Genomic DNA, 230686 nt, shown 5'->3' with positions numbered 1-230686 from the left:
TTGATTTTTTAAATCAATACTATTAAAGTTTTCATCTACTTTGGCACCTAATCTAGCAGAGTTTAAACATAACAGCGCAAACAAAGCGTAGCTTGCACCACACCTAAACTCCTCTTTGGTTAAAATAATTTTAGTTAATCTAAGGGCTTCTCCGCATAGTTCTTTACGCACTAATAATTTATTGTGGTTAGAATGAAAACCTTCGTTAAAAATAAGATAAATAACCTCTAATACATTATGCAATCTTGCCTTTAGTTGCTTTTTAACAGGCAATTCAAAATTAATTTTTTTGGAAATTACGGTTTGCTTTGCTCTCGTTAATCTCTTTTTTACAGTTTCGGGCTTTAAAAGTAAGGCTGCAGCAATCTCTGATGAGCTAAAACCACCAATGGTTTTTAAAGCAAACGCTATTTGGTCTTTAGCATCTAATTTAGGGTGGCAAGCAGTAAATATCATTCGTAATTCACTATCCTGTATCTCTTCTTTTTCAAACAAGTTGTTAAAAGCTATTGCAGATGCGCTATAGTTCATTTTTTCTATTCGGTTTTTATCCGCATCTAACTTACGTAAAAGGTCTATAACCCTATTTTTTGCCGCTGTAGTAAACCAAGCCTCGGGATTTTCTGGAACTTTTTTGCGCCATTGTATGGTTGCTTTTGCAAAGGTATCTTGCACAGCATCTTCAATAATTTCTAAATTTTTTAATCCAAAGATTCGAATTAAAATAGAAACCATCTTTCCATACTGGTGTCTAAAAAGATGGTCTATAAGTTGTTCATTTTGCATATTACATTTGGTCAAAAACTAAAACCTCTCTAACTTCTACAGTATTACCCAAATCAAAGTCCGGAAAATCTTGTGCAATTTTGCAAGCATGATCCAAATCTTTGGCTGTAATCATATAATAACCACCAACAATTTCTTTAAGTTCAGACGCTGTACGGTCTGTTACAATTCTGTTAGGGCCAGTAATTTGCCTAACTTCTGGGTGCAAAGCCTCGCCGTGTTTTACAACACCCTCTTTTTGCATTTTTTGGTTCCAAGCAAACCATTTTCCCATTCGCTCTTGCATTTGCTCAGGAGAAAGTCCTAGGTCTGTGTACTCTTTACCAATAAAAATAAGCATAAAATCTTTCATTCTTTTTGTTTTAAAATTAATAATTAATTCACTATCAACCCTATAACGAAACAAAAAATAATATGGGGACACTTTTTAATTCTAAATTTAAACTTTTAGTATCTTAAAATTCAACTTGCAACAATTATTACAAAAAAGACTACAAAGTACTATGTATAAAACTACGGCTTAAGAGCTTATTTGTTAAAATAACATTACATATAGTTAAAAAACAATCGTTGAATTACATAATTTTACCGTTTAACGAAAACAACACAATATAGAAAATACAAATACAAACTGTAACGTTAATAAAGTTACAAGTTAAATTCCCCAAACATAACTATGCAAAAATTGTGGTTCAGATACCGTAAATGGTATATAAATTATATTGAGTTTGAAATTACAACAAGCCATAAAGGTTTAGATTTTTTTAGAGATAAATTATTTATTTCTATACTATTATTAGTTAACTTCTTTGGTGTATTGGCATATATACCAAGCGTAATTGTGGCATACATAAATTTAGAAATGAAATTGGTTGTCATAAATACACTTGCCGTATCTGTATTACTTTTTGTAGTATTTAATAAGAGCATTACTTTACAGTTAAAAAAGCATATTTTTTCTGGAAACTTATTAATATTATCTACTCTACTCTTTATTAATAACGGCCTTAGTGGTAACGGACCCTTAATTTTATTAATGACCACATCTGCAGTTACATTATACAGTGGTAAAAAAACCGGTTTTATTGCATTTGGTTATGCTGTTTTAGTGTATGTCTGCATATTAATAAGTGTTAAACTTGGTTATTATAATTTTATACATACAACTGGTTATAATTTTACAGAGTATATGGTAATTAGTTTAAATAACTTGCTGTTTAACTTAATACTAGTTTTTTCAATTTCTTTTTTAATTACCCAATTACACAAAGCCTTACTTAATGAAAATAAGTTACAGAAAGAACTAATTGTAAAACACAACAATGCTGTTGCTGCAAGAAATAAGGCAGAACAGTCTGAGCAGTTAAAATCTGCATTTTTAGCAAATATTAGCCATGAAATTGGTACACCAATGTATGGTATACTAGGAACAACAGATTTGCTTAAAGAGTATAATAGTAAAGATGTAAGTTTTCAAAATTCATTAAAACTTATAGAAGAAAACGGCAACAAACTATTAGATATTATTGCAGATATTGTAAATATATCCAAAGTAGAGTCTGGATTAATGCCTATTACCCCAACAGCTTTTAATATTAAAGCCTGTGTAGAAAATATTTATACTAAACTAAAAAGTGAAGTAGAAGATAAAGACTTAGACTTTACGTTAACAAATTTAATTAGTACAAATGAATCTTTAATTTATACAGATAAAGAAAAGGTTGAAGCCATTTTAAACCACTTGGTTAAAAATGCAATAAAGTATACAGAAAAAGGAAGTATAGACATTAAATGTTACTTACCAGAAGATGGTGTTGTAGCTTTTGAAATAAAAGATACCGGAATTGGTATACCTAAAGACAAATTTAGATCTATTTTTAAGGCTTTTTATCAAGTAGATACCAGCCAAAAAAATGCACTTCACGGATCTGGAGTAGGACTTGCCATATCTAAAGCGTATACCGAGATGCTTGGTGGTAAGCTAAGCTTAAAAAACAACCAAGAAGAGGGTTCTACCTTTGGATTTACCATTTGTACTCATTGGCAATGTCCAGATAAAAAACAAGATCTAAAACCTGTGTTAAAAAACTAGAAACAAAAAATGTTCTTTTATAGCTAAAATTTACTGTTTAACGAATAACAAGCGTAAGCCTTATAAAATACTAGTATAATTCTTACTTTTAGGTAGTTACGTGTGTTAAATAGTATAAACTACCTATAATGGTGCAAAAATGGTGGAAATCTTACACAAGCTGGTTTGTAAATTATAGCAATTTTAAAACAGTAAATAAAAAAAAAGGATTAGAATACTTTAGAGATAAACTATTTATATCTATACTTTTACTTACTTTTTTTATTGGTGGAATTGCTTATTTCCCTAGTGGATATGTTGCAATTGCCAGAGGGGAATTATTTGTACTTTATATAGACACACTAGCAATTTTAGCTTTAGTTGCCATTATTTTTATAAATAAAATAGACTTTGACACTAAAAAAATTATTTTTTCCTATACACTATTCGTACTTTCTTTTGGTCTCTTACTTCATTTAGGTTTTAAAGGAAATGGTAGTATACTTTTATACACAACAACATCATTAATTACATTATACAAAGGCCGTAAAGAAGGAATAAATTGGGTGCTAACCACTGTTGTATTATATATAATACTATTAACTGGGTATTATTTCAACTTATTTTATTTTCCTTTTTTTGATGATTATGATTTTGAAGTACTAGCTGTAGTTACAGTAAATAATGTGTTGTTTAATTTTATACTAGTATTCTCTATATCTTTTTTAATTAAGCAATTACACCAAGCGCTAATTAAAGAAAACAAGCTACAAAAAGAGCTTGTTATTAAACACAATAAAGCTGTGCTTGCAAGACAAAAAGCAGAAAGCTCTGATAAATTAAAGTCGGCTTTTTTAGCCAATATAAGTCACGAAATAGGCACACCTATGTACGGTATTTTAGGAAGCACAGACTTTTTAAAAGAATTGCACAAAAAGGATAAAGAATCACAAGAATATTTACAATTAATTGAAGATAATGGTAATAAGCTTTTAGCTATTATTGAAGACATTGTAAACATATCTAAAATTGAAAGTGGTTTAGTTACACTAAACAATTCTACTTTTAATATAAACAACTTAATTAATACCGTTTTTACAGCTACAAACACAATAGCTAAAACCAAAGGCATACAAATAAAAAATAACAACTTAATTAGTAATAATGAAGCACTAGTACATACAGACAAAGAAAAACTTACTACCGTGCTAAAACACCTTTTAAACAATGCCATAAAATATACCGAGCAAGGTACAATTACGCTAAGGTGTTATTATAAAAATTTTGATACCATAGAGTTTTCTATAAAAGATACAGGAATTGGTATTCCTAAAGACAAGTTAAGTGCCATTTTTAAAGCTTTTTACCAGGTAGATACCAGTCAAAAAAATGCGTTACACGGGGCTGGTATTGGCTTGGCTATTGCAAAAGCATATACAGAAATGCTTGGCGGAAAAATAACATTAGAAAACAACCAGGAAAATGGAGCCACATTTAAGTTTACAATAAGTGCGCAACTGAATAAAAGTTAACGTATTTCTTGGCCATATGGAACAGGTCTATTTATTTTATTCTAAACCAAGAATAACGTTAAAACAGCCCATATTTAATTTAAGGTCTTAATCTTTATCATTTTATATAACCGATAATAAATATATGTTGGAATAGCAATAAGTACTAAAATTAAAAGCCACCTACCTGTAATACTCCAAAAATTTGTTTTAGAATTAATTTTTATCCATTTCCAACGCAAAATTTTTGCTTGGTGATTGCTAACCAATTTTACGGTTACAACATCTCCTATATTTGCTCCTCCACAAAACGCCTATTCCATCTCATTTTTAAAAGGAGAAGCATTGTTCATTAAACTATATATAGAGAAATTTTTGCGGTCACTACTATCATTTAGTAGTTCTAAATTAAACTTTACAACTGTTCCATATTCACCAGAAATAGGGCCCAAACTGGTCTCTATACCTATTATCTTTGCTTGTTTAACATAACCAAAAACTAAGTGCTCATTATACTCTAATCTTAAAAGTAAATACGAAAAAAACAAAAAAGGAACGCTCAAAGCTCCAAATAGGAAAAGGTTAAAAAATTTTGTATTCTATTTTCATTAAAAAACATAAAACTGTTATGCATGTACTAAAAAATACTCAACGCATAAGAAAAGAACAGCTACAACAATTGTTAAAGCCAAAGCACTGATTAGTTTAAATATAATTGGCTGTATTTGGTTTGACCTCTTTTTTAAGTAAAAAAGATCTAATATAATAAAAGTAACTATTGTTAAAGCTGCTATTAAAACAGAATCCATCATTAAAGTTAGACCGTAACCCCAAGCCATTAATTGCTCTAAAAATGTTGAGCCAACTTCTTGAGGGCCCATCCATAAGCGTACTATCCCTAAAGAACAAAGGTAAATAGGAATAACCCAAAGAATGTACCCAATAATGAGTTTTAATATTTTCATAAATATTTAATCCTATAAAATAATACCAATTAGTATTTAACAAAATAATAACCAAACATATGTACTAAAGCGGGTAAGACTCCAAAAATAATACTAATTAACAGTAAAAGGATTTTTTTCAGCAGGTAACTCTAAGTTTGCCAATACGTTATCTAAGTTTTTAAGCGATTCCTCCTCTACTTCTTTTATATTCACAACCAACTCTTTATTGGCTGTTTTTAAAATATATTGCTCTTTAGTTTTTCTAATATAGGTAATATCTTTTTATGCAATTTTTTTGGGAAAGCTGTCCCTTCTTTCAGAATTCCGTTTTTTAGAACCAAACAATAATTAGTAGATTTTAATATGCTTTTTACAAACCAAATAATAGCTATAACCAGTAAAATAAAACCAATCCACTCTATAGCATCGCTTTTTATAGTAAGATATACCGACTTGTATAATGCATAAACAACAAACAAGAATGAGAATAAAATATTAGTACGTACATTTTTTTTAGTGTATCTGATTTTCTGCATTTTTTGCCTCTTTTAATTTCAGATTAAAAAAACTTTTAACTTTTGGCATATTCAAATAATCTTCTTGTAAAATTGTTAATATTTGATCCCTTACAGCTTGAAGGATTTGATATTTTTCAATTCCAAAATTCTCAATGTTTTCAATTTTATCTGAATATGTCAACTTATTAATTTCAAGAAGTTTCCTGTATAATTTATCACTCATCCAACTTCTATCATAACTTATTAATACTAACTGTAATCTTAGATCATTATAATTCTCTGTTGATTTAAAAGCAAAATGGCAAGGTTTATCATTAACAATATGAGTTGATTGAAAGTATATCAATATTTTTTCAATTGACTCATAAACTTCAAGCCTTTTACTAATTGTTATTTTCCAATATTCTTGGTTATACTTACGCTTTTCAATAAAATAGTTAGCTCCTACTGAGACCATTGTAGAAACTACAGTACTAGTCAATAGTATAATTATCCAATCTTGATCCATAATAAAACTTTATTGATAAAAAATAAATCTCGGGGAAAGAATTGCCCCACAAATATATAACTTATCGCACTAAAAAATTACGGAAATACGTAACACACCAAAAAAATAACAGGCAATGTCTTACTTAAATTCAGTTATATATCAGAAAATAAATATTGTTTAAAGAGTAAAACTAAATGATACCTGGTTGGTAATGTGTTCTAATACCTTCATTTTTGATTTTAAAGTCATTTAAGAGCATTTTATGCTTTTTACATACAACTTACTAAACACAGGCATACTATTAGTTATAAAAGCCTTAAAACAAAAAAGCCTCAGCATAATGCTGAGGCTTTTTATATGTGTAAACAACAAGATTATTTCTTGTAGTTATCGTTTAAGATTTTAGTAATCTCATCTGTAAGGTCATCTGCGTCTGTACCGTATAAAACGCTACCACCGTCTCCACCACCAAAAATGTATGAGAAACCGTTTGTTTTACCGTAAGCTTTAATTTCTTTTTTAACTTTAGAAACTAAGCTATCCATTTCCGTTTGGCTGCTTACTTGTAATTGTTTTTCTTCTGCTTGCAATTGCTGACCAATAAACTGGCTCTTCTGTTGTAACATACCGTACTCTTCTTGAGCTTTAGCCTGAGACATTTTTTGTGCCTTTGCCTGGAAAGCTTGTGCTTCCATCTGGAAAGCTTGCTGTACACTATCTCTCTTTTTACCAAAAGCTTCTATCTTAGTTTTAAACTTAGTTTCTAAGTCTACTTTCTCCTGGTAGTCGTTCATAAGTTTTACGTTATCTACGTAACCCAATTTACTTTGTTGGCATCCTACTAAACCGATGAATGCAAGTGCAAAAATTATTTTTTTCATTTCTAGGTTTTTAATGTAAACTCCCGAACCGACGGAAAGTTATTTAAGTTGAGCAAAAATAGAAAAGTTTTTGAATCTGAAAGAAAAACACTCTTTAGTTTTAAAATTGACTAAAATTAAATTTTAAGCAAATTTTTCAAAAAAACAAGAAAGCCTAAAATCATAGTTAAAATCAATATAAAAACAAGAATCAATACTTAACACCTATAATAGATAAACGTTATTGTTTTGTGTTCTTTAAAAAGAAAATACCTATTAAAAAGTACATTTTAATGTTAATTCTAATGGATTAAAACAAAAAAAAGGGCTTAGTACTTGATACAAGCAATAAACCCCTCTTAAATGGCTTTAAAATGCGTTTTAATCCTTTTTAAGGACATAAATAACAGAAGAATGCTCGTTGGTTCTCATTGCAGATAAATTAGAACGCAAACCTCTATAAAAAGCGGTAAACATATTTTGCTTTCCTGTTTTGTATTTTTCAGATAATAAGGAAACATAAAAAGCATCAAACAACATTGGCTTAGTTTTTATAAGTTTCATATTGTGCTTTGCAAAAATCCTTTTTATAGCTGTTTTAGAAAAATGCCATAAATGTCTTGGCACATCATAAGCTGCCCAAAACTCTTTATAAAATTTTGCGTCGTAACTTTTAAAATTTGGAACTGCAATTATTAAAGTACCATCTTCTGCTAATTTAGATTTTAGCATTTTTATTTGCTCGTCTAAATTTGGCAAATGTTCTAAAACGTGCCAAAGTGTAATTACGTTATATTTTTTTTCAGGTAGTGTCTCTAAACTACTAAATAAATCTAATCCTTTATCTTTTGCTTTTTGTCTTGCGGTATCATTTGGCTCCACTCCATCACAAGTCCATTTATTGTTTTGTGCGGTAATTAAAAAATCTCCTGTACCTGCACCAACATCCAAAACAGATTTTTCTCCTTTGGTGTAATACGTAATTAACTGAATCTTTTTTTGCAAACTGTAATTTTTTACAGCTTGGTACAATTTGTCCACAACAGTTTTTTTTGCGTCTGTATGAGAAATGTAATCTTCACTCTCATAATAAACATCTAAATTTTCTGGTTGCGGTTCTGTAACCAACATATCCAATTCTTCATTATAGTTTAATGTAAAATTTTCTTGTGTTACAGAATGGTCTTTAGTTTTTAAATAAAAGTTCATTGTAATTGTGCGTAGCTAAATATTCTTTCTTTAATGCACGAAGATAGTTTAAAACTAAAGGACGTGAAAGCGAATTTTTATCCAAGCAATCTTTTCCGTCATCGTCTGTAACGCTTATGGCAATATAATAATTACCTTCTACACGTAACTGAGGCTCTTCATTAAAAAGATCAGAAGGATTGTCACTAGAACCAATAGCTCTATTTGCAACAACTCCTAAAGTAGGGGAAAGTATATCTATACTCTTATCTTTTTTTTCTACTTCATAAAATGAAAAATAATAAGGAACATCGTTTATGAAAAAAGGAACGTTGTAAAAAACATCAGTATTGTATAATTGATATTTTACATCTACATAATTATAAAACTCACTTTCATCTTTTGGATCTTCAAAAATAAAAACTTGGTGCTTGGTTAATCCTCTATTAAAACTTTTTCCTTTAGCAATTTTATAATCTTCAATATTGGGAGAAACACGCAACGGAATACAAGATTGCACAAAAGCTAAAATAACTAGGATGAATACATTTTTCATTTTTATTTTTTTTGATTTGAATGCTTTTTTATCAGCAACAAAAATTGAACCAGAAGTTAGAAGTTGAAAATTGGAAAAATTAAATTATTAAAACAACAATCAAAATAAAACAAAATTTTTAAGCACTACTCCTTTCCAATTTCTTTAAAAAAATTCTCTCTCGCTTTTTTACTTTTTTTGGATTGATAAAAAAAACTCAAGCAGAAAAAATTAAAAAACGATAAAATTAAAAACTTAAAAAAATGAATTTTAAAATGAGCTTCTAAATTTTAGAAAGCAAAAAAATAAAATAAAAATCACTCTTAAAAAATTAGAAAAAAAAACTAATAACACCCAAAAAAGTATAAAAGCAAAAATTAACGAAGCTGAAAATTTTGTCTAAAAAAAATTAAGAACTAAAATAAAAAGCATCAAAAAAAAGAAAAAGGAAAACTGAAATAGAATAAAAATTAAAAATAAATTCATTTAAAAAATGAACAGAAATAAAAAAATAAAAAACAAAAAGCGATAGAAAAATCAGAATTTTAAAATCAAAAAATAAAGCTCAAAATGAAAGTGTAAATTGAATAAAAAAAGAAGATAAAAAATAAAGAAAACGACACAAAAATAATTCGTAAAATTTGAACAAAAATTAATTAAAAAAATAAAATAAATATGAAGAGAAAAATAAAACGTGAAATCAAAAAAAATAAAAACAGTGATAAAAAAATAGAAACAAAAAAATCTGAAATCAATTATAAAAATAAATATCAGAAAAAATAAAAAAGATAAAATTTAAAGTAAGGATTCTAAAAACAATTTAGCTTCAAAAAAAATTGAAGCTGAAAATTTAAAAATTCAAAAAAAACAGAACACTTAAATTTTACAATTGAGCTAAAAAAAGAGAAAATATTTTCCAGTAAACCCACAGTAAAAAAGTAAAAATAGATACTGAAAAAACCGACACGAGAGCATCAGAAATTTTTAAACAGAATTAAAATTTACTCTAAACAAACACACAATAAACAACACTAACCTACCGTTATAAAAACCATAGAAAAAGACAAACAAAAACACCTTTACTAAAACAAAAAACCCAATTGTTCCACGTGGAACAATTGGGTGAATCTTATATACTTTAAACTTAAATTACCTTCCCATAAACACAAGTAATACACTTATGTCACTTGGCGAAACGCCACTAATTCTAGAGGCTTGGGAGATAGTAACCGGTCTAATTGCCTCTAATTTTTCACGAGCTTCAAAAGACAAACTCTTAAGTTGTCGATAGTCAAAACCTTCAGGAATTTTAATATTTTCTAAACGCTGAAGCTTATCCGCATTGTTCTTTTCCTTGGCAATATAGCCTGCATATTTAACCTGAATTTCGGTCTGCTCCATTACTTCTCTATCTATATTTTGAGCTTCAATAAATTCTGAAACAGACTTTAATTTACGCATATGATCCATAGTTACATTAGGCCTAGAAAAGCTCTTAAACATCTTATGAGATTGTTTAACTGGGGTGGATTTTACTGACTCTAAAATAGGATTTATATCCTCTGGAACAACACTTGTTTCTCTAAAAAAGTTTACAAAAGCATCAGATTTTTTAAGCTTTTCTTCCATTCTTTTTAGTCTAGAATCTGATGCTAATCCAATTTTATGAGCCATTGGAGTAAGTCTAATATCAGCATTATCTTGCCTTAAAAGGGTCCTATATTCTGCTCTAGAAGTAAACATTCTGTATGGTTCTTCTGTACCTTTTGTAATTAAGTCGTCTATTAAAACACCTATATAAGCCTCATCTCTATTAAGAATAAATGCATCATTTTCATTCACTTTTTGGTGTGCATTTATACCCGCCATTAGACCCTGACTAGCGGCTTCTTCATACCCTGTTGTACCATTAATTTGACCTGCAAAATACAGGTTATTTACAAGCTTAGTTTCTAATGTATGCTTTAATTGTGTAGGTGGAAAATAGTCATATTCTATAGCGTAACCTGGTCTAAAAAACTTCACATTTTCAAAGCCAACAACAGAGCGTAGAGCTTTAAATTGTACGTCCTCTGGTAGCGAAGTTGAGAAGCCATTTACGTATACTTCTACCGTATCCCACCCCTCTGGTTCTACAAATAATTGGTGCTTATCTTTGTCTGCAAACCTATTAATTTTATCTTCAATAGAAGGGCAATAACGCGGTCCTAAACTCTTAATTCTGCCGTTAAACATAGGTGATCTATCAAACCCTTCACGCAATAAATCGTGCACTAAAGCACTTGTGTGAGTCATATAACAGTCCCTCTGATGAGCTAATGCATTGGTATTTGTATAGCTAAATTTTTCTGGAATTGCATCACCTGGTTGCACTATCATCTTAGAATAATCTAGCGATCTACCATCTACTCTTGGTGGTGTTCCAGTCTTCATTCTACCACTTTCAAAGCCTAACTCAACCAACTGTTCTGTAATACCAGTAGCGGCTTTTTCACCTGCTCTACCACCACCTAATTGGCGTTCTCCTATATGAATTAGACCATTTAAAAACGTACCATTTGTAAGCACAACAGACTTAGATCTGATCTCTATCCCTAAAGAAGTTCTAACTCCGCATACCTTATCACCTTCTATAATAAGGCCAGAAACCATCTCCTGATAGAAGTCACAATTAGGTGTTCTTTCTAATGCCAAACGCCATTCTTCAGCAAAACGCATACGGTCATTTTGCGTTCTAGGACTCCACATTGCAGGTCCTTTTGACTTGTTTAACATCTTAAATTGTATAGCAGATTTATCCGAAATAATACCACTATAACCACCTAAAGCATCTATCTCACGTACAATTTGGCCCTTTGCAATTCCTCCCATTGCAGGGTTGCAAGACATTTGTCCTATGGTTTGAAGGTTCATTGTAACCAACAAAGTTTTAGAACCTAAATTAGCGGCAGCAGCAGCAGCTTCTGCGCCTGCGTGCCCGCCTCCTACTACAATAACATCGTATTCTTTATCAAACATAATCTTAATGTTCCACGTGGAACAATTTAATTTTTTCTTCTTCTTTACTCCTCATTACCGCAGCTTCTTCGTTAGTCTTATCTTTATAACCACACAAATGAAGTATACCATGAGCCATAACTCTTAATAATTCTTCATTAAAATTGACTTTGAAATCTGCTGCATTTTCTTTAACACGCTCAATAGATATATAAATATCTGAGCTAATAACCGTCCCATCTGTATAATCAAACGTAATAATATCTGTATACGTATCATGATCTAAGTACTGCTGATTGATGTTTAACAGGTAAGCATCATCACAAAAAATGTAATTAATATCACCTACTAAATGGTCTTCAGAAGCTATTATCCTATTAATCCAATCGATATACTTGGTATTACCTTTCAGATTAAAATCTGTTTCATAATGAAAATCAATCATTGCTTTTAAAATATTTTTGCACTTTATTTTGATAAATTTGCTGCAAAGGTAGTGCTTGTCTATTTAAGATTTCTATTTCGTTACGATAATTCTCCAATGCCTCTGGCTTAGTCGTAATAGGATTACTAAACTTATTTTTTGCTTTATTAGCTTCTCTTGTACTTTTCTCCCCTTGTTTTAAAGCTGCATTTTCTAGCTTCAAAAGTTGATGTTGTATATTATTTGCTTTGGTTTGAGTTCTATTTGTTATACCATTTTCCAGTAAATCGTTCTCGAAATCTTCCATTTGTTGCAACAGTTTCTTCGCTAAATTCTTATCTTCTTTGGCAATCATATCATTTAATTGCTGTTCTAAAGCCTGTCTAATTTGCTGTTGTTCTTTGTAAATTTCATAAATTTCTTTTAGTTCTTCCTCAGATAAACCTTGTCCTGTAGAACCATTCTCACCATTTTGGGTTCCATTTTTACCCTTAGAATTCTTATTTTCCCCTTCACCATTAGCTCCATTTTTGCCATTATCACCTTCTTTTCCACTCTCTCCTTCGCCACCTTTTTCACCAGATTTCCCTTTTTTACCATCAGCCCCTGGTTCCTTTCCACCAGATTTTTGACCTTCACCAGGCTTTTTGCCATCAGAAGACTTGGAATCTCCTTGTTTACCCATTTTATCTTTTAAGCTATTTTGAGCTTTAATTATATCTGGCAATTGAAAACCTTGACCCTTTCCTTGACCTTGTCCAGCACCAGATTTCATACTCTGATTCATATTATCTAACAAATTAGCAAGAAAATCTGCCAAACTGTTTGATGAATTAAGTACATATTTTTGATTAGACTTAGCTAAATACGACCTATTTTCCGCTAATTGTTCTAATGATTTATCAATATTATAAAATACCTCTGTGATATCTTTAGTTACTTTTTCTGATATTTCAGCTTGTCTAAGAGACAAAGCAAAAAGGCTATCATCTACGTGCTCAAATAATGTACGTAATTCCTTTTGACGCTTAATTGTTGTTGAAAATTTAGTGACGTCATTATCTCTAGCGCTTATATCCTCAAACAACTGTTCCTGTTTAAAAGAAAAAATAACAAGGTTTTCAAGAATTTGACGTAACATTTCAGCATCTTCCGTAATAGATTCTCCACTAGAACTAGATGAAGACTGCTGCATTTGACTACTCATTTGCTTCATTTTATCAGCTGCAGATTTTTGTTTTTTTGCAGCTTTGTTACTGGCTTTACTATCAGATTTAGAAGAATTATCACTCCCCTGTTCCTTATTTAGCTCTTCTAAAGCATCATTCTGATCCTGTTTAACGGCGTCTTGTTTTGCTTTATTAGCCTTAATATCTAATGGTTTTTGTAATTTTTGATTGTCCTTTTCAAGCTCATCAAGTTCCTTAGTTAAATCTTCAAAGGCTTTGTTTAATTTTTCCTGCTCCTCTTTTTCAAAATTTTGGTCCTGTTTAAGCTCTGATAGTACCTCTTGTTTCTCTGCAAGTTTCTCTAAATCTTGTTCTAATTGGGCCAATTTTTCTGTAACATAATATTTTTTTGTGAGCTCTAAAAGCTGTTCTAGGTTACGCTCACTATTTTTTTGGCTCTTACCAAGTTCTTCCAAACGCTTACTAAGCTCTTCTTTATTTATTTTATCAGCAACTTTATTTAACTCTTCAAGCAATTTTTGATTCTTTTTTGCTTCCTGCTCCTGACGTTGTAGTCTTTCTTGCAGTAATTTATTCTGTTTATTGTCTGTATCACTCTTTTGTAAATTCTCTTTTAACTGCTTACTAAATTTTTCCATCATCTGCTCCTGCAGTTGTTGCTTTTGCAGATAGTCTTTAACCTCAGACTGTTCGGTATAATTTAATGAAGATTTCTCTTTTTGCCTATTATTTAGCTCTTGCAGTTTTTCTTTCTGTTCTTTAAAATTATCTAAAGAATTGTCCAAGTTATCCAAAAGCTGTTGTTGTTGTTCTAAATCGTTGTTTTTAAGGGCATCAGCATCTAGTAAAACTGTACTAAAAACCTGACTTTTAGATGTTTTACCATTATGTACAGCGTCATTATCCGTAGCAGAAAAATAAAAACTATAGTTAATATTAGGCTCTAATTTAAGGCCAGATGGGAATGTGTAATAAAACTGGGCAACATTATTATTGGGATTAGAAATAGTCACTATTTGTTTATCTTTAGCATTATTAGTAGGATAACAAACTAATTTAATACTCATCAGTTTATAATCATCAGAAGCAACACCGGAATAGTATAAAATATTTGGATTTAAACTATCCTTTACTTGACTAACCTGCAAATTAGGACTAGCATCTTTTACTACTGTGAATTTATAACCTAACTTTTCATAATTAGAAACATTGTTATTTGATGTATTAATTACATAATCTGTACTATTATAAATTCTTTTTGAGAAAGAAAAAGAATTATCCATCTTATTAAATCTCAAAATAGTATCATTTAAACCCAAGGAAATGGTACTAATATGGTCGCCTTTTATGTTCCAGCTAACTTTAGTTCCTTCTGGAAAAACTGCATTACCAGTGCTTTGTATTGTTTCTGGTAGTTTATTGGTATAAGAAGGATAAACCAATTTCATACTAAAATCTTCTAAAAAAGGTACGTCTAAAACAGAAAGATTATATTGTTTTGAGGTTATGTTATTGGCTAAAAAGTAAAAAGAAATGCTTTTATCAGGAGAAACAAAGGTATACTCATAAAATCCATTGTTCTCTTGCAAAAGAAATTCAGTGCCACTAACAACTATAGCAACATTTTCTGGTTTAATTTTACCTTTGGTAGTAACTTTTAAGGTTAAACTCTCTCCTCTTAAAACAGTTAACTTGTTATTAATGAGATTAAAAGAAAAAGGTGCAGGTTTTTCATAAGCCATTTGGTAATTAACAACCCTATCATATGAGCCCAAAAAAGAACTAATGTTTCCTGTAATCCATACAACCAAAAATACAGCAAGGGGTAAAAGCAAATACTTAACGTATTTAAAATTTTCAGAAAAATTTATTGCTTTAGCGAAAGGAACAGCATCTAACTTTTTAGAACGTTGTTCTATACTAGCCAATAAAAGCTCAGATGTTTGTTGGTTATCTGCTAAATCTAACAAATTATACAACTTATCTCCTACCTCAGGAAAATGTTTACCTATTAACATAGCTGCATCCTTATTAGATATTCCTTTTTTAAGTTGAAATAAATAAAAAAGAGGTGTTAAAATATAAGCATACAGAAGGTAAAAAGTAATTGCCAAAAGGGTTAAAAGTAACAACAATCTACCTGTAGAATTAAACCATAAAAGGTACTCAAGCCCTAATATTACTAATAAAGTCAGCAATGCAAAACTAATAAAAAGAAGTAATCCTTTAAGTAACTTTTGGGTATAAAACCTTTTAGTAAAGGCCCTTAATTTTTGTAAAATATGGTCTAAACTATTCAAAATCTGTGATATTTAATACCAAGATACCCACAGTTTAAGAAAAACATAGAAAAAAATTGTTAAAAAGTGAGTATAACACTTTAATAGGACAAATAACTAACTGTATCTTTGTAGTAATAAATATATATTATGAGTTCTAAAGTAAGAGTACGTTTTGCTCCAAGTCCTACCGGACCGTTACATATTGGTGGTGTGCGCACTGCCCTATTTAACTACCTTTTTGCTAAAAAAAATGGTGGAGATTTTATTCTGAGAATAGAAGACACAGATCAAAATAGATATGTAGAAGGTGCTGAGCAATATATAATTGACAGTTTAAACTGGTGTGGAATTGGTTTTGATGAAGGTCCTGGAAAGGAAGGAAAATTTGGTCCGTATAGACAAAGCGAACGTAAACATTTATACAAAGAATATGCAGATAAGCTAATTGCAAATGGTAAAGCATATTATGCTTTTGATACTGCAGAAAGTTTAGATGAACATAGAAAAAGCCATGAAGCTAATGGCAAAACTTTTATTTACAACTGGCATAATCGCTTAAAATTAAACAACTCACTGGCACTAAGTAAGCAAGAAGTAGATGCCAAATTAGCTAGTAATGAGCCGTTTGTAATACGTTTTAAAACTCCTGAAAACGAGAAATTAGAACTGACAGATATCATACGTGGTACTATGCATATAGATACTAATGTGTTAGATGATAAAGTATTGTTTAAAAGTGATGGAATGCCAACATATCATTTAGCAAATATTGTTGATGACCATTTAATGCAAATTTCACATGTTATACGTGGTGAAGAATGGTTACCGTCTTTAGCATTACACCAACAATTGTATGATGCTTTTGGTTGGCAAGCTCCAGAATTTGCCCATTTACCATTAATAATGAAGCCTGTAGGTAAAGGTAAATTAAGCAAAAGAGATGGTGAAAAGCTTGGGTTTCCTGTGTTTCCGCTATCATGGAAAGAGTCTACTGGTTATAAAGAAGAAGGCTATTTTCCAGAAGCAGTAGTAAACTTTTTAGCATTACTTGGCTGGAATCCAGGTACTGAGCAAGAATTGTTTAGTTTAGAACAATTAATAAATGAATTTTCTTTAGAAAGAGTAAATAAATCTGGCGCTAGGTTTGATCCAGATAAAACCAAATGGTATAATACACAATACTTACAAGCAAAAGACAATGCAGAAATTACAACATTATTAATGCCGACTGTTTTAAGTCACGTGCAAGAAACACATCCTTTAGCTAAACATGAAATTGTAACCAAATTGGTAAGTTTACTAAAAGAGAGAGCTACTTTTGTAAAAAATATATGGGATTTAGCAGACTATTTTTACATTGCTCCAAAAGAATATGCTTCAAAAGCTGTTAAAAAACAGTGGAAAGAAGAAACTCCAGAGATTTTAAACCAATTAGTATCTACATTAGAATCAATAACAGACTTTAGCTCTAACAATACAGAAACAATTGTAAAAGAGTGGATTACAGATAAGGAATTATCATTTGGTAAAGTAATGCCTCCTTTTAGATTGGTTTTGGTTGGTGATATGAAAGGACCACACGTTTTTGATATTGTAGAGTTACTAGGAAAAGAAGAAACTATTAAAAGAATAAAAAATGCTATTGAAAGATTAGCATAAATTACATAACATTTACTGAAAGCTACAAATGTAATTATGCATTTGTAGCTTTTTTTTTATAAAAATGTAACATAAGCCCTATTTTAGTTACATATATATGTACAGTATTTGTACATTTAAAACATAAACCTAAAAACCTTAAAAATTATGGGAAGTTATTTATTAATACCACTAATAGTATTTGTAGTATTTGTAATATTTTCAGCTGCATTTGTAGTTAAACAGCAAACAGCAGCTATTATTGAAACATTTGGAAAATTTAGTAGTATTAGACAATCTGGACTACAATTTAAAATACCTTTTATGCAACGTATTGCTGGTAGATTAAGCTTAAAAATTCAGCAATTAGATGTAATTATTGAAACAAAAACTTTGGATGATGTTTTTGTAAGACTAAAAGTTTCTGTACAATACAAAGTTATAAAAGATAAAGTATATGACGCTTTTTATAAATTAGATTATCCTCATGATCAAATAACATCTTACGTTTTTGATGTAGTACGTGCAGAAGTGCCAAAAATGAAATTGGACGATGTTTTTGTTAAAAAAGATGATATTGCCCTTGCAGTAAAAGCAGAACTTAATGATGCAATGTTAGATTATGGTTTTGATATAATTAAAACCTTAGTAACTGATATTGACCCAGATGCGCAGGTAAAACAAGCAATGAACCGTATTAACGCGTCTGAAAGAGAGAAGATTGCAGCACAATTTGAAGGTGATGCAGCACGTATTTTAATAGTAGAAAAAGCAAAAGCTGAAGCAGAAAGTAAGCGTTTACAAGGACAAGGTATTGCAGATCAACGAAGAGAAATTGCACGTGGATTAGAAGAATCTGTAGAAGTACTTAACAAAGTGGGTATAAATTCTCAAGAAGCTTCTGCCCTAATTGTTGTTACCCAACATTATGACACGTTACAATCTATAGGTGAAGAAACTAATACTAATTTAATATTATTACCAAACTCTCCACAAGCTGGTAGTGATATGTTAAATAATATGGTTGCATCATTTACAGCTAGTAATATGATTGGCGAGTCTATGAAAAAAAATGCACCAAAAAATGAACAGACTAAAAAACTAGACAAACCAAAAAATGAATAAAACCAAATTATAATAAAAATTAGAAAATCCGATAGAAATATAAATTTCTATCGGATTTTTTTATACTTATAAAATTTTACAAAAAATTAAAAAGCAAAACTTGGTAAAAAAGGAACTTTTAATACAAAAAACTATTTAAATGAGCTTACACAGCATTATATTAAACTACACTTATAATGACATTAAGTATTTTTAAAAAACGCTTAGAACTCACTAAAAAAAGCCTTTTTTAATAAGAAATAGTAATTGTTTTTAAGTTAACATCAATAAAACTTATACTAACTTTTTTGCTGAATTTTTGCCCATGAATCTCTTAAACCAACAGTTTTATTAAAAACTAAATTTTCAGGTGTGCTATCTGTATCAATATTAAAATAACCCATTCTTTGAAACTGAAAAAGATCTCCAATTTTAGCTTCTTTTAAACTCGGTTCAACAAAACCTTTAATTACTTGTAAAGAATCTGGATTTATAAACTCCATAAAATCTTTATCTTTATGCGTATCCGGACTCTCATCTGTAAATAACCTATCATATAACCTAATTTCAGATTCTATAGCATGTTTAACAGACACCCAATGTAAAGTACCTTTTATTTTACGTAAACTTTCTTCGGTACCACTACCACTTTTACTTAAAGTATCATACGTACATTGAATTTCAATAATATTCCCATCGGTATCTTTTGTGCAAGATTCCGCCTTTATAATATAAGCTCCTTTTAAACGCACTTCTTTACCAAGCTTTAACCTAAAGAATTTTTTATTAGCCTCTTCCCTAAAATCCTCCTTTTCTATATAAATTTCTCTCGAAAAAGGAATTTGTCTGTTACCAGTAGCAGGATCTTCAGGGTTATTTTCTACCTCCAACCATTCTTCTTGATCTTCTGGATAATTAGTAATAACAACTTTTACAGGGTCTAAAACACCCATTACTCTTGGTGCAATTTTATTTAAATGCTCACGAACATGAAACTCTAATAATGATACATCAATGAGATTTTCTCTTTTTGCAATACCAATAGTATCTGCAAAATTACGAATAGACTCTGGTGTGTAACCCCTTCTACGCATACCAGAAATCGTAGGCATTCTAGGATCATCCCATGATTTAACAACACCCTCCTCTACCAATTTAAGCAACTTTCTTTTACTTACAACGGTATGGCTAAGGTTACGTCTGGCAAACTCTCTTTGTTTTGGTCTTGTTTTAGATTCATCATATACTTGGTCTAAAAACCAGTCATACAATTCTCTGTGCATAGCAAACTCTAACGTACAAAAAGAATGAGAAACTTGTTCTAAATAATCACTTTCACCGTGCGTCCAATCATACATAGGATAAATACACCAATCGGTATTTGTTCTGTGATGTGCCTTGTGTAATATACGGTACATAATAGGGTCTCTCATAAGCATGTTAGAGGAACTCATATCTATTTTAGCCCGTAAAACGTGTTCACCTTCTTTAAATTCGCCATTTTTCATACGCTGAAAAAGATCCAAATTTTCTTCAACAGATCTGTTTCTAAAAGGACTAGCAACACCAGGTGTTGTAGGCGTACCTTTTTGTTCTGCCATAGCTTCAGAAGTTTGGCTATCTACATAAGCTTTATTTTCCTTTATAAGAAAAATTGCCCAATCATACAACTTTTGGAAATAATCTGAAGCAAAGCATTCATGCTCCCATTTATAGCCTAACCAAGAGACATCTTTCTTAATTGCGTCTACGTACTCTTGTTCTTCTTTCGCCGGATTTGTATCGTCAAAACGCAGATTCACAGGTGCATTGTATCGTAAACCTAACCCAAAATTTAAGCAAATAGAACTAGCGTGTCCTATATGTAAATAGCCATTAGGTTCAGGTGGGAAACGAAAACGTAAATCCTCTTTTGAGAAACCATTTTTCAGGTCTTCCTCGATAATGTGCTCTATAAAATTTAATGATTTTTCGCCTTCATTCATAGGATAAAATTAAGCTGTAAAGGTACAAAATTAGATTAATTATAGGCCTTAAAAAATCGGTCACCATACAATAAAGCCATTTTCACAACATATTTAAATACTACTACAACAATAAATTTATGAACAAGTTATAAACAACCATATTTGTTTAAGCAAATTTCGCACACGCGTTAAAATGTTTGCAAAAATTTTAAACGTTTAATCTAACTAACTATGTCCCCAGACAATAAATAGTTACAAAAAAAATCATCTCATGAGAACAACACCTACTACAGCTCTTTTGGTACTTTTATTGTTATTTAGCTACTCGCTAACAACAACAGCCCAAATCTTAAATGCTCCCGAACCAATTGCCGATCCAAGTGGTGGCGGTACAAGCGGATGGACTGCCGCATGTGCATCTTCCGGATTTAACTCTTACTGGGTAAACTTTACCTGGATTAATGCACCTGCTGTAAACAGCGACAACAAATTTATATTAGAATTATCTGACTCAAATGGCAACTTTGGTAGTCCCGTAGCTCTTGCCACTTTAGATGATAAAAATTCTAATTACGATTTCAATATTCAATTTGCTTTACCTACAGACACTAGAGGAGAAAATTACAAAATACGAGTAAAGAGTACAAGTCCAGAAAAAGTGAGTCCTGTTGCCGGCCCTTATTCTATGTACTATGTAGACTTTAACTCACCAATATTAATGAGTCAAGATGGTAACGGTAATATACCATCTGGTGGTACTATAGAAGTTTGCGACGGTACAGCAATCACAATGGCACCACACAACGTACCAAATGCAAGTACTTACAAATACAATTGGTATAAAAGTGGAACTTTATTATCAGAAAAAGGTCCATCATTAACTACAACAGAAGCAGGTATGTATTCTGTACAGATAGATTATGGAACAATATGTTCTGGATCTGCAAGTACAGACTCAAATATTATAGAAGTAACAACAGGCACAAGTTTAGGAGTTGCATTAAATACACCGTCTAAAACTAGTCTTTGTTCTACAGAAACAGAAACACTTACTGCAAACATATCTGGCCAAGGCTTAACGTATGTTTGGTATAAGGATGATGTTGCTATTACATCACCAACTGTAGATAACCATACATACACAGTAGATGGCGCTACTGCAGGTTTTGAAGGTAACTATGCAGTAGAAATAAGTGGCCCAGGAGCTTGTTTAGAGCGTTCTGCAGCTATTTCTATAACAACTGCATCTAATGTTACATTAACAAGAGATAATGAAGCTAACCTTGTTATTTTACCAACTAAAACTAAAACATTACAAGTAACTAGTAGCAGTACAGCTGTAACTTATGCTTGGTACAAAGATGGAGTAGTACTTAGTGGAGAGACTACAAATACATTAGTGGTAAATAGTGCTGGTGAATACTTTGCTCGTATTGCAGATAATGGTGGTAGCTGTCCTTTTACAATAGATTCTGATAAAACAACAGTAGTAAGTCCGGCTTCTTTTAACATAGCAATAGATTATACAGCGGCTTACACAGACTGCCAAAACACAACAACAACATTAGATGTAAAAACAATTGAAGCCGTTGCCGCAGATGGTACAAAGACAGATGTTACAGCAGATCTTAAAAATGAATTTACATACCAATGGAAAAAAGATGGTGTAGCAATTTCTGGCGAAACCAACAATGCCATTGCACTATCAGATATTACTGCAAACGGAGATTATACTTTAAATGCAAGCATAAGTGGTTACAGCGCTACAGATTCTAACACTTTAGGCGTTATATTATTAACATCAGAAACCGTGGCTATTACAGCAAGTACTACTACTTTTTGTAATCCAAGCAATCCGGTAGTATTAAGTACAACAACAGCATTAGCCGGTGAAACCTTTACTTGGTACAAAGATGGTGTTAGTTATAATAATACAGATGAAACTTTAAGCAGTACAGAAACAGGAACATTTGTTCTAGAAGTACTAAAAAATGGCTGTCCGTTACGTTCTAACGAAGTTGTTATTTCTCCTTTAAACGAAGATTTAATTACGCTAGACAGCGCAGACCCAGTTATTCTTATAGAAGGACAAACTAAAACAATATCTGCAAACGGTGGTACAAGTTACCAGTGGTTAGATGCAGCTAATGTAGAATTAAGCACAAGCTCATCTGTAACAATTACGGCAGAAGGGACTTATACGCTTATAGCAAAGATAGATGACTGTGAAATTATTAAACAATTTACAGTTGAATACAAAGATACTTTTAACGTTCCTAACGTAGTAACACCTAACGGTGACGGTAAAAATGACCTTTGGGTATTACCTAACTCTTACTCTAACAACCCTAATGCAACTGTTATTATTTACAACAGTAACGGTGAGGAAATTTTAAATGAAAAAGGTTATAAAAACAATTGGCCTACTTCAACAATGAGTTTTCCTAAGCAAAATATGGTGTTTTATTATAAGATTTTAGATGATAAAGGTGGTCAAAAACAAGGGACTATAACAATTATAAGATAATTTAAAATGTTTAAGTTTAAGTACATATACTTTCTATTATTAGTGATGGTGCTAGCCAATGTTAGTGCCCAAGAGGTTAATCCATACCTATCATACGATGTTCCATCGCAGAACCTATTAAAATACAATAGGTTCTTAATAAACCCTACGTTTTCTACGGTTAGGGAAGATAAGTCGTACATAAACTTATTGCATAGAAACCAATCGGTAGAATTTACAGATAACAATCAAAACTACTTTTTAAGCTATAGTGGACGTATTAATGACCGTACAGGTTTAGGTTTAAGTATATACCAACAAACAGCCGGTACACTAACAAATTACGGTGTACTTGCTAACTATGCTTATGGCGTAAAACTTAACGACAAAAGTAACTTTACTTTTGGAGCAAATATGTCTTACTACGCTAGTGGTTTAGATAAAAGTAGAGTAAACGCCGCAGATCCAGATGATCCATTTTTAAACGGTCAAAGAGACAATTTACTACAGTTTCAGCCTGGTGTTAACTTGTCTTATGGTAAGTTTGATATTGGTTTATATGCCGAAAACTTATTTGATTATAACTTAAAAACAAGCGAATCTATTACAGAATTTGCAGATAAAACTTTCTCTGGTCACCTACAATATACACATCAGTTTGATAAAACATCTGGTATTTTAGAACAAGGTAGATTAATGCCTTTGGCTAGAGTACGTAAAGGCGGACAAGAAGATGTTGTACTTGGTGGAAGCCTTATATTAGATTTACCTAAACTTGGATGGGCCCAAGTTGGTTATGATGACCATTATGGTGCCGCTGCAGGTTTAGGTTTTAATCTAAACAAACGATTATCATTAGGCTATACTATGGAAAAAGGTATTTCTGGTGATTTAGATAATTTTGGTGTAACACATGAAATATCAGTTGCATACTCATTTACTCCAAATTTAACAGAAGACAGAGTAATGTTAGAAGATGATAACGATAATGAACTTGCTTTTAATGAAGAAGATACCAACTTAGACGAAGAATTAGAATCTGAAAAATTTGAAGAACTTAAAAAACGTTTAGCTGAAAATGATCAAGTTTTGGCAGAGTTAATGTACAGACAAGATTCTTTAGAAGTAAACAGACAAAGAGATCTAGAAAAAAGGTTTGAAAGAGTGTTACGTATGGTACGTAGTGAAACTCAAGGTAAAAGACCAGATTTAGAAGAGAGAGCTAAAAAAATGTATTTCATTAATAATGATGAAAATGCAGTTGCAGAAAACACTACTAATAAACCAAGTGGTATAGAAAAAGATGCAACAACAGTTGTTGCTCCAAAAACCTCAACTTCTGGCTACCAAAATGCTACTAATAACACTATTGAAAATGCAACTGTGGCTACAGATGCTACCAATACAAACACAGCAATAGCAAATAACCAAAAAACAACTACAGTTAAAACAAATGCTTCTACAATAAAAAGAAGAAAATTTAAACATTTAAGTGGTGTACAAGATGGTTACTATGTAATAGCAAACGTATATAAGGGCCAAGGATACTTAAACAAGTTTATAAAAGATCTTGAAGATAATGGCTTATCAGCAGATTATATAAAAGATCCAAAAACAAATTTAAAGTATGTGTATCTAGAAAGATATGATACTTGGAAAGAAGCAGAAGCAGCACATAACTCAAAACTTAATGGCGCATACGATTATGATATGTGGATTATGAATGTAGATAATAGCTCTAACCTAGACAGTAGATACAACAATACAGGTTATGCAGCAACTACAAAAGATAAAACCCAAACCAGGGATAAATACAGTAATGACAACCCTAAGTTTAGAAATCCAGTACAAAAAGATAACGTTGCTAATACTTACCCAACTCCAAAAATTGTAAAATTTAATGGAGTAGATGCAGGATATTACATTATTGCTAATGTATTTGCAAGTGCCAAAAATGCTAACAACTTTGTTAAGTTACTTAACAAACAAGGTTTACACGCTAGCTATTTTATAAATCCTGAAAACAATTACAGATATGTTTACTTAAAAAAGCATGGCACTTGGAACAATGCTTTACTATCATACTATTCTAAAATTAACAGCTCTTACCAAGACCGTATGTGGATTATGAGAGTTACTCAAAACAACATAGCGTAATGGATAAGATTTTTTCTAAAATAATACTTTTTTGTGCACTATTGCTTACGTGTATTGCATTAGCTAACACAAAAAATACCAATAAGTATACTGTAAAATTCAATGACAGTATAACAACAAACAACTCAACTCAAACTAATTACTCACCAACAAACACTAAAAACATTCAACCTAATGAATAAGTTTTTAAAATCATTATTTATTATTCTTTTCTTAGCTTTATCTCATTCAGGATTTAGTCAAGTTAAAAACAATTTTGAACCCAGATATGACAATAGCATTCGTGGAGACTTAACTATAATAGCAAATAACATAGTTAACCGTGAGGGTGATGAAGGTTATTGGGAAAGAAGAATAGTAAGAGGAAGATGGAGATGGGTTTATGTATCAGATCCAAAGGTTGCTAATGACCCATACAACCAAACAGGAAGTAGCTCTACAGCAAATGATAATTGGACAATGCAATACATAGATATAGATGGTGACCCATCTACATTTAGCTCTAGTAGTGCAGAGTTAACAGTACCTGACGCTAGTTGTTCTAGAGTTAGGTATGCTGGTTTATATTGGTCTGCTGTTTATGGCGACTCTGATAGAAGTAATATTGGGAACATTAAGTTTAAAACTCCAGGAGGTAGCTATATAGATATCTCTGCAGACGACATTCTTTTTGATGGTTTTGGTGATTCTGATTTTGGATACTATAGTCCATATGCAAGTTATAAAGATATTACATCAATAGTAGCAGGCCTAGCAGACCCAAATGGAGAATATACAGTAGCAAATATAAGAGCTAGCCTTGGAGATGCACCAAGTGGCTCTGGTGGATATTCTGGTGGATGGACAATGGTTGTTGTTTATGAAAACCCAACTTATCCAGGTAAATACATTACTACTTTTGATGGCTATGCAGGTATAAAATCTGGAGAATCTGTAGATATTCCAGTATCTGGTTTTACAACATTACCAGCTCCTTTCCCAGTAAATGCAAGGCTAGGGGTTAGTACTTTAGAAGGAGATAACAGTTTAGGAGGAGATGGTTTATCTATAAAAGCAAGCGGAAGACCAACTTTTACTCCTTTAGGTACAGCAACGGGAAGCATAAATAGAAATAACAACTTTTTTGACAGTAATGTCACTTTTGAAAATAATATCGTAACTACTCGTAACCCCAACAGTATAAATACATTAGGATGGGATGCAGACCTTTTTACAATACCTAATACAGGTTGGTCTACCATCCCAAATGATGAAACTAGTGCTATATTAAGAGCTAGTTCTACACAAGATAAATACGATATTTTCTTTACATCTTTTGATGTAGAAATTATAGAACCACAAATGCACTTAGCCAAAAGGGTAGAGGACATTGGTGGCACAGATATTACGGGGCAAGGTGTAAATCTAGGTCAGGTTTTAGACTACGTTCTATCATTCCAAAATGTGGGTAATGATGATGCAGATAATTACACAATTAGAGATGTACTCCCTGTAAATGTAACATTAGATGAAACTAATATTACGATGCCTGCGGGTGTATCCTATACTTATGATCCTACTACAAGAACAGTATTGTTTACAATACCAAATAACCTAGTAGTACAAGGCGGACCTTTAGAGAGCATACGCATGCGTGTACGTGTAGCAGAAAATTGTTTTGATTTTATAGATGCTTGTTCAGATCTTATTCAAAACCTAGCCTATTCTACCTATAGAGGTGTAATAAATTCTAACGAAATTACAGATGATCCAAGTGTTACAGATTTTGATACTTGTGGATTTACAACACCTGGTGCAACAAACTTTTTATTAGACGATTTAGAAAGCTGTGACTATAATAGAAATGTAGAAATTTGTGGCGCAGATGCAGTTCTAGATTCTGGTGATGGTTTTGATGATTATGTTTGGTACAAAGACGAAAACGGAAACGGTGTTATAGACAGTGGAGATACTGTCTTAAACGACGGTAATCCAGATGGCGATTTAAGTACACTTGTTGTAGATGATATAGGAGTTTATATTGTAGATAAAATAATAGCAGATCCTTGTAAAGGTTTTCAAGAAGTTATAACTGTAACACGTTTTGGAACCACACAAACTAACCCTATAATAGATTTAATAAACGATACTTCTAACACCGTTGATGGTGAAGTAACTATTTGTCCTATTGATGGTGACCCATTACCAAAAATATTTTTATGTGGTTTAAATGATATAGAACCAATAAGCATTAATATTCCTGATGCTACAAGCATACAGTGGGAAAAATTAGATGAAGGTAGTTGCACGGCTTCAGTAGAAGATTGTGCTAATAAAAACGGAACCTGCACATGGAACCAAGTAGCAACAGGCCAAACATTTAATGCAGAAGACGAAGGACAATATAGAGTAGTAATTAACTATTTAAATGGTTGTTTTACAAGATTCTACTTTAATGTATTTAAAAACGATTTAGACCCTAGAGCAACAGTTGAAGATATTATTTGTACTACAGATGGTAGTATTAGTGTAACTAACGTACCAGCTAATTATAATTTTCAGTTATTAGATGCAGCTACAGGAAATATTCTTGTTCCTTACAGCGCAAATAACGGTCCTGTTTTTCCAATAACAAATAACGGAGCCTACACAGTAGAAATGCGTCAGCAAGGTGTTGTAGATGGTTGTGTTTTTAGATTAGAAGACATAGGGGTATTAAGAAGAGACTATGTAGTTAATATTACAACAAAAGATACAGATTGTAATGGTTTAGGAGAAATAAGAATATCTGCTGAAGACGTAGAACCACAGTACTATTTTTCAATATCACAAGGTGGTGTAGAGGTAGATACGTTTGGACCAACTAATGACAATGACCATACTTTTGAAGGTTTAAATGATGGTGTTTATGATGTAACCGTTAGTACAGATGATGGTTGTACATTAACTAGAGAAGTAACTATTAATGATGTATCAGACCTAGCAGGTTCTGCACTAACTACAAAGTCTATAGATTGTACAGACGGTACTATATCTGTAACAGCTACTGGTGGTATTGCTAATCCATCATATAGCTATGCAATATGGAGTAAAGATGGTGTAGATTTATATCCTTCTCCTTTTTCTTTAAGTGATATTCCTGCTAGTGCATACCAAACTACAAGCGATTTTAATTTTAGTGCTGCAGAGGCTGGTACTTATGAATTTATTGTTGTTGGTAGTAACAATTGTTATATAATTACTAATGAGGCTACAATAGACATAGCGCCTGCAATTACATACAATCCTAACATTACAGATGAAAGCTGTTTTGGTGCAGAAGATGGTAGTTATGATATTAATATAACAAACAGTAATGGTTATACGTTATCCTACAGTTTATTATATCCAGACGGAACAACAACAAGTATTAACAATTCTGGCAGTTTTTCATCATTACCGCAAGGAAATTACATACTTACCATAACACAAACCATAGGTGGTACATCATGTGATTTTGATGAACCTTTTACTATTGGTGGTCCTACAAATGGTGTTACAGGTGATGCTGTTTTAGTAGATGACTATACATGTTTACAAGAGGCAACAATACAAGCTCAAAATGTAGCTGGTGGTGCTGCTCCTTATGAGTATAGTATAGATGGTGTTAACTTTAACTCAGGTGTAGGTGCAGATACATTTGCAAACCTAACTAATGGTAGTTATACTATTACAATTAGAGATGCCAATATGTGTACGTTTGTAACAAATGAAATTGTTATAGATGCATTAAATCCACCAACAGATTTAGATTTTACAGCAACGGCTCCAAATTGTCCTACACAAACATCAAATGTTACAGTAACAGTTGCAAATGGTACTGCTCCTTATGTTTTTGACATTATTGCTCCAACAGCAATAACGGCTACAAGTACTACAGGAAACACAGCAACTTTTAATGGTTTAGCACCAAATACATATACTTTTAGAGTAACTGATGATAAAGGTTGTGAGTATGAAGAAAGTTTTACAATTAGACCTGTAAATCCTATAGTTGTAACAGGCAGATTAGTAAGTAATGTTTCTTGTTTTAATAATACAGATGGAGAAGCAGAATTTACTGTAACAGGTTTTAATTCTACATACAGTTATACAATAACAGGACCTACAACGGTACCAGCTGGTACAGCAGTAAATAATACATTAATTTCTTTAGGTAATTTAGATAATGGTACATACACAATAATTGTAACAGATACAGAAACAAATTGTACTGCAACCACAGATGTTACCATAAATGAACCAACTGCAGCTTTAACTTTAACTGTTAACGAATCACAACCTACATGTACAACAGATGGTAGTGTTGTTTTAACTGCTACGGGAGGCTGGGGTAGTAACAGTTTTACAATTACATACCCAGACGGTACAACTACATTTACAAATGGTACTGGTACGTTTAATAACCTAAACCAAACAGGTACTTTTAATGTAAGCGTAGAAGATGCTAATGGATGTATTGTTACTTCAAATTTTGACTTAGATCCTTCAGTAGCTCCTACTTTAGAAATTGTTCCAAATAACGATTGCTTTACAGCAGCTGCAGGACTAGAACTTACTGCAAACTTAATTGCAGGCGGAGATGGCTCTTATCAATATAGAATTAATGGAGGCGCTTATAACGCAAATAACGTGTTCTCTGGCTTAAATCCGGGTACGTATACTATAGATGTTATAGACGGAAATAACTGTACAGGAACAGCTTCTATTACAGTAAATCCAGAATTAACGGTTACTGCAACAGCAGATAATATTACAGCTTGTGCTACAGATGCCATAGTAACAATTACTCCTGCTGGTGGTAGCGGTGTAAACTATGTATATGCAATTGTTACTGATGGCGCTACTCCGGTTGCAACAGATTTTACAAATGTTAATCCTAGAACGGTAACAACTGGTGCTGGTGATTATGATGTGTATGTGCGTGATAATAACGGTACAGGAACTTTTTGTGAGGCTATGTACGATTTAAACATTGCTCAAGATCCTGCTTTAACAGTATCTACTACAAGCACAGACATTCTTTGTAGTGGTGAAGCACAATCTACCATAACAATAACTGCTGGTGGAGGAGAAGCTCCTTACCAATACAGTATAGATGGTGGTACTACGTATCAACCAACAAATACTTTTAATAACCTACCTGCAAATAGCTACAACATTGTAGTTAGGGATGCAAATAACTGTGAAATAACAGATACACATACCATAACAGAACCTTTTACTTTATCTGCTTCTGCAGCAGTAACAGCTTTATATGAGTGTAACCCAACAACTGGTGCTGAGGTTAGAATTACAAATGCACAAGGTGGTACACCTGCTTATGAATATAGTTTTGATGGTGGAGTTAACTATAGTACAAACCCAATATCTAACCTATTACCAGGTACGCATACATTATTTATTAGAGATGCTAATTTATGTACGTATGAAATGACAGTAACTGTTGATGAAGCTCCTGAAGCCCCTACATTTTCTCCTTCTATAGCTTATGATTGTGAGGGTCTTGGCGAAATTACAGTAACACCAAGTAGTACAGATTTTGATTATGTATACTCTATAAATGGTTCATTTAACACACCAGATAATACAAGTAATGTATTTACAGATGTAGCAGCTGGCACACATACAATTAGAGTAGATTATACTTCTAATGCAACTCCTACACCAAGTAATTTACTATCAGAAGATTTTGGCGTTGGTGCAAATACATCAATAACACAAATAGATCCTCTATACTGTTATGAACCACAAGATGGTACAGTAAGGCCTTGTGACCCAGGAGTACATACAAGAATTAATGATGGTGAATACTCGGTTACACAAGCAATAGCTTCACCATTTAGTACTTGGAGAAGTCCTAACGACCATACAGGTAATGCTAATGGAAGATTTTTAGCAATAAACGTTGGTGGTGTAGCTGGTGTTGGTGGTATTGTATATGCTAAAAGAGGTATAGAGGTTATACCAAATAGAGATATTACAATATCTACTTGGGCATACAACTTATTAAGAACCGGTGAAAGTGGTGGTGATCCAACAATAGAAATCCAATTAGTAGATGCTGGTGGTACAGTAATTAATAGTGTATCTACAGGTAATATTCCTAAAAACAATAATGCTAATGATTGGCACAATTATATAGTAACATTAAACCCTGGTGCCAACACAAACCTAGATATTGTTATACGCACAAATTCTGCTGTTGTTAATGGTAATGATATTGCTATAGATGATATACAAGCGTTTCAATTACCAGAAGTTTGTTCTTCTTCTGTAACTTTTGATGTTGTAGTTGAAGCAGGAAAAGCTTTTACAGCAAATATCACAAACCCAAAAAACATATCTTGTTTTGGTGGTAATGATGGTGAATTTGTTATTAATGCTGCAAATTTTGGCGCTGGCGGATTTGAATATTCTTTAGATGGTGGTACAACTTATGCTGGGCCTTTTACAACTTCGCAATCAGTAACTGGTTTAACTGCCCAAAACTATACTATTGAAGTTAGAGATGTTGATGATAATGCGTGTAGTATACCGTTAACACAAGAATTAACAGAACCAACAGCTATCACGGTAACTGCCTCTATCACCGATGAATTTACATGTAACAATACAGGTGCTACAATAACTGCTGTTGCAAATGGTGGTACACCAACGTATAACTATCAATTAGAAATATACAATACAGTAACAACAAGTTATACTGTTTTTAGAGCATATCAAACATCTGCAATATTTATAGATGTACCTGCAAATGCAGCTAATGAAAATTATATTGTAAGAGTACAGGATAATAATTTGTGTACAAATGCCATAACACCTGCAGTAACTGTTACTGCTCCAGAAGTACCAACTTTTACAGTAACTCCTACAGCGTGTTATTCTGGTGAAAACGATGGTGAAATACAAGTAGACGTTACGTCTATTCCTGGGAATGGAAACTTCCAGTTTAGTATTAACGGTCGTGCTTGGATTACACCAACTCCGGCAACTGCAACAAGCTATACTTTTACTAACCTAGCAAATGGTACATACACTATAGATGTAAAAGACGGTTATGGTTGTGTTGGCGTACAAGAAACAGTTGTATTGAATCCTGTAATTAATGCCGATATAGATGTTGTACACGTTAGTTCTTGTGCAGATGGAAGTATTACTGTTGATGCAACTGGTGGAGATGGTAATTTAGCTTATGCTTTTGTACCTACTGGAACTCCTGTAACAGCAGCAGATTTTAGTAATGTAAATAATTATAGTGTAGCCGCTATTGATGCTGGTGACTATGATGTTTATGTATGGGATAATAACGCAGCAGATCCACATTGTGAATATATGGAGACCGTTACAGTTAACCCTGCAACTCCATTAACTTATAATGCAGTACCTACAGATCCTACTTGCCACGACGGTACAGGAACTATAGCAATTACAGTTACATCTGGTATAGCGCCATACACATATCAAATTATAGATTTAGATAATGGTGGTGCATCTAATGAAACCACAACCAATGTAATAAACAATACTAAAACATTTTTTAATTTAGCACCTGGCAACTATACAATTAATGTTACGGATGCAAGCGGATGTACAATAGAAACAACTCCTGTATTAATTAATAATCCTGATGAGTTAGTAACAGATATAGAATCTATTTTGTCTGGTAATTGTGACCCTGCAACAGGCTTTAGATTCTTAAACTACACAACAACACTAAACGGAACATTAGAATTTAGTCATGATGGTGGTACTACTTGGCAAACATCTGATGAGTTTAATGCTCCTACATACACATTAACTTCTGGTGATGCTGTAGACCCTTCTATTAGAACGGTAGATGCTTCTGGTAATACATTATGTAGATTAGATTTACCTAGATATATTATATCATATCCATTAGATAATTTAGATATTACAATTTTACCAATTGTAGTAAATTGTAATGAGCTACAAGTAAGTGTACAAGGTAATCAAGGTACTGCACCTTATCAATATACGTATACAGACGATCCTGTTAATTTTGATGCAACTACACCTATTAATCCTTGGACTACTCCTGCAAAGGGACTATCAGATCCTCACACATTTACAGGTTTAATACCAGGTAGAACGTATGTTTTTTATGTAAGGGATGCTAATGGTTGTGTTAGACAAAGTGATGTTAATGTAAACGATATAATTACGTTACCATTAGAAATAACATCTACTTCTGTACCAGCTTGTTTTGGTATGACAAATGGTAGTATTACATATACAATTACAGATAATCAACTTCCATATGGTACAGAATACAGATGGGAAGTTTTTAATATGATTACAGGTACTCCTGTTTCTGTAGCAAATAGTGGAGGTAACATTCCTTTTTCTTCACCACAAACAGTTACAGTATCTGGTTTAGGAGCTGGAGAATATTTTATACAAGTTACCGAAAGAGATAGTGGAGTAGATAGTTGTATATCTGCATCAGAAAATCTATTGTTAGAAGAGTTAGATGATATTACAGCTACATTAAATAAAATACAAGATATTTCATGTGCTACACCTGGACTTATTGAAATACAAAACATTAATGGCGGTGGCGGTACTTATACTTTTACAGTAACTGGTCCTGCACCTTTTACAACTATTACAGGTACTACAGATAATCCTATAGAAATTCCTGCTAATTCACCTGCTGGTACTTATAACGTAACTATTCAAGATCAATATAGTTGTGCTAAAAATTTAGGAGATGTTATAATGACATTAACTCCTAACCCAACAATAGTTAGTATAGATGTAAACAATTGTGCTATACCAAATACTTTACGGGTAAATGCATCAAGTACAGCTACACAAATATTATACTCTATAGATGGTGGTTTAACTTATGTAGATAATGGAGGTTTGTTTACTAATCTTGCAGTTGGTACATACAACATTTCTATAAAAGATAGTAACGGCTGTGTAGCTACAGATAGTGCAACTATTTATCCAGTACTAGAGGCTAATGTTAGTCTTACTAAACTAATGGATTGTAATCCAGGTACTGCAGAAATTACAATTGAAGCTATAAATGGATCTGGAGATTACGATTATGAAATCACAAACGGTTTAGGAACTGTTATTGCTAGAACAGCATTGGCAACAAATCCTCTTGTAGCAACGGTAACAGTTGTAGATACTTATACTGTAATTGTTTATGATAATAATACAACTGGTCCTGAATGTTTTAGAAGATTTACAATAGAAGTTCCTGCAGCAGTAACCCCAATATTTACGCACACATTTACAGATATTACTTGTAATAGTGCAGAAGATGGTACTATAACTTTATACCAAACAGATAATGGAATAAACCCATTAACATTTACAATTACGCCTGCAGTTGTTGGGTCATTAAATCCTGCAACAAATACGTTTGAGAACCTTCCTCCAAATACGTATACAGTAACTGCCACTGGTACTAATGGTTGTACAACAGATATTACTAATATTGTAATTAGTGAACCTAATCCTATTGTAATTGTAAATGCAGATGTAGTAGAATTTGGTTGTACACCTACAAATGGTAACACAAATAGCAATGCTAGTATTACTATAGATAATACTGCTGCTAACATTACTGGTGGTAGCAATACTTATGTTATTTATGAATTTATAAATGATAATAACACGGTTGCAACTGGCGATGATACAGTTGTACAATCTGGCTCTAGTAATGTTTATATAGAAACCAATACTGCCGGAGGTTCTTATACTATTAACGTATATGATGATAAAGGCTGTGTTGGTACAATAGAGGCAGACATTGCTCCTTATGATGAATTATTAACAGCTACTGCTACCATTACAGGTGATATTACTTGTGATCCTGGTACAGATGGCGAAATAACTATATCTGTAACTTCTACTGCTAATGATACTTCTAAATTTGAGTATAGTATTGATAACGGAACAACGTGGCAAACTACTGTTTCTCATACTAATCCAGAAATATTTACTGGTTTAGGTGTTGGTACGCATAATTTCTTAATAAGACATGCAGATACTGGTTGTATTATAACAACATCAGAAACTATTACTAGTCCAGATGTATTAGAATTAGATGCAACTGTATTAAGCAATGTAATTTGTTTTGGTGGTAATGATGGTAGTGTTGAATTTAATTTACATGATGATGCTAATGTTACTTATGCTAATGGTGTGACATTTACCGTGTATGATGCTGTAACAAATAATGTTGTACAAGCTTTAGCCTCTGACTTAGATGGAAACTTTGTTGTTAATAGTTTAATAGCTGGTACATACTATATAGAAGTACAACAAACTCCAGATCCTAGATGTACGTATACACAAGCATTTACTATAACTGGTCCTAATGCTGCAATAACTGCTGCTACAGAAGTTACACCTGTAACTTGTATGGGTAATGACGGAGTTATAGAAGTTATTAATGCTGCTGGTGGTTGGGGAGACTATGTTTACTTTGTAGATGTAGCAACTAATCCTGCTCCTGTTTACCCAACAGATTATGTTTCTAATCCTAAATTTTCAGGTTTAGCTGGTGCTGCAGCTCCTGCTGGTACAGATTACCAAGTTTGGATTGCAGATAAAAATGGTTGTATTGTTCAATTAGCAGATGTTAATTTAGTAACACCAGATCCTATAACTGCAACTTTAAGGGTAAACCAAGAAAATTGTACAAACCTAGAAGGTGAAATTGAAGTAATTAATACTGTAGGTGGACAAGGAAGTAACTATACATACCAACTTATTAAAGATGGTACTGCAGTTGGTTCTCCACAAACTACTACAATATTCTCTGGTTTAGGTGCTGGTTCTTACACCGTATTAATTAACGATCAATGGTCTTGTGACTTTACAACACTTGCAACAGTATTGTATGAAGAAATAAATGTTTCTACTACTGTGGCTAAACCAATAGATTGTACAGTAGATCCAGGTGGACAAATTACAGTGAATGTAACAGGTGGTTCTACAAACTTAGAGTTTGTAGCTACATTACCAATAAGTGGTTCTACTATTACAAACACAACTGGTGTATTTACCGGCCTAACAGAAGTTGGTTTGTATAGCTTTGTTGTACGTGATTTAGACACAAGTGCACCAATATGTGAAAAAACAGTTACACAAGAATTGGTTGATAAGGTAGATCCTATTTTATTAGCTTCAACTATAGAAAATGTTAGTTGTTTTGGTTTATCAAATGGTAGTATTACTGCTAATTTAGATCCAGCAACAAATGTAGATCCTATCTATAACTATAATTTATATGATGCTACTGGAACAATTTTATTAGCCGGACCACAAACTAGTCCTACTTTTACAGGTTTAGCTGCTGCTTTTTACCAAGTAGAGGTAGTCTCTGCTAAAGAATGTGCAGTAATACAAACTGTTGAGGTTACTCAGCCTACAGAATTATTGATAAGTGCAGTTGCAACAGATTTTGCTTGTGCTCCTAATAATACAGTAAATACAGCAACAATTACAGTTACTATAGAAGACGGTGCTACAACACCTGGAACTCCTTCTGGTACTAGTCCGTATTTATATAGTATAGATAATGTAAACTTCCAAACAGGAAATACATTTACAGTTACAGATACAGGAGTAACACAAACAATAACAGTTTATGTTAAAGATAATAATAGTTGTCCGCAAACAACAACAGTAACAATAGAACCAATTAATAAATTTACAGCTGTAGTTACTAAAAATGCAGACATATCATGTGCTGGTCCAGAAGAGGTTACAATTACAGTAACAGATAATGGTGATGGTACAAATGTATACACGTATGAGTTATTACCTATTGGTAATACAAATGCTACGCAAACTGGTACACCTACTTACAATACTGCAACTTTTGAATTAACAGCAATTGGTGGTTATGTATTTAGAATTACCGATACAAATACAGGTTGTTATGTAGATACAGATGTATATGACATTGCACCTTATGACTTAATTAAAGTTTCGGCTAGAGCGTCATCTCCTGTAACTTGTTTTGGAGATACAAACGGAGAAATAGAAGTAACGGTAACAGACGCTACAGCACCATTTACTTATTCAGTTTTAAATGCTGATGGTACTTTAACAGGCATTAATGGCAACGCTACAGCAAATACATTTACGATACCAGGTTTATCTGGAGGTAATTATTATGTAGCAGTAACAGAAGATAATGCTCCTTTCTGTACAGAAGATTCTAATGTTATAACAATAGCATCGCCAGATATGGCACTAACAGCAACCATAACACAAAATGCTGCAGTAACTTGTGATGATAATGCTGGTGAAGTAACTGTAAACCCAACAGGTGGTTACGCACCTTATGACATTGTTTTAAGAAACAATACTACTGCTGTAGAAACCACATTTACAGATGTAAATTCTGCTAGCTATGTAGGCTTAAGTGCTGGTACATACACAGTAACAATAACAGATGACAGTGGTTGTATATATACCAATAATATAACATTAAACCCTGCAATACCAATTACTGCAGATATTACACCACTTACACAAATGTTAACTTGTTTTGGTGATAGCAATGGTAGCGTAAGTGCAATAAATGTATTAAATGGTGAAGGTGTTTATACCTACCAGTTAAATGTTTATGATAATGCTGGTATTACATTATTATACTCTAGTACACCACAAGCAAACCCAATGTTTAATAACCTAGGAGCTGGTGTTTATACAATAACAGTTGCAGATGGATGGAACTGTGATGTAGAAACCGTACAAGCCGTTATAACAGAGCCTACAGATATCACTGGTTCTCTTGTTCAAGTATCTCAATTAACGTGCGTAGATCCAGCAGAGATAAGATTAACAGCTACTGGTGGTACTGCTCCGTATGAGTTTAGTGTAGATGGTATAAGCTTTACTCCAATGAGCGGAGGTGATACACATACATTTACAGTAATAGAAGGTGTGTACCAATACTACATAAGAGATAATTTTAACTGTGGTAATATTCTTAGTAATAAAGTAACTATTGATGCTGTACCACCATTACAAATAGTATTAGATGAAACCGCCGCGGTAATAAACTGTAACGGAGAATCTACAGCTAGTATAAATGCAACTGCTATAGGTGGTTTAGGTAATTATAATTATGAATTGTTAGACAATCCAACTAGTACAAGTCCGTTACAAGGACCACAAACTAGTGGTGTATTCAGAAATTTAGGAATTGGCACTTATTATATTAGAGCAACATCAGATGGTGGTTGTGAAAATGTGTCTAGAGCTATTACAATAATAGAACCTGCCCCATTAGTAGTAGAAAACGAAGAATTTACAGATGTGCTTTGTTTTGGAGAAGAAAATGGTACTATAACTGTTGAGGTTAGTGGTGGTACTGGAGAAATTAAATATTCTATAACACCAAATTTAGACCAGTTTGATACTAAAAATGTATTTACAGATTTAGCACCTGGCGTTTATGATGTAATTGCACAAGATGAAAACGGATGTTTTACCACTTTTAATTTTACAATTAGTGAACCTAGTGCAATACAATTAAGTACAACAACTACTGGCGAAACTTGTACTGGTAATGAAGATGGTATGGCTACAGTTACAATAACTGGTGGTACTGCGCCTTACAGCACAAGTTTAGATTCTAATGATCCTGCAGATTATGTGCTAGACAGAGTAGATTTTACAGGTTTAACTTCTGGTACACACGTAATATTAGTTAAAGATGCAAATGGATGTGATGCTAATATTGTAATAGATATAGCACCAGGTGTAAATTTAAAAGCCACAGCAACACCTATTTATGAGTGTAGTACAGATACTCCAACAAATTATTTAGACGTTGTTTTAGAAGACAACACAATAACAGACGTATTATACGGTTTAGATACTACAGATCCTGGAGCAATGCAATTAACACCAGACTTTACAAATATGTCTGCTGGTAATCATTATTTACACATATTGCATGCAAACGGATGTTCTGAAACTATTGACTTTACTGTAGCAGATTTTGAACCGTTAACTCTTGTATTAGAGAATAGAAATATTAACGAAATAACGGCAATTGCTGCAGGTGGTAACCCAAAATATACTTTCTATCTGGAAGGAAACAATAATGGGGAAGACAATACGTTCAGAATACGTAAGACTGATACTTATACCGTAGTTGTTGTAGACGAAAATGGTTGTGAAGCTACTCAAGATATATTTATTGAGTTCATCGATATAGAAATCCCAAATTTCTTTACACCTAACGGTGATGATGTAAACAACACATGGAAGCCTAAAAACACAGAAGGGTTCCCTAATATACTAACTATTATATATGATAGATATGGTAGAGAATTATATAGAATGGGAGCAGATGACAAAGGCTGGGACGGAACTTATGATAATAAGGAACTACCATCTGGAGATTACTGGTATACTATTAAGCTTAAAGATGAAGTAGATGACAGAGAATTTGTTGGACACTTTACATTGTACAGATAAAAAATAAAAGAACTTAACCTATAATTATGCGATTTAAATTAGCAATCTTATCATTATTTGCTGGCACAATGCTATCAAATGCACAGGAGCTAAATTCCCCACAGCTCTCACAGTATTTAGCAGATAACCCATTTGTTTTATCACCAACATACGCAGGTATTGGCGATCATGTAAAAATTAGAATGAACGGTCTTGCTCAATGGGTAGGTATTGAAGATGCACCAAGGACACAGTCTTTGGCTGCAGATGCCAGAATTGGTAACAAATCTGGTTTAGGTTTATTTTTATATAACGATAAAAACGGATACACTAAACAACAAGGTGCAAGAATTTCTTTTGCACACCACCTAACTTTAGATAGGTATGAAGACGAGTTTTTATCCTTTGGTATATCTTATAACTTTAACCAATTTAGATTAGACATACAGGAGTTTAACCTAATTGCTAACCCAGACAATGCTGTAACGGATGACAGGTCTACTACAAACCATAACTTTGATGTTGGACTTATGTATAGAATTAATAAATTTTATGCTAGTTTAAACGTATCCAACCTTGTTAACAAAGATATATCAAACTTTAATGAAACTTTTGAGCCAAATGCTTTAAGAAACTATTACTTGTATACTGGTTACAGATACAAAAAAAGTAGAAATAGTGATTGGGAAATAGAACCATCTGTACTTTATAAAATGTTTGAAAGTGATGGAAGATCTGAAACTGATTTAAACCTTAAGTTTAGAAAATACGATTTTGAAGATTATTATTATGCTGGTGTAAACTACAGATTTTTAAATGATCAAATTGGAAAACCATTGTATTTGGCACCTTTTGCAGGTTTAAAAAAAGATAACTACTACTTTGGATACTCTTACCAAATAATTTTAAACGATATTTTAAATTACAGTACAGGTACACATGTTATTACAATTGGTGTAGATTTATTTCAAGGATTAAGTAATTGTAGATGTACTTACTAAGTATTTATTAATTCTATTAGTTAAGTTTGCACATATAAACTAAACCAAATGGGAAAAATAACTGTAAGTACTATTAAAACATATGCTTACCACGGATGTTTAAATGAAGAAGCCTTAATTGGTAGCGATTATTTAGTAAATGTTACCGTAAATGCAGATTTAACTAAGGCATCTGTAACTGATGAGTTAGTAGATACTGTAGATTATGTACATATAAACCATATAGTAAAAGAAGAAATGGCTATACGGTCTAAATTATTAGAACATGTAGCTAAACGTATCATAGATCGTATTTTTAAAGAAATACCAATTGTAACCGAGTCTGAAGTAACGGTATCTAAATTAAACCCACCAATAGGAGGAGATGTAGAAATGGTTTCGATAACATTGCAATTAACTCGTTAAACTGCATATTAGTAAATTTTTTATACATATAAATATATGTACATTTGAACTCTCCCCCGCATAAATGGCATTGTGGTCGAAATGGATAGACATAATCCCGCAAGGATTAGCATAGTGGTTCGAATCCACTCGATGCCTCGAAAAAAAATGCAAAATTGATTTTAAAAAACTTATTTGCTTATGAATTTATTTTTGTAAGTTTGCAGTCCAAAAAATGGCATCGTGGCCGAGTGGCTAGGCAGAGCTCTGCAAAAGCTTGTACAGCAGTTCGAATCTGCTCGATGCCTCAAAAACCTCCACTAACGTGGAGGTTTTTTTGTTTGTAGTTATTGCTATAAAATTATCTATCTTAAAATCAAATAATTACATAATAATATTTTATTTATTTAATAAAATGTACAGCAGTTCTCCCGAAGCTTCGGGATGCTCGATGCCTCAAAAACCTTCACTAACGTGGAGGTTTTTTTGTTTATACTAACAACTATAAAATTATTTATCTTATAATCAAGTAATTACAAAATTAGCATACAATTTATAAAACTATGTACAGCAAGTATTTTAGAAATTAAAAAATCAATTTTATATAATAGAAAGTAATCCTAAAGAAACTAAACGTTTACTGCTCCCAAAAAATTCTAGAAATTTATTAGATTTTATGCTTCTAATTTTCTCACATTCTTTTTTAAATTTAAAATAATCCATATCTATTTCATTTAAATAGTTACCAGCATAGCTATTTTTATTAGCTAGCATAGCAAGTATTATATGTTCTGGATTTACTTTTATATCTGAATAAATGCGAGCGTAAAATAAACCGTTTCTTAAAATAGCATCAAACTCTTTGGTTAGATAATAATCTGCTACTATTTTTTTATCATCTGATTTTAATAATTCTATTAAATTCTGAAATTTCCAATCGTAAGATTTAAATATTTTTTGAGCAATATTATCAGATTGTAAAGTAGCTATTAAAAAATGAAAAGAAGAAATATACTCAGAATTTAAATCTATTGCTACAAGTCTACTATTTGCTATTATTTTTTCTAGTTCAGACCCCATTCCATTTTTAAACACAATAGTTTTTAAACAATTATTTTTCTAATAACTCTAATCCTTCTTGTATATTTAATTGGTCCTTAGGCAAAAATCCTTTGGTTATTAATACCAAACCACATATAACAAGTATTATACCTAGTATTTTTTTAGTTAAAAAAATACGTTTTGGAGTTAAGTATCTTTTTAATTGTTTAGCTAATAAAATTTTAATTATGTCTGTAATAAAATATGTGCCTAACATAGCAGAAAAGAAAACTAAAATTCTGTTAGGATTGTTATCTAGACTAGGACCTACAACTAAAATAACACCTAACCAAAACACCAAAACACCAATATTTATAAAGTTTAATAAAAAGCCCTTAACAAATAGACTTAGGTATGCACTTTTACTAGATTTAAGTTGAGTTGGCTTTTCTTTTACAGGTTTTTTTATAATTACAATTATGCCATAAACAAGTAATATAACACCACCAAAAATATATAATCCTGGTAAATTACTTAGGTTTTCTAATAGTTGGTAACTACTAAAATAAGCAACAGTTAAAAATAATACATCTGCTAAAATAACGCCAAGATCAAACATCAATGCAGCTCTAAAACCTTTAACAGCACTGGTTTCTAGAAGAACAAAAAAAACAGGACCAATCATAAAACTTAAGAAAAAGCCTAATGGTATTGCTGCCTGTATATCATCTAACATGTAATAGTTTTTCTTATTTTCTAATAATTTTACCGCCAAAAACAGTTTTTTCATCCATTTTAACTGGGTCGCCATAAACCAAAACTTCACCGCCAGCCTTTACAGTAGCTTGTACATATTTAGCTGCATTAATTTCTGCATTACCGCCCGCATTTACACTTATTGTGGTAAGCTCTGTTTTAAAATTTTTACCATAATAAATACCACCGGTATTAATTTTTATATCTTGGTTTTTAGCATTTCCTCTAGATGTAATGACCCCGCCAGTAACAGATTTCACTAATAATTGTGTTACGTTAGCATCTATAATTAGTTCTCCACCTTCTTGAGATTTTAACTCTAACAAATCTTGTTTTATAGTTTCATTAGAGCTAATTCTGGCATCTTCATTAACATCTATCACAGTTAAATTATCTGTATAATACAAATCTATAAAAGTTCTATAACCACTAAAAATTTTATCCAATTCCATACGTAGTTTTAGAACACCATCATTATTAACAATTGCAACTTTTTGTGTGTTAACACCAGTTATAACTGCTTCATTTTTAGTAGACTTTATAAGATTTACAGATAATCCATCAAAAGCTTTAACCTCTGAAAAATTTTGTAGCTTTTGTGTAATTTTTTCGTTTTGTGCATTTACTAAACTAATAGCAAAAAATATAAACGTAAATAAGGTTAACTTATTCATTTTGTTGTTTTTAGGTATAATTCCTAATCTAATTTACAAATTTCGTTCCAAGAATACTTTATTCTGCCTTTCTAAGTAATGAGAAATCTAAATGTCTTTTTACTAAATCTGTACTTTTAACCATAACCACAACTTGCTCTCCTAACTGGTAGCTGTTGTTTGTACGTTGCCCTACTATAGAATAGCTTTTTTCATCAAAAGTATAGTAATCGTCCTTAATATCTCTTATACGAACCATACCCTCACACTTATTATCTATAATTTCTACATAAATACCCCATTCTGTTACTCCGGAAATTACACCAACAAATTCAGCATCCTTATGATCATCCATAAATTTAATTTGCATGTATTTTATAGAATCTCTTTCTGCACTTGCTGCTAAACCTTCCATATCTGAAGAATGTTTACATTTTTCTTCATAAACTTCTTGTTTTGCACTTGCGCCACCATCTAAATAATGTTGTAATAAACGGTGTACCATAACATCTGGATACCTACGTATTGGAGAGGTAAAATGAGAATAGTAATTAAAAGCCAAACCGTAATGTCCTATATTATCTGTGGTATAAATAGCTTTACTCATACTACGTATAGCAAGCGTATCTACTAAATTTTGTTCTTTTTTACCTTTTACATCTTCTAATAATTGGTTTAAAGAGCTACTTATAGTTTTTTTACTTTTAAAATCTAGCTTATGACCAAACCTAGAAATAATACCATTTAAATTGGCTAATTTTTCTTCATTAGGTTCGTCATGAACTCTATATATAAATGTTTTTTCTGGTTTTTGTTTGCCAATAAATTCTGCTACCTTTCTGTTAGCAAGTAACATGAACTCTTCTATAAGTTTGTTAGCATCTTTAGACTCTTTAAAGTAAACACCAGTTGGGTTTGCGTCTTCATCTAAACTAAACCTAACTTCTACTTTATCAAAAGAAATGGCTCCGGCTTTCATACGTTTACCACGCATAATTTTTGCTAATTTATCTAATGTAAGCGTAGCATCCACAATTTCATTACTAACACTATAAGCTCCGTTTTCTCTAATAGAAATAGCCTCTGGAATGGTATTTTCACCAGTTTCTATTATATGTTGTGCTTCTTCATAAGCAAAACGTTCATTAGAGTTTATTACAGTTCTACCAAACCATTGGTTAATAAGTTCTGCTTTTTCATTAATCTCAAAAACTGTAGAAAAGGTATATTTTTCTTCATTTGGTCTTAAAGAACAAGCATTGTTAGATAAAACTTCTGGTAACATTGGTACCACGCGGTCTACTAAATATACAGATGTAGCCCTGTCATAAGCTTCATCATCTAAAATGGTATCTGGTTGCAAGTAATGTGATACATCTGCAATATGAACTCCTATTTCATAATTACCATTTTCTAATTTTACAAAAGATAATGCATCATCAAAATCCTTTGCATCTTTAGGATCTATAGTAAAGGTAAGCGTATCTCGCATATCTCTACGTTTTGCAATTTCTTCTGCTTTTATAGATGTATCAATTTTATTAGCATAATTTTCTACTTCTAACGGAAACTCATATGGCAATCCGTATTCTGCTAAAATTGAATGTATTTCTGTGTTATGTTCTCCTGGTTTACCAAGTACTTCTACAATTTCTCCGTAGGGTGAGTCTGCATCATCTGGCCAATCATTCATTTTTACGATGACTTTATCACCATCTTTAGCATCATTAATTTTATCCTTAGGAATAAAAAAATCTGTATACATTCTAAAATCTGTAGCTGTTACAAAAGCGTAATTCTTTTGCAATTGTACAATACCAACAAAGTTAGTTTTGTCTCTTTCAATAATTTTAGTGATTTCACCTTCTAATTTTCTTCCCTTTCTTCTAGGAAAAATATATACTTCTACAATATCTCTATGAAAAGCTTTTTTTAATTTATTGCTAGAGATAAATACATCATCTTCTAAACCTTCTATAACTATATAGGCATTTCCTTTACTAGTAATATCTACTTTACCTGTATGGTAAGTTTTAGTATCTCTAGCTACAGCTTTATATTTGCCTCTACTTTCTTCTATAATTCTTTTTTTCTCTTTTAATTGTACTAATCTCTTTACTAGTATATTTCTCTTATTTGCATCTGTTATTCCTAATTTAGCAGCAATTTGCTTATAGTTATAACTAGCATTAGGATCTTTTTCTAATACCGTAAATATACCTTTAGTAATAAGATTACGGTCTTGGTTTTTAGGTCCTTTTTTTTTCTTAGTCATTCATTTTATTTATTTCTGGTAAATTACAAATTATAATCTACTCTTATCTTAATTAAACAGTTTCTTAATTTTTTAGTAAAGAAAACGTTGTTATAAACATATATATAATATACTATTTTTCTTTTATTAAATTTTAAAAAAAAATGGTGATTATAATAGTGTGTTAATATCTACAATAAAATTATGTAATATTTCTTGTGTTGAACAGTAATGTAAATTTATTGTAAAGTTATTAAGTGTTTATTTTTAACTTTTTATTTAGAAATCAATCTATTACCATAATTATTAACGGTTATTAACAACTTCTATTAACATCAAATTTTTAATAATTAACCGCTAAAAAATTGTTTACATTATTAACAATAGTCTTAATATCTTTTATCTAAAAAGTAAAAAATAGATTTGGTTGAAGAAATTCTATGCTATAATGCAACAATTTTTACGAAAAACAAAATTTATGTTTTGTATACTTATTAAAGTGTTGTGAACAACTTGTTAGTTGTATGTGATACAATCAAAAATGTATGTAAAAATGGGGGTTTGTATTTATTAACAATTTTAGAATAGGATATACAATGGTATTTGTACTTTTGTATTGTAAAACTACAAAAAACAATATAATGCATATAGCTATAGGTAATGACCACGCCGGTACAGAGTATAAATTTGCGGTATTAGAACTTTTAAAATCTAAAGGTATAGAAGTAACTAACTACGGTACAGATAGTAATGATAGTGTAGACTATCCAGATTTTGTGCACCCTGTTGCTGCAGATGTAGATACAAAAAAAGTAGATTTTGGTATCCTTATATGTGGTAGTGGTAATGGTGTTTCTATGACAGCCAATAAATACCAAAATGTTAGAGCTGGTTTATGCTGGACTAAAGAAATTGTGTCTTTAACACGTGAGCATAACAATGCAAACATATTAAGTATACCAGCACGTTTTGTTTCTTTACCGCAGGCATTAGAAATGGTTACTACATTTTTAAATACAGAATTTGCTGGCGGAAGACACCAAAACAGGGTAGAAAAAATAGCATGTAATTAATACTTTATATGGTAATAAGTGTTAAAAGTTTTAACGAGCTTACTACAAAGGATTTATACGCAGTTCTACAACTTAGATCAGAGATTTTTGTTGTAGAACAAAATTGCGTTTACCAAGATATAGATGGTAAGGATTTTAAAGCTCTACATGTTTTAGGTTTTAAAAACAACGAGTTAGTTGCATATACACGTATATTTAAACCTGGAGATTATTTTAATGACGCTAGTATTGGTAGAGTAGTAGTTAAAAAATCTGAAAGGAAACATAAATATGGGTATGCAATAATGGAAGCATCTATTACTGCCGTAAAAAGTTACCTACAACAAACAACCATAAAAATATCTGCTCAAAAATACCTTTTAAAATTTTATAATAATTTAGGTTTTAAAGAAGAAGGAGCAGAATATTTAGAAGACGGCATACCGCATATGGTAATGTACAAACACTAAATTTTTATAGGTGTTTTATTGGTAAGGTTTATATCTTCTAACATTGTATCGGTAAATTTAAAATGTCCTTTGGTAGTAATAATTCTAAATCTGTTAGAGTTCATTCTACTTAAAGTATCTAAAAACAGCCACTTAGACTTTAAAAGTTTAGGTTTATCTGACTTTAAGCTAATTTCAAAAAAATATTTTCTCCCGTTTTTCATAGCAACAATATCTGGCGTTACTTTATCACCAGTATTTTTTCTAATGTAAGATTTTGGTATTTCACAATCTGTTACATCTGCTTTGATATTTGTAAATCCTCTAGATTCTAAATAACCTATAGATTTTTTTATAAACGCTGTATTTTCAATTTTATCTGTCTCTATCATAGTTATCAACATAATAAAATAAACTCAAAATTCCTAATTTATATATTGATTAACAGTACTTTAACGTAGTTATTAACATTACAATGTTCATTTTGTCTACAGTAAAATAAAATTTTCATAATTTCACTCTTTCAATTAAACACGCACAAAAATGATGAAGAATATCAATTCTAAAATTCCATTAATAGCACTTGCAACAATAATGGTTTTGGGTAGTTGTAAAAATGAAGTAGTTACAGAAGTAGAAAATCCTGTTTTAGAATATATAGATGATGTAAAAACAACATATGCTCCAGACAAACGTGTTGCTCTTTTTAATATTGAATCTAAAGCTGTTAACAATAGTTTTATTTTAACAGGACAATCTAACCTACCAAAAGCGGTAAACGAGCTTAAAACCAAGCTAAATGAGGCTAAAATTGAGTATATAGATAGTATACAATTACTACCAACAGCAGAATTTAAAAATAGCAATTGGGCCATTGTAAAAATTTCTGTTGCTAATTTAAGAAGCAAAGCAGGACACTCACAAGAACTTGCCACACAAGCAACTTTGGGTACACCAGTAAAAGTGTATAAAAATGATGGCGATTGGTATCTTATACAAACACCAGATAATTACATAGCGTGGGTAGATAAAGGTGGCATAGAAATTTTAAAGAATGATGATTATAAAAACTGGAAAGCAACAGAAAAAATAATATATACTAATACTACAGGTTTTTCTTACGCGTCAACAACAGGTCAAGAAATTGTTTCAGATTTAGTAGCTGGTAGTATTTTAGAATTAGTAGCTGAAGAAGGCTTATTTTACCAAGTAAAATACCCAGACGGTAGACTTGCTTTTGTTAAAAAAGATGAAGCACAAACGTATAATAATTGGTTAAAAGCATTAAACCCATCGCAAGAATCTTTAGTAGCAACATCTAAACAATTAATGGGTTTACCGTATTTATGGGGAGGTACATCTAGTAAAGGAGTAGACTGTAGCGGTTTTACCAAAACTATATACTTTTTAAATGGTATGGTTTTACCAAGGGATGCATCACAACAAGTAAATGCAGGTACAGTAGTAGATAAAGATAAAGATTTTAGTAAGCTAGCTGTTGGCGATTTATTGTTTTTTGGAAGACCAGCAACAGATTCTACCAAACAAAGAGTAGTACACGTTGGTATGTGGATTGGCAACAACCAATTTATACATTCTTCTGGTCGTGTACATATTAGTAGTATAGATAAAGACGCTACTAATTTTGATGAGTTTAATTTAAACAGATATTTACAAAGTAACCGCATGTTACACCAAAATACAGAAGCCATTTTAGAACTTAAAAATGCTGCACTTTTTGTAGAGTAATGTGTGTAGAATACACCAAAAAAAGAGACCTAAAATAACTATATTTTAGGTCTCTTTTTTATTTATATAAGCTAATATTATGCCTTTTGTTTTTTTCTATTTTTCATTTTTTGCTTGTAAAACTCTTTGTTGGCTACATAAATGGTTTTATGTACCACGCAAAAGGTAATTTTACCATCTTCACTTTTAATTTCGGTAGTTTTTTTAACCTCAATTTCGTTTTCTGCAGCAATGCATTTTTTAATATCTTGTAGTTCCTCTTCAGTATAAGTAAAATCTGCAAAAACATTTTGTTTAGCAGGCTTTTTAAAACGTATATCTGCAGCTTTATCCCAAACCACATAATCATCACCAATTAAATACAACAACTGTATCATAGGTATTGGGTCTACAGCAGAAAACAAACTACCACCAAAAATAGAATTTACATAATTTCTGTTTTTCCAACTAATAGGAATCTTCACCTTTATGTGCAGTAAATCTTTAGTAATTTCAATTATTTTACCTGTACTTCTCCTGTACATAGGCGAATAATTAAATCCGTATTTAAAAAGTATATGTTTAGAAAATAGTTTTTGACCAATATTGGCCATTTTTTGGTAAACAGACATAGTATTTTTACGTATTCTACTTTAAATAATCGTTGTATTTACTTGGGTTGTTAAGTAATTCTGTTGCTGTTAAAATAGCATCGTCATGAGATAAGTAATACTCATACAAACCTTCTCTATAAAAATAACGTTTTACAATCTCGTCTTCAATATTTTTTACAATTTCTGTTTTGTATTTATCTAGTGCTTTAATTTTATTTTTATTGATATCTACCAAAAGACTTTTATATTTTTCTTGTATATCATCACCAAAAATAGCGGTATCATTACTGTTTATAGCGGCAGTAAGTGCTTTTTCTGTTTCAGTTTCAAAAGAGAAATTAGAAGCTTCTACAAAGCTTTTAAAAGCAGTAAAATCTGTATCTGTTAACTTAAAATCTGTAATTGAAGCTACTTTATTATTATAATAGTAGTTGGTTGCGTAGTCAAAAATAACATTGTTAACAATAAGTGCTTTTGTAAGTGAGTTTGTTTTAGCGGCAGTAATTTGTATTTCTGGTAAAACACCTCCACCATCTTGTACTTTACGTCCGTTTTTGGTTTTAAACTCATTAAACTTAGTATTTTTTACGGCTTTACCGTTTTCATCTCTATGCCAGTAATCTAAAGACTGTATACATCTGCCACTAGGTGTATAATACCTAGAGATGGTAACTTTTAATTGCGTACCATAAGTAAGTTTAAGAGGCCTTTGTACCAAACCTTTACCAAAACTACGCGCACCAACAATTACAGCTCTGTCTAAATCTTGTAAACTACCCGAAACAATTTCACTAGCAGAAGCACTAGAGCCATTTACAAGTACGACCAAAGGAATTTCTGTGTCTACAGCAGCGTTTCTTGTAGTGTATGTTTTATTAAACTTTTTAACCTTAGATTTTGTGGTTACAATTAGTTCTCCTCTAGGAACAAATAAATTGGTAACGTTTATAGCTTCGGACAATAAACCACCCGGATTTCCTCTTAAATCCAATATTATTTTTTTGGCACCTTCATTTTTAAGGTTTATCAAAGCTTCTTTTGTTTGTGAAGATGCTTTTTGGTTAAACTTTGTTAACACAATGTAACCTGTAGTTTCATCTACCATTTTGTAAAAAGGTACAGCGTCTACTTCTATATCTTCTCTGTTAATTGTTGTGGTGTTTGTTTTACCTTGTCTTTTGTATACAACGGTTACACCAGTGTTACTGGCACCTTTTAGAAGCTCTGTTGCATCATCTTTAAAAGTTGCAACATCGGTATCGCCAATTTTAATAATCTCGTCACCAGCCTTTAAACCAGCCTTATCTGCAGGTAGGTCTTTATAGGCTTCTATAATTAGCATTTTATCTTTGTAAGTACGTACAGTAGCACCAATACCAGAGTATTTACCAGCATTATTAATACGGTAAGCTTCTACATCTTGTTCATTTAAAAAGCGGGTATATGGATCTAAACCGTTTAGCATATTTTTAATGGCATTATCCATTAATTCTGCCGGATTGGTTTCATCCACATAATTCATATTTAACTCTTTAAAGAGCGTAGTAAAAATTTCTATTTGCTTTGCTATTTCAAAAAAATCGCCTTTAAAACTACTGGCTCCTATTAAAATAAAAACGGCAAAAACCGGTATAATTATTCTTTTTTTAAGTACGTTCTTCATTGTTTACTTTCTTATAAAATTTGGCAAGCACTTCTGCAACAGATTTCTCTATTTCAGTATGGTTTGGCTTCTTTTTACCAAGGTATAAAAATAGTAACGCAAAATCTTTATCTATGTTGTTAAAAATTACGTGTTTGTTAAGTCTGTAACCTTCTCGTAATAATCTTTTAATTCTATTACGGTCTACAGCACTTTTAAAATTACGTTTAGGCACAGTTACACCAACTTTTAAAGGGGTGTTTTCTAATGTGCAAGGCAAGTAAATTAGTTTAACTGGGTAGCTAGATACACTTTTTCCATTTTCAAACAATTCTCCAATTAACTTTTTACTTTTTAATTTTTCTTTGGTAGGAAACTTAAAATTAGGAGTGTTTGGTTGTTCTTGCGTAGGCATTAAAAATGTATTAATTATCTAGTTATATAAAAAATGAGTGTTTACAGTAACACCACTTCTTTACTAAAAAGCAAAGGTATTATAAAGTTACTATTTTTAACTATCTATTAGTTTTTTATCTTTTTTGATGCTGTTTTAGAATTATAAAAAAAATCCGTTTAAAGCTGAACTCTAAACGGATTTTGATAGTTGTTAACATGAAGATTTTACTCTGCCTGATAAACGTTGTTTTCTTTATTAATATCTGCCATAAGGTTAGATGGGTCTATAACAATTGCTTTAATACTTGCTTTTGGCTTGTTAATAGTAAAGCTGTAGTTAGAGTTTGCCCAAGGCCAGTCTGGCAATACAGTTCTTTTTAAGTTGGCATAAGGATTTTCTTTTTCTCCACGCATCATACGTAAAGGAGCGTAAAAAGTTTCTTGTGTACCATCTGTATAAACAACTAAAATATCTAAAGGCATTGGCATTAAACCAATTCTTTCTAAAGAAACTGTAGATGCATTGTTGGCTTCTGTAACTTCTGTAATACCATAATCTATAGTATTAGTAGTTTGTGTCCAGTCTGTTAAATACCAATCTAGCTCCATACCAGATACTTTTTCTGCGGTTCTTTTAATATCGTTAGGTATTGGGTGCTTAAATTTAAAGTCTTCGTAGTACTTACGAATTGTTTTCATTAAGTTTTCTTGTCCAATAATATAACCTAATTGTGATAAAAATATAGAACCTTTACTGTAAGCAGCTATACTATAAGGCATATTTTCATGATAACGATCTGCATGTGTAGTTTGTGGTTGTTCTTTACCAGAATTTACTAGGTAATAATAACCACGGTAAGATCCTTCAAAAGGATTGTCTTTTTTCTGGTCCATAACCTCGTTCATACATAATGAAGAAATAAAAGTTGTAAAACCTTCATCCATCCACTCATGTTTAGCTTCATTACTAGCTAATATGTGCTGAAACCAGGAGTGAGCCATTTCATGTGCTGTTGTACCAGCAAGGCTACCAAACTTTTTACCACCAGCAATTAAAGTACTCATAGCGTACTCCATACCACCATCTCCACCTTGTATAATAGAGTATTGTTTGTATGGGTATTTACCAATGTTTTTGCTAAAAAACTGCATCATTTCTGCAGCTTTAGGCTGTACTTTTTCCCAATTTGCTTTAATTTCTGGGTCGTTACCTTGGTATAAAAAGTGTAATAATGGTCCGTTTTCTACTTGTAGTGTGTCATGAATATAATCTGGATCTGCTGCCCACATAAAATCGTGTACCATAGGCGCTTTAAAGTGCCAAGTTAATTTTTTACCACGTTGTTTTTTTACTTTAGTTCCAGGAGTTTCATATCCGTGGCCTATTTCATTAGCGTTTTGTAAATAACCACTACCTCCAACAACATAATTTTTATCTATTGTAAGTTTTACATCAAAATCTCCCCAAACACCATGAAATTCTCTAGCAATGTAAGGGTCTGCGTGCCAACCTTCAAAATCATATTCTGCTAATTTTGGGTACCACTGTGTCATAGATAATGAGACACCATCACTACTATTGCGTCCAGATCTACGTATTTGTACAGGAACCTGACCTTTAAAAACCATATCAAAAGTAGTTTTAGAACCAGCAGCTATTGGTTTAGCCAATTCTACTATTAAAACAGTACCTTCTACACTGTATTTTACAGGAACACCATCTTGTTTTAAAGAAGAAACTTTAATAAAACCAATTTCATCTTCTTTTAAAGTAGCAATTCTGCTATTTTTATTTTTATCTGTCATTCTTCCATCAGGATCTGCAATGCTGTGTAAACGAGCATCCATTTCACTACCTGGCTGAAAAGCATTAAAATATAAATGGTAGTATACACGCGTTAACTCATCTGGTGAGTTGTTAGTGTATACTAATTTTTGTGTACCATCATACTGGTAATTTTCAACATTCATATCTATCTCCATAGCATAGTCTACGTGTTGTTGCCAATACGAACCATTTTGTGCAGATAAAGGAGAAAACAAGGTTGTTAACGCTGCTACCCCCGCAATTAATATTTTTTTCATAATTATAGTTTTACTTGTCCTTTAGAAACGCTTTCAGCTAATAAAAGTGCGTTATATAAATTTACCATTTTACCTGATGTAGATATATTAGCTAATGTATTGTTGTTTGATGGATCACCGCCAAGAACAACTTTAGTTTTAATTGCTATACCAGACTGCATGATTATTTTTTTAACCTGTGCAGCTGTTAATTTAGGGTATTGTGATCTTATAACTGCAGCAACACCAGCAACACCTGGAGAAGCCATAGATGTTCCTCCCATATACTCATATTTACTACCTGGCATTGTAGAGTAAATTTCTGCACCCGGAGCAAAAACATCTACATTAATTTTACCGTAGTTAGAGAAATCTGCAAGCATTGTAGATCCGTATTTGTTAGCTAAAGCACCAACTGTTATTACGTTATCTACAAATTCTGCACCATTTTTTATTTGGTCATTTGGGTAATTAGGGTGGTTTTCATAATCGTCTAAATTAGCACCATCATTACCTGCAGCATGTACAAAAAGCACATCTTTTTCTGCAGCATATTTTAAAGCCTCATAAACCCATTCTGCTTTTGGTGAATAAGCTTTACCAAAACTTGCGTTTATAACTTTAGCTCCATTATCTACTGCATAACGTATACCTAAAGCAATATCCTTATCGTATTCATCACCATTAGGTACAGTTCTAATGCTCATTAACTCTACATTATTAGCAACACCGTTAGCACCTTTACCATTATTACGCTCTGCTGCAATAATACCGGCAACGTGTGTACCATGGCTTTCTGTATCTACAGTGTTAATTGGGTTACCATTACCATATTTAGTGTCTGTAATGTCATAAGGATTGTCACCAACAGGTTCTCTACCGTTAAAATCTTTGTTTAAGTTGTAATTTACTTGGTCTGTAAAGTAAGTAATACCACCGGTAATATTTTTTATAGCTTCAGGGATTGAGCTACTAAAAGAATACATTTGGTTTAATACAGCCAAGTTGCGTTGCATAGTTTCATCTTTTGCAGTTATACTGGCTAAATCTTGTTTTGTATAACTGTCTTTACCTAGTTCTTTTTTTACAGCTTCATCTGCATTTTTTACAGCTTGTAAAATTTGCTCATATCTTTGTTTGCCAGCTAAAGCTTCAGCATAGTCTGCTTCTACTTCTGCTTTAGCTTTAGCTTGTAATGCAGCATCGCCAAGACCTAATCTTACAATTCTAGCACTTTCTAATTGTTCATTATAAGAATCTCCTAAAAAGTTATATCCATGAACATCATCAATAAAACCGTTATTATCATCATCTATATTATTACCAGGAATTTCTTTTTTATTAGTCCATAGAACATTTTTAAGATCTTCATGATTTAAATCCATTCCAGAGTCCATAACAGCTACAATAACTTTAGTTCCTTTTTTATTGCCAATAAGCTCTTTGTAGGCTTTGTCTACACTCATACCTGGTATAGTGTCTGTAGCAAGATCTGCGTGACCCCAGTTTTGCTTTTGTTGCTCTGTAAGTTCCGATACTTTTAAAGGTAAAGCATCTATATTTTCTACAGGAGTAGAAATTAAGGTGGGTGCAGAGCCACAGCTAGCCATTATTAAAGCAACTGCTGATAGGCTTAAAACAGATTTTGATAGTCTGATATTCATATTATGTTAATTTAATTTGTGTATTTATTATTTTGATGAATTTAGTAATTTATTGATAAATGTTGGAGTATGGTGGATTACAAGCTTAGTTAAAAAGCTCATTAAATGTAAATGTTTCATTAAGTCTAACTCCTTTTTCTGTGTGCTTTACAGTGCAAATTTCATTATGTGCATCATGTTCTAATACCAAATAATAATTATGATCTGCTGCAGAGTTTAAAAACACTTCTTTTTCAGACAATGTTAACAGAGGTCTAGTATCAAAACCCATAACGTAGGGTAGAGGTAAGTGCCCAACTGTTGGTAGTAAATCTGCCATAAAAACTAGGGTTTTTCCTTTGTATTGTATGTGCGGAATCATTTGTTTTTCTGTATGTCCGTCTGCATAAAAAATACCAAAACCTAATTCAGATTTGGCTTCAAATTGATGCTGATTTGGCTTTAAAAATTTTAATTGTCCGCTTTGTTGCATTGGCATTATGTTTTCTGTTAAAAACGATGCTTTTTCACGTGCATTAGGTTTTGTTGCCCAATTCCAATGGTTTTCATTAGTCCAAAATGTTGCATTTTTAAAGGCAACTTCAAAACCTGTACGATCTTTGTTCCAAACGGCGCAGCCACCAGAATGGTCAAAATGTAAGTGTGTTAAAAAAACGTCTGTAATATCATCCTTACTAAAACCTAATTTTTTTAATGAATTATCTAAGGTATGGTCTCCCCACATATAGTAATAGCCAAAAAACTTATCAGATTGTTTGTTACCCATACCAGTATCTATAAGTATAAGTCTGTTACCGTCTTCTATTAATAAGCAACGGCCAGCAATATCTATCATATTGTTAGCATCTGCCGGGTTAGTTCTTGTCCATATAGCTTTAGGAACAACGCCAAACATTGCACCGCCATCTAACTTAAAATTGCCTGTTTCTATTGGGTAAATCTTCATATTTACAAAATTAGGTAAACTAAAATGTTTATAATGCGCTAAATTATGTTAACATTATTGTAAAATTTTATGCAATTGTTTGCCAAAATACAACATTGCTTTAACTTCTTGTACACTTAATAAACGTTCTTTTTTAATAATTAAAAGTGAAGAGCCATTACACTCTATATGGTAATAAGGGTTACTTTCTAAAAATAAAATAAGCTCATTTGTAAATAGTTGTTGAATTTGTTTAGGTTTTTCTCCACTTAAGTAAAACCTTTGGTTAAAATCTGGATGATTATCTACGTTTAACTCTTTAAAACCAGCTAAACTATACAAGTATTTTATTAGTCCTTCTTTGTCTAACGTAAAAACAGGTACTTCTCTATCTAATTTTATGTGTAAAACAGTTGTTTTTATTACTTCTTTTACTATAAATTCACCTTCAGTAAACTCTACATCCATAAGAGCAACTTTATTGTTTTTTGCTTTAAGCTGATTATAAAAATAGCTTATTTCTCTAGTTTTAAAGAAAACAAAATTGGTTAAAAAACCAGCGTTTTTATTTTTTTCTGGAATATAATCCCACGTAAAATTTGCAGCAGTATTTTTTAATAGTAACTGCCTTTTTGTAAGGTTACCACCTACAGATGCTAATTTTGTTGCAAACGGAAGAATTTTACGTATTGCAAATGGGTGTGCAGAGTCTGTACCGTGTTTGTCTAGTCCTATAAGCTCTATACTACCACCTTTTTTACTAAACGTATCTGCATAACCCTCTAAACCATCCATAACGGTGTGGTCTACAAAATTACACATAGAAAAATCTAAAACTACAGTATTGTTTTCTTGTATAGCATCTAATTTATTTTTTAGCTTGTAAAAATTTAAAAAGCTACAAAAGTATTTTATGCTAATGTAAAAGTTACCACCATCTGGCTCTTTATACATTAAAATATTTGGCTTTAATAAGTTGCTAAAAAATAACGAAAAACTTTTATTAAGTATAATGTGTATTACAAACGTAACCAATATACCAGCACTTATACCCGTAATTAAGTTGGTAAATAAAGTTGTTAAAAGAGTAACTAAAAATATTATTATTTGCTCTTTACCAATTTTAGCAATTTTTTGTAATGTTTTTGGTGTAGCAAGTTTATAGCCCGTATAAAATAGTATTGCAGCAAGTGCAGCTAAAGGAATTTTACGTAGTTGTTCTTGAAAAAGAAGTACAAATGCTGCTAAAAAAAATGCTTGAAAAAAATTGGCAGACCTATTTGTTGCGCCGTTATTAACATTTACAGAGCTACGTGCTATAACAGTTACAACATTTATACCACCTAAAAAACCACTAGCAATAGAGGCTACACCTAAGGCTTTTAAGTCTCTATTAACATTAGAGCGCCTGTTTAAAGGGTCTAACTTATCTACCGCTTTTATACTTAGTAAAGATTCTATACTTGCAATTAATGTGATAGAAAAAACAGCTATTATAAAATTAAGCTGGTATACTTTTGAAAAATCTGGAAAAGCTAAATTAGAAGTAACATCTTTTGGTATTTTTACTAGAAAATCTTTGGTTAACGGATAATTAATATCTAAACTAGTCAACAAATAACTAAGTCCTACAACAAGTACAATAATCCACATAGGAGCAGGTATTAATTGAAAATACTTATTTCTAATTTTTGCATAAAAAACCATAATTAGCAAACTAATAATACCAATTGCAGCAGCAATTAAAACGCTAATATCTGTGGTAATCCATAAATTTTGTATTCCTGCCGGAAACTGTTTTAGTAATGATACTATAGAGCCATTAGCACCATTATTACCTAGCATTATATGAAATTGTTTAGAGAGGATTCCTATACCAATTGCGGCAAGCATACCCTCTATGGCAGAGGCAGGAAAAAAATCTGCCAGACGACCCATTTTTAAAAAACCAAGTATTATCATTACCAAGCCAGATACAATAATGGCGGCAAGTGTACACAGGTAACCTTGGTACAAATCTCCATTACCTAAGGTATAAATGGCACTTAATAAAACAATTACCATACCATTACCCGGACCAGTAATAGTAACATTAGAACCACCTAAAATAGAAACTATAAAACCACCAACAATTGCAGCTATAACTCCAGAAATTGGAGGTGCTTCACTGGCAAGTGCTAATCCTAACCCTAATGGTAATGCTATTAATGATACTACAAAACCAGAAAAAATATTCTTTGGTAGTGCGCTTACAAACGTTTTGGTTTTATTATTTTTTAGAGTCAAATTGGTTACGTATTATAAATAAATCTGTTGGTAAATCAGACAAAATGTATTCTAAATCATGGGGAAAAATACGGTCTAAAAATCTTGTTTTAGACGGAGCATTCATTACCAATAAATCTGCCCTAACAATTTCTGCATAATGGCCAATAGAATAACCTCTTTTGCCAAAAATACCTTGGTTTTTTACTTTTATTCCTTCTTTACAAGCATCAGGAATTTCTTTTACAATTTCTCTAACCCTTTGTTCTTCTCGGTGTTTTAATCGCTCTTTAACAATATTTACTTTTTTTAATGTTTTATCATCCTGTACACTTACTTGTATATTTTTTTGTAAAATTTCTTCTACAATTGTTAGCTGCGGAGCACCAAGGGCGTTGGCAATATAAAAAGCAGAGTTTATAGTAAGTGGGGTATTTGGTGCATCTAGCCCATTAACAACAATGTTTTTGCAAGGCACACGTTCTTTAGACGGTTTTATAAGTAACAATACAGAACAACAAACCTTACGTGTTAGTTTACGCGCAATAGAACCTACATAAAACTGATATATTTTTTCTTTTTGTAAAGCTCCAATAATTAACAAGTCTATGTTACTAGTTTTACAAGCCGTGGTAATAATGGTAATGGGGTCACCTTTTTGCCATTTAACTTCAATGTCTAAATTTTGGTACTCTGTTTTATTTAAAAAAGATGCAATTTTAGCCTCTTTATCTTCTGTTTTAGTTCCAACATGAAGTAAAATTAATTTAGCCTTAAAAAAATGAGCTATTCTGATAGTCTCCAAAATATTTATCTCTAATTTTGGGGAGAATGCAAATCCAAAAAGAATCGTTTTAAAAGGACGATTTTTATAAACCATAGGCTAAATTTAGCCCAAGATAGTACAATTATATAACAAAAGTTATTTTGAGTTAAAATTGCTTTTTAAAATTAAAATACTATTTTTCAAAAAAAATGAATTATGCTAGAGTTAGCCGGAATTATAATATTAGGAATAATTGCCCAATGGTTTGCCTGGAGGTTAAAACTACCAGCCATTTTACCATTAATTTTAATAGGCCTAATGGTAGGGCCAATAGCCACTTTTTTTACTGAAGATAATAGCAAAATTATAGAGCCAATTTGGAACGGTAAAACTGGGCTTTTTCCAGGAGAAAGTTTGTATTATTTTGTTTCATTGGCTATTAGTATTATTTTGTTTGAAGGTGGTTTAACCTTAAAACGATCTGAAATTAAAAATGTAGGGCCAGTAATTTCCAAATTAATAACAATAGGTTCTTTAGTTACATTTTTAGGCGCAGGTGTTGCTGCACATTATATTCTTGGTTTAAGTTGGTCTATATCCTTTTTATTCTCAGGATTAATTATTGTAACGGGTCCTACTGTAATAACTCCAATTTTAAGAAACATACCTTTAAAAAAAGATATTTCTGCAGTACTTAAATGGGAAGGTATTTTAATAGATCCTATTGGAGCTTTAGTTGCCGTTTTAGTTTATGAGTTTATTAGTGTAGGCGGCGGTGGAGACTTTACATTTACCGCACTAATAGAGTTTGGAAAAATACTGTTATTTGGTACCACATTTGGTTTTACTTTTGCACACGGTTTAACAGCAGCTGTAAAACGTAATTTTATACCACATTATTTACTTAATGTGGTGTCTTTATCTACAGTATTACTTGTTTTTGTAATGTCTGATGTTTTTGCACATGAATCTGGATTATTAGCCGTAGTAGTTATGGGTATGGTAATGGGTAATACAGATCTGCCTAATATTAAAGAGTTACTGTACTTTAAAGAATCTTTAAGTGTATTGTTAATATCTATATTATTTATATTGCTTTCTGCTAATATTAACATAGCAGACTTAGAGTTAATTTTTAATTGGAATACACTAATACTTTTTGCTGTAATTGTATTTATAGTACGGCCATTGGGTGTATTTTTAAGCACCAGAGGATCTAACCTTCAATTAAAAGAAAAGCTTTTTATAAGTTGGGTAGGTCCAAGAGGTATTGTTGCGGCAGGTATTGCGTCATTATTTGGATCTAAACTTTTTACAAAAGGTGTAGAGGGTGCAGATTATATTACGCCTTTAGTATTTGTTATTGTATTAGGTACTGTTTTACTTAATGCAACTACGGCTAGGATGTTTGCTAAACTTGTTGGTGTTTTCTTAAAAAGGTCTGAAGGTATTTTAATTATAGGTGCCTCAAAATTATCTAGATTAATAGCTCAATATTTAAAAGAACATAACAGACACGTGGTGTTAATAGACAATAACCAAACTAACATTAACAAGGCAAAAAAATTAGGTATTGATGCTATTAGTGCTAATATTTACTCAGACTCATTAACAGATAATATAGAGTTGAATGATATGGGCTACGTTATGGCACTTACTGCAAACTCAGACATTAATAATTTTGCAGTAAAAAAGTTTGAAAAACAATTTGGAGAAAATGGATCATTTAGGTTGGTTAATTCTGATGAAATGAACGATCCACAAAATAACCCGAAAGAAGGTTTATTTTCTCATACAGACGATTTTATTAAGCTAATGGAAGCTACACGTAAGTACCCAACAATACATGAAATAAAACTAAAAGACCAAACCCATTATGAAGGTTTAATTGAAATTACCAAGGCAGATGAAAGTATAATACCAATATTTTTAAAATCTCCAGATGGTGAGTTGCACATTATACCATCGTTTAGTAAGTCTTTTACAGATATTACAGAAGGGTATGAGCTTGTTTATTTAGGTAAAATGTTAGATGTAGATAAACACGCAGATATTACAGAAGAAGAATAAAAAAGAACTATTTTATAAAGTAAGGCTTCCTGAAACAGGGAGCCTTTTTTGTTTTTAGCTGTTACAATTGGTCATAAAAAAAATAGGTTTTAACCTTATTTTATCCCAATTTATCAGAAAATAGTTTCTGTAATATATTAGTTACTATACATTTATGGTATCAATCATAATCAACAGTCATGAAAACCTTTACAAAAACTATTTTTATTTTAGTCCTGGGTATATTAGCTACCCAAGCACAAAACAAAGTTTCTGGCCTTATTACAGAAAATAATACACCCTTAGAGTATGCCAATGTTATTTTATATCAACAAGCCAATAAAGAGGTTGTAACTGGTACAATATCAAACAAGCAAGGCGTTTATACATTTAATAATATAAAAAACGGAAGTTATTATTTAGAAGTTTCTATGCTTGGTTTTAAAACTAAAACATCTAATGTATTTGAATTAACTACCGATATTACCTTAGATTTTAACCTGCAGGAAGAAGCAGAAACATTAAATGAAGTTGTGGTTAAGAGCAAAAGACCGGTAATTAAACAAACGGCAGAAAAGCTAATTGTAGATTTAGAAAATTCAGAAATGATAAATTCTAACTTACAAGATGTTATGAAACGTGTACCTGGTATAATTGTTAGTAATAATGGTATAAGCTATGCGGGCCAAAACAATATAAGAATATTAATTAATGGTAAAACCACAGACTATATGGATATTAATACTCTGCTGCGTGATATGCCTGCAGACAACATAGCCAGAGTAGAGATGGTAGAACAGCCAGGAGCCGAGTTTGATGCTGCTGGGTCTGGACCAATTTTAAATATTATTTTAAAGAAAAATGTAAAACTTGGTACACACGGTACCGTAGTTGGTTGGGTTGGTGAAGATGAAGGCGTAGAGTATGGTACAAGTGCATCTATCGCCAGTTATAAAAACAAACTAAACTGGCAAGCCAGTGCAGGATATTCTAGTCCTACCTGGAGAGAAGATTTGTTTATTAAAAGAACCGTAGAAGACGCTACATATGACCAAGCTACAATAGAACCTTATAACCCGCAAAGTATAAGGGCTAGTGCTAGTTTAGATTATTACATTACAGATAAGCACAGTATTGGTGTTGGTGTTAGAAACATTACTACAGACTCTGACCGGAACTCTAAAAGTAGCAACATAATTACTACCGCTAATACTACAGATTATTTACTGTCTCAAAATAGTTTTAACAGAGACCAAACAGTATTTAATGTTAATCCATATTACGAGTATAAAACAGAAACACAAAAACTAACAGCAGATTTTAATTTTGTAGACTATACTAATGATAATATTAATACCATATCTTCATTAGAGGGCAGCACTGTACCTTATACAAACCAACGTTATTTGCAAGACGGTGAATACCAAATAAAAACATATAAAATAGACTACTCTAAGCAGTTTACAGAAAACTTTAAACTTAGTTTTGGTAGTAAATACGCAGATGTAGACACAGATAGCGATTTAATGTCTTTTACTGAAGATACAAACGGAGAATTTGTTTTTAATGAAGATGCTAGCAATAGGTTTTTAGTAGAAGAAAATATTTTTGCGGTGTATTCTAAACTAAATATTACAAGCGGAGATTGGTCTTTTTCTGGAGGTTTACGTTTTGAAGATAGTAACACAAAAGGTACCTCTAGTACTACTAATGAAAGTAGAGAACGTAAAATATCTAAACTATTCCCTAGTGCATCTGTAAGTAAAAAACTAAATGATAACTTAAGTGCCAATGTAGCTTATAGTTATCGTATTAGTAGGCCAAGTTACAGTACACTAAACTCTTTTGTAACATATTATGATCCTTTATCATCAGACGTTGGTAATGAAAACTTAAAACCAGCTTTTACCAATAATTATCAGTTTAACTTAACTTTTGATGGGCAGCCTTTTTTTACTATTGCATATAATGAAACTAAGGACGCAATGTTTCAATACGTATCACAAAACACAGAAACCGCAGAAATTAGCAGAACAACAATAAATTTAACAGATAATCAAAACTGGAATTTTAGATTATTTGGACCATTAAGTTTTATAAACGGTGTTGAGGGTTTTACTGGTTTTATTGTAAATTATAACAAGTTAGAATCTGATCCAGACAACTTAAATTTAGATAAATGGAGCTTAATTTGGTTTACACAAGCAAGTTATGAGCTTCCTTGGGAGATTAATGCAGAAATTAGTGGAAATTATGGTACTGGTGCATTAGATGGTGGTATGGATGTAGATTGGTTTGTTGGTTTAGATTTTTCTTTAGGTAAAACTTTTTTAGATGATAGGTTAAAGGTAAATTTTGGGTTAAATAAAATATTAAACAGAGGTTTTGTGGGGACAATTAATTACAACAACCTAAATGCAGATATAGAGAGTAATGAGTCTAGAAGAAACGTACAATTAAGAGTAACCTACAGTTTTGGATCTAGATATGGCAAGCAAAAAAATAGAGAAAACTCATCCAAAGAAGAACAAAACAGAATTGATGATAATAACTAACATACCAACTGTTTAATGAACAAGAAAATAAACAAATCAGATATACTACTTATGGTAGTTTATTTTATAATTTCTTTTTCTTTGCAAGGACGAGAATATTATAAAAACGACTCTATGCTTAGGGAATATCTTATAGATTTTCCAGTAGATTTAATTACCATCTGTGGTATTATTTTCTTGTTTGTTTTTTGGCTAATACCAAAGTTTGTAAAAGAAAAAAAGTATGTGCTTTTTGCTTTCTTGGGTATACTTATCTTGGTTGTTTTAACGGGAATTCAAAATGTAGTTGGCTTTTGGACAGGAGATAATGATTGGAGTAAGTTTCCAACGGGTTTAGATTTTGTTATAGAAATGATAGACAGAGGTAGTTTACAAACCGCTTTTCCTTTTGCATTATTGCTTACTAAAAAATTCTACGAAGGGCAAAACCAATTATTAAAGTTTGAAAAACAACAAAAAGAAAACGAGCTTAAACTATTACGTTCACAAATAGATCCTCATTTTTTATTTAACAACTTAAATACATTAGATTCTTTAATAGATAGTGATACCCAAAGAGCAAAAGAATACATAAATCGTTTGTCATTAATTTACAGGTATTTAATAAAAACAAAAGATGCAGAGGTTATGGAGTTGGCTGAAGAAATTCAACTTGCAGAAAACTATATGTTTTTAATAAAAACGCGCTTTGGCAACGATTATGATTTTAAAATTGAAAAAACCACAGCTATAGAAGATAAATTTATACCAACAGGAGCCATACAAGCTTTATTAGAGAATGTTGTAAAGCACAACAAGCCTACGGCAGGTATTAGTGTAAAAACAGTAATTTGTGTGGAGGAAAACGCTTTAAAAGTAAGCAATACAAAATCTAACATTATACCAAAAAACGAATCTTTTGGTATAGGTATAGATAATTTAAAAGCTCGGTATAAATTATTATCAGACAAAGAGGTAATTATTATAAGTACTGATAAAGAATTTTCGGTTTCTATTCCAGTAATTAAACTAATTGAAGATAATTAAAGTAGATGAAAATTTTAATTTTAGAAGATGAAATACCAGCTTTTCAAAAACTAGTTTCTTTTGTTAAAGACTATTTTAATGATGAGGTTGTGTATGACTGGGCAAGGTCTAACGCAGAAGGTAAGCTATTTTTAAAGAGCAACACATATGATTTTATTTTGTCTGATATTCAGCTTTTAGATGGTGTTTCTTTTGATTTGTATAACGAGGTTAATATAGATGCCCCAATTATATTTTGCTCTGCGCATGATGAGTATCTTTTTCAGGCATTTAACACCAATGGCATTGCTTATATTTTAAAGCCATACACACAATTAGATTTTAAAAAGGCGCTAGAAAAATACCAAGCATTGTTTAATAAAGGAGATTACAACTCCCTATCTACCAAAACACTTACAAACCTTAAAATTGCGTTACAAGAAGAACATAACAACTATAAAACAAGATTTGTAATAAAAAAAGCAAACGGTATACAGTTGTTAAGTGTTTCAGAAATTAGTTGCATAGAGGCATCAGGAGATTTTTGTGTTGCTACAGATGCAAAAGGGAAAAGGCATACAATATCTTTAAATTTAGGTACCATACACCAACAATTACACCCTAATAAATTTTTTAAAATAAACCGAAGCCAAATTATAAGTATAGATTTTATAGACAATATAGAAAGTCATTTTAAAAACCGATTATTATTAAAAATGGTTGGTGTAAAAGAAAAAGTAATGACTAGCACATCTACCACAGCAGAATTTAGAAAATGGTTAGAGCAATAAAATAAAAAACCTTCATTTTTTAAATGAAGGTTTTTATATATCTATATTAAGTAATAGGTGTATTAATCGTTAAGTTTTAATACTGCCATAAACGCCTCTTGTGGTACCTCTACGTTACCAACCTGGCGCATACGTTTTTTACCTTTTTTCTGTTTTTCTAAAAGTTTACGTTTTCTAGATATATCACCACCGTAACATTTTGCAGTAACATCTTTACGTAATGCTTTTGTAGTTTCTCTAGAAATAATTTTTGCTCCAATGGCAGCTTGTATAGGAATATCAAACTGTTGTCTTGGAATTAATTCTTTTAATTTTTCACACATTTTTTTACCAATATGTACGGCATTATCTGCGTGTATTAAGGCAGATAAGGCATCTACTGGTTGTGCATTTAATAAAATATCTACACGTACTAATTTAGAGGTACGCATACCAATTGGTGTATAATCAAAAGAAGCATATCCTTTAGAAACCGTCTTTAATCTGTCATAAAAATCAAAAACAATTTCAGCAAGTGGCATATCAAAAGACAGCTCTACACGCTCTGGTGTTAAATACGTTTGGTTTGTAATTTGTCCTCGTTTTTCTATACATAAAGACATTACATTACCAACAAAGTCTGATTTTGTAATTATGGTAGCCTTAATATATGGTTCCTCTACACGGTCTATACTAGAAGGGTCTGGTAAATCTGTAGGGTTATTAACAATTACAGGAGTATCTGGGTCTTTACGTGTAAACGCGTGGTAACTAACGTTAGGTACCGTAGTAATAACGGTCATATTAAACTCGCGCTCCAAACGTTCTTGTATAATCTCCATATGCAGCATTCCTAAAAACCCACAACGGAAACCAAAACCAAGTGCAGCACTACTTTCTGGTGCAAATACTAAAGAGGCATCATTTAGTTGCAATTTTTCCATAGAAGAACGCAATTCTTCAAACTCATCTGTATCTACTGGATAAATACCAGCAAATACCATAGGTTTTACATCCTCAAAACCATCAATAGGATTTTTGGTTGGGTTTGCAGAGTCTGTAATGGTATCACCAACTTTAACTTCACGAGCATCTTTAATACCCGTAATTAAATACCCTACATCACCAGCTTTTACACTTTGTTTAATAACTTGGTTTAGCTTTAAGGTACCAACTTCATCTGCAAAGTAGCTTTTATCTGTAGCAACAAATTTTATTTTTTGTCCCTTTTTTATTTCACCATTAATAACTCTAAAATAGGTTTCTACACCTCTAAAAGGGTTGTAAACAGAGTCAAACACTAAGGCTTGTAAAGGTTCGTCTACATTACCAACTGGCGCAGGAATACGTTCTATTACGGCGGCCAAAATATTATCTACACCAAAACCTGTTTTACCACTTGCGTGTATTACGTCTTCTGGTGCACAACCTAAAAGTTCTACAATATCATCTGTAACTTCTTCTGGGTTTGCACTAGGTAAATCTACTTTATTAAGAACCGGAATTATTTCTAAATCGTTTTCTAAAGCAAGATATAAGTTAGATATAGTTTGTGCTTGTATACTTTGTGCAGCATCTACAATTAACAAAGCACCTTCACAAGCAGCAATAGATCTAGACACCTCGTAACTAAAATCTACGTGGCCAGGAGTATCTATTAAATTTAAAATAAATTTTTCTCCTTTGTATTCAAAGTCCATTTGTATGGCGTGCGATTTTATGGTAATACCACGTTCTCGCTCCAAGTCCATACTATCTAAAAGTTGATCTTGTTTTTCACGATCTGTTACAGAACCAGTATAGTCTAATAGTCTATCTGCTAAGGTACTTTTACCGTGATCTATGTGTGCAATAATGCAAAAATTTCGAATATTCTTCATATGTAGTACTAAAGTAGCTGCAAATATAGTTTATATTTTACAGGTTATAAGGGTCTAAGTTTAAAGCACATCTAAAATTAATTACAATTTTTACTTCTAAGGTTTATAAAATAAGCAACTTCTTCTTTTTTAATGTTGTTTTTATATTGTTTTAACGTAATGTTTTTAAATATAGTGGTTTCATTTGTTAAAAAAATTACTTTTTAACTACTTTATTATCAGTGTTTAAGATAATAATTTTTAAAATAAAAAATCTAATTCAATCTTATGCACGTATCTACCTTAGAACAAAACAAAAATTATGAAGAAAATATCATTAGCACTAGCTGCAGTAGTTTTATTGGGATCATGTGTTTCTAAAAAGAAATATGTAGAATTACAACAGGCTCACGGTGAAACTAAAAGTCAATTAACCAAGACTGCAGTAGAAAAGGAAGAGTTAGAAGCTAAATTTGCTAAAATAGAAGCAAGAGTTGCTGATTATAATTCTAAAATAAACGCATTAACAGAAGATAACGATGCAAAATTAATTTCTGCAGATGGTGCAGTTATTAGTAATAACGTTAAAGCTAAAATGCGCGAGACTTTAAAAAATGTTAGTCCAGAACAATTAATGGGTGCAAAAACACTTAAAGATTCTATGAACTTAGCATTGTCTCACAACTTAAAAAAATCTATTGGTACAAATAGCTTAAATGAAGATGATGATATTGCAATTGATATTGATGATACAGTTGTTATGATTTCTATTTCTGATAAGTTATTGTTTAACACTGCTAGCTACAATGTAAGCAACAAAGCAGATGCTATTTTACAAAAATTAGCAGACGTTATTAACTCTGAGCCAAGTATTGAAGTTATGGTAGAAGGACACACAGATTCCAGATCTATTAGTACTCCTAAAGTAACAGATAACTGGGATTTAAGTGTATTAAGAGCAACATCTATTGTACGTAAATTACAAACTAAATATAATGTAGCTCCAGAAAAATTAATTGCATCTGGTAGAAGTAGTTATGTTCCTTTAGCATCTAATGACACTAAAGAAGATAGAGCTAAAAACAGAAGAACACGTATTGTAATCTTACCTAACATAGATAAGTTTTTTGCATTAATGGCTTCTAATGAATAAGCAATAACACTAGCTAACAACTATAAATTTGTTAAAGCGGAAATTCAATTAAGAATTTCCGCTTTTTTTATGTTTAAAAACTAGGAACGCTACATAGTCCAATACCAACAACCAAGTATATACCCGCTATAATAAAAAGTGTTTTGGCTGTTTTGGGTTTCTTTTTACGTAAAAATAAGCCAACTGTTATACAAATTATTGCAGGTGATAATAACGCTAAAATAACAAGTATTACAAGGAGTAAGTAATCAGCACTGCCGTTAGGACTTTGATTTAACAGTATTGCATTTATCATCTATACTATTTATTTAATACCCTGTAATCATTGCACCGCAAATACCCAGACTTATAAGCAGGTAAAGGCCGGTTAAAATAAAAAATATTTTAGCAGCCTTTTTCTTTTTTTGTCCTAGCATAATTAAAGCAATAATTAAAAATAAGAGCGCAGGACCAAACATTATTAATAATATTAGTGTAAACAAGCCATCAAGGTTGCCAGCTTCTAAAGGTAATAACTGTATCATGCGTTTTCTTTTTGTAGTTCTTTAAGTCGGTCTATTTTATCATCTCTATAAAAGAGGTTCATAGTCTCAAAAGGGATAATTTTATAATCCTTATTTACAATGTGTACACAAGATTTTTTTATTGCACGTACATCAAAATTATGCGCATCTATAAATTGCATAATTATTATTCTAAAAAGGTTGTCATACCCTAGTTCTGGCGCATCAATCTCTGGCAAACAACACATAATAGATTTTAAATTTTCTGAGGCCTTATCTACAGAGTTTCCCGTGCTAAACAGTTCTATCATTTTACCGTGTAAAGCTTCATCTTGCTCATATATAATGGTGTTTTTACCTTCGTTTAGTAAATCATCTGGGTTTATATAACGTGTTAACGGACTAACCTCATCACCTAGTTTTAAAGCATAAGCCATAACCAAAGCATCTGGGTTACAAGGAACCGGAATTAAATCATCTGGTTCAAAAATAGGAGACTGCTCTAAAATATTACGGCGTACTTCTGTAAGTGTAATTCTATTTTCATCAACCTCAAAATTCTCTAATCTACCAGCAATTTGTGTTGGCTGAAAAGTAACACCTCTAACACACTTTTGTTTTAAAGCAAAATCTATGGTTTTACCCATTTCGTGGTCGTTTAACCCTTTTTGCAGTGTAACAACCAAAGTTGTAGCTAAGTTTAACTTGTTAAGGTTTTCTATGGCCTTTAAGCGTGTATCTGCAAGGTCTGCCCCTCTAAGTGTTTGTAGTACGGTATTATCAAGAGAGTCAAACTGCAAATAAATTTCAAAATCTGGTGCGTATGTTGCTAATTTTTCTGCAAAAGCAACATCTTTAGCAATTTTAATTCCGTTTGTATTAACCATTAAATGTCTAATTGGTAATGACTTGGCATAGTCCATAATTTCAAAAAAATTAGGATGTATAGTAGGCTCACCACCACTAATTTGTACCACGTCTGGCTCGCCTTCATTCCTTACAATAACATCTAACATTTTTTTAATTTCCTCTAATGTTCTGTGTCTTCCGTAAGTTGGTGAAGACCCTGCGTAGCAAGTAGGACACGTAAGGTTGCAACGGTCTGTAACCTCTACAACAGTTAAACAAGAGTGTTGCTCATGATCCGGACACAAACCGCAGTCGTACGGGCAACCATAATGCGTTTGCGTGTTAAATGTTTTAGGATACTCAGACGCTTTGTTGTAGTTTCTTATATTTTTATAATACTCAATATCATCAGCAATTAAAACCTTAGATCTACCGTGTTCTTTACAGTTTTTAAGCATATACACCTTATCATTCTCAAACACAATTTTAGCATCTACACGCCTTAAACAATCTGGGCAAAGGCTTAATGTAAAATCATAATAAGTGTAATTTTTTTGCGACATATATGAGTGTTTTGCAGATGAATTTAAAATAGTATAAAAAACAAATTACGCATAAATATTGAATACTACTTAGTCCTAATATTAGAAACTCATTAGGTTTTAAAAACTCAATACAAAAACGAAAAAAGAAATAGCTAACCATAAAAAACTTAAAATAACTACCGTTTTCTACCTTTATTTTTTTATTCTGATGTGTTTTTAGAGCGATAAAAAGTAGTACTAAAAATACAATTTCATACAATGCAACAGGGTGCCTTAGGACACCATCTCCTAAATTTAAACCAAAAACAGAAGAGGTTTGCACACCATAAGTAAACTCTTTTGTACCTGATAAAAAACAGCCTATGCGGCCAATAATTATACCTACAATTATGGGTAGTGTAAACAAATCTCCCGAAGATGTTTTTTCGCCAATAATTCTTTTAGCAATTTCTACACCTAGTAAACCGCCAAACAAACCACCCATTATAGTTTTGTTGTTTACAATTGCTATAAAACCTTGTGTAGCGTGTAACGGTGGATTTTCTAAAAAACCAATAAGTCTAGACATAAATAGCGCGCCAAAAATAGCACCAATTAGTATAGACAAACGGTTTAAGCTAGAAATGGTATCGTTGCTATTTTTACGTAAAATAACATAATACCTAAAGCCAATAAAAAATGCCAAATACTCTAAAATAAGGTGTACGTTTAAGTGGTAACCAAAAACCACAGGCTCATAAGGCAGTAAAAATTGTAATGGCATAAGGCTAAGATAGAATGTTTTCTGTTTTTTAGGTAACGGATATGTTGTAAATTTGCCAAATGCCAAAAATAGGAGACATACAGCTACCAGATTTTCCGTTGTTACTAGCACCAATGGAAGATGTAAGTGACCCACCGTTTAGAGCTTTGTGTAAAGAACAAGGAGCAGACGTGGTGTACACAGAATTTATTTCATCAGAAGGTTTAATACGTGACGCTGCAAAAAGCGTGATGAAATTAGATATTTATGAAAAAGAACGACCTGTAGGTATACAAATTTTTGGAGCAAATTTAGATTCTATGCTGCGCTCGGTAGAGATTGTAGAAAAATCTAAACCGGACATTATAGATATTAACTTTGGTTGCCCTGTTAAAAAGGTGGTAAGTAAGGGTGCTGGTGCTGGTATCTTAAAAGACATAGATTTAATGGTTAAGCTTACCGATGCAATGGTAAAGCATACCAAATTACCTGTTACAGTAAAAACCCGTTTGGGTTGGGATGCAGATTCTATTAAAATTGTTGAGGTTGCAGAACGTTTGCAAGATGTAGGCTGTGCAGCAATAGCAATACACGGCAGAACCAGAGTACAAATGTATAAAGGTAATGCAGACTGGAAACCTATTGCACAAGTTAAAAATAACCAACGTATGCATATTCCTGTTTTTGGTAATGGTGATGTAGACTCTCCTGAAGCTGCTGTAAAAATGAGAGATGAGTACGGGTTAGACGGAGCAATGATTGGACGGGCAAGTATTGGCTACCCTTGGTTTTTTAATGAGGTTAAACACTTTATAAAAACAGGAGAACACAAAGCACCACCAACAATGCAAGAGCGCGTAGATGCCGCTCGTAGGCACTTACAAATGTCTATAGATTGGAAAGGAGAAAAACTAGGTGTTTTTGAAACCCGTAGGCATTATACCAATTATTTTAAGGGCATACCAGATTTTAAGCAATACCGTATGAAAATGGTAACTAGTGATGATGCTGTAGATGTTTTTGCTACTTTTGATGAGGTTTTAGAAAAATTTGGCGATCATCAGTTTTCTTAATGGCTTTGTGTTACTTACACAAAAACGCTAAACCTTAAGGTATTACTTATTTATTGTGTAATAAGCTTTTTACTTATTCTGCTACTTGCAATTTTAGCAGATATTAACCCTAGTACAATAATAGTAGCTAATACAATTACAACATTTAGTAATTTGTATTCTACTGGATAGGCTAAAAATGCGTTTATTTTAAGCCATCCAAACGCTAGTTGAGAAACAATTAATATAGAGCCAATAAGTACACCAACCAAACCACCCAAACTGGTAACAAGTGTACCCTGTATAAAGTATATTTTTCGTAATTCTTTTATAGTTGTGCCTAAGTAGTATAGTGTTTTAGAGTTTTGTTGCTTGTCTAAAATCATCATAATAATAGCGCCTACAACATTAAATAAGGCTATTATAAGTACTAACGTAAAAATTAGGTAAGTAGCCAAGTTTTCTGTGTTTAACATACGGTGTAGCGTGCTATTTTGCTCTTGCCTATCTTTTAAAACTATCTTCTGGTTAAAAACAAGGGCAATTTCATTTTTAATGCTGTTAATATCTTTAGCGTCATCAATTTTAAAATTTATAGCAGAAACCTGTAAACTATCTTTTTCTAATAGTTTTTGTACTACAGGCAAACTTGTAAAAAGGTATTTTTTATCTAGGTCCTCTGCTACATTATACATACCACTAACTACAACATTGTGCTGGTTGTATGGTGTTTTATTAAATCCGCCTTGGTTAACCGCACCTTTTTTTGGTTTTGGCACTAATATTTGTAGTGGACTTCTGTAATTATTAACTGTTAAGCCTAGTAAATTAGCAATACCAATACCAACTACACCTCTTTGGTGGTCTAATAACCACTCGCCAAAATACAAAGTACTATCTATGCTAGTAACTTTATTGTAGTTACTATCTACACCTTTAATATAGCCAATATGGCTTTTCTCGTTATGTAAAAAGTATACCTTTTCTTCTAGTTCTTTAGAAAAAGAAAGTACACCGTCTATATTTTGTAATTTGGTTTCTTGTTCTGGTAAAACCGATATAAATTTTCCTGTTAATGGAGAAGCTTTTAAATCTGGATCAAAACTTTCACTAAAGCTAAGGCTGTACGTTTTTAATCCGGCAAAGCCAGATAATACAATAAAAAGCGCTGCAGAACCAATAACAATTACTAAAAAAGTAATAAAATTGATAATATTTACAGCGTTTTGACTGCTTTTAGAGCGTACATATCGCTTAGCGATGTATAGCGGAAAATTCAATCTTAAGATTTTTTTCTGCGTTCTAACAAATCCGGATTTTCTATAGGGTTGTCTTCTCCCTTTAAAGATTTTTCTATACCATCTATGTATTCTAAAGAATCGTCTATAAAAAATAATAATTCTGGTACACGACGCAATTGGTTTTTGGTACGCTGTGCAAGTTCATGTTTAATTAATGGTTGATTAGATTTTATACCTTCTAAAAGTTCGTCTGCATTTTTATGCGGAAAAATACTAATATATACTTTAGCTATAGATAAATCTGTAGTAACAACCACCTTAGAAACAGATATAAGTGTACCACGCAAACCACCATCAATCACTGCGCGTTGTAAGATATCTGCGATATCTTTTTGTATTACGCCTCCTATTTTTTTCTGTCTTTGAGTTTCCATAGGGCAAAAGTACAATTTATATTATTAGAGTCCTATACCTTAGCCTAGTATCCTAGGGGATTACCTAAAAGATTAATTGTTGTAATTTTAGCCTTTATATTTTTAAAGATAGATTATGCAAAAAATAGAACATATAGGAATAGCAGTTAAAGACCTTAAAGCATCTAATATTTTGTTTGAAAAATTGTTGGGCACACCAAGTTATAAAGAAGAAGAAGTAGCGTCTGAGGGTGTTAAAACCTCTTTTTTTATGCAAGGCCCAAATAAAATTGAACTGTTAGAGGCAACTAAAGAAGATAGTCCGATTGCAAAATTTATAGCTAAAAAAGGTGAAGGTGTGCACCATATAGCATTTGCAGTAGATGATATTGTTGCAGAAATTGCACGTTTAAAAGCTGAAGGTTTTGTGGTTTTAAACGAAACGCCTAAAAAAGGAGCAGATAATAAACTAGTTGCTTTTTTACATCCAAAGGGTACAAATGGCACATTAATAGAGCTTTGCCAAGAAGCACCAGCGCCATTAAAATAAAAAAGTTAATATAACTGCAATGTTCTTTTGGATTGTAACAAAATAAATAGTAATATTGCATCCGCAAAATGCAGGTCCTATAGCTCAGCTGGTTAGAGCACCTGACTCATAATCAGGGGGTCCATGGTTCGAGCCCATGTGGGACCACAAGCAAATAAAAGCCTTTACAGAAATGTAAAGGCTTTTTTGGTTTTAGGTGATAATCAAGGGGGCAAATTATGATTCGTTTTTTTATGATTAGCAACAAGTTAATATATGAGGGTAACTAAAAAATTAGAATTTAGTTTAGAGTAAATTAAAATTAAGCTGCCAAACTATTCCTCTTCCTCACTAAAAACCTTAATAGTAGCTACTGTAGCACATAGCATTACAGATGCAATGCCTAGTTCTTTTTCTTCTTCTGTATTGTATATATTGCTTTTGCCTAGCAGCGTATCCTTATTTAAACACAAATAAAAGTAATGCTTGTTGTTTTTTGTTAGTTTACTGTAGTAGTAATCATAATCATAAGCATATTGTTTAATAAAAATAATTTGTTGTTTACACGCTTCTAAACTTTTAAATACTTCACCATATAATATTATTTCTCCTTCACTAGTTTTTAAATTATAGTAGTACTCATTAGTAATGGTCTTCTTAATTTCGTAGTACGGTTTAGTCATAGTGGTTGTGCGTAGAAAAATACAAACTTACATTATTTAACTTACAATAAAATACAGAAATGTGTAAAGAAAAGGCCTTGCCTACTAATTTGGATAACTTCCCCTATTACCGCATTAGCAAGCAGACCAAATATCTTTATAATTGCAACTATTAGTAACAACAGCACAAAAAGAAACCTACTTATAAAAATAGTTTTACGGATATCCGTAATGAGGTTACTTTTGCTTTTAAATAATTAATAAAATGCTAAAAAAACTATTATTACTGTGTTTAATATCTCTTCATTTTTCTACGTATTCTCAGTCTAAAGAAGTAAAGATAATCTCTTGGAATATTAGAGATTTTGGTAAAACTAAAAACAGTGAAGAATTAGACAAAATAGCAGATATTGTTAGAGATACAGATATTTTAGCAATACAAGAAGTTGTGGCTGGTTATGGCGGTGCACAAGCGGTGGCTAAATTATCTGACATTTTAAATAGAAAAGGTAGTAAGTGGGACTATGTAATTAGTAATCCTACCAACAGCTCCAAATATATAACAGAGCGTTATGCCTTTATTTGGAAAACAAAACATATTAAAATAAAGAGCAGAGGTTTTTTGGTAAAAGAGCTAGACGAGCAGGTAGAGAGAGAACCTTTTTTACTAAATTTTTATATTGAAGGCAAAAAATTTACCGTACTTAATTTTCACTCTAGACCATATAATAGAGACCCGGAAAGCGAAGTAAAAGCAATATCAAAATATATATTAAATTCGTTTACCTCACCAATATTACTTGTAGGAGATTTTAATATAAATGATAAAAACGATGCGTTTAACAATCTCAAAAATAAAGGCTACAAAACTGCAGTAGTAAATAAGAAAACAACGCTAAAAAGGAAATGTTACAGGGGGCAGTATACCAACCACGCTATTGATAATATTTTTTACTCTAAACAAATAAAAAGGTAGATTCTAAGGTTATAGACTTTATTAAAACTTGTAATAATTTGGATGCAGGAAGAGACTTATCAGATCATCTTCCTGTTTTTTTTAAGTTTTCTGTGATTTAGTAATCTAGGAATTATATAATTCCGTCTCTGGTAAGTTTAGCAATTAGATGCGTTGTATTCTTAGCCTCAAAATCATCTAGCTCTATAATAGAAGTGTTAGAACTCATATTTATTTGCGGAGAAACATAGCTATTACCATTATAAACATCTTGTATGGCCGTCATATGTTCATTTAAGTTTTCTCTGCCTTTACATACAAACCCATTCATTTTTTGCTCTTTAAAAAGAGCTTTTATTTTTGTTAGGTAATCTTCCATAGAGTTTACAATAACCTTAATAGTATGTTGTATCCTTTCTATGGCATTTATAAGCTCTATGCCAGATGTAAGTTTACGGTATGTATATCCTTCTTTAAACTGTAAATCTGTTACCAAGAGCTGAAAAGGAACGTTATTTTTATATGCAACTACGGCACGGTTGTAAGCTTTGTCGGAGTACAACTCTTCTTTAATATCTGTAATAAAGAGCTTTTCCGTATTCAGGAGTCCATTTTTTGTATTTAGTGCTTTTTTTGTTACTCCAATACCATTATAAGAACATATAATTTTTGTTTAAATGTATTAAAATAGCTTTGAATTAATAAGTGGTTATTTGTTTTATATTTTTAGGTTGATACTTTACAAATATGCTCCTTTTTTAATATTAAGTTAACTTTATATAATTTGTTTTATAGATTCCAAAAGTAATTTTTCAGTTATTTTTGATGACTAAAATAAAAGAAGACAATCAATTTTTAAGATTGATAAATAATTACACTTGTATGAAAAAGGTTTACCAGTTTATAGTAGTAACGTTGTTACTTTTTGCAACCCAACAATCTATTATAGCCCAAAAAAAATACAAAGCACCAAAACTATCTAACCCAAACTCTTGGAGTTTAATCTTGGTACCAGATACCCAAAACTACGTTAAGTACCAACGCAACCAAGGCACTTTAGATTTAATGACGGCTTGGATAAGTGAAAACGTAGATTCACTAAATATTAAAATGGTATTGTGTACCGGAGATTTGGTAGAGCAAAACGATATGATTATCCCCGACGGTAAAAACGGAAACCAAACAAGCAGACAACAATGGATGGCTGTGTCTAGAATGTTTGGTAGGCTAGATGGGCAAGTACCTTATGTGTTGGCTGCAGGTAACCATGATTACGGATACAAAGGTGTAGAACACAGAGGATCTAACTACAATACGTATTTTCCAGCGCATAAAAACCAAGCTAATTATAAGTTACTAAGTGCGGCTGCAAAAAATGCTGGAGGCCACCCAAGTTTAGAAAACGCAGCTTTTAATTTTACCGCGCCTAATGGACGTAAATTTTTATTTATGACCTTAGAGTTTGCACCAAGAGATACTATTGTACAATGGGCAAAAAATGTGGTAGATGAAGATAAGTACAAAAACCATACAGTTGCAGTACTTACGCACTCTTACTTAAACGCTAAAAACCAGCGTATAGAAAAAGAGAATTATCCTGTAAAAGATGCTAATTACGGAGAGGCAGTTTGGAAAAAATTAGTAAAACCATCTAAAAATATACAACTAGTATTTTCTGGTCATATTGGTGGTGCAGATGATTTTAAAGCTCACGTGGGCTTTAAAGTAGACAAAAATAAAGGAGGTAAAAAAGTGAGTCAAATGGCATTTAACGCCCAAGCTATGGGTGGCGGATGGCAAGGTAATGGTGGAGACGGTTGGTTACGAATTTTAGAGTTTTTACCAGATAACAAAACGGTAAAGGTGCATACGTTTTCTCCGTTTTTAGCAGCATCACCAGCTACAAGGCACTTGGCATGGAGCACAGAAAGTTATAACGACTTTTCTTTTTCTTTAGATTAATTCTAGTTTATAAACCTAACTAGTTAATAAGTAACTGTTATAATAAATTAGTGACTAGCTTACTTAGGTTATATTTGTGTTTTTTATAAACATAAAAACTAGGCTATGCTTAAAAAAATTACTTCAAACTTATTATTTAAAGTATTTATTGCAATTATTTTAGGTATACTTATAGGTTTGTATTTGCCAGAATCTATAAATAGGTTATTTAACACTTTTAAAGCTGTTTTTAGTCAGTTTTTAGGCTTTGCAATACCGTTAATTATTTTAGGTTTAATTATGCCTGCAATTGCAGATCTTGGCAAGGGAGCAGGTAAATTATTACTTATTACAGCCGCTATAGCATATGGGTCTACTTTATTCTCGGGGTTTTCAACCTACTTTGTAGCATCAGGCTTTTTCCCTTCATTTATAGAACCACAAACCGTACAAAATGTTGGTGAAGGTGTAGAAAAATTAAGTCCGTTTTTCTCTATAACAATTCCTCCTGTATTAGATGTTATGTCTGCCTTAGTACTGGCATTTGTAATTGGTTTAGGATTGGCATCACAAGGAGAAAGTAGCTTAAAAAAAGTAGCTAACGATTTTCAAAAAATAATAATGATGGTTATAGAGAAGGTAATTATTCCTTTATTGCCATTATATATTCTTGGTATTTTTTCTGCCATTGCTTATAATGGTCAGGTAGAGTCTGTACTTAGTGTGTTTTTAAAAATTATAGGAATTATTTTTATAATGCACTTTTTACTAATGTTAGTACAGTTTATTATAGCTGGTGCAATAACCAAACAAAATCCAGTAAAAGCACTACTTAATATGGCTCCTGCATATTTAACAGCTTTGGGTACACAATCTTCTGCTGCTACCATACCAGTTACGTTACAGCAAGTACAAAAAAATGGCGTATCTCCTAAGGTTGCTAATTTTGTTGTGCCACTTTGCGCCACTATACATTTAGCGGGTAGTACAATGAAAATTGTTGCCTGTGCAGTAGCACTTATGCTTATGCAAGGTTTAGATTTTAATTTTACAATGTTTGCTGGTTTTGTAATGATGTTAGGTATAGCAATGGTTGCTGCACCAGGAGTTCCTGGAGGTGCAATTATGGCTGCGGTAGGTATATTACAAACAATGTTGGGTTTTAACGCAGAGGCACAAGCATTAATGATAGCACTTTATATTGCAATGGATAGTTTTGGTACTGCCGCAAATATTACTGGTGATGGTGCAATTGCACTTATTGTAAATAAAATAGTGACTAAAGAGGAGGTAATAGCGTAAAACGTTAATACAACTTTGATATTAAATTAACATTTAAGACCATAAAAACCTTAACATTTGCGTTAGATTAATTGTTCTTTTATTAATCTAATTTAAGTCAGTTAAAGTCGGTGTGTAAATACCGACTTTTTAACTTTTAGGTATGCCTCTAAGTTTTTTAAATTGTTTGTATGCCTTGTTTACGTCTTCTTTTTTGGCTTTTGTAAACTCTTTATTAGTTATTTTATATTCTTTTTGAAGTTCTTTCAATTTAGTATGCATTAGTTCAATTTCTTTTGCATAAGTAGTATTATTAATTTGGTTAATCTGCTCTTTTGGGTCTGTTTCTAGATCGTAAAATTCCCAAACATCAATATCATCATAAAAATGAATAAGCTTATAACGTTTTGTTTTAATACCATAATGTTTTTTTACCATATGAAAAGCAGGATAGTCATAGTAGTGGTAGTAAATAGCGTCTCTAAAATCGTCTTCATTTACTGTACCATCTAACAAACCTTTAAAGGATATTCCCTGCATATTTTCAGCTTTATTAGGTATGCCAGCAAAATCTAAAATAGTGGGTGCATAATCTAAATTTTGTACCATAGCGTTTATTTTTGTACCTGGTTTTATGGTTTGTGGGTATTTAATAAGTAAAGGTGTCCTAAAAGAGTTTTCATACATAAAACGCTTATCAAACCAACCATTTTCGCCCATATAAAAACCTTGGTCAGAAGTATAAACAACAATAGTATTTTCCTCTAAATTATTGGCTTTTAAATAATCTAATATTTCGCCTACTCCTTCATCTACAGATGCAATAGTTGCCATATAATCTTGTAAGTACCTTTGTCCTTTCCATATAGCTATTTCCTCGTTACTTAGTTTGGCTTTGTAAAAGGCGTTGTTTTTAGCTATATATGCACTATCCCAAATTGCTCTTTGTTTGGTAGACATACGCTCAAAATCTGTTTTCCAAGGATTGTGGGCCAGTGTAGTTTTGTTTAAGCCACTAGATAGTTTTAAGTCGTGACCCTCATACATATCTTTATAAATGGTTTGTTGCTGTGTACTACTTGCATTTTGATTGCTAAATTTAGGAAAATAAGAAGTAGGTAAGGAAAAAGTAACCGAGTCATATTTATTTAAATGACGAAGTGCTGGCATCCAATTTCTATGTGGTGCTTTATGTTGTACCATTAAAAAGAAGGGCACACTGTCTTTTCTTTTGTTTTTAAGCCAATCTATAGCATCTGCAGTAATTAAGTCTGTAGCATAGCCTTTAACACGGGTAGTGTCTCCATTTTCAATAAAATCTGGATTGTAATAATTTCCTTGATCTACAAGAATTTTCCAATTATCAAAACCTTGTGGGTAATCATGCAAATGCCATTTGCCCATTAAGGCTGTTTGGTAGCCTTCATTTTTTAAAATTTTAGGTAGCGTTTCCTGGTCTCCATTAAAATGATCTCCATTTTGTCTAAACCCATTTATATGACTGTGCTTGCCTGTTAAAATAACAGCCCTACTTGGTCCACAAATAGAATTTGTTACATAGCTGCTATTAAAAATTGCACCTTCTGTAGCAATTTTGTCTATATTGGGTGTTGGAGCTAATTTGCCAATAGAATGGTTGTAAGCACTAATTGCTTGTACAGCATGATCATCAGACATAATAAAAATAATATTAGGCCTTTTGTGTACTTGCTTTTTAGGAGGTTCTTTTTGTTTACAGCCAATAATAGCTAGTACTAAAACTACAATATAGAACTTCTTCTTAAGCATAATTAATTTTTGTGCTTTACTTTAATTGTACTTTGTATGTTTTGTTTTTCTAAAACATTTTGTTTAATAAACTTGGCAATAAGGTTGGTGTAACTGTATGGTATACTAGCCCAATTATGTGTACCACTCTTGTCTACAACAAGTGTGTGTGCAACATCTAATTGCTCTAGTTTTTCTGCAATGGTTAAGGAGCCGTCTAACATAATAAAACCTGCCTTATCTTCTTCACATAAATGATGAGGTGCGGTAGAATAGGGTACCAAATTATCCTTAACTCCATGAAATAACATTGTTGGTATTGCCGTATTTTTTGTAATGTAATTTGCATTTACTATGGCACCTGCAAATGATATTACTCCTTTGTATTTAATAGTAGCGTAGGGCAATTTTTTAAAGCTAAATTCATTTTTCATAAATACAGTATTTAATACCGCCTCTGCACCAGCGCTACTTCCAATAAGTATTATATTTTCTGGGTTAAATTCAAGCTTATCTTTTTTATCAATTAAAAACTGCGTTGCTTTTAAAATATCCTTAGAAACCGATACAAATGTTTCTATTTTTTGGTCTGCCGGACAATTACAACTAAAACCAAGCGGATTACCTTTACGCACCAGTCTATAGCTTATAGAGGCTACAGCGTAGCCTCTTTTTGCCATATCTTCGCAAAATTTTATTTCTGATGGATTATCGCGCTTTCCCCCACTGAAACCGCCTCCGTGAACTAAAATTAGCAAAGGTTTTTTGGTAACGGTATCTTTTTTAATGCTGTAGAAATCTAGTTTTAACGTGTCTGCATAGGTATATGTTTTCATTTTAATGTCTGAAAATACCTTTTGCTCATACCTTGTTTGCGAATTACCAATAGTAGTTGTTAGTACAATTAATATTAAAAAAGTAGCACGTTTTAAAAAAGCTAAATAAATACGCATATGTATTAATTATTTTAGGGTTAAAGTTGCCTTTAATTGGGCGTTAGAATTTGTCCCTACAAATATCTCAAAATCTCCAGGTTCCGCAATAAAGTCTAAAGTGCTATTGTAAAATTTAAAATCGTCTGCCGTAAGTATTAATTCTACTGTTTTAGATTCTCCTTTTTTAAGAAATACTTTTTTAAAGCCTTTTAATTGTCTCATTGGTGGTGTAATACTGCGCACAACATCCCTTAAATATAGTTGTACAACTTCTTCACCATCAAAATTACCAGTGTTTTTTACAGTAACAGAAACGGTTACATCTTGTCCTTGTTCAATTTCTTTTTTAGATAGGTTGATGTTCTCATATGCAAATGAAGTATAACTAAGTCCGTAACCAAAAGGTAATAAGGGCGCATTTTTAACATCTAAATAATTGCTTTTAAATTTTTCAAAGGCCTCAGTTGGTGCAGGTCTTCCAGTATTTTTTATACTATGATAAATAGGAATTTGCCCTACATTTCTTGGCCACGTAGCAGTTATTTTTCCAGACGGATTATAATCTCCAAAAATAACATCAGCAATAGCATTACCTGCTTCTATACCAGGGTGCCAAACTTGAAGAATACTAACAGGAAGGTTAAATTCTTCTTCAATGGTTAACGGTCTACCGCTCATTAATACCATAACAACAGGCTTGCCTGTTTTTACTAATGCTTGTATTAATTTTTTTTGATTAGCAGGAATAGAGATATCTGTTCTACTAGCGGCTTCACCACTCATCTCTGATGCTTCACCTACAACGGCAACAACAACATCAGATGTTTTAGCAAGGTCTAATGCTTCTTGCAAAAGTTCTTGAGATGACCTTTTATCAATATCTACACGTGTTCCAAAAACATTTACTTTTTTAGCCAGCTCGGCATCATCTGTAATATTAGCACCTTTGGCATATGTTATTTTTGCCTTTGGCGCAACACTTTTAAAACCTTCTAAAACAGGAGTAGATAATTGCGGATCTCCTGTAGGAGCCCATGTACCCAACATATTATTTTTATTGTTTGCTAAAGGACCAATTAATGCAATATTGGCTGTTTTACTAAGTGGTAATACGTTGTTATGGTTTTTAAATAATACAAACGAACGTTTAGCAGCATCCCTTGCAAATGCTTTATTAGCTTTAGTTAAAATGTCTTTTTTAGGTCTTTTAGTATCAATATATTTATAAGGATCATCAAAAAGGCCAAGTTTGTATTTTGCTTCTAATATTCTTCTACAAGCATTGGTAATTTCCTCTTCAGTAACACGACCTTCATTTAAAGATTTTTTAAGCGTAGTTAAAAAACCTTCTCCCACCATATCCATATCTAAGCCAGCTTTTAAAGATAAAGCAGATACATCTTGTAAATCTCCAAGTCCGTGAGCAATCATTTCATTAACAGAAGTGTAATCTGAAACTACAAAGCCTTTAAAGCCCCATTTTTTACGGAGTAAATCTGTAAGTAACCATTTGTTGCCGCTTGCAGGTATGCCGTCTACATCGTTAAAAGATGTCATTATACTTGCTGCGCCAGCATCTATACCGGCTTTGTATGGTGGTAAATATTGATTAAACATTTTTATTTTACTCATATCAACAGAATTATAATCTCTACCAGCCTCAGCAGCTCCATAAAGTGCAAAGTGCTTAATGGTAGCTATCATAGTATTTTTAGATGTTAAATCTGTTCCTTGGTAGCCTTGTACCATTGCTTTTGCAATAGCAGAGCCCAAATAGGGATCCTCACCAGCACCCTCTGCAATTCTTCCCCAACGCGGATCACGAGCCACATCTACCATAGGAGAGAAGTTCCAGTTAATACCATCTGCAGTAGCTTCCAGAGCGGCTGTTTCAGCCATTTTTTTAATCAAATTCATATCCCAACTAGCGGCAGTGCCAAGCGGAATGGGAAAAATTGTTTTATAACCGTGAATTACATCAGACCCAAAAAACAAAGGAATTTTTAATCGGGTTTCTTTTACGGCAAAGTCTTGTGCTATTTTAAGTTTTTCTGGACCAGATATACCAAACATACCACCAACCTCAGCAGCTTTAATTTTTTCTTCAACGTTACTACTAACAACAGAGCCCGTGGCAATACCACCACCTGGTGTTACTAAATTTAGTTGTCCTATTTTTTCGTCAATAGTCATTTTTGCAAGTAAATTTTCTATAAAAGGAACTTTAGTTTGCCCTATTGCTAGAAAACTGCTGCAAAAGGTGAGCATTAGTAGTAATTTTGTTTTTTTCATATACTATATTTTATTCCCGTGGTGGGTTTGTTTTTAATTTTTAAGAATGATTTTAATTTAAAGAATGAGAAAACAACCAAGACAACAATAATGGTTCTGCAAATGCAGGATCCCAGCTGTTATGGTTTGCGTTTTCAAACAATGTAAATCTAGGTTTACCTTTAGCTTTTAATATGGCAGAAACCATTGTTAAAGACTCTTGCGGACTTACTACATTGTCTTCTGCGCCATGAAAAGCCCAAATAGGAGTTTTTGTAGCATAGTTTACAACGGCTTTTGGGTCACCACCACCGCAAATAGGTATAGCAGCCGCAAAAGTGTTGGGTTTTCTGTACAATATCTCATATGTTCCCATACCACCCATAGATAACCCCATAACATATACTTGGTGTTTGTTACTGTATTTTTTAGAAGAAATACTATCTAACAAAGCCATTGTTAAGGCTAAAGATTTTGTAGGTCCTTTTTTATATTTAAATTTTAAACTTATGGGACTTTTTTTTCGGTTCACTTTTACTTTAGACCAGTAATCATTTTCTGCACATTGAGGAAAAATTACAATGGCAGGAAAATCTGTTTTTGCTATTTCTGATGTAAATAATTTACTCCCGTGTGTTAATTGTTTTTTATTGTCATTACCACGTTCCCCTGCACCGTGCAAAAATAAAAGCACAGGGTATTTTTTGTTTTCATCAAAATTTTGTGGGTATAGTATTCTATACAATAATGTGTCGGTATTTTGTATAAAATGTTTTTTTTGGTATGCTTCTGTATGTTGTGCGTTTATGGTAAATACAACAAAAGCAAATAACAGTATAGTACTTAAATTTTTAGTTTGCATAGTTAAAATCTAGTTTATCTAGTCCGTTTTTTACATCAGTATTTTGCATAAATAATTCCCAAAGAAGTCCGGTTCTGTAATTCTCTATCATAAGTATAATTGGCCCTTGGTCTATAGCTAAATACTGTTCTGCAACCCAATAATTATATTCCGGACTAAAGGCATCATAAAACCCAGCAGGCCCTAATAACTTGTCCTTATTTTTATAAAAATAATGTAGCGCTTGTAAAGACTCTGTTGGCGTATAAGGTAAAGAGCTAATTGCTGCAGTTGGTGATATAACACCTGTATCGTTAGAAGGACTATGAGCATTATACCCAATTGTACCATCTGAATTTCTGGTATAGCTGGCTGTTAAACCCCAACAATCTTTACCATAATCTTTAAATTGCTTTGGATTTTCTACACTATAACTATAGTTTACTTTGGCGTGATTTGTATTCACGTTCCAGTAATTTAAATACTCGTCTGATAATCCTTTAGGGTTTAGGCCCAAATACGAATAATGTGCCCAAAATAAGGGTCCGCCATACTCTTGGTTGCCAGCGTGTTTAGCTAATAAAGGAAACCCATATTTTGTGTTGGCAGATGTAATTGAACCGTTAGATGCCCAACCGTTTGTATACACCTCTTTAGAAATTGAATAATTTGGTGAAGCGGCTGCTAAAACATATGTAATTAAAACTTCATTGTATCCTTTTAGCTCTAGGTTTATTGCAAAATTGTTATTAGGAGACCAGTGCCAATACAGCGTATTTTCATTTTTTGTGTACCAGTCCCACTCAACACCTTTCCATAATTCATCTGCTTTTGCTGCTATAGCTTTTTCTGTATCTGTGCCGTTTTTTAAATATTCTTTTAAGCAGATTAAACCTTGAGTTAAAAAAGCAGTTTCTACCAAATCTCCTCCATTATCTAATGCACTAAACGGTATAACCGCAGCCGTTTCTCCGTTAAGCCAATGTGGCCAGGCACCGTGAAAACGATCTGCTTTTTCTAAAAAATCTAAAATTTTAGAAAACCTATCTAACCCTTGGTCTCTTGTAATAAACCCTCTTTCTATACCCACAATAAGCGCCATAATACCAAAACCTGTACCACCTGTTGTAACCGTATTTTTACTATTATTTGGGTCGTTAGGATGGTATCGCTCTCTTGCTGCACCAGAATTTTCTTCAGCAAAATCCCAAAAATATTTAAAGGTTTCAGCCTGTGTAATATCTAGCAACTCCTCATCTGTTATTGTAGGTGTAGAAATTGGATCGTCATCAGTAGGAAATTCAATTGGAGTATACTCGTAATCATCTCCGCTTTTGCACGAGATAATTACAAGTATAAGAAATGTTGTAAAAAGACTATTTTTAATTGTCATTTTTGTGCGTTGTAGAGAAACCTAGTTTTTCTAATCCCTTATGTAAGTCTTTATTTTTCATAAATAAATTCCATAATAAACCTGTTCTATAGTTTTCTATCATTACAGGAATTGGGCCTTGGTCTATAGCTAAATAGCGAGGTAAAGACCAATCACTTTCCAAGCTAAAAGCATCATAAGGACCATACTTACCAACAAGCGAATCTTGTTCTGTATACATATAGCGTAAAAACTGTAAACTCTCTTTAGGTGTGTATGGCATAGAAGATAAAGCTGCTGTTGGTGATATTACGCCTAAGTCGTTATCTGGTCTGTGGCCAGCATAACCTTTAACAGAATAGCTAGATGTTAATCCCCATAAATTTTTGCCGTAACCCTTATACTTATTCGGGTTTTCTACTGCGTGTCTGTAGTGTATTTTAGCGTGATTAACATTTAATTTCCAATAGTCTGCATAGGCATCTGTTAATCCTTTAGGGTTTAAACCTAAGTATGAATAATGTGCCCAAAATAACGGACCAACAGGAGATGCATCATGCTCATAATGGTTAAGTTCTGTTTCTAAACCATAATAAACAGTGTCTTTTGCGATTTGTCCGTCTAAAGCCCAACCTTTATCATAAACATCTTTAGAAACAGGATGTGTTGGTGATGCAGCAGCTAATATGTACATAATTAAAGCCTCATTGTAACCACCAACAGGAAAATTCATTTTCCACGCTACATTAGGGGACCAGTGCCAGTATAAGGTGTTTTCTCCTTTAGTGTACCAATCCCATTCTACTTCTTCCCAAAGTTGCTGAATTTTAGCAACTAGTTTTTGTTCACGTTCGCCTCCATTAGCGTAATACTCTTTTACTGTTAATAGACCTTGAATTAAAAAGGCAGTTTCTACTAAATCTCCACCATCATCATACGTACTAAAAGGAGCAACTTTACCACTAGGCAATAACCAATGTGGCCATGCACCATGAAAACGATCTGCTTTTTCTAAGAAATCTACAGATTTTTCAAATCTAGATAATGCTTCTTCTTTAGTAATATAACCACGCTCTGCACCAACAACTATAGCCATTAATCCAAAACCGGAACCACCAATAGTAATTATATCTTTATCATGTGTTGGGTAAATACTGTCTAAATGTATACGCTCTCTAGCAAGTCCAGAAACAGGTTCTGCTCCATCCCAAAAATAGCTAAAGGTTTGTTTTTGTACAGAGTCCATTAAGGCTTCATCTGTCCAAACTTGTTTTTGTATTTTTTTTGGCTTGTTGTTGCATCCTGTTAATAAGGATGCAACAGCCAATACTACTAAAAATAATCTCATAAATATGAATAACTAAAAATGTATTTATTATAAATCTGCGTCTCTAATAGACTGTATTTCTTGTTGTGAAAGTGCTTTGTTGTAAAGGCGTAGTTCGTCTATAGCACTGTTGTCTGACTTATGATCCCAGTAACTAAATGTTTCACCACCAGAACCCACTGTTATAAGGTCACAACCTGTCCAGTCTATAGGAGCAGCTAAGTCTGCAGAATTAACAGGAACACCATCAAAATAAATAGTGCTTTTTGTAGCAGAAACAACTAAGGTTACAAATACCCACTCTTGGTCTGCAACGTTAATAATGTCACCATCATTCCAACTTTCATCAGTACCAATACCAATATTTGCTTTAATTCTTTGTTCTGTGTCACTACCTTCTCTAAATAACCTTAGTCCTTGAAAACGATCATCAGCATCATCACCAATAACTAAAATTCCAGCTCTGTCTGGGGTTGCATTTACTTTGTACCAGAAAGTTGCGCTAAACTCTGAGCCACTTAATAAGTTATTTGCAGGATAAGTTATATAAGAATCTGTAGTACTTGCAAAGGCGTTACTACCAATAACACTTTCATCTGCAAATCCTGGAGAACCAACTACGGTAGCCTCTTGAGCCGTAAATTTATTTTTTGTGTCGTTATCAAAAGCAGCGTAGAACATTTCCCCATCATAAACACCTGTGTAAGGGTTAGTAACGTTTATCATATTTTCTATATCGCTAGTGGTAAGTGCTTCGTTAAAGAAACGTAGCTCATCAATAGCACTGTTGTCTGACTTATGGTCCCAGTAACTAAAAGTATCTCCGCCGGCACCAATAGTAACAGTATTACAATTTGTCCAATCTACAGGTGCTGCCAAATCTGCAGTATTTACTGCAACACCATTAAAAAAGATTGTACTCTTGGTAGCAGAAACGGCAAGTGTAATATATACCCATTCTTGTTCTGCAACATTAATAACGCCACCATCATTCCAGCTTTCTCCTGCTCCTGTACCTACATTAGCTTTTATTCTTTGCTCAGCGCCATTACCTTCTCTAAATAATCTTATACCCTGAAAACGGTCTTCTGCATCATCACCAATAATTAAAATACCCGCTCTGTCTGGACTAGCATTTACCTTATACCAGAATGAAGCACTAAACTCTGTAGCGCCAATTAAACCCTCTGTAGGATATTCTAAATATGCATCTGTAGCGCCTGCATATGCATTGGTGCCAACAACACTTTCTCCAGCAAAATTAGGGTTGCCAACTTTAGTTGCTGCTTGTAAACCAATAAGATCTATATAATCACCATCAAAAGGCATATATAAGGTTTCTCCGGCAAACAATGGTGTATAGGCAGGTTCTTTTTCAAAGTTTACAGAAGCTTCAGTGGTTTTACCTTCTACATCTGTTGCCGTAATTGTTAGTTTATGTGTGCCATCAACTAAATTATCATAAACAAGATCATCTATTAAAACACGTCTATAGTCTTTAAAACTTGTAAAAGATTGTATTGTATTATTATCTATGGCAACATTTATAGATGCAACTTCTATATCATCTGTAACTTCAAAATCTATTACAATAGAAGTAACAATGTCTAGCACCTTAATTTTTGTACCTTCTGTAGGGTAATTTATTTTAACTTCTGGAGCAGTTTCATCTGCACCTGCAGCTACTTGCGTTATGTTATCTATACCTTGGTCACAAGAATAGAAAAACAATGTGCAAACCATACAGGTTAAAATGTATTTTAAATTTTTCATTGCGTTTAGTTTTTTAGTTTGATGAGTTCCCTAAAATTGGAAATTGGTCTACCTGAGGTTGTGGGTAAGGAAGGTAAACTTTGTCTTCGGAAAATGTTCTTCCGTCATAGCTTAACTCGCTAAATCTGCCTAGTCTAACCATATCGTAATAGCGTTTGCCCCATTCCATACCTAGTTCGGCAAATTTTTCATCTATTACATTGTCTAATGTTACACCTGTAAGAGATGCCATACGGGCTCTTTCTCTTACCAGGTTTACAGCACTATCTGCAGTTATAGAAGTTGCTGTTGCTCCTTGTGTAATGGCTTCTGCATACATTAATAGAATTTCTGCATAACGTATAACATTGTAGTTTTTGTTACTACCATATTCTGTTCTGCCTTCTATTAATTGGTTTGATGGCAAATAGTGTTTACCACTAGAAAAAAGGGCTCTAGAATAGTCGTTTATAACATCACCATCTCTAGTAGTATTAGTTACAAAACTTGGTAAAGTACTGTAATTAGGGTCTGTTTGAAGCTCGGCAATACCACGATCTGTAAAAAGTACGCTAGTTTCTAAACGTACAGATTCTCCGCGGTCTAACATAAACTTTATAAATTTGATGCTAGGCTCATAAAAACCCCAGCCAGATGCAGCACCAGTAACAGCCGGAGTCCAGTTTTGCGGGCCATAAGGAGCAAATAAATGTCCTTCTCTATCACCTTCACCTTGTCCAAAATCTGAATATTGTAAATCTAAAATACTCTCATCACTTAATTTACCAGGAGTTTTAAAAAGCTCATAATAATCTGTAAATAAACTAAACTTACCAGAATTAATTATTTGTCCAGTTGCAGCAGCAACTTCTTGGTAATTTTTAAGTTCTTGGTTAGCCAATGCTTTTATAGCTAAAGCAGTATATTTTGTGACCCCTCCAGGGATATCTATACGCTCATTAGGTCTTGCGTCTGGTAAAAATGAAATTGCTTCATCCATCTGGTTAGATATATGTTGCATAACCTCATCCTTAGTAGGTAACTCTGTAACGTTTAAAAGTGCGCCAGTGTCTGAGGATTCTGGAATAAAAACGTCTCCCCAAACCTGAGAAATTTGAAACAACATCATTCCTCTTAAAACTTTAGCTTCTGCAATGTATTGGTTTCCTTTATCAATACCGTCTGCATCTGCAAACTCTTGGTAACGTGCTATTTGTTCCATAGCTGTATGCGCTGTAATAACATCTACATATACGTTTTCCCAAAGAGAATTGTACATCCAATAATCTTTGTTATAATTAAAAAGATCAGTTTCGGCAAAATCTTGTTGGTCACCTAAACCACCAGCATTAACATCGTCTCCACGAACAGAAATTAATAAAGGTTGTTCCCATCCACGAGATTGAAAAGCATCGTAAACACCAATGATAGACAATATCATATCCTCGGTTTTTGTAAAATCTGTACCACCAGCAAAGTTGTTGTTTTCCTGTGGCTCATCTAACTTGTCTGAACACCCAACAAACACTGATGCAATAAATGCTAGTATAAGTAGAAGTGATATATGTTTTTTATACAGTTTCATAAGTCTTATATTTTAATGTTAACTCCCATTGTATAAACTGCAGGGATAGGATATGTTTGGTTATCTACACCATTAGCAACCTCTGGGTTAAACCCGTTATAGCCAAATATGGTTAATGGTTTTTCTGCTGTTAGGTAAATACGGGTTTTAGGAATACCTTTTAATTCTCCGTTTTTATTAATTGTGTACCCAAGTGTTATGTTCTGAATTCTAAAGTAGTCACCATCTTCTACGTAGTAATCGTTTAATTTTTGGTTCCATCCTTTGCGTACTGCTGCTGCAGATGGGTATGAGTTTGTAGTACCCTCACCGTGCCAACGGTTAACAGCAAAGTCTCTGTCCCAGTTAGTATCACTAGTAAAAATTACTTCTAATCTTTTACGGTTAAGTATTTTGTTGCCACCTTGACCAGAAGCAGTAGCCGTAAAGTCAAAATTTTTGTAGTTAAACCCAAAGTTAAATCCGTATGAGTATGTTGGTAAGTAAGACCCTAAAACTACGCGGTCATCATCATCAATAGTAGTAGGATCTCCACCGTTTTCTTTGTATTTAAAATCTCCAGGAACTAAGTTATTAGCTACAGCAACTGGATCTGCAAGTATTTCTGCTTCGTTTTGGTAAATGCCAACAACCTCGCGACCATAAAAGGCGTAAAGAGGTTCACCAACTATAGAACGCTGACGAAATTCGGCTGAGCCAGCATCTATGTATTGTTGGCCATCTAAACTTAATACTTCATTTTTAAGTGTAGCAAAGTTACCACCAATGTTATAAATAAAATCATCTGATACTTTTTTACTCCAGTTTAAAGACATCTCAAAACCAGAGTTTCTAATTTCCCCTACGTTTTGTCTGGTAGAACCAGGTATTAATGGTCTTTGTACAGGGATAACGGCGTCTTTTGTATCTCTAACATAATAATCTGCCTCTAAAGATAAATTGTTGGCTAAAAAACTAGCATTTATACCAATGTTAGTTTCCTCTGTAACTTCCCATTTTAAAGAAGTAAAATCACTACCTGTGTTTAAACCGCTAAACATAGTGTCTCCTAACGCAGTTGTAACTACAGAAGAAGTAATAGAGCCGTTACTGCCAGCAACATTATCATTACCTAATTTACCCCAACTACCACGTAGTTTAAGAAAATCAAAAACACCATTGTTTTGCATAAAAGGTTCTTCAGACACTACCCAACCAGCACCAACAGTAGGGAAGTACCCCCATTTTTCTTGGTATTTGTTAGTTCCGTCTGCTCTAAAGGTTCCGTAAAGCAGGTATTTACCATCATAATTATAAGATACTCTACTAAAATAAGAGAATCCATATTCTCTTGCCCCACCATCACCAACACTATTTTCTACAATAGTTTGTGCTTGGTCTAAATAATAAGCTTCTTCACCAGACAACGGAAAGTTTAATCCGGTTGCTGTTAAAAACTGATAAGACTCGTCTCTAAACGAAGTACCAGCTAAAACAGTTACATCATGATTACCAAAAGATTCTTTATAAGTTAAAGTGTTATCCCAGATTTGATTAGATATTGTAGTGTTACTTTTTGTTAAAGAGGCATCTGGTCTCTGAAAACTATCTCCAATGTAGTAAGGTAAATTAACGGTTCTGTTTTCAAAAGTTTGGTAGTTGTGATTGTATGCAGTTTTAAACTTAAGTTTAGTAGGTATAACGTCTATTTCTGCATAAAAATTAGCAAGTACATTTCTAATTTTTGTTCTATTTTCATTAAAATCTAAAAGGGGAAAAGGGTTTTGGCCACCTCTGTAGCCTAAGTCTTGAGCATTAGCGTAGTTTGTAGGGAAAACATCTGGATTGTTAGCTAAAGCCTCATCATATACAGGTAAAATAGGTACAGCAAAATAAGCAGCACGCCAAGCAGAGTTGTCGCCATCATACCTAGTAGCGTTACTAATTACCGTGTTAGCACCAACTTTTAACCAGTCGTTTGCATTAAACTCTATTTTACTTCTTAAGTTAAAACGCTCATATTCATTTTTAGTGTCTAATATACCTTGCTGTCCAAAGTAATTAGCCCCTACAGAATAACTAACATCTTCACTACCACCAGTTACACCAATACTATGGTTTTGTATTAAGGCAGGTCTTATAATTTCATCATACCAATCTGTGTTAACATTAGGTATATTTGGGTTAACTCTACTACGGCCGTAACGCTGCATAGCATTTAGAATATAGTCTGCATCTGGTGCAGAACCAGATTCTAACGCTAAGGTTGTAAATTGTTCTGCGTTAGCAACTTTTAGAACATTTTGTGCCACTTGAAAACCAGTGTAGCCATCATATGTAATTTCTGCTTTTTTATTAAATGCTCCAGATTTTGTTTCTATTAAAACAACACCATTTGCAGCTCTAACACCATAAATTGCAGATGCAGAAGCATCTTTTAAAACAGAAATGGATGTTATGTCTGCTGTATTTAAAAAATCTATATTGTCAAAAAACATACCGTCTACAACATACAAAGGAGCAGATGCACCTGTGTTGTAAGACCCTATACCCCTTACTCTAATAGTTGGTCCTTGCCCAGGAGAACCACTACTTACTACTTGCATACCTGCAACCTTACCTTGCATGGCCTGCATTGCAGAGCCTGTTGGTACAGCAGCAAGTTCTTCGGCTTTAACAGTGGTTATAGATGAGGTTAAATCCTTAGACTTCATTTCACCGTAGCCAATTACAACAACTTCATCTAAAGACTCTGCATCTTCTTCTAACGTTACATTAATTGTATTGGAATTATTTACAGCAATTTCTGAAGTAATAAAACCAATATAACTAATAACTAAAGTTGCATTGTTTGGAACGCTGTTTAATTGGTAGTTACCATCAAAATCTGTTTGCGTTCCTGTTGTAGTACCTTTTACAACAATGCTAGCACCTAATAAAGGAGTGCCATTATTGTCTACTACTTGTCCTTTAACTGTTATATTCTCTTGGGCGTAGGCAGCCATCCCAAACAGAATAAAGCAGATTAATAATATTTGATTGAGTATTTTCATAATACATTAAAAATTGAGTTAGATTTTTACTAAATTAATAAAAGAGCGTATTTGCTAAGGTTTTAATAACTACATAAAAACTACATCAATACTAAAATTACGCTACACACCGCCAATAATATGGTTTGCAGTAGTATTACATCCTTTTTATTTGTGCACTTTTAACAGTTTGATGTAGTAATGATGTACTCTATGTTATGTAATTGTTAAGCTGTTTTTGAAAGAAAAACCTTTATTTAAAGGTTATTAAGAAGTTAGATATGTTCTCTGAACTATCTATATTTAATTTTTTACGCAAACGGTAACGATGTATTTCTACGCCCCTAACAGTAATGGCCATTAATGGTGCAATTTCTTTGGTAGAAAGGTTCATTTTAAGGTAAGCACACAGTTTTAAATCTTTAGGGGTAAGCTTTGGGTATTCTTTTAAAAGATTCTCAAAAAAGTCACTATGTAGTTCTTTAAAATTCATTTCAAAACGTTTCCAATCTTCTTTATTGTTTACAGAGTTATTTAATCTTTTCATAAAAGATTTATAACGTTGTTGATTTGGAAATTTGTCTTTATTTTGAGTTAATAAGTTTTTTAGGTCTAATATAATTTCATTCTTTTTGGCAATATTTAGTGTGGTATTTGCTAATTCTTTTTGTTTAAGTTTTACTTCTTTTGCTAGTTTTTCTTTCTCTAAAAGTGCAATTTTTTCATCTTGCTCCTTTTGCATACGTTCTTTAAGTTTGTTGTGTTTTAGGTTTAGTTTGTGTTTGTTATATTTTCTAATAAGAAGTATTGCAGCTATTATAAGTAAAAGGTAAATTAACAGTGCCGGGCCAGATAAATACCAAGGTGCTTTTATTGTAAAATTAATAACATTTGGTTCAGATTTTTTATTGTCAATACCTACACCATAAACCTCTAAAGTGTAACTACCGTAACTTAAATTTTGAAATGATATAAAGCCATTATCTAATTGGGCAAACTGTGCATCTTTACCATCTAGACTATAGTAATATTTGGGGTGCATAACACCAGAGGAAGCAATTTTAATACTAATATTACTAGCATCTTTAAAAGGCAATGTTATGTTTTTTGTATGTATTGGGTAACTATTTTGTTTACCATTAAAACTCACTAATTTAGGAGTTGGTAGCCTGTTATTATCTTTTAACTGATTGTTTAACTTGTTAAAGTTTATTTGACTGTAACCATCTACAAGGGTAAAATAAAATGTAGAGTCGTTTACTTTAATAATATTTTCTGCCTCAGGAATTATACGTTTTTTTAAGCTTTGGTTTTCAATAATAATATTGTCTTCCTTAAAATTGGTATAAGTAATTTTTTTACTGTTTTCATTGTCTATAAACCAAAAATGATCATCATTGTAATACAACAACTCATTATTTTTAAATGAGCTAAACTCCTCTAGCGTTACAATTTTGTCTAAAATAGGATCGTATTTAAACCACTCTCCCTGACTGTAAAAAACAATTTGGTTTTTAATATTGTAGAGTTTTACATTGTATTTATTAGGAGCATTTTTTCCGTTATATTCTTTAGAGCTAATTACAGAGTCATAGGTGTTATTTAATTTTAGTTTGTAAAAACCTTTATATGGATGAGCAACCCAAAGTGTGTTAGAGTCTTCAAAACACAATTTTTTTACTGGTAAATTAAAGCCTTTTAATCGTTCTACAGTCCATTGGTTAATATCATCTTTACTGTATTTTGCTATTCCGGTATAAGTACCCTGTAAAAAGGATGATTTGTCCTCAGGTATTTTCTCTATTTGATAGCCTCCAGAAATATTAGATACCTTAACCAAGCCATCTTTATTTAACTTAAATGTACCTGTATTATGGCCACAAAAGAGCTCATTGTTTACAACTGCAATATCCCAAACGTGCCCCTGAGTGCCTTTTACAAAATGTAGCACATCATTATCTACATAATACAAACCAGTATTAGAGCCTAAGTATACTTTATTGTTGTACAAAGCAATGTCATAAACAGTACCTAAAACACCAGTAAAATCTGTGTAATACGTAATAGGGTGGTCTAGTTGAATGTGGTCTATACCATTGTCTAACCCTAACCAAAGCTGATTTTTAAAAGCAACCATAGCTAAAATGGTGTTGTTTTGTAACCCTACTTCACGGTTAATGCTTTTATAGGTTTTTGTGTTATTGTTGTATAAAAAGAGTCCGTTTTTTATAGTGCCAAAAGCAATGCTGTGCTTATTTAATACCATAATTTTATTAAGCTGATGTTGCTTTAATGTGTCGTTAATAGTGCTACTCCAAACATTAATTTCATTATTTTTAATTAAGTAACAACCGTTTAATTTGGTGCCAATTAACAAACCTTCTTTAGTAGAAACCATATCTACAACAGTTTTATTTACAAAAGAAATGTTGTTTTTTAAGACAAGGGGTTCTAAGGTGTCTCCTTCTAAATAAAACAAACCATCATCACCACCTGCAACAATAATTTGGTTGTTGTGTTTTGCAATATTGTTAACAATAATATCTGCTTTAACTACCGTTATTTTATTGTTTTTGTACACATATACTTTAGAAAATGATCTAAAAACAATTGCATTGTTATAAGGTATAATTTGCCAAAACTCTTCACTAGTAAATACGTGGTTTTTTATAAGATGCGTTAATGATGTGTATTGTAAAACCCCTAGGTTATCTTTTTTCCAAAATCCAAATTCTTCATAAGATCCTGTGTAAACTTTGTCTTCTATAGCAGCAACAGATCGTATGGTGGTTTTACTAGGTAAGGCGTTAAGTTTCCATTCCTCGCCGTTAAAATGCAATAAACCAGCATTATTGGCAGAAAATAACTCGCCATCTTTATTAGTGGCTAATCCCCAATTTTTACTAGCAGCATTGTAATCAAATATTTTATAATTGTGTATAGGTGGAAAAAGATTTTGTCCAACAATAACGTAACAACTAATAAAGAAAAGTAAAATAAGCGAGGTTAAATTTTTCATAGGGGATATAGAAAACATCATTAATTCTTTATGAATATAATACTATTACCCAAAAAAGCAATTATTATCTAAGCAAGATTAGCAAAGCACCTATAGCTGTAAGAATTAGTATCATTTTCCTAAAAAATTTATCTTTAATGTACTTTACTAAAAAGGTGCCAACTGTAAAGCCAATAAAAATTGCAGGTAATAGTTTTAGATTTAAAATTAGAGATTCTTTGGTAATCGTATTCCAAACAAAAATATGAAACGGAAGTTTAAATACATTAGTTATTAAAAACAACCAAGCTGCAGTACCTATAAATTGATTTTTAGGTAAACGCATTGCTAAAAAGTAAATGTTAGAAAAAGAACCAGCCAAATTACCAATCATAGTAGTAATACCAGCAAGCAAGCCCATAGAGCCAGCAAATGCCCAATGTGTTGGTACATTTTTAGATTTTTTTTGATCCCACCAAAGCATCATCACAACGGTAATTAATATAATACCACCCATACAGTACTTAAAGGAGGCCTCTGGTAAGTCTTTACCAATAAGTACGCCTATTAATATACCACAAACCATCCAAGGTAAAAACTTTATAATATATTTCCATTGGGTATATTTACTATAATAAACCACAGCAAAAATATCTCCAACAACCAATAAAGGCACAAGTAACCCTGTAGATGCTTTAGAGCCAAAAGCTAATGCCATTAAGGTAACTACTATTATAGATATCCCTTTTAAGCCAGACTTAGAAATACCCATAACAAATGCAGCAGCAAAAGCCAATATCCAAGTGGTTGTAGAAATATGGGTAACTAGTAATAAACTCATAATTGGCGTTTAGCTAAAAAAAACAAAAGTATTGCAAAAAATAATATCTTTACTAATTAACCAACTACTAAAAAATGGAATTAAGTGCGTTAGATTATAGCCTTATAATAGGGTTTTTTACAATTGTTTTAGGAATTGGAGTTGTGGTTTCTAAAAAGTCTGGAAAAAGCTCATCAGAATATTTTTTATCTGGCAGAACTATGCCTTGGTGGTTATTAGGTTTGTCTATGGTGGCAACTACATTTTCTACAGACACCCCAAATTTAGTTACAGATATTGTACGGAAAGATGGTGTATCTGGTAATTGGGTATGGTGGGCTTTTTTAATAACAGGTATGTTAACTGTTTTTGTATATGCAAAGCTTTGGCGTAAATCTAATGTTAGTACAGATTTAGAGTTTTATGAGTTGCGTTATGGCGGAAAACCAGCCAGCTTTTTAAGGAAATTTAGAGCAATATATTTAGGTGTTATTTTTAATGTAATTACAATGTCTGCAGTTACATTGGCGGCAATTAAAATAGGAGGCATTATGCTTGGGCTAGAGCCTTGGCAAACCGTTGTAAGTGCAGGTTTAATAACTGTTACTTTTAGTGCTTTAGGTGGTTTTAAAGGTGTTGTTTATACAGATTTTTTATTGTTTTTTGTAGCAATGGGTGGCGCTATAGGCGCTGCTTACTATTTGGTTAATTTACCAGAAGTAGGCGGAGTAACAAACCTATTAGCTCATGAAGGTGTGAAAGGGAAATTGTCTATTTTGCCAGATTTTAGCAATACAAATGCTGTAATTACCTTATTAGTTATTCCTTTAGCTGTACAATGGTGGAGTTCTTGGTATCCAGGAGCAGAACCCGGAGGTGGCGGTTATATTGCACAACGTATGTTAGCCGCAAAAGATGAAAACCATGCAATAGGAGCTACTTTCTTTTTTAATATTATGCACTACGCTTTGCGCCCTTGGCCTTGGATTTTAGTGGCTTTAGCATCTATAGTTGTTTACCCAGATATAGCAAGTATTGCACAAGCTTTTCCTAATATAGGTGCAGATAAATTGGGACATGATTTAGCGTACCCGGCAATGTTAACAAAGTTGCCAAGCGGATTATTAGGTTTGGTTTTAGCATCTTTAATAGCTGCTTATATGAGTACAATTTCTACCCAGCTTAATTGGGGTTCATCATATATAGTGTATGATTTTTACAAACAGCAAGTAAATCCAAATGCATCAGAAAAACAATTGGTAGCGGTGGGTAGATTATCTACTGTTGTGTTAATGATTTTAAGTGCTTGCTTAGCATTGTTAATGCAAAATGCAATGGAGGTTTTTGATATGTTATTACTGTTTGGAGCTGGTACCGGATTAATTTTTATTTTACGTTGGTTTTGGTGGCGTATTAATGCTTGGACAGAGATTTCGGCTATGTTTGCATCTGGAGTCTTATCTATCTTACTAAAAGTTACGCCACTTGGCAATTATCTTTTTGAAGTTGATAAAGGAGTTTTTCCAGATTGGTTTCAAATACCATTTGTGATGTTAGTAACAACCATAATTTGGGTAGCAGCAACGTTTATGACTAAACCAGAGTCTAAAAAAGTCTTAAATAGTTTTTATATAAAAATACAGCCAGGAGGCCCAGGTTGGAAAAAAGTGGTAGATAACGCTAAAGCAGATAATATAAATATTCTAAACCCAAATGAAAAATGGAGTGTTCCTTCTGGCATAGGAGCTATGGTATTAGGTTGTGTACTTATATACGCATGTATGTTTGCTACAGGATATTGGATTTATGGAGAAACAACAAAAGGAATGCTATTTACAGGTGTTGCTATATTAGCTGGTTTGCTCCTAATAAAAACATGGAGTAAAATGAAGAAGAATATTTTATAAATTACAATTGTAGATGTAGGCTACTTTTTAATAATAGCCTACACCTATAAAATTTATTTTGCTATTAGCTTAGCAACGTATTTTCCAATAACATCAAACTCCAGGTTTACAACAGTACCTACCTTGTAGGTGTTAAAAACAGTGTTTTCAAAAGTATAAGGGATTATGGCTACGCTAAATGTGTTTTTACCAGAGTTAAAAACGGTTAAGCTAGTTCCGTCTATTGTAATAGAACCTTTTTCAATAGTTACGTTATTGTATTTATCATCGTATTCAAAATTAAAAATCCAGCTGCCATCTTGCTCTTCAATAGCAGTACAAATAGCAGTTTGGTCTACGTGGCCCTGCACAATGTGTCCGTCTAATCTTGTGCCCAATATCATAGCACGCTCTAAGTTTACGGTAGAATTTAATTTTAAAGCTCCAATACTTGTTTTTTGCAAAGTCTCATCTATAGCAGTAACTGTATAAGTGTCATTTTCTATAGCAATTACAGTAAGGCAAACTCCATTGTGAGCAACACTTTGGTCTATTTTAAGTTCTGGTGTTAAAGTAGATTGTATAGTAATGTGTAGGTTAGTATCCTCTCTACGTAATGCGGTTACTTTCCCTAAAGTTTCTATAATGCCAGTAAACATATCGTTTTAATTAAGTAGTTTTGCGGTGTAAATTTAGACATTATACAGTTGAATTATGCAAGAAGATAAAAAAATTAAGGTAGGAATTTCTATAGGCGATTTAAACGGAATTGGCTGTGAAGTTGTTTTAAAGACTTTTGAAGACAACCGAATGTTAGATTTTTGTACTCCTGTTATTTTTGCATCAAACAAAACCATTTCTTTTCAAAAAAAAGAACTAAACTTAAATATTAATTATAATGGTGTGCCTGATGCAGACAAAGCTGTAGATAACAAAATTAATGTAGTTAATGTATGGAAAGAAATACCAAAAACACAATTTGGTATACCTACAGAAGAAAGTGGTAAATATGCTCTAAAATCTTTACAGGCGGCAACAAAAGCTTTAAAAGAAGATAAAATAGATGTATTAGTTACGGCTCCTATTAATAAAAATAATATTCAGTCTGATGAATTTAATTTTCCAGGACATACAGATTACTTAGCAAAAGAATTAGGTGGCAATAGCTTAATGTTTATGGTAACAAATACATTAAAAGTAGGTTTATTAACAGACCATATTGCTGTTAAAGATGTAGCAAAAGCAATTACACTTAAGTTAATAAAAGAAAAAGTAGCAACTATAGAACGTTCTTTAAAAGCAGATTTTGCCATACAAAAACCTAAAATTGCATTATTAGGTATAAATCCGCATAGTGGAGATAATGGTGTAATTGGTAAAGAGGATGATGAGGTATTAAAGCCAACAGTAACCGAGTTAAAAAACCAAGGTAAAATGGTTTTTGGTCCCTATTCTGCAGATAGCTTTTTTGGGTCTGATGCTTATAGTAATTTTGATGCAATACTTGCGGCATACCATGATCAGGGCTTAATACCTTTTAAAACATTATCATTTGGTAAAGGAGTAAATTATACTGCAGGTTTACATAAGGTACGTACATCACCAGATCATGGCACAGCTTATGAAATAGCAGGTAAAGGTAAAGCAGACCATAGTTCTTTTAAAGAAGCTGTATTTACAGCGTTAAAAATCTTTAAAAACAGGCAAGAATATGCAGAGCTAACTCAAAATCCGTTAAAAAAACAACGTTTAAAGAGAAAAGAGTAAGATATTTTTTCTAGATTTAAACAAAATTAAGCCCTAAAATAGGGCAAAACAATACCTAAACTATTAAGTAATAATATATTTACAATTTTTTAGTTGGGTTTTATTAAAATAATAATATCTTTGCACCCGCCTTTAACGAGGCTGGTACTTTAAAATATAGTGTTGTTATGATGAAGCTAAAGGAGTATTCCATTCCTTTTTCTGGATTAAAGCAGGGAAAGCACAGTTTTGAGTATAATATAGACAATAAGTTCTTTGAATCTTTTGAGTACAATGAGTTTAATGATGCCAATATACATATAGAGGTACAATTAAATAAAATGAGTACAATGTTAGAGCTAGAGATGAAAGCAGAAGGAACAGTTAATGTTTTCTGTGATGTATCTAGTGAAGCTTATGACCAAGCTATAAACTCTACATTAGAGTTAGTAGTTAAGTTTGGCGAAGAGTATAATGATGAGAATGAAGAAATACTGATAATTCCTCACGGAGAGCATCAGGTTAATATTTCGCAATATTTATACGAAATGCTGGTATTGGCCGTTCCATCTAAAAGAGTTCATCCAGGAGTTTTGGATGGTACTTTAAGATCTAAAGCCGTAGATAAGCTACAAGAGCTACAACCAAAAGAAGAGAAGGAAAATAAAGAAGATATTGATCCCAGATGGGACGCATTAAAAAAGTTAATAACGGATAAATAAAGTTTCATAATGGCACATCCAAAGAGAAAAATTTCAAAAACCAGAAGAGACAAGAGAAGAACGCACTATAAAGCGGTAGCTCCTACAATTGCAAAAGATGCAACAACAGGAGAAATGCACTTGTATCACAGAGCTCACTGGCACGAAGGTAAATTATACTACCGTGGACAAATTTTAATTGACAAAGCAGAAGAGGCAGTAGCTTAATTCTACTTTTGTACAATATTTAAAACTCTCACCGTAAAAGTGAGGGTTTTTTTATTTTTCATCAATTTTCGTCAAAAAAAAGTCAGTTTTGGTAAAAAGTCGTAAAAATTGACTAATTTTCCATGATTTTTAGACTTTTTTAAAATTTTTGATTAAAAAATCAAACTTATATATGGGTAAGATATCAGCGGCAATAACTGCAGTGGGTAAGTATGTTCCTGACTATGTTTTAACTAACAAAGAGTTGGAAACAATGGTAGATACAAATGATGAGTGGATTACCACCAGAACAGGTATCAAAGAAAGGCGAATTTTAAAAGAAGAAGGTAGAGGAACTTCTTTTATGGCAATTAAAGCAGCTGAAGATTTACTGCAAAAAAGAGGTATTAAACCAACAGAAATTGATTTAATTATAGTTGGTACAGCAACACCAGATTTACAAGTAGCGGCAACTGCTGCATATGTAGCTTCAGAAATTGGTGCAACTAATGCTTTTGCTTTTGATTTAGAAGCAGCGTGCTCTAGTTTTTTATACGGTATGTCTACGGCTAGTAGTTATGTAGAGTCTGGCAGGTATAAAAAAGTATTGTTAATAGGTGCAGATAAAATGTCATCTATATTAGATTATACAGACAGAACAACGTGTATAATTTTTGGTGATGGTGCAGGTGCTGCACTTTTTGAGCCAAATGAAGAAGGTTTAGGTTTTCAGGACGAATACTTAAGGTCTGATGGTATTGGCCGAAACTTTTTAAAAATTGATGCAGGTGGATCTATTTTGCCAGCATCTGAAGAAACAGTTAAAAATAAACAACATTACGTTTTTCAGGACGGTAAAACCGTATTTAAATACGCAGTTTCTAATATGGCAGAGGTATCTGCTAAAATTATGGAACGCAATAATTTAGAAGAAAAAGATGTAGACTGGTTGGTACCACACCAAGCCAATAAACGTATTATAGATGCTACAGCTAGTAGAATGGGTGTAGGGCCATCTAAAGTAATGATGAACATTCAGAAATACGGAAACACAACTTCTGCTACACTACCACTTTTATTAGCAGATTACGAAAATCAACTTAAAAAAGGAGACAATTTAGTATTTGCCGCTTTTGGTGGTGGCTTTACTTGGGGTTCTATTTTCTTAAAATGGGCCTATAACTCTTAAACTAAAAATAAAAACTTACAACTAAACAAAATCTAATTTTTATGGATATTAAAGAAATTCAGAGTTTAATTAAGTTCGTAGCAAAATCTGGAGCTAGCGAAGTTAAATTAGAGATGGAAGACATTAAAATTACCATTAGAACAGGAGCTTTAAACTCTGGTGGAGAGACTACTATTTTACAGCAAATACCTATGGGGCAAGCGCCAATGGCACCAGCTGCCGCTGCACCTGCACCAGCTGCTGCAACAGAGGCCGCACCTGCGCCAGAAGCTAGTAAAGAAGATAAATACATAACAATTAAGTCGCCAATTATTGGTACTTTTTATAGAAAACCATCTCCAGACAAACCAGTTTTTGTAGAGGTTGGTGATACTATTGGACAAGGCGATGTACTTTGTGTAATAGAGGCAATGAAACTTTTTAACGATATAGAATCTGAGGTTTCAGGTAAAATAGTAAAAGTATTGGTAGATGATTCTTCTCCAGTAGAATTTGACCAACCTTTATTTTTAGTAGATCCATCATAAGAAATTTTAGACACTAAATACTTTTAGTTTTTTAGAATTTAGAATTAAAATTTAAAATTTCATAAGATGTTTAAAAAAATACTTATTGCAAATAGGGGAGAAATTGCGCTGCGTATAATTAGGACCTGTAAAGAAATGGGAATTAAAACGGTTGCGGTTTACTCTAAGGCAGATGAAGAGAGTTTGCATGTTAGGTTTGCAGATGAGGCCGTATGTATTGGTCCTGCTCCTAGTAGCGAGTCTTATTTAAAAATACCAAATATTATAGCAGCAGCAGAAATTACTAATGCAGATGCTATACACCCTGGTTATGGGTTTTTATCAGAAAACTCTAAGTTTTCTAAAATATGTGCAGAACATGACATTAAGTTTATAGGTGCTTCTGGCGAGCATATAGACCGTATGGGTGATAAAGCTAGTGCTAGGGAAACTATGAAAAAAGCTGGTGTACCTACAATACCTGGCTCAGACGGTTTACTTAAAGATGTTGCTGAAGCTAAAAAAGTTGCTAAAAAAATGGGATATCCTGTTATGATTAAAGCAACTGCTGGTGGTGGTGGTAAAGGTATGCGTGCTGTTTGGTCTGAAGATAAAATGGAAGCTCTTTACGAGAGTGCCGTACAAGAAGCTACAGCTGCTTTTGGAAACGGTGCTATGTATATGGAAAAACTTATTGAAGAACCTAGACATATAGAAATACAAGTTGTAGGTGACCAATATGGTAAAGCGTGTCACTTATCAGAAAGAGATTGTTCTATACAAAGACGTCACCAAAAATTAACAGAGGAAACACCTTCTCCTTTCATGACCGATAAACTGCGTGATGATATGGGAGCAGCAGCTGTTAAGGCAGCAGAATACATTAAGTATGAAGGTGCTGGTACAATTGAGTTTCTAGTAGATAAACACCGTAACTTTTACTTTATGGAGATGAATACCAGAATACAGGTAGAGCATCCTATAACAGAACAAGTAGTAGATTACGATTTAATACGTGAGCAAATTTTAGTAGCTGGTGGTGTGCCAATTTCTGGTAAAAACTACTACCCTAAATTGCACTCTATAGAATGTAGAATTAATGCAGAGGATCCTAGAAATGATTTTAGACCTTCTCCAGGAAAAATTACTACATTACATACACCAGGCGGACACGGTGTGCGTTTAGATACAAACGTATACAGCGGTTATACTATTCCTCCTTATTATGATTCTATGGTAGCTAAGCTAATTACAACAGCACAAACCAGAGAAGAGGCTATTAATAAAATGAAACGTGCTTTAGATGAATTTGTAATTGAAGGTGTAAAAACTACAATTCCTTTTCATAGGCAATTAATGGATCATCCAGATTATTTGGCGGGTAATTATACCACGGCCTTTATGGAAGATTTTGTTATGGAACCTAGCAAAGACGATGAATAAATTAAAAAGCTCCGATATTTTATCGGAGCTTTTTTTTGGTGATAACTAGCTCATCCCTTTTCACGGTTTACAGGGTATTTGCTATTGTGTAATGCCTATATCTTTGCTGCATATAACTTTACACAAAAATTAAAAGTACTTATGAGTAATTCAGATAATAATATATTTTTTGCAAAACAAGATGATGAAATGTCATTAGCCTTTAAAAAAGCACAAGAAACATTTAAGTATTTTTGGAGAGAAATGTACTGGGAGTACAGGAGAGTTATACCTGGCCTAGACTTGGCCATTGTAAAGTTTCCTTTTGAACAAACTTTTAAAGGAGAAAGTGAGCCAACTATAGAGCATATGTGGGTGCGCAATATAAGTTTTGACGGAGAAAATATAACTGGCGTTTTAGCTAACAACCCAATGCAATTAACAAATGTGACAGAAGGTGATACTGTTAGTTGCAGTAGATCTAAAATAAGCGATTGGATGTTTGCAACATTAGGTAAAACATATGGTGGCTTTACAATACATACCTTAAGGTCTGGTATGAGCGATGAAAAAAGAAAACAACATGATAACGCTTGGGGTTTAGATTTTGGCGATTTTAATAAAATTATGTTGGTTAATGGCCAAGCAGAAAACCCTGAAAATCTTGTAGAGCATCCAATGTGTGTAAACACAGCAGATAAGTTTTTAGAATTTTTTAAAGAAAATCCAGAAGAGCTTACAACCAAGGATGAAGCTGGTTATACGGTTTTACATAGGCAAGCAATTGCGGGTAACAAAACTACTGTAAATATATTGTTAGAGTTGGGGGCAGATAAAAACGCCACAACAAATAACGGTTTAACAGCTTTAGATTATGCTAAAAAATTAAACTGGTCTCATATAATTTCTTCTTTAGCGTAACATATAAACGTTACCGTAGTCTAACTAATTAAATAGTGTTAATTACAATTTTAACATTAAATAACAGTTTACTATTATAATTTATGTCAATTTATATGTTTAAAAAATTTTTCACCTATACGCTGTTGTTTACTTCACTATTGCTTTGTACAAGTTGTTTTGAAATTTTAGAAGAAATAAGCTTTAATAAAGACGGTAGCGGGCGTATAACGGTAACTGCAAACCTAAGTAAAAGTAAATCTAAATTAGCTTCTGTAATGCTCCTAGATAGTGTAAACGGATATAAAGTTCCTTCTAAGGCAGATATAGATTTGGCAATTAAAAATGCAGTAGATCACTTAAAAAAAACAGAAGGTATATCTAACATAGAAAAAAGTGTAGATTATGATAATTATATATTTTCTATAGCATGTGATTTTAAATCTGTAGCAAATGTTAATTCAATTTTTAAAGAAATGATTAACAACCAAAATAGAAGAGAAAAAACCAGTTTTAGCACAACTAATTTTTCATATAACAATATGAATCATCAATTTAAAAGACATTTTAAATATGATGATAGTATAAAAAGAAAATTCAACTCACTTAAGTCAGAAGACAAAAAAATTTTTAATGATGCCAGTTACACAACAATTTATAGGTTTAATTCATCTGTAAAAAGTGTGTCTAATTCAGGTGCTAAAATAGCTCCAAACAAGAAGGCAGTATTTATGCGTGTACCTGCATTGTCTTTAATAACCGGCAAACAAACCTTAGAAAATACCATACAATTAATCAACAATTAAAACAGAATGAAAAAACTATTATTAAGCCTAACCATTTGTTGTGCTGCATATACAATGCAAGCTCAAGATTTAATACAAAATATACCTGCAAATTCGGCAGCAGTAGTTACTATAAAAGGAAGCAATATTACAGACTTATTTTCTGTTAAAGAGTTTGAAAACTCTAAAATAGGACAGGAAATGGTTAAAGAGTTAACCAGAGAATCTAATGGAGATTTAACAAGCCTAAACGATTTAGGTATAGATTATAATGCTAACCTATATTATTTTTTACAAGCAGAGAAAGGAGTATTTACAAATTATTTTGCTATTCCATTGCGTTCCAAAAATGCTTTTGAGAATTTAATGAGGCAAAATAACAGTAGTACAGAGAAAATAAAAACTGATGGCGATATCACCTATTTTCAGAGTAACTATGACGGTAGTACAGTTGCTTGGAATAATAAAATGATTCTTATAGTAGTATCTGAGGATATTAATAATGATACAGATTATAGCTACTACAGTTATAATAATGAGGCAGATGTTGAAGAGGCTATTGAAGAGGTTGAAATTGAAGTTTCAGAAGTAGAAGAAACTGAGGTAGAAGAAATTGAATATGTAGAGGAAGTTGTTGAGGTAGAAATAGAAGATGTAGAAGAAACAGTAATTGAATCTACTGAAGAAGCGACATACTCTAATGATGATTACTATAAAAAAAGAGAAGAGCGTTACAAAAGAGAACGACAAGAAAGAGAAGCAAAAAGGATAGCAAAAAATCAAAAAGCAAGGTTACGTAATTTACAAAAGGTAAAAGATTTTATTAACGGAAACCATAAGTCTAATAACATTTTAAGTAATAAAAGTTATACAGCAAGTTTGGGAACTCAAAAATTTGAGGCGCACGCTTGGGCTGGAGATTTTATGAATCTTTACCAAGAGTTAGTAGTTACTCAAGGTTTTAGTAATGCTTTTGGTATGTATAATGTAGAAGAATTGTATAGAAACTCTTCTGTGTCTTCTACCTTAGATTTTACCAACACTAGTGCTGTTTTAAACATAGATTATACTATGAGTAATGCTATGGCAAAACACGCTAAAGCTATGTACAATGGTAAAATGAATAAAGATTTTTATAAATATTTTAACCAAGATAAAATGTTGGGTTATATGTCTGTTAATGCAAGTACAGAAGGTTTGCTTACAGAGTATCCAAAACTTATGAAGTCTATGTTTGCTAACTCTACAAATAATGAAATGGCAACTGTAATACCACTTGGAGCAGACTTATTATCTGTATTTTTAGATGAAGAGGCTGTTGGTGAATTGGTTAGAGGAGATATGTTATTTGTTGTTAATGATATTGCTAAAAAGCAAGTAACATATACAACATATGATTATGATGAAAACTACAATAGAATTCCAATAGAAAAAACTAAAGAAGAAACGGTACCAGATTTTATTTTTATGGCTACGTCTAACGGAGAAAGTATTTTTAACAAGCTTATGAATATTGCTGTTAAAGAAAACGAAATGACGGTAGATAACGGTATTTATAAGTTTAACACACCAAGAAGTGTACCTGTAAATGTATATGCAATGCACGCTAAAGGAGTGTTGTTTTTTGCAACGTCTAAAGACCAGTTGTTAGCCATTAGAAATGGTAGTTTTAAAGGTAGTGTAAGTGGTGAACACAAGAAAAATATTAGTAAAAATACTTCTGCAGCTTATGTTAATGGTAAAAATATAATTTCTCAAATACCAGTTAATGAGTTACCTAGAGAGTTTAAAAGAAAAATTAACTTTTTAACCAGTAATACAGAAGATCTTTTAATTACTACAGGTAAATTAAAGGGGAATACATCTACCACTAAAGTTATTTTAAATACTCCAGAAGAAGGTCATAAAAATGGCTTAGCATACTTTATTAATTTTATAGATGCATTTATAGATTAAGTTTTAAGCAATATGCATTTAAAAAAAACAGTAAAAATAGTAGTCCCAATAATTATACTTTTAGGTATAGTTTATTGGGGCTATAAGTTTATAAACAAGACCTCTTCTTTATTAGGAGTTATACCTAAAAATGCAGATGCTGTTGTTAAAATAGATTTACATAGTATAAAAGAAACATTGGTTTTAGATGCGCTATCTTCACCTAAGTTTTATTATGATAACATATCATTTTCTGGCAGTAAAAATGAAAAAGATTCAACTTTAAATAAAGGTATAAACTTTAGTCCTTATGCGGCAGTATTATATACTTTTAAAGATGTTAAAAACACTATTTTTACTACATTTCCAATAAATAATTTTACAGATTTTAATGCATACATTAAAGTTTATGTACAAAATAAAAATAGTGTAATACAAAAAACAAATGGTTACCAATACTCGGTTTTAGAGAAATCTAAAGTTTGTATAGCTTGGAACTCTAAAAACCTAGTAATTGCAGCTACGCCAGAAAAAATAAACATTACAAAAATTTCTGCTGTTTTTACAGATGTTTTGGTAGATGAAAATTTGATTATAAATAAAAATAATAGCTTAATTCAGAAATTAAAAAGTGCCAAAGAGCACATAGTATACGTTAAGGGAGAAAGTGCTATTGGTTTAAATTTTGAAGACGGAAAACTAATGGCATCCGGACAATTAGAAGTTGATAAATCTTCAGTTTTTTCTAAAGAAATTATTGTAAATAGTATTCCAGGCGCATCTCTGCAAATGTATTTAGATTATAATTTTACAGATGAAAATCACAAGAAAGATTTTATATCAACCTTTAAAAATAGCTCTTTTTTACAAAAAAGTAATTTGCAGATAGATAGTATTGCAAAATATAGTAATGGCTTTTTTAGCTTGGCAGTAAGTGGTAAAACCAAACAGCAAAACACTATTATTACCTATGATTATGATGAGAATTTTAATAAGGTAGAGAAGAAAACCGTGCAAGAAAAAGAAGCTCCAAAAATGTATATAAATTTTGGTGTAAATAAAAATGGTTTACAAGCGTATTTACAGGCGCAAGGAGCTGTGGAGCAAAGTGTATTTACAGCATTACCTATTTATAATTTTTACGTATCATCAACACCAAAAACAAGCTTGTTTGCCACTACTAAAAATAATCCTAAAACAGAGATTTTTAAAAGCACTAACTTTTTAGATATTACAGCAGATTTCTCTAAGTTAAATAACGATATAAGCTTTCCTAAATCCAATTTGCTATTTGGACTTTTAAACAGCTTAGACATAAAAGCAAATGTGGTTAAACCAGGAGTTGTTGGTCTAAAAGGCAAAGTATCTGCAAAAAGAGACGATGTAAATATTATAACTCAACTCTTTTTTGGCTTAGAAAAAGCTAAATAATATTTTAGCACACACTTACTTAGTTTTAGTTCTTATTTTAGTAAAATGAATTTTAGTTATTGGGAGCATAAAACGTGGTTATCTGCAATAGATTTTACTATTGTAGGTAGTGGTATTGTAGGCTTAAATTGTGCTTTGTATTTAAAAGAGCGTTTTCCTAAAGCCAAAATTTTAACTTTAGAAAAGGGTATGTTACCGCAAGGAGCCAGCACTAAAAATGCTGGGTTTGCTTGTTTTGGTAGTATTTCAGAGATTTTGTCTGATTTAAATGCGCATTCAGAAGAAGAAGTTGTGTCGCTTGTGCAGAAAAGATTAGAGGGTATAAATTTATTACGATCTAATTTAGGTGACAAAGCTATTGGATATAAAAATTATGGAGGTCACGAGTTGTTTTTAGATTCTAACTCTAATTTATATCAACACTGTTTAAGTAAATTAAACTCTGTAAACACCTTGTTAAACCCTGTTTTTAAAGGAGATGCCTTTGTGTCTACCCAAAACAAATTCAACTTTAATAAAATACAAGAAAACTACATAACACATATTTTTGAAGCGCAAATAGACACTGGTAAAATGATGCAGTCTTTGTTAGCGAAAGCTCATCAAAAAGGTATTTTAATTTTAAATAACACAAGTGTAAAAGCATTTACCACAACGATTAATGGTGTAGCGGTAGAAACAAGTAATTTTACTTTACAGACTAAAAAGTTAGTGGTTGCAACCAATGGTTTTGCAGCAGAATTACTACAAGAAAAGGTTAAGCCAGCAAGAGCACAAGTTTTAGTAACAGCGCCTATACCCAATTTACATATTAAGGGCACTTTTCATTTAGATGAAGGATATTACTATTTTAGAAATATTGATGATAGAGTTTTATTTGGAGGAGGACGAAATTTAGACTTTAAAGCAGAAGAAACTACAGAGTTTGGACAAACCAAAATAGTGCAACAAAAACTTGAAGACATATTAAAAGGAACTATTTTGCCAAATACAGCGTTTACTATTGACAAAAAATGGAGTGGTATAATGGGTGTAGGAAAACAAAAAAAGCCAATAATAAAGGAAGTTGAACCTAATGTGTATTGTGGTGTGCGTTTAGGCGGAATGGGAATTGCCATAGGTAGCTTAGTGGGTAAAGAATTAGCAGATTTAGTAGAATGGTAAACAAAGAAGAACTTTTAAAATTTTGCGCAAGTTTTGTAAATAACAGAATTTCTAGAATACAAAAGAACATTGCAGGTGTGCAAGAATCGCTTACCTCTGAAACAAAAAGTAGTGCTGGCGATAAACACGAAACCGGTAGGGCAATGTTGCAGTTAGAGCGAGAAAAACTTGGAGCGCAATTATTAGAGGCAGAAAAAATGCAACAGCTTTTATCTAAGGTAACAGCAACTAAAAATGCAACAGCAATTGGTTTAGGAAGTTTGGTGTATACAGAAAAAAACAATTATTTTTTATCAATTTCTGCTGGTGAATATGTTAATACTAATAATAAGGTGTATTGCATATCTGCCAATACGCCAATAGGTAAATTACTGCTAGGTAAAAGTGCAGGTGATAGTTTTGTTTTTAACGGAACTACAATAAAAATAACACAGGTTATTTAAAACAAAAATCCTTGATTAGCTTACAATAGCTAGTCAAGGATTTTATCACACAAAAAAGATTAAACTTTATTTTACTGTAATTGTGTTATCTGTTGCTGTTGGATTTAACGGGCAAAAATAAACGTATTCCCCTTTTTCTAAAACAGTAGCGTTAGACTTTTCTTTTTTACCGTTTGCAACTGCTTTTGTAACGTATGCAGTTTTAATATGGTTTTCTGGTTTGCTAACATCTTGTCCTTTTTTTACAAGTACAAAACCTACATCATGACCAACGTTATTGTTAGCAATTTCAAAAATATAGGTGCCAGGAGCAACAGTTAGGTTTTTTTGTGTAAACTCCCCTTTTGTTTGCTCTAAAGAAATTACTTTGCTCATTTTATCTTGAGCGTTACTTGTAAATACTACACCTACTAATAGGGCTACTAATGCAATTGCGTTTTTTAAATTTTTCATCTTGTTTTTGTTTTTATTGTTTGTAATTGTGTTTAAATTTATTTGTTATAAAGCTTGTGCTACGGGGAAATCTACAGGAACATCTGTTGTGCTGTGTATGTAGTTAGATATGGTTTTATCACCAATTAATACAATAGTATCTATTAAATTTTCTTTAGTGTAACCTGCGTTTAAAAAGTTGTCTACAACTGTAGCGTCTGTAGCGCCTCTTTTTTCGGTAATGTTTTTAGCCAAAGCAGCTAATGCATCTAATTTAGAGTCAAAAGAAGCTTTGCCAGCTCTAAGTTCTAGTATTTCTTCATCAGTAAAACCACTCATTTTACCTATGGCTGTGTGTGCAGATAAACAATAAATACAGTTATTTACTTGGCTAACGGCTAAGTTTACAGCTTCTTTTTCTTTTGCAGATAAAGATGTTTTTGCGCTACTTAAATTAAGGTAGTTTTCTAATGCATTGTTAGAGTATGCATATGTTGCATATAGGTTTGGTACAAAACCTACTTTTTTCTCTAATGAATCAAAAATTGCTTGATTTTTTCCGCTTACTTCTGCTCTTGTTGGTACGTTAAATTTGCTCATAATTATTTTGTTTGATGTCATTTTTAAACGACAGTTATTATTATTAGTTATTGAAAATTTTGGATAAAAGGTTTTTCTGCATCACAATAAAAATCATGATGGTATTTTTTTTCACAATGGTCTGTAGCTAATACAGTCTGTTGTTTGCTTTTTTTACCTAGCCTAAATATTTCTATTAGGTTAAAAATAGATGTATGTATTAAGTTCATAATTGCGTTGTTTTATAATTACAATGCAAAGATGCGACCTATTAGAATTTATTTGTTAATAGCAATTTCCCGACGGCTTGTAGAAATTTCCCGAGACTTAGTTTTTGTGTAACTCGCGGTATTTTGTAGGAGTGTAATTGGTCATTTTTTTAAAAAATGAACTAAAGTGTGCAGGATCATTAAAACCTAAATCGTAGGCAATTTCTTGGTTTTGTTTGTCTGTAAAATTTATTAGTCTTTTTGCTTCAAGTACAATTCTACTTAATATTATTTGCTGGGGTGAACTTTGGTTGTATAAAGCAAAAATGTTTGATAGTGTTTTAGGGCTTTTAAAAAGCAGGTCTGCATAGTCACTTACTTTACGTTTGGTTTTAAAATGCTCATCTACCAACACATTAAATTTGCGTACAATATCTATTTGCTCATTATTTAGCTTTTTTAAAGTTAACTGTTCTTTTGCTAAACGTGTACATATTATTATAAGCCTTTTTAAGAGCATCTGTAGCATATCTCCTTGTATTTTGTCAGATGTGCTAAACTCATCTATAAAAATCTCGTATAAGGTGCTAAATTTACGTTCTTGGTCTTTAGGTATGGTTACTATGGGTAACTCTTGTGTTCCAAAAAATAAAATACCATTACATGATACCTCACTGTCATGATCTCTAATACAGTAAAAAGGCCTGTTAAACATAAAAGCGGTTAAAGGTTTTTCTGTTTTATTGTAAGATACGTGGTGTAAGTATGTGGTTGTAATTAATTGGTTGGGTTGTAGCGTAACAATGGTATTGTCTATTTCTAAAGTAACAGCCGTATTATTTTGGTTCCATAAAATACTTATAGTGTCTTTGTTGGTATTAAAGTAGGTTAGATTTTTTTTTATATCATCTGTCATTCCAAAAACAGAGTCTACTTTAGTATCGGTATATTTAAATTTCATAAAGACGGGTATTAATACGGTAATATAATAGTCTTTTAAATTAAAGTTTACTTACAGTATTGCTTGGGTATAAATAAAAAATCCTGAGCTAAAAAACTCAGGATTTTTAAATAATAAACTTAAATGTTTTCTATTTTTTTACGTTACATGATTCTATTTCTGTAACACGTAATGTATTTACCATACCTTTATTTGCTATTGGCATAGCAGCAAGACTTATAAGCATATCGCCAGCTTCTAAAAATCCTTTTTGGCAAGCAATAGCATTTACATCTTCTATAGTTTCATCTGTAGTTACATACTTGTCATAATAAAATGCTTTAACACCCCATAAAAGGTTTAATTGTGTTAATATTCTTTTATTAGAAGTAAATACTAAAATGTGAGCACTTGGTCTCCAAGCAGAAATCTGAAAAGCAGTATAACCACTATTGGTTAACGTAGAAATAGCTTTTGCTTTAATTTCATTTGCCATTATAGCAGCATGGTAACAAACCGATTTTGTTATGTATCTGTTAGTTTTTACATGTGGTGGGTTGTGAGGTACGGAAATTAAGTCTGAACCTTCTACACTCATTAAAATACTAGACATTTTTTCTATAACCTGTACTGGATAATTACCAACAGAAGTTTCTCCAGAAAGCATTACAGCATCTGCACCATCCATAACAGAGTTGGCAACATCGTTAACCTCTGCACGTGTTGGCGTTAGGCTCGTAATCATTGTTTCCATCATTTGTGTAGCAATAATTACAGGAATACGAGCTTTTTTAGCCGTTAGTACTAATTGCTTTTGAATTAATGGCACTTCATGAGCAGGTACTTCTACACCTAAATCTCCACGGGCAACCATTAAGCCATCACAATAAGCAACAATTTTATCTATATTTTCTACAGCTTCTGGCTTTTCTATTTTTGCTATAATAGGAATTTTATGCTCAGAGTGTTTTTTAATTAATGCTTGTAAATCAATTAAATCTTGACTAAAACGAACAAAAGAAAGAGCAATCCAATCTACATCTTGCGAAATTGCAAAAATTGCATCTTTAATATCTTTTTCTGTAAGTGCAGGTAAAGATATATTTGTGTTAGGTAGGTTTACCCCTTTTTTAGATTTTAAAGGTCCACCTTGTATTACCTCTGCCTTAACTTCGTCTTTTTTGTTGGTAGATATTACTTTAAACATTAGTTTACCATCATCTAAAAGAACCAGTTCTCCTGGTTTAACATCTTTAGGGAAAGAGGCATAGTTCATATATACCTTTTCTGCAGTACCCTCAAAAGGTTTACCTGTAACAAAAGATATTTTGTCACCAGGTGAAACAACAACTTCACCAGCCATAACCCCAACTCTTAGTTTAGGTCCTTGTAAATCTGCTAATATAGAAGTGTTAGAGCCTAGCTCCTCACTTAATTCACGTATCATTTTAACACGCTCTGTAACATCTGAATAATCTGCGTGAGAAAAGTTAATTCTGAAGACATTAACTCCAGCATTAATCATATCTCTTAAAACTTCTTTTTTGCTTGTAGCAGGCCCTAGGGTTGCTACTATTTTTGTTTTTTTGTTAGTTGGCATTGTTAAAAAATTAAGTTGTTTTTAGATTTTAGGTTATCAACATCTATACTGTAAGCAGTAACAATTTTTGGTATGCTTACAATTTGTTTTAAAATTGAAGCTACAATTTCTTTGTCTTCTTGCTCTATTTTTAAAAAGTAATCCACATCCTTATACTCAGGAATAAGATAGTGCGTTGTGTATGATAGTTCACTACCAAACAAACCTCCTTGTTCTTCTTGTTCTTCTATTTTGCTATGGTTGCTAATTAAAGTCCAGTAGTTGTGGTTGTCTACATCTTCCCACTCAAAAAAAGGAAAAGAAATGCGCTTATTTACATCTAAATCTATTTTAGCTCTTCTAAAATTAGATTTTAAAAATAAATTAAGATTATAACCAATTGCGTAATCTTCTAGACTGCTGTGTAGAGCAATTAATGAAAAAGAATCCTCAAAAAAATCTTCAGAAATTTTATGTATAGCTCCCATATTCTTTATGTCTGAAAGAGTAAATATAGGATTAAAACTTATACTAGCCTAGTATGTTTTAAGGTTTAAGCAAGGTATTTAAAACGAAAACGTTTTAGTTAACAATTATTTTACTTAGACTTCTTAATTTTGTCTTGTAAAGCAAAAAAAGCACGTTTTGATGCTGCTTCCTCAGCCTTCTTTTTTGATGTTGCTCTGGCTTTTGCAATAACATTATTATCTATAGAAAGTTTAACGGCAAAGTGTTTTAAGGTGTCATTGCCAGTATCTTCATAAACATTATAATTAAATTGCTTTTTTTGTTTTTGGCACCACTCTATAACTAGGCTTTTGTAACTAATTACTCTGCCTTCTAATTGCTCTATATCAACATAAGGACCAATTACTCTTTCATTAATAAATTTTTCGCAATAGGCATAACCTCTATCTAAATATATGGCGCCAACTAACGCTTCAAAAACATTGCCGTGTATGTTGTCTCCAAAATGTGATTTAGAAATTCTGCTTTCTACATACTTTATGAGTTCTAAATCCTTACCTAATTCGTTTAAATGCTCTCTACTAACAATTTTAGAGCGCATTTTGGTTAAGTACCCTTCGTCTCCTAGTGGTACTTCATTATACAGGTATTTAGAAATAATTGTACCTAGCATAGAATCTCCTAAAAATTCCAAGCGTTCGTAATTTAAAGGATTACCGTCTTTATCTTTTTTATTTGCAGATCTATGCAAAAAAGCTTTGCGGTATATGCTTATTTTTTTAGGTTTAAAACCTAAAATGTGTGTTATTCCTAAAAAAAAATCCCCATCTTTTTTTGGATGGGAATTAAATATTTTGGAGATAAAACTCATTCTCTTAGTTTAATTTTTTAAAAATTACACAAGCATTGTGCCCACCAAAACCAAACGTATTGCTTAATGCAACGTTTACATCTCTTTTTTGAGCTTTATTAAGTGTAAGGTTTAACTTAGGGTCTATGTTTTCATCTACCGTTTCATGGTTAATTGTAGGCGGTACAATACCGTGCTGCATTGCAAGTATAGAGGCAATTGCTTCTATTGCACCGGCAGCTCCTAACAAGTGACCCGTCATAGACTTTGTAGAGTTTATGTTAATATTATGTGCGTGTTCGCCAAAAACTTTGCTAATAGCTTTTAATTCTGCAACATCTCCTAAAGGTGTAGATGTACCGTGAGTGTTAATTGCGTCTACATCTTCTGGTTTTAAGCCAGCATCTCTTAAGCAGTTTTCCATAACACGTACAACACCTATACCTTCTGGGTGTGGTGCTGTCATATGGTAGGCATCACTAGATAAGCCGCCACCTGCTACTTCTGCGTATATTTTTGCGCCTCTGGCAACAGCGTGCTCATATTCCTCTAGAACTAAAGCTCCAGCTCCTTCGCCTAAAACAAAACCGTCTCTGTTAGCGTCAAAAGGTCTTGATGCCGTTTCTGGACTATCATTTCTAGTAGATAATGCGTGCATAGCGCCAAAACCACCCATACCTGCAATAGTAACAGCAGCCTCACTACCACCTGTAACAACAACATCACAATGGCCAAGGCGTATAGTGTTTAATGCGTCTATAATTGCATTTGCAGAAGACGCACATGCAGACACAGTAGTATAGTTTGGCCCCATAAAACCGTGTTTAATAGATATGTTTCCTGGTGCTATATCAGCAATCATTTTTGGTATAAAGAAAGGGTTAAACCTTGGTGTGCCATCTCCTTCAGCAAAGTTAAGTACTTCATTCTGGAAAGTTTCTAAGCCACCAATACCAGCTCCCCAAATTACGCCTACTCTAAACTTATCTAGAGCGTCTAAATCTAATTTAGAATCAGCTATTGCTTCATCTGCAGAGACCATAGCGTATTGAGCAAACTTGTCTAATTTACGTGCTTCTTTTCTATCAAAAAAATCTGCAGGATTATAGTTTTTTAATTCGCAGGCAAATTTTGTTTTAAATTTTTCTGCATCATAATGGGTAATAGGGGCAGATCCGCTTCTTCCATTTACTAACCCATCCCAGTATTCTTCTATGTTATTGCCTATAGGCGTTAAAGCTCCTAGACCTGTAACTACAACTCGCTTTAATTGCATGAACTCAAATTTTGTTAAATCTATTAATTAGATATGTGTAAATTAAAAAAAAAAATCCATGCAGCAAGACTACCACATGGATATTTTTTTAAATCTTGTTCAAGATATAATAAATTACTTTGCTTCTTCTATATAACTTATTGCTTGACCAACTGTTGCAATGTTTTCTGCTTGATCATCTGGAATTTGAATATCGAATTCTTTTTCGAACTCCATAATTAACTCAACAGTATCTAAAGAATCTGCTCCTAAGTCGTTAGTAAAGCTCGCTTCTGTAACAACTTCGTTCTCATCAACTCCTAATTTGTCAACGATTATAGCTTTTACTCTTGATGCAATGTCTGACATAATAATTTTGTTTTAATAATTTTAATTGAAGGCAAAAATAAAAAACTTTGGTTTAAATACACCATTTGTCGTTAAAATGTGTCAATTTTTAATTTAATTTAATATTGAAGTGTTAATTTTACACCTCATTTTTTATTCAATAATTACCTTATTTGGCGCTCTATGAAACGTATTGTTCTACTTGCTTCTGGTTCTGGTTCTAATGTAGAGAACATAGCAAATTATTTTAAAGACAACCCTTTGGTTACTATTACCTGTGTACTTACTAACAAAAGAGATGCTAAAGTTATAGACAGGTGTAATAGATTGAATATTAGTTGCTTACACTTCAATAGAGAGTCATTCTCTAAAACAGACTGCCTTTTAAACATTATTAAGGGTATGGAGCCAGATTTAATTATTTTGGCTGGTTTTTTACTTAAAATACCTCAAAAATTTGTCACAGCCTTTCCAAATAAGATTATAAATATACACCCAGCTTTGCTTCCAAAATATGGAGGAAAAGGAATGTATGGTATGCATGTGCACAATGCAGTTAAAAATAATAATGAGACCAAAACAGGTATCACTATTCATTATGTAAATGAAAATTATGATGAAGGAGCAATAATTTATCAGGCAGAAACAGAAATAAATAGTAACGATACTGCGGATAATATTGCAGCTAAAGTACATACATTGGAATATGAGCATTTTCCAAAAGTGATAAATCAACTTTTATCAAACTAAATGGGAAAAGGAAAATTTTATACAGTTTGGAAAGGTAAAAAACCTGGAATTTATGATTCTTGGGCTGCTTGCAAAGCTGCTATTAATAAAGAAAAAGGCGCCCAGTATAAGTCTTTTCCAACTTTTGAAGCTGCAAAAAAAGCTTTTAATGGTAGTTATGATGATTATAAAGGTAAAAAAATTACTACAAGCTTGTCTAAAGCAGAGCTAGATAAAATAGGGCAACCAAATTACAACTCTATTGCTGTAGATGCAGCATCTAGTGGCAACCCAGGTGTTATGGAATACCGTGGTGTAGACACCCAAACCGCCAAAGAGCTTTTTAAACAAGGGCCTTTTAAACAAGGTACTAATAATATAGGAGAGTTTTTAGCTTTGGTACATGGTTTGGCATATCTTAAAAAAAACAATAGTAACCGTATAATTTATACAGACTCTAGAACAGCTATGAGTTGGGTGCGCAAAAAAAAGTGCAATAGTAAATTAAAAGAGTCTAAAAAAAATGAAGATGTTTTTGAGTTAATACGTAGAGCAGAAGATTGGCTAAAAACGAATACGTATACCACTATAATTGTAAAATGGGAAACTAAAGCTTGGGGAGAAATTCCTGCAGATTTTGGCCGTAAATAGTACTTTTTCTTGTTTTTATAAATTGATGTTCTATTGCTTCGGAATTGCTATTTCAAAAATGTATCTTTGCACCAAAATTAACTTATATGAGCAAATTGTTAATTGTGGGTACGGTAGCTTTTGATGCTATAGAAACCCCTTTTGGTAAAACAGATGTTATTCTTGGTGGTGCAGCAACGTACATAGCTTTAGCTGCGTCACAATTTAAAGTAAACTCTGCAATAGTATCTGTTGTTGGTGAAGATTTCCCTCAAGAACACCTAGACTTACTAAAGAGTAAAAATGTAGATTTATCTGCCTTAGAAATTGTAAAAGGTGGTAAAACATTTTACTGGAAAGGTAAATATCATAATGATTTAAATTCTAGAGATACCTTAGCTACAGAGTTAAACGTATTGGCAGATTTTAAACCAGTAGTTCCAGAAAGTTATAAAGAAGCAGATGTTGTTATGTTAGGAAACCTACACCCTAGCGTACAAATGAGTGTTATTGAACAAATGACAAAAAAACCAAAGCTTATTGTTTTAGATACAATGAATTTTTGGATGGATAATGCATTAGATGAATTGTTAAACGTAATTAAACATATAGATGTTATTACAATTAATGATGAAGAGGCTAGACAATTAACAGGAGAATACTCTTTAGTTAAAGCAGCTGCCAAAATACAAACAATGGGTCCAAAATTTGTTGTGATAAAAAAAGGAGAGCACGGAGCATTATTATTTAAAGATGATAATGTGTTTTTTGCACCAGCATTACCTTTAGAAGAAGTTTTTGATCCTACAGGCGCCGGAGATACTTTTGCAGGTGGTTTTTCTGGATATATAGCTGCATCTGGTAATGTGTCTTTTGATAATTTAAAAAGTGCAATTATTCATGGCTCCAATTTAGCATCTTTTTGTGTAGAGCGCTTTGGCACAGAGCGTATGGAGAAGTTAGAGAAAACAGAAGTAGATAAAAGACTGCGTCAGTTTGCAGAATTAACCCAGTTTAACATAGAATTACAATAATTACAAGCCCATTTATGGGCTTTTTTTAATATCAATTTATAAGAAATGAGTGACGCCATTAAACACGAATGTGGAATTTCTATGATTAGGCTGTTAAAGCCCTTAGAGTATTACAAAGAAAAGTACGGTACAGCTTTTTACGGAGTAAATAAAATGTACTTAATGATGGAAAAACAGCATAACCGTGGACAAGACGGTGCAGGTTTTGCCAGCATTAAATTAGATATGAAACAAGGGGAGCGTTACATGAGTAGAGTTCGTTCTGCTCAAAGTCAGCCAATACAAGATATTTTTGCTCAAATTAATGACCGTATAAACTCTGCTTTACAAGAAAACCCAGAGTATGTAGACAATGTTGCTTTGCAAAAAAAACACATACCTTATATAGGAGAGGTGTTATTGGGGCACGTACGTTATGGTACTTTTGGTAAAAATAGTATAGAAAGCGTACACCCGTTTTTAAGACAAAACAATTGGATGCACAGAAACTTAATTGTTGCAGGGAACTTTAACATGACAAATGTTAATGAGCTTTTTGACAATTTGGTGCAAATTGGCCAACACCCAAAAGAAATGGCAGATACGGTAACTGTTATGGAAAAAATAGGTCATTTTTTAGATGATGCCGTAGCAAAACTGTACAAACAAATTAAAAAGGAAGGCTTTACTAAATTAGAAGCTTCACCAATTATAGCAGAGCGTTTAAACGTAGCTAAAATTCTTAAAAAAGCAGCCAAAAACTGGGATGGTGGTTACGCAATGTCTGGTTTATTGGGTCACGGAGATAGTTTTGTTCTTAGAGATCCTGCTGGTATTAGACCTGTGTATTATTATAAGGATGATGAGGTTGTTGTTGTTGCATCAGAGAGGCCAGCAATACAAACAGTATTTAATGTTCCTTTTCAAGAAATAAAAGAACTAGAACCAGGACACGCCCTTATAGTTAAAAAAAGCGGTAAGGCAAGTATTAAGCAAATATTAGAACCAGTAGAGCGCAAAGCTTGTTCTTTTGAGCGTATCTATTTTTCTAGAGGCAGTGATAAAGAAATCTATAAAGAGCGTAAAGAATTAGGTAAGTTGCTGTTTCCGCAAATATTAGAATCTATAGATGGTGATATTAAAAATACTGTTTTTTCATACATTCCTAATACAGCAGAAACTTCTTTTTATGGTATGGTTAAAGAGGCTCAAAACCACTTAAACCGCAAAAAGGAAGAGCAAATTTTGTCTATAGGAAGAAAAATTACATCTGAAGAATTACATGAAATTTTGGAAGTTAGACCACGCATAGAGAAAGTGGCTATTAAAGACGCTAAATTAAGAACCTTTATAACACAAGATAGTAGTAGAGATGATTTGGTTGCGCACGTTTACGATATATCATACGGATCTGTAAAAAAGGGAGATAACCTTGTTATTATAGATGATAGTATTGTACGTGGTACAACGCTTAAAAAAAGTATTTTAAAAATATTAGATAGGTTATTACCAAAAAAGATTGTAGTTGTTTCTTCTGCACCTCAAATAAGGTATCCGGATTGCTATGGAATAGATATGGCTAAACTAGAAGACTTTATTGCCTTTAGAGCTGCCTTAGCATTACATAAAGAAAATAACTCTATGGATATTGTTAAAAGTATTTATGAAAAATGCTTAACACAAGTAAATAGGCCCGATAAAGAGGTTGTAAACTTTGTAAAAGAGTTTTATAAACCCTTTACTGCAAAGCAAATTTCTAAAAAAATTGGAGAATTACTAAGCTCCTCAGAAATTAAAGCTGAAGTAGAAATTATATACCAAACTGTAGAGAGCCTACATGAAGCTTGCCCTAAAAACTTAGGAGATTGGTACTTTACAGGAGATTACCCAACTCCAGGAGGTAACAGGGTGGTTAACAGAGCATTTATTAACTTTTATGAAGGTAAAAGTGAACGTGCGTATTAAATAGTATCGATGAAATGCATATAATAGTGTATTTTGTCGGTAATATATGCGTTTTACCTTTTTTATAGCGCTAAAGGGTGTACACATAACTAATTTTGTGAAAACCATAGCATAAGTAGGTTAAGTTCATGGTAAAATTTGGGGAAAAGGTGGAGGAAACTCCGCCTTTTTATTTTTTATGCAGTGTCATTCATCGGATTATATGTAGTTAAACTGATGAAATGGGCGTTAATCCGATACTTTAGGAACTAGATATAAACTTAAGTTATCTTTGCCGTACCATAGCATAAGTAGGTTAAGTTCATGGTAAGATTTGGGGAAAAAGGTGGAGGAAACTCTACCTTTTTATTTTTAACTACTTTCCTGAAATTCAATTCCTTTTAATAAATATATAAAAAACACTTAGTCTAGTAAACTCTTTAGTTTAACTAATATTGTTTATTGCATTATATAATTAATATACATTTGTTATCACCATAGCATAAGTAGGTTAAGTTCATGGTAAGATTTGGGGAAAAAGGCGAAGGGAACTTCGCCTTTTTATTTTATACCATATTTGTAAATTCTTTTCTTTTAGTTGTTTCCAACTTACTCATTATTAATACTTTTTAATTATAATCATTTTTTTTACAACTAATACTCTAGTAATCCGATAGTTATATGTGTATTGTTAATTTTTGTTTAATATTTCATAATTAGTAAGAAAATATTTACTAATATTGTGTTAACTAATAATCAATAAAATATTAATTATGAAAAACTTAAATTTTAAAAGAACCTACCTATTAGGGTTAACTTTTGTCGCAGTTTTACAGTCTTGTTCTAAAGATACTGAGACCTTTGAGGCAGAAACAGAAGTTGCAGAAGTAAAAGAATTAGCTATTGCTGAAGCTTTTGAAGATGAGTTGCATGAATGTGGTTATGTAGATCGTAACTGGAGTAGTACTGCTTATTTAAGCAGTTCAATAGGTACATCTTCTGAGACAAACTTTATGCAAACTCAAAATTCTAGAATAGCAGCAGTATGGGGAAGGCCAGCAGTACCTTTAAGTTTTGTAAAAGACAACTCCAATCCTAACTCTACTTATAACGCAATATCTTATGGTAGTGGTAAAATTTATTACGGAGAGGCAATTTACAATGCAGCAAAGGCTCAAGGTCAAATAGCTAATGTAATGATTTTGGCACATGAGTTTGCGCACCAATTACAATTTACTTATGGTTACCCATCTAAAAATGAGTCTACAGCAAGAGCTGCAGAATTAGAGGCAGATGGTATGGCTGGTTACTATTTAAGAAGACCTAATGGATATAATAAAACCAGTTTTTCTCAAATTGCAACTGCTTACGAGTTTGCAGCGTCTATTGGCGATAACAACACAACAAGTCCAGGGCACCACGGCAGAAATTACCAAAGACGATCTGCTGTTAGGTTAGGTTTTTTATTAGGAGCTTACGATTTAAACGCAGCTAGTTTTGACTATAATTTCTTTTATTATTACAATGGGGTTTTAAATGGTTCTTACAAGCAAGAAAAATCTGAATTTTTTAATCCAGAGTTAGATAAGTATATACGTTCTTACGCTAAAGAATTGCAAAATATTAGAAGCGGAGAAATGACAGATGATGAATATTTTAATCTAGATTAAAAATTTATGAACACCTACTTTAGTATAATTTTTTAATTAGCACTAAAATTTTAACAAAACTATGGGATTTTTGAGTTGAATTTCTAGTTGGTTTTTGGAGAAAAGACGAAGGAAACTTCGTCTTTTTGTTTGCTTGTAATCAAGCTATTAGGGTGCATTTCATCGATGTTATTTGCAAAATAATGTATTATTGTGTTAATTTTTTTGCAGATTTTTTTTTTTATTAGACACAATACCAGTAATTTAGCAGAGCCATAGCATAAGTAGGTTAAGTTTATGGTAAGATTTGGGACGAAAAGGGTGGAGACTTCTCTGCCCTTTTCTATTTTATAAAATTTTGTAAATAAAAAACATAAAAAAAGCCGCTCTAAATTAAGAGCGGCTTTTTTGTTTTTAAGTGTATTATTTTATTTGTTACTTGCGTATAGCTCAGCTACTTTTTCCCAATTTATTACATTAAAAAAACCACCAATATAGTCAGGTCTTCTGTTTTGGTAATTTAAGTAATAAGCGTGTTCCCATACGTCTAATCCTAAAATAGGAAAACCGCCACAGCCAACACCTGGCATTAAAGGATTATCTTGGTTTGGAGAAGAACAAACTTCTACTTTACCACCTTTATGTACACATAGCCAAGCCCAACCAGAACCAAATCTAGTTGCTGCTGCAGTAGAAAAAGCTTCTTTAAAAGCATCAAAAGAACCATATGCATCGTTAATTGCTGTTGCTAATTCGCCTGTTGGCTCACCACCACCGTTTGGCGACATAACTTCCCAAAAAAGTGAGTGGTTGTAAAAACCACCACCATTGTTACGTACAGCACCATTGCTCATATCTAAATTAGTTAAAATATCTTCTATAGATTTTCCTGCTAAATCTGTACCTTCAATAGCACCATTAAGTTTAGTAGTATATCCGTTGTGATGTTTTGTATGGTGTATTTCCATAGTTCTAGCATCAATATGTGGTTCTAACGCATCATATGCGTAAGGTAATTTTGGTAATTCAAAAGCCATAATTATATCTATTTTTAAGTTAAAAAAATGTCGTAGCTCAAATTTACAATATTCTATGGCATTTTCCATAACGTTTGTGTTAAGAACATTGTAATATTATGTAATTTGCAGCTAAAAACTTCTTGGAAACTTCGCCTTACAAAATATACAGTGCATCTGCAGGTTCTGGTAAAACGTATACCTTGGCCAAGGAATACCTTAAAATAATTTTAACTTCTGCAACAGCTAAAAGTTACAGACAAATATTAGCCATTACATTTACAAATAAAGCTGTTAATGAAATGAAGCAGCGAATTTTAGATAATTTGCATGCTTTTAGTAAAATTGATGAAGAGAATAAACCATCAGACTTATTTTTAGATGTTGCTAAAGAACTAAATGTTTCTGCCGAAGAGTTGCAAATAAGAGCTAAACAAGTACATAAAAGTATACTACACAATTATGCTTTTTTTGATATAAGTACCATAGATAAGTTTACACACAGGCTTATTAGAACCTTTGCAAAAGATTTAAAAATACCACAGAATTTTGAGGTAGTTTTAGATATAGAACTGTTGTTGTCTGAAGCTGTAGAAAGATTGCTTGCCAAAGCAGGTACAGACAAACTTTTAACCAACACATTATTAGAATTTACTTTTGAAAAAATTGATGATGATAAAAGTTGGGATATTACAACAGACTTAAATAAAGTTGGTAAAATGTTGTTTAATGAAAACAACATAGAGCATTTAAAAGGCTTTAAAACTAAAAGTATAACTAATTTTTTAGATCTTAAAAAAACACTTACTTCTACCATTAAAAAGTTAGAAGAAACAGCTAAACAAAAAGCCAATACTGTTGCTGTTTTAATAGAAACAGAAGGTATAGATGTTGCAGATTTTCCTAGACAGACACTTCCTAATCACTTTAAAAAAATAGTTGATGGTGAATTTGGTTTACTAAAATTGTATAATAATAAATTAGGAGAAAATTTACAGGATGGTAAAATTTTTAAAGCCACAGTAAAAAATGCTCCAGACCACATAGCTCCTATGCTATTAGAAATTTACAACAGTGTAAAAAATACTATTTACCAAAGGGCAATGTATAAAAATGTATACGCTAACATAGTGCCGTTAACTGTTTTAAATGAAATACAGAAAGAAATTAATGCTATTTGTAAAGAGAGAGACCAATTAACTTTAGCATCTTTTAATGCCATAATTTCTAAAGAAATAAAAAATCAGCCTGCTCCTTTTATATATGAACGTTTAGGAGAAAAATACAGACACTATTTTGTAGATGAGTTTCAAGATACATCAGAACTACAATGGCAAAACTTAATACCGTTAATAGGTAATGCTCTGGAGAGTTTAGATGACTATGGTAAAAAAGGATCATTATTGTTAGTTGGTGATGCCAAACAGGCAATATATAGATGGCGTGGTGGTAAAGCAGAACAATTTATACAGTTAACAAATAAAAAAGAATTGCCATATGTTCTAGAGCCGCAAACAACAGAATTACCTAAAAACTATAGGAGCTATTCAGAAATAATTAATTTTAATAATAATTTTTTTACCGCTACAAGCAAGCTGTTAAACAACACAGCTTATGCAGATTTATATGTTTCCGGTAACAAACAAGAAATAAATACGAAAACAGGCGGTTTAGTAGAGCTGTCTTTTATTCCTAATGAAAAAGAGGAGCAAGATAACGACTTATACTGTGAGTCGGTTTTAGAAAAAATTGTAATATTAACCACAGAAAAAAAATACAACTATAAAGATATTTGTATTTTGGTACGCTCTAACAACCACAGTTATGTGTTGGCAGATTTTTTAACCTCTAAAGAAATTCCTGTAATATCATCAGAATCTCTGTTGCTAAAGAGTAGTGAAAAGGTAAGTTTTTTATTAAACCTTTTAACCTATAGCACGCAGCCAAAAGATAAAGATACAGCTTATGAAATCTTATATTATTTAGCTGAAAAAGATGTGAATACCCATCAGTTTATACAAGAACATTTAAATAGTTTAGATGAGTTTTTACTAGAACATTATGGTTTTGCAATAGATAAGTTAAAACAACTATCTGTTTTTGATGCTTTTGAAAAAGCTATTCATCAATTTAAGTTAGCAGAAGCATCAGACGCATACCTTATTAGCTTAATGGATGAGGTTTTAGATGTAGAACAAAAAGACGGTGTTAGCGCGCAAACCTTTTTAACTTTTTGGGAAAAGAAAAAGGATAAATTGTCTTTAAAGGCACCAGACAATATAAATGCTGTTCAAATAATGACAGTACACAAATCTAAAGGTTTAGAGTTTCCTATTGTAATTTTTCCGTTTGCCAATTCATTAATGTATGGTAATAACGAAAAAATATGGTTACCAGTAGATCCGGAGCAGTTTAATGGCTTTTTCGAGGTGTTAGTTTCCAAAAAGCAAGAAATGGAAGAATATGGAGATATAGCAGCATCATTGTATTTAGATGAGCACAGTAAACAAGAGTTAGATGCTTTTAATGTTTTATATGTAGCATTAACTAGGGCTGTAAAGGCACTTTATATAATAACTAAAAAAGAATTAAGCACAAAAGAAGAACCAAACATGAAAAGGTACTCTGGTATGTTTATTAAATATTTACAGCAATTAGGTCTGTGGTCAGACACACAATTACAATATAGTTTTGGTAACTTACAAATTGCAGAACAAACTACAATAAAAGCAGAAAAGTTAAACCATATACACTACCAATACTCTACCAAAGACAGACCAAGTTTTAAAATTTTAACTAAATCTGGTACGTTATGGGAAAGTGGTAGAGACGTAGCTTTAGAAAAAGGAAATCTTATACATCTATTATTAAGTTATATAAACACGGTAAAAGATATAGATAAAGCTATAGCAATATTAATTAGAGATGGGCATTTAACTTCTTTGGATGTTGAAACAACAAAACAAAAAGTGCTTACTATTTTAGAGCATCCAGAATTAGCTATGTATTATAAAGAAGGAAATATTGTTAAGAATGAAAAGGATATAATTACAGCAGAAGGATTACTTTTGCGCCCAGATAGAGTTGTAATTAACACAAATAATGAAGCAACTGTTATAGATTACAAAACAGGTGTGCCAAATAGCAGCTACCACCAACAAGTAAATAGTTATGCTTATGCTTTAGAAGCTATGGGATTTAAGGTAGTGTCTAAAGTAATAGTATATATAAATGATAACATAACTCCAGAATTTATAAGTTAAAAATTATGTACGGAAAAATTAAAGAACACTTACAGGAAGAACTAGACGCTATAAAAGAAGCAGGTCTATATAAAACAGAGCGTATAATAACGTCTCCACAAGATGCTGTTATAAAAATATCTACAGGAGAAGAAGTAATAAACTTTTGTGCAAACAATTACTTGGGTTTATCTTCTCATCCAGATGTTGTGCAAGCAGCAAAAGATGCTATGGATACACACGGTTTTGGAATGTCATCTGTACGTTTTATTTGTGGTACACAAGATATACATAAAGAGTTAGAGCAAAAAGTAGCTAATTTTTATGGTACAGAAGATACCATATTATATGCAGCAGCTTTTGATGCCAACGGAGGTGTTTTTGAACCTATATTAACAGCAGAAGACGCTATAATATCAGATTCATTAAATCATGCTTCAATTATAGATGGTGTACGTTTATGTAAAGCAAAGCGATATAGATATGCTAATAATGATATGGCAGATTTAGAAAAGCAACTTAAACAAGCTAATGAAGACGGATCTAGGTTTAAAATAATAGTTACCGATGGTGTTTTCTCTATGGATGGTTTATTAGCGCCACTAGATAAAATATGCGACTTGGCAGATAAGTATGATGCATTGGTAATGATTGATGAATGCCACTCAGCAGGATTTATAGGGGAAACAGGTCGCGGAACACTAGAAGAAAAAGGAGTTTTAGACCGTATAGACATCATTACAGGTACCCTAGGTAAGGCATTAGGTGGAGCTATGGGAGGCTATACCACGGGTAAAAAAGAAATTATAGAAATTTTAAGACAACGCTCTAGGCCATATTTATTTTCTAATTCCTTAGCTCCTGCAATTGTAGGTGCATCTATTAAGGTTTTTGATATGCTAGATAAAGACACAACCTTAAGAGACAAATTAGCAGAAAATACAGCATACTTTAAAAAAGGAATGAAAGCAGCCGGATTAGATATTATAGATGGAGACTCTGCTATAGTGCCAGTAATGCTTTATGATGCAAAGCTTTCTCAAAAAATGGCAGATATGCTATTAGAAAGAGGCATTTATGTAATAGGGTTTTTCTTTCCTGTTGTGCCAAAAGGTAAAGCAAGGATAAGAGTTCAGTTATCTGCTGCGCACAAAAAAGAGCATTTAGACCAAGCAATTGCAGCTTTCACCGAGGTTGGAAAAGAACTTGGTATCATTTAATTAAGTTAATTTTTTTATTAATTGTGTTAAAAAAAACAGCTGTTTGATTTTGTTAATAAATACTAACAACTTACATTTGCAGCTTACAAACACTTAAAACTTAAATTTTAAAGCATGAAAAATCTTAGCAAATTAATGGTTGTTGCCCTACTGCTAGTAGGTGTAAACAACATACAAGCGCAAGACGAAAATAATCCTTGGCAGATTAATTTTGGTGTAAACGCAGTTGATATGTACCCAACTAACGATGAGGATGCCCTTTACCCAACTGGAGAATTGTTTGATGAGTACTTCAATGCTACTGATCACTGGAACATTCTTCCTTCTATCTCTTATATTGGAGTTTCTAGATCTGTAGGTAATGGTTTCTCTGTAGGAGTTAGAGGTTCTTTAAATAGAATTGAAAACTTAGGAGACTGGTCAGCTGATGATCTATCTTACTACGGTTTAGATGGTGCTATTAAATATGCATTCTTAAAAAATACAACAATTGATCCTTTCGTAGAAATCGGTGGTGGTTATACTTGGGTTGATGAAATCGGTTCTGGTACTGTAAACGGTGGTGTTGGTGTTAACGTATGGTTCTCTGAGAACATAGGTTTAACATTACAAACTGGTTACAAGCACGGATTTGAAGATTACAGCGTTAAACATTTCCAACACTTAGCTGGTCTTGCTATCAAATTTGGTGGTGCTGATACAGATGGTGACGGTGTTTATGACAAAGATGATGCTTGTCCAGAAGTTGCTGGTTTAGAAGCTTTCAATGGTTGTCCTGATGCTGATGGTGATGGTATCGAAGACAGCAAAGATGCTTGTCCTAACGAAGCTGGATCTAAAGAAATGAACGGTTGTCCTGATGCTGACGGTGATGGTATTGCTGATAAAGATGATGCTTGTCCTAATGAAGCAGGTACTGCTGCATTAAACGGTTGTCCTGATGCTGATGGTGATGGTGTTGCTGATAAAGATGACAAATGTCCTTCTGAAGCTGGTCCTGCTGCAAACAACGGATGTCCTTGGGAAGATAAAGATAAAGATGGTGTATTAGACAAGGATGATAAATGTCCTGAGGTTGCTGGTACTGTTGCTAACAACGGTTGTCCTGAAGTAACTGAAGAAGTTCAAAAGCAATTAAACGATTACGCTAGAACTATCTTATTTGATACAGGTAAATCTTCTATCAAAGCTGAGTCTACTGCTGTTATGGTAGATATCATTACAATCTTAAAAGAGTACCCTAACGCTAAATTTACTGTAGAAGGTCATACTGATAGTGTAGGTTCTGCTACTTTAAACCAGAAGTTATCTGAGTCTAGAGCTCTTTCTGTAAAAGAATTTTTAGTAGAAAAAGGAATTGGAGAATTTAGATTATCTGCTGTAGGTTACGGTGAAGATAAGCCAATTGCTACTAACAAAACTAGAGCTGGTAGAAAGCAAAACAGAAGAGTTGAAATCAACTTAGTAAAATAATAAGAGTTTAAAACTCTAATTTTATAGAAAAGGCTCCGCAATTGCGGAGCTTTTTTTATTTTTAACCCATGCAAAGCTTTTTAGAAGAAACATTACTTACTATTATTAATAAAGAAGGTTCATTAGAGAACCTTATTTTTGTTTTACCAAGTAAACGTGCAGGTACGTTTCTTAAAAATGCAATTTCTAAACACACCAAGAGTACTATATTTGCGCCAGAAATACTAAGTATTGAAGACTTTGTAGAAAACATATCTGGCTTGGCTTATGCATCTAATACACAGCAATTGTTTGAGCTATATAAGGCTTATACAACTACAGTTAAAGGAGAACAAGATACTTTTTACGCGTTTTCTAAATGGGGAACTACGCTACTACAAGATTTTAATGAAATTGATAGGTATTTGGTAGATACCAAAAAAATATTTTCACACTTAAATGCGGTACAAGAAATTAACCACTGGACAGTAGAGAAAGATAAAAGCACTATTATAACTAATTATATGGCTTTTTGGAACTCATTAGAGGCTTTATATAATGCTTTTAATGCTTCTTTAAAGCAAGACGGCTTAGGACACCAAGGCTTGGTTTACAGAGAAGCCTGTAATAATTTAGAAGCCTATATAAATAGCAAAAGCAAGCAAAAACATTTGTTTATAGGTTTTAATGCTTTAAATACTGCCGAAGAGTTAATAATAGAATCCATACTAGAGAAAACTTCATCTGAAATTTATTGGGATTTAGACGAGTATTTTTTTAATGACCCGGTGCATGATGCAGGTTTTTTTATCCGCCAATTTGGTAAACAATGGAATTATTTTAAAAATAAGCCGCTAAAGGTTACTAATGGTAATTATTTAACAGATAAAAATATTACTATTACGGGCGTACCCAAAAACGTATCACAGGCTAAATACATAGGTAGTATTTTAAGTAAATTGTACAATGATAAAAAAAGTATGTTAACTAATACGGCTGTTGTATTAGGAGATGAAACACTTTTAAATCCTTTAATAAATGCCATACCAGAAGAAATAAATGGTATTAACATAACAATGGGTTTCCCGTTACATAAATCGCCTTTAGAAAGCTTATTTTCACAGTTATTTGACCTTTATATACGTAAGGATGAAAAAGGTTGGTACTACCAACATGTAACAACTGTACTAAACCACCCATATATACAATTGTTGTTTGCATCAGAAGACAAAACAATAAATGCTGCAGATGTTATTTGTAATGAAATAAAAATAAGAAATTGGATTTACGTAGACGTAGCCAAACTGAAATTAATTAATAGTGGTACAAGTAATTTAGACTTACTTTTTTATAAGTCAAACTTAACTGTTCCTGTTTTTATTAAAAAATGCTTGACGCTTATTTTGGCCATTAAAGAAAAAATAAACGCAGAGGGTAACGGTTTAGAGTTAGAGTACTTATACAGATTTCACCAACTTTTTAATCAGCTAAACAATTTAGTTGTTAAATACCCATTTTTAAACGATTTACAGTCGCTCTTTGGATTATATAAAGAATTATTATCTAGTGAAACATTAGATTTTAAAGGAGAGCCTTTAAAAGGCTTGCAAATAATGGGAATGTTAGAGAGTAGGAATTTAGATTTTGAAACCGTATTACTAACCTCTGTAAATGAAGGTATTTTGCCATCAGGTAAGTCTAACAATTCTTTTATTCCTTTTGATATAAAAAAAATGTACGGCTTACCAACCTATAAGGAAAAAGATGCCGTATATACATACCATTTTTATAGGCTTCTTCAACGTGCCAAAAATATACATTTGGTGTACAACACAGAGCCAGACGTTTTAGAAGGAGGCGAGGTAAGTAGACTAATAAGGCAATTGTTAGCAGACAATAACATGTCACCATATATAACAGAAACTATTGCTTTTCCAGAAATTAAATCTCCCGTAAAAAAGGTTGTATCTATTAAAAAAGATGCACACTTAATGGAATTAATTAAAGGTATAGCTGCTTATGGGTTTTCTCCAACATCATTATCTAATTATATAAGAAATCCATTAGATTTTTATAAAAAAAACATATTAAAAATTAATGAGTTAGAGGAAGTAGAAGAAACAGTTGCTGCTAATACTTTTGGTACAATTGTACATGAAACCTTAGACGAGCTATATAAGCCCTTTATTAATACATTTTTAGAAGCAGATAAATTAAAAGCACTATTGCCTAATATTAACAGCACAGTGCGCAAGCATTTTAATATACATTACCAGAACGTTAGCCTAGATCAAGGTAAAAACCTAATAGCTTACAACGTAGTATTAAAATATGTAGAGAATTTTATAAAAATTGAAATTGAAACTTCTAAAAAACATAAAATAAAAATTATAGGATTAGAACTGTCCTTAAAAACTGTAATTAATGTACCTGGAGTAAATTTTCCTGTTCATATAAAAGGAAAATTAGACAGAATAGATGAAATAGATGGTGTTTTACGTGTTATAGACTATAAAACAGGTAAAGTAGAGCAAAAAAATCTTAATTTAAGTACTTGGGAAGATATTGTAGAGGAGTATGATAAAAGTAAAGCTTTTCAATTACTGTGTTATGCATATATGTATAACCATGCAAAACCTATTGATAAAGTACAAGCAGGAATCTTTTCTTTTAAAAATATAAAAGCTGGTATATTAAAGTTTTCAGACAATAAAAACACTATAATTACGCAAGATACTTTACATAAATTTACACAAGAATTGCATAAATTAGTAGGTGCAATTTGTAATTCTGATGAACCATTTGTAGCAAAAGAGATTAAATAAGATAACCGTGCATTTCATCGGGTTTTCCTGCGTTTTAAAGGGGGTTTCAGATGTTGGTTAAATGTGCAAATTTATCCACCTACAGAAAACTACCATTCATCTACACTAAATTACTATTCAACTTTACAATAAAATTTAATTAAAAATGAGATATTACATTTGCAGATATAAAATCTAGAACTATGAATATTTTATTTATTGAAGATGACATGATCGAGACAATGAAGCTGAAGAGAACCATCTCCAAACTTCAATTAAAACATAATATCACCGAAGCAAAAAACGGTGAGGAAGCTCTAGATATACTACAATCTGGCAATACATTACCAGATATAATTTTATTAGACCTAAATATGCCAAGGATGAGTGGCATAGAATTTTTAAGTGTTTTAAAAGCAGATGAAAAGCTTAGATTTTTACCAACAATAGTTTTAACCACATCAGAAAATAGAGCAGATTTGCTAGAGTGTTATAAAATAGGAATTGCTGGTTATGTAATAAAACCTCTAAAATATGAGGAATATGAAACTAAGTTACAAAGCGTTTTAAACTACTGGGACAACAATGAACTAGTAAAAGGCTAGTAATTTTAACAGCTTTCACAACAAAAATTACAGTCTAGGTATCCTTTTTCTTACTTTTACAACTCTAAATGTCTAGTTATGAAAGGAGTTGTATTTACAGAATTTTTAGAAATGGTGGAGTCAAAGTTTGGATTAGAAACTGTAGACACTATAATTGAAAATTCTAATTTACCATCAGAAGGAATTTATACCTCTGTTGGAACGTATAATTTTAACGAAATGGTAAGTCTTATTACCAGTTTAAGCTCTGAGGTAAAAACACCTGTAGGAGATTTAATATATGCTTTTGGTTTATTTTTATTTGATGGCTTAGCCAAAGCACATCCAGATGTTATAAAAAGTTATAGCTCACCGCTAAGCTTAATTTACTCTATAGAAGACCACATACACGTACACGTTAAAAAACTATATCCTGACGCAGAATTACCTACGTTTAAAATTTTAGAAAAGACAGATACTTCTATTTCTATGGTATATTCTTCTAGTAGAGGATTATACCAACTTGCACACGGTTTAATTGAAAAATCTTTTGAACATTTTAATAGTAGTGCAACAGTTACATACAAACTTTTAAATGAAAACGGTACTGAAGTAAAATTTGACATTACCCAGAATGGATAGTAACAAAGAAATTTTATTACTTAAAAAGGCGTTAGAAAGACAAAAAAAAGCAAGATTACAAGCAGAAAAAATATTAGAAGTAAAATCTAAAGAGCTTTTTGATACTACCCTACACCTTAAACAAGCTAATAATAAATTAGAGAACTTATTAACAGAAACTACCTCTCAATTAGATGGTGGTTTTGTTAATATTATAGACCCATACGTTGTTATGGATCTAAGCTTTAATGTTGTTAACATGAATAATTCTGCACGAGAATTTTTAGGCTATGATAATACTAAAGAAACAATTAACCTGCCAAAGTTAGTACACCCAGATTTTGTACAGTATACAATAGAGTCTTTTAAAACATTAATGCAGATAGGTACATTAAAAAATTATAGATCTAAAATTATTACTAAAGATGGTACGCGTAAATGGGTGCAAATAAACACCAGTGTAATTTATGATAAGCACCAAAAACCAATAGGAGCCCAAGGTATTATTAGAGATATTAGTAAAGAAACAGAAATTAAAGAAATGCTAAGTGAGCAAAAAAGGCAATTAGATATAATTGTAGAAAACTCACCACTAGGTATTGTACTTACTGTTAATGATGAAATAATAAAGTGTAACGCCACATTTATCGCCCTATTAGGTTACCCAGAAAATGTAACAAATAAACTAAAACTGTCAGACATATCGGAATCTGAGGATGAAGTAATAACAAAAAAGTTAGAGTCTGATTTAAATGCTGGTTTAATAGATAATTATTCTACCGTAAAAAGATTTTTTAAAAAAAATGGAGCTCAAATTTTAGCTAAAACAAGTATAAGTGCTGTTAAAAACAACGAAGGTAAAGTAGAGTACCAAGTTTGTGTGATTGAGGATATTACTAAAGAGCGCCAAGCAGAGGAAAAAATAAAAGCAGAAAAAGAAAAGTACAGAGGTATTATTGCTAATATGAATTTAGGTATGGTAGAAGTTACCATAGATAATGAAATTCAACTTGTAAACCAGAGCTTTTGTAAAATGAGTGGCTACTCTAAAGATGAACTTTTAGGAGAAGATGCTGTTGAAATTTTGAAGATTAAAAACTCAGAGAAAATAGAAAAGAAATCTGAAAATAGGTTAAAAGGAATCTCAGACTCCTATGAAATTAAAATAAAGAATAAAAAAGGAGAAACAAGGCACTGGCTTGTTAGTGGCGCTCCAAATTATAATGAAGAAGGCAAGGTAGTAGGTTCTATAGGTATACATTTAGATATTACAGAGCAAAAAGAATTAGAGCTACAAAAGGAGCAATTATTAAAAGAGCTTAAAATCAGTAATGATGGTTTGCAAGAATATGCCCATATAGTGTCTCATGATCTAAAATCTCCGTTGCGCAGTATTAGTGCGTTAGCTACGTGGACTTATGAAGATTATAAAGATGTTTTAGATGAGGCAGGTGTGCAAAACCTAACATTAATGCAAGAGAAAGTTGCATTTATGGACAAGCTAATTCACGGAATTTTAGAATACTCTACAGCTGGTAGTGCACAAATGTCTACCAGTAAAGTAGACCTAAATAATGTTATAACAGACATTAAAGAAAGTATTTATATTCCAGAACATGTAGCAGTTGTTGTGCCTAAAAAATTACCACTTTTAAATGCAGATAGTACAAAAATGCACCAATTATTTCAAAATATTATTGGCAATGCAGTAGTACACATAGAAGCAGAAAAGGGTTTGGTTCAGGTGCTTTTTAAAGAAGAACCAGAGTACTGGCAATTTTGTATTGAAGACAATGGTGTTGGCATCCCAGAAAAATTTCACAAAAAAATATTCGAGATTTTTCAATCAATAGGAGATAATGAACGTTCTACAGGTATAGGTTTATCAATTGTTAAAAAAATTGTAGACCGTTATGAAGGTAAAGTATGGGTAGAGAGTGAGCTTGGGAAAGGAACAAAATTCTTTTTTACGTTAAAAAAAGATCTAGAAAATTAATTTTTAGTTATGAAAATAGTACAAGCAAAAAAAGAAAAAGGCGCAAATTTTATTTTTATAACCGATAAAAAAAAATTGGAAAATCCTTTAGTTTTAGTCTTCGGTAATAGGTTATTACTAGAAGAAGAAAACCTATATGAAGAAATTAAAGAAATGTTTCCTAACGGAAATATTGTTTTTGGGAGTACTTCAGGAGAAATAGTTGGAGATAAAGTGTGGGAAAATACTATAGTTTTAACTGCCATAGAGTTTGAAAAATCTTCTTATTTGGTAAAAAGTAAAAACGTTAAAGATTTTAATTATAATGAGCTAGACTTAGGGTCTAACCTAATTGAAGAGTTTCCTAAAAAAGATTTAAAACACATTTATATAATTTCTGAAGGAAGTACGGTAAATGGCAGTGCTTTAATAGAAGGAATAGAAAAGGAAAAACACATAACTATTGGTTTGTCTGGTGGTTTGTGCGGAGATGATGACAGGTTTGAGAAAACACTTGTATCTTACAACAGCAAACCTAAAGAAGGCGAAATTGTGGCTATAGGTTTTTATGGTAAAACATTAGAGATTACTAGCGCAAATTATGGTGGCTGGACCGGCTTTGGTCCAGAACGTATTATAACCAAATCTAAAGGTAATATTTTATATGAACTAGACGGTAAACCAGCATTAGACCTTTATAAAAAGTATTTAGGAGATAAAGCTAAGGAGTTACCAAAATCTGCATTATTATATCCATTAAGTGTTAAAACTAATGATGACGCACAGCCCATTGTGCGCACTATTTTAAATATAGATGAAGACACAAATACAATGATATTAGCTGGTGATGTTCCGCAAGGTTCTACAGTACAATTAATGATGTCTACTGTAGATGATATTGCAGAAGGAGCAAGTATTGCAGCAAAATATGCTACTAGAAATAGAGAACATACTGCGCAATTAGCATTACTAGTAAGTTGTATTGGTCGTAAACTAGTTATGGACCAAAGAACTGAAGAAGAGGTAGAAGAAGTTCTAGATGTAATAGGCAATCAGGCTAAAATTATAGGGTATTACTCTTACGGAGAAATGGCTCCTTTTGAGGGTAACAATGCGTGTATGTTGCACAACCAAACAATGACTTTAACTTTAATAAGCGAGTAATGCATTCACTTTTAAAAAGACAAATACGTAAAAATTTGCCAGAGGAGTTAAAAGGTAATCCTAATTTAGAAAAGCTTTTTAATGCAATTGAAAAGTCTTACGATGATTATGATGATAAAATTGCAATGATACAGCGTGCAACTACCATAAGCGCACAAGAGTTAAAGGCTGCAAATATAGAATTAGCACAAGAAGCACAACAACAAAAAAAAACATTACAAGCCTTAGAGCAAGCAGTTAATAGTCTTAACTTAAATTTAGATAACGCAGAAAATATAGTACATTCTAAAAAAAATATAGTTAGTGCACAAAAATTAGCTCAGCATATTAGTAAACAAGCAGAGTATATTGCTCAAGTAACTAAAGAAAAAGATAAATTAGTTAAAGACTTAGAGGAGCAAAATAAATCTTTAAACAATTACGCCCACGTAGTTTCCCATGATCTTAAGTCTCCTATGCGTAATATTAATACGCTTATGAGTTGGATTGTAGAAGAGGAAAAACACAAGTTTACAGTAGATAGTCTTAATAATTGCGATTTAATATCTCAAAACCTGGTAAAAATGGATAATCTTGTTAGTGGTATTTTAAAGCATGCAACAATAGGTAACAATGAAGAGTCTAAAAGCAACGTAGATATTTCATCACTTTTAAAAGAGATAAAAAGCACTATTTATATCCCTAAAAACGTTACTGTAAAAGTAGCAGAAAATTTACCTACCTTATTTTTAGATAAATATAGATTAGAGCAACTTTTCATGAACCTACTAACTAATGCCATTAAGGCAACAGAGCATCTAGAACGCGGTATTGTTACTGTAGATGTTACAGATAGTGATAATTTTTGGCAATTTAGTATTACCGATAACGGAAAGGGAATACCAGAAAAATATTTAAATAAAATATTTGAAATGTTTGAAAAGTTAGATAATGATGTAGAATCTAACGGAATAGGCTTGGCATTAGTAGAAAAAATTGTAACTTTCTATGGAGGTAAAATTTGGGTAGACTCCAAAGAGAATAAAGGAACAATATTTTATTTTACCATAAAAAAAGACTAATATGGAGCAGCCCAACCTAAATTACGTACATAAACTAGCAGATGGTAATACCGAATTTTTAAATCAATTTATAAGTATTATTAAAAGTGAGTTTCCAGATGAAAACCAAACATATATTAATGCTATTATGGCTAAAGACAATAAAGCCTCTGCAGAAATAGTACATAAATTAAAACATAAATTTAATATTCTTGGTTTAGAAAAGGCGTACGGTTTAGCAGTAACTTATGAAGAACAACTGTTAAAAGGTACTTATGATTTACATGATGAATTTAAATTGATTTTAGAAAGAATAACAACCTACCTAAAAACCATTTAAACTATGAATTGTATTATAGTAGACGACGAGGCAACAGCTAGGTTAATAGTTGCACAGCTTTGCTCTAACGTAAAAGAGTTAGAGGTTATAGACGCTTTTGGAAGTGCAATGGAGGCCATTAAATTTTTAAACCAGAATACAGTAGATGTTATTTTTTTAGATATACATATGCCAGGTTTTAGTGGTTTTGATTTTGTACAAACATTAAAAAATCCGCCAAAAATTGTTTTAACAACCTCAGATACTAATTTTGCTATTGAAGCATATGAATACGAGGCAATTGTAGATTATTTAGTAAAACCAGTAACTCAAGATCGTTTTAATAAATCTATACAAAAAGTAAAAGCTGCACTTGCAAAATCCCCAGAACCAGAAACGGTTTCTAATAACACTACTACTAATAATAGCTCTTTAGGTGAAGAGCTTTATATTAATATAGATAGGCGTTTAATAAAAATTAACTTTAATGATATACAACTTATTGAAGCTAAAGGAGATTATATAGAGGTTAAAACAACAAAGGAAAACTACAGAGTGCGCAATACCTTAAAAAAAATTAAGGATAAGTTACCAGAAAAATTATTTTTACAAATACATAGGTCTTACATAATTAACTTTACTAAAATTGTAGATATAGAAGACAATAGTGTGCTTATTGAAAAAAATGTAGTACCCATTAGTAGATCTAACAGACCAGAATTAATGAGAAGATTAAACCTTTTATAAGTTTAAATACGAGTTAAAAGTTTGCCCTAAAAGTTTTTAGGGCTTTTTTTATTTTATGTTATATTGTTTTTTTAGTTTATCTAAAAACAAAGGCTTTTTTGTTAAATAGTATTTTAGCTTAATACCAACTTCCGTAAACTCAAATCCAGCAGCTGTAGCAGAAGCAATATTACTGTATTTACCATATACGTCACCAATAAACCTCTCCGAAAATTTATGCGTTAAACCAGCTTCTGCTCTAAAAAGCGAACTGGCATCTTGTTCCTCTACATACTGTAAACCTGTTGCGGCACTAGCAAAGTAATTTGTTTTTTCATTTATTTTGCCTCTAACATCTCCAAAAAGTTCAAAAGCTTTATATGTTTCTGGACTAAAGTAAATTAACGGTAATTGGTCTTTAAATGTTAAGTATTGGTAGTTTACTCCAAATTTTAAAGCTGGTTTTTTTAACACATTGTAGTATAAAGAGGTAAAAAGTAAGTTTCTCTCATTATTATCTGTTTGTTGTGTATGTATAAATTGTGTATACCAACCTAGGTTAAAATTTGTGCTTAAATTATATACTAAACTATAGTGGTTCATTACAATTTCTCTTTCAATAAGTTCTGCGTTAAAGCTTTGCACTTCTCTTTGGTAACCCAAATCTAAACTTAGAAAAGACAAAGGCTTAGTCTGTAATTTTGCTTGCAGTATAGGTTGGGTATAAGATGTGCTAGAAAACCTAGAATTATTAAACCCTGCGGAAGCTAATAAATTAGTTTTAGGCATTAACTTATACTCAACATCTGCTTGTACTAAATGTGCTGTTGCTTTATTTTTTGTGGTGGTATTTTCCGTAGTTCTATATTGGTAAGATACTGTTGTTTTAAATTTTGTAGACAACGGTACTATGGCAGATGTTTTTAAAGAAATAGCAGTGTTATCGCCATTATCAAATGTGTAGCTAAGCTGTTGTTCTGCAAATGGAGTGTAATTTTTATTTAATTTTTTTATAAGCCCAGTAGCATCTTTCTGTTTCGGAAAAATTTCTAATGTTTTATAAGTTGTAACATATGCAGGTACAATTTTATCAGAAGCAAATAAAGCATTTGCTTTACCTAAGTTACCATCAAAAGAAGTACTGTCATTAGATAGTATAGCATTATAGTTAGTAATACTTGTTTTAAATTTTGACGTATACATACCCAATGTTGCTTTTAAAGACCGTACCCAATTTCGGTTTGGATATTTTTCTTCTAATATTTCAATCTCTTTTCTGGCAGTTAAAAATTTATTATTCCAAATTAGGGCTTGTACATATCGCTCACTACTTTTCTCTATAAGTTCAAAATCATCAAGATTTGTTGCTTTTTGTTTGGCGTTAATTGCTGTCTCTAGTGCTATTTTATCTTTTTCACCAATATGTTCTGATAATGCAATACCAATTAAAGCTGTAACCGTATCTTTTGGCGTTTTTGCATATTGGTAATATGTGCTTTTTGCTTTATTTACTTCTTTGGTAATTAAGTAAATATTAGCCAAATTAAGTAGTGCATCCTTATCATCCTTAAAATCTTTAAGAATTTCTTTTAATAAAATTTCTCCTTTTTTATAATTTTGGTTATTAACATAGTAATTGGCGTAACCAAGCTTAATATATTTTTTAGATACTTTGGCACTATTATTATCTGGATCTACCTCTATAGCCTTATTAACCCACTTTAAAGCCTCTTTATATTCTTTTAAATTACTTAAGGTATTGGCATAACCTAGTATTGCGGCAAAATTTTCAGGGTTATTTTTAACTAAATCTGAGTAAAGAGGTTTGGCCTCTTTAAACTCATTAGACCATAAAAAAGATTCATAATAATTTATTTGCACCTCAAAATCATTAGGGTGCTTTTCTAATAGCCCCTTAAATATGGTATTAGCAACCTTAGGCTCTCCGCTTAAACCTACAGCTCTACCATAACAAATTAATATTGTTTTGTTTGTAGGGTTTGCTTCTGCTAATGGTTTAAAAAAAGTTTTAGCCTCTTTAAAATTACCCTTTTCTAGCATTTTAAAACCAGGAGTTAGATCTTCTTGGGCATTAACAGTTACGGTTGCAAAAAGCAATAAATACATTATAAATTTCTTCATTATAAAAATGGTAGGGTTAGTACTACACTAATATAACGCATACAATCTGTATTTATTAGGCTTTTGGAATTTAATTATGAGGGAGTTACAAATTTAATTTAAAGATTAAAACTTACCATTCGTCTACAGTAAATAACCAACCGTCTACACTGGGCACTTTTTCCTTTTTTAATAAAAGATATTTGCTGTAACAAATCATGTAAACTTAACCTAAAACCCCAATATTATGGCATTACGTATAAATCAAATTAACAATTTTATGGAAGTAAAGGGCAACCTTAACTCTCAGAATATGAAAACACTTAAAAGCCATATAGACTATTACCTAAAAGGTAATGAAAAATTAATTTTATCTCTAGACAGTGTAACCAACATAATGTACTCTAGCGCAAAGCAGTTAGAGCAGTTGTACGTTAAAGTTGCAAAAAACAACAAAGTATTAGCTATTGTTGGACAGGAGAATAAAAAAATTGCTTCTATTATGGAAATGTCTAACACATCTTATATCTTAAGCAATGACCGCGTTTAGTTTTGTAAATAAAAAAATAACTCCAGAACAAATTTTTATGACAAGTGTACTTGTTGTAAATGGAGGTAACTACCTATATAATTTAGTACTAGGACGTATGTTAGGGCCAGCTGCTTTTGCAGATGCTGCATTACTAATAACATTATTGTTAGTGCTTTCTTTTGTAGGAATGACTTTTCAATTGGTGACTACTAAATTTAATATTTTATTTACTGGCAACCAATGGAAGGCTTTTGAAAATTACATGCAGAAATATGCAGTTATTTTTGGTGTTGCCATAGGAGCATTATTATTTTTATTTGCAAATAATTTACAGCAGTTATTTAATACAGAATCTGTAGCAATGTTTAGAGTATTTGCTGTAGGTATTCCTCTTTATTTTGTAATGTCTATAAAAAGAGGTAAGTACCAAGGAAAACAAAATTATACTAATTTATCTGTAACATATCAATCTGAAATGTGGAGCAGATTGTTAGTTACATTGGCTTTGCTATTATTGGTGCCAATGAACTCAGCTTTTTTAGTAGCTGTGGGTATAGTTGTCTCTTTTGTTTTTGGGTTAATGCCAATAAAATTTAAAAAAATATCTTTTGCAGCATCTAAGATTTTAACCTCAGAAAATAAAAAGAAAGTTACCACATTTATACTGCTTACAGCTGGTTATGAGCTTACACAAATTATTATAAATAATAGTGATGTGTTACTTGTAAAGCATTATTTTAATTCTTTAGATGCAGGACTTTACGCATCTTTAGCTTTAATAGGTAGAGTTGTGTACTTTGTAGCTTGGATGTTTGTAATGTTACTGTTGCCAGCAGTAATAGAAAAACGTAAAGAAGGAAAACGAACAGCTCCTGTTTTATTTAAATATGTAGGTTATATTAGCTTATTATCTGTAACTATAGTTGCCGTATGTTACCTTTTTCCAGAAACAATTATAACACTAATGTTTGGAGATGCATATTTATCAATGTCATCATTATTATGGCAATACGCACTAGCAACATCACTTTTTGCTATCTCTAATATTTTTGCTTACTATTTTTTATCTCTAGACTATTATGTGCCTGTAATATTATCAGGTGTGTTAGGGTTATCACAAATAGGACTAATAGTATTTTTTCATAGCAGTTTAGCTATGGTAGTACAATTACAAATTATAGTAATGTTAGCATTACTTTTTGCACAACTACTTTATTTTTCATCAAAAAGAAACATATAAAACTTACTTTTAATTTGGTTAGCATTCCCCCCAATTAAAGGCCTAAAACTTTTTAAGTTTTAGGCCTTTTGCCTTTAATAAAACCTCACATTTTTGTACGAATTTAGCTTCGTTTTTTTAACCGTAAATCAACAGTGTTTCTTTTATGGGTGTTAATCTATTTTTGTTAAAAAAACGTTAATCGCAGGGTGCTTTCCATTCGTCTACAGTAATTGGTATTTTACCTCTAAACAGCTATTAAATAAGGCTTTAAGACGGATATTTGTATAACAATTTATCCCAAATAAATTATTAAAACTTAACCTTATGAAATTAGCAATTGTAACAGCGTACCCACCAAGTAAAGTAACTTTAACAGAATACGGATACCACTTGGTAAAACATTTTAGACTACAAAAAGAAGTAACAGAAATAGTCTTAATTACAGACAAAACCAAAGAAGCAAAAGACCTTTCTTTTACAGAAGAAGGCTGTAAAATTACAGTTAAAGAATGTTGGAGTTTTAATAGCTACAAAAATGTTTTTGGTATCATGGGCGCAATTGCAGACACTAAGCCAGACGCAGTGTTGTTTAACCTTCAGTTTTTAAAATTTGGAGATAAAAAAGTACCAGCTGCGTTAGGTTTAATGTTACCATTAATTTGCAAATTAAAGGGTATACCAACAATATCTTTATTACACAATATTTTGGAGCAGGTAGATTTAGAAAATGCAGGAATAACCAAAAGCAGTTTTCTTAAAAAGGCATACAATTTTATTGGAGCTACATTAACTAAAGTAATTTTAGGATCAGATATTTTGGCGGTAACAATTAGTAAATATAAAACTATTTTAGAGGGTAAGTATAACTCTAGAAATGTCGCTTTAATTCCTCACGGAGCTTTTGAAACACCACCAGAACCAACATATGAATTACCAAAAGGACCTAAGCAAGTTATGGCTTTTGGAAAATTTGGAACTTATAAAAAAGTAGAAATTTTAATAGACGCAGTAGAAATTATTCGTAAGCGTACAAAACAAGATATAGAGATTGTAATAGCAGGTACAGATAGCCCAAACACACCAGGTTATTTAAATGAAGTGAGCAAAAAATATGAACACGTAGATCAACTAAGATTTACTGGTTATGTTGCAGAAGAGGATGTACCTGTTATTTTTAATGAAAGTGCTGTTGTTGTTTTTCCTTATACATCAACAACAGGTAGCTCTGGTGTTTTACACCAAGCAGGTAGTTATGGTAAAGCAGTTGCGTTACCAGACTTAGGAGACTTAAGTATATTAGTTAAGGAAGAAGGATATAAAGGTGAGTTTTTTGAGCCAGAAAGTGCAGAATCTTTAGCAGATGCAATAGAAAATATTATCACTTATGATGATTACCGTGAACAGTTAAGTAAAGCAAACTATAAAGCGGCTTGTTCTTTACCAATGTCTGATATTACACAAATGTATGTAGATTATTTTGCAGCAATACAAATGGCTAAATCAGGTAGCATAAGTATTGATACTATTATAGCAGAAAGAGAAAAAGAAAGAGAGATGGAGAAAGAAAGAGAAGCAGTAGAGCTTTTAGTAAAATAAATTATGGTGAGGTTAAGCCAAAAAAGGGGAACAGTATGGTTAGCTGTTTCCCTTTTACTTTTTTGGTTTAATATATTTTAAGGCTTCTTTAGGTTGGCCATCTGTTGTGTACAACCCAAAATGTTTTTGCTGGTTTTTTCGCCATGGTAACCTGCCTACTACTGCCGTTGGTATGGTTTCAAAATCATACAATGTCCATAATACAAAAGGAATATTTTCTTGCTCTATATACAATTGCATTTCTTTATAATAATTAGCTTGTTCATCTTTAGAGCCAGTGTATAAATTCCAAAAACCGCTGTAGGAGGAATAACCATATTCTTGTAAAACCAAATCTTTACCTTTTGCTTTACTTTTTAGCAAACTAAATGATTTTAAAAAATCCTTAGGTTCTTTGTAGTAATGAAAAGATATTATATCTACTTCATCAACTAAGTTTTCTGCGGCTTCTGTGCTAGACCATCCTATGGTAATATCTGTTTTAGTATCCCACTTTCTTATGTTTTTAATCATTTCTTTAAGCCAGGCAATTACTTTTAATTTTCCTCTAGATTCAAAATCTAAATCTGGTTCGTTTTTAATATCCCAAGCAACTAAAGCTGGGTGTTCTTTAAGTGTATTTACAATTTGTTCTGCATGCCTATGATTTAAGGTCCAGTCCTGTACATCATAATTACCATAAAAATCAAAAAGAGTAACAATTACATTTAGTTTGTGTTTTTCTGCTATATCTAAAGTTTGCTTTAATTGCATTAATTTTTTTTGGTCTACTGTAGCTTTTCCAAAGGTTTCATAGGGAACAAAAATGCGTATTGTATTTAATTTTAACTCTTGTATTAAGGCAAAATCTTTTTCTATTATTTTACTGTTAAAAGTTTGTCCAAACATATCCCAAGGTGTATTTTTTGGGTAATAATTTACACCAGAAGCTATAGTTTTATTGTGTTGCTGTTTTGTGGGCTGTACAGTGTTATTTTTGGTGTCTTTGTTAATTTCTACTAAATGCCTAATGCGCCAAAAACCATCTTCTAAAAGCATCATAACTTTATAACTAGGTGTACTGTAAAATGTACTTATTAAGTTATTGTTACTGTAAACCTCGTTATATTGTTCTACATTATTATCTGTAAACACTACTAGTTTACCATCTGCGCTATAAAAATCTATGGTAGGGTTATGTTGTATAGATGTGGTAACCAATGTAATTCCGTTTTTAGCGTTTAGTTTAATAATACTATCTAATTTAGCTCTGGCACTAGTGGTAAAAAAATCATCTACACCATACATATTATTACTTGCTAAAGCAATATTGCGCACGTTCCAAGCATTTTTGTAATCTTCTTCTATAGTTTGTAATGTTTGGTCTTCAATTTCTCTACCTTCATTAGTGGTGTTATACCATATAATTTTTGGGGTATACGTTTCTTCAAAATTTTGCTCAATATGTAAAATAGAAGTCCTTTCTGCCCCTGTATTTAAGTAAGCTAATATTGCGCTAATGCCAATTAATACTAAGCCATTTAAGGCCACAAAAGACAGTAATAAAAGTGCTCTATATATTGTTTTATTTATCTTCATTTTAGCATTATTACTTTGTTTTTAATAATTCCGGCAGCTTCAATTTTAATATTGTAAGTTCCTTCTTTATAAAAGTTTTCATCAAAATTAAACTTGGCAATACCTTTTAAACTTGTGGTCTTAATTGTATTTAGTAATTTGCCGTCTTTTGTATAAATACATACAGTTACGGTTAACCCATCTGGCACAAATTGTTGCATAAAACTTTCTATTGGGCCTATGGTAATTATTCTGTTGTTGGTAGATAACTGTATCTTATAGTCTTTTATTGCGGAACTAAAATCTACCATAATTGGGTCACTTTTTGCGGCTCCTGTAACATAGGCAGTAACTGTCCAAGACTCCTTTTTAGAAGGGTGTAGTAGTTTTGCTATGGCAACACCATTTATAGTTGTACCATTGGTTTGTAACAAGTTTCCCATACTGTCTTTAACCGTAAATAACACCAAAGTACCATCACTAACTACATTGCCGTGGTTGTCTTTTATTGTAGATGTTGTAAATGTTATAATTTGGTTACCATCTGCATATTTATGATTTCTACTGTAGTCTACTGTAAAGTTAGATGCGTTGTCTGGTAAAATTACAGTGGTCAATTCCTTAGATTTTGTACTGTCTACCAAAGATGTAATTAATATGCGACCTGTTTTTTGAGGAGAAAAAATGTTGGTCCAAGCCACTAAATTTTTAACTCTTAAAGTGTCAGTTATAACTTCTTTTTTAAATTGATGTTTAATAGCCACCTTAGTACCTGTTTGTAAAGGATTATCAAACCTATCTGTGGGTGCGTTTACAAGCATAGAAAAATCTTTTCCTCCGGCTACAATACTTCTTGGTCCTAAATAGGTTTCTAGTTTTGGGTAGTTGTTAGTTTCTGGCGTTATGTTAAGTGTGCCTTGCAATTTTGTGCTGTTATCTAAAACCAATAACCACTTTAAATTACCTACTATTTTGGTGAAATTTGATGGTATTTTATAAGTTAGTTTAGTGCTGTTTAGTTTTGGTTTTATGGCAGTTATGCCATAGGCATTTTTTAAAACTAAAATGGCATTATTTTGTTGGTTAGTACTAAATTCTAAAGAGATAGAATCTGAAACGGTATAGTTTTTTTTAGATGTTATAAGGGTAAAAGCTACGTTTTTGGTATTTTGTTTTTTGGGTGTCTCTTTTTTGCCGCAGCTAATGCAGAAAAGAAATAATAATATTATGTAAATGTAATTTTTCAAGCTTATTTTGGGTTGCCAATGTAACTATTAACTTCTAATCTTATAAAATTATAACCATCTCCTTTTTGTTCTTGCAATTGTTCAAACATATGGTTGTGTTTTCTGTCAGGAAACATTTTTTTAGCTATTTCTATGTTAGGAGAGCCGTTTACAAAACAATTTGTCATATCATCACTAATAACTTTTAAATTACTAAGGTTTAGCAGGTTATAATTAAAATGTTGTTTTCGTTGTATACGTACACCTTCAGATAAAAAATTATGATCTACCCACACTAGTTTTTTGTTATTATCATAATAAGAAATTAGTAGTTGAGGTATAGTAACTTCTTGCACACCAGAATTAAAAAGTGTACCGTTCATTGTGGTATTTGTAAAGTTTAATTCTTGCACAGATAATTTTTTATATAAATCTGTATTGGCAACGTTGCCGGCGCATTGTAAATTAAACTTTGTTGGTATTTCATCTAAATTAATAGGTGTAAACTCATCCGGATTAAATGTTGGAGGTAACGTATCTTTTGTAGAGGACCAGGCAATACCTTCAAAATTAATTTTAAAAGCAGTAATTTCTTTTGGCATTAGCTTGTGCTTAATATTGTCTTTAGCGTTATAATTGGCTAATTCTTTATTTTCATCATTGTAAAGAGTTCCTTTTATAACAACATCAGAAGGCACATTGTCTACGTTTTGTATTTGTCCAATAATACTATACCTGCCGTTGTATTTTATAAGTTTAGCGGTTAATACTTCTAAAACAGGTTGCTTTAATACATCTTCATGGTGTGTTTGTTCTGTTGTTATTTTACGTCTACCATGGTTAAAAAAAGTGGTAGCGTTGTCTGTAAACAATTGGTCTGGAGGTAAATCGTTATCTAATTTAGAAACACTTAAATACCATTTATTCCTTTTCTTTTTTACGGTATGATAAAATGTTTTCTCTACAGCATCCAAAGGCGTAATCCACCTGGTATCTACTTTTACTTTTGCACTTTTCTCTGTTTTATTTACGTATGAAATTCCAATTGAATCTAACTTGGCATAAGAACTTAGAATACCGTCTGTAACAGAAATTTCTAACATATACTGAGATAGGCTAACACCATCATCTGGGTTAATGTATGAATAAGCCCTTTCAAACTCTTTAAAATCTACAGCGTCATAATAGGCAGTAACTACATTTTTGGCCGATAATTGCGTGCTGTTTTCTACATAAAATAAATATCCGCCATAAGACAAACAAACCATAACAATAAATGCCCAAAAATGGTTAATAGTTACTAAGCCACTAGAGAATTTTGTGTATTCTATTTTATACTTTAAATAAGACGGTAACGCTAGTTTTTTAGACTTTAAGGTTCTATACCATACCATTTGTATATTAATAATAAATGCAAGTAAAATGGTTAAAACCGGTATAGTACTCCACATTATTTTTAAAAAGGTTGGTACATCTTCTTTGGGTATAATTGCGGGTATAGGTGGCACATTTAGTTTTTCCCAAACCATAATACCATTTTCTAACTGTTGCAAACGTTGCCAGCCAGAAAAGTATAGTATGGGATCATAAAATTTATCGTTAGAAAAAATATACTTTAAATTGTATTTTTCTGGTACCGTTAAAAATTGCTGTAAGGATCCAATACCTTCTACGCCTCTAAATTTTGAGTTTTCTAAACGTTCTATAGCTCTTGTTGTTAGCTCTGGGAGTCGCCGTGCAGAGTGGTAATTACCATCTACAGTCATTGCTTTTGTTTGTGCAGATAACCAAGCCATTTGGTCCCCAAAGCCAAGTGTTAAGTAACGCCAATGGTCATGCTGATCCTGATTTAAAAAATTTACAATAGGTAGCATTTTAATTTTTGCTGGTTGTGATGGTCTAAAATAGCCCAAACTCATTGTAAAAATTACCATAAATAATATGCCAACCATAAAAAAACCACCAACAATTCTGTGGTATACAGCTCCAAACCTTTTCTGGATATTGTTTTTTAAATCACCCTCAATCATTCTGTAAGCAAACTCTCCAAATATTGGCAGTGCCATAATTGTGGCCCAAAGAGTAAAACGGTCTAATGTTAAAATGTTAAAGGCAGTTTCTCCTAATAATTTTAAGGGTATTGGTGTTGTACCACCAGTACCTAAAATAGTTAACATAGTAAATGATAACCCAAAAAATAAGTAACGTTTACTGTAATATCTATAAAATATATACGGCAATATAAATAGCAATATGCCCCAAGGAATCATAAAAAATACCAAGCCAGAAGACAAAACCTCTAAAAAATTGTCTCTAGAGCCGTGCGGAATAGGAACTTGAGTTATAGGGTTTTTTTTAGAATTTACCCAGTATGGCAAAATACAGAATATAATTAGTAGTAGTGATGAAAACCCAAATACTACAATACGCCAAAATAGTTTTTTAAAAGCCCAAATAAATGTTTTTAAATGTATAGCCTTAGTATCTTTTACTTTGTCTTTGGCAGTATCCATTATGACCATACCAATAAGCGGAAATATAAAAAATACCATACCAAAAATTGGCGTAACATGATGAGAGGTAACTGTTACTGCTATTAATGATAAACTAGTAACTAAGTATCTAATTTTACCCTCTTTTATCCATAAATAAATTTCAGGTATACTGTGTAGTAGTATAGACAATCCCATAATACTAGGTAATTGTCCAAATATATGTAGGGTTTCTATAAATGTAGAAGAAAAAACAGCTAATAACGCAGTGTATCCAGCAACGCGCCTATTAGCAGTTATGAGCAACCCAAACCTGTAAGCACCAGTTATAAATAAAATAATTGCAAGCAGTGCAACTGTAAACATCCCAAACTTTAGGCCACCTATGTAAGATAAAAGACCTATTAATTGGTGTACTAAAGGGGGATAGGCTTGTACAGTAAAACCTGTGTACCACCTGTAATCCCAAGGCTCAAACCAACTATTAGCGTAGTGATCGGCAAAAAACAGGTGAATTAGAGCGTCATATGTATTTTCTAACGTAAAGAAAATACTAGACCCATGGAAAGCAACACCAACAATAAGAGCTAATATTAATAAAATATTGGTTCTCTTCATAAATTTAAACCTGTAAGAATATAAAACAAGATAAAGATAAGCATATTGTGGTATTATAAATAATGTATGTTAACTCACTTATAAAACCATTCGTCTACAGAAAATGGTTATTGACCTTACGATCAACTTTTTAGTTGCATAAGCATAGTACCTTTGTATCAGAAAGTTATGGTAAAAAACCTATAGCCTTTTCCCCAAAACAAAAAACCTTAACCTATGAAAATTTTAGCAATTGATGACCAGCAATTAATTTTACTCTCTGTAGAAAAGAAATTAACTGACTTGGGATACCAAGTACAGACAGCGAGTTCTGGTGTAACTGGTATAGAAACTTTTAATAGCTTTAAACCAGACCTTGTAATTGTAGATATAAATATGCCAGATATGAATGGTTTAGATGTAGTAAAACACATTAAAAACAATTCTAATACGGCTATAATGGTTATGTCTGGTAATACAAATGAAGATATAATTTTAGATGGGTTTAACCTTGGTATAGATGACTATATGAAGAAACCCGTAAGTTTAGAAGAAGTAGCAGCAAGAGTAAAGCGTATTGTTGGTGCTCCAGAAGATGCTAAAACTATTACAAAAGTAGAGGGCGCGCAAATGTTGCAAAAAAATTGTGTTGGGGTAGTTATACCTTGTTATAACGAAGCAGATAGGCTATCTAGCGCAGAGTTTAAAGATTTTGCCCAAAAAAATCTAGGTTATCACCTATGTTTTGTAAACGATGGCAGTACAGATAATACCTTAGAAGTTTTAGAAGAACTAAGGAAAGAAAGTGAAAATACCATTAGTGTTTACAATTGTAAAAAAAATGGAGGCAAAGCAGAAGCAGTTCGTCAAGGAGTATTGCATTTAGCTAAAGATCCGCAGTTTGATTATATAGGCTACTTAGATGCAGATTTATCTACAGATTTTAGAGATTTTGATGAGCTTGTGAAGACATTAGAAAACTCAGAATATAAGATTGTTAGTGGCTCTAGAATTAGTAGAATGGGAGCAGATATTACTAAGGAATCTGCACGTAAAATAATAAGTAAAACCATAAACCTTATTATTCAAAATATATTAAAAATGCCATTTAAAGACACTCAGTGTGGTGCTAAAATAATGGACAGAGAAATAGCAACTACAATGTTTAATAAAAAGTTTATTACACGTTGGTTGTTTGATGTTGAGATCTTTATGCGTATGAAAAAGAAATACGGAAAAGATAATGTACAGCAGCTAATTTGCGAACAACCATTAAAAAGATGGATACACGCAGATGGTTCTAAATTATCTATGAAGGACTCTATTAAAATTGTTGGTCAGTTAGCGCAAATAAAAATGCACTACGGAAATAAAAGTTATGAAGTTTAGGTTAAGGTTCTCTTCTAACTAAAAAAATCCCACATTGTTATGATGTGGGATTTTTAATTAACTAAACATAGCCTTTTTTAATAAAATAAGCCATACATAACAAAGCAAGCTATAACTAACAAAACTGCTTGTACTCTAAAGTTTTTATACCAAACAATACCTTGTAATTCTTTGGTTTCATCTATCCAAATTTGTTTAGTCCACGTATTTGCTTCAACCTTTTCTGGAGGTGGTGGAGCAGTGGCCAAACTTACAGCAACAGAAACAACTAAACTTATAATAAGTAATACTGGAGCTAATAATAAAAAGTGAATATTTATTTCTACGTTTAATACATACTTTAATGTCATAATTAAAACGGCAACAGCTAAACCAGCCATTAATCCGCTAAAAGCGCCTTTTGCATTGGCTCTTTTCCAGAACAAGCCAATAAAAAATGTCCCTACAATTGGTGGGGCCAAGTATGAAACTATTTCTTGGTAATAAGCAATAAGAGAATCAAAAGTTTGTATGTAAGGAGCCCAAATAACAGCAATTATTAAAGTAACAACAGCAGTTATTTTACCAACTTTTACCTTTTTAGTGCTACTAGCATTTTTATCTATTTTACTATAAAAATCCATAGTAAATAAAGTAGATACAGAACTTAGTGTTGCGCTTAATGTTGAGGTTAATGCAGATATCATTGCAGATAAAATAATACCAATTAAACCAACAGGTAATAACTTTACAATTAGTCTAGGATATACTTGGTCTGTATTAATGCCATATATTTCTTTTAAATCTATACCACTAATAAGTTCATGTGGTAAATTTTCTACTCCAAATAGGTTTATGCCGCGTGCAATTAATCCTGGTACAATAAATATAAATAAAGTAAATAGGTATAAAAAGCCAACCAAAAGCACACCTTTTCTGCCATGATCTATAGATTTTGCAGATAATACACGTTGTACCATAACTTGGTTGTTAGCCCAAAAATAAAACCCAAGTATAGGAATGCCAATCCACATACCTAACCAAGGTACAGTAGGGTCGTCTAAAGGTCTGGTTAGCTTTAACCAAACACCATCATTAAATTTATCTATAAAAGATTCCCAGCCGCCAATACTACTAATAGCATAGAACGATAAAATTGAAGAACCAATAATTAATACAGCAGCTTGTATCATATCTGCATTAATAGCAGAAGATAAACCACCAATAATGGTATAACTACCTGCAACAGCTGCCATACCTATAATAATCCAGAAAATTTCTACTTCCGGAAAAATCATTTTAATAATTAAGGCGCCTGTGTATAGCGTAGCAGAGGCATCTAAAAAAACGTTACCAATAATTGTAATAAAAGAAAAGTAAGATCTAGATTTGCCATCAAACCTGCGCTCTAAAAACTCTGGCATTGTAAAAATTCCAGATTTTATATAAAAAGGCAAAAAAAACATGGCAAAAAATACCATTATTAAAACCGATATCCAGTTATAATTAAATACTGCAATACCGCTAATAAAGCCTTCCCCAGAATGCCCCATTAGTGTAGAGCTAGATACACTTGCGGCAAATAAAGATAATCCAACCATTGGCCAAGTTAAATTTCTGCCAGCTAAAAAATAGGCATCAGAATCTTTACTTTTTCCATTTTTTAAAGCCCACCATACTATAAAAACAATGTACAATACTAGTACAGTAAGGTCTATATAACTTAAGTTACTCATAATTTAATAATTGTAGGTTGTGTAAAGTAATACGCTTTTTGCAGGAATAGTTATTTGCTTTGAGTCTGATGTAAAACTTAAATTAGTTTGTACTGCTTTAGGAAAGTTATTACCGTCTACAGGTCTGTTTTTTTCACTGTATATAAACTTTTTAAAGTTTTTATTTTGTAAATTTTTGGTGTCTAGTGTAAAAGTTGCGTTTTTGCTACTATTATTTACAATAGAAAACGTAACGTGGTTGTTTGTAGACCAGCCAGATACCATACGTACTTTGTTTAGGTTTAAACCAGTAGTTTTTACAATTTTCATATCTTCTGTAAAGTATCTGGTTAAAATAGACCACGTATAAAACCAAGGTCTTATGTTTTCTTCTTTAGCATCACCAGTTAGTTCTTTGCCAAGAATATTCCACATTCCCCATTTTTTAAGCTGATTTTTTTCGCCTGTATCACCGTTGGTATGCATAGCATCATCTAATCCCCAAGCAATAACGGCATCAAAACCGCTATTCATAGACTGTATTAGTGCATCTGCCATATCTACACCATAGTCATAATCATAAACAGATAATTGACTATCTGGGCTAGCAAACGGGTCTGCCTCATACCTTTTTATGTTTTCGTCTACATATTTTTCAAAACCTATTTCACCTAAAATAAAAGGTTTTTTTGCAACGCTATCTGCAAAAGAAATCATTTTAGTGTAGTGTTTTTCAAAATCACCAGAACGTACAAATTCTTTTGTTGGGTAATCATGAACATCATAAGCAGCTAAAACATCACTTAATTGTAATACTGCTTCTTTAGCCCACTCTTCTCCTGTGTATTTAGATTTATCATTGTTAAAAGGAGTAGCATCTGGGCCAATAACCTTTACGGGTGTTTTTAGTTTTTTTGATGCAAAAGCACTATCTAGTTTTTTAACACCAAGTTTCCACTCGTCCCAATTACCATCTATAGAAGACCAATAACCGTTTGGTTCATTTACCAAATTGTAATACTTAATACAAGTATACTCTTTAGTGTTAACTAGGTAGTCTAGGTGTTCTGCAATACTGTTTAACCATTTAGGATCTGTGGCTCCAGTAAATGCATCTTGCATTTTTAAATGGGTGTCATGTACTTTGTACGGTTGTCCCCATTCTCCAAGTATAACTTTTATGTCGTTTTTTTGGCAGTAGTCTAGTAGCTTGTATAAAGCTTGCATTTCTTGGTTTTCAAAATTAAGAATTGGGTTGCCATTTTTGTCTATACCTTCTAAATACCTCCAATTGGCCTGGTCTAAAACCCTAACAATTTTTGGTTTCATGTAGTCTAACCTTTTAAAAACGGTTTTCCATTTTTTATTGGTCATTAATAAACCCCATTCTGCATCATCTGCATCTGCGTGTGGATACGCAGACCACTCTACACCGTTGCCAATAAACTCAGAAGAAATAATACTATTGTTTTCAATTTTAACCAACTCTTCTTTTTTTACCGATTGGCAAAATGCCAACGGCAAAAAAAGGAGAAGTAAAATGTAATTAAAGAGTTGCTTTTTAAGCATTTTTAAGTTCATTTAATAATTCATCAATATTACATGTTGCAAGGCCAACATACCTGTCTGCAGCACCATAATATACGTATAAAGTATCATCAATAATCATATTTCCAGTAGGAAACACGCAACCTTTGTAAAAGCCGTCAATTTCATAGTCGTGCTCTGGCTCCATAATCCAATTTTTGAGCCTAGATTTTACAATTGTAGGATCTTCTAAGTCTAAAAGAGCTGCTCCAACACGGTAATAACCTAAGCCACCATTTTCTACACCATGGTAAATAATTAACCAGCCATCTTTTGTTTTAAGAGGAGGAGTACTGCCTCCAATTTTTTCTTCCCAACTATTGTTTATGCCGGCAAGTAGTAGTGTACTTGGCTCTTCCCAAACCATTAAATCGTCAGAAAAACGAATCCATATAGAAGGTTTATCACAACCATACTCTTTACCAATCCATTCTTTTGGTCTGTGTAACATTGCATATTTTCCGTTTATTTTTTCAGGAAAAATAATAACATCTCTATCGTCTAAATTACTTTGTGTAATTCTTCCTAAACGTCTGTAATTTTTAAAATCTTTGGTTAGCAATAAGCCAGAGTTGGCAATGTTGTTTTTTAAAACCAACGGAGCATCAGCATCACAATCTGGTAATAAAATTTGATCATGGTCAAAGTTCCAATACTGCCCTGGAGGATGAGGTCTGTAGGCGTAGGTTACATAAAACTCTTCTCCAAATTTAACAATTCTAGGATCTTCTACAGCTCCCATATCTGGCCCATCGGTACTTGGACTAAAAACAGGTTGGTTAGAGCTACGCGTAAAGTTTACACCATCTGTACTAGTGGCTAAACCAAAACGTATTTGATGTTCTTTATCGTTACCAGCGGCTCTGTATAGCATATAAAATGTACCATTCTCATACCAAACACCAGGGTTGCATACTACTAAGCTTTCCCAATCGTTTTTTGGATTTGGACTTAATACCGGATTGTTTTGGTGTTTTTTAAGACGTAATAATCCTGTTTTGTTTTCTGTTACAGTATTCATTCTAATTTTTATTTCCTTATTTGTAAATTACTTTTGATTGATTTTTTAAACTTTAGTTTTTGGCTTATTCCATATTGGTAAATAGTACAAAAGACTCGCCCTCTAGCGTCATATTTACTCCATTTGTAAAGTTTAATTCTTTGTTGTTTTCTATTGGAGTAGCAAAGCCATTTTCATCTACTTTACCAACAAAAGAGCCATCTGCATTAGATTTATAGCTGTATTTGTTTGCAGTAATGTTGCCTAAAAAGTCCGATTTTAATACCAACTCATACGTGCTGTAATGTGAGTTTACAATAGCTATTGTTTGTTTGCCATTGTATGTGCCTACTACGGCGCGTAATCCTTTTTTATTAGGTAACTCTACATTGTAAATATCACTACCAGCAGGGAAAAAGCGAGTTAACAAGGAAACAGGATAAAAGTATGGTCTAATGTTTTCATCACTAGCATCACCAGTGTGCTCTTCGCCTAAAATGTTCCAAAATCCCCAACGTTTTAATTTATCAGACTGGTAATCTCCGTTGTCTGGACTGTTGTACATAGCATCATCCATATTCCATACTAAAGAGCCAGAGAAGCCTTCTCTCATTGCTTGTATTAAGGCATCTGCCATATCTATGCCGTAAAAAGCTTTATAAATCATCATGTTAGAATCTTCACCAGCATATGGGTCGTTAGCAATAGCTTCTTCGTTTTGTAATTTTAGTTCTGCATCTACCTCTGTGTATTTAAATCCTATTTCTCCTAAAACAATACGCTTGTCTGCCGGGGTTATTTTTTTGTATGCGCTAAGCATTTGTGCAAATTCACCATTACGAATTAGTTGTTGTTGTGGGTACACGTGAATGTCATACAAACCTACATTGTCTCCTAAATCTGCCTCAGTTTTTGTTAACCATTCTGTTTGGCTAGCGGTGTTAAAAACGGCAATATCTGGCCCCATAACTTTTAGGTCTGCCAAGCTGTAGTTTTTCATTTCTTCTAAATAAGCTAGCTGTACATTTTTCCAAATGTTGTAATCTCCTTTAGTGCTAGACCAGTCGCCATTAGGCTCGTTAATAATGTTTATGGTTTTAATATTGGTATACCCTTTTTCATTTACTAAATGATTTAAGAATTTTACAGATTTTTCAATCCAATCCATATCTATAGTGCTAATGTCGCCTACGGAATTGTGTCCCCATTCGCCATACGTAATTTCTATATTACGATCTTTAGCATAGTCTAAAATTTTAAAGAGTGATAGTGTCTTTGTAGTCTCGTCATACTCACCATTATTATCATAAGACCAGCCAGAGTTGGTTACAATTCTTAAAAACGGAGGACGCATGAAATCTATACGACTAAATAAAGTGTTCCAATCTGCATCACTAAGTGTTTCTGTACCTAACCAAGTTGGTACCATATCATAACCACCCCATTGTGCACCGTTACCCACAAAATTGGTAGAAACCAATTCTTCAGTAATTACAACTTCTCTATTTTTTTCTACGGAAGTAAATACAGGTTCATCATCATCACAACTTGCAGCAACAAGTAGCATAGGTAGCACAGCGGCGAAAATATTTTTAAGTCTCATATTTTTATTTTTAGTATTGTTGTATCTCCTTAATATTTATAATCAAATTGATGATCTATTATTTACTTAAGTTGTACCACATTTTTTTAGACATGTGTGCAGTTTCTTCGTAACTGTAGTTAGTGTCTGTCCAATTGTATAACTCAGACAAGTACTCTACCTCTGAGGTTATAGCAATTTCAGTTTCAGAATTAATTTCTAGTGTTAAAACAAATACGGCTCCTGAGCTATCTGTAATAGTTACTGTGTCTCCTACAAGTTCCCAAGTTCCTGTACCTGTAGGCACTTTTCTAAACCTAGCATTAAATTCTGTTTCTGGCCAAGTAGTATCATCAGAAACAAAATCTCCGTACTCACCATCAGTACCAGTATTGTTTTCAAATGTGCCGTAAGGGTTGTCTCCGTTTTTACCTTCTACAACAAATGAAATTGTATTGTCTAGTTCTTTGCCAGCGCTAGGCAGGTAATTATTTAAAAGTTCAGTTTTTTCCCAACCCCAGCTTTCCCAGGTAAACATATCACAGTAAACGCCAATTTCAGCAATGTTCCAAGTGCCTGCAATAGATACGGTTGCAGGATCAAAATCTAATTTTAGTTTAATGGTCCACATAACACTTTCTCCTGTTTCTGAAGTAACATTTATGGTAGTAGTGTTGTCCGTAGAGAAATCTAAAGTATTGCCAACACTTGTGTCTGCCGTAGCGGCATAGCTAAGGTTTAAACTGGCAAGCTCTATTGCAGAAATATCTGTACCGTTATCTGCAATAGTAACCGTAATTTCTTTAGCATCTGCATCTATTTGTGTGTCTCCTACTTGGTCTTTAACTGTTAAGCCAGTAATGCTATTACCGGTTTGTATTACACGTTCTTTTGTTAGTGTATACCAAGTTAATTTAGACATATGGGCTAGTTCTTCATAACTCCAGTCAGTATCTGTCCAGCTAAAATTTTCAGCCAGGTAAGGAACTTCAGTTTTTAAATTAACCTCGTTTGTAGCGGTAAGCAATTCTAAATCTAGTTCATACTCTACTTTATTAGCGTCTGTAATAATTACTTTGTTGCGTTCAAAATCTCTTAACCAAGTGCCATTACCAGTTGGTATTTTTCTGAATCTAGAATTAAAGTTCCAACCTTTACTAGCGTCTGAGTAACTACCAAAAGAACCGTCATCACCAGCGTTATGCTCATAATTACCAAAAGGGTTTCCTTTAGCATCTGCACCTTCTACGGTAAAAGTAATTTTGTTGTCTAACTCTGGGTTTAATTCTGCTAAGTAACCAAACATACTTTCATTTTTTTCCCAGCCCCAGCTTTCCCAAGTAAACATATCGCAATACATGCGTACATCACCAATGTACCAAGTACCCTCTAGGTCAGACTTAAATGGTAGTAATGTAACTTCCCAATTAAGGGTTTCACCAGCCCCAGCTGTTACAGCAATTGTAGCTGTACCAGAACTTAAATCTAATGTAGTGCCCTTTTCATTTGCAGAACTTGCACCATATGAAAGTTCAATATTTTTAATCTCTACCTTAGATAAATCTGCTATATTTTCTGTTTTTGCATAAATTTTAATTTTTGCATCATCAAAATTACGTTCTATAATAGCTGTGCCTATTTGGCCTTCTAGTAAAATAGAAACCACATTACGTTCTTTTTGCCAATTGGTACCCTCAACATCTTCTAGAGGATTTTCTGTACAGGCCACAAAAAATAGTGCCAGCACTATAAAGTATATGTTATGTAATTTTTTCATTGCGCTTTAGTTTAGTTGATGTTAGGGTTTAAGTCTATTTCACGTTGCGGAATAGGGTAAAAAGCAACTGCATCTGGAGATAAACCAGCGGCATTGGTTACATTGCTTTGTACTGTGTTTGTACGTCTAAGATCCCATAAACGGTCTCCTTCGTAAGCAAGTTCTCTTTGGCGTTCTTCTACAACTAGTTTTCTAAAGTCGGCCTTAGATAAGCCACCAATACTAGCTAGTTCTGTAGCGTTTGCTCTGCTTCTAATTTGGTTGTATTGTGCTAAACCATCTGCATTGGCAGTAGCTTCTGCATAAACCAATTGTATGTCTGAAAAACGAATTAAGTAGGGTCTTGTACTTGTTTTATCACCCTCAAATAAAGGATCTATGTATTTTCTTGTGAACGGATAAATTACAGTACCGTCTGCTACAGACCCAATTGCTGTACCATTTTGGCTATAAACTTCAGAAACAAACAAATCTGTTTTACGTTTGTCATCTGCATCATATGATGTAAATAATTTATCTGTTGTCTGAAAAACGCTCCAACCATCATGTGTTGGAGAAAAAGTATCATCTGTGTTTTTTAAATAAACTGTAGCCCCATCTATATAAGGAATAAAGTATTTTGATAGTTTAGAGTAATCTCCTTCTTGTGTGCCAGACCTGTCTAATGATAGTATAAAAATATGTTCTGGTCCGTTAGGCGAGTCAACATTATAAATGTTCTGAAGATCTGTGTCATGACTATACTCTCCTTGGTTGTTTAGTACCATACCAGCATACTCTGCAGCTTTAGCATATAAAACATCTACATTTTCTGAAATGGCATTGTATTTAGGAACACCACTTTCTTTAGCAGAGGCAGCAAATAAGTACACTTTAGCAAGTAATGCCTGTGCAGCAACTTTATCTGCACGACCAGTAACTCTGTTTACTTCTAAATTATCTATTGCCCTAGTTAAATCGTCTATTAAAAAGGCATATACCTCTTGCATATCTGCAGGCAATGTAGCTGTGGTTTCATCTAACTTATCTATTAAAGATTTTTGTAGAGGAGCTAAGCCAAAAGCTTTTACAGCGTTAAAGTGGTTGTAAGCTCTTAAAAACAAGGCTTCACCTAAAATACGTTTTTCATCTTCTGGATTAAAACCTTTGCCCTCTATATTTTCTATTACTGCATTTGCGCGGTTTACAGCAATATATATAGATCTGTAATACTGTGTTAGTAATTGGTTTTGGGCTGTTACCTCCCAATTTACAAATGCTTGTGCATCTGCACCTTCATCTGCCTTAACCACGCAATTGTCTGATGCTAACTCTGTAAAATAATAGGTTACAGGAGCATAACTAACCAGTGTAAGTGCATCATAAGCATATAAAATAGCTGCTTCTGCGTCTTCTATAGTTTTGTAGAAGTTTTCATCAGAATAAAAACCCGTAGGTTCTACATCTAAACTCTCACAAGAAGTACCACCTACTACAAGGGTAAGTGCCACTATTAATTTTTTAAATTGCTTCATTTTCAATTCGTTTATTATTGTAAATGTTTTCATTTTTAACTGGTTTTAAAAGGTTAGTTCTACGCCTAAAGTCCAGTTCCTTAACTTAGGGTAACCACCCCAGTAAATACCATCTCCTCCTAATTCTGGGTCATAACCATTAAAATCTGTTATGGTAAATAGGTTGGTTCCGTTCATAAAAATTCTACCTTTTTTAAACCAAGCCGTGTTTAAGTTTGTAATGTTGTAGCCAACAGAAAGGTTTTGTAGACGTACAAAGCTTCCTTTTTCTATAAACCAGTCAGACATGTAAAGTGTGCGTCCGTCTCTTAAGCTTGGGTAGCTGTTTGTAGTGTTGTCTTGCGTCCAGCGTAATGGTATGTTTCCTGGCTCACTAAAAGCTTTGGTATTAAAAATATCTTGACCAAAACTACCGTTAAAGAATAAAGAAATATCAAAATTTTTGTAGCGCCCATTAAGATTTAAACTTGCTGTAAAATCTGGATTAGGATTACCAATTATAGTACGGTCGTTTTCATCTATAACACCATCTTCATTTAAGTCTACATACTTAAACTCTCCTGGTTGCGCTAAGTTGCCCTCTAGGCCAGCAGCTAAGCCTTCGGTTTCAGTTTGTATAATGCCATCTACTTTATAGCCATAAAATACATTTATAGGTTGCCCAACAGCTAAGATGTTTGGTATAGCACGGAAAGCTTCTACTTGGTTGCCAGAAAACTCATATTTAATACCGGTTAACGCATCAGTATTTAAACCTGACGAAACCGCATTACCAAGGCTAACAACTTTGTTTTTGTTTCTAGAGAAAATAAACATACCGTTTAAGCCCCAATCTTCTTTATTAACCATAGTACCATCTAAAGTAATCTCTACACCTTGGTTTTCTATTTCGCCATCATTAACCCACATTTTATCATAAGAAGAAGAAGGGGAAAGCAAACGCTCACGTAATAAGTCTGACGTATGTTTTTTGTAATAATCTGCAGTAACTTTTAATCTGTTATTAAAAAAGGCAAAATCTGCACCAATGTTAAACTGCTCTGTAGTTTCCCATTTTAAATCTGGATTAGGAATACCTCCCCACGTTTTTTTACCACTCTGGCTATCTTGCCCAACCACATAGCCAGGACCAATTGTTGTTTGCCAACGCCCGTTTACGTAGTATTGATCTTGCCCGTACCTGCTATTAATTAAGTAAGGAGAAATGCCTTGGTTACCAGAGATACCGTAACTAGCACGTAGTTTAAGTTCATCAAAAATGTTTAAGTTGTTTATAAAATCTTCTTTATGTAATTTCCAACCTAAGGCTCCAGAGGGGAACATAGCCCATTGGTTGTTTTCTCCAAATTTAGATGAGCCGTCTGTACGCATCGTAAAAGTTACCAAATACTTGTCGTCATAAGAATAATTTAAACGGCCAAGGCCAGAGTACATAACGGTTTCAGAAAGGCTATTGGCAACAGATTGTTTTTCTGGGTTACCAGTAGCTAGGTTGCCATTACCTAAAGATTCGTTTAAAAAATCATACGCTTTTAGCTCAGATGTTCTTGCCTCATACCCTTGGTAAGAGAAACCACCCATAGCTGTAAAATTGTGTAGGTTGTTAAAAGTGTTGTTGTAGGTTAAAAAGGTTTCTGCAACGGTTTCACTACTTTCCCAATTATTAATACCACCAGAACCATTATTAAAAGTACCATCTTCAGTATAAATTTTAGGGTTATAATAATCTGTAATAGAACGCCCAAATTTGTGGTTTACTTGAGTTTTTAGTTTAAGGTTTTTTGTAAAATCTACCTCTATAAAGGCAGAACCTATAAAATCTAAAAATTTATTTTTATTAGTTCTGTTTTCTGTTAAAGCAATTGGGTGAGAATAGTCTTGTGCACCTGCTAAAAAATAATCGTTAACAGGGTTATTGTCAATATACACAGGAAAAATAGGGTTGCGCCAGTAAGCTAATCCACCATTGTTGTTTTGGTTTCCTTTAGAGTAAATAACGTTACCACCAATGGTAACTTTGTCATTGTAAATTTTATGAATTACGTTTAAATTAACATTTAATTTTTCATAATCATCATTAATATAAACACCTTCGTTGGTGTAATAAGTTGTACTTAAACTAAACTGTGTGCGGTCTGTTTGGCTACGTACAGCAACATTTGTGTTGTTAGACACGGGATCACGAAAAACAATATCATCCCAACGTGTGTTGTATGCCCAGCTACCATTTTTAAGTTCGCTAACCGATGGGTAATACACACCATTAGCATCATTGGCACCAATATAAATAGGCGTAAAACCACCATTAATTCTACTTTCATTACTTAGTTCTGCCATTAAAACAGGGTCTCGCCAAAGGTTTAAATCAGACGTAAAACTAGCATACGTATTTTGCTGAGACACCGTAACCTCTGTAGTGTGTTTAGCTCCTTTTTTGGTAGTAATCATAATTACACCATTTGCACCTCTAGAGCCGTAAATTGCAGCTGCAGAAGCATCTTTAAGTACTTCCATAGAAGCAATATCTTGTGGCGATATTTGTTTTAAATCTCCGGCATAACCAATAGGAAAACCGTCTACAACAACAAGAGGGTCATTACCGCCGCGTAAAGAGCTACCACCTCTAATTCTAATAACAGCGCCAGCACCAGGATTGTCTGATGGTGTAGTTACTTGTACACCAGCAACTTGCCCTTGCAGTAAACCGTCTATAGAATTTGCAGGTTTATTAGGAATATTATCCATTTCTACCGAAGTAACAGAACCGGTTAAATCGCTCTTTTTTACAGAACCATAACCAACAACAACCACCTCAGATAATTGTTCTAAATCTTCAACTAACTGTACGTTTACAATGTTGTTTTCTGGTATCGCAATCGTTTTAGTAACAAAGCCAATGTAAGATATTACTAGCATATCTTTAGGACTATCAACTTCAATAGTAAAGTTTCCGTCAAAATCTGTAGTGGTTCCGTTTGTGCTAGAACCCTGCTCCATAATGGTAACACCAAGTAGAGGAACACCGTCGTTAGATTTTACTGTTCCGGTTACCTTAATTTGTGCAGTAGCCGTAATGCCTACAATTAAGAAAACAATAAAAATCATACTTTTTTGAAACTCATATTTCATTAGTTCATGAATTTTTTAGTTAGTAATTAAGTTGTTTACAAAAGAATAACATATGGTTAACATTAATTTTGTAAATGATGTTAAATAATGATACTTATATGAATTAAGCATTGTATTTTGCTTGTTTTAATTAAAATTTGTTGTGTTTTATAAGTAGTTTTTAAGTTATTTTTATTTAATTTGATAAAAAATGTAGTCATTTATTTACATTTTAATATAATTGATGGCTTATTTTTTACAAATATGATTTGATACTATTATGAATAAAGAAGCGCGTATTTTAAGAGAACTGGTACCAATATCTGAAGATGATTTTTTTATTGTATTAAATCATCATTCTGCAAAGTTTGATTTTCCCGTTCATTTTCATCCAGAATTAGAACTTAATTTGGTGTTAAATTCATCGGGGAAAAGAATTATTGGAGACTCTATACAAGAGTATGTTAATAACGATTTGGTTTTGGTTGGCCCTAATACTCCGCATGCTTGGACAGGTGAAGACAAAAACACAAATGCACATGTGGTAACCGTACAGTTTCATGAAAAGTTTTTATCTGAACTAGCATTAAACAGAAAATTAATGTTGCCTATAAGGGATTTAATAGAAAAATCTAAAAGAGGTATTTTATTTTCTAAAGAAACAATAGCAGTTTTAAAACCAAAAATATTGCGTTTGTCCGAGTCTCAGGATTTTGATTCCTTACTTAACTTTTTATCTATTTTGTATGATTTGTCTATTGCACGCAATACAAAAATGTTGGCATCCCATTCTTATGTAGACCATTATACCATACATAAAAGCAGAAGAATAGAGAAGGTAAATAATTATATAAAAGAAAATTTGCATCAAAAAATACCTTTAAAAGATGTGGCAAGTTTGGTAAATATGTCTGAGTCTGCATTTAGTCATTTTTTTAAAAAAAGTACAAATTCATCATTCTCAGACTATGTTAGTGATTTACGCTTGGGGCATGCAGCAAGGCTACTTATAGAGACAGAACGCTCTATAAACGAAATTTGTTTTGATAGTGGTTTTAACAACATATCTAACTTTAATAGAACTTTTAAACGTAAAATGGGCTATACACCAAGCTATTTTAGAGACCAACAGAAGTTAATAACTAAGCATTAATTTATTGAAATCTACAATTAAAAACCCCTTTACGTTTAGTAAAGGGGTTTTTTAATAAAATTGTTTTTTTGTGGAGAATACCGGAGTCGAACCGGTGACCTCTTGCCTGCCAGGCAAGCGCTCTAGCCAGCTGAGCTAATCCCCCAAGTAAAAAACTTAATCTTTTTTAACGCTTAATACTAACACTGGTACAGGTGCAAAAAACTCTGCCTTTGCTATGGTATTTTTCTCCCATAATTTTTTAAAAAAGCCTCGTTTTCTTCTAAAAACACACAACATATCTGGTTGTTTGGTTAAAAAGTGCTCTAACACACCAAGGTACGTAGTTGCATTTTCTGTAAGTGTCATTTTAGAGCTAATATCTAAAAGTGCTGTATCTACTTTTAAGTCATCATCTGTATAGCCAGGAGTTTTTACCAATAACAAATTTACAGTACAGTTAAATTTCTTTTTAATGGTAATTAACGGGTTTAGTATTCTTTTTCGTTTTAAAATACCAGATTTAAATGCGGTAAGTATAGAGGTTACAGGCTTAAACACATAACCTTTAGGAACTATTAAAGTAGGAATATCTGTTTGCTTAATAATTTTACCAGAAGTGTTGCCTAGGTAATTACCTTCATTAACATCATTACTTCTAGGAGCCATAATAATTAAGTCTATTCCTAAATATTGCTTGTCTATTTTTTTTAAGCCTTCAATAATATCACCTTGGTAGGTGGCTATTTTTATTTCAGTTCCTTTTTTATCAACCTTATGTATAACATCTAACAATTGTTCTCTGCTGTTTTTTTCTATTTTATCTGTAGCATTTGCTAAACTACCGGCACCAGCAGATATTACATTAAAAATTTCCATTACATAAATAGTGGCGTCAAAATTTTTAGCAAAATCTACGGCATATTGTAATGTTTCATGATTTTCTGTAGATGTTCCTATAGGAACCAATATGTTCTTCATTTTTCTCTTTTTTCAGTTTAATTAGGTTACTAGATCTGCACATTATTGGCTTGGTTAATGGCCAATTAAAAATACTAGTACATTTTATCAGTTGTATTTTATACTCTAAATTTACAATTTAATTTATACCTCTAATGATTCGTTTAGCAAAAAAATCAGAAATTGATAAAATTATTACGGTTACAAAAGCTTGTGCAGCTTTTATGATTAAAAATGGTATTTACCAATGGAACGAGCACTACCCAAGTAAACAGGCTTTTTTGCATGATATTGCACAAGAAGAACTTTTTGTTTTAGAGGTTGATAAAAAAATAATAGGAACCATTGTACTCTCTACGCATATGGATGATGAGTACATACCAATTAAATGGCTAACAAGTAATGAAGCTAACTTGTACATACACAGATTATCTGTGCACCCAGATTACCAAGGCCAAGGTTATGCACAAAAGTTGATGAATTTTGCAGAATCATACGCAAAAAGTAATGGTTTTTTATCTGTACGTTTAGATACATTTAGCATAAACAAACGCAATGTTAATTTTTACCTAACCAGAGGCTATAAAAAATTAGGGGATATATTTTTTCCTAAGCAAAGCGAACATCCTTTTCATTGTTTTGAACTAGTTTTATAAAATCCACTTTTTTTTGAATAAAATTGTAAATCTTAAAAACATAAATAAGCTAGCTATACCGGCTACAATTGCGGGTATATCAGAGCCATTATTATCTATTACAGATGCAGCTATTGTTGGCAATATTCCTAAGTTTGGACTAGAGTCTTTGGCAGCAGCAGGTATTGTAGGCTCTTTTTTATCTATGCTTATTTGGATTCTTGGGCAAACCAGAAGTGCTATTTCTGCTATAATATCTCAATATTTAGGAGCTGGCCGTTTAAACGAGGTTAAAACATTACCTGTACAAGCTATTTTTTTTAACATACTACTTAGTATTATTATACTGCTTTCTACTGTTTTTGTTATAGAAGAAATATTTGTGTTCTTAAAGGCAAAAGATAAAATTTTAGAATTTTGTGTGTCTTATTATGGTATTAGAGTTTGGGGGTTTCCTTTAACCTTATTTACGTTTGCAGTAATGGGCATTTTTAGAGGCTTGCAAAATACAAGTTGGCCAATGGTAATAGCCCTAATTGGGGCTGTATTAAATATATTTTTAGATTATATTTTTGTGTACGGCATACAAGGCGTTTTAGAGCCAATGTATTTAGATGGTGCTGCGTGGGCAAGCTTAGTTTCACAAGCAGTTATGGCAATAATAGCCTTCTTTTTATTGGTTTTAAAAACAGATATTAGTCTAAGGCTACGTTTTCCTATACACCCAGAGCTGGGACGTTTGGTAATTATGAGTTTAAACTTATTTGTACGTGCATTGTCTTTAAATATTGCATTGGTTTTAGCAGTAAGGGAGGCAACAGATTTGGGAGATAGGTTTATTGGGGCACACACAATAGCTATAAATGTATGGTTGTTTTCTGCTTTTTTTATAGATGGTTATGGCGCAGCAGGTAATATTATAGGAGGTAAATTACTGGGAGCAAAAGATTATAATAACCTTTGGCTTTTAGCAAAAAAAATAATGCAGTATGGAGTAACTGTAAGTGTTGTGTTAATGCTGTTAGGTTTTGCTTTTTACTATCCTATAGGCAGAATTTTTTCTAATGAACAAGTGGCTTTAGATACTTTTTATGCTGTTTTTTATATTATAATTTTAAGCTTACCAATTAATGCTGTAGCTTTTGTGTTAGACGGACTTTTTAAAGGTTTAGGGGAAATGAAATACCTTAGAGACACACTTTTAGATGCTACTTTTTTAGGTTTTATACCTATGTTAAACCTAAGTAAAGAGTTAGGTTGGGGCTTTACAGGAATTTGGTTGTCTTTTGTGGTTTGGATGCTAATAAGAGGTGGTGCATTGGTGGTTAAATTCATTACAAAGTTTCGTCCCCTGTTACAAAAAGCGTAATTTTGGTTTTTACATAGTAAAAAGGTTTTATGGGCACAACAAGAACAAATGGTAGTTTATATACCAGTATAGATAATAAAATAGCAACAATAGAATTTGGGCATCCGGCAAGTAACTCATTTGTGGCAGAATTGTTAGATAGGTTAACGAAAGAAATTTTAAAACTATCAGGAGACCAAACAGTTAATGTTATTGTTTTAAAGTCTGAAGGAGAAAAAGCTTTTTGTGCAGGTGCTTCATTTGATGAGTTAATGGAAGTGACCAACTTAGAAGAAGGGCAACAATTTTTTAGTGGTTTTGCAAATGTTATTAACGCTATGCGCAAATGCAAAAAACTAATAGTTGGGCGTGTACAAGGCAAAACAGTTGGTGGCGGTGTTGGTTTAGCTGCAGCTTGTGATTATGCTTTTGCTACAGAGGCGGCATCTATTAAATTGTCTGAACTATCTATAGGTATTGGCCCATTTGTAATTGCTCCGGCAGTAGAACGCAAAGTTGGTAAAAGTGGTTTAGCAGAACTATCTTTAGCTGCTACAGATTGGCAAAGTGCATATTGGGCAAAAGACAAAGGTTTGTTTGCTAAGGTGTTTGGTTCTATTAAAGAAATGGATAAAGAGATTGAGATTTTTACAGAAAAATTGGCGTCATATAACCCAGAAGCCTTGCAAGAAATGAAAACAATATTGTGGCAAGGAACAGAAAATTGGGATGACTTGTTAAAAGAAAGAGCAATAATTTCTGGTAAATTAGTATTGTCAGATTTTACTAAAAATGCATTATCAAAATACAGAAAATAAACTTTTATGAATAAGTTTAAAACAGAGATAAAATGGGGTTTTATCTTTACTGGTTTTGCACTTTTATGGGCATATATAGAAAAACAATTGGGCTGGCATACAGACCACGTTAGTAAGCACTTAATATATACTAACTTATTTGGTATAGTGGCTATTGTACTATATGTTTTAGCTTTAAGAGATAAAAAACAAACAGATTATAAAGGTGTAATTACCTGGAAAGAGGGTTTTATTAGCGGTATTGTTTTAAGTGCAGTAATAGCTGTATTAAGTCCGGCAACACAATACATAACCCAGGTATATATTTCTCCAGAGTATTTTTCTAATATTACAACGTACATTGTAGGTGCAGGAAAAATGACTCAAGAAAACGCAAAAGAATATTTTAATATTAACAATTATATACGACAAGGGATATTTACTGCGTTATCTATGGGAGTGGTAACAGCAGCAATGGTGTCTTTTATCATTAAAAATAAAAAGAATTAAAAAATAAGAAGATTATGGGCGGAGATATTGTATTTCCATTACTAGCATTATTTGTAGTAGGTGTTTATATTTTTAACAGAGTTAGAAACAGTAAAAAGTACAAAAGAAAATAACCCTATTATTAGGTTTTATTTTTAAATAACTTAAAAAATAGAAGTTAGGGTTGTTTAAAAAAATATTTTTATTAACATTTTTTTTAGGATTAGCTATTTTTATATAGTACCTTTTAATTTATATTTGTATACTTCAGATTTTTAAAATAAATGTATAAAAAGATAATATCTATATTTTTTACTCTATTATTCTTGGCGTTTTTATCTGCGCCAACAATAATTACTATGGTAAACGATACTATAGATATTTCTGCATTTTATTCGTTTTCTGAAGAAGAAGATAATTGCGCTAAAAAGTATTTAAGCGTAGATAATTTTTCTGAAACAAACGTGTCTTACGTTTTAAAAAGGGAAACTCAAGGATATTCAGATAAAAAATATCCTAGACCACTAATTAACCTTGTTTCACCTCCTCCCGAGTTTCACGTAGCATAAGTAAACTTTAACTACGCGCCGCAGTGTAGTTGTCATTAATTTAATTAATACCCTCTTGACAAAAATAAACTCAAGAGGCAAAAAGTACTATGTATATGTTTAAAAATTTAAAAAGCGACTTACCAGCTAGTATTGTCGTATTCTTTGTTGCATTACCATTATGTTTAGGTATTGCATTAGCAAGTGGAGCGCCACTTTTTTCAGGTTTAATTGCCGGTATAATTGGTGGTATTATAGTAGGAGGCCTAAGTGGTTCTAGAGTTGGAGTTAGTGGTCCTGCTGCAGGTTTAGCAGCTATTGTATTAACTGCAATTGGCTCATTAGGAGGTTATGAAAACTTTTTGGTAGCAGTTGTTTTAGGAGGTGTAATACAATTGGTTTTTGGGTTTTTAAAAGCTGGTATTATTGGGTATTACTTTCCTTCTTCTGTAATTAAAGGGATGCTTACAGGTATTGGTATCATTATTATTTTAAAACAAATTCCGCACTTTTTTGGTTATGACGCAGAACCAGAAGGTGCAGATAGTTTTATAGAGGCTTCTGGTGAAAATACATTTTCTGCTATATTCAATATTTTTGATAATATAGCAGTTGGTCCTACAGTAGTAGGTCTTATAAGTTTAGGTATATTATTACTTTGGAGTAATGTTCTTGTTAAAAAAGGAAAGTTTTTTGAGGTAATACAAGGTCCACTAGTAGCTGTTGCCGTTGGTATTATATTTTACGCAGTAACACAAACTAACGATGCTTTAGCAATTTCAACTGCACATTTAGTAAGTGTGCCTGTGCCAGATAGTTTTGATTCTTTTCTTGGGCAGTTTAGTTTTCCAAACTTTTCGGCAATTACTAATCCTGCAATTTGGGTTACGGCTTTTACTATTGCTTTAGTTGCCAGTTTAGAAACTTTGTTGTGTGTAGAAGCTACAGATAAACTAGACCCAGAAAAAAGCGTAACTCCTACAAACAGAGAGTTGTTGGCGCAAGGTACAGGTAATATCATTTCCGGTTTAATTGGTGGTTTGCCAATTACACAAGTAATTGTAAGGAGTTCTGCAAACATACAGTCTAATGCAAAAACAAAAATGTCTGCCATTTTACACGGATTTTTGTTATTAATATCTGTAGTGCTTATTCCTAAGTTGTTAAATATGATTCCATTATCTGTATTAGCAGCAATTTTATTAATTGTAGGCTATAAGTTGGCTAAACCAGCATTGTTTGCTAAAATGTACAAATTAGGTTGGAAACAGTCTATCCCATTTTTTGTAACAGTAGCAGGTATTGTTTTTACAGATTTATTAATAGGTATAGGCTTAGGTTTAGCTGTTGGTATAGTTGTAATTTTACTTAAAAGTTACCAAAACTCTCACTTTTTGCACATAGAAGATAATAGTAATGGCAGGAACAAAATTAAAATGTCTCTTGCAGAAGAAGTTACCTTTTTTAACAAAGGAGCTATTTTAAAAGAGTTAGATAGTTTACCTGAAAACACCTATTTAGAATTTGATGTTACTAAAACCAGGTATTTAGATTATGATATTATTGAAATTTTAGAAGATTTTGCCTTTAAAGCAAAAGAACGTAATATTGATATTAAACTAATATCTAAAAGGGGTATAGTAGAAAACCCAGATAGTTTCATAGAATTTTTTAAACTAAGACCAAAATCTAAAATTAGTTTAAGCTAGTTACTATGTTAAAAAAGAAATATAAAATTCTTGTATTATCAGATTTAAAAAAGTCAACAGTATCTACTGTAAAAAGTACTGTTAACCTTGCAAAAATGATAAACGGAGATGTCTCTTTTTTCCATGTAAAAAAAGCATCTGATGTAGTTGTTAGAGACAACCAACTGTCTGCTATGCGTGCTATTAATGAGCAGTACAATAGTACAGACCGTATTATTAGTGCTATAACTAAACCAATTTCTAAAATACAAAACATTAAAATTAATCATAGTTTTGCCTTTGGGAACGTTAAAAACGAAATTGCCAGACAAATAGAAGAGCAACAACCAGATATTATTGTTTTAGGAAAAAGAAAGCCGAAAATGATAAATATTATTGGTGATCACATCACAGAGTTTGTTCTTAAAAATTACAAAGGTATAATTATGATTGCTGCTAATGATGGTGCCGTTAAGCCTATAGATACATTAGCATTAGGGGTTTTAAATAAAAATAAAGAAGAATTAAATTTAAAATTTACCCAGGATTTAATTAAACATAGTAAACAACCATTAACCTCTTTTTCTGTAGTAGAAAAAGGATACAATGTAGCGCATACACAAAGCGCTAATGATGAAGTAACCTATGTTTTTGAGCAAGGAGACAATGAAATTCAAAAGATATCTAATTGTTTGGTAAAAAGCAATGTAAACTTATTGTGCGTAAATAGGGCTACTAAAGGTTTGCATAACGTAATAGATAAAACAAATGTATCTTTAATCCTATATGCCAATACATAGTAAAAACATAAATTTTAATAAAAAAATATAATATATGAAAGCACATACTAAAGAAACGCAAGCAACAATGACCCCAGAGAAGTCTTTGCAATTTTTAAAAGAAGGAAACCAAAGATTTCAGAGTAATTTAAAGGCAAACCGTAATTTATTAGAACAAGTTAATGATACTAGTGAAGGTCAGTTTCCGTTTGCTACTATTTTAAGTTGTATAGACTCTAGAGTATCTGCAGAATTGGTTTTTGATCAAGGTTTAGGAGATATTTTTAGTGTGCGTATTGCTGGTAACTTTGTAAACGAAGATATTTTAGGTAGTATGGAGTTTGGCTGTAAATTAGCTGGTACAAAGCTAATTGTAGTTTTAGGTCATACTAGCTGTGGCGCAGTAAAAGGAGCTTGTGATAATGCAGAATTAGGTAATTTAACAGCAATGTTAAGTAAAATTAAGCCTGCAGTAGAAGCAGTATCAGAACCTGCAGATGAAAGCTTACGTAACTCTAAAAACTTAGAGTTTGTAGATAATGTAGCAGCTAAAAACGTACAACTTACTATAGACAGGATTGTTGCAGAAAGTGAAGTTTTAGCAGAAATGCAAAGCAAAGGCGAAATTAAAATAGTGGGTGCAATGTATGATATTAATTCTGGTGCCGTTACTTTTTTTGAATAGAAAATCAGAAACAAATAGCTTTATAACAGCGTTTTTTAAGCGCTAAACTAGTTGTAAAGTAAGCTTATAAATCTCTATCATTAGAAAAAAAGACAATTGTTATGGTCTTAATTAACTATTTGGTAGAGATTTTATTTGTTCTTAAGTAAAAACATCTGCCGTAAAATAATACCTTTGCAGTGCAAATAAGTAACTATGAGTAATATTAGAATAACAAAACAGTTTAGTTTTGAAACCGGTCATGCATTATATGGTTATGATGGTAAATGTAGAAATGTACACGGACATAGTTATAAATTATCTGTTACCGTTATAGGTTCTCCAATAGCAGACAATACAAATGTAAAATGGGGAATGGTTATAGATTTTGGCGATCTTAAAAAGATAGTTAAAGAAGAAATTGTAGATGTGTATGACCATGCTACGGTTTTTAATAAAAACACACCACATATAGAGTTGGCAAATGAGTTAATGCAAAGAGGACACAGTGTAATACTTGCAGATTACCAACCAACTAGTGAAAATATGGTGATAGATTTTGCAGCAAAAATTAAAGCCAGATTGCCAGAAAATATTAGTTTACACTCTTTAAAACTGCAAGAAACAGACTCTTCTTTTGCAGAATGGTACGCGGCAGATAACTAAAAAAATCTGTTTACGTATCTTTACTAGCAATGAAAAAAATTACAATTCCTAAAGGTAAAAAAGTATACTTTGCAAGTGACAATCACTTGGGTGCGCCTACTATGGCAGAAAGCAAGCCAAGAGAAAAAAAGTTTGTAGCTTGGTTAGATGAGGTTAAAAAAGATGCTGCTGCAATTTTTTTACTAGGAGATATGTTTGATTTTTGGTTTGAGTATAAAACAGTGGTTCCTAAAGGTTTTACCAGAACTTTAGGTAAGCTAGCAGAACTTACTGATGCGGGAATACCAGTGTATTATTTTGTAGGTAATCATGATCTTTGGATGGATGGTTATTTTGAAGAAGAATTAAATATACCAGTTTACCACACACCACAACAGTTTTTATTTAATAATACGTCATTTTTTATTGGTCACGGAGATGGTTTAGGACCACATGATAAAGGGTATAAAAGAATGAAAAAGGTGTTTACAAACCCTGTTTCTAAATGGTTTTACAGGTGGTTGCATCCAGATATTGGAGTGTCTTTAGCACAATATTTTTCAGTAAAAAACAAAGCAATTTCTGGTGATGATGATGTAAAGTTTTTAGGCGAAGATAATGAGTGGTTGGTGCAATATGCAAAACGTAAATTAGAAACCAAACATTACGATTATTTTGTTTTTGGACACCGTCATTTACCAATGACTATAGACCTAAACGGAAAATCTACCTACATTAACCTTGGCGACTGGATTGGTTACTATACCTACGCAGTTTTTAATGGCGAACAATTAAGTTTAGAAAAGTTAGAAAATTAATTTTCTAGCATCTTAAACTCTACCCTTCTGTTTTGTGTACGGCCTTCTTCAGTAGTGTTATCTGCAATAGGTTTGCTACTGCCATATCCTATCCATTTTACACGGTTTTCATCAATTCCGCTATCAATTAAATAGCTCGCTACAGCTTTAGCACGTTGGTTACTAAGTTCTAAGTTACGTTCTTTAGAACCAACAGCATCGGTATGCCCATAAATCTCTATAGAAAGCTTGTTATTGTTACGTAAAATAGTAGCAAGTACATTTATTTCTTCTTCAGAGGCAGTTAATAAATCGGCCTTGTTAAACTCAAATAAAACATTTTTAAACGTGTATACTTTATTGCGCTCTATTTTTGGTGTAGCATCTGCTTTTTGTGGTACAGTTTCAGCATATAAAGGAGGCAATTCTCGGTCTTTTGCTTCAACGCTAACATCATCTATGTAGTAGTATGAGAAATCTTTTTCGTTTACTTCAGAAACCTTCATTTTTTGCGTTCTACTATTACTAGCAAAATTTCCAATGGTAAAATTAGTTTCATACCCTTTAGCGGTAAAAGGTATGTAAACTTGCATCCAAATTTGTTTGCTTTTATAAAAAATAGGATCTACCTGCATGTAATGGTCGTATACCAAACCATTAATTTTAGACAGTGTTTTGTGTGTAACTAAGGTTTTTTTACTGTTTGTTATGGCAGAACCAGCAATAGGTTTGTTACTAAAAACAATACTAAAATCAGAAATTGCAAGCGTAGCATAATCCGCTAAGCTTACATAAAAGGTAACAATGTACTTTTTGTCTTTTTCTAGCTTTTCACTTAAAGAACCTTGTATGTATTCTCTATAATCTTTGTTAGAATAGGTAAAAATGCCAGCGTAAGCAAAACCGCTTCGGGCTATTTGTTTTCCGTTATGATTTAAAAAACCAACAGTTCTGCTACAAGAGTTTAAGTAATCTGTAGTGCCTTGTAGTGCAGACCAATCTAGAACGTTACCACTAAATTTACCAATGTCTTCTGGGCAATGTTTATAATCTTCAAAGCTAGAGTTTTTAACCAAATTTTGTGCAGAGCCAATTGCACTAACAAGTACTACAAAACATACCGTAAATAATATTCTCATTTTTTTATGTAGGTTGATAACTGCCTGTTTATGAGCTGTAGTGCAAATTTAGCCAGTTTTTTATCCTGTATTAAACGTAAAAATATAGGGATTTATTTTGTTTAAAGGCTAGAATATTAAAGCAAAATTATTCTTCTTTTTGGTGCTCTTCTACATCTTTACTTAGGTCTAATTTTCTAAAGCTAGGTGAAAAAATAGCAGTAGCACCTACGGTAATCAAAGTCATAGTTCCACCAAAAACCACTGCGGTTACAGTACCCATAAGTTTGGCTGTAAGTCCGCTTTCAAAAGCACCAAGCTCATTAGAAGAGCCTACAAACATAGAATTTACAGAGGCTACTCTGCCACGCATATGGTCTGGTGTTTTAAGTTGCAAAATAGTTTGCCTTATAATCATAGAAACACCGTCTACAGCACCACTAAAAAATAAGGCGGCAACAGACACCCAAAAGTAGGTAGACAGTCCAAACACAATAATACAAATACCAAAGGCAAATACAGCAAGTAGTAGTTTTTTACCAGCAAATTTGTGTAAAGGAAAACGGGTAGACATTAACATCATTAACGCTGCCCCCACAGCCGGTGCGGCTCTTAATACTCCAAAGCCTTCTGAGCCTACTTGTAAAATATCTTGTGCAAAAACAGGTAATAGCGCAACAGCGCCACCAAATAGCACTGCAATCATATCTAAAGTTAATGCGCCTAATACTGCTTTGGTTTTAAAAACAAAGGTTAGTCCTTCTTTTAAACTCCTAAAAACTGGTTCACCTATTTTAGGGTTAAGAATAGGTTTTTTAGGAATTTGGAGTAATACAATTAAAGCAAATAACGAAAACCCAAAAATTACACACATAGACCAGTGTACACCAATCCAACTTATAAAAAAGCCAGCTAAAGCTGGACCTAAAACTGATGCCATTTGCCAAGTAGTACTACTCCATGTAGCAGCATTTGGGTATATTTTTTTTGGAACAATTAAGGCAATTAACGAAAAAATAGTAGGGCCTAAAAACGCACGTACCAAGCCGCCTAAAAAAACTAAAAAATAGGTAATGTATAAAATTGTTTTGGTAGTAGTTTGTGCTATTACATTTGGCATACTAATTACAAACAAACCAAAGCTAATTACTGAAAAACCTAAAATACATTTAATTAAAAGGTTTCTTTTTTCTTTTTGATCTACAATATGTCCTGCAAATAGAGCCATAGACACAGCTGGTATCACTTCCATAAGTCCAATTACACCTAACGAAAGCGGATCTTTAGTTAAGGAGTACACTTGCCACTCTATAACTATAAATTGCATAGACCACGCAAATACCATAGCAAACCTAACTAGTAAAAAAGTATTAAATTCTTTGTAGCGTAGTGCAGCGTACGGATCCATTTTATAACTGTTTAGTTAGTGTAAATGTATTACAATTAACAAAGAGTTACTAAACTTAATTGTTACATATGTCACTTAAAAAATTATCTATGTTTAACTGAAAAATAGTGCCCTCAATTAAGTCGTTTATCGCTTTTAGCTCATTAGGGCTAACAGCCAAACTAACTTGTGGCACGGGAGTTTCTAACAACATAGCTCTGCACGATTTTTTTTTAGCGCAACAACTGCAAACGGCATTAGAGTTCATAGTGTTTTGTACATGCTCTGCAAAACGTATTAGTTCTTTATGGGTAAGTAAAAAACCAGTATCTCTAAACACCACTTGTATTTTACTTCGGTAATTTTTAGTCTCTTTTTTCCAATGAAAGGCAATTCCAAAATCATTATAATAAATAGCGTCTATGTCTCTCATAATCGTATAGGTTAAAGAAGTTTTTTATTGTTTAATTTCTGAATAGTTTCTAGAACATCTTTAACCGCAATTGTCATACTTTTTGCAGAAATAGTTGCGCCAGAAATAGCGTCTACATTTTTACCATACACCGGTTTTTTGTTTACAGATAAACCAATAAATTGTTTTAGCCAACGCTGTGCGCCTATTTGCCTGCCGTGGTCTTCTCTGTAAATTAAAACCTTTGTTTTTTTAATGCTTAAATCCTTGTTTACAAACACCACATAGTCAAATACATTTTTCATACTATTTGCTTGTCCAACGTATGCGTAACCTAGTAACTCTGTATCTGTGTTAATTTTAAAAACATAATCTTTAGGCGGAATCACATCACTTGTGATTCCGCTTAAGCTAAAAGATTCTGTACCGTAAGCAAAGCTTATAGCTGCATCTACTTTTTTTTGTAATTTTTCTGGTAGTTGAGGGCTAGTAAACGCCAGTAACAAAAATGAAAAAGCAATACATAGTAGGGTAGTTCTTTTATTTTTTAGTTGCATTTTCTGTTGTTTTGGTTAATGCAAATTTTTGTATTAAAGCAAGTATTTCTTTTTCGTTAGCATTTTTCTTTTCTAACCCATAAAAATGCATAAATAATGGTTTTTTATCTACAGCTTTAGCAAGTTCTATTTCACTGTTTTTAGTGTATACTTTGTCCCAAGCAGATCTAACTTTTGCCCAAAATTTCTTATTATTTTTCCACCAATCTTTTGCAGCTAAACATTGCTCATCTGGTACTCTTACATAGGTGTTATATCCTTTTTCCTGAGCTAAAAGAACATCTTTCTTACCAGTTTCTCTAATAATTTTGTCATTATCTTGCTCGTGTAACCAGCCATAATCTGTAATTTCTTGGCGGTTGCCTCTTGCCATTACATTATAATCACTTCTTTTAGAGTATTCTCTTCTTGGTAATGGAGAATCAGATTTGTTTTCCCAATAATTTTTGCCATTTGCATGTATCCAAGTTGCAGATCCAGAGTATCTAGGACTATCATCTACTTGGTAAACTAATTGTGTCCATTGTCCTTTTACTTCATTTTCTGGTAATTCTGTAAATACCCACTTGTTGTCTTTATCGTAATGAAAAACACGATTGTTTTCATACAACCAATCTTGCCTCCAATGCTTAATTACCATAGTATCTTTTATTACCAATAGGTGCTGTATAGACAGTTTGTTGTTTTCATCTTCAATTAACTCTGCCCATTCTAAAGCTCCAGAGGTATAATCTAAATGCTTTTCATAATCAATTTCTGGTGCAAAAGTTTCTGTGTACTTAAAATTTACTTTAAAACAACCACACATATCTTTAATAGATTCTTTGTCTAATTGTTTTTTGTCTTGTGCAATTCCTTGCAAACTAAAGCCAATTATTGCTATGGCTAAAAAAAGTACTTTTTTCATAATTGTGTATTTGTATGTAATGTCTGTTTTGTTCCTACAAAAATATTAAATTTATTTAGATTGATTAAAAATAACATATATATTTGTCGAAAATTATTAGGAATGATTCTAAATAGTAAATATTTGTCTATTTGTTTTATGCTTTTTTTCTCTGTTTTTGTGTTCTCACAAGAGTTAAAAAAAGACTCAATAAACTTAAATAAGTTAGAAGAAGTAGTTGTTACGGGACAATATAATCCGCAATCAATAAAAAAATCGGTTCATAATGTTATTGTAATAAACAGAGAGCAAATAGAAAACCAGGCAGCAAATAATTTGGCAGATATACTAAACTTTAATTTAAACCTAACAATAGTTCCCAATGGACAAACAGGAAAATCTACAATTTCTTTTTTTGGATTAGATGCACAATACTTCAATATTTTGGTAGACAATATTCCGCTGGTAAGTGATAGTGGACTAGGGAATAATATAGATTTAACACAAATAAACCTTGATGACGTAGAGCGTATTGAAATTGTAGAAGGAGCAATGGGAGTTGAGTATGGAGCTAATGCTGTTTCTGGAGTTATTAATATTATCACCAAAAAATCTAGTGATAGTGATTGGAAAGTACAAACAATTTTACAAGAAGAAACAATTAGTGACGAGTATGCTTGGTTTAACAAAGGCAAGCACATACAAGGACTAAATATTGGTCATAATATAAACAACAATTGGTTTGCTAGAGTTGGTATAAATAGAAATGAATTTGCAGGTTTTTATAATGGCAGGCAAGGCAAAGACTATTATAAAAATGATGGTTTAAGAGGATATGATTGGTTGCCTAAAACACAAATAAACACTAATGCATTATTAAATTACACTAAAAATAACTTTAAGCTTTTTTATAAGTTTGAATACCTAAATGAAGTTGTTAATTACTATGATGCAGCCGTTAGAGCTAATATAGATACACAATCGCAAACTAGTAATCCGTCTGCAACAGATAGAATTTTTACTACCAATAGATTTGTAAATAATTTAAGTGTAAACGGAATATTAAATTCTGGTGCTAATTATAAGGCTTCTGCATCGTATCAAAAACAAAAGCGCAACCTAAATGAGTTTAATAATTATATAATTACAAACCAGAGAAGTAATGAAACTGATGAGGTGTACCAGTCTAGTTCTGTCTTTTTCTCTAAAGGAAGTATTAACAACCTAATTAAAAGTGATTCTTATAATTTTCAACTGGGTTATGAGGCCCGTTTTATTAAAGGTTTTGATACCCAGGCTTCTGGAGAAGTAACAGAGCAAGACAAAGAACAGTCTCAAAGCAACTATGCAGTATTTGGATCTTCAGAAATAAATGCTTTAGATAAAATTCTTTTACGACCAGGTTTACGTTATGAATACAATTCAATTTTTAAGTCAAAACTTTTAGGTTCTTTAAGCGCACGCTACCTTATAAAAAATGGGTTTGAGTTAAGAGCAAACCTAGGGAACTCCTACCGTACACCAAATTTTGAAGAATTGTACTATTATTTTGTAGATAGCAATCATGATGTTAGAGGTAATGAAAATTTGAAGCCAGAAAACGGTTTTACGTCTTTTTTAAATTTAAAAAAACGTAGCTGGATTAAAAATACGTCGCTTTTAAACACATTAAAATTTACCTACATAGACGTAAAAGATAAAATTGATTTAGCCATTGTAAACCAAACGCCATTACAGTATCAATACATAAATGTTAATGCGTATAAATTATGGGGTGTAACATTAGATAATAGCTTAAAAGCAGATAATTGGACGTTTAATATAGGCGCTACTGTGCAAGGCATTTCTCAAGTTGCTAATGATGAGGTAAACTCAGATGATAAATTTCTGTATTCTTTTCAATTAAATACTAGTGGTACCTATCAAATAGAAAAATGGAATACCGCAGTAACTGTACTTTTAAAACACACGGGAGAACAACAAAATTATAGCGCTACAGGAACTGATGCTAACGGTAATCCAACTTTTTCCAAAACAACTACCAATGCTTACAATTGGTTAGATGCTTCATTAAAAAAATCTTTTTTAGAGAATACTTTTCAGGTTACTCTAGGGGCCAGAAACTTATTAGATGTTACAACTGTAGACGTTAATGGTCCTGTAGGAGGAGGAACTCATTCTTCTGCAAGCAATGGTATTTTACTTGGTTACGGACGATCTTATTACTTAAAATTATTATATAACCTTAAATTTTAAAATTACAATTATGTTAAACAAATTTTTAACTATTACACTATGCGCTTCAGTTTTAGCTTTTACTAGCTGTAGTAAGGATGATGAGCCTGGAGAAGCTATTAAAGTTGTTATAGAAGGAGCGTCTATAGCTCCAAATGTTGGAGGACCAAACGAGCCAAACCAAGTATATGTAGATTTAAGTGCCAATACATCTTCAGTAGTGCAAAGAGACACTTGGGATTTAGGATTTTTCTCCGGTGAAGATTTTAGAGTAGTGCTAAATGGATCAATATATATGGCAACAGCTAAACTTTCTGTAACAGATATTGATGCTATAAACTCAACATCACAAGAAATTAAAGATTTACAACCACAGGTAGCTATTGGTACTTTTGATCCTGCAAATTCTGAATTTGTTGATGCTCCAGATGGTAACATTTTAGAAACTGCTGTAGATGAAGTTTCTAGTACAGATACTAACAACCCAGTGTACCTTGTTAATTTAGGTTTTAAAGTTGGTACAGAAGTTCCTGGTACAGGAAGTGTAGCTGTTAGTGGAGACACCAGAGGCTGGAAAAAAATTAGAATTTTAAGAAATGGTGATGATTATATTTTACAATATGCAGATTTAGATGATACCACACATAAAGAAGTAACCATTTTTAAAAGTACCGACTATAATTTTACATTTTTTAGTTTTGATACAGAGACAGAAGTTACTGTTGAACCTGAAAAAGAGAATTGGGATTTAAATTTTACTGTTTTTACTAATGAAATAGAAGGCTATGGGTCTTATGGGTATTCTGATTTTGTGGTTAATAACGCAAAGGCTAATGCAAAAGTATATATGATAGATACAGAAGTTGAAACTGAATTGAGTTATGACAACTTTACGTTAGCAAATGTTGATGCTTCTAAATTTATTAATGACCAAAGAGGAGTAGGAAGTAGTTGGAGAAATGGTGGTGGACCAGGAGCTCTACCTTCTTTAAAAGACAATGTTTTTTATGTGATGTCTGATACCGACGGAAACCTGTACAAAATTAAATTTTTAGCACTTACAAATGCAGATGGAGAACGTGGCCATCCTGAGTTTGTGTATTCATTATTAAAGTAAAAGAATAAACAATTATTTACCCTTAATAAAGGAGTAATAGCAAAGTTAAGTTTTGGGTTAGTTTTTTTTCTAAAAAGTCCAAACATCTAATTGGTGTTTGGGCTTTTTTATCTAATATCTCTAAGCTTTAATTGTAGACTTACATTGCCTTTCCATTCATTTTCATCTAAAGAAAAGACAGCGCTAAATGGCTTTTTGTTTTGTACTAAAGATAATTTGTCACCTAAATTAAAACCAATAGCTCCAATTTGGCTAGAACCATTTTGTACAGCAGCTAATTTTAAATGCGCTTCTTCTTGCCCTACTCCTTTTGCATAACCTGTGTCTTGTAGGTTTTCTGCCATAAATACGGGCGACATATTACCAGGACCAAAAGGTTCCATTTGTTTAATAATTCGCATTAATTTAGGACTTATTTCATTAAAATTAAGCTCTGCATCTATAGTAATTTCTGGAGTTAAAAGATTAGGGTCTATAGTTTCTGCAACTACTTTTTCAAACGCTGTTTTAAAACCATCATACTGTGCTTCAGATAAGGTTAAACCAGCAGCATATTTATGGCCTCCAAACTGTTCTATGTGTTCTGCGCAAGCTTCAAGGGCGTTGTAGACATCAAACCCTTTTACAGAGCGTGCAGATGCAGCTAATTTTTCTCCACTTTTAGTAAAAACCAAAGTAGGTCTGTAATAGGTTTCAGTAAGTCTAGATGCTACAATCCCAATAACACCTTTGTGCCAATTTTCATTATAAACTACAGAGGTAAAATGTTTATCTTCTTTGTTGTCTGTAATTTGTACTAAAGCTTCTTTGGTAATTTCTTGGTCTAGTTCTCGCCTATCTGCATTGTACTGTTCTATGGCAGCAGCAAATTCTTCTGCCTGTTCCAAATTTGTTTCGGTTAGTAAATTAACAGCGTGCAAACCGTGTACCATACGTCCCGCAGCATTTATACGCGGTGCAATTACAAAAACAACATCTGTAATGGTAAGTACATCTTTTTTTATCTGATTTATAATAGCTTTAAAACCTGCTCTAGGAGTACTATTTATTACCTTTAATCCAAAATAAGCTAGCACTCTATTTTCGCCAGTAATAGGCACAATATCTGCACCAATTGCCGTAGCAACCAAGTCTAAATAAGGCACTAAATCCTCTATAGTTTGTCCTCTTTTGCTACCTAAAGCTTGTATTAATTTAAAACCAACACCACAACCACAAAGCTCGTCATACGGGTAATTGCAATCGGCTCTTTTGGCATCTAAAACAGCAACAGCATTTGGTAATGTAGCACCAGGCCTGTGGTGGTCACAAATAATAAAATCTACACCTTTTTCTTTTGCATAAGCTACTTTATCTACCGCTTTTACACCACAATCTAATGCAATAATTAGACTAATATCATTATCATCTGCATAGTCAATACCAGCATAAGACACACCATAACCTTCTTTATACCTATCTGGAATATAAGTAGTAACATTTGGGTAGTAGCTTTGTAAATAAGATGATACTAACGCAACAGAAGTTGTGCCATCTACATCATAATCGCCAAAAACCATAATATTTTCTTCATTGGCAATAGCTTGCTCTATGCGAGCAATAGCCAAATCCATATCTTTTAATAAATATGGGTCGTGTAAATCTGATAGTTGTGGTCTAAAGTATTTTTTAGCCTCTTCAAAAGTTGTTATACCGCGCTGTAATAATAGTTTAGCCACAATTTCATCAACCTGTAATGCATTTTGTAGTTCGGCTACTTTTGCAGCATCAGGTTTAGGTTTTATGGTCCAGCGCATATAGTGTTTTTTTGTTTAAGAGTTATGAGTCAAGATAAAATATTCAAGAATTTTAAACTTGAGTAATTTTCAACAGTTAATTTAAGCGTGATGAAAAATAGTTTTAATGTCTAATGTTGCAAAACGTCTAAACATTTCCATAACACCACAGTATTTTTCAACTGATAAATCTACCGCACGTTGCAATTTTTTTTCATCTAAATTACTACCGTGAAAATGGTATTCTATAGTAACAGCATCATAATACTTTGGGTGCTCATCTGTTAAGTTTGCAATAGTTTCAATTGTAAATTCATCTACATCTAACTTCATCTTTTTCATTAAAGATGCAACGTCTAAACCAGAGCAACCCGCTAAGCCAGAAAGCATAAGCGCTTTAGGTCTGTAACCTTGCCCGTCACCACCATCTTCTTTTGCAATATCTATAGTTAGGTTATTCCCAGACGGGTTGTTACTTTCAAAAGCCATGTTGCCCAACCATTTGGTTGTAATATGATTTGTTGTACTCATAATTTTTTTTCGTTTCTTGTAGATTCAAAAATACAACTAAATATAAAAATAACTATGGCTTTAGTAAACCCTTTAGACCCTAATCACGATTCTGAAACAAAAGAATTGGCAGAATTTTTTAATGAGACCTTAGGCTTTTGTCCTAATTCTGTTTTAACAATGCAGCACAGGCCAGCAATATCAAAAGCTTTTATAAACTTAAATAAAGCAGTAATGGCTAATGAGGGCAATGTAACATCTGCCCTAAAACGTATGATTGCTTGGGTTAGTAGTAACGCTACTGGTTGTAGATATTGCCAAGCACATGCTATTAGAGCAGCAGAACGTTACGGAGCAGAGCAAGAGCAGTTAGATAATATTTGGGAGTACAGAACTCACGCTGCTTTTTCTGATGCAGAACGTGCAGCCCTAGATTTTTCTTTAGCAGCATCACAAGTGCCAAATGCTGTAAATGCAGAAATTAAAGAGAACTTGTATAAATACTGGAACGAAGGTGAAATTGTAGAAATGTTAGGTGTTATTTCTTTATTTGGATATTTAAATAGATGGAATGACTCTATGGGAACTTCTATAGAAGAAGGCGCTGTAGAAAGTGGAAATCAATATTTAGGTAAACACGGTTGGGAAGAAGGTAAACACAACGGAAGCGCTTACTAAAAAGCAACCTGAATACTATTTATAAGCCCTGCCATTTTGGTGGGGTTTTATTTTTTAAGATTGATGTATTATTCGTTTACAACAACAAGTTCGCCATCATTGGGAATGGCATATTCTTCACAAGAATTTTTAATTTCGTTGTAGCGTTTAGGGGAAACATCTAACCAGAAATCATCACCAAAAAGATTAAAAAAGTATCTGTTATCAACGTGTTTTTGATACATACTTTCTATTTTATAATTGTTTTTTGCGGCGGTGGTGTTTGTAACAGAATCTGTGACAGATATTGGGTAGTTGTTTTTATTTACGTAGTGGATATAAATAGTGTCTTTACAAAACAAAAAGTTTTTAGGTTCTCCGCTACCCAAACTCCAGTTAACATCTGGTTCATGTAGTAAAACATTGTATTTGTAGGTGTGCGTAGTACCGTAATTAGAGCCTGTTAATATACCTATAGATGTTTCGTCCTTATTGGTTTTTAAAACAGTTAACCGCATACCGTTAGGTAATACCAGGCTTTTTTCGGTAGTACTTTCTTGTGTATTGCTTTTACAACTAAGTACAGTTATGCTTAAAGCAATTAAACAAATACAAGTTACTATTTTAAAACGGGATTTCATCTTTATTTTTCCTTTAAGGCATCAACACTAAAAACTAAACCATTAAAGCCGGTTTGCATAAAATTCCTAATGTTTAAATGTCCATTTCCTTCTGGGTCTTGTAATACATCTTTTCTATAGTAATCTCCAAAACAAGCCAAAGTTTCTTCTTTGGATAATTCTTGTTTTAAAGCAAAAGCAAACAATTTACAAGAGCCAGAGTTTTCACCCTCTTTATTATCTAAGCTGCCATTTTTAAAAGCCGTTGGTGTAAAGGTGTAGTTATCTTCTATAACCTGCATTGTATCTGTAAAAGCAATAGCAGTTGGGTTGTTTTTTAGTTTTTCTTTAAATTGATCTAAAGTCATATGGTAAAAGTATAATTGTTTTTTAATGTGTTTATCCCATTTTACAGTGAAAAAGTAAGCAGGTAAGTACTTATTTTTTTAGCTCAGCAATACATTGTTCGGCAGTTTGTTTTATTGTTGCTTGGGCTTTAGAGATAGTATAATTTATGGTTGACGCATTGGTAACCATATCTAAAGTAGAACTAACAGCCGCTGTATACCAATTTTGCCAAGCGTTTATAATGTCTATTTGTATTTCTAATTTATCGCCATTTGCTAGTGCTATTTTTCCTTGTTTTAATTCTTCTTGTAAACGAGAAATTGCAGCTTTTTCAGTATCCAAAATTATAGCTTTTGCTGTATCTTCATCTGCGTTTAACAGTTTGTAAGCACTAATTAAAGCTGCTGTACCTACGTTTTTAAGTGTAGTTTTAGAAACCTTATCTAGTCTGTCATTATCTGTGTGATAAAATTGATCTGTAAAATGCCAAAACAATACTCCAGGAATATCTGCCGCTAAAAACGGGGTATGGTCACTACCACCTTCATAAGGATTTGTATTTACCTCCCAGTTTGTACGTTTACCTTGTTCTTTAAATATTTTTAGTACAAAATCATTTAAATAATGTGGTTTCATTTGTTCTAAAGACAAAACACTACCACCCCATTCTGTATGCTTGTCATTTCCTCTTGTCCAAATTGCACTTGGATCTGGCATTTTTTCAATTAAAAAAGAACCACCAGTAATAGTGGTATTTTCGCCAACCATATCTAAACTAATTCCCCATTTTATATTTTTAGCTCTTGCTTTATCTTCTTGCACATACCTTTTGGTAGAAACTATTTCATCTCCCCATAAAAAGGTTAATGTTCTTTTTGGGTTTAGTTTACCTTCTTTAATAAATTTGGCTGTTAATGTGGCCATCTCTAAAGCAACGCCAACACCTGTAGCATTATCGTTTGCACCAGGTTCTTGTACGTGTGCGCTATATACAAGTCTTTGTTCTGGGGCAACTGCTCCTTTAATATCTGCAACCAATGTTAATTCTGTAGATGGGTAAATGTTGGTTTTAATATTTGCAGTAACAATTACTTTTTCTTTTTGCAATTTCTTTTTAAGTCTTTCTTTGGCGTAGTAAGACAGTGCTATTGCCCAGCCTTTAACATCTTTATTTTGTGGTATAGACCTAAACTGTATAGATGTTGTGTTTTTTTCTGGTTGTAAATAGCTTGGGTTGCTGTAAGATAATATTCCTGCTGCACCACCTTTAACTACGGCAGTATTAAAAACTCTAGCCGGACTAGTTTCTACAAAAACAATTTTACCTTTTACGTTAGTATCTTTTAGCTTAGATACATCTGCAATATAAATCACCTCTGCTGTTACACCGTTTTCTGGTGTGCTGTAAGAGTTTAAAGCAATCATAGTACTATTGGTGCTATTTTGCAATAAAGGCAAGTTTTCACCTTGTATTGTTAGGCTAGCATCTACAGACTCCCAAGTAGGTTGCTCTAAAGGTCTTTTTTCAATACGGTAAGTTAAAACAGTATTCTCTGTAGCCTTCTCTTGAAGTACAAAGCCGGCTTTTTCTAACTCATTAGCAACATAGTGTATACTTTTATTAAAACCAGTATTACCAACTACACGCCAATATTTTTCTACAAAAGCTGTAGTGTTGTAGGCTAAACTTCCTGTAAATTCTTTAGTTACTATTTCTGTGTAATCAGTATCAGCAAATTTGTTGACTACTGTATTTTGCTTTTTTATTACAGCGGTTTTAGTTAGTGTTGGCTTACAAGAAAATAATGAAACTAAAACACATATTAATGCAATTTTTTTATACATAGAGCAACTAATTTTTAAAATGAAAGTACTACTTTTTACCACCAACAATAATCACAATTTCCCCTTTAGGAGGTTTTGCTGTGTAGTGTTCTAAAACTTCTTGTGCAGTACCACGTATTGTTTCTTCAAACATTTTGGTAAGTTCTCTAGAAACAGAAACTGGTCTGTTTTCACCAAAATATTCTACAAAATGGCCAAGCGTTTTAATAAGCTTGTGTGGCGACTCATAAAATATAATAGTTCTGGTTTCTTCTGCTAATAATTTTAAACGTGTTTGTCGCCCTTTTTTAACAGGTAAAAAACCCTCAAAAACAAACTTATCATTAGGTAGTCCACTATTTACTAAGGCAGGTACAAATGCCGTAGCTCCAGGCAGACAGTCTACCTCTAAATTATTTTCTACGCAAGCGCGAGTTAATAAAAAACCAGGATCTGATATGGCAGGAGTCCCTGCATCAGAAATTAAAGCAATATTTTCTCCTGCTTGTATACGTTTAACAATGCTATCTACCGTTTTATGCTCGTTGTGCATATGGTGACTGTGCATTTGCGTATCTATTTCAAAATGATGTAATAGTTTTCCGCTGGTACGTGTATCTTCGGCTAAAATTAAATCTACCTCTTTTAAAACTTTAATAGCTCTAAAAGTAATATCTTCTAAGTTACCAATTGGTGTTGGTACCAAATATAATTTTCCCATTGTAAAAAGTATAATTAAGGTCTTTGGTTTTTATCAAAGTAGTAAGATAGTGCAGCACCTACAAAGGCAATAGCAGCAAATAGGTAACCACCATTATCTGTAATATAATGTGCGGCAAATGCCATTGATGTATTTAGGAAAAAACCAAAGTAAGCCCACTCTTTAAGTGTTTTAGAAAAATTAACCCAAATAGCTACTAAGCCCAAAATTTTAGCAATTGCTAATGGGTACACTAAATACGTAGGGTAGCCTAAGTGTGTAAAATACCCAGATATTGCGGTGTAGTTGAAAAAGTAATTGTAAACAGAAAAGCACATAATTGCTGTAAGCAATAATGTGCCAATCCAATAAAGTATTTTAGTACTATTCATAAAACAGTTTTATGCAAATTTACGTTCAATAATTGCCATAAAACGTTCTTCATACTCTTCTTTTCCTACCCAATTGTTATAATCTGGTTTTACCATATTATTTATAAATGATACTGAGCGCTCCTCGGTATCTATTGTACTTAGTTGAGATAGTACTCTTTGGTAATCTTCATTACTATTATTAAACAGGTGTTTTACAAAAGCAAGTCTGTCATTTAAACCAATTTTAATTTCGCCATTTACAATTTTACTTATTGTTTTTTCTTGCTTTACGTTAGCTTTAGTTTCTGGCACAAAAAGTTCTTGGTCGTTTTTAGCGTACTCTGGTTTTTGTGCAAACTCGTTAAGCATATCATCTGTAGGTATTGGCTCACCCATTTCTGGCATCATATCCATAATGGTGTTAATACCAGGAGTAATAATATCTTCTTGGTGTGGGTTGCTTTCTGGAACAGATGTATTCTCATAAATTACAGCGTTTGCTAATTTTTCAAACTTTTCTGCAATAATATTTTTAGTAACATCTACTTCTACATCATGTAATTTTTCTTCAATAAATTTTAGGACCGCCAATTTCTCATATAATTCTTTAGCAGTTTCGTATAAATCAGAAACATTGTCTAATTCATTGGAAGTTAGTATGTCCGTAGACATTTTCATTAATTCTTGTTTTAATTTTTCCTTCATCTCCCTAATATTTTAAAACTTTATCTGGTTAAAATTTTCAATAATTTTAATCGATCTACTAAATAAGAACGAAAAACGCTTTATTTTCGTCTAAAAATACAAAATGTTTCTTGAAAATACGGTTAACCCTAAAGAACAATTTGGCTGGATAGAGGTTATTTGCGGATCTATGTTCTCTGGTAAGACAGAAGAACTAATTAGAAGATTAAAACGTGCGCAGTTTGCGAAGCAAAAAGTTGAAATTTTTAAGCCTATTGTAGATACACGCTACCATGAAGAAATGGTAGTGTCTCATGATGCAAATGAAATAAGGTCTACGCCAGTGCCTGCTGCGGCAAATATACGGTTGTTGGCAGACGGTTGTGATGTTGTAGGTATAGATGAAGCTCAGTTTTTTGATGACGAAATTGTAACAGTTTGTAATGATTTGGCTAACAAAGGCATACGTGTTTTGGTTGCTGGTTTAGATATGGACTTTAAAGGAAACCCATTTGGGCCAATGCCAGCCTTAATGGCTACAGCAGAGTATGTAACTAAAGTGCATGCAATTTGTACACGTACGGGTAATTTAGCCAATTATAGTTTTAGAAAATCTAATAATGATAATTTAGTAATGCTAGGTGAAACTGAAGAGTATGAGCCACTAAGTAGGGCAGCTTATTACAAAGCAATGCTTAAAGAAAAGGTAAAAACTATAGACGTGGACGCAGAGCAAATAAAAGACCCAAAAAAAAATAGTAATGCCTAAGGCAACAGAAACTGTTTTAGAAATTAACTTAAAATATCTAGAGCAAAATTACAAATACCTAAAGTCAAAATTGCAGCCAAAGACAATGTTTTTAGCTGTAGTTAAAGCATTTGCCTATGGTAGTGACCAGGTACAAATTGCAAAAAAAATAACAGAACTAGGAGCAGACTATTTAGCTGTTGCATATACTAGTGAAGGTGTTGCAATACGTAAAGCAGGCATACAAACACCAATTTTAGTTTTACATCCGCAAGAAGTAAATTTTGAAGAAATTGTGGCTTATAATTTAGAACCAAGTATTTATTCAGACCGAGTTTTAAATCAGTTTATAGCATATGCTTCATCAATTAACAAGCAAAATTACCCAATACATTTAAAATTTAATACAGGTTTAAATAGGTTAGGCTTTTTAGAGGTTGATATAGATCAAATTATAAAAAAAATAACAGAAACTGAGGCTATAAAAGTGGCTTCTGCTTTTTCTCATATGGCAGCGTCCGAAGATCTAACAGAAAAAGAATTTACAGATCAGCAAATACAATGTTTTAAAACTATAAGTAATACATTAGATGGTTTACTTGGATATTCACCTATAAAACATATGTGCAATACATCTGGTATTTTAAATTATCCAGATGCCCACTTTAATATGGTACGTAGTGGTATTGGGTTGTATGGTTTTGGTAACGATGTAAAGTATGATGTGTATTTAAAACCAATAGCGAGTTTAAAAACAGTAATTTCTCAGTTACATTATTTAGAGCCAAACCAAAGCGTTGGGTATAATATGGCTTACAAAGTCACTAATAAAATGATAACAGCAACACTTCCTGTAGGCCATGCCGATGGAATAGGCAGAATTTACGGTAACCAAAAAGGGTTTGTGTTTATTAATGGTAAAAAAGCACCAATACTTGGTAATACCTGTATGGATATGATTATGGTTAACGTTACCAATATAGACTGTAAAGAAGGAGATGAGGTTATAGTTTTTAATGAAACTTACACTGCAGACGCATTGGCAACTGCAGCCGGTACAATCTCTTATGAGCTAGTAACGGGCATATCACAACGTGTTAAACGAGTTTTTAATTTTTAAGAAAATTTTAAGAAACTGTAATTTTTACTATATTGCAGCTATTAACTAAATAAATACACTAAACATGTTAAAAGAATTTAAGAATTTTATTATGACTGGCAACGTTATAGACTTAGCGGTTGCAGTATTATTAGCAGGCGCAATGGGTCTTGTTGTTAGCGGTTTTGTTAGCGATATTATGATGCCTCTTGTAGGTCACTTCTCTGGAGGAATTGATTTTGCAGATATGAAAGTTGTTTTAGATGAAGCCGTAGTTGCTACAGATGGAACTGTTACTAAGCCAGAAAATGCAATATTATATGGAAAATGGATTAATGCAATAATTAACCTTATTATTGTTGGTTTTGTATTGTTCATAATTGTAAAAGCATACAACAAAACAAAAACTCCTCCGGCTCCAGCTGCACCAGCAGGACCAACACAAGAAGAGTTATTAGCACAAATTAGAGATTTACTAAAAAAGTAATTCACTAATAACCACATACAGCCGCCAAGTTTATTACTAAGCTTGGCGGTTTTTTATGCTTTATTTCATAATGTTACAAATAAAACAATTTGTTATATTTATTTTAATCTTCTTAATGTTGCTTGGCGGTTAAACTACATTAAACTACATTTGTTATTCTAAATATTATAAAAATGAAAGTAGCCGTAGTTGGAGCCACAGGAATGGTAGGAGAAGTAATGCTTAACGTATTACAAGAACGTAATTTTCCATTAACAGAGTTATTATTAGTAGCCTCAGAACGTTCTGTAGGTAAAAAAATGACCTATAACGGCAAAGAACATACCGTTATTGGCTTAGCAGATGCTGTTGAAGCAAAACCAGATTTAGCAATTTTTTCTGCAGGCGGAGACACCTCTTTAGAATGGGCTCCAAAATTTGCAGAAGTAGGTACAACCGTAGTAGACAATTCTTCTGCTTGGCGTATGGATCCTACCAAAAAATTAATAGTTCCAGAAATTAATGCTAGTGAACTAACCAAAGAAGACAAAATTATTGCAAACCCAAACTGCTCTACCATACAATTAGTAATGGTTTTGGCACCTTTGCATGCAAAATATAAAATGAAACGCGTAGTGGTTTCTACCTACCAATCGGTTTCTGGTACAGGCGTAAAAGCGGTAAAACAATTAGAGAATGAGACGGCTGGTATAAAAGGAGAAATGGCATATCCTTACCCAATTAGCAGAAATGCGTTACCACATTGTGACGTTTTTATGGATAACGGTTACACAAAAGAAGAGATGAAACTATCTCGTGAACCACAAAAAATATTTAACGATCGCACTTTTTCATTAACAGCAACTGCAGTACGTATACCAACAGCAGGTGGCCACTCAGAGTCTGTAAACGTAGAGTTTTATAATGATGCAGACGTTAGCGAGGTAAGGCAAATATTAAGCAAAACAGCAGGCGTAGTTGTACAAGACAATCCAGATACAAACACCTACCCAATGCCAGTTTACGCACACAATAAAGACGATGTTTTTGTAGGTCGTATCCGTAGAGATGAGTCGCAAGCAAACACATTAAATATGTGGATAGTTGCAGACAACCTACGTAAAGGAGCAGCAACAAATGCCGTGCAAATTGCAGAATACCTTAACAATAATAAGCTACTGTAACAGGCAGTTGTAGTTTTGGGTGTTCCTAACGGGCGGGCTTTACATTGCAATCTTTTTTAAGAAAAATAAAAAAGGATTTTCATTGCAATCCCTAACACAAAAAAATAGAAACCTTTAAGAAGAATACTTCTTAAAGGTTTTTTTGTATTATTTTTAAAAGCATAAAGCTCTAAATTCAATACAGTTAAGTTTTATCAACCTAAAAATAAACAAATTCTTATGAAACAATTAAGCATATTTATTTTTACTGCTATTACCTTTGTAGCCTGTAAATCACCTTCAAAAAAAGAAGCAATTATGACCTCATATCCATCAACCAAAAAGGTAGACACCGTAACCAATTATTTTGGTACAACTGTAGCAGACCCATACCGCTGGTTAGAAGATGACCGTAGTGCAGAAACAGAATCTTGGGTTAAAGAGCAAAATAAAACAACCTTTGGGTATTTAGATCAAATTCCGTTTAGAGAAAGCTTAAAACAAAGACTAGAAAAATTATGGAATTATGAAAAATTAGGAGCACCTTTTAAAGAAGGAGATTACACTTATTTTTCAAAAAATAATGGATTACAGAATCAATCTGTAATCTATAGAAAAAAAGATGGCGAAGAAGAGGTTTTTTTAGACCCTAACAAGTTTTCAGAAGATGGTACAACATCATTAGCAGGTTTAAGTTTTTCTAAAGATGGTTCTTTGGCAGCGTACTTAATATCTGAAGGTGGTAGCGACTGGCGAAAAATTATTGTTTTGGACTCAAAAACAAAAACCGTTGTAGAAGATACTTTGGTAGACGTAAAATTCAGCGGCTTATCTTGGAAAGGTAATGAGGGCTTCTTTTACTCTAGTTATGACAAGCCAAAAGGGAGCGAGTTGTCTGCAAAAACAGACCAGCACAAACTATATTACCATAAATTAAAAACACCACAAAGCACAGACGAGCTGGTTTTTGGAGGCACACCGGAAGAAAAACATAGGTATGTTGGCGGTAGTGTTACCGAGGATGGTAAATATTTACAAATTACAGCAGCAGTATCTACATCTGGTAATAAATTATATTTAAAAGATTTAGAAACTAATGAGGTAAAAACAGTAGTTGAAGACACAAAATCTGATACTTACGTAATAGATAATGTTAGCACTAAACTATATGTAGTAACCAATTTAAACGCACCTAACCAAAAGGTAGTTGTTACAGATTTTAGTAATCCCACACCAGAAAATTGGGTAGATTTTATACCAGAAACAGATAATGTGCTTACAGCAGGTACTGGTGGTGGTTACTTTTTTGCCAATTATATGGTAGATGCTATATCTAAAGTATTACAATATAATTACAATGGAGATTTGGTACGTACTATTGAGCTTCCGGGTGTTGGTACAGCTTCAGGTTTTGGAGGTAAAAAAGAAGAAAAAGAGTTTTACTTTTCTTTTACCAACTACAATACACCAGGATCATCTTATAGCTGTAACGTAGAAACAGGCAAATACAAACAATATTGGAGTCCAAACATAGATTTTAATTCGGATGATTACGAGTCTAAACAAGTATTTTATGCTTCTAAAGATGGCACAAAAATACCAATGATAATTACCTATAAAAAAGGATTAGAACTAAACGGTAAAAATCCAACTATACTTTATGGTTACGGTGGCTTTAATGTAAGCCTAACCCCTAGTTTTAGTATTAGTAATGCTGTTTGGATGGAGCAAGGTGGTGTGTATGCTGTTCCTAACTTAAGAGGTGGTGGCGAGTATGGTAAAAGATGGCATGATGCAGGTACAAAACAACAAAAGCAAAATGTTTTTGACGATTTTATAGCGGCAGCAGAATACTTAATAGAAAATAAGTACACTACACCAGAATATTTGGCACTTAGAGGTGGCTCTAACGGTGGTTTATTGGTTGGTGCAACAATGACGCAGCGTCCAGATTTAGCTAAAGTAGCATTGCCTGCAGTAGGTGTTTTAGATATGCTGCGCTACCATACATTTACAGCAGGTGGTGGTTGGGCTTATGACTACGGGACAGCAGAAGACAACAAAGAAATGTTTAATTATTTATTAGGCTACTCACCAGTGCATAACGTTAAAAAAGGGGTAGCATACCCTGCAACTTTAATAACTACAGGAGACCATGATGATAGGGTTGTGCCTGCACACAGTTTTAAGTTTGCGGCAGAGTTACAAGAAAAACAAACTGGGGCTAACCCAACATTAATTAGAATAAATATTAATGCTGGTCACGGAGCTGGTAAATCTACCGAAGCTATAATTAATGAGCAAGTAGATGTGCAAGCATTTACATTATTTAATATGGGATATAAAGAGTTGCCAAATAAGGCAGTTTTAAAAGATTTTAAAGAATAAGAACTATTAATTTCAAAAAAATCCGTTTCTTACTAGAAACGGATTTTTTTATCTATTTATGTTACACGTAAACAATATATCATTTTCATACAACACAACGCCAGTTCTAAAAAACATAGACTTTACAGTAAATGTAGGCGAATACCTAGCAGTGTTAGGAGAAAGTGGTAGCGGAAAAAGCACACTTTTAAAAATTATATACGGACTTCTTCAATTAAAGGAAGGAACTATTTTTTGGAAAGACAACCAAGTTTTAGGGCCAGATTACAATTTAATTCCAGGGGAAAAGTATATGAAATATCTATCTCAGGATTTTGATTTAATGCCTTTTATTACGGTAGAAGAAAATGTGAGTCAGTATTTATCTGTGTTTTATCCAGAAGAATTAAAGGCTAGAACCCAAGAGCTTTTAGAAATGGTAGAAATGACCAGTTTTGCTAAAACAAAAGTGAAATTGTTAAGTGGTGGGCAACAACAGCGTGTGGCTTTGGCTAGAGTATTGGCACAAGAACCAGAGTTGTTATTGTTAGACGAACCTTTTAGTCACATAGATAATTTTAGAAAAAATAGTTTACGTAGAAGATTATTTAGCTATTTAAAGCGTAAAAAAATTACTTGTATTGTTGCTACTCATGACGAGAAAGAAGTGTTGCCATTTGCAGATAGGATATTAGTAGTAAAAGACCAAGTTGTTTTAGCAAATCAAAAAACAGAAGACCTATACAACAACCCAAAGTCATTATACATAGCAAGTTTATTTGCAGAGGCAAACCTTATCCCTGTTTCTACTATAAAAGAGGATGCAGAATCCCAAAAGTATATAATTGTATATGCACATGAATTTAAAGTATCTGAAACTTCTGGAATAAAAGTACGTGTAATTAATTGTTATGCAATGGGAGCTTATTATTTAATGGAAGGTGTAACGGAGGAGCAAAGCTTATTTTTTACGCATCCTAAAAGTATAGAAGTAGGCAAAAAGGTGTTCTTAAATGTTTCTTTAGAAATACTAAATAAAAGAATAGAATAAGGTTTTGGATACAGCACAGATAGTACAGGAGTTGCAATTTAAAGCAGTGCGTAGTAGTGGTGCTGGTGGCCAGCACGTAAATAAAGTGTCTACTAAAATAGAGCTTACGTACGATTTGCAAAACTCTACGGCAGTTACAGATAAAGAAAAAGAGCGATTGTTACTAAAACTAAGTAACAGACTCACAAAAGAAAATGTTTTGTTGTTGCAGTGTGATGATTCTAGGAGTCAGCATAAAAACAAAGAGTTGGCTATAAAACGTTTTTTAGAGCTAGTAAAGTCGGCCTTAATTGTCCCTAAAAAGCGTAAAAAAACAAAGCCATCTAGATCTGCAATAGAAAAACGATTGAACACTAAAAAGAAATCGGCCTTAAAAAAAGCAAATCGTAAAAGACCAAGTTTAGATTGATATAATTTAAAACAACAGCGTAAAAACAGTTTCTTGGTTTGGAGTACTTCTTAATTTTAAGCTTCCGCCGTGTAGCCTTAATATTTGTTTAGACAAGCTAAGGCCAATTCCGGTTCCAGTATTTTTGGTTGTAAAAAACGGAATAAAAATCTCATCTATTAACTCTGGAGGTATACCAGGGCCATTATCTGCAACGGTAATAAATTTTTCGTTTTCATCTGTAACGCCTGCAGTAACTATAATTTTCCCGTTTTCTTGTTCGCCTATAGATTGTACTGCATTTTTACACAGGTTTAAAAGCACCTGTGTAATTTGTTTTTCATCTATAAAAAAGGCTAAATTTTCTGCAGTTAAATTAGAGGCAAAATTAATATTGGTATTCTGGTTTTCTTGGTCTACCAAAACAAATACTTTGTGAATTAAATCTTGTGCTTTTACAAGACTTTTATCTGGTGATGGAATACTTAAAAAGCTACGGTAACTCTGTACAAAATCCATTAAGTTATTTCCTTGTTCTTTAACAACGGCTAAGCCTTTAGAGGTATTTTGTATGTGCTTTTCGGTTAATTCTTCAAGAGGTATTAGACCGTCTTCTTTTTTGTAATAATTTAAAATAGATTCAGATATTGATGTTATTGGCGCTATGGTGTTCATAATTTCATGCGTTAAAACACGAATTAATTTCTCCCAAGAATCTGCTTCTTTTTCTTCTAATTCTCTTTGTATGTCTTGCACAACTACCAATAGTAAATTTTGGTTGTCTAGTGTAACGGTAGTAGATTTTAAAGTAAGTTGTATTCTTTCCCTTTCGTTGGTTAACTCTATTAATTTACGCTGAAAAGGCTCTAGTTTGGCAAATAAATTATACAAATTAGTATCTACTTGCTGCAATTGTTTAATGTGGTTTAGTGGTTTGTAATTTAGTAAATGCTCTACTTTAGGGTTGGCAAAAAGTATATGCCCCTTATCATTTATGGTTAAAATACCAATATCTGCGTGTTTTAAAATTTCTTGGTAATACTTTTCTTGAACCTGATTTTTTACGTGTATTTTATGTATCATAGCATTAAGCATATTAAGACTACGATTTAGTTCTTTTAAAGATTTTACATTTTCATACTCAGGAAAACGTAGTGTAAAATCTTCATTTTTTATAGACTCAAAAAAATACGCAATTTTACGGTTGGTATGGTTTACGTAATTAATTAAAAAAACGGTAAGCAAAATCAATGCAATAAAAAAAGCACTAGAAACTATGTAATTTTTTTGTAAGCCAAAATAGGCTAGTCCAACAGCAGAAAGTGTAATAAAAACAACCCTTAACACTAATTGAAAATAGAAGCTTTTACTCGCCATTTCCTGTTTTTTTAATTTTGTTATATAATGTTTGTCTAGATATACCCAATTGGTTAGCAGCGGCACTATAATTACCATCGTGCTTTTTTAAAGCATCGTTAATCAATAGCAATTCCATTTCAGATAAGGTAACATTAGTAGTATCTAAGGTAGGAGTTCCCTTCTCATTTAAAATAAAATCTGTTGGTTTAAGCACATTTCCATCGCATAAAATAACAGCTCTTTCCATAGTGTGTTGCAATTCTCTAATATTACCAGGCCAGCTATAAGCAAGTAATTTTTCTTGAGCCTGATTATTAATACGCAAACCAAGCTTACCATATTTAGACATAAATTTATTTAAGTAAAAATCTGCCAAAATTAGTATATCTCCATCTCGTTCTCTAAGTGCAGGTACTTGCACGTGTATGGTATTAATACGGTAAAGTAAATCTTCTCTAAATAAACCATCTGCAACCATTTTTTCTAAATTGCAATTGGTAGCACAAACCAATCTAATATCTACGGGTATTGGTTTGTTAGAGCCTACACGTACTACAACACGGTTTTGTATGGCAGAGAGTAGTTTAGCCTGAGTTTGTAAGCTTAGGTTACCAATTTCATCTAAAAATAACGTTCCGCCATTGGCAGCTTCAAACTTACCAGCTCTGTCTTCTTTGGCATCTGTAAAAGCACCTTTTGTGTGTCCAAAAAGTTCACTTTCAAACAAAGTTTCAGATATAGAGCCCATATCAACACCAATAAAAACCTCATTTTTACGGTTAGATAAGTTGTGTAACTCTCTTGCAATTAATTCTTTTCCTGTTCCGTTCTCACCAGTAACTAGTACATTTACATCGGTCTTAGCTACTTTTTGCACCAAGTTTAATACAGATGTTAATGCTTTAGAGTTACCAATAATGTAATTTTTATTTTGGTTAATAACCTGTTTTAAAGAACTTTCTTTCTCTTTTAGTTTAGAAACTTCTTTTTGAGATTTACGTAATTGGTATGCAGATTTTAATGTTGCAAGTAGCTTGTCATTATTCCATGGTTTTAAAATAAAATCTGTAGCCCCTTCTTTTAAAGCTTGTACAGCAAGGTCTATTGCGCCATAGGCTGTCATCATAATAACAGAAATATGCGGAGCTCGCTTTTTAATTTCTCTGTTCCAGTACAAACCTTCATTACCGGTATTTACACCGGCAGAAAAGTTCATATCTAACAATACTATGTCATAGTCAGCTAAATTTTTAAAAGAAGACAAAAGGTTAGGGTTTCCTAAGGTATCTACTTTTTCATATTCAAACTGTAATAAAATTTCTAAAGCACTTAATACACTTTTATTGTCATCTACAATTAATACTTTACCTTTTTGCATTATAAAGTTGTTTGGGTTGAGGAAGGTTTATGCAATAAAACTACAAATGATATATATTACAATTTTAAATGTGTAAAAAAATTAGACATTATTTGTATATATATTTTACACTTATATTTTCCTTGGGCATTAGTTTTGTTTTTAAACGCTTGTTTTTTAGGTATTTATGTTTTTGGCACAACAATGGTTTTAGTTTTGGCACACAATAAAAGTTATGAACGTAAAAATTAAACATATTCTATTTTTGGTACTCTTGGTAAGCTTACCAAGTAGTGCACAACAAAGCTGGTCTTTAGATGAGTGTATAAACTATGCTATAACGCATAATTTAGAATTAAAAAATCAGGAGTATACGGTTGCATCTAGCAAAGAAACACACAAGCAAGCCGTACGTAATTTGCTGCCAAGTATAAATGGTTCTGCAAGTTATGATATTAGGTATGGTAGGTCTGTAGATCCAAATAACAATAATATCATAGACACAGATTTTTTCTCTAACAATTATAATTTAAATTCTTCTTTAGATATTTTTAGAGGTTTTCAGAGAATAAATAGTATTAAAGCAACAAACTATATTTACAAAGCAGTGCAACAAGATGCACAGCAACAAAAATACTTGTTAGCATTTAGGGTAATGTCTGCCTTTTATGACATTCGTTTTTTTGAAGGAGCCTTAGAAATTGCCAAAGAGCAAGTAAGTATATCAGATACCAATTATGCATTTGTAAAAAAACAATTGGAGTTAGGTTTAATTGCTAAAGCAGATTTGTACGAGGCAGAATCTGTTTTATTAACAGATAAGTTAGCTGCAACACAAGCAGAAAACCAATTGGCTGCTGCAAAACTAAATTTAATTCAAGAAATGAATTTAGAAAACGTGTCTACCATAACCTTAAAAGCAAATGCCTTAGACCTTAAAAAGGAAACCGATGCTACATTACAAACTAATAGTGTGTATACAAAGGCACAAACATTTTTGCCTAGTATAAAAGCAGGGCAATTAAAGGTAAAGGCTGCACAAAAACAAGTAGCTATTGCTAGAGGAAGCTTATACCCATCATTATCTTTATTTGCTGGCTATGGCACAGGTTATTATGAGACTAATACAGACGAAATAACAAACGAGATAATATCATTTAAAAATCAAATAAGAGACAACGCATCTAGGTCTATAGGTTTGTCTATGAACATTCCTATTAGTAACAAATGGTCTGGTAGATCAGAAATTAAACAACAAAAAATAGCGTTGCAACAGGCAGAAAATAATTTAAAAATACAAGAGCAAGAATTGTACAAATTAATACAACAATTGGTACAAGAAAAAAATGCTTTAGAAGTAGAAAATCTTCAAAGTTTAAAAAAATTAAAAGCGCAAGAACTAAGTTTTTCTATAGCACAAAAAAGGTACGAAAAGGAAATGATTTCTGCGGTAGAACTATACCAAGCAAAAGTACTATATACCACAGCACAAAACGAGAATTTACAAGTACAAATAAGATTAAAAGTAAACCAAAGTACATTAGATTTTTACAACGGATTACCAGTATTTAACATCAACTAATAAGAACAATATAGATGGATATTCAACTAGAAAAGAAAAAAGGATTACGCCCAAAACACTACGCATACATTGCAATTGGGCTAGTAGTAGCTTTTGCAGCATATAAATTAATAGGCAGTAGTTCTGTAGCTACGTTTAGAACAGAAAAAGACAAATTATCTATTAGTGAGGTTACGCAGGGTAAGTTTGACGATTACATAACCATTAACGGTAGCGCAGCACCAATAGCAACTATTTATATGGATGCTTATGAAGGTGGTAGAGTAACCGAAAAACTGATAGAAGAAGGTGCAATGGTTAAAAAAGGAGACATTATTTTAAAACTAGAAAACAGTAACCTTTACGAGCAAATTTTAGCTAGTGAAAGTAACTTAGCACTAAAGCAAAACGATTTAAGATCTACCAAATTAACCTTTGACTCTAGGCAAGTAGAAGGGCGTAAATCTTTAGCTACAGCATCTTACGAGCTAACACGTTTAAAACGTAATTACGAGCAAAACCAAGAACTATATAAGGACGAATTAATCTCTAAAGAGGCTTTTTTAACTGCAAAAGAAAATTACGAATTATCTTTAAAGCAGCACAACATAGTAAAAATACAAACAGAGCAAGATGATAAAATGAGAAAAACCTCATTGGCTGGTTTAGATACAGATTTAAACAGAATGCAAAAAACTTTATCTATGGTTTATGAGCGTTTAGACCATTTAAATGTACGTGCGCCAGCAGATGGTCAACTAGGGTTTTTAGATGCAGAAATAGGGCAAAGCATAAATCAAGGTCAGCGTATAGGACAAATAAACGTGCTAACAGACTATAAAATAGAAGCAGAAATAGACGAGCATTATATAGACCGTGTAAAAAGAGATTTAAACGCCTCTTTTGAGCGTAATGGCAAAACATACAACCTGCGTTTACGTAAAGTGTACCCAGAGGTTCGTGGTGGTAAGTTTAAAGTAGATTTAGTTTTTACAGCAGAAAAACCAGAAAATATAAGAGCAGGACAAAGTTTTAATGTAAAACTGCAATTAGGAGCCTCATCAGATGCGCTTTTAGTATCTAAAGGGAGTTTTTTCCAAAGTACAGGTGGCCAGTGGATTTTTGTAGTAAACCCAGATGGTACAGAGGCATTAAAACGTAACATAAGAATAGGAAAGCAAAACTCTAAATATTACGAAGTTCTAGAAGGGTTGCAAGCTGGTGAAAAAGTAATAACCTCTAATTATGACACATTTGGAGAGGCAGAAAAAATAGTTTTAAAATAGGGTGTTCCCTACGGGCGGGCTTTACGTTGCAATCTTTTTTAAAAAAAATAAAAAAGGATTTACACTACAATCCCTAACACAAGATATAATCACATAAAAAAAATCAATCAACAAAATGATACAAATTAAAGACCTTAAAAAAAGTTTTAGAACAGAAGAAGTAGAAACCCTTGCGCTAAACAGTGTAAACCTAAATGTGGGTCAAGGAGAGTTTGTTGCCATAATGGGGCCATCAGGTTGTGGCAAATCTACCTTACTAAATATAATAGGTATGTTAGACAACCCGTCAGAAGGTAGTTACCAATTTGCAGGCCATGAAGTAGGAGGCTTAAAAGAAAACCAACGTACCGGTTTGCGCAAAGGAAACTTAGGTTTTGTTTTTCAGAGCTTTAATTTAATAGATGAACTTACGGTTTTTGAAAACGTAGAGCTACCTCTTATCTATTTAAAAATGAACAAGGCAGAGCGCAAACAAAAAGTAAGAGAAGTTTTAGAGCGTATGAAAATTGCACACAGAGAAAAACACTTTCCGCAGCAATTATCTGGAGGACAGCAACAACGTGTAGCCATTGCCAGAGCAGTAGTTACAAACCCAAAACTAATACTTGCAGATGAGCCAACAGGTAACCTAGACTCTAAAAACGGAATAGAGGTAATGAACCTGTTAACCGAGTTAAACCAAGAAGGCACAACTATAGTAATGGTAACACACTCAGACAGAGACTCGCATTACGCGCACAGGGTAGTAAACCTTTTTGACGGCCAAATAGTTACAGAAAGTCACAACAAACCTTTTGAGGCAGTAGCTTCAAAATAAGTAGAGTTCATCATCAATCAAAATCATCAATCAATCAAAATAGCCAATCACCATGTTCAAAAATTATTTTAAAATTGCGTTTAGGAGTCTATTAAAAAATAAAGGCTATAGTTTTCTCAATATTTTTGGATTAGCAATGGGTATTACCTGCGCCAGTCTTATTTTTTTATGGGTAGAAGATGAGGTAAACTACGACGCCATTTTTTCTAATAAAGAACAGGTGTATTATTTGCCAACAAACCAACAATATAATGGTGAGTGGCGTACATTTAGCTCTACACCGGGACCTTTGGCAGAAGCTTTAAAAAAAGAAGTGCCAGGCATAGTAAATGCAACAAGAGTTAGGGATGAAGAGCATCTTTTTACCATTGATGAAAAATCGTTTTACAAAAAGGGATATTACGCAGATATCGACTTTATAAACATATTTAGTTTAAAATTTATACAAGGTAATGCACAAACGGCCTTTAGCAGTACAGATGCAGTAATACTTACTAATGAAACGGCATCACAATTTTTTGGTGAAGGTAATAATGCAGTAGGCAGAGTTTTAAAAGTAGACCAAACAACAACCTATACGGTAACTGGCGTTGTAGAAGATTTTCCAGAAAATGTTACCGTAAAGTTTAATTGGCTGGCTCCTTTTGAGCCATATGCAAAGGATAAAGAGTATTTACAAGAGTGGGAAAATAACTCGGTAGAAACTTATATACAACTTACTAAAAATGCAGATGCGGCTGTTGTAAATACTACCGTAAAAAAGTTTTTGCAAACTAAAGCAGAAGATAGTGATACCTATGCTTTTATGCATAGTATGCTAGATTGGCGTTTACGTGATAATTTTGAAGGTGGTGTACAAGTAGGAGGCAGAATAGTGTATGTAAATTTATTCTCTGTAATTGCTTGGATTATTTTAGTAATTGCTTGTATTAATTTTATGAATCTTTCTACGGCACGCAGTGCAAAAAGAGCTAACGAGGTTGGTGTGCGTAAAGTTTTAGGTGCTGGTCGTAAACGCCTAATTTTTCAGTTTGTAGCAGAATCTTTAGTCATATCTACAATTGCTACATTGGTAAGCGTACTGCTTATATTTTTGGTGTTGCCGCAGTTTAATATCATAATAGAAAAACAATTGGTAATGGGGTTAGCCAACCCTTTACATTGGTTGGTTTTACTTGGTATAACTGTTTTTTGTGGTGTTTTTGCAGGTTGCTATCCGGCATTTTATTTGTCTTCATTTTTGCCAGTAACTGTTTTAAAGGGTATAAGTAGCAATCAAAAAGGATCTGTTTTTATTAGAAAAGGATTGGTTGTAACCCAGTTTGCAGCATCAATCATATTAATAATTTGCACTATAGTAGTGTATAAGCAAGTACAACACGTAAAAAACAGACAGTTAGGCTACAACAAATCTAACCTTGTAACTATGCACGTAAGAGGTGATATGGTTAAAAATTATACCGCTATAAAACAAGATATGAAAGCTACAGGGTTCATAAGCAATGTAGGTTTAAATAGCTACAATACTTTATCTATTGGTAATAACGGGTCTGGAGCAACTTGGTCTGGTATGGCAGATGAAAATAGTGAAATGCTTATATCATTTAGATACATAAATTCAGATTTTCTATCTACTGCAGGAATGGAAATTATTGATGGTAGAAATTTTAAAGAAAACCAAGATATAGACAGCGTAAATTTTATAATAACAGAGTCATTTGCAAAACTTATAGATCCTGTTTCGGCAGTAGGTAAAAGCATTTATTTTGGAGAGGATAGGTATAATGTTGCAGGCGTTGTTAAAGACTTTTTATATGGAGATATGTATGGTAAAAGCGATCCTGTAATTTTTCTTAATGCACCTACAGAGGCGCAATATATGTATGTGCGTATTGCTAAAACTGCAGACACTAAAAAGGCAATAGCGGCAATGGCAAGTGTTATGCAAAAACACAATGCAGCTTTTCCGTTTGAGTATGAGTTTGTAGACGATGCGTTTAACCAAAAGTTTAAAAGTGAAATGTTGGTAGGTACATTATCTAAACTGTTTGCAATATTGGCCATACTTATCTCTTGTTTAGGTTTGTTTGGCTTAGCCGCATACACATCAGAACAAAGAAGTAAAGAAATTGGTGTACGTAAAGTTCTAGGAGCTAGCGTAGCTAATATAGTAAACCTACTTTCTAAAGATTTTATTAGGCTAGTACTCTTGTCTATTGCTATAGCCATACCGTTGGCTTGGTGGGCAATGTCTAGCTGGTTACAAAGTTATGCTTACCGCATAAACATACAATGGTGGATGTTTGCTTTGGCAGGCTTAGGAGCCATTACAATTGCTATGTTAACTGTAAGTTTTCAAGCAATAAAAGCAGCTGTAAATAACCCTGTAAAAAGCTTGCGTACAGAGTAACACATCATCAATCAAAAAAACAAAAAGTTATGTTTAAAAATCAATTAAAAATAGCGTGGCGTAGTCTTAAAAAAAATCCGTTACAAACAGGTATAAATATTCTTAGTCTTACTGTAGGTACAATATGTTGTTTAATAATAATATCATATGTTAATGCACAATTTGGATATGATACGCAACATAAAGATGCAGCTTCTATATACAGAATACGTACTAAAATAAAAACAAAAGGCAATAACAGTATAAATGCAGACGTAGCTACAAGTAGTCCGCCAATAGCTTTTGCTTTAAAAGAAGATTTTCCTGAGGTGGTAGATGCTTGTAGAGTTGTTTATTTTGGGTCTGGAGAAGAAGCACTTATTCGTAACCCTAAAAATAACCAAAGTTATTATGAGAGTAAGGGGTATGTAGCCGATTCTACTTTTTTTAAATTTTTTAATTATACAGCTGCAGAAGGTAATTTAGCCACAGCCTTAGAAAAGCCAAATAGTATTGTTTTATCTAAAAAATTAGCTTCAAAATTATTTAAAAATGAAAATCAAATTATAAATAAAACATTGGTTATTGGTGCAGGAGAAGATCAATTTAATGCAACCATTACTGGAGTTTTTAATGAACCAGCTAACCCAACTCACTTAAATCCTAATTACATACTGTGCATGAACTCGCCTGGTATTGGCGAATATGCTAATAACATAACTAATTTTGCAACACAAAACTTTGCATATACTTATATTAAACTTGGTGCCAATGTTAGTAAGGCTAGTTTAGAAAAAAAGTTGCCACAGTTTATGTTAGATCGTGGAGGAAACGATTTAGCTGATATGGGTTTTGATAAAAAATTGTTACTACAATCTGTTACAGATATTCATTTACACTCTAAAGGAATAGATAAGCAAATTGAAGAAGTTTCTAACATTGAATATTTGTATGCCTTACTATTTTTAGCCTTTATAGTACAACTAGTTGCCTGTGTAAATTTTATAAATTTAAGTACAGCCAGAGCTAGTAAAAGAGCAAAAGAAATAGGTGTTAGAAAAGCCATTGGAGCACAAAAAAGCTCATTGGTACAACAATTTTTAAGTGAATCTAGCTTAATTGCATTTTTAGCAGTTTTTATTAGTATTCCCATAGCACTACTGTTGTTACCGGTTGCTAATGTATTAACAGGTGGTAACATAGAGCCAGAACACGTATTAAACTTTAAAATTTTAATGTTGCTAGGGGTTATGGGATTGTTAACAGGTTTAATAGCAGGTATTTATCCGGCAATGGTATTGTCTTCTTTTAAACCAAGTAAGGTTTTAAAAGGAGCAACAGAATTGCAATCTAAAAATAGTTTATTAAGGAGAGGACTAGTTGTTTTTCAGTTTGTAGTATCAATAGTTTTAACTGTTAGTGTTATTGTTGTATCACAACAACTAAAGTTTGCCAAGCAAAAAGATTTAGGCTTTAACAAAGACAATTTGTTAGCTATACGTTTAGGAACCCAAGAATTACAACAAAACTATAGTGCTATACAATCACAGTTACAAGGAGTACCTGGTGTTAGTTCTGTTACAGGGAGTAACAATTATCCATCTAGATCTATTATGGGAGATTTGGCAATGCGTTTACCTAGTCAGGATGATGATAACCTAACTTCTGTATATTACAATGGTATTACTCCTAATTATTTAGAAACAATTGGCACTAAAATTATTAAAGGTCGTAAGCTTAGAGCAACAGACTCCACAGGTATATTAGTAAATATGGCAACGCTAGAGGCTTTTAATATTGATATAGAAAATGCCTTAGCAGCAAAAATTATAAGTAGTTATGGTAGTGAAACAGAAGAATATGAAGTAGTAGGTGTAACAGAGAATTTTCATTTTGAAGATTTTAAACAGGCAATTTCTCCTATGCTTATATATAGTGAAACAGAGCCAGACTGGATAGTTGCAAAATTAGAAACCAGCAACATAAAAAGTGTTTTGAGCGGTTTAGAGGCCAACTGGAAAAAAGTGAATCCGTATGCACCGTTTGAGTATGTTTTTGTAGATAAAGAAACAGAAAGGTTATACGCAGAAGAGCAAAAATTATCTAAAATATCTATAGCCTTTAGTATTTTGGCCATCTTAATTAGTTGTTTAGGATTGTTTGGTTTAGTGTCTTACGTTGCAGAGCAAAAGAAGAAAGAAATTGGGATACGTAAAGTTTTAGGTGCTAGTGTAAAATCTGTTGTACAATTATTAACCAAAGATTTTTTAAAGCTGGTATTGGTTGCATTTGTAATTGCAGCTCCTATAGCTTATTACTTTATGCAAAACTGGTTGCAAGATTTTACCTATAAAATAGAAATTAAATGGTGGGTGTTTTTAATAGCAGGTGGTTTTGCATTTTTCATAACAATTGTAACTGTTGGTTTTCAGTCTATAAAATCTGCAATTGCTAACCCAGTAAAAAGCTTACGAACAGAATAGTTTTTGTAGCGTATAAAATATTGACATAAGATGTAAATATTTTATACAGTTTACTTTTTTTAAAAATTAAAATATTACGTAAGTTACTTGTAATTAGATGTTTATGATTTTGGCACAGAATTAGAATATTAGTAAGCATCAATCAAAAAACGAACAGTAAAGAATAAAAATTATGTTTAAAAATCAATTAAAAATAGCATGGCGTAATTTAAAAAATAACCTGTTTTTTACATTTTTAAATGTATTTGGCTTAGCAGTGGGTGTTGCAGGAGCGCTACTAATTGCATTATATATTTATGATGAACTTAGTTATGATACAATGTTTGCAGATGAAGCACTAATTCATAGAATAAATGCGGATATAAAATTTGGAACATCTTCTAATAACTTAGCTGTTGTAACGCCACCAATGGCATCAGTTTTAGAAAAAGAATACTCAGAAGTGCAGCTAGCAACAAGGTTAAGAGGTTGGGGCGGTATGTTGGTGCGCCAAGCAAATTCTACTAAAAATATAAAAGTTAACGGTAATGCTTTTGCAGATCCTTCTTTTTTTAAAATGTTTGGTTTAGGCTTATTGCAGGGTAATACAGAAACAGCATTGCAAGAGCCAAATACTATTGTAATTAGTAAATCTACAGCAAAAACACTTTTTACAGAAGAGCAAGTAGTAGGTAAGCAAATTGTTTTAGATAATGATGAGGTATATATGGTAACAGGAGTTATTGAGGATTTTCCTAAAAACTCGTTTTTAAGAGATTATAGTATGCTTATGTCAATGTCCAGTAACCCAAATGCAAAAGAAGTTACTTGGGGGAGCAACAATTTTAGCACTTTTATAAAGTTAAACCCTAACACCAATATAGCTAGTTTTAATAAAAGGTTGCAAAATGTATTTACAAGTTATGTTGTACCCTATGCTCAAAAAACATTTGCGCCTACAATGACAATAGAACGCTTTAAAAGCGAAGGTAATTCTTATGTTTTTAGCACTATACCGCTACGTAAAATACACTTACACTCAGACCGTGTAGCAGAATTAAATCCAAACAATAACATACAAAACATTTACATTTTATCATTTATAGGCTTGTTTTTAGTGGTCTTAGCAAGTGTAAATTTTATGAATCTTTCTACAGCTCAATCTCTTAAAAGAGCTAAAGAAGTTGGTGTGCGTAAAACATTAGGCTCCTCCAAATACCATTTAATAAAACAATTTTTAATAGAATCTGGTTTGGTATCTTTTATAGCTTTAATTTTTGCTGTTTTACTCACCTATTTAGCATTGCCATATTTTAATGCTTTAGCAAATAAAAGTATAGAAATTCCTTTTATAAATCCGTTTTTTTGGATTTTACTTTTGGTTTTTACACTGTTTTTAGGATTACTTTCTGGTAGTTATCCAGCATTTTTTATGTCTAAATTTAAACCAGTAAAAGTATTAAAAGGAGGAGGTAAAACAACAGGTACTGGCGGAAAACTAAGAAACGGATTGGTAGTTTTTCAGTTTGCAATTTCGGTATTTTTAATGGGCAGCACATTGGTAGTTTTTCAGCAATTACAATACATAAAAGGGAAAGATATTGGTTACACCAAAGAACAGGTTTTGGTTATAGATGATGTATATGCTGCTGGTGACCAAGTAACATCTTTTAAACAAGAAATAGAAAAACTAGCAAGTGTAAAAAGTGCATCACTTACAAGTTTTTTACCAACGCCATCTAACAGAACAGACCAATCTTTTACGGCAAAAGGAAGAGCTGTTGAAGATGCTGTAGTACAAATGCAAAAATGGGATGTAGATGAAGATTATATTTCTACATTAAATATAAATTTAGTTGCAGGAAGAAATTTTAACCCTAAGTACAAAACAGATTCTACTGCTATTATAGTAAATGAAACAACATTAAACAGATTGGGAATTAACCCAACGGATGCTATTGGAATGGCATTGGTAGATGATTCTGATGCTATAGAATATAAGGTTATTGGCGTGGTTAAAGATTTTCATATCTCTACATTACGTAACACAATAGACCCAGTTAGCTTTAGGCTAAGTCGTAGAGTAAGTAGCAAATTAGTAGTAAAACTAAGTCAAGGAGATTTTGCTAAATCTATAGCAAGCATAGCAGGTTTATGGGCTAATGTAGCCTCAGAACAACCATTTAATTATTATTTTTTAGACGATTCTTTTAATGATGTTTATAAAGCAGAAGAGCGCTTAGGTAAAATATTTATTGCTTTTACCATTTTATCTATACTAATAGCTTGTTTGGGACTATTTGGCTTAGCAACATTTAATGCAGAAAAGCGAATAAAAGAAATAGGAGTACGCAAAGTGCTAGGAGCAAGTATAAGTAACATTGTATACAAATTAACTTTAGATTTTTTAAAGCTAGTAGCAATAGCTATAGTAATTGCTATACCATTGGCTTGGTTTGCAATGACAAAGTGGTTAGAAGATTTTTCATACCGAATAGAAATTAACGGATGGTCTTTTATTTTAATTGCAGTGTTGGTGCTTGCAATTTCAATTATTACGGTAAGTTACCAAAGTATAAAAGCAGCAATATCTAACCCAGTAAAAAGCTTACGAACAGAATAAATTCATCAATCAAAAATAATTAGAACAAATGAAAATCAATCAAATTAAAAAACTAACAACACTTTTTTTAGTAGTGATGACTATGAGTGTTACGGCACAAAATAATGTAACCAAAGTAGCAACATTTAACAAAGTAATTGTAAGTCCGCATATACAAGTAACTTTTGTAGAAGGAGAAACAGAAAGTGTAATAATAGAAAGTAGCACTGTAGCAGAAAACAAAATAAATGTTGAGGTTTCTGGAAAAACTTTGCGCTTGTATTTAGAAGGGGCAAAAGAGTTTACAAAAAGCGAAAAAATAAATAAAAACGGATACAAACAACGTAAGTCTATTTACAAAGGCACTGTTGTAAAGGCAATTGTTACCTATAAAAAAATAGAAGAATTGTCTTTAAGAGGAGAAGAAACTATTGTATGTAAAAGTCAGTTTGCCCAAAACAAATTACGATTAAAAATATATGGCGAATCACAAGTGTTTTTAAATGATACAGATCTTAAAGAATTACACGCTACTATATATGGAGAAAGTTTTTTAGAACTAAAAAAAGGTAGTGTAGAAAACCTAAAAATTACAGCTTACGGAGAAACTAAAATTAACACTTTAGGCATAAAAAATGACAACACAAAAATTACAGCTTACGGTGAGGGTAGTTACCGCGTACAGGTTTCTAAAAAATTAAAAGTTACAGCTTACGGTGAGGCAACCGTTGCTTACCAAGGCAATCCGGAGTTAAATAAAGGGCTAATTATTGGCGAAGCAACTATTCAGCAAATACAGTAAAGACTAAAAATTATGTTTAAAAACCATATTAAAATAGCGTGGCGTAGTCTTAAAAATGAAAAACTTTTTACAACAATTAAAGTTGGAGGTTTTGCTGTTGGTATTGCAGCTTGCTTGTTAATAACTCTTTTTATTAAAGATGAATTAGGATATGATCAACACTATAAAAACAAAGATGTAATATACAGAGTTGTTTTGGAAGGAAAATTTAACGGTGAGGTAATGAAAAGTGTTCATTTTCAATTGCCATTTGCAGATGCTTTAGTATCAGATTTTCCAGAAATTAAAAAGGCAGCAAAAGTAGATGCCAGTGAGCTTTTTGGAGCAGGAAAAAGAGGCCTTAAAATTGCTGGTGAATCTCAAAATAAGTTAGAAGACGGTTTTATATTTGCAAATCAAGATTTAATAGATGTTTTAGAAATTGATATAGTACAAGGTAATAGTGGTACTGCATTAAGCGCCACAGAAAACTTGGTGATTTCAAAAAGTAAAGCCGATATTTTTTTCCCTAATGGAGATGCATTAGGAAAAAATATTATTTTAGACAATAACACCTATAAGCCATATACTATTAGTGCTGTAATGGCAGATAGACCCCCAAACACCCACTTAAAATTTGATTTTTTACTACCTATTGAAGATACAAATATGAGCTGGACAAACCAGAACTATTTTACATATATCTTGGTAGATGAAAAAACAAATATAAAAGAACTAGAAAAGAAGATGTTTTCTATAATGGAAAACTATGTAATACCAGCACAAAAAGAAAGAGGAAGAGCACCAGATTTTTTAGAAGTATTAAAAACTATAGAATATAAACTACAACCTGTAGAGGATATATATTTAAAGTCCGACCTAAAAATGGGAGACGGTTTGCAACACGGAGATATTAGATTTGTATGGCTTTTTGGGGCTATTTCTGGCTTTATTTTAATATTAGCATGTATTAACTTTATAAATTTATCTACAGCAAAATCTGCTAACAGAGCTAAAGAAGTTGGACTACGCAAAACTATAGGAGCTTATAAAAGTAACTTGGTTTCTCAATTTTTAACAGAGTCTGTTTTATTTAGTGTTATTTCATTTGCGTTAGGAGTGCTTTTGGCCTGGGTATTATTACCTTCTTTTAATGCTATAGCATTAAAAAATGTAAGTATGCCTTGGCAATCTATTTGGTTTATACCAATAATAGTTTTGTTTGCGGTTATAGTAGGTTTGCTGGCAGGACTTTATCCTGCATTCTATTTGTCTGGTTTTAGACCAATAGCAGTATTAAAAGGCAACCTAAGTATAGGTAGTAAAAGCGGAAAATTACGTAGCGGGTTGGTTATTTTTCAGTTTGCAACATCTGTAGTACTAATAATAGGTACGCTAATTATTTACAAACAAATGAACTTTATACTAACTAAAGAACTAGGGTATAATAAAGAGCAAATAGTTGTTTTAGAAGGAGCATCAATATTAGGAAATAAAACAGAGAGCTTTAAAAATCAATTGGTACAGTTACCTTCTGTAAAAAAGGCTACCGTTAGTAGTTATTTGCCTATTGAAGGAACAAAAAGAAATGGAAATACATTTAGAAAATCTACAGCAGGTAATGAAGAAAAAGGAATTGCGGCACAAATATGGCGTGTAGATTATGATTACATTTCAACGCTAGGTATGCAAGTAAATAATGGTAGAGATTTTTCTGAAGACTATGCCTCAGATGCTATAAATTCTATTATTATTAATGAAAAAATGGCAACTGAACTTGGGTATAAAAATCCAATAGGGAAGCAAATTTCTAATGGTGAAAATTGGACGATTGTTGGTGTCGTTTCAGATTTTCATTTTAAATCATTAAAAGAAGATATTACACCTTTAGCACTTGTTGTTGGTAAAGATACAGGTATAATTTCTTTAAAATTAAGCGGTACTACTGTTAATGAAGCTTTAACCGAAATTGGTGCAGTTTGGGATAAAAATGTACCCAACCAAGCTTTTGATTATACTTTTCTAGATCAGAAATTTGCTCAAATGCACCAAGATGTTAAACGTATGGGTAAAATTTTTAACAGCTTTGCCTTATTTGCCATTATGGTTGCTTGTTTAGGGCTATTTGCCTTGTCTGCTTTTATGGTAGAGCAACGTCAAAAGGAAATAAGTATAAGATTGGTTCTAGGCGCTCCTTTTAAAAGCATTTATAAATTAATTACACTAGATTTTTTAAAGCTTGTTTTTATAGCTATGCTAATAGCTACACCAATAGGCTGGTATTTAATGAGCAACTGGTTGCAAGATTTTGCTTATAAAATAAATTTAAGTTGGGAAATTTTTGTTGGTGCTGGCTGTATTGCTTTATCAGTTGCAGTAGTAACCATAAGTTATCAAGCAATAGGCGCCGCTTTATTAAAGCCGTTAAAGAGTTTAAGAGCAGAATAGTTCTTTTTTTAACGTACAAATAATGGACAGGTTGTGTAAAATATTTTTACAATTTAATTTTAGTTAACTTTATTTTTGCAGTATAAATAACTGCTAATTAAGCTATTGTGTTTTTGGCACAGAATTAGAAAACCATATTGTATCAATCAAAAAACAACAGTTAACAATTTAAAATTATGTTTAAAAACCATATTAAAATAGCGTGGAGAGGTCTTAAAATGGATAAAATGTTTTCTGCATTAAATATTTTGGGGCTATCTATAGGCTTAACAATAGCAATACTACTTTTTTCTTTTATTTCTTTTGAAAAAAGCTTTGATAAACAATATAAAAGCTACTCGGATATATACAGAGTGTTGGTTAATACAACAGGAGATGCTTTTGATAAAGAAATTATGGCAACAGCGCCAGCGGCAGTTGCACCAGCTTTAAAAGAAGAACTGTCTGCTGTAAAATATGCTGCCAGAATGTTGCAACACAGCTTTGGCGAAACAGCCTTTATAAAAGCAAACAATAATAATTTTATAGAAAAAAGATTGTTTTGGTGTGATCAAGAATTGTTTTCAATTTTTGATACTAAATTTATAAAAGGAGATCCTGCTTCTGCAATTACAAGACCAAATACTGTGGTTTTATCTAAAAGTGCAGCAGAAAAATACTTTGGAACTATAGACCCTATGGGGAAAACCATAAAAGTTGATGATAAAACAGAATTAGAAGTAACGGGTGTTTTTGAAGATTTTGCTAAAAACAGTACTATAGATTGTAATTTAATAGCATCATTTAGCTCTACATATTTTTCTAAAGAACCAAGTTGGAGCAACTCTAGTTTTGAAACGTATGTTCAGTTAAAAGACAATGCATCTAAAGTGGCTTCTGAAAATCAAATGCAGCAAATTTTAGATAAAAATGTAGATAAGCAAGGACAATGGTATACACTTTCATTACAACCATTATCAGAAGTACATTTATATTCTAAAGATTACACAAGTACATACACATCTAGAATTGGTAGTATTTCTGAAATTAAAAACTTATCGTTTTTAGCATTACTTATTTTACTTATTGCCTGCGTTAATTATATGAATTTAATGACAGCACGTTCTCAAAAAAGAGCAAAAGATGTAGGTATAAATAAAACACTTGGTGCATCATCTAAAAGCTTAGTTGGCAGGTTTTATGCAGAAACAGGTTTACTAACTTTAATTGCATTGTGCATTGGTGTAGTATTATCTATTGCAATTATTCCTATTTTTAATACTATAACAGGTGCTAGTATAGATTATAAATTTCTTATGGCTCCAAGCTTTATAATTGGTGTATGTATTGTTTGGTTGGTTACTACCTTGGTTGCGGGTTCTTATCCTGCTTTTTATTTGTCTGGTTTTTCACCTAGCGCTATATTAAAATCAGCAAACAGAACCGTAAGTAACGCAGTTATTAGAAAAGCATTGGTTGTATTTCAGTTTACAGCTTCTGTGGTTTTAATTGTAGGTGTATTAGTTGTATACCAACAGTTAGAGTTTATGAAAAATAAAGACTTAGGGTATAAGCCACAAAACGTTATAGCTGTTTCTACGGCTGCAATTAAAACTTACAATAAAAAACAAGCTTTAGCAAACGAGGTTAAAAAATTAAGCTCGGTTATAGAAGTTGGTTCTGCTCAAGGTTTTCCTGGTATGGATGTTAGCGGAAGATCTTTGCATAAAAACGACCAAGATGAAAACGGTAAAAATATACAGACCAACGTAGCAGACGCTAGTGTGCTAGAGGTACTACAACTAAAACTTTTGGCAGGTAAAACATTACCAAGTGTAAAACAAGAAGGAGATACGCTTGTAGATGTGGTTTTAAATAAAAAAGCTATTACCTATTTAGGATTAACACCAGAAGAAGCAATTGGTAAAAAAGTAGATATGCAATTGGGAGACAATGCTACAATAATTGGTGTTGTAGACGATTTTAATTTTGAGTCTTTACACAAGCCAATTGGTGCATATGCTTTTCATAATAGTAGGTTTGAGGGCAAACCATATTTATTGGTACGTTTTAATAGTGCTTCGGTAGCAAATACTATGAGACAATTAGAGAGCGCTTACAACAAAGTTGCTACAGACTCTAGTTTTGATTATACTTTTTTAGATAAAAATATGGAGCAATTGTATGAGCAAGATCGAAAAACAGCAAAAGTTGGACTCTTATTTTGCTTGCTTGCCATTTTTGTTGCTTGTTTGGGTTTATTTGGTTTGGCTGCCTTTACAGCAGAACAACGCAAAAAAGAAATAGGTGTACGTAAAGTTTTAGGTGCAAGCGTACTGGGAATTACACAAATGTTATCGGCAGATTTTTTAAAGCTAATAGCAGTATCTATTATAATTGCTTTTCCTGTTGCCTACATTATAATGCAAAAATGGTTAGAGACCTTTGCTTTTAGAATAAGTATTGGCTGGCTAGTCTTTTTTGTTGCAGGTATGTGTGCTGTTATTATTGCGCTAATAACAGTAAGTTTCCAAGCTATTAAAGCAGCAACAGCAAATCCAATAAAAAGTTTACGAACAGAGTAAATTGTAACCTATAAATAATAATTATGATTAAGAATTATTTTAAAATAGCGTTTAGAAACCTATGGAATAACAAGCTCTTTTCTTTAATTAAAATTAGCAGTTTAGCCATTGGTTTAAGTGTGTCTTTTGTTATTGGGTTAATGGTGTATTACGATTTTACTTTTGATAAATTTCATCCAGATAAAGAACATATTTATAGGGTTACAACAGAGTTTGTAACACCAGAAGGTAGCTTTTATAATCCGGGAGTTTCAGTTCCTTTGGCTGACGCACTAAAACAAAACTCGGCTAGTTTGGCTGCTGTTGCTCCTTTTTTAACTACGTATCCGTTACACATAAAAAACACAGCTACAAATAAAACATTTAAAAGACCAGATTATGTAATTTATGCAGATAAAGGTTTTTTTAATGTGTTTAAATATAAATGGTTGGCGGGCTCTAAAGAAAATGCTTTAGAAAGTCCAAATCAGTTGGTGTTATCAGAAAAAAGAGCTAAAAAATATTTCCCAAATACTGCTTTTACAGATATAATTGGTGCTCATATGGTATATAATGATACCATAAATATGCAAGTAACTGGCGTGGTGGCTAATTTTACAGAGCGTACAGATATTGTTTTTGAAGAGTTTATATCGTTAAAAACAGCGCACCAGTCAGATATGACAAGTGCTGTATTGAGCAGTAATTGGAACGGTACAAACTCGGCTTCACAATTGTTTATAAAAATAGCTAAAAATTCTAGTGCTAAAAATGTACAGCTCACACTAAATAAGCTAGCAAAAGAACATAAAGACCCTAATGAAGAAGAGTTTGGTAATGAGCGCAAGTTTTATATGCAGCCATTACAAGAAATGCATTTTGATACCAACTATTACACTTTTGATTTTGACTCGGAGCCAGCAAGTAAGTCTGTATTAGTAAGCTTAGGTTGTATTGCTCTTTTTTTACTGCTGTTAGGTAGTATTAATTTTATAAATTTAAATACAGCACAGGCAACGCAAAGAGCAAAAGAAATTGGTGTTAGAAAAACACTAGGAGGCTCTAAAAAACAGTTAATTTATCAGTTTTTAGGAGAAACTTTTTTACTAACCATTTGTGCTGCAATTGTGTCTATAGCACTTTCTTTTTGGCTGCTAAATATATTTGCAAACTATATACCAACAGGTTTAAGTTCAGAGTTATTTGCAGAGCCAACAGTTATTGTATTCATTATTTTATTGCTTTTAGTTGTTACAGTATTATCTGGGTTTTATCCAGCACTAGTACTCTCACATTTTAAACCAATAGCAGTATTAAAAAATCAAATTATTGCAACTAATGATAAAACATCATTACGTAAATACCTAACTGTTTTTCAGTTTATAATAGCACAGATTTTTATAATAGCTACCCTTTTGGTGGGCAAACAAATATCCTTTTTATTACAAAAAGATATGGGTTTTAAAACCAAAGCCATAGCATCTGTTAGAGCTCCTTGGTATACTATGACACCAGAAAAACAACAACGCTTGTTAACAAAAATAGAGGCAATACCAGAAGTAAACAAAGTTAGTTTGGCAGAATACCCGCCAGCATCCTTTAGTACTAATGCAACAAATACTAGTTATTTTGATGAAAACAATGCACCTGTGCATACAGAATTGCAATTGCTGTATGGCGATAAAAACTATTTAGACATTTACGGAATAGAATTATTAGCTGGTAGAAAACAAAATAATGATAGTATTACAGAATACGTAATAAACCAAACCTATATGCGTATGCTGGGCTTTAAAAAACCAGAAGATGCTTTGGGTAAAATAATAAAAGCTGATGGTGAGCAAAATCCAATTGTTGGTGTTATGAAAGATTTTAATCAGCGTTCTTTAAAAACAGCAATCAAGCCATTGGCTTTTGTAGGTACAGGCGGTGCAAACAGAAAATTTAAAACGTTTCATATATCTTTTGCCAATGTTAACGGAGAAAACCTAAAACACGCTACAGATAAATTAAAAAATGCTTGGAATACAGTTTATACCAATGAGCCTTTTGAACTTATTTTTATGGATGATACTATAAAACGTTTTTATAGTCAGGAACGTAAAACAGCAGTGTTACTTAATTGGGCTACTGGTTTAGCAATTGTAATTAGTTGTTTGGGGTTATTAGGTCTTGTAGTTTACACTACAGAACGCAGAACCAAAGAAATAGGTATACGTAAAGTGTTGGGGGCATCTTTATTAGAGCTAAATGTATTGCTAAGTAAAGAGTTTTTAGGCTTGGTATTAATTGCATTTATAATTGCTGCGCCAATAGCCTATTTTGGTATAGATTATTGGTTGCAAGACTTTGCTAATAAAACAAAATTAAGTTGGTGGGTTTTTGCAATTAGTGGTGTTATTATGCTAATAGTTGCAATGTTAATTATGGGCGTGCGCACCTACATATCATCAACACAAAATCCTGTAAACAGTTTACGAACAGAATAAAAAAATATAATATGTTATTAGAATTAAACCATATATACAAATGGGTACAGTCTGGCGGGCAAAAAATATTTTTGTTGAAAGACATCAATTTAAAAGTAGAAGAAGGCGAGTTTATTTCCATAATGGGGCCGTCTGGTTCTGGAAAATCAACCTTGTTAAATATTATTGGTATGTTAGATGTATTTAATGAAGGTGAATATAATTTTTTAGAAGACTCCGTTCATAATTTAAAAGAAAAACACCGATCTAATTTGTATAAGCAATACATTGGTTTTGTTTTTCAGGCCTATCATTTATTAGATGAACTTACGGTGTATGAAAACTTAGAAATGCCTTTATTATATAAAAAGTATAGCTCGTCTGAGCGTAAAGCATTGGTAGCAGATATGCTAGATAAATTTAATATTGTAGGCAAGCAAAACCTATTTCCAAGTCAGCTTAGTGGTGGTCAACAGCAGTTGGTAGGTATTGCTAGGGCATTAATATCTAATCCAAAACTTATTTTAGCAGATGAGCCAACAGGCAACCTAAACTCTAAGCAAGGCGAAGAAATTATGGAGATTTTTAAAGAGTTAAATAAAGAAGGCGTAACAATAATACAGGTTACGCACTCAGAAAAAAATGCAGCATACGCCTCCAGAACAATAAACTTATTAGATGGTAGGCAAGTGTAAAAAAGTTTAAAAAAAAGAACACAACAGCCCCCACCGTTGTGTTCTATCTAGGCCTAAATGCAAAAACCTAGTTATAGTAAGAAGGGTTAACTTATAAAAACCTTCTTATATAATTTATGCGGTTTTAAGTAAAATCAAAGAAAAAGTCTTGGTTTTAGTTAGCCTATATTTTTGTATAAAAGCTAAGTATTCGGTTCTTTTTTTTTCGTGATTTTCAAGATAAAAGGCATCACACTCTACAGTGTCACATTCTAACTTACCAAGTGTAGTATTGTTATATCTGCGCATTTCTACTACCATTTCTGTATTTTCTTTTTGTAAGTTATACAGCTCTTGTTTTATGGTTTTTTGATTGGCAATACGGCTTTCTATCTCCATTAAATACCTTAATTCTTTAGCAATAAACTCTAAATTATTTATCCAATTACGCAGTTCTTCTTTGTCTTTTTTCATCATTATACTGCGGTCTTCCTCGTAGTTGTAAAACAATTTTGCACTCATACCAATGTATTTATATCTATGTAATTATTTTTTTGTTTTACATTGGTTACCGTAAGGGTTTTTTCTCCTGATGGGAACTCCCATAAAAGAGTATCACCTTTTGCATAGCCAATTACAGCAGTGCCCATAGGAGTTAAAATTGATAACTTTTGGTTTTTTAAATCACTATCTGAAGGCTTAACTAACTGAAAACTCTTTTGCCATCCTTCTTCAGCTGTAACTGTAACAATAGAGTTAAACCTGATTACATCTATAGGCATATCTTTTTCGTCTTTTACAATAGCAGTCTTTAGCTCCGTATTAAGCTTAGCAATAGATTTTTTGTATGTTGCATCTTTATGATAACCAGACAGGGTCATCAATTTTTTAAGCAACACATATTCTTTTTTTTCAATAATTAAGCCTCCGTATTTCATCATCTCTTTTCTGTTATTTATGGAAAAATTCCTCTTTGTACATAAGCTTGTTCTAAACGTTCTATGGCAATGTTAAAGGCGGCAGTACGCATGTCTATATCTTTTTCTAAAGCAGTTTTCATTACCTTATTAAAAGATTCTTTTAGTTTTTTATGCATTTTTTCTAGTACTTCATCAAGCTGCCAAATTTCTCCGTTTCTATTTTGTAACCACTCATAATAACTACCAATTACACCACCAGAATTACATAAAATATCTGGTATAATAGCTACACCTTTTTCTAGTAATATTTTTTCAGCTTCAACATCTGTTGGTCCGTTTGCACCTTCAGCAATTAAAAAGGCTTTAATACTGTCTGCATTGTTAGCTGTTATTTGGTTACCCAAAGCAGCTGGTACACAGATATCGCAATTAATACCAAAAAAGTTTTCGTTTAATATTGGCGTGGCATCCTCAAACCCAGCTATGGCACCTTTGTGTTCTATTGTGTGTTTAAATAAATCTTCAACAGAAATTCCGTTTTCATTCATAATAGTACCAGATGCATCTTGTACACCAACTAAAATTGCACCTTCATTTTCTAAAAAATGAGAAGTCCAGTAACCAACATTACCAAAACCTTGTACAATGTATTTTTTATCTTTTAGACTTACTTTTTTACTTTCTGCCCAAAATTTTATACTTAAAAACACACCATAACCCGTAGCTCTGTCTCTACCTTCAGAACCGCCAGCGCCAACAGGCTTACCTGTAACCACGTGCATATTTTTAGAACGTTCTGATGGTGCTTTTGTAGACATATAAGTGTCTAAAATCCACGCCATTGTTTGCGGATTTGTATTAACATCTGGTGCAGGAATATCTAATTCCGGACCAATATTATCTCCTAAAGCAAAGGTAAATCTCCTAGTAATACGCTCTAACTCTGCTTGGGAGTACTTGCTAGGGTCTAACTGTATACCACCTTTTGCACCACCATATGGTAAGCCAGCTAAAGAGGTTTTCCAGGTCATCCACATAGCCAAAGCTCTTGCGGCATCTATATCTACAGTTGGGTGATAACGCAAACCACCTTTATACGGGCCAAGTGCATTGTTATGTTGTACTCTATAGCCTGTAAATACTTCTACATCTCCATTATCCATCTTTACAGGAAAATGTACAACAAGCTCGTTGTTAGTGATGCTTAATATTTTTCTAATATTAGGATTTAAGTTTATGTTGTCTGCGCTATAATTAAATTGTCGCATAACATTATCTAGCATCCCTTGCTTCAACTTTTTCTGCTGTTTTGTTATCATTATATTTAATTTAAAACTAATTCTGTTTTATCTTCTTTTTTTAGATCAAAGTCTTCATTTGTCCCTTGTTGATAGTCGCTACAGTTGTATATAGAATTTTTATTTTTTGTTAGTACACAAAGTCGCTCGTGCTCACAAGTATTGCAAAGGCTCTTTTCAATTATTTTTATCATTACCTTGTATTTAGACTATTAAAATGCTACTTGACTTTCACAAAAAAACCACACCACTTGAGTTAAACATTTAGAAAGCCAAGTAGACAAATCAATCAATCAACTATAAAAATCTAATATCATTTTTATAATAACTTACTTGTGTATGTATTGGCAAGCTGTGTGCCTAAAAAGATTTAAAAACGCAGATTTATTTTAAGTAGTTGATTACTAGTTAAATAAAAGAGGTGAATTAATTTTAAAGAAAAGATGAGGTGGGGAGAAATGCCCCAGCCGGGGAAAAATACCCCAGCGTTACTTTAATTTTTGACGTAAAGTTTTACGGTCTATTTGAAGAATTTCTGCAGCCTTTGTCTTATTGTTATTTGTAGCTGCTAATACTTTTAAAATGTATTCTTTTTCCATTTGCTGTAGGCTTGTAAAAGAAGCGTCTGGAAACTCTATTTTATACTTTAAATAATCAGGGAAATCTTTTGTGTCAATTATACCATCGCTCATAATAACAGCGCGTTGTATTACATTTTCTAGCTCTCTAATGTTGCCTTGCCAATGGTATCTTTGTAGCATTTTTAAAGCATTATCTGTAATTTGTAATAAACGGTCTTTGTATTCTACACCGTATTTCTTTAAAAACTGCTCTACCAGTAACGGAATATCAGATTTTCTTTCTCGTAATGGTGGCACGTTTATTTGCACTACAGTTAGCCTGTAATAAAGATCTTCTCTAAAGGTTTTGTTGGCAATATCTTCTTGTAAGTTATTATTTGTTGCAGCAATGATGCGCAAGTCTACTTTTTCTGCTTTTTGTGAGCCTACTTTTGTAATTTCTTTTTCTTGTAAAGCACGTAGTAATTTGGCCTGTACCGCAGTAGAAGCATTGCCAATTTCATCTAAAAATAATGTGCCGTTATTTGCAGCCTGAAAAAAACCATTTTTATTTTCGTTAGCACCTGTAAAAGCTCCTTTTGTATAGCCAAAGAGCTCAGATTCTAATAAGTTCTCGGGTATGGCACCACAATTAACAGCAATAAAAGGTTGCTTGGCAAACTTACCCGAAAAATGAATAGCCCTAGCCACAAGCTCTTTACCAGTTCCGCTTTCTCCTTCTATTAAAACAGTAGCCTTGTTGTCTTTTACACGTTCTATAATTTGAGTTACTTTTTTAAAGGCAACAGATTGCCCAATCATTTGTCCGTAACCTGTTGTTATTAGTGGTTTTTTTTGTTGTGTTTGTTTTGTTTTTTTGGCTGCTTCTAAAGACCTATTTACGGCCTGTTTTAATTCTTCTTTTGTAAATGGTTTGGTAAGGTAATCTGTAGCGCCAGTTTTTATTACGCTCATTGCATCATCTACAGACGGGTAACCTGTAATTACTAGTTTAGGAATTTCTGGATAATGTTCTGCGGTATATTTTAATAGTTGCAGGCCATCAATCTCTGGCATTTGTATATCTGTTATTAACAAATCTATAGCAGAGTCATGCAAAACATACAATGCCTGTTTTACAGACACTGCTTTGTAAACGTGGTAGTTTAAAGCTTGTAAATGACGTTGTAAAAGTTCTAGTATATGAATGTCATCATCTACAATAAGTATGTTCTCTTTTTCTAATCCCATTTTTTACAATTTAGGAATTGTTACAGTAAATATAGTACCCTTTGGTGTATTGGCACTAAAACTTATGTTTCCTTTATGACTTTTAACAATACCGTGTACTACGCTTAGTCCTAATCCAGAGCCTTCGCCTACTGGTTTGGTGGTAAAAAATGGTTCAAAAATTTTATCACCTAAATTAGTATCTATACCAGTACCTTGGTCTTTTATATGCATTTCTACTGCGGCAGATTTATCTTTTATATCTAATACAATAAAACCATTTTCTTCTGAAAAATAAATAGCATTTATAACCAAGTTAAATAGCACTTGGGTAAGTTGTATGCGGTCTATTTTTAAAGCAATTTCAGGATTGCTAGAGGTAATATTTAGAGTAATACTTTTTGTTTTTAGTATTGGTTTTAAAAGTTCAATAGCTTCTTTACAAATAGGAATAATATTAACCAAGCTTTTTTGTTGTGGCATTTCACAAGCAAAAAACATTAGTTTTTTTACCACTTCTCTAGAGTAAATGGCACTATTTATAATTTTATCTACATCTTTTGTTGCTTGTGCATCTTCTTTTGTACGGTCTTTTAAAAGCTCTGCAAACCCTAAAATATTAGCCAGGGGTGTATTTAGTTCATGGGCTATGCCTGCAGTAATTTCTCCAAGTATACGTAACCTGTCTGATTGTTCTACTTGCCTTTTAATTAAAATTTCGTTCTCCTTAATTTCTTTACGCTCCAGTAAGTTGCCAACCTCCAAACACACATTATTTAGCAGTTGTTGTTCTTCTTCAAGAAAATCTAAAATACTGTATTTTTTAGATGGGTAACCAACTTTTATAGTCCCAATTTCTTTATTAAATAACGTAATAGCAGAGGTTAAAAAAACATAGTCTTTATGCTCTTTTTTAGTTTCAATATGGTACTCATCGGTTTTAAGTACAACATACGTATCATTTATGTATTGCCAAGCATTTTTTAAGCAAGCTACAATAGCTTGTAAACCAACTTCAATTTCATTATAATCGCAATTAACAATTATAGAAGTAACGTCATACAAACAAGTGAGTTCTTTAATACGCTCTCTAAGTTTTTCTTCTGCTGTTACCATAGTTATAAAATTAAGGGAAGATAAATGTACTATAAAAAAATAGCTCTAGTAAACAAAACGTCTACTAGAGCCAGGTTTTATACAAACAACTTTGTTAGGCAGTAGGGTCTGGTGTCATCCTTAAGTAAGGTTTAATTTCTTCTACTCCTTTAGAGAATATTTTTTCTGCATCGCTAGTAGCAATAGCCGGACTAACAACTACTTTTTCGCCATTTTTCCAGTTGGCTGGTGTAGCTACTTTGTGGTTAGCTGTAAGTTGTAAAGAGTCTATTACGCGTAACAACTCATAAAAATTACGGCCTGTAGATGCTGGGTAGGTAAGAGTTAATTTTACTCTTTTATCTGGTCCAACAATAAATACAGAACGTACTGTTAAGTGGTTGTCTGCGTTAGGGTGTATCATGTCATATAAGGTAGACACTTTTTTGTCTTCGTCTGCAATTATAGGAAAAGTTACTGTAGTGTTTTGCACCTCATTAATGTCTTTAATCCACTCGTTATGAGAAGCTGCACCATCTACACTTAATGCAATCATTTTTACGTTACGTTTGTCAAACTCATCTTTAAATTGTGCGGCAGTACCTAACTCTGTTGTGCAAACAGGAGTAAAGTCTGCAGGGTGAGAGAAAAGAATTCCCCAACTATCTCCTAAATAATCGTAAAAATTTATTGTTCCTACAGAACTGTCTGCAGTAAAATCTGGTGCTTCATCACCCAATCTTAAACTTGCCATATTATAGTGTTTTAAAATTAAAAATCTGTTTACCCTACAAAATTAGTAGATTATTTACTTTTAAAGCGTTAAAATAGGTTAAACTTTGTGTAAATTAAGTAGTTAAAACTGAAACCTTAGCTGAACACTAATACTTTCTTGTTCTGGCTTTTTTTTATCTGGAGTATTTAAATTTGCTAAAGAAATGCCCAATAAACGCACAGAGTTTTCAAGCTTTTCTTGGTACAATAATTCTTTTGCTATTTCTAGTATTAGGTCTTTATCTGCTATAAAATAGGCTATGGTTTTGCTTCTGGTCTGCAAAGTAAAATCGCTATACTTAATTTTTAAAGTAATTGTTTTGCCTGCAATTTTACTTTTTTTAAGTCGGCGTTCTAATTCGCTAGCAATATTTTCCAATCGTTCTAGCATAAAAATTTCACTACTTAAGTTTTCATTAAAGGTACGCTCTGCACCAACCGATTTTGGTATTCGGTTGGGTTTTACAGGACTATTGTGTATGCCTCTAACAACGTGGTAGTAATATGTTCCACTTTTACCAAAATTATTTTCTAAAAACTCTAGTGATTTGTTTTTAAGATCTAAGCCAGTAAAAATACCCACTTTGTACATTTTTTCTGCTGTAACCTTACCTACGCCATAAAATTTACGAATTTCTAAGGCTTCTAAAAAGGCTAAAACTTCTTCTGGATTAACCGTTTTTTGTCCGTTTGGCTTGTTGTAATCACTTGCAACTTTTGCAATAAATTTATTTATAGATATGCCTGCAGAAGCCCTTAACCCTAACTCATTAAAAATACGATCTCTAATTTCTTTGGCAATTAAAGATGCAGATGGGTTTCCCTTTTTGTTTACCGTAACATCTAAATAAGCTTCGTCTAAAGAAAGTGGTTCTACTAGGTCTGTATAATCAAAAAAAATGGCTCTAATTTTTTGCGATATTTCTTTATACCTGTCAAACCTTGGTGGCACAAAAATTAAATCTGGACAATTACGTTTTGCCATATAACCACTCATAGCAGAGCGTACACCAAATTTACGAGCCTCATAACTAGCGGCAGAAACTACACCTCTTTTTTCACCACCACCAACTGCCAATGGCTTACCAATAAGCTCAGGATTATCTAACTGCTCTACAGATGCGTAAAAGGCATCCATATCTACATGAATAATTTTTCGTAAAGGTAAATCCTTGGTCATACACAAATTTACGGTATATTTAGGTTGATGAAAACAAAAGAAAAAACGGCTATTGTATTAGGCGCAACCGGTGTAACGGGTAGTGCCTTAGTATCTTTATTAACCAACCATAAGTCTTATGCAAAAATAAAGCTATTTTCTAGATCTTTAAGTGGATTTACGCATTCTAAAATTGATGAATATTTGGTAGATTTACAAGATTTAGAAAAACACAAAACTAGCTTTACTGCAGATGAGGTGTATTGTTGTATTGGAACTACAAAGGCAAAAACACCAGATAAAGAAACTTATAAAAAAATAGATTACGGCATACCATTGCAAGCAGCAAAGTTATGTAAAGAAAATGGTATAGGAACATTTATGGTAATATCTGCCTTAGGAGCAAACGCAAGTAGTTCTGTTTTTTATAATAAAGTAAAGGTCAAATGGAAGATGCTGTAATTGCATTGCAACTACCAAAAACACATATATTGCAACCATCATTAATTGCGGGTAAAAGAGAAGAGAAAAGAATGGGCGAGTGGTTGGCAAAACAGTTTTTTAAGGTGTTTCAGTTTTTACTAATTGGTTCTTTAAAAAAATACAGACCTATACACCCAGAAACCATTGCAAAAGCTATGGTTTGGTTAGGAAATAATGAAGAAAACACTATAAAAATACAGTCTGATAAAATTAAGGAATTAGGAGGAGAATGATGATTGAAATAGAACGTAAATTTTTAGTAAATAGTGATGCTTTTAAAGCTGAAGCAATTTCTAAAAAAAGAATAGTGCAGGGTTATTTAAATACTAACCCAGAACGTGCTGTACGAGTTAGAATTAAAGGAGACACAGGTTTTATTACTGTAAAGGGTATTTCTAACGCATCTGGTATGTCTAGGTTTGAGTGGGAAAAGGAAATACCTGTTACAGAAGCAGAGCAATTGCTAAGCATTTGTGAAGCAGGTGTAATAAGTAAAACACGATATAATGTTAATGTAGGCAATTATATATTTGAAGTTGATGAATTTGATGGAGATAACCAAGGATTACTACTGGCGGAAGTAGAATTGCAGTCTGAAACTGATGAATTTGAAAAACCAATTTGGTTAGCAGATGAGGTTACGGGTGATACTAAGTACTATAACTCACAACTGAGTAAAAACCCATTTAAAAATTGGAGTTTATAAAAAAAGTCTAGTAAATTTTACTAGACTTTTTTTATTTTTTCTTCTGCTATTTAGTTAGATGTGTAGTTTAGTTTTTTCTCAATAGCTCTAATCATAACATTAGCAATATCTAAACCGGTTGCATACTCTATACCTTCTAAACCAGGAGAAGAGTTTACCTCTAACAATAATGGTCCTTTGTTAGAACGTATTATGTCTACGCCAGCAACAGCCAGGTTTAATATTTTAGCTGCTTTTACAGCAAGTTTACGTTCTTCAGACGTTATTTTAATTAATGAAGCTACACCACCTTGATGAATATTAGCTCTAAATTCTCCTTTTTGAGCTTGGCGCTGCATAGATGCTACAACTTTTCCGTTTACTACAAAGCAACGTATATCTTGCCCGTTAGCTTCTTTAATAAACTCTTGTACCAATATGTTTGTTTGTACACTTTTAAAAGCGTTAATAACACTTTCTGCAGCTTTATTGGTTTCTGCTAAAACAACACCTTTACCTTGTGTGCTTTCTAATAGTTTTATTATTAATGGAGCACCGTTTACCATACGTATAAG

182 protein-coding genes and 3 tRNA genes (2 of these 185 running past the window's edge) are annotated in these 230686 nt (G+C 32.4%); 92 read left to right on the top strand and 93 right to left on the bottom strand.

Features of this window, described 5'->3' with window-relative positions; all coding sequences use genetic code 11:
* Both PBN93_RS06580 and PBN93_RS06575 read right to left on the bottom strand, forming a co-directional pair.
* Nucleotides 1–786, bottom strand: the 5' portion of a protein-coding gene (locus PBN93_RS06580; RefSeq protein ID WP_271081727.1) for an RNA polymerase sigma factor. Its footprint begins 459 nt before the window's first position; only the first 786 of its 1245 coding nucleotides appear in the window; the start codon lies at nt 784–786; the stop codon falls past the left edge of the window.
* A gap of 1 nt (nt 787) precedes the next feature.
* Nucleotides 788–1138 (bottom strand): YciI family protein, encoded by a 351-nt coding sequence (locus PBN93_RS06575; RefSeq protein ID WP_077399352.1) that lies wholly within the window; start codon nt 1136–1138, stop codon nt 788–790.
* A 324-nt stretch (nt 1139–1462) separates the two neighbouring features.
* On the opposite strand from PBN93_RS06575, the gene PBN93_RS06570 reads away from it, so the two are divergent.
* Both PBN93_RS06570 and PBN93_RS06565 read left to right on the top strand, forming a co-directional pair.
* Nucleotides 1463–2878 carry a sensor histidine kinase gene (locus PBN93_RS06570; protein WP_271081726.1) on the top strand — a complete coding sequence of 472 codons (1416 nt, stop codon included), beginning with the start codon at nt 1463–1465 and terminating at the stop codon, nt 2876–2878.
* Between the two features lie 128 nt (nt 2879–3006).
* A complete protein-coding gene (locus tag PBN93_RS06565; protein ID WP_271081725.1) occupies nt 3007–4389 on the top strand; it encodes a sensor histidine kinase in 1383 nt (460 codons plus the stop codon).
* A 293-nt stretch (nt 4390–4682) separates the two neighbouring features.
* On the opposite strand, the gene PBN93_RS06560 is transcribed toward PBN93_RS06565, so the two are convergent.
* The 10 genes from PBN93_RS06560 to PBN93_RS06515 form a co-directional block, all read right to left on the bottom strand.
* On the bottom strand, nt 4683–4931 hold the full coding sequence (locus PBN93_RS06560; RefSeq protein ID WP_271081724.1) for a hypothetical protein: 249 nt from the start codon (nt 4929–4931) through the stop codon (nt 4683–4685).
* Between the two features lie 63 nt (nt 4932–4994).
* On the bottom strand, nt 4995–5333 hold the full coding sequence (locus PBN93_RS06555; RefSeq protein ID WP_271081723.1) for a hypothetical protein: 339 nt from the start codon (nt 5331–5333) through the stop codon (nt 4995–4997).
* 218 nt (nt 5334–5551) lie between these two features.
* Complete coding sequence (locus PBN93_RS06550; RefSeq protein ID WP_271081722.1) at nt 5552–5851, bottom strand: hypothetical protein; 300 nt, start codon at nt 5849–5851, stop codon at nt 5552–5554.
* Nucleotides 5829–6341, bottom strand: a complete 513-nt coding sequence (locus tag PBN93_RS06545) for a hypothetical protein (protein WP_271081721.1) — start codon at nt 6339–6341, stop codon at nt 5829–5831. Before PBN93_RS06545 ends, PBN93_RS06550 begins: the two co-directional genes overlap by 23 nt.
* Nucleotides 6342–6697: 356 nt before the next feature.
* A complete protein-coding gene (locus PBN93_RS06540) occupies nt 6698–7204 on the bottom strand; it encodes an OmpH family outer membrane protein (protein WP_271081720.1) in 507 nt (168 codons plus the stop codon).
* A gap of 360 nt (nt 7205–7564) precedes the next feature.
* Nucleotides 7565–8392: a class I SAM-dependent methyltransferase gene (locus PBN93_RS06535; RefSeq protein WP_271081719.1), complete on the bottom strand. Its 828-nt coding sequence runs from the start codon at nt 8390–8392 to the stop codon at nt 7565–7567.
* The gene (locus PBN93_RS06530; RefSeq protein ID WP_271081718.1) at nt 8370–8927 is read right to left on the bottom strand and encodes a hypothetical protein; all 558 of its coding nucleotides are present in this window, start codon (nt 8925–8927) and stop codon (nt 8370–8372) included. The genes PBN93_RS06535 and PBN93_RS06530 overlap by 23 nt, the downstream gene beginning before the upstream one ends.
* A gap of 1128 nt (nt 8928–10055) precedes the next feature.
* A complete protein-coding gene (gene mnmG, locus PBN93_RS06525) occupies nt 10056–11924 on the bottom strand; it encodes a tRNA uridine-5-carboxymethylaminomethyl(34) synthesis enzyme MnmG (RefSeq protein ID WP_271081717.1) in 1869 nt (622 codons plus the stop codon).
* A 4-nt stretch (nt 11925–11928) separates the two neighbouring features.
* A complete protein-coding gene (ybeY, locus tag PBN93_RS06520; protein WP_271081716.1) occupies nt 11929–12348 on the bottom strand; it encodes an rRNA maturation RNase YbeY in 420 nt (139 codons plus the stop codon).
* Entirely contained in the window at nt 12341–15535 is a 3195-nt protein-coding gene (locus PBN93_RS06515; RefSeq protein WP_271081715.1) for a hypothetical protein, read from the bottom strand. The genes ybeY and PBN93_RS06515 overlap by 8 nt, the downstream gene beginning before the upstream one ends.
* Before the next feature lie 411 nt (nt 15536–15946).
* Between PBN93_RS06515 and gltX the strand changes: the two genes are divergently transcribed.
* The gene (gene gltX, locus PBN93_RS06510; protein WP_271081714.1) at nt 15947–17458 is read left to right on the top strand and encodes a glutamate--tRNA ligase; all 1512 of its coding nucleotides are present in this window, start codon (nt 15947–15949) and stop codon (nt 17456–17458) included.
* A 147-nt stretch (nt 17459–17605) separates the two neighbouring features.
* A complete protein-coding gene (locus PBN93_RS06505) occupies nt 17606–18562 on the top strand; it encodes an SPFH domain-containing protein (protein ID WP_077404409.1) in 957 nt (318 codons plus the stop codon).
* A gap of 278 nt (nt 18563–18840) precedes the next feature.
* On the opposite strand, the gene PBN93_RS06500 is transcribed toward PBN93_RS06505, so the two are convergent.
* Nucleotides 18841–20526: a glutamine--tRNA ligase/YqeY domain fusion protein gene (locus PBN93_RS06500; RefSeq protein WP_271081713.1), complete on the bottom strand. Its 1686-nt coding sequence runs from the start codon at nt 20524–20526 to the stop codon at nt 18841–18843.
* Nucleotides 20527–20779: 253 nt separating this feature from the next.
* Between PBN93_RS06500 and PBN93_RS06495 the strand changes: the two genes are divergently transcribed.
* The 6 genes from PBN93_RS06495 to PBN93_RS06470 all read left to right on the top strand — a co-directional run bounded on the left by PBN93_RS06495 (nt 20780) and on the right by PBN93_RS06470 (nt 41351).
* Nucleotides 20780–23035 (top strand): T9SS type B sorting domain-containing protein, encoded by a 2256-nt coding sequence (locus tag PBN93_RS06495; RefSeq protein WP_077404403.1) that lies wholly within the window; start codon nt 20780–20782, stop codon nt 23033–23035.
* Nucleotides 23036–23041: 6 nt separating this feature from the next.
* Nucleotides 23042–25171: a PorP/SprF family type IX secretion system membrane protein gene (locus PBN93_RS06490; protein ID WP_077404400.1), complete on the top strand. Its 2130-nt coding sequence runs from the start codon at nt 23042–23044 to the stop codon at nt 25169–25171.
* Between the two features lie 174 nt (nt 25172–25345).
* Nucleotides 25346–39679, top strand: a complete 14334-nt coding sequence (locus PBN93_RS06485; RefSeq protein WP_271081712.1) for a T9SS type B sorting domain-containing protein — start codon at nt 25346–25348, stop codon at nt 39677–39679.
* A gap of 26 nt (nt 39680–39705) precedes the next feature.
* A complete protein-coding gene (locus PBN93_RS06480; protein ID WP_077404391.1) occupies nt 39706–40659 on the top strand; it encodes a PorP/SprF family type IX secretion system membrane protein in 954 nt (317 codons plus the stop codon).
* Between the two features lie 48 nt (nt 40660–40707).
* Nucleotides 40708–41064 (top strand): dihydroneopterin aldolase, encoded by a 357-nt coding sequence (folB, locus tag PBN93_RS06475; RefSeq protein WP_271081711.1) that lies wholly within the window; start codon nt 40708–40710, stop codon nt 41062–41064.
* Nucleotides 41065–41280: 216 nt separating this feature from the next.
* A tRNA-Cys gene (locus tag PBN93_RS06470) sits at nt 41281–41351 on the top strand.
* Between the two features lie 292 nt (nt 41352–41643).
* Here the strand turns inward: PBN93_RS06470 and PBN93_RS06465 are convergent.
* Genes PBN93_RS06465 through rnr form a run of 4 tightly spaced genes read right to left on the bottom strand, consistent with a single transcriptional unit; the run spans nt 41644 to nt 45768 of the window.
* Nucleotides 41644–42123, bottom strand: coding sequence for a Clp protease N-terminal domain-containing protein (locus tag PBN93_RS06465; protein ID WP_271081710.1), 480 nt, complete (start codon nt 42121–42123; stop codon nt 41644–41646).
* A 31-nt stretch (nt 42124–42154) separates the two neighbouring features.
* Nucleotides 42155–42820, bottom strand: coding sequence for a LysE family translocator (locus PBN93_RS06460; protein WP_077404443.1), 666 nt, complete (start codon nt 42818–42820; stop codon nt 42155–42157).
* A 13-nt stretch (nt 42821–42833) separates the two neighbouring features.
* On the bottom strand, nt 42834–43514 hold the full coding sequence (locus PBN93_RS06455) for a head GIN domain-containing protein (protein ID WP_271081709.1): 681 nt from the start codon (nt 43512–43514) through the stop codon (nt 42834–42836).
* 58 nt (nt 43515–43572) lie between these two features.
* The gene (gene rnr / locus PBN93_RS06450) at nt 43573–45768 is read right to left on the bottom strand and encodes a ribonuclease R (protein ID WP_271081708.1); all 2196 of its coding nucleotides are present in this window, start codon (nt 45766–45768) and stop codon (nt 43573–43575) included.
* A 620-nt stretch (nt 45769–46388) separates the two neighbouring features.
* On the opposite strand from rnr, the gene rpiB reads away from it, so the two are divergent.
* Complete coding sequence (rpiB, locus tag PBN93_RS06445; RefSeq protein WP_077404440.1) at nt 46389–46820, top strand: ribose 5-phosphate isomerase B; 432 nt, start codon at nt 46389–46391, stop codon at nt 46818–46820.
* A gap of 8 nt (nt 46821–46828) precedes the next feature.
* Nucleotides 46829–47269, top strand: coding sequence for a GNAT family N-acetyltransferase (locus PBN93_RS06440; protein WP_077404377.1), 441 nt, complete (start codon nt 46829–46831; stop codon nt 47267–47269).
* On the opposite strand, the gene PBN93_RS06435 is transcribed toward PBN93_RS06440, so the two are convergent.
* Nucleotides 47266–47640, bottom strand: coding sequence for a hypothetical protein (locus tag PBN93_RS06435; protein ID WP_171974505.1), 375 nt, complete (start codon nt 47638–47640; stop codon nt 47266–47268). The two genes, PBN93_RS06440 and PBN93_RS06435, sit on opposite strands and share 4 nt — an antisense overlap.
* A 151-nt stretch (nt 47641–47791) precedes the next feature.
* Between PBN93_RS06435 and PBN93_RS06430 the strand changes: the two genes are divergently transcribed.
* Nucleotides 47792–48997, top strand: coding sequence for a C40 family peptidase (locus PBN93_RS06430; RefSeq protein ID WP_271081707.1), 1206 nt, complete (start codon nt 47792–47794; stop codon nt 48995–48997).
* Between the two features lie 77 nt (nt 48998–49074).
* Here the strand turns inward: PBN93_RS06430 and PBN93_RS06425 are convergent, their stop codons facing one another.
* From PBN93_RS06425 to PBN93_RS06390, 8 genes are all read right to left on the bottom strand, one after another.
* Nucleotides 49075–49608: a DUF4442 domain-containing protein gene (locus PBN93_RS06425; RefSeq protein WP_271081706.1), complete on the bottom strand. Its 534-nt coding sequence runs from the start codon at nt 49606–49608 to the stop codon at nt 49075–49077.
* A 16-nt stretch (nt 49609–49624) separates the two neighbouring features.
* Nucleotides 49625–51253: a S41 family peptidase gene (locus PBN93_RS06420; protein ID WP_077404369.1), complete on the bottom strand. Its 1629-nt coding sequence runs from the start codon at nt 51251–51253 to the stop codon at nt 49625–49627.
* On the bottom strand, nt 51237–51647 hold the full coding sequence (gene rnpA / locus PBN93_RS06415; protein WP_077404367.1) for a ribonuclease P protein component: 411 nt from the start codon (nt 51645–51647) through the stop codon (nt 51237–51239). The genes PBN93_RS06420 and rnpA overlap by 17 nt, the downstream gene beginning before the upstream one ends.
* A 206-nt stretch (nt 51648–51853) precedes the next feature.
* On the bottom strand, nt 51854–53713 hold the full coding sequence (locus PBN93_RS06410; RefSeq protein ID WP_077404364.1) for a M1 family metallopeptidase: 1860 nt from the start codon (nt 53711–53713) through the stop codon (nt 51854–51856).
* Nucleotides 53714–53715: 2 nt separating this feature from the next.
* Nucleotides 53716–55356, bottom strand: a complete 1641-nt coding sequence (locus PBN93_RS06405; RefSeq protein WP_077404361.1) for a S8 family peptidase — start codon at nt 55354–55356, stop codon at nt 53716–53718.
* An 85-nt stretch (nt 55357–55441) separates the two neighbouring features.
* Nucleotides 55442–56302 (bottom strand): MBL fold metallo-hydrolase, encoded by an 861-nt coding sequence (locus PBN93_RS06400; protein ID WP_077404358.1) that lies wholly within the window; start codon nt 56300–56302, stop codon nt 55442–55444.
* Between the two features lie 54 nt (nt 56303–56356).
* Nucleotides 56357–58567: a SulP family inorganic anion transporter gene (locus PBN93_RS06395; protein ID WP_271081705.1), complete on the bottom strand. Its 2211-nt coding sequence runs from the start codon at nt 58565–58567 to the stop codon at nt 56357–56359.
* On the bottom strand, nt 58551–59426 hold the full coding sequence (locus PBN93_RS06390; RefSeq protein ID WP_077404352.1) for a universal stress protein: 876 nt from the start codon (nt 59424–59426) through the stop codon (nt 58551–58553). The genes PBN93_RS06395 and PBN93_RS06390 overlap by 17 nt, the downstream gene beginning before the upstream one ends.
* A gap of 102 nt (nt 59427–59528) precedes the next feature.
* On the opposite strand from PBN93_RS06390, the gene PBN93_RS06385 reads away from it, so the two are divergent.
* The 4 genes from PBN93_RS06385 to PBN93_RS06370 all read left to right on the top strand — a co-directional run bounded on the left by PBN93_RS06385 (nt 59529) and on the right by PBN93_RS06370 (nt 65712).
* Nucleotides 59529–61382, top strand: a complete 1854-nt coding sequence (locus PBN93_RS06385; RefSeq protein ID WP_077404349.1) for a cation:proton antiporter — start codon at nt 59529–59531, stop codon at nt 61380–61382.
* A gap of 179 nt (nt 61383–61561) precedes the next feature.
* Nucleotides 61562–63916 (top strand): outer membrane beta-barrel family protein, encoded by a 2355-nt coding sequence (locus PBN93_RS06380; RefSeq protein ID WP_271081704.1) that lies wholly within the window; start codon nt 61562–61564, stop codon nt 63914–63916.
* A 15-nt stretch (nt 63917–63931) separates the two neighbouring features.
* Nucleotides 63932–64942 carry a sensor histidine kinase gene (locus PBN93_RS06375; RefSeq protein WP_271081703.1) on the top strand — a complete coding sequence of 337 codons (1011 nt, stop codon included), beginning with the start codon at nt 63932–63934 and terminating at the stop codon, nt 64940–64942.
* A 5-nt stretch (nt 64943–64947) separates the two neighbouring features.
* Nucleotides 64948–65712 (top strand): LytR/AlgR family response regulator transcription factor, encoded by a 765-nt coding sequence (locus tag PBN93_RS06370; protein WP_077404340.1) that lies wholly within the window; start codon nt 64948–64950, stop codon nt 65710–65712.
* A gap of 62 nt (nt 65713–65774) precedes the next feature.
* Here PBN93_RS06370 and lepA read toward each other — a convergent pair whose 3' ends face one another.
* Complete coding sequence (gene lepA, locus PBN93_RS06365; RefSeq protein ID WP_077404337.1) at nt 65775–67571, bottom strand: translation elongation factor 4; 1797 nt, start codon at nt 67569–67571, stop codon at nt 65775–65777.
* 301 nt (nt 67572–67872) lie between these two features.
* Between lepA and PBN93_RS06360 the strand changes: the two genes are divergently transcribed.
* Nucleotides 67873–68703 carry an OmpA/MotB family protein gene (locus tag PBN93_RS06360; protein ID WP_077404334.1) on the top strand — a complete coding sequence of 277 codons (831 nt, stop codon included), beginning with the start codon at nt 67873–67875 and terminating at the stop codon, nt 68701–68703.
* Between the two features lie 73 nt (nt 68704–68776).
* On the opposite strand, the gene PBN93_RS06355 is transcribed toward PBN93_RS06360, so the two are convergent.
* From PBN93_RS06355 to PBN93_RS06340, 4 genes are read right to left on the bottom strand one after another with little or no spacing between them, the layout of a single operon-like run.
* Nucleotides 68777–68998, bottom strand: coding sequence for a hypothetical protein (locus PBN93_RS06355; RefSeq protein WP_077404331.1), 222 nt, complete (start codon nt 68996–68998; stop codon nt 68777–68779).
* 13 nt (nt 68999–69011) lie between these two features.
* Complete coding sequence (locus PBN93_RS06350; RefSeq protein ID WP_077404328.1) at nt 69012–69227, bottom strand: hypothetical protein; 216 nt, start codon at nt 69225–69227, stop codon at nt 69012–69014.
* On the bottom strand, nt 69224–70618 hold the full coding sequence (locus PBN93_RS06345) for a radical SAM protein (protein ID WP_077404325.1): 1395 nt from the start codon (nt 70616–70618) through the stop codon (nt 69224–69226). The genes PBN93_RS06350 and PBN93_RS06345 overlap by 4 nt, the downstream gene beginning before the upstream one ends.
* Nucleotides 70590–71363 (bottom strand): prolipoprotein diacylglyceryl transferase family protein, encoded by a 774-nt coding sequence (locus tag PBN93_RS06340; RefSeq protein ID WP_271081702.1) that lies wholly within the window; start codon nt 71361–71363, stop codon nt 70590–70592. The genes PBN93_RS06345 and PBN93_RS06340 overlap by 29 nt, the downstream gene beginning before the upstream one ends.
* 59 nt (nt 71364–71422) lie before the next feature.
* Between PBN93_RS06340 and dusB the strand changes: the two genes are divergently transcribed.
* Nucleotides 71423–72415, top strand: a complete 993-nt coding sequence (gene dusB / locus PBN93_RS06335) for a tRNA dihydrouridine synthase DusB (RefSeq protein WP_271081701.1) — start codon at nt 71423–71425, stop codon at nt 72413–72415.
* Between the two features lie 50 nt (nt 72416–72465).
* Here dusB and PBN93_RS06330 read toward each other — a convergent pair whose 3' ends face one another.
* Both PBN93_RS06330 and rbfA read right to left on the bottom strand, forming a co-directional pair.
* Nucleotides 72466–73674 carry an ABC transporter permease gene (locus tag PBN93_RS06330; protein WP_271081700.1) on the bottom strand — a complete coding sequence of 403 codons (1209 nt, stop codon included), beginning with the start codon at nt 73672–73674 and terminating at the stop codon, nt 72466–72468.
* Between the two features lie 2 nt (nt 73675–73676).
* Nucleotides 73677–74069 carry a 30S ribosome-binding factor RbfA gene (gene rbfA, locus PBN93_RS06325; RefSeq protein ID WP_013620866.1) on the bottom strand — a complete coding sequence of 131 codons (393 nt, stop codon included), beginning with the start codon at nt 74067–74069 and terminating at the stop codon, nt 73677–73679.
* 115 nt (nt 74070–74184) lie between these two features.
* On the opposite strand from rbfA, the gene mce reads away from it, so the two are divergent.
* Nucleotides 74185–74598, top strand: a complete 414-nt coding sequence (mce, locus tag PBN93_RS06320) for a methylmalonyl-CoA epimerase (RefSeq protein ID WP_077404314.1) — start codon at nt 74185–74187, stop codon at nt 74596–74598.
* Between the two features lie 73 nt (nt 74599–74671).
* Nucleotides 74672–74745, top strand: a tRNA-Ile gene (locus PBN93_RS06315).
* 167 nt (nt 74746–74912) lie between these two features.
* On the opposite strand, the gene PBN93_RS06310 is transcribed toward PBN93_RS06315, so the two are convergent.
* On the bottom strand, nt 74913–75260 hold the full coding sequence (locus PBN93_RS06310) for a YegP family protein (protein WP_077404311.1): 348 nt from the start codon (nt 75258–75260) through the stop codon (nt 74913–74915).
* A 244-nt stretch (nt 75261–75504) separates the two neighbouring features.
* Between PBN93_RS06310 and PBN93_RS06305 the strand changes: the two genes are divergently transcribed.
* Nucleotides 75505–76215 carry an endonuclease/exonuclease/phosphatase family protein gene (locus PBN93_RS06305; RefSeq protein WP_271081699.1) on the top strand — a complete coding sequence of 237 codons (711 nt, stop codon included), beginning with the start codon at nt 75505–75507 and terminating at the stop codon, nt 76213–76215.
* 112 nt (nt 76216–76327) lie between these two features.
* Here PBN93_RS06305 and PBN93_RS06300 read toward each other — a convergent pair whose 3' ends face one another.
* Nucleotides 76328–76756, bottom strand: coding sequence for a response regulator (locus tag PBN93_RS06300; RefSeq protein ID WP_271081698.1), 429 nt, complete (start codon nt 76754–76756; stop codon nt 76328–76330).
* A gap of 320 nt (nt 76757–77076) precedes the next feature.
* Here PBN93_RS06300 and PBN93_RS06295 point away from each other — a divergent pair, with 320 nt between their 5' ends.
* Nucleotides 77077–78156, top strand: coding sequence for a metallophosphoesterase (locus tag PBN93_RS06295; RefSeq protein WP_271081697.1), 1080 nt, complete (start codon nt 77077–77079; stop codon nt 78154–78156).
* Between the two features lie 105 nt (nt 78157–78261).
* Complete coding sequence (locus PBN93_RS06290) at nt 78262–79437, top strand: dicarboxylate/amino acid:cation symporter (protein ID WP_077404299.1); 1176 nt, start codon at nt 78262–78264, stop codon at nt 79435–79437.
* A 129-nt stretch (nt 79438–79566) separates the two neighbouring features.
* On the opposite strand, the gene PBN93_RS06285 is transcribed toward PBN93_RS06290, so the two are convergent.
* The 11 genes from PBN93_RS06285 to PBN93_RS06235 form a co-directional block, all read right to left on the bottom strand.
* A complete protein-coding gene (locus PBN93_RS06285) occupies nt 79567–81204 on the bottom strand; it encodes a sulfatase family protein (protein WP_271081696.1) in 1638 nt (545 codons plus the stop codon).
* Nucleotides 81205–81206: 2 nt separating this feature from the next.
* Entirely contained in the window at nt 81207–82136 is a 930-nt protein-coding gene (locus PBN93_RS06280) for an alpha/beta hydrolase (RefSeq protein WP_077404293.1), read from the bottom strand.
* Between the two features lie 9 nt (nt 82137–82145).
* Nucleotides 82146–84410: a beta-glucosidase BglX gene (gene bglX / locus PBN93_RS06275; RefSeq protein WP_271081695.1), complete on the bottom strand. Its 2265-nt coding sequence runs from the start codon at nt 84408–84410 to the stop codon at nt 82146–82148.
* A 52-nt stretch (nt 84411–84462) separates the two neighbouring features.
* A complete protein-coding gene (locus tag PBN93_RS06270) occupies nt 84463–85251 on the bottom strand; it encodes a carboxylesterase family protein (protein WP_077404286.1) in 789 nt (262 codons plus the stop codon).
* On the bottom strand, nt 85241–86623 hold the full coding sequence (locus PBN93_RS06265; RefSeq protein WP_271081694.1) for a glucoamylase family protein: 1383 nt from the start codon (nt 86621–86623) through the stop codon (nt 85241–85243). The genes PBN93_RS06270 and PBN93_RS06265 overlap by 11 nt, the downstream gene beginning before the upstream one ends.
* Entirely contained in the window at nt 86613–87950 is a 1338-nt protein-coding gene (locus PBN93_RS06260; RefSeq protein WP_077404280.1) for a glucoamylase family protein, read from the bottom strand. The genes PBN93_RS06265 and PBN93_RS06260 overlap by 11 nt, the downstream gene beginning before the upstream one ends.
* A gap of 27 nt (nt 87951–87977) precedes the next feature.
* Nucleotides 87978–89702 (bottom strand): LamG domain-containing protein, encoded by a 1725-nt coding sequence (locus tag PBN93_RS06255; protein WP_271081693.1) that lies wholly within the window; start codon nt 89700–89702, stop codon nt 87978–87980.
* 13 nt (nt 89703–89715) lie between these two features.
* Entirely contained in the window at nt 89716–91266 is a 1551-nt protein-coding gene (locus PBN93_RS06250; RefSeq protein WP_271081692.1) for a RagB/SusD family nutrient uptake outer membrane protein, read from the bottom strand.
* A gap of 5 nt (nt 91267–91271) precedes the next feature.
* Nucleotides 91272–94298: a SusC/RagA family TonB-linked outer membrane protein gene (locus PBN93_RS06245; RefSeq protein ID WP_271081691.1), complete on the bottom strand. Its 3027-nt coding sequence runs from the start codon at nt 94296–94298 to the stop codon at nt 91272–91274.
* 232 nt (nt 94299–94530) lie between these two features.
* The gene (locus PBN93_RS06240; RefSeq protein ID WP_271081690.1) at nt 94531–97296 is read right to left on the bottom strand and encodes a helix-turn-helix and ligand-binding sensor domain-containing protein; all 2766 of its coding nucleotides are present in this window, start codon (nt 97294–97296) and stop codon (nt 94531–94533) included.
* A 64-nt stretch (nt 97297–97360) separates the two neighbouring features.
* Nucleotides 97361–98116, bottom strand: coding sequence for a sulfite exporter TauE/SafE family protein (locus tag PBN93_RS06235; RefSeq protein ID WP_271081689.1), 756 nt, complete (start codon nt 98114–98116; stop codon nt 97361–97363).
* Nucleotides 98117–98190: 74 nt separating this feature from the next.
* On the opposite strand from PBN93_RS06235, the gene PBN93_RS06230 reads away from it, so the two are divergent.
* Nucleotides 98191–100002 (top strand): sodium:solute symporter family protein, encoded by a 1812-nt coding sequence (locus PBN93_RS06230; RefSeq protein WP_271081688.1) that lies wholly within the window; start codon nt 98191–98193, stop codon nt 100000–100002.
* A gap of 53 nt (nt 100003–100055) precedes the next feature.
* Here the strand turns inward: PBN93_RS06230 and PBN93_RS06225 are convergent, their stop codons facing one another.
* Complete coding sequence (locus tag PBN93_RS06225; RefSeq protein WP_077404259.1) at nt 100056–100640, bottom strand: riboflavin synthase; 585 nt, start codon at nt 100638–100640, stop codon at nt 100056–100058.
* A gap of 55 nt (nt 100641–100695) precedes the next feature.
* Between PBN93_RS06225 and pdxA the strand changes: the two genes are divergently transcribed.
* From pdxA to PBN93_RS06165, 12 genes are all read left to right on the top strand, one after another.
* Nucleotides 100696–101748, top strand: coding sequence for a 4-hydroxythreonine-4-phosphate dehydrogenase PdxA (gene pdxA, locus PBN93_RS06220; RefSeq protein WP_271081687.1), 1053 nt, complete (start codon nt 100696–100698; stop codon nt 101746–101748).
* Nucleotides 101749–101915: 167 nt separating this feature from the next.
* Nucleotides 101916–102449, top strand: a complete 534-nt coding sequence (locus PBN93_RS06215; protein ID WP_077404254.1) for a YceD family protein — start codon at nt 101916–101918, stop codon at nt 102447–102449.
* Between the two features lie 9 nt (nt 102450–102458).
* Nucleotides 102459–102656, top strand: coding sequence for a 50S ribosomal protein L32 (gene rpmF, locus PBN93_RS06210; RefSeq protein WP_013620844.1), 198 nt, complete (start codon nt 102459–102461; stop codon nt 102654–102656).
* Between the two features lie 172 nt (nt 102657–102828).
* Nucleotides 102829–103824: a beta-ketoacyl-ACP synthase III gene (locus PBN93_RS06205; RefSeq protein ID WP_271081686.1), complete on the top strand. Its 996-nt coding sequence runs from the start codon at nt 102829–102831 to the stop codon at nt 103822–103824.
* 41 nt (nt 103825–103865) lie between these two features.
* The gene (gene accB, locus PBN93_RS06200; RefSeq protein ID WP_271081685.1) at nt 103866–104351 is read left to right on the top strand and encodes an acetyl-CoA carboxylase biotin carboxyl carrier protein; all 486 of its coding nucleotides are present in this window, start codon (nt 103866–103868) and stop codon (nt 104349–104351) included.
* A 66-nt stretch (nt 104352–104417) separates the two neighbouring features.
* Complete coding sequence (gene accC / locus PBN93_RS06195; protein ID WP_077404245.1) at nt 104418–105773, top strand: acetyl-CoA carboxylase biotin carboxylase subunit; 1356 nt, start codon at nt 104418–104420, stop codon at nt 105771–105773.
* A 141-nt stretch (nt 105774–105914) separates the two neighbouring features.
* Nucleotides 105915–106673 (top strand): DUF2314 domain-containing protein, encoded by a 759-nt coding sequence (locus tag PBN93_RS06190; protein WP_077404242.1) that lies wholly within the window; start codon nt 105915–105917, stop codon nt 106671–106673.
* A 125-nt stretch (nt 106674–106798) separates the two neighbouring features.
* Nucleotides 106799–107458 (top strand): hypothetical protein, encoded by a 660-nt coding sequence (locus tag PBN93_RS06185; protein ID WP_271081684.1) that lies wholly within the window; start codon nt 106799–106801, stop codon nt 107456–107458.
* Between the two features lie 6 nt (nt 107459–107464).
* The gene (locus tag PBN93_RS06180) at nt 107465–109393 is read left to right on the top strand and encodes a hypothetical protein (protein ID WP_077404239.1); all 1929 of its coding nucleotides are present in this window, start codon (nt 107465–107467) and stop codon (nt 109391–109393) included.
* A 12-nt stretch (nt 109394–109405) separates the two neighbouring features.
* Nucleotides 109406–110803, top strand: coding sequence for a hypothetical protein (locus PBN93_RS06175; protein WP_271081683.1), 1398 nt, complete (start codon nt 109406–109408; stop codon nt 110801–110803).
* 45 nt (nt 110804–110848) lie between these two features.
* Entirely contained in the window at nt 110849–111967 is a 1119-nt protein-coding gene (locus tag PBN93_RS06170; protein WP_271081682.1) for an NAD(P)/FAD-dependent oxidoreductase, read from the top strand.
* On the top strand, nt 111961–112410 hold the full coding sequence (locus PBN93_RS06165; RefSeq protein ID WP_271081681.1) for a 3-oxoacyl-ACP synthase: 450 nt from the start codon (nt 111961–111963) through the stop codon (nt 112408–112410). Before PBN93_RS06170 ends, PBN93_RS06165 begins: the two co-directional genes overlap by 7 nt.
* A 66-nt stretch (nt 112411–112476) precedes the next feature.
* On the opposite strand, the gene PBN93_RS06160 is transcribed toward PBN93_RS06165, so the two are convergent.
* The 9 genes from PBN93_RS06160 to PBN93_RS06120 all read right to left on the bottom strand — a co-directional run bounded on the left by PBN93_RS06160 (nt 112477) and on the right by PBN93_RS06120 (nt 119091).
* Nucleotides 112477–112863 (bottom strand): plastocyanin/azurin family copper-binding protein, encoded by a 387-nt coding sequence (locus PBN93_RS06160; protein WP_077404227.1) that lies wholly within the window; start codon nt 112861–112863, stop codon nt 112477–112479.
* 45 nt (nt 112864–112908) lie between these two features.
* Entirely contained in the window at nt 112909–113442 is a 534-nt protein-coding gene (locus PBN93_RS06155) for a carboxymuconolactone decarboxylase family protein (RefSeq protein WP_271081680.1), read from the bottom strand.
* Nucleotides 113443–113489: 47 nt separating this feature from the next.
* The gene (locus tag PBN93_RS06150; protein WP_171974504.1) at nt 113490–113651 is read right to left on the bottom strand and encodes a hypothetical protein; all 162 of its coding nucleotides are present in this window, start codon (nt 113649–113651) and stop codon (nt 113490–113492) included.
* A gap of 97 nt (nt 113652–113748) precedes the next feature.
* On the bottom strand, nt 113749–114591 hold the full coding sequence (locus tag PBN93_RS06145; protein WP_077404221.1) for a helix-turn-helix domain-containing protein: 843 nt from the start codon (nt 114589–114591) through the stop codon (nt 113749–113751).
* A gap of 130 nt (nt 114592–114721) precedes the next feature.
* Entirely contained in the window at nt 114722–116170 is a 1449-nt protein-coding gene (gene pyk, locus PBN93_RS06140) for a pyruvate kinase (RefSeq protein WP_077404218.1), read from the bottom strand.
* Between the two features lie 2 nt (nt 116171–116172).
* Nucleotides 116173–116637 carry an IPExxxVDY family protein gene (locus PBN93_RS06135; protein ID WP_013620830.1) on the bottom strand — a complete coding sequence of 155 codons (465 nt, stop codon included), beginning with the start codon at nt 116635–116637 and terminating at the stop codon, nt 116173–116175.
* A 110-nt stretch (nt 116638–116747) separates the two neighbouring features.
* Entirely contained in the window at nt 116748–117488 is a 741-nt protein-coding gene (gene rnc, locus PBN93_RS06130; protein WP_077404215.1) for a ribonuclease III, read from the bottom strand.
* Between the two features lie 4 nt (nt 117489–117492).
* Entirely contained in the window at nt 117493–118743 is a 1251-nt protein-coding gene (gene fabF, locus PBN93_RS06125; protein WP_077404212.1) for a beta-ketoacyl-ACP synthase II, read from the bottom strand.
* 114 nt (nt 118744–118857) lie between these two features.
* Entirely contained in the window at nt 118858–119091 is a 234-nt protein-coding gene (locus PBN93_RS06120) for an acyl carrier protein (RefSeq protein WP_008269813.1), read from the bottom strand.
* Between the two features lie 162 nt (nt 119092–119253).
* Between PBN93_RS06120 and purN the strand changes: the two genes are divergently transcribed.
* The 5 genes from purN to PBN93_RS06095 all read left to right on the top strand — a co-directional run bounded on the left by purN (nt 119254) and on the right by PBN93_RS06095 (nt 125056).
* Nucleotides 119254–119820 (top strand): phosphoribosylglycinamide formyltransferase, encoded by a 567-nt coding sequence (gene purN / locus PBN93_RS06115; RefSeq protein WP_077404209.1) that lies wholly within the window; start codon nt 119254–119256, stop codon nt 119818–119820.
* A complete protein-coding gene (locus PBN93_RS06110) occupies nt 119821–120450 on the top strand; it encodes a ribonuclease H family protein (RefSeq protein WP_271081679.1) in 630 nt (209 codons plus the stop codon).
* Between the two features lie 86 nt (nt 120451–120536).
* A complete protein-coding gene (locus tag PBN93_RS06105; RefSeq protein WP_077404203.1) occupies nt 120537–121463 on the top strand; it encodes a PfkB family carbohydrate kinase in 927 nt (308 codons plus the stop codon).
* Between the two features lie 45 nt (nt 121464–121508).
* Complete coding sequence (locus PBN93_RS06100) at nt 121509–123407, top strand: amidophosphoribosyltransferase (protein WP_077404200.1); 1899 nt, start codon at nt 121509–121511, stop codon at nt 123405–123407.
* A 752-nt stretch (nt 123408–124159) separates the two neighbouring features.
* Nucleotides 124160–125056: a metalloprotease gene (locus PBN93_RS06095; protein ID WP_077404197.1), complete on the top strand. Its 897-nt coding sequence runs from the start codon at nt 124160–124162 to the stop codon at nt 125054–125056.
* Between the two features lie 407 nt (nt 125057–125463).
* Here the strand turns inward: PBN93_RS06095 and PBN93_RS06090 are convergent, their stop codons facing one another.
* Nucleotides 125464–126072 (bottom strand): superoxide dismutase, encoded by a 609-nt coding sequence (locus tag PBN93_RS06090; protein ID WP_077404431.1) that lies wholly within the window; start codon nt 126070–126072, stop codon nt 125464–125466.
* A gap of 122 nt (nt 126073–126194) precedes the next feature.
* Between PBN93_RS06090 and PBN93_RS06085 the strand changes: the two genes are divergently transcribed.
* From PBN93_RS06085 to PBN93_RS06035, 11 genes are all read left to right on the top strand, one after another.
* On the top strand, nt 126195–129314 hold the full coding sequence (locus PBN93_RS06085; protein ID WP_077404194.1) for a UvrD-helicase domain-containing protein: 3120 nt from the start codon (nt 126195–126197) through the stop codon (nt 129312–129314).
* A 5-nt stretch (nt 129315–129319) separates the two neighbouring features.
* The gene (gene kbl / locus PBN93_RS06080; protein ID WP_077404191.1) at nt 129320–130513 is read left to right on the top strand and encodes a glycine C-acetyltransferase; all 1194 of its coding nucleotides are present in this window, start codon (nt 129320–129322) and stop codon (nt 130511–130513) included.
* A 114-nt stretch (nt 130514–130627) separates the two neighbouring features.
* Nucleotides 130628–131986, top strand: a complete 1359-nt coding sequence (locus PBN93_RS06075; protein WP_077404188.1) for an OmpA family protein — start codon at nt 130628–130630, stop codon at nt 131984–131986.
* Nucleotides 131987–132054: 68 nt separating this feature from the next.
* Nucleotides 132055–134790 carry a PD-(D/E)XK nuclease family protein gene (locus PBN93_RS06070; RefSeq protein WP_271081678.1) on the top strand — a complete coding sequence of 912 codons (2736 nt, stop codon included), beginning with the start codon at nt 132055–132057 and terminating at the stop codon, nt 134788–134790.
* Between the two features lie 182 nt (nt 134791–134972).
* Nucleotides 134973–135374 (top strand): response regulator, encoded by a 402-nt coding sequence (locus PBN93_RS06065; protein WP_077404181.1) that lies wholly within the window; start codon nt 134973–134975, stop codon nt 135372–135374.
* A gap of 78 nt (nt 135375–135452) precedes the next feature.
* Complete coding sequence (locus PBN93_RS06060; protein WP_077404178.1) at nt 135453–135995, top strand: heme NO-binding domain-containing protein; 543 nt, start codon at nt 135453–135455, stop codon at nt 135993–135995.
* Nucleotides 135988–137970 (top strand): PAS domain-containing sensor histidine kinase, encoded by a 1983-nt coding sequence (locus PBN93_RS06055; protein ID WP_271081677.1) that lies wholly within the window; start codon nt 135988–135990, stop codon nt 137968–137970. Before PBN93_RS06060 ends, PBN93_RS06055 begins: the two co-directional genes overlap by 8 nt.
* A 9-nt stretch (nt 137971–137979) precedes the next feature.
* Nucleotides 137980–139113: an FIST signal transduction protein gene (locus PBN93_RS06050; RefSeq protein ID WP_077404172.1), complete on the top strand. Its 1134-nt coding sequence runs from the start codon at nt 137980–137982 to the stop codon at nt 139111–139113.
* Nucleotides 139113–140174: an ATP-binding protein gene (locus PBN93_RS06045; RefSeq protein ID WP_271081676.1), complete on the top strand. Its 1062-nt coding sequence runs from the start codon at nt 139113–139115 to the stop codon at nt 140172–140174. The genes PBN93_RS06050 and PBN93_RS06045 overlap by 1 nt, the downstream gene beginning before the upstream one ends.
* A 1-nt stretch (nt 140175) precedes the next feature.
* Nucleotides 140176–140493, top strand: a complete 318-nt coding sequence (locus tag PBN93_RS06040) for a histidine kinase (RefSeq protein WP_077404166.1) — start codon at nt 140176–140178, stop codon at nt 140491–140493.
* 3 nt (nt 140494–140496) lie between these two features.
* Nucleotides 140497–141219 (top strand): LytR/AlgR family response regulator transcription factor, encoded by a 723-nt coding sequence (locus PBN93_RS06035; RefSeq protein WP_271081675.1) that lies wholly within the window; start codon nt 140497–140499, stop codon nt 141217–141219.
* Between the two features lie 48 nt (nt 141220–141267).
* Here the strand turns inward: PBN93_RS06035 and PBN93_RS06030 are convergent, their stop codons facing one another.
* Nucleotides 141268–143340 (bottom strand): tetratricopeptide repeat protein, encoded by a 2073-nt coding sequence (locus PBN93_RS06030; protein WP_271081674.1) that lies wholly within the window; start codon nt 143338–143340, stop codon nt 141268–141270.
* Nucleotides 143341–143566: 226 nt separating this feature from the next.
* Here PBN93_RS06030 and PBN93_RS06025 point away from each other — a divergent pair, with 226 nt between their 5' ends.
* The 3 genes from PBN93_RS06025 (at nt 143567) to PBN93_RS06015 (ending at nt 146669) form a co-directional block, all read left to right on the top strand.
* The gene (locus PBN93_RS06025) at nt 143567–143869 is read left to right on the top strand and encodes an STAS domain-containing protein (protein ID WP_077404157.1); all 303 of its coding nucleotides are present in this window, start codon (nt 143567–143569) and stop codon (nt 143867–143869) included.
* Nucleotides 143856–145091 (top strand): oligosaccharide flippase family protein, encoded by a 1236-nt coding sequence (locus tag PBN93_RS06020; protein ID WP_077404154.1) that lies wholly within the window; start codon nt 143856–143858, stop codon nt 145089–145091. Before PBN93_RS06025 ends, PBN93_RS06020 begins: the two co-directional genes overlap by 14 nt.
* 306 nt (nt 145092–145397) lie before the next feature.
* Nucleotides 145398–146669 (top strand): glycosyltransferase, encoded by a 1272-nt coding sequence (locus PBN93_RS06015; protein ID WP_077404151.1) that lies wholly within the window; start codon nt 145398–145400, stop codon nt 146667–146669.
* 54 nt (nt 146670–146723) lie between these two features.
* On the opposite strand, the gene PBN93_RS06010 is transcribed toward PBN93_RS06015, so the two are convergent.
* Genes PBN93_RS06010 through PBN93_RS06000 form a run of 3 tightly spaced genes read right to left on the bottom strand, consistent with a single transcriptional unit; the run spans nt 146724 to nt 152562 of the window.
* A complete protein-coding gene (locus tag PBN93_RS06010; protein ID WP_077404148.1) occupies nt 146724–148247 on the bottom strand; it encodes a glycoside hydrolase family 2 TIM barrel-domain containing protein in 1524 nt (507 codons plus the stop codon).
* On the bottom strand, nt 148244–149473 hold the full coding sequence (locus PBN93_RS06005; protein ID WP_077404145.1) for an Ig-like domain-containing protein: 1230 nt from the start codon (nt 149471–149473) through the stop codon (nt 148244–148246). Before PBN93_RS06005 ends, PBN93_RS06010 begins: the two co-directional genes overlap by 4 nt.
* Before the next feature lie 2 nt (nt 149474–149475).
* Entirely contained in the window at nt 149476–152562 is a 3087-nt protein-coding gene (locus PBN93_RS06000) for a hypothetical protein (RefSeq protein WP_271081673.1), read from the bottom strand.
* A gap of 216 nt (nt 152563–152778) precedes the next feature.
* Here PBN93_RS06000 and PBN93_RS05995 point away from each other — a divergent pair, with 216 nt between their 5' ends.
* On the top strand, nt 152779–153930 hold the full coding sequence (locus tag PBN93_RS05995; RefSeq protein ID WP_077404139.1) for a response regulator: 1152 nt from the start codon (nt 152779–152781) through the stop codon (nt 153928–153930).
* A gap of 77 nt (nt 153931–154007) precedes the next feature.
* Here the strand turns inward: PBN93_RS05995 and PBN93_RS05990 are convergent, their stop codons facing one another.
* The 7 genes from PBN93_RS05990 to PBN93_RS05960 form a co-directional block, all read right to left on the bottom strand.
* On the bottom strand, nt 154008–155645 hold the full coding sequence (locus PBN93_RS05990; protein ID WP_271081672.1) for a sodium:solute symporter: 1638 nt from the start codon (nt 155643–155645) through the stop codon (nt 154008–154010).
* Between the two features lie 3 nt (nt 155646–155648).
* A complete protein-coding gene (locus tag PBN93_RS05985; RefSeq protein ID WP_271081671.1) occupies nt 155649–157109 on the bottom strand; it encodes a hypothetical protein in 1461 nt (486 codons plus the stop codon).
* Nucleotides 157110–157185: 76 nt separating this feature from the next.
* Complete coding sequence (locus PBN93_RS05980) at nt 157186–158232, bottom strand: glycoside hydrolase family 130 protein (protein WP_077404133.1); 1047 nt, start codon at nt 158230–158232, stop codon at nt 157186–157188.
* Nucleotides 158233–158296: 64 nt separating this feature from the next.
* Nucleotides 158297–159814, bottom strand: coding sequence for a hypothetical protein (locus tag PBN93_RS05975; protein ID WP_271081670.1), 1518 nt, complete (start codon nt 159812–159814; stop codon nt 158297–158299).
* 58 nt (nt 159815–159872) lie between these two features.
* Nucleotides 159873–161570, bottom strand: coding sequence for a hypothetical protein (locus PBN93_RS05970; RefSeq protein WP_271081669.1), 1698 nt, complete (start codon nt 161568–161570; stop codon nt 159873–159875).
* Nucleotides 161571–161581: 11 nt separating this feature from the next.
* Entirely contained in the window at nt 161582–163117 is a 1536-nt protein-coding gene (locus PBN93_RS05965) for a RagB/SusD family nutrient uptake outer membrane protein (protein WP_271081668.1), read from the bottom strand.
* 12 nt (nt 163118–163129) lie between these two features.
* Nucleotides 163130–166213, bottom strand: a complete 3084-nt coding sequence (locus PBN93_RS05960) for a SusC/RagA family TonB-linked outer membrane protein (RefSeq protein WP_271081667.1) — start codon at nt 166211–166213, stop codon at nt 163130–163132.
* 259 nt (nt 166214–166472) lie between these two features.
* On the opposite strand from PBN93_RS05960, the gene PBN93_RS05955 reads away from it, so the two are divergent.
* Nucleotides 166473–167345, top strand: a complete 873-nt coding sequence (locus tag PBN93_RS05955; protein ID WP_077404121.1) for an AraC family transcriptional regulator — start codon at nt 166473–166475, stop codon at nt 167343–167345.
* Nucleotides 167346–167416: 71 nt separating this feature from the next.
* Here PBN93_RS05955 and PBN93_RS05950 read toward each other — a convergent pair.
* Nucleotides 167417–167490 (bottom strand) — tRNA-Ala (locus tag PBN93_RS05950).
* Between the two features lie 11 nt (nt 167491–167501).
* Entirely contained in the window at nt 167502–168305 is an 804-nt protein-coding gene (locus tag PBN93_RS05945; protein WP_077404118.1) for a universal stress protein, read from the bottom strand.
* A gap of 134 nt (nt 168306–168439) precedes the next feature.
* Here PBN93_RS05945 and PBN93_RS05940 point away from each other — a divergent pair, with 134 nt between their 5' ends.
* The 10 genes from PBN93_RS05940 to PBN93_RS05895 all read left to right on the top strand — a co-directional run bounded on the left by PBN93_RS05940 (nt 168440) and on the right by PBN93_RS05895 (nt 176695).
* Nucleotides 168440–168940 (top strand): GNAT family N-acetyltransferase, encoded by a 501-nt coding sequence (locus PBN93_RS05940; RefSeq protein WP_271081666.1) that lies wholly within the window; start codon nt 168440–168442, stop codon nt 168938–168940.
* A 13-nt stretch (nt 168941–168953) separates the two neighbouring features.
* Complete coding sequence (locus PBN93_RS05935) at nt 168954–170288, top strand: MATE family efflux transporter (RefSeq protein ID WP_077404112.1); 1335 nt, start codon at nt 168954–168956, stop codon at nt 170286–170288.
* Nucleotides 170289–170317: 29 nt separating this feature from the next.
* A complete protein-coding gene (locus PBN93_RS05930) occupies nt 170318–171085 on the top strand; it encodes an enoyl-CoA hydratase/isomerase family protein (RefSeq protein ID WP_271081665.1) in 768 nt (255 codons plus the stop codon).
* Nucleotides 171086–171091: 6 nt separating this feature from the next.
* Entirely contained in the window at nt 171092–171574 is a 483-nt protein-coding gene (locus PBN93_RS05925) for a DUF4199 domain-containing protein (protein WP_077404107.1), read from the top strand.
* 338 nt (nt 171575–171912) lie between these two features.
* Nucleotides 171913–172122, top strand: coding sequence for a hypothetical protein (locus PBN93_RS05920; protein WP_171974511.1), 210 nt, complete (start codon nt 171913–171915; stop codon nt 172120–172122).
* A 95-nt stretch (nt 172123–172217) separates the two neighbouring features.
* A complete protein-coding gene (locus tag PBN93_RS05915; protein ID WP_077405308.1) occupies nt 172218–173810 on the top strand; it encodes a SulP family inorganic anion transporter in 1593 nt (530 codons plus the stop codon).
* Nucleotides 173811–173815: 5 nt separating this feature from the next.
* On the top strand, nt 173816–174589 hold the full coding sequence (locus PBN93_RS05910; protein WP_077405305.1) for a universal stress protein: 774 nt from the start codon (nt 173816–173818) through the stop codon (nt 174587–174589).
* 34 nt (nt 174590–174623) lie between these two features.
* Nucleotides 174624–175253: a carbonic anhydrase family protein gene (locus PBN93_RS05905; RefSeq protein WP_077405302.1), complete on the top strand. Its 630-nt coding sequence runs from the start codon at nt 174624–174626 to the stop codon at nt 175251–175253.
* Between the two features lie 195 nt (nt 175254–175448).
* Nucleotides 175449–175898: a 6-pyruvoyl trahydropterin synthase family protein gene (locus PBN93_RS05900; protein ID WP_077405299.1), complete on the top strand. Its 450-nt coding sequence runs from the start codon at nt 175449–175451 to the stop codon at nt 175896–175898.
* A gap of 29 nt (nt 175899–175927) precedes the next feature.
* Nucleotides 175928–176695 (top strand): UDP-2,3-diacylglucosamine diphosphatase, encoded by a 768-nt coding sequence (locus tag PBN93_RS05895; RefSeq protein WP_077405296.1) that lies wholly within the window; start codon nt 175928–175930, stop codon nt 176693–176695.
* Here the strand turns inward: PBN93_RS05895 and PBN93_RS05890 are convergent.
* From PBN93_RS05890 to PBN93_RS05870, 5 genes are all read right to left on the bottom strand, one after another.
* Complete coding sequence (locus tag PBN93_RS05890) at nt 176692–177813, bottom strand: OmpA family protein (RefSeq protein ID WP_077405293.1); 1122 nt, start codon at nt 177811–177813, stop codon at nt 176692–176694. The two genes, PBN93_RS05895 and PBN93_RS05890, sit on opposite strands and share 4 nt — an antisense overlap.
* 127 nt (nt 177814–177940) lie before the next feature.
* On the bottom strand, nt 177941–179200 hold the full coding sequence (locus PBN93_RS05885; protein ID WP_077405290.1) for an MFS transporter: 1260 nt from the start codon (nt 179198–179200) through the stop codon (nt 177941–177943).
* 55 nt (nt 179201–179255) lie between these two features.
* A complete protein-coding gene (locus tag PBN93_RS05880; RefSeq protein ID WP_077405287.1) occupies nt 179256–179612 on the bottom strand; it encodes a hypothetical protein in 357 nt (118 codons plus the stop codon).
* Nucleotides 179613–179623: 11 nt separating this feature from the next.
* Nucleotides 179624–180148, bottom strand: coding sequence for an FMN-binding protein (locus PBN93_RS05875; protein ID WP_271081664.1), 525 nt, complete (start codon nt 180146–180148; stop codon nt 179624–179626).
* The gene (locus PBN93_RS05870) at nt 180132–181055 is read right to left on the bottom strand and encodes a DUF6607 family protein (protein ID WP_271081663.1); all 924 of its coding nucleotides are present in this window, start codon (nt 181053–181055) and stop codon (nt 180132–180134) included. Before PBN93_RS05870 ends, PBN93_RS05875 begins: the two co-directional genes overlap by 17 nt.
* A 102-nt stretch (nt 181056–181157) precedes the next feature.
* On the opposite strand from PBN93_RS05870, the gene PBN93_RS05865 reads away from it, so the two are divergent.
* Both PBN93_RS05865 and PBN93_RS05860 read left to right on the top strand, forming a co-directional pair.
* Nucleotides 181158–183290, top strand: coding sequence for a TonB-dependent receptor plug domain-containing protein (locus PBN93_RS05865; protein ID WP_271081662.1), 2133 nt, complete (start codon nt 181158–181160; stop codon nt 183288–183290).
* Between the two features lie 10 nt (nt 183291–183300).
* A complete protein-coding gene (locus PBN93_RS05860) occupies nt 183301–184386 on the top strand; it encodes an HmuY family protein (RefSeq protein ID WP_271081661.1) in 1086 nt (361 codons plus the stop codon).
* A 107-nt stretch (nt 184387–184493) separates the two neighbouring features.
* Here the strand turns inward: PBN93_RS05860 and recJ are convergent, their stop codons facing one another.
* A complete protein-coding gene (gene recJ / locus PBN93_RS05855) occupies nt 184494–186182 on the bottom strand; it encodes a single-stranded-DNA-specific exonuclease RecJ (RefSeq protein WP_271081660.1) in 1689 nt (562 codons plus the stop codon).
* A gap of 81 nt (nt 186183–186263) precedes the next feature.
* Nucleotides 186264–186692 carry an OsmC family protein gene (locus tag PBN93_RS05850; RefSeq protein WP_077405269.1) on the bottom strand — a complete coding sequence of 143 codons (429 nt, stop codon included), beginning with the start codon at nt 186690–186692 and terminating at the stop codon, nt 186264–186266.
* Nucleotides 186693–186746: 54 nt separating this feature from the next.
* Between PBN93_RS05850 and PBN93_RS05845 the strand changes: the two genes are divergently transcribed.
* The gene (locus PBN93_RS05845; protein ID WP_013620767.1) at nt 186747–187349 is read left to right on the top strand and encodes a carboxymuconolactone decarboxylase family protein; all 603 of its coding nucleotides are present in this window, start codon (nt 186747–186749) and stop codon (nt 187347–187349) included.
* A gap of 68 nt (nt 187350–187417) precedes the next feature.
* Here PBN93_RS05845 and PBN93_RS05840 read toward each other — a convergent pair whose 3' ends face one another.
* From PBN93_RS05840 to PBN93_RS05815, 6 genes are all read right to left on the bottom strand, one after another.
* Nucleotides 187418–187969 (bottom strand): hypothetical protein, encoded by a 552-nt coding sequence (locus PBN93_RS05840; RefSeq protein ID WP_271081658.1) that lies wholly within the window; start codon nt 187967–187969, stop codon nt 187418–187420.
* A gap of 2 nt (nt 187970–187971) precedes the next feature.
* Nucleotides 187972–188316, bottom strand: coding sequence for a HopJ type III effector protein (locus tag PBN93_RS05835; protein WP_271081657.1), 345 nt, complete (start codon nt 188314–188316; stop codon nt 187972–187974).
* Between the two features lie 70 nt (nt 188317–188386).
* Entirely contained in the window at nt 188387–190141 is a 1755-nt protein-coding gene (locus PBN93_RS05830; protein ID WP_271081656.1) for a M28 family peptidase, read from the bottom strand.
* A 28-nt stretch (nt 190142–190169) separates the two neighbouring features.
* Nucleotides 190170–190841, bottom strand: coding sequence for a 16S rRNA (cytidine(1402)-2'-O)-methyltransferase (gene rsmI, locus PBN93_RS05825; protein ID WP_077405256.1), 672 nt, complete (start codon nt 190839–190841; stop codon nt 190170–190172).
* Between the two features lie 14 nt (nt 190842–190855).
* Nucleotides 190856–191212, bottom strand: a complete 357-nt coding sequence (locus PBN93_RS05820) for a DoxX family protein (RefSeq protein ID WP_077405253.1) — start codon at nt 191210–191212, stop codon at nt 190856–190858.
* A 9-nt stretch (nt 191213–191221) separates the two neighbouring features.
* Nucleotides 191222–191899, bottom strand: coding sequence for a hypothetical protein (locus PBN93_RS05815; RefSeq protein WP_077405250.1), 678 nt, complete (start codon nt 191897–191899; stop codon nt 191222–191224).
* Between the two features lie 103 nt (nt 191900–192002).
* Between PBN93_RS05815 and PBN93_RS05810 the strand changes: the two genes are divergently transcribed.
* The 7 genes from PBN93_RS05810 to arfB all read left to right on the top strand — a co-directional run bounded on the left by PBN93_RS05810 (nt 192003) and on the right by arfB (nt 199181).
* Nucleotides 192003–192647 (top strand): thymidine kinase, encoded by a 645-nt coding sequence (locus tag PBN93_RS05810; RefSeq protein WP_077405247.1) that lies wholly within the window; start codon nt 192003–192005, stop codon nt 192645–192647.
* Nucleotides 192640–193746 (top strand): alanine racemase, encoded by a 1107-nt coding sequence (gene alr / locus PBN93_RS05805; protein ID WP_077405244.1) that lies wholly within the window; start codon nt 192640–192642, stop codon nt 193744–193746. The genes PBN93_RS05810 and alr overlap by 8 nt, the downstream gene beginning before the upstream one ends.
* Nucleotides 193747–193810: 64 nt before the next feature.
* Nucleotides 193811–194212, top strand: coding sequence for a large conductance mechanosensitive channel protein MscL (mscL, locus tag PBN93_RS05800; protein ID WP_077405241.1), 402 nt, complete (start codon nt 193811–193813; stop codon nt 194210–194212).
* 173 nt (nt 194213–194385) lie between these two features.
* Complete coding sequence (locus tag PBN93_RS05795; protein ID WP_077405238.1) at nt 194386–195375, top strand: aspartate-semialdehyde dehydrogenase; 990 nt, start codon at nt 194386–194388, stop codon at nt 195373–195375.
* Between the two features lie 219 nt (nt 195376–195594).
* Nucleotides 195595–197742, top strand: coding sequence for a prolyl oligopeptidase family serine peptidase (locus PBN93_RS05790; protein WP_271081655.1), 2148 nt, complete (start codon nt 195595–195597; stop codon nt 197740–197742).
* Nucleotides 197743–197800: 58 nt separating this feature from the next.
* Nucleotides 197801–198772: an ABC transporter ATP-binding protein gene (locus PBN93_RS05785; protein WP_271081654.1), complete on the top strand. Its 972-nt coding sequence runs from the start codon at nt 197801–197803 to the stop codon at nt 198770–198772.
* A gap of 4 nt (nt 198773–198776) precedes the next feature.
* Nucleotides 198777–199181, top strand: a complete 405-nt coding sequence (gene arfB / locus PBN93_RS05780; RefSeq protein ID WP_271081653.1) for an alternative ribosome rescue aminoacyl-tRNA hydrolase ArfB — start codon at nt 198777–198779, stop codon at nt 199179–199181.
* A 6-nt stretch (nt 199182–199187) separates the two neighbouring features.
* Here arfB and PBN93_RS05775 read toward each other — a convergent pair whose 3' ends face one another.
* Both PBN93_RS05775 and PBN93_RS05770 read right to left on the bottom strand, forming a co-directional pair.
* Complete coding sequence (locus PBN93_RS05775) at nt 199188–200537, bottom strand: sensor histidine kinase (RefSeq protein ID WP_077405225.1); 1350 nt, start codon at nt 200535–200537, stop codon at nt 199188–199190.
* The gene (locus PBN93_RS05770; RefSeq protein WP_077405222.1) at nt 200527–201897 is read right to left on the bottom strand and encodes a sigma-54-dependent transcriptional regulator; all 1371 of its coding nucleotides are present in this window, start codon (nt 201895–201897) and stop codon (nt 200527–200529) included. The genes PBN93_RS05775 and PBN93_RS05770 overlap by 11 nt, the downstream gene beginning before the upstream one ends.
* Before the next feature lie 214 nt (nt 201898–202111).
* Between PBN93_RS05770 and PBN93_RS05765 the strand changes: the two genes are divergently transcribed.
* The 11 genes from PBN93_RS05765 (at nt 202112) to PBN93_RS05715 (ending at nt 221928) form a co-directional block, all read left to right on the top strand.
* Nucleotides 202112–203458 (top strand): TolC family protein, encoded by a 1347-nt coding sequence (locus PBN93_RS05765; protein ID WP_271081652.1) that lies wholly within the window; start codon nt 202112–202114, stop codon nt 203456–203458.
* Between the two features lie 14 nt (nt 203459–203472).
* Nucleotides 203473–204723, top strand: coding sequence for an efflux RND transporter periplasmic adaptor subunit (locus tag PBN93_RS05760; RefSeq protein WP_271081651.1), 1251 nt, complete (start codon nt 203473–203475; stop codon nt 204721–204723).
* A gap of 115 nt (nt 204724–204838) precedes the next feature.
* A complete protein-coding gene (locus tag PBN93_RS05755; protein WP_077405210.1) occupies nt 204839–205540 on the top strand; it encodes an ABC transporter ATP-binding protein in 702 nt (233 codons plus the stop codon).
* 52 nt (nt 205541–205592) lie between these two features.
* Nucleotides 205593–207950 carry an ABC transporter permease gene (locus tag PBN93_RS05750; protein WP_271081650.1) on the top strand — a complete coding sequence of 786 codons (2358 nt, stop codon included), beginning with the start codon at nt 205593–205595 and terminating at the stop codon, nt 207948–207950.
* 29 nt (nt 207951–207979) lie between these two features.
* Complete coding sequence (locus PBN93_RS05745) at nt 207980–210412, top strand: ABC transporter permease (RefSeq protein ID WP_271081649.1); 2433 nt, start codon at nt 207980–207982, stop codon at nt 210410–210412.
* A 172-nt stretch (nt 210413–210584) separates the two neighbouring features.
* Complete coding sequence (locus tag PBN93_RS05740; protein WP_271081648.1) at nt 210585–213014, top strand: ABC transporter permease; 2430 nt, start codon at nt 210585–210587, stop codon at nt 213012–213014.
* 28 nt (nt 213015–213042) lie between these two features.
* A complete protein-coding gene (locus PBN93_RS05735; protein WP_271081647.1) occupies nt 213043–213795 on the top strand; it encodes a head GIN domain-containing protein in 753 nt (250 codons plus the stop codon).
* A gap of 12 nt (nt 213796–213807) precedes the next feature.
* Entirely contained in the window at nt 213808–216222 is a 2415-nt protein-coding gene (locus PBN93_RS05730; protein WP_271081646.1) for an ABC transporter permease, read from the top strand.
* A 176-nt stretch (nt 216223–216398) separates the two neighbouring features.
* The gene (locus PBN93_RS05725) at nt 216399–218786 is read left to right on the top strand and encodes an ABC transporter permease (RefSeq protein ID WP_077405191.1); all 2388 of its coding nucleotides are present in this window, start codon (nt 216399–216401) and stop codon (nt 218784–218786) included.
* Between the two features lie 23 nt (nt 218787–218809).
* Complete coding sequence (locus tag PBN93_RS05720; RefSeq protein ID WP_271081645.1) at nt 218810–221254, top strand: FtsX-like permease family protein; 2445 nt, start codon at nt 218810–218812, stop codon at nt 221252–221254.
* Nucleotides 221255–221265: 11 nt separating this feature from the next.
* Nucleotides 221266–221928, top strand: a complete 663-nt coding sequence (locus PBN93_RS05715; RefSeq protein WP_077405185.1) for an ABC transporter ATP-binding protein — start codon at nt 221266–221268, stop codon at nt 221926–221928.
* Nucleotides 221929–222042: 114 nt separating this feature from the next.
* Here the strand turns inward: PBN93_RS05715 and PBN93_RS05710 are convergent, their stop codons facing one another.
* The 7 genes from PBN93_RS05710 to dinB form a co-directional block, all read right to left on the bottom strand.
* Nucleotides 222043–222429, bottom strand: coding sequence for a hypothetical protein (locus PBN93_RS05710; protein ID WP_271081644.1), 387 nt, complete (start codon nt 222427–222429; stop codon nt 222043–222045).
* Nucleotides 222426–222845, bottom strand: coding sequence for a GreA/GreB family elongation factor (locus PBN93_RS05705; protein WP_271081896.1), 420 nt, complete (start codon nt 222843–222845; stop codon nt 222426–222428). The genes PBN93_RS05710 and PBN93_RS05705 overlap by 4 nt, the downstream gene beginning before the upstream one ends.
* 17 nt (nt 222846–222862) lie before the next feature.
* Nucleotides 222863–224146: a Glu/Leu/Phe/Val family dehydrogenase gene (locus tag PBN93_RS05700; protein WP_077405176.1), complete on the bottom strand. Its 1284-nt coding sequence runs from the start codon at nt 224144–224146 to the stop codon at nt 222863–222865.
* A 467-nt stretch (nt 224147–224613) separates the two neighbouring features.
* Entirely contained in the window at nt 224614–225936 is a 1323-nt protein-coding gene (locus tag PBN93_RS05695) for a sigma-54-dependent transcriptional regulator (RefSeq protein ID WP_077405173.1), read from the bottom strand.
* Nucleotides 225937–225939: 3 nt separating this feature from the next.
* Nucleotides 225940–227031 (bottom strand): sensor histidine kinase, encoded by a 1092-nt coding sequence (locus tag PBN93_RS05690; protein WP_077405170.1) that lies wholly within the window; start codon nt 227029–227031, stop codon nt 225940–225942.
* 94 nt (nt 227032–227125) lie between these two features.
* Nucleotides 227126–227764: a peroxiredoxin gene (locus tag PBN93_RS05685; RefSeq protein ID WP_077405167.1), complete on the bottom strand. Its 639-nt coding sequence runs from the start codon at nt 227762–227764 to the stop codon at nt 227126–227128.
* A gap of 102 nt (nt 227765–227866) precedes the next feature.
* A complete protein-coding gene (gene dinB / locus PBN93_RS05680) occupies nt 227867–228964 on the bottom strand; it encodes a DNA polymerase IV (RefSeq protein WP_271081643.1) in 1098 nt (365 codons plus the stop codon).
* A gap of 27 nt (nt 228965–228991) precedes the next feature.
* On the opposite strand from dinB, the gene PBN93_RS16300 reads away from it, so the two are divergent.
* From PBN93_RS16300 to PBN93_RS05670, 3 genes are read left to right on the top strand one after another with little or no spacing between them, the layout of a single operon-like run.
* Nucleotides 228992–229405, top strand: coding sequence for an NAD-dependent epimerase/dehydratase family protein (locus PBN93_RS16300; RefSeq protein WP_333780841.1), 414 nt, complete (start codon nt 228992–228994; stop codon nt 229403–229405).
* Nucleotides 229390–229659: a Rossmann-fold NAD(P)-binding domain-containing protein gene (locus PBN93_RS16295; RefSeq protein ID WP_333780840.1), complete on the top strand. Its 270-nt coding sequence runs from the start codon at nt 229390–229392 to the stop codon at nt 229657–229659. The genes PBN93_RS16300 and PBN93_RS16295 overlap by 16 nt, the downstream gene beginning before the upstream one ends.
* Complete coding sequence (locus PBN93_RS05670; RefSeq protein ID WP_271081895.1) at nt 229659–230132, top strand: CYTH domain-containing protein; 474 nt, start codon at nt 229659–229661, stop codon at nt 230130–230132. Before PBN93_RS16295 ends, PBN93_RS05670 begins: the two co-directional genes overlap by 1 nt.
* A 50-nt stretch (nt 230133–230182) precedes the next feature.
* On the opposite strand, the gene rimK is transcribed toward PBN93_RS05670, so the two are convergent.
* A protein-coding gene (rimK, locus tag PBN93_RS05665; protein ID WP_271081642.1) for a 30S ribosomal protein S6--L-glutamate ligase crosses the window boundary here: on the bottom strand, nt 230183–230686 show its final stretch. Its footprint extends 888 nt past the window's final position; only the last 504 of its 1392 coding nucleotides appear in the window; its start codon lies off the right edge, out of view; it ends in the stop codon at nt 230183–230185.

This window comes from Cellulophaga omnivescoria (assembly GCF_027915275.1).
Classification (GTDB): Bacteria; Bacteroidota; Bacteroidia; order Flavobacteriales; family Flavobacteriaceae; genus Cellulophaga; species Cellulophaga omnivescoria.
Note: the sequence above shows the minus strand (reverse complement) of the source record. Positions and strands in the feature narration are given on the sequence as shown.

What these genes read in the sequence shown, in the direction of transcription:
- PBN93_RS06385 (WP_077404349.1), top strand. Translation starts at nt 59,529, where the DNA reads ATGCTAGAGTTAGCCGGAATTATAATATTAGGAATAATTGCCCAATGG.
- PBN93_RS06355 (WP_077404331.1), bottom strand. Translation starts at nt 68,998, where the DNA reads ATGATAAATGCAATACTGTTAAATCAAAGTCCTAACGGCAGTGCTGAT.
- rpiB (WP_077404440.1), top strand. Translation starts at nt 46,389, where the DNA reads ATGCATATAGCTATAGGTAATGACCACGCCGGTACAGAGTATAAATTT.
- dusB (WP_271081701.1), top strand. Translation starts at nt 71,423, where the DNA reads ATGCCAAAAATAGGAGACATACAGCTACCAGATTTTCCGTTGTTACTA.
- PBN93_RS05790 (WP_271081655.1), top strand. Translation starts at nt 195,595, where the DNA reads ATGAAACAATTAAGCATATTTATTTTTACTGCTATTACCTTTGTAGCC.
- bglX (WP_271081695.1), bottom strand. Translation starts at nt 84,410, where the DNA reads ATGAAAAAAACAAAATTACTACTAATGCTCACCTTTTGCAGCAGTTTT.
- PBN93_RS06135 (WP_013620830.1), bottom strand. Translation starts at nt 116,637, where the DNA reads ATGGGAGCTATACATAAAATTTCTGAAGATTTTTTTGAGGATTCTTTT.
- PBN93_RS06380 (WP_271081704.1), top strand. Translation starts at nt 61,562, where the DNA reads ATGAAAACCTTTACAAAAACTATTTTTATTTTAGTCCTGGGTATATTA.
- PBN93_RS06540 (WP_271081720.1), bottom strand. Translation starts at nt 7,204, where the DNA reads ATGAAAAAAATAATTTTTGCACTTGCATTCATCGGTTTAGTAGGATGC.
- PBN93_RS06440 (WP_077404377.1), top strand. Translation starts at nt 46,829, where the DNA reads ATGGTAATAAGTGTTAAAAGTTTTAACGAGCTTACTACAAAGGATTTA.
- PBN93_RS06015 (WP_077404151.1), top strand. Translation starts at nt 145,398, where the DNA reads ATGAAATTAGCAATTGTAACAGCGTACCCACCAAGTAAAGTAACTTTA.
- PBN93_RS05840 (WP_271081658.1), bottom strand. Translation starts at nt 187,969, where the DNA reads ATGAAATCCCGTTTTAAAATAGTAACTTGTATTTGTTTAATTGCTTTA.
- PBN93_RS05690 (WP_077405170.1), bottom strand. Translation starts at nt 227,031, where the DNA reads ATGGTAACAGCAGAAGAAAAACTTAGAGAGCGTATTAAAGAACTCACT.
- PBN93_RS06110 (WP_271081679.1), top strand. Translation starts at nt 119,821, where the DNA reads ATGGGAAAAGGAAAATTTTATACAGTTTGGAAAGGTAAAAAACCTGGA.
- PBN93_RS06435 (WP_171974505.1), bottom strand. Translation starts at nt 47,640, where the DNA reads ATGATAGAGACAGATAAAATTGAAAATACAGCGTTTATAAAAAAATCT.
- pyk (WP_077404218.1), bottom strand. Translation starts at nt 116,170, where the DNA reads ATGCCAACTAACAAAAAAACAAAAATAGTAGCAACCCTAGGGCCTGCT.
- PBN93_RS05895 (WP_077405296.1), top strand. Translation starts at nt 175,928, where the DNA reads ATGAAAAAAATTACAATTCCTAAAGGTAAAAAAGTATACTTTGCAAGT.
- PBN93_RS05835 (WP_271081657.1), bottom strand. Translation starts at nt 188,316, where the DNA reads ATGACTTTAGATCAATTTAAAGAAAAACTAAAAAACAACCCAACTGCT.
- PBN93_RS06265 (WP_271081694.1), bottom strand. Translation starts at nt 86,623, where the DNA reads ATGACAATTAAAAATAGTCTTTTTACAACATTTCTTATACTTGTAATT.
- PBN93_RS06290 (WP_077404299.1), top strand. Translation starts at nt 78,262, where the DNA reads ATGCTTAAAAAAATTACTTCAAACTTATTATTTAAAGTATTTATTGCA.
- purN (WP_077404209.1), top strand. Translation starts at nt 119,254, where the DNA reads ATGAAACGTATTGTTCTACTTGCTTCTGGTTCTGGTTCTAATGTAGAG.
- PBN93_RS05700 (WP_077405176.1), bottom strand. Translation starts at nt 224,146, where the DNA reads ATGATAACAAAACAGCAGAAAAAGTTGAAGCAAGGGATGCTAGATAAT.
- PBN93_RS05685 (WP_077405167.1), bottom strand. Translation starts at nt 227,764, where the DNA reads ATGGCAAGTTTAAGATTGGGTGATGAAGCACCAGATTTTACTGCAGAC.
- PBN93_RS06545 (WP_271081721.1), bottom strand. Translation starts at nt 6,341, where the DNA reads ATGGATCAAGATTGGATAATTATACTATTGACTAGTACTGTAGTTTCT.
- PBN93_RS06070 (WP_271081678.1), top strand. Translation starts at nt 132,055, where the DNA reads ATGCAAAGCTTTTTAGAAGAAACATTACTTACTATTATTAATAAAGAA.
- PBN93_RS06155 (WP_271081680.1), bottom strand. Translation starts at nt 113,442, where the DNA reads ATGAGCAAATTTAACGTACCAACAAGAGCAGAAGTAAGCGGAAAAAAT.
- PBN93_RS05995 (WP_077404139.1), top strand. Translation starts at nt 152,779, where the DNA reads ATGAAAATTTTAGCAATTGATGACCAGCAATTAATTTTACTCTCTGTA.
- gltX (WP_271081714.1), top strand. Translation starts at nt 15,947, where the DNA reads ATGAGTTCTAAAGTAAGAGTACGTTTTGCTCCAAGTCCTACCGGACCG.
- PBN93_RS06150 (WP_171974504.1), bottom strand. Translation starts at nt 113,651, where the DNA reads ATGAACTTAATACATACATCTATTTTTAACCTAATAGAAATATTTAGG.
- PBN93_RS06535 (WP_271081719.1), bottom strand. Translation starts at nt 8,392, where the DNA reads ATGAACTTTTATTTAAAAACTAAAGACCATTCTGTAACACAAGAAAAT.
- PBN93_RS05815 (WP_077405250.1), bottom strand. Translation starts at nt 191,899, where the DNA reads ATGAAGGAAAAATTAAAACAAGAATTAATGAAAATGTCTACGGACATA.
- PBN93_RS06575 (WP_077399352.1), bottom strand. Translation starts at nt 1,138, where the DNA reads ATGAAAGATTTTATGCTTATTTTTATTGGTAAAGAGTACACAGACCTA.
- PBN93_RS06145 (WP_077404221.1), bottom strand. Translation starts at nt 114,591, where the DNA reads ATGAAATTTAAATATACCGATACTAAAGTAGACTCTGTTTTTGGAATG.
- PBN93_RS05990 (WP_271081672.1), bottom strand. Translation starts at nt 155,645, where the DNA reads ATGAGTAACTTAAGTTATATAGACCTTACTGTACTAGTATTGTACATT.
- PBN93_RS05890 (WP_077405293.1), bottom strand. Translation starts at nt 177,813, where the DNA reads ATGAGAATATTATTTACGGTATGTTTTGTAGTACTTGTTAGTGCAATT.
- PBN93_RS05955 (WP_077404121.1), top strand. Translation starts at nt 166,473, where the DNA reads ATGAATAAAGAAGCGCGTATTTTAAGAGAACTGGTACCAATATCTGAA.
- PBN93_RS06175 (WP_271081683.1), top strand. Translation starts at nt 109,406, where the DNA reads ATGCATTTAAAAAAAACAGTAAAAATAGTAGTCCCAATAATTATACTT.
- PBN93_RS06405 (WP_077404361.1), bottom strand. Translation starts at nt 55,356, where the DNA reads ATGAATATCAGACTATCAAAATCTGTTTTAAGCCTATCAGCAGTTGCT.
- PBN93_RS06075 (WP_077404188.1), top strand. Translation starts at nt 130,628, where the DNA reads ATGAAAAATCTTAGCAAATTAATGGTTGTTGCCCTACTGCTAGTAGGT.
- PBN93_RS06340 (WP_271081702.1), bottom strand. Translation starts at nt 71,363, where the DNA reads ATGCCATTACAATTTTTACTGCCTTATGAGCCTGTGGTTTTTGGTTAC.
- PBN93_RS06000 (WP_271081673.1), bottom strand. Translation starts at nt 152,562, where the DNA reads ATGAAGAGAACCAATATTTTATTAATATTAGCTCTTATTGTTGGTGTT.
- PBN93_RS05730 (WP_271081646.1), top strand. Translation starts at nt 213,808, where the DNA reads ATGTTTAAAAACCATATTAAAATAGCGTGGCGTAGTCTTAAAAATGAA.
- PBN93_RS06230 (WP_271081688.1), top strand. Translation starts at nt 98,191, where the DNA reads ATGGAATTAAGTGCGTTAGATTATAGCCTTATAATAGGGTTTTTTACA.
- PBN93_RS06460 (WP_077404443.1), bottom strand. Translation starts at nt 42,820, where the DNA reads ATGTTAGATGATATACAGGCAGCAATACCATTAGGCTTTTTCTTAAGT.
- PBN93_RS06040 (WP_077404166.1), top strand. Translation starts at nt 140,176, where the DNA reads ATGGAGCAGCCCAACCTAAATTACGTACATAAACTAGCAGATGGTAAT.
- PBN93_RS06390 (WP_077404352.1), bottom strand. Translation starts at nt 59,426, where the DNA reads ATGGTTTATAAAAATCGTCCTTTTAAAACGATTCTTTTTGGATTTGCA.
- PBN93_RS06030 (WP_271081674.1), bottom strand. Translation starts at nt 143,340, where the DNA reads ATGAAGAAATTTATAATGTATTTATTGCTTTTTGCAACCGTAACTGTT.
- PBN93_RS06570 (WP_271081726.1), top strand. Translation starts at nt 1,463, where the DNA reads ATGCAAAAATTGTGGTTCAGATACCGTAAATGGTATATAAATTATATT.
- PBN93_RS06050 (WP_077404172.1), top strand. Translation starts at nt 137,980, where the DNA reads ATGAAAATAGTACAAGCAAAAAAAGAAAAAGGCGCAAATTTTATTTTT.
- PBN93_RS06270 (WP_077404286.1), bottom strand. Translation starts at nt 85,251, where the DNA reads ATGCAAACTAAAAATTTAAGTACTATACTGTTATTTGCTTTTGTTGTA.
- PBN93_RS06505 (WP_077404409.1), top strand. Translation starts at nt 17,606, where the DNA reads ATGGGAAGTTATTTATTAATACCACTAATAGTATTTGTAGTATTTGTA.
- kbl (WP_077404191.1), top strand. Translation starts at nt 129,320, where the DNA reads ATGTACGGAAAAATTAAAGAACACTTACAGGAAGAACTAGACGCTATA.
- PBN93_RS06480 (WP_077404391.1), top strand. Translation starts at nt 39,706, where the DNA reads ATGCGATTTAAATTAGCAATCTTATCATTATTTGCTGGCACAATGCTA.
- PBN93_RS05770 (WP_077405222.1), bottom strand. Translation starts at nt 201,897, where the DNA reads ATGCAAAAAGGTAAAGTATTAATTGTAGATGACAATAAAAGTGTATTA.
- PBN93_RS06490 (WP_077404400.1), top strand. Translation starts at nt 23,042, where the DNA reads ATGTTTAAGTTTAAGTACATATACTTTCTATTATTAGTGATGGTGCTA.
- PBN93_RS06375 (WP_271081703.1), top strand. Translation starts at nt 63,932, where the DNA reads ATGAACAAGAAAATAAACAAATCAGATATACTACTTATGGTAGTTTAT.
- PBN93_RS06360 (WP_077404334.1), top strand. Translation starts at nt 67,873, where the DNA reads ATGAAGAAAATATCATTAGCACTAGCTGCAGTAGTTTTATTGGGATCA.
- PBN93_RS06485 (WP_271081712.1), top strand. Translation starts at nt 25,346, where the DNA reads ATGAATAAGTTTTTAAAATCATTATTTATTATTCTTTTCTTAGCTTTA.
- PBN93_RS05785 (WP_271081654.1), top strand. Translation starts at nt 197,801, where the DNA reads ATGTTACACGTAAACAATATATCATTTTCATACAACACAACGCCAGTT.
- PBN93_RS06165 (WP_271081681.1), top strand. Translation starts at nt 111,961, where the DNA reads ATGGTAAACAAAGAAGAACTTTTAAAATTTTGCGCAAGTTTTGTAAAT.
- PBN93_RS06430 (WP_271081707.1), top strand. Translation starts at nt 47,792, where the DNA reads ATGATGAAGAATATCAATTCTAAAATTCCATTAATAGCACTTGCAACA.
- PBN93_RS06550 (WP_271081722.1), bottom strand. Translation starts at nt 5,851, where the DNA reads ATGCAGAAAATCAGATACACTAAAAAAAATGTACGTACTAATATTTTA.
- PBN93_RS05740 (WP_271081648.1), top strand. Translation starts at nt 210,585, where the DNA reads ATGTTTAAAAATCAATTAAAAATAGCATGGCGTAATTTAAAAAATAAC.
- PBN93_RS06345 (WP_077404325.1), bottom strand. Translation starts at nt 70,618, where the DNA reads ATGTCGCAAAAAAATTACACTTATTATGATTTTACATTAAGCCTTTGC.
- PBN93_RS05720 (WP_271081645.1), top strand. Translation starts at nt 218,810, where the DNA reads ATGATTAAGAATTATTTTAAAATAGCGTTTAGAAACCTATGGAATAAC.
- PBN93_RS16300 (WP_333780841.1), top strand. Translation starts at nt 228,992, where the DNA reads ATGAAAACAAAAGAAAAAACGGCTATTGTATTAGGCGCAACCGGTGTA.
- PBN93_RS05725 (WP_077405191.1), top strand. Translation starts at nt 216,399, where the DNA reads ATGTTTAAAAACCATATTAAAATAGCGTGGAGAGGTCTTAAAATGGAT.
- PBN93_RS06035 (WP_271081675.1), top strand. Translation starts at nt 140,497, where the DNA reads ATGAATTGTATTATAGTAGACGACGAGGCAACAGCTAGGTTAATAGTT.
- rbfA (WP_013620866.1), bottom strand. Translation starts at nt 74,069, where the DNA reads ATGGAAACTCAAAGACAGAAAAAAATAGGAGGCGTAATACAAAAAGAT.
- PBN93_RS05850 (WP_077405269.1), bottom strand. Translation starts at nt 186,692, where the DNA reads ATGAGTACAACAAATCATATTACAACCAAATGGTTGGGCAACATGGCT.
- PBN93_RS06205 (WP_271081686.1), top strand. Translation starts at nt 102,829, where the DNA reads ATGGGTAAGATATCAGCGGCAATAACTGCAGTGGGTAAGTATGTTCCT.
- PBN93_RS06105 (WP_077404203.1), top strand. Translation starts at nt 120,537, where the DNA reads ATGAGCAAATTGTTAATTGTGGGTACGGTAGCTTTTGATGCTATAGAA.
- PBN93_RS06235 (WP_271081689.1), bottom strand. Translation starts at nt 98,116, where the DNA reads ATGAGTTTATTACTAGTTACCCATATTTCTACAACCACTTGGATATTG.
- mnmG (WP_271081717.1), bottom strand. Translation starts at nt 11,924, where the DNA reads ATGTTTGATAAAGAATACGATGTTATTGTAGTAGGAGGCGGGCACGCA.
- PBN93_RS05755 (WP_077405210.1), top strand. Translation starts at nt 204,839, where the DNA reads ATGATACAAATTAAAGACCTTAAAAAAAGTTTTAGAACAGAAGAAGTA.
- accB (WP_271081685.1), top strand. Translation starts at nt 103,866, where the DNA reads ATGGATATTAAAGAAATTCAGAGTTTAATTAAGTTCGTAGCAAAATCT.
- PBN93_RS06400 (WP_077404358.1), bottom strand. Translation starts at nt 56,302, where the DNA reads ATGAAGATTTACCCAATAGAAACAGGCAATTTTAAGTTAGATGGCGGT.
- PBN93_RS05760 (WP_271081651.1), top strand. Translation starts at nt 203,473, where the DNA reads ATGGATATTCAACTAGAAAAGAAAAAAGGATTACGCCCAAAACACTAC.
- PBN93_RS06425 (WP_271081706.1), bottom strand. Translation starts at nt 49,608, where the DNA reads ATGTCTGTTTACCAAAAAATGGCCAATATTGGTCAAAAACTATTTTCT.
- PBN93_RS06090 (WP_077404431.1), bottom strand. Translation starts at nt 126,072, where the DNA reads ATGGCTTTTGAATTACCAAAATTACCTTACGCATATGATGCGTTAGAA.
- mce (WP_077404314.1), top strand. Translation starts at nt 74,185, where the DNA reads ATGCAAAAAATAGAACATATAGGAATAGCAGTTAAAGACCTTAAAGCA.
- PBN93_RS06065 (WP_077404181.1), top strand. Translation starts at nt 134,973, where the DNA reads ATGAATATTTTATTTATTGAAGATGACATGATCGAGACAATGAAGCTG.
- PBN93_RS05795 (WP_077405238.1), top strand. Translation starts at nt 194,386, where the DNA reads ATGAAAGTAGCCGTAGTTGGAGCCACAGGAATGGTAGGAGAAGTAATG.
- PBN93_RS06020 (WP_077404154.1), top strand. Translation starts at nt 143,856, where the DNA reads ATGACCGCGTTTAGTTTTGTAAATAAAAAAATAACTCCAGAACAAATT.
- PBN93_RS06010 (WP_077404148.1), bottom strand. Translation starts at nt 148,247, where the DNA reads ATGAAGATAAATAAAACAATATATAGAGCACTTTTATTACTGTCTTTT.
- PBN93_RS05715 (WP_077405185.1), top strand. Translation starts at nt 221,266, where the DNA reads ATGTTATTAGAATTAAACCATATATACAAATGGGTACAGTCTGGCGGG.
- PBN93_RS05860 (WP_271081661.1), top strand. Translation starts at nt 183,301, where the DNA reads ATGTTAAACAAATTTTTAACTATTACACTATGCGCTTCAGTTTTAGCT.
- PBN93_RS06555 (WP_271081723.1), bottom strand. Translation starts at nt 5,333, where the DNA reads ATGAAAATATTAAAACTCATTATTGGGTACATTCTTTGGGTTATTCCT.
- PBN93_RS05970 (WP_271081669.1), bottom strand. Translation starts at nt 161,570, where the DNA reads ATGAAAAAATTACATAACATATACTTTATAGTGCTGGCACTATTTTTT.
- rpmF (WP_013620844.1), top strand. Translation starts at nt 102,459, where the DNA reads ATGGCACATCCAAAGAGAAAAATTTCAAAAACCAGAAGAGACAAGAGA.
- PBN93_RS06305 (WP_271081699.1), top strand. Translation starts at nt 75,505, where the DNA reads ATGCTAAAAAAACTATTATTACTGTGTTTAATATCTCTTCATTTTTCT.
- PBN93_RS05710 (WP_271081644.1), bottom strand. Translation starts at nt 222,429, where the DNA reads ATGAGTGCAAAATTGTTTTACAACTACGAGGAAGACCGCAGTATAATG.
- pdxA (WP_271081687.1), top strand. Translation starts at nt 100,696, where the DNA reads ATGCAAGAAGATAAAAAAATTAAGGTAGGAATTTCTATAGGCGATTTA.
- PBN93_RS05965 (WP_271081668.1), bottom strand. Translation starts at nt 163,117, where the DNA reads ATGAAAACATTTACAATAATAAACGAATTGAAAATGAAGCAATTTAAA.
- rnr (WP_271081708.1), bottom strand. Translation starts at nt 45,768, where the DNA reads ATGACTAAGAAAAAAAAAGGACCTAAAAACCAAGACCGTAATCTTATT.
- PBN93_RS16295 (WP_333780840.1), top strand. Translation starts at nt 229,390, where the DNA reads ATGGAAGATGCTGTAATTGCATTGCAACTACCAAAAACACATATATTG.
- PBN93_RS05975 (WP_271081670.1), bottom strand. Translation starts at nt 159,814, where the DNA reads ATGAGACTTAAAAATATTTTCGCCGCTGTGCTACCTATGCTACTTGTT.
- PBN93_RS06045 (WP_271081676.1), top strand. Translation starts at nt 139,113, where the DNA reads ATGCATTCACTTTTAAAAAGACAAATACGTAAAAATTTGCCAGAGGAG.
- PBN93_RS06285 (WP_271081696.1), bottom strand. Translation starts at nt 81,204, where the DNA reads ATGCTTAAGAAGAAGTTCTATATTGTAGTTTTAGTACTAGCTATTATT.
- PBN93_RS05695 (WP_077405173.1), bottom strand. Translation starts at nt 225,936, where the DNA reads ATGGGATTAGAAAAAGAGAACATACTTATTGTAGATGATGACATTCAT.
- PBN93_RS06240 (WP_271081690.1), bottom strand. Translation starts at nt 97,296, where the DNA reads ATGAAAAATTTAACCTCGCTTATTTTACTTTTCTTTATTAGTTGTTAC.
- PBN93_RS05845 (WP_013620767.1), top strand. Translation starts at nt 186,747, where the DNA reads ATGGCTTTAGTAAACCCTTTAGACCCTAATCACGATTCTGAAACAAAA.
- PBN93_RS06225 (WP_077404259.1), bottom strand. Translation starts at nt 100,640, where the DNA reads ATGTTTACTGGCATTATAGAAACTTTAGGGAAAGTAACCGCATTACGT.
- PBN93_RS05925 (WP_077404107.1), top strand. Translation starts at nt 171,092, where the DNA reads ATGAATAAGTTTAAAACAGAGATAAAATGGGGTTTTATCTTTACTGGT.
- alr (WP_077405244.1), top strand. Translation starts at nt 192,640, where the DNA reads ATGCCTAAGGCAACAGAAACTGTTTTAGAAATTAACTTAAAATATCTA.
- PBN93_RS05820 (WP_077405253.1), bottom strand. Translation starts at nt 191,212, where the DNA reads ATGAATAGTACTAAAATACTTTATTGGATTGGCACATTATTGCTTACA.
- mscL (WP_077405241.1), top strand. Translation starts at nt 193,811, where the DNA reads ATGTTAAAAGAATTTAAGAATTTTATTATGACTGGCAACGTTATAGAC.
- PBN93_RS05880 (WP_077405287.1), bottom strand. Translation starts at nt 179,612, where the DNA reads ATGAGAGACATAGACGCTATTTATTATAATGATTTTGGAATTGCCTTT.
- PBN93_RS05930 (WP_271081665.1), top strand. Translation starts at nt 170,318, where the DNA reads ATGGGCACAACAAGAACAAATGGTAGTTTATATACCAGTATAGATAAT.
- lepA (WP_077404337.1), bottom strand. Translation starts at nt 67,571, where the DNA reads ATGAAGAATATTCGAAATTTTTGCATTATTGCACACATAGATCACGGT.
- PBN93_RS05810 (WP_077405247.1), top strand. Translation starts at nt 192,003, where the DNA reads ATGTTTCTTGAAAATACGGTTAACCCTAAAGAACAATTTGGCTGGATA.
- PBN93_RS06295 (WP_271081697.1), top strand. Translation starts at nt 77,077, where the DNA reads ATGAAAAAGGTTTACCAGTTTATAGTAGTAACGTTGTTACTTTTTGCA.
- PBN93_RS06060 (WP_077404178.1), top strand. Translation starts at nt 135,453, where the DNA reads ATGAAAGGAGTTGTATTTACAGAATTTTTAGAAATGGTGGAGTCAAAG.
- folB (WP_271081711.1), top strand. Translation starts at nt 40,708, where the DNA reads ATGGGAAAAATAACTGTAAGTACTATTAAAACATATGCTTACCACGGA.
- PBN93_RS06100 (WP_077404200.1), top strand. Translation starts at nt 121,509, where the DNA reads ATGAGTGACGCCATTAAACACGAATGTGGAATTTCTATGATTAGGCTG.
- PBN93_RS06260 (WP_077404280.1), bottom strand. Translation starts at nt 87,950, where the DNA reads ATGAGATTATTTTTAGTAGTATTGGCTGTTGCATCCTTATTAACAGGA.
- PBN93_RS06455 (WP_271081709.1), bottom strand. Translation starts at nt 43,514, where the DNA reads ATGAATAAGTTAACCTTATTTACGTTTATATTTTTTGCTATTAGTTTA.
- PBN93_RS06370 (WP_077404340.1), top strand. Translation starts at nt 64,948, where the DNA reads ATGAAAATTTTAATTTTAGAAGATGAAATACCAGCTTTTCAAAAACTA.
- PBN93_RS06095 (WP_077404197.1), top strand. Translation starts at nt 124,160, where the DNA reads ATGAAAAACTTAAATTTTAAAAGAACCTACCTATTAGGGTTAACTTTT.
- PBN93_RS05980 (WP_077404133.1), bottom strand. Translation starts at nt 158,232, where the DNA reads ATGAATACTGTAACAGAAAACAAAACAGGATTATTACGTCTTAAAAAA.
- PBN93_RS06255 (WP_271081693.1), bottom strand. Translation starts at nt 89,702, where the DNA reads ATGAAAAATTTAAAATACATTTTAACCTGTATGGTTTGCACATTGTTT.
- dinB (WP_271081643.1), bottom strand. Translation starts at nt 228,964, where the DNA reads ATGACCAAGGATTTACCTTTACGAAAAATTATTCATGTAGATATGGAT.
- PBN93_RS05775 (WP_077405225.1), bottom strand. Translation starts at nt 200,537, where the DNA reads ATGGCGAGTAAAAGCTTCTATTTTCAATTAGTGTTAAGGGTTGTTTTT.
- PBN93_RS05915 (WP_077405308.1), top strand. Translation starts at nt 172,218, where the DNA reads ATGTTTAAAAATTTAAAAAGCGACTTACCAGCTAGTATTGTCGTATTC.
- PBN93_RS05865 (WP_271081662.1), top strand. Translation starts at nt 181,158, where the DNA reads ATGATTCTAAATAGTAAATATTTGTCTATTTGTTTTATGCTTTTTTTC.
- PBN93_RS06190 (WP_077404242.1), top strand. Translation starts at nt 105,915, where the DNA reads ATGAGTAATTCAGATAATAATATATTTTTTGCAAAACAAGATGATGAA.
- ybeY (WP_271081716.1), bottom strand. Translation starts at nt 12,348, where the DNA reads ATGATTGATTTTCATTATGAAACAGATTTTAATCTGAAAGGTAATACC.
- fabF (WP_077404212.1), bottom strand. Translation starts at nt 118,743, where the DNA reads ATGCAATTAAAGCGAGTTGTAGTTACAGGTCTAGGAGCTTTAACGCCT.
- PBN93_RS06410 (WP_077404364.1), bottom strand. Translation starts at nt 53,713, where the DNA reads ATGAAAAAAATATTAATTGCGGGGGTAGCAGCGTTAACAACCTTGTTT.
- PBN93_RS06310 (WP_077404311.1), bottom strand. Translation starts at nt 75,260, where the DNA reads ATGACTAAACCGTACTACGAAATTAAGAAGACCATTACTAATGAGTAC.
- PBN93_RS06250 (WP_271081692.1), bottom strand. Translation starts at nt 91,266, where the DNA reads ATGAAACTGTATAAAAAACATATATCACTTCTACTTATACTAGCATTT.
- PBN93_RS05705 (WP_271081896.1), bottom strand. Translation starts at nt 222,845, where the DNA reads ATGAAATACGGAGGCTTAATTATTGAAAAAAAAGAATATGTGTTGCTT.
- PBN93_RS06245 (WP_271081691.1), bottom strand. Translation starts at nt 94,298, where the DNA reads ATGAAAATACTCAATCAAATATTATTAATCTGCTTTATTCTGTTTGGG.
- rsmI (WP_077405256.1), bottom strand. Translation starts at nt 190,841, where the DNA reads ATGGGAAAATTATATTTGGTACCAACACCAATTGGTAACTTAGAAGAT.
- PBN93_RS05885 (WP_077405290.1), bottom strand. Translation starts at nt 179,200, where the DNA reads ATGGATCCGTACGCTGCACTACGCTACAAAGAATTTAATACTTTTTTA.
- PBN93_RS06420 (WP_077404369.1), bottom strand. Translation starts at nt 51,253, where the DNA reads ATGAAGAACGTACTTAAAAAAAGAATAATTATACCGGTTTTTGCCGTT.
- rnc (WP_077404215.1), bottom strand. Translation starts at nt 117,488, where the DNA reads ATGAGTTTTATCTCCAAAATATTTAATTCCCATCCAAAAAAAGATGGG.
- PBN93_RS06215 (WP_077404254.1), top strand. Translation starts at nt 101,916, where the DNA reads ATGATGAAGCTAAAGGAGTATTCCATTCCTTTTTCTGGATTAAAGCAG.
- PBN93_RS06025 (WP_077404157.1), top strand. Translation starts at nt 143,567, where the DNA reads ATGGCATTACGTATAAATCAAATTAACAATTTTATGGAAGTAAAGGGC.
- PBN93_RS06530 (WP_271081718.1), bottom strand. Translation starts at nt 8,927, where the DNA reads ATGAAAAATGTATTCATCCTAGTTATTTTAGCTTTTGTGCAATCTTGT.
- PBN93_RS06515 (WP_271081715.1), bottom strand. Translation starts at nt 15,535, where the DNA reads ATGTTAATAGGTAAACATTTTCCTGAGGTAGGAGATAAGTTGTATAAT.
- PBN93_RS05945 (WP_077404118.1), bottom strand. Translation starts at nt 168,305, where the DNA reads ATGAAGAACATATTGGTTCCTATAGGAACATCTACAGAAAATCATGAA.
- rnpA (WP_077404367.1), bottom strand. Translation starts at nt 51,647, where the DNA reads ATGCCTACGCAAGAACAACCAAACACTCCTAATTTTAAGTTTCCTACC.
- PBN93_RS05750 (WP_271081650.1), top strand. Translation starts at nt 205,593, where the DNA reads ATGTTCAAAAATTATTTTAAAATTGCGTTTAGGAGTCTATTAAAAAAT.
- PBN93_RS06565 (WP_271081725.1), top strand. Translation starts at nt 3,007, where the DNA reads ATGGTGCAAAAATGGTGGAAATCTTACACAAGCTGGTTTGTAAATTAT.
- PBN93_RS05875 (WP_271081664.1), bottom strand. Translation starts at nt 180,148, where the DNA reads ATGCAACTAAAAAATAAAAGAACTACCCTACTATGTATTGCTTTTTCA.
- PBN93_RS05765 (WP_271081652.1), top strand. Translation starts at nt 202,112, where the DNA reads ATGAACGTAAAAATTAAACATATTCTATTTTTGGTACTCTTGGTAAGC.
- PBN93_RS06465 (WP_271081710.1), bottom strand. Translation starts at nt 42,123, where the DNA reads ATGGGGTCTGAACTAGAAAAAATAATAGCAAATAGTAGACTTGTAGCA.
- PBN93_RS05920 (WP_171974511.1), top strand. Translation starts at nt 171,913, where the DNA reads ATGGTAAACGATACTATAGATATTTCTGCATTTTATTCGTTTTCTGAA.
- PBN93_RS06280 (WP_077404293.1), bottom strand. Translation starts at nt 82,136, where the DNA reads ATGCGTATTTATTTAGCTTTTTTAAAACGTGCTACTTTTTTAATATTA.
- PBN93_RS05940 (WP_271081666.1), top strand. Translation starts at nt 168,440, where the DNA reads ATGATTCGTTTAGCAAAAAAATCAGAAATTGATAAAATTATTACGGTT.
- accC (WP_077404245.1), top strand. Translation starts at nt 104,418, where the DNA reads ATGTTTAAAAAAATACTTATTGCAAATAGGGGAGAAATTGCGCTGCGT.
- PBN93_RS06160 (WP_077404227.1), bottom strand. Translation starts at nt 112,863, where the DNA reads ATGAAAAATTTAAAAAACGCAATTGCATTAGTAGCCCTATTAGTAGGT.
- recJ (WP_271081660.1), bottom strand. Translation starts at nt 186,182, where the DNA reads ATGCGCTGGACCATAAAACCTAAACCTGATGCTGCAAAAGTAGCCGAA.
- PBN93_RS05960 (WP_271081667.1), bottom strand. Translation starts at nt 166,213, where the DNA reads ATGAAATATGAGTTTCAAAAAAGTATGATTTTTATTGTTTTCTTAATT.
- PBN93_RS05870 (WP_271081663.1), bottom strand. Translation starts at nt 181,055, where the DNA reads ATGAAAAAAGTACTTTTTTTAGCCATAGCAATAATTGGCTTTAGTTTG.
- PBN93_RS05830 (WP_271081656.1), bottom strand. Translation starts at nt 190,141, where the DNA reads ATGTATAAAAAAATTGCATTAATATGTGTTTTAGTTTCATTATTTTCT.
- PBN93_RS05900 (WP_077405299.1), top strand. Translation starts at nt 175,449, where the DNA reads ATGAGTAATATTAGAATAACAAAACAGTTTAGTTTTGAAACCGGTCAT.
- PBN93_RS05735 (WP_271081647.1), top strand. Translation starts at nt 213,043, where the DNA reads ATGAAAATCAATCAAATTAAAAAACTAACAACACTTTTTTTAGTAGTG.
- PBN93_RS06180 (WP_077404239.1), top strand. Translation starts at nt 107,465, where the DNA reads ATGAAAAAACTATTATTAAGCCTAACCATTTGTTGTGCTGCATATACA.
- PBN93_RS05745 (WP_271081649.1), top strand. Translation starts at nt 207,980, where the DNA reads ATGTTTAAAAATCAATTAAAAATAGCGTGGCGTAGTCTTAAAAAAAAT.
- PBN93_RS06055 (WP_271081677.1), top strand. Translation starts at nt 135,988, where the DNA reads ATGGATAGTAACAAAGAAATTTTATTACTTAAAAAGGCGTTAGAAAGA.
- PBN93_RS06495 (WP_077404403.1), top strand. Translation starts at nt 20,780, where the DNA reads ATGAGAACAACACCTACTACAGCTCTTTTGGTACTTTTATTGTTATTT.
- PBN93_RS05910 (WP_077405305.1), top strand. Translation starts at nt 173,816, where the DNA reads ATGTTAAAAAAGAAATATAAAATTCTTGTATTATCAGATTTAAAAAAG.
- PBN93_RS06500 (WP_271081713.1), bottom strand. Translation starts at nt 20,526, where the DNA reads ATGAATGAAGGCGAAAAATCATTAAATTTTATAGAGCACATTATCGAG.
- PBN93_RS06120 (WP_008269813.1), bottom strand. Translation starts at nt 119,091, where the DNA reads ATGTCAGACATTGCATCAAGAGTAAAAGCTATAATCGTTGACAAATTA.
- PBN93_RS05670 (WP_271081895.1), top strand. Translation starts at nt 229,659, where the DNA reads ATGATTGAAATAGAACGTAAATTTTTAGTAAATAGTGATGCTTTTAAA.
- PBN93_RS05905 (WP_077405302.1), top strand. Translation starts at nt 174,624, where the DNA reads ATGAAAGCACATACTAAAGAAACGCAAGCAACAATGACCCCAGAGAAG.
- PBN93_RS06170 (WP_271081682.1), top strand. Translation starts at nt 110,849, where the DNA reads ATGAATTTTAGTTATTGGGAGCATAAAACGTGGTTATCTGCAATAGAT.
- PBN93_RS06350 (WP_077404328.1), bottom strand. Translation starts at nt 69,227, where the DNA reads ATGATACAGTTATTACCTTTAGAAGCTGGCAACCTTGATGGCTTGTTT.